Annotated in this window: 194 protein-coding genes, 1 tRNA gene and 22 pseudogenes (1 of these 217 cut by a window edge); 110 read left to right on the top strand and 107 right to left on the bottom strand. The window is 62.0% G+C overall.

Features of this window, described 5'->3' with window-relative positions; genetic code table 11:
* Positions 1–391, top strand: the final stretch of a protein-coding gene (locus tag BF95_RS27180) for a FadR/GntR family transcriptional regulator (RefSeq protein WP_161774200.1). Its footprint begins 755 nt before the window's first position; only the last 391 of its 1,146 coding nucleotides appear in the window; the start codon falls outside the window, past its left edge; the stop codon is at positions 389–391.
* 25 nt (positions 392–416) lie between these two features.
* Here BF95_RS27180 and glpK read toward each other — a convergent pair whose 3' ends face one another.
* The 7 genes and pseudogenes from glpK to BF95_RS00960 all read right to left on the bottom strand — a co-directional run bounded on the left by glpK (position 417) and on the right by BF95_RS00960 (position 9,600).
* Positions 417–1,895, bottom strand: a complete 1,479-nt coding sequence (gene glpK / locus BF95_RS00990) for a glycerol kinase GlpK (RefSeq protein WP_043148694.1) — start codon at positions 1,893–1,895, stop codon at positions 417–419.
* Positions 1,892–3,393 (bottom strand): annotated as a pseudogene (locus BF95_RS00985) (glycerol-3-phosphate dehydrogenase). The gene glpK and the pseudogene BF95_RS00985 overlap by 4 nt, the downstream one beginning before the upstream one ends.
* 93 nt (positions 3,394–3,486) lie before the next feature.
* On the bottom strand, positions 3,487–4,305 hold the full coding sequence (locus BF95_RS00980; RefSeq protein ID WP_051519809.1) for a DeoR/GlpR family DNA-binding transcription regulator: 819 nt from the start codon (positions 4,303–4,305) through the stop codon (positions 3,487–3,489).
* Positions 4,306–4,324: 19 nt separating this feature from the next.
* Positions 4,325–5,227: an alpha/beta hydrolase fold domain-containing protein gene (locus tag BF95_RS00975; protein WP_200866855.1), complete on the bottom strand. Its 903-nt coding sequence runs from the start codon at positions 5,225–5,227 to the stop codon at positions 4,325–4,327.
* A gap of 22 nt (positions 5,228–5,249) precedes the next feature.
* Positions 5,250–5,774, bottom strand: coding sequence for a DUF3237 domain-containing protein (locus tag BF95_RS00970; protein WP_043148813.1), 525 nt, complete (start codon positions 5,772–5,774; stop codon positions 5,250–5,252).
* Positions 5,775–5,776: 2 nt separating this feature from the next.
* On the bottom strand, positions 5,777–7,462 hold the full coding sequence (locus BF95_RS00965) for an alpha/beta hydrolase family protein (protein WP_043148693.1): 1,686 nt from the start codon (positions 7,460–7,462) through the stop codon (positions 5,777–5,779).
* A 2-nt stretch (positions 7,463–7,464) separates the two neighbouring features.
* The gene (locus BF95_RS00960; RefSeq protein ID WP_235209505.1) at positions 7,465–9,600 is read right to left on the bottom strand and encodes a TonB-dependent receptor; all 2,136 of its coding nucleotides are present in this window, start codon (positions 9,598–9,600) and stop codon (positions 7,465–7,467) included.
* A 235-nt stretch (positions 9,601–9,835) separates the two neighbouring features.
* Here BF95_RS00960 and BF95_RS28600 point away from each other — a divergent pair.
* Positions 9,836–10,030: pseudogene (locus BF95_RS28600) on the top strand (transposase); the annotation flags it as partial.
* A gap of 548 nt (positions 10,031–10,578) precedes the next feature.
* Here BF95_RS28600 and BF95_RS28595 read toward each other — a convergent pair.
* On the bottom strand, positions 10,579–11,364 hold the full coding sequence (locus BF95_RS28595; protein ID WP_235209504.1) for a Fic family protein: 786 nt from the start codon (positions 11,362–11,364) through the stop codon (positions 10,579–10,581).
* Positions 11,365–11,559: 195 nt separating this feature from the next.
* Between BF95_RS28595 and BF95_RS28590 the strand changes: the two genes are divergently transcribed.
* Both BF95_RS28590 and BF95_RS00945 read left to right on the top strand, forming a co-directional pair.
* On the top strand, positions 11,560–11,697 hold the full coding sequence (locus BF95_RS28590) for a hypothetical protein (RefSeq protein WP_235209503.1): 138 nt from the start codon (positions 11,560–11,562) through the stop codon (positions 11,695–11,697).
* Positions 11,698–12,091: 394 nt separating this feature from the next.
* Positions 12,092–12,616: pseudogene (locus BF95_RS00945) on the top strand (alginate export family protein); the annotation flags it as partial.
* A gap of 64 nt (positions 12,617–12,680) precedes the next feature.
* Here BF95_RS00945 and BF95_RS00940 read toward each other — a convergent pair.
* Positions 12,681–13,378: pseudogene (locus BF95_RS00940) on the bottom strand (pirin family protein).
* A 113-nt stretch (positions 13,379–13,491) separates the two neighbouring features.
* Here BF95_RS00940 and BF95_RS00935 point away from each other — a divergent pair.
* From BF95_RS00935 to BF95_RS25970, 7 genes and pseudogenes are all read left to right on the top strand, one after another.
* The gene (locus BF95_RS00935; protein ID WP_043148689.1) at positions 13,492–14,421 is read left to right on the top strand and encodes a LysR family transcriptional regulator; all 930 of its coding nucleotides are present in this window, start codon (positions 13,492–13,494) and stop codon (positions 14,419–14,421) included.
* A gap of 372 nt (positions 14,422–14,793) precedes the next feature.
* Positions 14,794–17,106, top strand: a complete 2,313-nt coding sequence (locus tag BF95_RS00930) for a glycoside hydrolase family 127 protein (RefSeq protein ID WP_043148688.1) — start codon at positions 14,794–14,796, stop codon at positions 17,104–17,106.
* Between the two features lie 3 nt (positions 17,107–17,109).
* A pseudogene (locus BF95_RS27175) lies at positions 17,110–17,241 on the top strand (IS5/IS1182 family transposase); the annotation flags it as partial.
* A 100-nt stretch (positions 17,242–17,341) separates the two neighbouring features.
* Complete coding sequence (gene ku / locus BF95_RS00925) at positions 17,342–18,241, top strand: non-homologous end joining protein Ku (RefSeq protein ID WP_043148810.1); 900 nt, start codon at positions 17,342–17,344, stop codon at positions 18,239–18,241.
* 35 nt (positions 18,242–18,276) lie between these two features.
* The gene (locus BF95_RS00920; protein WP_043148687.1) at positions 18,277–19,101 is read left to right on the top strand and encodes a GNAT family N-acetyltransferase; all 825 of its coding nucleotides are present in this window, start codon (positions 18,277–18,279) and stop codon (positions 19,099–19,101) included.
* A gap of 72 nt (positions 19,102–19,173) precedes the next feature.
* On the top strand, positions 19,174–21,627 hold the full coding sequence (gene ligD, locus BF95_RS00915) for a DNA ligase D (protein WP_043148686.1): 2,454 nt from the start codon (positions 19,174–19,176) through the stop codon (positions 21,625–21,627).
* 210 nt (positions 21,628–21,837) lie between these two features.
* Positions 21,838–22,898 (top strand): IS630 family transposase gene (locus tag BF95_RS25970; protein WP_152542509.1). Its coding sequence is split into 2 segments (ribosomal slippage): positions 21,838–22,345 and positions 22,345–22,898, totalling 1,062 coding nucleotides; the frame shifts between segments, so codons are not numbered across the junction.
* A 183-nt stretch (positions 22,899–23,081) separates the two neighbouring features.
* On the opposite strand, the gene BF95_RS00900 is transcribed toward BF95_RS25970, so the two are convergent.
* The 4 genes from BF95_RS00900 to BF95_RS00885 all read right to left on the bottom strand — a co-directional run bounded on the left by BF95_RS00900 (position 23,082) and on the right by BF95_RS00885 (position 29,396).
* On the bottom strand, positions 23,082–24,281 hold the full coding sequence (locus BF95_RS00900) for an IS256 family transposase (protein ID WP_043148683.1): 1,200 nt from the start codon (positions 24,279–24,281) through the stop codon (positions 23,082–23,084).
* Positions 24,282–24,956: 675 nt separating this feature from the next.
* The gene (locus BF95_RS25445; protein ID WP_161774198.1) at positions 24,957–27,260 is read right to left on the bottom strand and encodes a GH12 family glycosyl hydrolase domain-containing protein; all 2,304 of its coding nucleotides are present in this window, start codon (positions 27,258–27,260) and stop codon (positions 24,957–24,959) included.
* A 556-nt stretch (positions 27,261–27,816) separates the two neighbouring features.
* The gene (locus tag BF95_RS00890; protein ID WP_043148682.1) at positions 27,817–29,133 is read right to left on the bottom strand and encodes a hypothetical protein; all 1,317 of its coding nucleotides are present in this window, start codon (positions 29,131–29,133) and stop codon (positions 27,817–27,819) included.
* Entirely contained in the window at positions 29,133–29,396 is a 264-nt protein-coding gene (locus BF95_RS00885) for a spike base protein, RCAP_Rcc01079 family (protein WP_043148681.1), read from the bottom strand. Before BF95_RS00885 ends, BF95_RS00890 begins: the two co-directional genes overlap by 1 nt.
* 428 nt (positions 29,397–29,824) lie before the next feature.
* On the opposite strand from BF95_RS00885, the gene BF95_RS28585 reads away from it, so the two are divergent.
* From BF95_RS28585 to BF95_RS00870, 4 genes are all read left to right on the top strand, one after another.
* Positions 29,825–30,538, top strand: a complete 714-nt coding sequence (locus tag BF95_RS28585) for a WD40/YVTN/BNR-like repeat-containing protein (RefSeq protein WP_235209502.1) — start codon at positions 29,825–29,827, stop codon at positions 30,536–30,538.
* A complete protein-coding gene (locus BF95_RS00880) occupies positions 30,450–31,994 on the top strand; it encodes a WD40/YVTN/BNR-like repeat-containing protein (protein WP_235209501.1) in 1,545 nt (514 codons plus the stop codon). Before BF95_RS28585 ends, BF95_RS00880 begins: the two co-directional genes overlap by 89 nt.
* 52 nt (positions 31,995–32,046) lie before the next feature.
* Positions 32,047–32,826 carry a sulfite exporter TauE/SafE family protein gene (locus BF95_RS00875; RefSeq protein WP_043148678.1) on the top strand — a complete coding sequence of 260 codons (780 nt, stop codon included), beginning with the start codon at positions 32,047–32,049 and terminating at the stop codon, positions 32,824–32,826.
* A gap of 121 nt (positions 32,827–32,947) precedes the next feature.
* Positions 32,948–33,907: a sulfotransferase gene (locus BF95_RS00870; RefSeq protein ID WP_043148677.1), complete on the top strand. Its 960-nt coding sequence runs from the start codon at positions 32,948–32,950 to the stop codon at positions 33,905–33,907.
* Here the strand turns inward: BF95_RS00870 and BF95_RS27820 are convergent.
* Positions 33,898–34,128: a hypothetical protein gene (locus tag BF95_RS27820; protein WP_161774196.1), complete on the bottom strand. Its 231-nt coding sequence runs from the start codon at positions 34,126–34,128 to the stop codon at positions 33,898–33,900. The genes BF95_RS00870 and BF95_RS27820 overlap by 10 nt on opposite strands.
* A 54-nt stretch (positions 34,129–34,182) precedes the next feature.
* Between BF95_RS27820 and BF95_RS00865 the strand changes: the two genes are divergently transcribed.
* Positions 34,183–35,295, top strand: a complete 1,113-nt coding sequence (locus BF95_RS00865; protein WP_327195395.1) for an O-antigen ligase family protein — start codon at positions 34,183–34,185, stop codon at positions 35,293–35,295.
* Between the two features lie 222 nt (positions 35,296–35,517).
* Here the strand turns inward: BF95_RS00865 and BF95_RS00860 are convergent.
* A protein-coding gene (locus BF95_RS00860; protein WP_200866863.1) for an IS3 family transposase occupies positions 35,518–36,749 on the bottom strand; the annotation gives its coding sequence in 2 pieces (ribosomal slippage) (positions 35,518–36,413 and positions 36,413–36,749; 1,233 coding nt in all).
* A 141-nt stretch (positions 36,750–36,890) separates the two neighbouring features.
* Here BF95_RS00860 and BF95_RS25965 point away from each other — a divergent pair.
* From BF95_RS25965 to BF95_RS00830, 6 genes are all read left to right on the top strand, one after another.
* Positions 36,891–37,928, top strand: a complete 1,038-nt coding sequence (locus tag BF95_RS25965; protein ID WP_161774192.1) for an acyltransferase family protein — start codon at positions 36,891–36,893, stop codon at positions 37,926–37,928.
* Positions 37,929–38,197: 269 nt separating this feature from the next.
* A complete protein-coding gene (locus tag BF95_RS30895; protein ID WP_161774190.1) occupies positions 38,198–38,542 on the top strand; it encodes an acyltransferase family protein in 345 nt (114 codons plus the stop codon).
* Between the two features lie 848 nt (positions 38,543–39,390).
* Positions 39,391–39,567 (top strand): hypothetical protein, encoded by a 177-nt coding sequence (locus tag BF95_RS27815; RefSeq protein WP_161774188.1) that lies wholly within the window; start codon positions 39,391–39,393, stop codon positions 39,565–39,567.
* A 258-nt stretch (positions 39,568–39,825) separates the two neighbouring features.
* Entirely contained in the window at positions 39,826–40,374 is a 549-nt protein-coding gene (locus BF95_RS00840) for a glycosyltransferase family 39 protein (protein WP_043148673.1), read from the top strand.
* Complete coding sequence (locus BF95_RS00835; protein WP_043148672.1) at positions 40,335–41,429, top strand: hypothetical protein; 1,095 nt, start codon at positions 40,335–40,337, stop codon at positions 41,427–41,429. Before BF95_RS00840 ends, BF95_RS00835 begins: the two co-directional genes overlap by 40 nt.
* A gap of 11 nt (positions 41,430–41,440) precedes the next feature.
* Complete coding sequence (locus BF95_RS00830; protein ID WP_081763981.1) at positions 41,441–42,589, top strand: glycosyltransferase; 1,149 nt, start codon at positions 41,441–41,443, stop codon at positions 42,587–42,589.
* Between the two features lie 21 nt (positions 42,590–42,610).
* On the opposite strand, the gene BF95_RS00825 is transcribed toward BF95_RS00830, so the two are convergent.
* From BF95_RS00825 to BF95_RS00795, 7 genes are all read right to left on the bottom strand, one after another.
* Positions 42,611–43,612, bottom strand: a complete 1,002-nt coding sequence (locus BF95_RS00825) for a glycosyltransferase (RefSeq protein ID WP_051519796.1) — start codon at positions 43,610–43,612, stop codon at positions 42,611–42,613.
* Positions 43,613–43,723: 111 nt separating this feature from the next.
* Positions 43,724–44,941 (bottom strand): hypothetical protein, encoded by a 1,218-nt coding sequence (locus BF95_RS00820; protein WP_152542505.1) that lies wholly within the window; start codon positions 44,939–44,941, stop codon positions 43,724–43,726.
* On the bottom strand, positions 44,934–45,836 hold the full coding sequence (locus BF95_RS00815; RefSeq protein WP_152542504.1) for an O-antigen ligase family protein: 903 nt from the start codon (positions 45,834–45,836) through the stop codon (positions 44,934–44,936). Before BF95_RS00815 ends, BF95_RS00820 begins: the two co-directional genes overlap by 8 nt.
* A 28-nt stretch (positions 45,837–45,864) precedes the next feature.
* Positions 45,865–46,263, bottom strand: a complete 399-nt coding sequence (locus tag BF95_RS00810; RefSeq protein WP_043148668.1) for a hypothetical protein — start codon at positions 46,261–46,263, stop codon at positions 45,865–45,867.
* 79 nt (positions 46,264–46,342) lie between these two features.
* On the bottom strand, positions 46,343–46,657 hold the full coding sequence (locus BF95_RS30230) for a glycosyltransferase (RefSeq protein ID WP_043148667.1): 315 nt from the start codon (positions 46,655–46,657) through the stop codon (positions 46,343–46,345).
* Between the two features lie 5 nt (positions 46,658–46,662).
* Entirely contained in the window at positions 46,663–47,289 is a 627-nt protein-coding gene (locus BF95_RS30225) for a glycosyltransferase (RefSeq protein ID WP_043148666.1), read from the bottom strand.
* Positions 47,290–47,520: 231 nt separating this feature from the next.
* A complete protein-coding gene (locus tag BF95_RS00795) occupies positions 47,521–49,521 on the bottom strand; it encodes an acyltransferase family protein (protein ID WP_081763979.1) in 2,001 nt (666 codons plus the stop codon).
* A gap of 294 nt (positions 49,522–49,815) precedes the next feature.
* Between BF95_RS00795 and BF95_RS00790 the strand changes: the two genes are divergently transcribed.
* The 4 genes from BF95_RS00790 to BF95_RS00775 all read left to right on the top strand — a co-directional run bounded on the left by BF95_RS00790 (position 49,816) and on the right by BF95_RS00775 (position 55,731).
* Positions 49,816–50,880, top strand: coding sequence for an acyltransferase family protein (locus BF95_RS00790; protein WP_043148665.1), 1,065 nt, complete (start codon positions 49,816–49,818; stop codon positions 50,878–50,880).
* Positions 50,881–51,024: 144 nt separating this feature from the next.
* Positions 51,025–52,767: a type I secretion system permease/ATPase gene (locus BF95_RS00785; RefSeq protein WP_051519794.1), complete on the top strand. Its 1,743-nt coding sequence runs from the start codon at positions 51,025–51,027 to the stop codon at positions 52,765–52,767.
* A complete protein-coding gene (locus tag BF95_RS00780; protein WP_043148664.1) occupies positions 52,764–54,131 on the top strand; it encodes an HlyD family type I secretion periplasmic adaptor subunit in 1,368 nt (455 codons plus the stop codon). Before BF95_RS00785 ends, BF95_RS00780 begins: the two co-directional genes overlap by 4 nt.
* Positions 54,132–54,369: 238 nt before the next feature.
* Complete coding sequence (locus BF95_RS00775; protein ID WP_043148663.1) at positions 54,370–55,731, top strand: O-antigen ligase family protein; 1,362 nt, start codon at positions 54,370–54,372, stop codon at positions 55,729–55,731.
* Here the strand turns inward: BF95_RS00775 and BF95_RS00770 are convergent.
* The 12 genes from BF95_RS00770 to BF95_RS00715 all read right to left on the bottom strand — a co-directional run bounded on the left by BF95_RS00770 (position 55,665) and on the right by BF95_RS00715 (position 65,587).
* Positions 55,665–56,390 (bottom strand): hypothetical protein, encoded by a 726-nt coding sequence (locus BF95_RS00770; protein WP_043148662.1) that lies wholly within the window; start codon positions 56,388–56,390, stop codon positions 55,665–55,667. The genes BF95_RS00775 and BF95_RS00770 overlap by 67 nt on opposite strands.
* Positions 56,365–58,467 (bottom strand): GumC family protein, encoded by a 2,103-nt coding sequence (locus BF95_RS00765; RefSeq protein ID WP_051519793.1) that lies wholly within the window; start codon positions 58,465–58,467, stop codon positions 56,365–56,367. The genes BF95_RS00770 and BF95_RS00765 overlap by 26 nt, the downstream gene beginning before the upstream one ends.
* 55 nt (positions 58,468–58,522) lie before the next feature.
* Positions 58,523–59,797 (bottom strand): outer membrane beta-barrel protein, encoded by a 1,275-nt coding sequence (locus BF95_RS00760; protein ID WP_161774186.1) that lies wholly within the window; start codon positions 59,795–59,797, stop codon positions 58,523–58,525.
* Positions 59,798–59,894: 97 nt separating this feature from the next.
* Positions 59,895–60,224, bottom strand: coding sequence for a hypothetical protein (locus tag BF95_RS00755; protein WP_152542502.1), 330 nt, complete (start codon positions 60,222–60,224; stop codon positions 59,895–59,897).
* A 210-nt stretch (positions 60,225–60,434) separates the two neighbouring features.
* On the bottom strand, positions 60,435–61,019 hold the full coding sequence (locus tag BF95_RS00750) for a polysaccharide biosynthesis/export family protein (protein WP_043148659.1): 585 nt from the start codon (positions 61,017–61,019) through the stop codon (positions 60,435–60,437).
* 132 nt (positions 61,020–61,151) lie between these two features.
* Entirely contained in the window at positions 61,152–62,525 is a 1,374-nt protein-coding gene (locus BF95_RS00745) for a cell wall hydrolase (protein WP_235209500.1), read from the bottom strand.
* A gap of 186 nt (positions 62,526–62,711) precedes the next feature.
* Positions 62,712–63,197 (bottom strand): PilZ domain-containing protein, encoded by a 486-nt coding sequence (locus BF95_RS25440; protein WP_051519791.1) that lies wholly within the window; start codon positions 63,195–63,197, stop codon positions 62,712–62,714.
* A gap of 120 nt (positions 63,198–63,317) precedes the next feature.
* Entirely contained in the window at positions 63,318–63,533 is a 216-nt protein-coding gene (locus BF95_RS30890; RefSeq protein WP_051519790.1) for a transglutaminase-like cysteine peptidase, read from the bottom strand.
* A gap of 20 nt (positions 63,534–63,553) precedes the next feature.
* Complete coding sequence (locus BF95_RS00730) at positions 63,554–64,006, bottom strand: hypothetical protein (protein ID WP_152542501.1); 453 nt, start codon at positions 64,004–64,006, stop codon at positions 63,554–63,556.
* A gap of 168 nt (positions 64,007–64,174) precedes the next feature.
* The gene (locus tag BF95_RS00725; protein ID WP_051519789.1) at positions 64,175–64,675 is read right to left on the bottom strand and encodes a glycosyltransferase; all 501 of its coding nucleotides are present in this window, start codon (positions 64,673–64,675) and stop codon (positions 64,175–64,177) included.
* Positions 64,672–65,142 carry a hypothetical protein gene (locus BF95_RS00720; RefSeq protein WP_043148655.1) on the bottom strand — a complete coding sequence of 157 codons (471 nt, stop codon included), beginning with the start codon at positions 65,140–65,142 and terminating at the stop codon, positions 64,672–64,674. Before BF95_RS00720 ends, BF95_RS00725 begins: the two co-directional genes overlap by 4 nt.
* Before the next feature lie 370 nt (positions 65,143–65,512).
* A tRNA-Gln gene (locus BF95_RS00715) sits at positions 65,513–65,587 on the bottom strand.
* Between the two features lie 124 nt (positions 65,588–65,711).
* Between BF95_RS00715 and BF95_RS00710 the strand changes: the two genes are divergently transcribed.
* The 3 genes from BF95_RS00710 to BF95_RS00700 all read left to right on the top strand — a co-directional run bounded on the left by BF95_RS00710 (position 65,712) and on the right by BF95_RS00700 (position 67,600).
* Entirely contained in the window at positions 65,712–66,224 is a 513-nt protein-coding gene (locus tag BF95_RS00710; protein ID WP_051519788.1) for a MarR family winged helix-turn-helix transcriptional regulator, read from the top strand.
* Between the two features lie 69 nt (positions 66,225–66,293).
* Entirely contained in the window at positions 66,294–66,608 is a 315-nt protein-coding gene (locus BF95_RS00705) for a hypothetical protein (protein WP_043148651.1), read from the top strand.
* A gap of 86 nt (positions 66,609–66,694) precedes the next feature.
* Positions 66,695–67,600: a DMT family transporter gene (locus BF95_RS00700; protein ID WP_043148793.1), complete on the top strand. Its 906-nt coding sequence runs from the start codon at positions 66,695–66,697 to the stop codon at positions 67,598–67,600.
* Here the strand turns inward: BF95_RS00700 and BF95_RS00695 are convergent.
* Positions 67,597–68,358, bottom strand: coding sequence for an enoyl-CoA hydratase-related protein (locus BF95_RS00695; protein WP_043148649.1), 762 nt, complete (start codon positions 68,356–68,358; stop codon positions 67,597–67,599). The two genes, BF95_RS00700 and BF95_RS00695, sit on opposite strands and share 4 nt — an antisense overlap.
* A gap of 190 nt (positions 68,359–68,548) precedes the next feature.
* Between BF95_RS00695 and BF95_RS00690 the strand changes: the two are divergent.
* A pseudogene (locus tag BF95_RS00690) lies at positions 68,549–69,507 on the top strand (bile acid:sodium symporter family protein).
* Positions 69,508–69,604: 97 nt separating this feature from the next.
* On the opposite strand, the gene BF95_RS28575 reads toward BF95_RS00690, so the two are convergent.
* Positions 69,605–69,814, bottom strand: a complete 210-nt coding sequence (locus BF95_RS28575; protein ID WP_235209499.1) for a hypothetical protein — start codon at positions 69,812–69,814, stop codon at positions 69,605–69,607.
* The gene (locus BF95_RS00685) at positions 69,811–72,045 is read right to left on the bottom strand and encodes a TonB-dependent receptor (protein ID WP_235209498.1); all 2,235 of its coding nucleotides are present in this window, start codon (positions 72,043–72,045) and stop codon (positions 69,811–69,813) included. Before BF95_RS00685 ends, BF95_RS28575 begins: the two co-directional genes overlap by 4 nt.
* 342 nt (positions 72,046–72,387) lie before the next feature.
* Between BF95_RS00685 and BF95_RS00680 the strand changes: the two genes are divergently transcribed.
* The 12 genes from BF95_RS00680 to qhpE all read left to right on the top strand — a co-directional run bounded on the left by BF95_RS00680 (position 72,388) and on the right by qhpE (position 84,851).
* Positions 72,388–73,866 carry an agmatinase family protein gene (locus BF95_RS00680; RefSeq protein ID WP_235209497.1) on the top strand — a complete coding sequence of 493 codons (1,479 nt, stop codon included), beginning with the start codon at positions 72,388–72,390 and terminating at the stop codon, positions 73,864–73,866.
* A complete protein-coding gene (locus BF95_RS00675) occupies positions 73,866–75,215 on the top strand; it encodes an agmatinase family protein (RefSeq protein ID WP_043148647.1) in 1,350 nt (449 codons plus the stop codon). Before BF95_RS00680 ends, BF95_RS00675 begins: the two co-directional genes overlap by 1 nt.
* 13 nt (positions 75,216–75,228) lie before the next feature.
* Entirely contained in the window at positions 75,229–76,224 is a 996-nt protein-coding gene (locus tag BF95_RS30220) for an arginase family protein (RefSeq protein ID WP_051519787.1), read from the top strand.
* Positions 76,128–76,700, top strand: a complete 573-nt coding sequence (locus BF95_RS30215) for an arginase family protein (RefSeq protein ID WP_268747127.1) — start codon at positions 76,128–76,130, stop codon at positions 76,698–76,700. The genes BF95_RS30220 and BF95_RS30215 overlap by 97 nt, the downstream gene beginning before the upstream one ends.
* Before the next feature lie 135 nt (positions 76,701–76,835).
* On the top strand, positions 76,836–78,566 hold the full coding sequence (gene peaA, locus BF95_RS00665; protein ID WP_043148645.1) for a quinohemoprotein amine dehydrogenase subunit alpha: 1,731 nt from the start codon (positions 76,836–76,838) through the stop codon (positions 78,564–78,566).
* Positions 78,563–80,017 carry a quinohemoprotein amine dehydrogenase maturation protein gene (peaB, locus tag BF95_RS00660; RefSeq protein ID WP_043148642.1) on the top strand — a complete coding sequence of 485 codons (1,455 nt, stop codon included), beginning with the start codon at positions 78,563–78,565 and terminating at the stop codon, positions 80,015–80,017. The genes peaA and peaB overlap by 4 nt, the downstream gene beginning before the upstream one ends.
* On the top strand, positions 80,014–80,373 hold the full coding sequence (gene qhpC, locus BF95_RS00655) for a quinohemoprotein amine dehydrogenase subunit gamma (protein ID WP_037472200.1): 360 nt from the start codon (positions 80,014–80,016) through the stop codon (positions 80,371–80,373). The genes peaB and qhpC overlap by 4 nt, the downstream gene beginning before the upstream one ends.
* A gap of 8 nt (positions 80,374–80,381) precedes the next feature.
* Positions 80,382–81,470 (top strand): YncE family protein, encoded by a 1,089-nt coding sequence (locus BF95_RS00650; protein ID WP_043148790.1) that lies wholly within the window; start codon positions 80,382–80,384, stop codon positions 81,468–81,470.
* An 11-nt stretch (positions 81,471–81,481) separates the two neighbouring features.
* Positions 81,482–82,222 carry a hypothetical protein gene (locus BF95_RS00645; RefSeq protein ID WP_235209496.1) on the top strand — a complete coding sequence of 247 codons (741 nt, stop codon included), beginning with the start codon at positions 81,482–81,484 and terminating at the stop codon, positions 82,220–82,222.
* Entirely contained in the window at positions 82,189–82,476 is a 288-nt protein-coding gene (locus tag BF95_RS28570) for a hypothetical protein (protein WP_235209495.1), read from the top strand. Before BF95_RS00645 ends, BF95_RS28570 begins: the two co-directional genes overlap by 34 nt.
* A gap of 19 nt (positions 82,477–82,495) precedes the next feature.
* Complete coding sequence (locus tag BF95_RS00640; protein ID WP_043148640.1) at positions 82,496–84,175, top strand: ABC transporter ATP-binding protein; 1,680 nt, start codon at positions 82,496–82,498, stop codon at positions 84,173–84,175.
* The gene (gene qhpE, locus BF95_RS00635; protein ID WP_081763996.1) at positions 84,168–84,851 is read left to right on the top strand and encodes a subtilisin-like serine protease QhpE; all 684 of its coding nucleotides are present in this window, start codon (positions 84,168–84,170) and stop codon (positions 84,849–84,851) included. The genes BF95_RS00640 and qhpE overlap by 8 nt, the downstream gene beginning before the upstream one ends.
* Here the strand turns inward: qhpE and BF95_RS00630 are convergent.
* Together BF95_RS00630 and BF95_RS00625 are read right to left on the bottom strand one after the other, a co-directional pair.
* Positions 84,785–85,780, bottom strand: coding sequence for a HupE/UreJ family protein (locus BF95_RS00630; protein WP_043148639.1), 996 nt, complete (start codon positions 85,778–85,780; stop codon positions 84,785–84,787). The genes qhpE and BF95_RS00630 overlap by 67 nt on opposite strands.
* Complete coding sequence (locus BF95_RS00625) at positions 85,767–86,630, bottom strand: peptidyl-prolyl cis-trans isomerase (RefSeq protein WP_081763973.1); 864 nt, start codon at positions 86,628–86,630, stop codon at positions 85,767–85,769. The genes BF95_RS00630 and BF95_RS00625 overlap by 14 nt, the downstream gene beginning before the upstream one ends.
* Before the next feature lie 140 nt (positions 86,631–86,770).
* Here BF95_RS00625 and urtA point away from each other — a divergent pair, with 140 nt between their 5' ends.
* The 5 genes from urtA to urtE all read left to right on the top strand — a co-directional run bounded on the left by urtA (position 86,771) and on the right by urtE (position 91,493).
* Positions 86,771–87,985, top strand: a complete 1,215-nt coding sequence (urtA, locus tag BF95_RS00620; protein WP_043148638.1) for an urea ABC transporter substrate-binding protein — start codon at positions 86,771–86,773, stop codon at positions 87,983–87,985.
* Between the two features lie 123 nt (positions 87,986–88,108).
* Positions 88,109–88,972: an urea ABC transporter permease subunit UrtB gene (urtB, locus tag BF95_RS00615; protein WP_235209494.1), complete on the top strand. Its 864-nt coding sequence runs from the start codon at positions 88,109–88,111 to the stop codon at positions 88,970–88,972.
* 15 nt (positions 88,973–88,987) lie between these two features.
* Positions 88,988–90,028, top strand: a complete 1,041-nt coding sequence (gene urtC, locus BF95_RS00610; protein ID WP_051519784.1) for an urea ABC transporter permease subunit UrtC — start codon at positions 88,988–88,990, stop codon at positions 90,026–90,028.
* A complete protein-coding gene (locus BF95_RS00605; protein ID WP_043148637.1) occupies positions 90,025–90,783 on the top strand; it encodes an ABC transporter ATP-binding protein in 759 nt (252 codons plus the stop codon). The genes urtC and BF95_RS00605 overlap by 4 nt, the downstream gene beginning before the upstream one ends.
* Complete coding sequence (urtE, locus tag BF95_RS00600; RefSeq protein WP_043148636.1) at positions 90,780–91,493, top strand: urea ABC transporter ATP-binding subunit UrtE; 714 nt, start codon at positions 90,780–90,782, stop codon at positions 91,491–91,493. The genes BF95_RS00605 and urtE overlap by 4 nt, the downstream gene beginning before the upstream one ends.
* Before the next feature lie 24 nt (positions 91,494–91,517).
* On the opposite strand, the gene BF95_RS00595 is transcribed toward urtE, so the two are convergent.
* From BF95_RS00595 to BF95_RS00580, 4 genes are all read right to left on the bottom strand, one after another.
* Positions 91,518–92,252, bottom strand: coding sequence for a FadR/GntR family transcriptional regulator (locus BF95_RS00595; protein ID WP_043148635.1), 735 nt, complete (start codon positions 92,250–92,252; stop codon positions 91,518–91,520).
* A 17-nt stretch (positions 92,253–92,269) separates the two neighbouring features.
* On the bottom strand, positions 92,270–93,193 hold the full coding sequence (locus tag BF95_RS00590; protein WP_043148634.1) for a Gfo/Idh/MocA family protein: 924 nt from the start codon (positions 93,191–93,193) through the stop codon (positions 92,270–92,272).
* A complete protein-coding gene (locus tag BF95_RS00585) occupies positions 93,190–94,767 on the bottom strand; it encodes an aldehyde dehydrogenase (NADP(+)) (RefSeq protein ID WP_043148633.1) in 1,578 nt (525 codons plus the stop codon). Before BF95_RS00585 ends, BF95_RS00590 begins: the two co-directional genes overlap by 4 nt.
* Before the next feature lie 106 nt (positions 94,768–94,873).
* Positions 94,874–96,676 (bottom strand): IlvD/Edd family dehydratase, encoded by a 1,803-nt coding sequence (locus BF95_RS00580; RefSeq protein WP_043148632.1) that lies wholly within the window; start codon positions 96,674–96,676, stop codon positions 94,874–94,876.
* A gap of 216 nt (positions 96,677–96,892) precedes the next feature.
* Here BF95_RS00580 and BF95_RS00575 point away from each other — a divergent pair, with 216 nt between their 5' ends.
* Positions 96,893–97,933: a COX15/CtaA family protein gene (locus BF95_RS00575; RefSeq protein WP_043148785.1), complete on the top strand. Its 1,041-nt coding sequence runs from the start codon at positions 96,893–96,895 to the stop codon at positions 97,931–97,933.
* An 11-nt stretch (positions 97,934–97,944) separates the two neighbouring features.
* Here the strand turns inward: BF95_RS00575 and BF95_RS00570 are convergent, their stop codons facing one another.
* Positions 97,945–98,580, bottom strand: coding sequence for a hypothetical protein (locus BF95_RS00570; protein WP_043148631.1), 636 nt, complete (start codon positions 98,578–98,580; stop codon positions 97,945–97,947).
* A 78-nt stretch (positions 98,581–98,658) separates the two neighbouring features.
* Positions 98,659–100,104, bottom strand: a complete 1,446-nt coding sequence (locus BF95_RS00565) for a sigma-54-dependent transcriptional regulator (protein WP_043148630.1) — start codon at positions 100,102–100,104, stop codon at positions 98,659–98,661.
* 155 nt (positions 100,105–100,259) lie between these two features.
* On the opposite strand from BF95_RS00565, the gene BF95_RS00560 reads away from it, so the two are divergent.
* The 5 genes from BF95_RS00560 (at position 100,260) to BF95_RS00540 (ending at position 104,095) form a co-directional block, all read left to right on the top strand.
* Complete coding sequence (locus BF95_RS00560) at positions 100,260–100,385, top strand: aa3-type cytochrome c oxidase subunit IV (protein ID WP_043148629.1); 126 nt, start codon at positions 100,260–100,262, stop codon at positions 100,383–100,385.
* Positions 100,386–100,419: 34 nt separating this feature from the next.
* Complete coding sequence (locus tag BF95_RS00555) at positions 100,420–101,541, top strand: NAD(P) transhydrogenase subunit alpha (protein WP_043148628.1); 1,122 nt, start codon at positions 100,420–100,422, stop codon at positions 101,539–101,541.
* Between the two features lie 77 nt (positions 101,542–101,618).
* Positions 101,619–101,903 carry a proton-translocating transhydrogenase family protein gene (locus tag BF95_RS00550; RefSeq protein ID WP_006950157.1) on the top strand — a complete coding sequence of 95 codons (285 nt, stop codon included), beginning with the start codon at positions 101,619–101,621 and terminating at the stop codon, positions 101,901–101,903.
* Positions 101,903–103,324 carry an NAD(P)(+) transhydrogenase (Re/Si-specific) subunit beta gene (locus BF95_RS00545; RefSeq protein WP_043148627.1) on the top strand — a complete coding sequence of 474 codons (1,422 nt, stop codon included), beginning with the start codon at positions 101,903–101,905 and terminating at the stop codon, positions 103,322–103,324. Before BF95_RS00550 ends, BF95_RS00545 begins: the two co-directional genes overlap by 1 nt.
* 81 nt (positions 103,325–103,405) lie before the next feature.
* Positions 103,406–104,095, top strand: a complete 690-nt coding sequence (locus BF95_RS00540; protein WP_043148626.1) for an aspartate/glutamate racemase family protein — start codon at positions 103,406–103,408, stop codon at positions 104,093–104,095.
* 43 nt (positions 104,096–104,138) lie between these two features.
* Here the strand turns inward: BF95_RS00540 and BF95_RS00535 are convergent, their stop codons facing one another.
* The 9 genes and pseudogenes from BF95_RS00535 to BF95_RS00495 form a co-directional block, all read right to left on the bottom strand.
* Entirely contained in the window at positions 104,139–105,281 is a 1,143-nt protein-coding gene (locus BF95_RS00535) for a TonB family protein (protein ID WP_081763972.1), read from the bottom strand.
* A gap of 67 nt (positions 105,282–105,348) precedes the next feature.
* The gene (locus BF95_RS00530) at positions 105,349–105,765 is read right to left on the bottom strand and encodes a DUF2147 domain-containing protein (protein ID WP_043148625.1); all 417 of its coding nucleotides are present in this window, start codon (positions 105,763–105,765) and stop codon (positions 105,349–105,351) included.
* Between the two features lie 130 nt (positions 105,766–105,895).
* Positions 105,896–106,885, bottom strand: coding sequence for a type II secretion system F family protein (locus tag BF95_RS00525; protein ID WP_043148624.1), 990 nt, complete (start codon positions 106,883–106,885; stop codon positions 105,896–105,898).
* 19 nt (positions 106,886–106,904) lie between these two features.
* Complete coding sequence (locus BF95_RS00520; protein ID WP_043148623.1) at positions 106,905–107,903, bottom strand: type II secretion system F family protein; 999 nt, start codon at positions 107,901–107,903, stop codon at positions 106,905–106,907.
* Between the two features lie 50 nt (positions 107,904–107,953).
* Complete coding sequence (locus tag BF95_RS00515) at positions 107,954–109,243, bottom strand: nucleotide-binding protein (RefSeq protein ID WP_043148621.1); 1,290 nt, start codon at positions 109,241–109,243, stop codon at positions 107,954–107,956.
* Between the two features lies 1 nt (position 109,244).
* Positions 109,245–109,904 carry a CpaD family pilus assembly protein gene (locus BF95_RS00510; protein WP_043148620.1) on the bottom strand — a complete coding sequence of 220 codons (660 nt, stop codon included), beginning with the start codon at positions 109,902–109,904 and terminating at the stop codon, positions 109,245–109,247.
* A 16-nt stretch (positions 109,905–109,920) separates the two neighbouring features.
* Positions 109,921–111,438: a type II and III secretion system protein family protein gene (locus tag BF95_RS00505; RefSeq protein WP_152542516.1), complete on the bottom strand. Its 1,518-nt coding sequence runs from the start codon at positions 111,436–111,438 to the stop codon at positions 109,921–109,923.
* Positions 111,439–111,448: 10 nt separating this feature from the next.
* The gene (gene cpaB, locus BF95_RS00500; RefSeq protein ID WP_043148618.1) at positions 111,449–112,462 is read right to left on the bottom strand and encodes a Flp pilus assembly protein CpaB; all 1,014 of its coding nucleotides are present in this window, start codon (positions 112,460–112,462) and stop codon (positions 111,449–111,451) included.
* A 50-nt stretch (positions 112,463–112,512) separates the two neighbouring features.
* Positions 112,513–112,990, bottom strand: a pseudogene (locus BF95_RS00495) (A24 family peptidase).
* Between the two features lie 42 nt (positions 112,991–113,032).
* Between BF95_RS00495 and BF95_RS00490 the strand changes: the two are divergent.
* Positions 113,033–114,009 (top strand): annotated as a pseudogene (locus tag BF95_RS00490) (alpha/beta fold hydrolase).
* Complete coding sequence (locus BF95_RS00485) at positions 114,006–115,133, top strand: NAD(P)/FAD-dependent oxidoreductase (RefSeq protein WP_043148616.1); 1,128 nt, start codon at positions 114,006–114,008, stop codon at positions 115,131–115,133. Before BF95_RS00490 ends, BF95_RS00485 begins: the two are co-directional and overlap by 4 nt.
* Here the strand turns inward: BF95_RS00485 and BF95_RS00480 are convergent.
* Positions 115,110–115,373: a hypothetical protein gene (locus BF95_RS00480; protein WP_043148615.1), complete on the bottom strand. Its 264-nt coding sequence runs from the start codon at positions 115,371–115,373 to the stop codon at positions 115,110–115,112. The two genes, BF95_RS00485 and BF95_RS00480, sit on opposite strands and share 24 nt — an antisense overlap.
* Positions 115,374–115,439: 66 nt before the next feature.
* On the opposite strand from BF95_RS00480, the gene BF95_RS00475 reads away from it, so the two are divergent.
* Entirely contained in the window at positions 115,440–116,576 is a 1,137-nt protein-coding gene (locus BF95_RS00475) for a pyridoxal phosphate-dependent aminotransferase (RefSeq protein WP_043148614.1), read from the top strand.
* Here the strand turns inward: BF95_RS00475 and BF95_RS00470 are convergent.
* Positions 116,573–116,869 (bottom strand): chorismate mutase, encoded by a 297-nt coding sequence (locus BF95_RS00470; protein WP_043148613.1) that lies wholly within the window; start codon positions 116,867–116,869, stop codon positions 116,573–116,575. The two genes, BF95_RS00475 and BF95_RS00470, sit on opposite strands and share 4 nt — an antisense overlap.
* Positions 116,870–117,059: 190 nt before the next feature.
* Here BF95_RS00470 and rpsD point away from each other — a divergent pair, with 190 nt between their 5' ends.
* Complete coding sequence (gene rpsD / locus BF95_RS00465) at positions 117,060–117,674, top strand: 30S ribosomal protein S4 (protein WP_037476595.1); 615 nt, start codon at positions 117,060–117,062, stop codon at positions 117,672–117,674.
* A gap of 66 nt (positions 117,675–117,740) precedes the next feature.
* On the opposite strand, the pseudogene BF95_RS00460 reads toward rpsD, so the two are convergent.
* Positions 117,741–119,698 (bottom strand): annotated as a pseudogene (locus BF95_RS00460) (alpha/beta hydrolase family protein).
* A gap of 151 nt (positions 119,699–119,849) precedes the next feature.
* Between BF95_RS00460 and BF95_RS00455 the strand changes: the two are divergent.
* A pseudogene (locus tag BF95_RS00455) lies at positions 119,850–121,528 on the top strand (M28 family peptidase).
* 12 nt (positions 121,529–121,540) lie between these two features.
* Here the strand turns inward: BF95_RS00455 and BF95_RS00450 are convergent.
* Positions 121,541–121,993: a DUF6265 family protein gene (locus BF95_RS00450; protein WP_043148612.1), complete on the bottom strand. Its 453-nt coding sequence runs from the start codon at positions 121,991–121,993 to the stop codon at positions 121,541–121,543.
* A gap of 100 nt (positions 121,994–122,093) precedes the next feature.
* Between BF95_RS00450 and BF95_RS00445 the strand changes: the two genes are divergently transcribed.
* Positions 122,094–123,077, top strand: coding sequence for an agmatine deiminase family protein (locus BF95_RS00445; RefSeq protein ID WP_043148610.1), 984 nt, complete (start codon positions 122,094–122,096; stop codon positions 123,075–123,077).
* Between the two features lie 117 nt (positions 123,078–123,194).
* Positions 123,195–124,043, top strand: coding sequence for an N-carbamoylputrescine amidase (gene aguB / locus BF95_RS00440; protein WP_043148608.1), 849 nt, complete (start codon positions 123,195–123,197; stop codon positions 124,041–124,043).
* A gap of 13 nt (positions 124,044–124,056) precedes the next feature.
* Here aguB and rnhA read toward each other — a convergent pair whose 3' ends face one another.
* From rnhA to ispH, 3 genes are read right to left on the bottom strand one after another with little or no spacing between them, the layout of a single operon-like run.
* A complete protein-coding gene (rnhA, locus tag BF95_RS00435) occupies positions 124,057–124,503 on the bottom strand; it encodes a ribonuclease HI (RefSeq protein ID WP_037476600.1) in 447 nt (148 codons plus the stop codon).
* 44 nt (positions 124,504–124,547) lie between these two features.
* Positions 124,548–125,525 carry a homoserine kinase gene (gene thrB, locus BF95_RS00430; RefSeq protein WP_043148606.1) on the bottom strand — a complete coding sequence of 326 codons (978 nt, stop codon included), beginning with the start codon at positions 125,523–125,525 and terminating at the stop codon, positions 124,548–124,550.
* Positions 125,526–125,528: 3 nt separating this feature from the next.
* Positions 125,529–126,488 carry a 4-hydroxy-3-methylbut-2-enyl diphosphate reductase gene (gene ispH, locus BF95_RS00425; protein WP_043148605.1) on the bottom strand — a complete coding sequence of 320 codons (960 nt, stop codon included), beginning with the start codon at positions 126,486–126,488 and terminating at the stop codon, positions 125,529–125,531.
* Positions 126,489–126,656: 168 nt separating this feature from the next.
* Between ispH and BF95_RS00420 the strand changes: the two genes are divergently transcribed.
* Positions 126,657–127,265, top strand: a complete 609-nt coding sequence (locus tag BF95_RS00420) for a hypothetical protein (protein WP_043148783.1) — start codon at positions 126,657–126,659, stop codon at positions 127,263–127,265.
* A gap of 171 nt (positions 127,266–127,436) precedes the next feature.
* Here the strand turns inward: BF95_RS00420 and BF95_RS00415 are convergent.
* The 9 genes and pseudogenes from BF95_RS00415 to BF95_RS00385 form a co-directional block, all read right to left on the bottom strand.
* Positions 127,437–128,662, bottom strand: a pseudogene (locus tag BF95_RS00415) (NAD(P)/FAD-dependent oxidoreductase).
* 118 nt (positions 128,663–128,780) lie between these two features.
* The gene (locus tag BF95_RS00410; protein WP_200866854.1) at positions 128,781–130,067 is read right to left on the bottom strand and encodes a purple acid phosphatase family protein; all 1,287 of its coding nucleotides are present in this window, start codon (positions 130,065–130,067) and stop codon (positions 128,781–128,783) included.
* Positions 130,068–130,078: 11 nt separating this feature from the next.
* Positions 130,079–133,279, bottom strand: coding sequence for a TonB-dependent receptor (locus BF95_RS00405; protein WP_235209492.1), 3,201 nt, complete (start codon positions 133,277–133,279; stop codon positions 130,079–130,081).
* Between the two features lie 130 nt (positions 133,280–133,409).
* Positions 133,410–134,366 (bottom strand): FecR family protein, encoded by a 957-nt coding sequence (locus BF95_RS25425; RefSeq protein WP_051519781.1) that lies wholly within the window; start codon positions 134,364–134,366, stop codon positions 133,410–133,412.
* Positions 134,366–134,875 (bottom strand): RNA polymerase sigma factor, encoded by a 510-nt coding sequence (locus tag BF95_RS00395; RefSeq protein WP_051519806.1) that lies wholly within the window; start codon positions 134,873–134,875, stop codon positions 134,366–134,368. The genes BF95_RS25425 and BF95_RS00395 overlap by 1 nt, the downstream gene beginning before the upstream one ends.
* Before the next feature lie 193 nt (positions 134,876–135,068).
* Entirely contained in the window at positions 135,069–135,491 is a 423-nt protein-coding gene (locus BF95_RS30210) for an alkaline phosphatase D family protein (RefSeq protein ID WP_268747129.1), read from the bottom strand.
* 170 nt (positions 135,492–135,661) lie between these two features.
* A pseudogene (locus BF95_RS30205) lies at positions 135,662–136,732 on the bottom strand (alkaline phosphatase D family protein); the annotation flags it as partial.
* A complete protein-coding gene (locus BF95_RS30200) occupies positions 136,729–137,412 on the bottom strand; it encodes a TonB-dependent receptor domain-containing protein (protein ID WP_268747126.1) in 684 nt (227 codons plus the stop codon). The gene BF95_RS30200 and the pseudogene BF95_RS30205, both read right to left, overlap by 4 nt.
* Positions 137,358–139,265: a TonB-dependent receptor gene (locus BF95_RS00385; protein ID WP_268747125.1), complete on the bottom strand. Its 1,908-nt coding sequence runs from the start codon at positions 139,263–139,265 to the stop codon at positions 137,358–137,360. Before BF95_RS00385 ends, BF95_RS30200 begins: the two co-directional genes overlap by 55 nt.
* 327 nt (positions 139,266–139,592) lie before the next feature.
* Between BF95_RS00385 and BF95_RS00380 the strand changes: the two genes are divergently transcribed.
* On the top strand, positions 139,593–140,039 hold the full coding sequence (locus BF95_RS00380) for a hypothetical protein (protein WP_043148604.1): 447 nt from the start codon (positions 139,593–139,595) through the stop codon (positions 140,037–140,039).
* A 61-nt stretch (positions 140,040–140,100) separates the two neighbouring features.
* Here the strand turns inward: BF95_RS00380 and BF95_RS00375 are convergent.
* Together BF95_RS00375 and BF95_RS00370 are read right to left on the bottom strand one after the other, a co-directional pair.
* Positions 140,101–141,553, bottom strand: a pseudogene (locus tag BF95_RS00375) (aldehyde dehydrogenase family protein).
* Between the two features lie 62 nt (positions 141,554–141,615).
* Positions 141,616–143,079, bottom strand: coding sequence for a carotenoid oxygenase family protein (locus tag BF95_RS00370; protein ID WP_043148603.1), 1,464 nt, complete (start codon positions 143,077–143,079; stop codon positions 141,616–141,618).
* Between the two features lie 180 nt (positions 143,080–143,259).
* Between BF95_RS00370 and BF95_RS00365 the strand changes: the two genes are divergently transcribed.
* The 6 genes and pseudogenes from BF95_RS00365 to BF95_RS00340 all read left to right on the top strand — a co-directional run.
* Positions 143,260–144,117: a VOC family protein gene (locus tag BF95_RS00365; RefSeq protein WP_051519780.1), complete on the top strand. Its 858-nt coding sequence runs from the start codon at positions 143,260–143,262 to the stop codon at positions 144,115–144,117.
* Between the two features lie 26 nt (positions 144,118–144,143).
* Complete coding sequence (locus BF95_RS00360; RefSeq protein WP_043148600.1) at positions 144,144–144,992, top strand: fumarylacetoacetate hydrolase family protein; 849 nt, start codon at positions 144,144–144,146, stop codon at positions 144,990–144,992.
* Positions 144,993–145,002: 10 nt separating this feature from the next.
* Positions 145,003–146,649 carry a bifunctional 3-(3-hydroxy-phenyl)propionate/3-hydroxycinnamic acid hydroxylase gene (locus BF95_RS00355; RefSeq protein WP_081763969.1) on the top strand — a complete coding sequence of 549 codons (1,647 nt, stop codon included), beginning with the start codon at positions 145,003–145,005 and terminating at the stop codon, positions 146,647–146,649.
* Between the two features lie 227 nt (positions 146,650–146,876).
* Positions 146,877–148,985, top strand: a complete 2,109-nt coding sequence (locus BF95_RS00350; protein WP_043148599.1) for a TonB-dependent siderophore receptor — start codon at positions 146,877–146,879, stop codon at positions 148,983–148,985.
* Positions 148,986–149,011: 26 nt separating this feature from the next.
* Positions 149,012–149,554, top strand: coding sequence for a hypothetical protein (locus tag BF95_RS00345; RefSeq protein WP_043148776.1), 543 nt, complete (start codon positions 149,012–149,014; stop codon positions 149,552–149,554).
* Positions 149,437–150,639, top strand: a pseudogene (locus BF95_RS00340) (PepSY-associated TM helix domain-containing protein); the annotation flags it as partial. The gene BF95_RS00345 and the pseudogene BF95_RS00340, both read left to right, overlap by 118 nt.
* A 264-nt stretch (positions 150,640–150,903) precedes the next feature.
* On the opposite strand, the gene BF95_RS25955 reads toward BF95_RS00340, so the two are convergent.
* On the bottom strand, positions 150,904–151,791 hold the full coding sequence (locus BF95_RS25955; protein WP_235209511.1) for a LysR family transcriptional regulator: 888 nt from the start codon (positions 151,789–151,791) through the stop codon (positions 150,904–150,906).
* A 164-nt stretch (positions 151,792–151,955) separates the two neighbouring features.
* Here BF95_RS25955 and BF95_RS00335 point away from each other — a divergent pair, with 164 nt between their 5' ends.
* The 8 genes from BF95_RS00335 (at position 151,956) to BF95_RS30560 (ending at position 162,941) form a co-directional block, all read left to right on the top strand.
* The gene (locus BF95_RS00335; RefSeq protein WP_081763994.1) at positions 151,956–153,392 is read left to right on the top strand and encodes an aldehyde dehydrogenase family protein; all 1,437 of its coding nucleotides are present in this window, start codon (positions 151,956–151,958) and stop codon (positions 153,390–153,392) included.
* A gap of 130 nt (positions 153,393–153,522) precedes the next feature.
* Positions 153,523–154,605, top strand: coding sequence for an alanine racemase (locus BF95_RS00330; RefSeq protein ID WP_081763993.1), 1,083 nt, complete (start codon positions 153,523–153,525; stop codon positions 154,603–154,605).
* Positions 154,605–155,006: a RidA family protein gene (locus BF95_RS00325; RefSeq protein ID WP_043148598.1), complete on the top strand. Its 402-nt coding sequence runs from the start codon at positions 154,605–154,607 to the stop codon at positions 155,004–155,006. Before BF95_RS00330 ends, BF95_RS00325 begins: the two co-directional genes overlap by 1 nt.
* A gap of 17 nt (positions 155,007–155,023) precedes the next feature.
* Positions 155,024–156,346, top strand: coding sequence for an NAD(P)/FAD-dependent oxidoreductase (locus BF95_RS00320; protein ID WP_043148772.1), 1,323 nt, complete (start codon positions 155,024–155,026; stop codon positions 156,344–156,346).
* Positions 156,347–156,461: 115 nt separating this feature from the next.
* The gene (locus BF95_RS00315; protein WP_043148597.1) at positions 156,462–159,173 is read left to right on the top strand and encodes a glycoside hydrolase family 2; all 2,712 of its coding nucleotides are present in this window, start codon (positions 156,462–156,464) and stop codon (positions 159,171–159,173) included.
* A 102-nt stretch (positions 159,174–159,275) separates the two neighbouring features.
* Complete coding sequence (locus tag BF95_RS00310) at positions 159,276–161,564, top strand: TonB-dependent receptor (protein WP_043148596.1); 2,289 nt, start codon at positions 159,276–159,278, stop codon at positions 161,562–161,564.
* Positions 161,565–161,652: 88 nt separating this feature from the next.
* The gene (locus BF95_RS00305) at positions 161,653–162,567 is read left to right on the top strand and encodes an MFS transporter (RefSeq protein ID WP_327195392.1); all 915 of its coding nucleotides are present in this window, start codon (positions 161,653–161,655) and stop codon (positions 162,565–162,567) included.
* Positions 162,555–162,941, top strand: coding sequence for an MFS transporter (locus BF95_RS30560; RefSeq protein ID WP_327195391.1), 387 nt, complete (start codon positions 162,555–162,557; stop codon positions 162,939–162,941). The genes BF95_RS00305 and BF95_RS30560 overlap by 13 nt, the downstream gene beginning before the upstream one ends.
* 97 nt (positions 162,942–163,038) lie before the next feature.
* On the opposite strand, the gene manD is transcribed toward BF95_RS30560, so the two are convergent.
* A complete protein-coding gene (gene manD / locus BF95_RS00300; RefSeq protein WP_043148595.1) occupies positions 163,039–164,247 on the bottom strand; it encodes a D-mannonate dehydratase ManD in 1,209 nt (402 codons plus the stop codon).
* 106 nt (positions 164,248–164,353) lie between these two features.
* Between manD and BF95_RS00295 the strand changes: the two genes are divergently transcribed.
* The 3 genes and pseudogenes from BF95_RS00295 to BF95_RS00285 all read left to right on the top strand — a co-directional run bounded on the left by BF95_RS00295 (position 164,354) and on the right by BF95_RS00285 (position 167,981).
* Positions 164,354–165,139: a FadR/GntR family transcriptional regulator gene (locus tag BF95_RS00295; RefSeq protein WP_051519778.1), complete on the top strand. Its 786-nt coding sequence runs from the start codon at positions 164,354–164,356 to the stop codon at positions 165,137–165,139.
* A gap of 9 nt (positions 165,140–165,148) precedes the next feature.
* Positions 165,149–166,575: pseudogene (uxaC, locus tag BF95_RS00290) on the top strand (glucuronate isomerase).
* Positions 166,572–167,981, top strand: a complete 1,410-nt coding sequence (locus BF95_RS00285; RefSeq protein ID WP_051519777.1) for a mannitol dehydrogenase family protein — start codon at positions 166,572–166,574, stop codon at positions 167,979–167,981. Before uxaC ends, BF95_RS00285 begins: the two are co-directional and overlap by 4 nt.
* Here the strand turns inward: BF95_RS00285 and BF95_RS00280 are convergent.
* The 3 genes and pseudogenes from BF95_RS00280 to BF95_RS00270 all read right to left on the bottom strand — a co-directional run bounded on the left by BF95_RS00280 (position 167,963) and on the right by BF95_RS00270 (position 170,655).
* Positions 167,963–168,577 carry a DUF1989 domain-containing protein gene (locus tag BF95_RS00280; RefSeq protein WP_043148594.1) on the bottom strand — a complete coding sequence of 205 codons (615 nt, stop codon included), beginning with the start codon at positions 168,575–168,577 and terminating at the stop codon, positions 167,963–167,965. The two genes, BF95_RS00285 and BF95_RS00280, sit on opposite strands and share 19 nt — an antisense overlap.
* A pseudogene (gene gntA, locus BF95_RS00275) lies at positions 168,574–169,259 on the bottom strand (guanitoxin biosynthesis heme-dependent pre-guanitoxin N-hydroxylase GntA). Before gntA ends, BF95_RS00280 begins: the two are co-directional and overlap by 4 nt.
* 112 nt (positions 169,260–169,371) lie before the next feature.
* Entirely contained in the window at positions 169,372–170,655 is a 1,284-nt protein-coding gene (locus BF95_RS00270) for a cation:proton antiporter (protein ID WP_043148593.1), read from the bottom strand.
* A 114-nt stretch (positions 170,656–170,769) separates the two neighbouring features.
* Here BF95_RS00270 and BF95_RS00265 point away from each other — a divergent pair, with 114 nt between their 5' ends.
* Complete coding sequence (locus tag BF95_RS00265) at positions 170,770–171,285, top strand: DUF421 domain-containing protein (RefSeq protein WP_043148767.1); 516 nt, start codon at positions 170,770–170,772, stop codon at positions 171,283–171,285.
* Complete coding sequence (locus tag BF95_RS00260; RefSeq protein ID WP_043148592.1) at positions 171,282–171,659, top strand: DUF202 domain-containing protein; 378 nt, start codon at positions 171,282–171,284, stop codon at positions 171,657–171,659. The genes BF95_RS00265 and BF95_RS00260 overlap by 4 nt, the downstream gene beginning before the upstream one ends.
* A gap of 38 nt (positions 171,660–171,697) precedes the next feature.
* On the opposite strand, the gene BF95_RS00255 is transcribed toward BF95_RS00260, so the two are convergent.
* Positions 171,698–172,174, bottom strand: coding sequence for a MarR family winged helix-turn-helix transcriptional regulator (locus tag BF95_RS00255; RefSeq protein WP_043148590.1), 477 nt, complete (start codon positions 172,172–172,174; stop codon positions 171,698–171,700).
* A 102-nt stretch (positions 172,175–172,276) separates the two neighbouring features.
* On the opposite strand from BF95_RS00255, the gene hmgA reads away from it, so the two are divergent.
* From hmgA to maiA, 3 genes are read left to right on the top strand one after another with little or no spacing between them, the layout of a single operon-like run.
* Positions 172,277–173,569, top strand: coding sequence for a homogentisate 1,2-dioxygenase (hmgA, locus tag BF95_RS00250; protein WP_043148765.1), 1,293 nt, complete (start codon positions 172,277–172,279; stop codon positions 173,567–173,569).
* Entirely contained in the window at positions 173,566–174,852 is a 1,287-nt protein-coding gene (gene fahA / locus BF95_RS00245) for a fumarylacetoacetase (protein ID WP_043148589.1), read from the top strand. Before hmgA ends, fahA begins: the two co-directional genes overlap by 4 nt.
* Before the next feature lie 5 nt (positions 174,853–174,857).
* A complete protein-coding gene (gene maiA / locus BF95_RS00240; RefSeq protein ID WP_043148763.1) occupies positions 174,858–175,496 on the top strand; it encodes a maleylacetoacetate isomerase in 639 nt (212 codons plus the stop codon).
* Here maiA and BF95_RS00235 read toward each other — a convergent pair.
* The 6 genes and pseudogenes from BF95_RS00235 to BF95_RS00210 all read right to left on the bottom strand — a co-directional run bounded on the left by BF95_RS00235 (position 175,493) and on the right by BF95_RS00210 (position 181,757).
* Complete coding sequence (locus BF95_RS00235) at positions 175,493–176,179, bottom strand: CDP-alcohol phosphatidyltransferase family protein (RefSeq protein ID WP_043148588.1); 687 nt, start codon at positions 176,177–176,179, stop codon at positions 175,493–175,495. The two genes, maiA and BF95_RS00235, sit on opposite strands and share 4 nt — an antisense overlap.
* Positions 176,180–176,246: 67 nt before the next feature.
* Complete coding sequence (locus tag BF95_RS00230; RefSeq protein ID WP_043148587.1) at positions 176,247–177,311, bottom strand: PLP-dependent cysteine synthase family protein; 1,065 nt, start codon at positions 177,309–177,311, stop codon at positions 176,247–176,249.
* A complete protein-coding gene (locus BF95_RS00225; RefSeq protein ID WP_043148586.1) occupies positions 177,308–179,338 on the bottom strand; it encodes a M3 family metallopeptidase in 2,031 nt (676 codons plus the stop codon). Before BF95_RS00225 ends, BF95_RS00230 begins: the two co-directional genes overlap by 4 nt.
* A gap of 49 nt (positions 179,339–179,387) precedes the next feature.
* Positions 179,388–180,220, bottom strand: a pseudogene (gene fghA / locus BF95_RS00220) (S-formylglutathione hydrolase).
* Positions 180,221–180,235: 15 nt separating this feature from the next.
* Complete coding sequence (locus tag BF95_RS00215) at positions 180,236–180,622, bottom strand: VOC family protein (protein ID WP_043148585.1); 387 nt, start codon at positions 180,620–180,622, stop codon at positions 180,236–180,238.
* Positions 180,623–180,647: 25 nt separating this feature from the next.
* Positions 180,648–181,757 (bottom strand): S-(hydroxymethyl)glutathione dehydrogenase/class III alcohol dehydrogenase, encoded by a 1,110-nt coding sequence (locus BF95_RS00210; RefSeq protein WP_043148584.1) that lies wholly within the window; start codon positions 181,755–181,757, stop codon positions 180,648–180,650.
* Positions 181,758–181,854: 97 nt separating this feature from the next.
* Between BF95_RS00210 and BF95_RS00205 the strand changes: the two genes are divergently transcribed.
* A complete protein-coding gene (locus tag BF95_RS00205) occupies positions 181,855–182,739 on the top strand; it encodes a LysR substrate-binding domain-containing protein (protein WP_043148761.1) in 885 nt (294 codons plus the stop codon).
* Between the two features lie 75 nt (positions 182,740–182,814).
* Here the strand turns inward: BF95_RS00205 and BF95_RS00200 are convergent, their stop codons facing one another.
* The 8 genes and pseudogenes from BF95_RS00200 to BF95_RS00170 all read right to left on the bottom strand — a co-directional run bounded on the left by BF95_RS00200 (position 182,815) and on the right by BF95_RS00170 (position 192,197).
* On the bottom strand, positions 182,815–184,026 hold the full coding sequence (locus tag BF95_RS00200) for a DUF3422 domain-containing protein (RefSeq protein ID WP_235209489.1): 1,212 nt from the start codon (positions 184,024–184,026) through the stop codon (positions 182,815–182,817).
* Between the two features lie 67 nt (positions 184,027–184,093).
* Positions 184,094–184,473 (bottom strand): annotated as a pseudogene (locus BF95_RS00195) (VOC family protein).
* An 8-nt stretch (positions 184,474–184,481) separates the two neighbouring features.
* The gene (gene ilvD, locus BF95_RS00190; protein ID WP_037473662.1) at positions 184,482–186,332 is read right to left on the bottom strand and encodes a dihydroxy-acid dehydratase; all 1,851 of its coding nucleotides are present in this window, start codon (positions 186,330–186,332) and stop codon (positions 184,482–184,484) included.
* 97 nt (positions 186,333–186,429) lie between these two features.
* A complete protein-coding gene (locus BF95_RS00185) occupies positions 186,430–186,888 on the bottom strand; it encodes a MaoC family dehydratase (RefSeq protein WP_043148581.1) in 459 nt (152 codons plus the stop codon).
* Between the two features lie 127 nt (positions 186,889–187,015).
* Entirely contained in the window at positions 187,016–188,875 is a 1,860-nt protein-coding gene (locus BF95_RS00180) for an acetyl/propionyl/methylcrotonyl-CoA carboxylase subunit alpha (RefSeq protein WP_043148580.1), read from the bottom strand.
* Positions 188,872–189,261 carry an endonuclease domain-containing protein gene (locus tag BF95_RS25950; RefSeq protein ID WP_081763968.1) on the bottom strand — a complete coding sequence of 130 codons (390 nt, stop codon included), beginning with the start codon at positions 189,259–189,261 and terminating at the stop codon, positions 188,872–188,874. The genes BF95_RS00180 and BF95_RS25950 overlap by 4 nt, the downstream gene beginning before the upstream one ends.
* A gap of 103 nt (positions 189,262–189,364) precedes the next feature.
* Positions 189,365–190,966 carry a carboxyl transferase domain-containing protein gene (locus BF95_RS00175; protein ID WP_043148579.1) on the bottom strand — a complete coding sequence of 534 codons (1,602 nt, stop codon included), beginning with the start codon at positions 190,964–190,966 and terminating at the stop codon, positions 189,365–189,367.
* An 85-nt stretch (positions 190,967–191,051) separates the two neighbouring features.
* Positions 191,052–192,197 carry an isovaleryl-CoA dehydrogenase gene (locus BF95_RS00170; RefSeq protein WP_043148578.1) on the bottom strand — a complete coding sequence of 382 codons (1,146 nt, stop codon included), beginning with the start codon at positions 192,195–192,197 and terminating at the stop codon, positions 191,052–191,054.
* Between the two features lie 86 nt (positions 192,198–192,283).
* Between BF95_RS00170 and BF95_RS00165 the strand changes: the two genes are divergently transcribed.
* Positions 192,284–193,153: a LysR family transcriptional regulator gene (locus BF95_RS00165; RefSeq protein ID WP_043148577.1), complete on the top strand. Its 870-nt coding sequence runs from the start codon at positions 192,284–192,286 to the stop codon at positions 193,151–193,153.
* Here the strand turns inward: BF95_RS00165 and BF95_RS00160 are convergent, their stop codons facing one another.
* The gene (locus tag BF95_RS00160) at positions 193,154–193,783 is read right to left on the bottom strand and encodes a TetR/AcrR family transcriptional regulator (RefSeq protein ID WP_043148575.1); all 630 of its coding nucleotides are present in this window, start codon (positions 193,781–193,783) and stop codon (positions 193,154–193,156) included.
* 121 nt (positions 193,784–193,904) lie between these two features.
* On the opposite strand from BF95_RS00160, the pseudogene BF95_RS25945 reads away from it, so the two are divergent.
* The 6 genes and pseudogenes from BF95_RS25945 to BF95_RS00135 form a co-directional block, all read left to right on the top strand.
* Positions 193,905–193,988 (top strand): annotated as a pseudogene (locus BF95_RS25945) (acyl-CoA dehydrogenase family protein); the annotation flags it as partial.
* 11 nt (positions 193,989–193,999) lie between these two features.
* On the top strand, positions 194,000–195,184 hold the full coding sequence (locus tag BF95_RS00155) for an acetyl-CoA C-acyltransferase (protein WP_043148573.1): 1,185 nt from the start codon (positions 194,000–194,002) through the stop codon (positions 195,182–195,184).
* Between the two features lie 20 nt (positions 195,185–195,204).
* Positions 195,205–195,966: a 3-hydroxyacyl-CoA dehydrogenase gene (locus BF95_RS00150; RefSeq protein WP_043148570.1), complete on the top strand. Its 762-nt coding sequence runs from the start codon at positions 195,205–195,207 to the stop codon at positions 195,964–195,966.
* Positions 195,966–196,748 (top strand): enoyl-CoA hydratase/isomerase family protein, encoded by a 783-nt coding sequence (locus tag BF95_RS00145; protein WP_043148569.1) that lies wholly within the window; start codon positions 195,966–195,968, stop codon positions 196,746–196,748. Before BF95_RS00150 ends, BF95_RS00145 begins: the two co-directional genes overlap by 1 nt.
* Before the next feature lie 4 nt (positions 196,749–196,752).
* Positions 196,753–197,916, top strand: a complete 1,164-nt coding sequence (locus BF95_RS00140) for an acetyl-CoA C-acetyltransferase (RefSeq protein ID WP_043148566.1) — start codon at positions 196,753–196,755, stop codon at positions 197,914–197,916.
* On the top strand, positions 197,916–198,911 hold the full coding sequence (locus BF95_RS00135; RefSeq protein WP_043148564.1) for an NAD(P)H-dependent flavin oxidoreductase: 996 nt from the start codon (positions 197,916–197,918) through the stop codon (positions 198,909–198,911). The genes BF95_RS00140 and BF95_RS00135 overlap by 1 nt, the downstream gene beginning before the upstream one ends.
* Before the next feature lie 3 nt (positions 198,912–198,914).
* On the opposite strand, the gene BF95_RS28565 is transcribed toward BF95_RS00135, so the two are convergent.
* Positions 198,915–199,049 carry a hypothetical protein gene (locus tag BF95_RS28565; RefSeq protein ID WP_327195390.1) on the bottom strand — a complete coding sequence of 45 codons (135 nt, stop codon included), beginning with the start codon at positions 199,047–199,049 and terminating at the stop codon, positions 198,915–198,917.
* A gap of 246 nt (positions 199,050–199,295) precedes the next feature.
* On the opposite strand from BF95_RS28565, the gene BF95_RS00130 reads away from it, so the two are divergent.
* The 6 genes from BF95_RS00130 to BF95_RS00110 all read left to right on the top strand — a co-directional run bounded on the left by BF95_RS00130 (position 199,296) and on the right by BF95_RS00110 (position 204,579).
* Positions 199,296–200,225: an AraC family transcriptional regulator gene (locus BF95_RS00130; RefSeq protein ID WP_043148758.1), complete on the top strand. Its 930-nt coding sequence runs from the start codon at positions 199,296–199,298 to the stop codon at positions 200,223–200,225.
* A 96-nt stretch (positions 200,226–200,321) separates the two neighbouring features.
* On the top strand, positions 200,322–202,901 hold the full coding sequence (locus tag BF95_RS00125) for a TonB-dependent receptor (protein ID WP_043148563.1): 2,580 nt from the start codon (positions 200,322–200,324) through the stop codon (positions 202,899–202,901).
* The gene (locus BF95_RS00120) at positions 202,871–203,782 is read left to right on the top strand and encodes an alcohol dehydrogenase catalytic domain-containing protein (protein ID WP_235209488.1); all 912 of its coding nucleotides are present in this window, start codon (positions 202,871–202,873) and stop codon (positions 203,780–203,782) included. Before BF95_RS00125 ends, BF95_RS00120 begins: the two co-directional genes overlap by 31 nt.
* Entirely contained in the window at positions 203,779–203,988 is a 210-nt protein-coding gene (locus tag BF95_RS28560; RefSeq protein ID WP_235209487.1) for a hypothetical protein, read from the top strand. The genes BF95_RS00120 and BF95_RS28560 overlap by 4 nt, the downstream gene beginning before the upstream one ends.
* A 62-nt stretch (positions 203,989–204,050) precedes the next feature.
* Entirely contained in the window at positions 204,051–204,443 is a 393-nt protein-coding gene (locus tag BF95_RS00115) for a DUF4197 family protein (protein ID WP_051519776.1), read from the top strand.
* Positions 204,364–204,579, top strand: coding sequence for a hypothetical protein (locus tag BF95_RS00110; RefSeq protein WP_043148561.1), 216 nt, complete (start codon positions 204,364–204,366; stop codon positions 204,577–204,579). Before BF95_RS00115 ends, BF95_RS00110 begins: the two co-directional genes overlap by 80 nt.
* 24 nt (positions 204,580–204,603) lie before the next feature.
* On the opposite strand, the gene BF95_RS00105 is transcribed toward BF95_RS00110, so the two are convergent.
* The 3 genes from BF95_RS00105 to BF95_RS00095 all read right to left on the bottom strand — a co-directional run bounded on the left by BF95_RS00105 (position 204,604) and on the right by BF95_RS00095 (position 207,992).
* Positions 204,604–206,034 (bottom strand): porin, encoded by a 1,431-nt coding sequence (locus tag BF95_RS00105; RefSeq protein WP_043148559.1) that lies wholly within the window; start codon positions 206,032–206,034, stop codon positions 204,604–204,606.
* 151 nt (positions 206,035–206,185) lie between these two features.
* On the bottom strand, positions 206,186–206,761 hold the full coding sequence (locus tag BF95_RS00100) for a hypothetical protein (RefSeq protein WP_043148558.1): 576 nt from the start codon (positions 206,759–206,761) through the stop codon (positions 206,186–206,188).
* 175 nt (positions 206,762–206,936) lie between these two features.
* On the bottom strand, positions 206,937–207,992 hold the full coding sequence (locus BF95_RS00095) for an alpha/beta hydrolase fold domain-containing protein (protein ID WP_235209486.1): 1,056 nt from the start codon (positions 207,990–207,992) through the stop codon (positions 206,937–206,939).
* 79 nt (positions 207,993–208,071) lie between these two features.
* Between BF95_RS00095 and BF95_RS00090 the strand changes: the two genes are divergently transcribed.
* Positions 208,072–208,518: a MarR family winged helix-turn-helix transcriptional regulator gene (locus BF95_RS00090; RefSeq protein WP_043148557.1), complete on the top strand. Its 447-nt coding sequence runs from the start codon at positions 208,072–208,074 to the stop codon at positions 208,516–208,518.
* 4 nt (positions 208,519–208,522) lie between these two features.
* Here BF95_RS00090 and BF95_RS00085 read toward each other — a convergent pair whose 3' ends face one another.
* Positions 208,523–209,305, bottom strand: a complete 783-nt coding sequence (locus BF95_RS00085; RefSeq protein WP_043148556.1) for an SDR family NAD(P)-dependent oxidoreductase — start codon at positions 209,303–209,305, stop codon at positions 208,523–208,525.
* Positions 209,306–209,456: 151 nt separating this feature from the next.
* Between BF95_RS00085 and BF95_RS00080 the strand changes: the two are divergent.
* Positions 209,457–210,364: pseudogene (locus BF95_RS00080) on the top strand (SDR family NAD(P)-dependent oxidoreductase).
* 3 nt (positions 210,365–210,367) lie between these two features.
* Here the strand turns inward: BF95_RS00080 and BF95_RS00075 are convergent.
* On the bottom strand, positions 210,368–211,642 hold the full coding sequence (locus BF95_RS00075) for an MFS transporter (RefSeq protein WP_043148754.1): 1,275 nt from the start codon (positions 211,640–211,642) through the stop codon (positions 210,368–210,370).
* A 37-nt stretch (positions 211,643–211,679) separates the two neighbouring features.
* On the bottom strand, positions 211,680–212,465 hold the full coding sequence (locus BF95_RS00070; RefSeq protein WP_043148555.1) for a fumarylacetoacetate hydrolase family protein: 786 nt from the start codon (positions 212,463–212,465) through the stop codon (positions 211,680–211,682).
* 130 nt (positions 212,466–212,595) lie between these two features.
* Between BF95_RS00070 and BF95_RS00065 the strand changes: the two genes are divergently transcribed.
* The 6 genes and pseudogenes from BF95_RS00065 to BF95_RS00040 all read left to right on the top strand — a co-directional run bounded on the left by BF95_RS00065 (position 212,596) and on the right by BF95_RS00040 (position 220,034).
* Positions 212,596–213,648, top strand: coding sequence for a LacI family DNA-binding transcriptional regulator (locus BF95_RS00065; protein ID WP_043148554.1), 1,053 nt, complete (start codon positions 212,596–212,598; stop codon positions 213,646–213,648).
* Between the two features lie 65 nt (positions 213,649–213,713).
* Positions 213,714–214,553: a 5-dehydro-4-deoxy-D-glucuronate isomerase gene (kduI, locus tag BF95_RS00060; RefSeq protein WP_043148553.1), complete on the top strand. Its 840-nt coding sequence runs from the start codon at positions 213,714–213,716 to the stop codon at positions 214,551–214,553.
* 96 nt (positions 214,554–214,649) lie between these two features.
* Positions 214,650–215,401 (top strand): annotated as a pseudogene (gene kduD, locus BF95_RS00055) (2-dehydro-3-deoxy-D-gluconate 5-dehydrogenase KduD).
* Positions 215,402–215,641: 240 nt separating this feature from the next.
* Positions 215,642–217,888 (top strand): beta-galactosidase, encoded by a 2,247-nt coding sequence (locus BF95_RS00050; RefSeq protein ID WP_235209484.1) that lies wholly within the window; start codon positions 215,642–215,644, stop codon positions 217,886–217,888.
* Positions 217,885–219,096: a glycosyl hydrolase 53 family protein gene (locus BF95_RS00045; protein ID WP_043148551.1), complete on the top strand. Its 1,212-nt coding sequence runs from the start codon at positions 217,885–217,887 to the stop codon at positions 219,094–219,096. Before BF95_RS00050 ends, BF95_RS00045 begins: the two co-directional genes overlap by 4 nt.
* Positions 219,093–220,034: a glycoside hydrolase family 43 protein gene (locus tag BF95_RS00040; protein ID WP_043148550.1), complete on the top strand. Its 942-nt coding sequence runs from the start codon at positions 219,093–219,095 to the stop codon at positions 220,032–220,034. The genes BF95_RS00045 and BF95_RS00040 overlap by 4 nt, the downstream gene beginning before the upstream one ends.
* Positions 220,035–220,121: 87 nt before the next feature.
* Here BF95_RS00040 and BF95_RS00035 read toward each other — a convergent pair whose 3' ends face one another.
* From BF95_RS00035 to BF95_RS30555, 4 genes are all read right to left on the bottom strand, one after another.
* Positions 220,122–221,333 (bottom strand): phospholipase A, encoded by a 1,212-nt coding sequence (locus tag BF95_RS00035; RefSeq protein WP_043148549.1) that lies wholly within the window; start codon positions 221,331–221,333, stop codon positions 220,122–220,124.
* Between the two features lie 241 nt (positions 221,334–221,574).
* Positions 221,575–222,636, bottom strand: a complete 1,062-nt coding sequence (locus tag BF95_RS00030) for a tyrosine-protein phosphatase (protein ID WP_043148752.1) — start codon at positions 222,634–222,636, stop codon at positions 221,575–221,577.
* A 14-nt stretch (positions 222,637–222,650) separates the two neighbouring features.
* Positions 222,651–224,384 carry a TonB-dependent receptor gene (locus tag BF95_RS00025; RefSeq protein ID WP_327195394.1) on the bottom strand — a complete coding sequence of 578 codons (1,734 nt, stop codon included), beginning with the start codon at positions 224,382–224,384 and terminating at the stop codon, positions 222,651–222,653.
* Positions 224,285–225,211: a TonB-dependent receptor plug domain-containing protein gene (locus BF95_RS30555; RefSeq protein WP_327195389.1), complete on the bottom strand. Its 927-nt coding sequence runs from the start codon at positions 225,209–225,211 to the stop codon at positions 224,285–224,287. Before BF95_RS30555 ends, BF95_RS00025 begins: the two co-directional genes overlap by 100 nt.
* A gap of 148 nt (positions 225,212–225,359) precedes the next feature.
* Here BF95_RS30555 and BF95_RS27165 point away from each other — a divergent pair, with 148 nt between their 5' ends.
* From BF95_RS27165 to BF95_RS00015, 3 genes are read left to right on the top strand one after another with little or no spacing between them, the layout of a single operon-like run.
* Entirely contained in the window at positions 225,360–226,070 is a 711-nt protein-coding gene (locus BF95_RS27165; protein WP_152542499.1) for a TetR/AcrR family transcriptional regulator, read from the top strand.
* A complete protein-coding gene (locus BF95_RS27160) occupies positions 226,067–226,567 on the top strand; it encodes a hypothetical protein (RefSeq protein WP_152542498.1) in 501 nt (166 codons plus the stop codon). The genes BF95_RS27165 and BF95_RS27160 overlap by 4 nt, the downstream gene beginning before the upstream one ends.
* 59 nt (positions 226,568–226,626) lie before the next feature.
* Positions 226,627–227,976, top strand: a complete 1,350-nt coding sequence (locus BF95_RS00015) for an MFS transporter (RefSeq protein WP_051519775.1) — start codon at positions 226,627–226,629, stop codon at positions 227,974–227,976.
* Between the two features lie 160 nt (positions 227,977–228,136).
* Here BF95_RS00015 and BF95_RS00010 read toward each other — a convergent pair whose 3' ends face one another.
* The 3 genes and pseudogenes from BF95_RS00010 to BF95_RS00005 all read right to left on the bottom strand — a co-directional run bounded on the left by BF95_RS00010 (position 228,137) and on the right by BF95_RS00005 (position 230,182).
* On the bottom strand, positions 228,137–228,475 hold the full coding sequence (locus tag BF95_RS00010; protein WP_043148748.1) for a hypothetical protein: 339 nt from the start codon (positions 228,473–228,475) through the stop codon (positions 228,137–228,139).
* 112 nt (positions 228,476–228,587) lie between these two features.
* Positions 228,588–228,899, bottom strand: a complete 312-nt coding sequence (locus BF95_RS25940; RefSeq protein WP_081763967.1) for a trehalase family glycosidase — start codon at positions 228,897–228,899, stop codon at positions 228,588–228,590.
* Positions 228,900–229,153: 254 nt separating this feature from the next.
* A pseudogene (locus BF95_RS00005) lies at positions 229,154–230,182 on the bottom strand (IS110 family transposase).
* 121 nt (positions 230,183–230,303) lie between these two features.
* Here BF95_RS00005 and BF95_RS28555 point away from each other — a divergent pair.
* Positions 230,304–230,686, top strand: a 383-nt coding sequence (locus BF95_RS28555) for a hypothetical protein (protein ID WP_235209482.1), incomplete at its 3' end; no start/stop codon positions are given.

The raw sequence follows: 230,686 nt of genomic DNA, 5'->3' as shown, positions 1-230,686 counted from the left end.
AAAACGATGCCGTCTTCTTCTGGATGCGGTCAATTATGCGATGATTGAACTGGCCTGCCAACGTCGGGATGATCCGGGCGTGTTACGGGTTCAGCAATCTTTCAAATCGATGGAGCAGGCGCGTAATCCGACTGCATTGGGCACGGCCTGGTATTCCTTCATCCGCGACATTGCAGATCTGGCAGGCAACCCCATCCTGCATTTCACCGCGCGCACGCTCGCCGGCTCCATCCTTCTACGCCGCGTCAGCAGCGCCGAGTTGCCCGACGCGGCAGCGCGCGAATTGTTCGATGCCAGCCGCCTGATCATGGACAACATCGTCAGCCATAGCGACAGCGGCAACAAGGAAGCGCATCTGCGCTGCCAGTTCGCCCTGGAAAATTACTGGTGACGTTTAGCCTGTGATGTTGAGCCGTTTAGCATAAGACATGTCGAACAGCGTCACGCCAGCCGGACAAGAGACGGTTCCGCTCGGTCATTGCCATCGTGGGAACGAAATGACGGTCCAGCGGCACCCGTGATGTGGCGTCGGGCAAAGCGCTCCAAATCCCAGCCCCCGTTCCCGCAAGAAATGCCGCGCCAAGCGCCGTAGTTTCGATGTTGGCCGGGCGTAGGATAGACATGTCGAGGATGTCGGCCAGAAACTGACACAGCCAGTCATTCGCCACCATCCCGCCATCGACCTTAAGCGCGTCAAATGTCAGGCCGCTATCGAGCGTCATCGCGTTCAACAGGTCGGCGGCCTGATAAGCGACGCATTCCAGCGCGGCGCGAACGATATGCTCTGGCCCCGTCCCGAACGTCATCCCCGTCAGCATGGCCCGTGCCGTCGGGTTCCAATGGGGCGCACCCAATCCGACGAATGCGGGAACCAGATAGACCCCTTCATTGTCTGGCAGCGAGCGCGCCATGACTTCCGTTTCGGCCGACGAAGCGACGAGGCCGAGCTTGTCCCGCGTCCATTTGACGCCCGCCCCTGCGACGAAAAAGGCGCCCTCCATGGCGTAATGGGCGACGCCCGCCGAATAGCAGGCGACAGTGGCCAGCATACGATGTTCGGAATGGCAGATATGCGATCCGGTATTTTGCATGGCAAATCCCCCGGTCCCCAGGGTGATCTTGGCGTCCCCTCTCCCCAGACAGCCCTGGCCGATCAAGGCGGCCTGCTGATCACCCACCATGCCCGTGACAGGCAGCGACACGCCCAGGACATGGCGGTCGGACATGCCAAAGAGAGCGTCATTTTCGCGCACTTGGGGTAAAATCTGCATTGGGATGGCGAACATGCGGCACAGTTCCGGGCACCAAGCCATCTTGCCGATGTCAAATAGCAGCGTGCGCGATGCATTGGTGGCGTCGGTCGCATGGACCTTTCCCCCGGTCAGTCGCCACAGCAGGAAGCAGTCAATGGTGCCGAAGGCCAGACGTCCGCGTTCCGCCAGATCACGCGCCGAGGGGATGGTGTCGAGCAGCCAGGCGAGCTTGCTGGCGGTAAAATAGGAGTCGAGCAGCAGACCAGTCTTGTTCCTGACCTCCGGCTCCAGCCCATCATCTATGAACCGCTGGCACAGGTCCGCGCCGCGCCTGTCCTGCCAGACTATAGCGGGGTGGATTGGTTGTCCGCTTTCCCGGTCCCACAGCACGCAGGTTTCACGCTGGTTGGCGATACCGATGGCGGTGACATCCAGCCCCAAGCCTACCGCTTTATCCAGAGCGTCGCGCGCAGTCGACACGACATCGCGCCAGATCGCTTCGGGGTCATGTTCCACCCAGCCTGCGGCGGGATAGGATTGGACGAGTTCGACACGAAAAGCAGCGCGCACGGCCGTCGTTTCGTCGATCAGCAAGGACCGGGTCGACGTAGTACCCTGATCAATCGCGAGCACGGCTTTCATGCTGCATCCCCCTTATTGTCGGCTATCCAAGCGGCAAGAGCTTCCGTCTCCGCCGACGTAAATAACAGGCCCAATTTCGTTCGGCGCCACAGGATATCGTCCGCCGTACTGGCCCATTCGCGCGTCATCAGATGGTGAACCTCATATTGGGTCAGCCCATGGCCAAAATGGCGGCCGCAATCATTCAGCGTGCGCGCGTCTTTCAAAATATCGAAGCAGGTCATGCCATAGCATCGCACAAGCCGTTCGCTCCACGCCTCGGTCAGAAACGGATATCGGTCCCGCACCTGCGTCATGAGGCATTGGCCCCTTCCATCGGGAAATCTCCGCCGGGCAGCGGCGCGCTGTCGGTCCAGCCGGTCGTGGACAGGCCGAGGAGCCGCTGCGCCAGGAGAGCAAGCGCGCTGTCGGCAAGATGGCGGTAGGTGGTCAATTTACCGCCAAACACGCTCAGCAACGGCGCGCCATCGGCTTCTGGCGACAGGTCAAGCCGATAGCCGCGCGTCGCGGCCTCCGGTCGGCCCGACCCGTCATCCACCAGCGGGCGCACGCCTGCAAAGCTCCAAACAACGTCGGACGGCTTGATCTGCAGGGCGAAATATCGGTTCGCGCCTTCGCACAGATAGGCGATTTCGTCCGAATCCGCACGGATATCCGAAAGCGGGCCGGTATGATCGACATCGGTCGTGCCGATCAGGGTGAAATAGCGCTCATAGGGAATGGCAAAGAAGATGCGCCCGTCCGGCAGCTGGAAAAAGTAGGAAAAGTCATGGTCGAACAGGCGTGGAACGACGATATGGGAACCACGCACAAGCCGCATGCGTAACCCATCGCTCGTCACTTTAGCGAGGCCAAGCACATCGAGCACGGCCGGTCCGCCTGCATTCACAACAGCCCTAGCATGGAATGTCTGCCCGCCCGTTGCGCTCACGTGCCATCCCGTTTTCATCCGTATCAAACCGGTTGCCGCAGTGCGTGGCAGGATGCGTGCGCCCCGGTCAGCGGCATCACGCAGGTTGAGCAGCACCATGCGTGCATCGTCCACCCAGCAGTCCGAATAGGCAAAGCCGGTGCGAAAGCCGGGTTTCAGGGGTTTACCTGCAACATGCTTCCGCAGGTCGAGCGTCCGCGTGGCCGACAAGCGCTTGCGTCCACCAATATGATCGTAGAGGAACAGTCCAAGTCGCAAGAGCCAGCGCGGGCGCAACCCCTTTTGATAGGGCAGCACGAACCGCATCGGCCATACGATGTGGGGTGCGATAGACCAGAGCCGCTCCCGCTCGGCCAGCGACTCCCGCACCAGGCCAAATTCATGATGTTCCAAATAGCGTAGGCCACCATGGATCAGTTTCGTGGAGGCAGAGGATGTCCCCCGCGCAATATCGCCCGCCTCCAGCACGACGACGCGCAAGCCACGCCCGGCCGCATCGCGCGCAATCCCAGCACCATTGATGCCCCCACCGATGACCAAAAGATCACAATCCGTTTCATGCCGCATGTCAGATCTCGTTCACCCTTATGGCTCTGCCGCACGTCTGGCGCGACAGCCGCCTTTCTATCTCAGCAATCCCGTTCGAGACGTCTAGCGCGCCTAACCCCGATCCGTCTCGACCACCCGCACGCCTTCACGCGCACATATGGCGGCCAGATCGCGATCCACGAGCCTATCGGTCACGAACGTGTCGATATTGGCCATGGTCGCAAACCGCACTGGCGCATGACGCGCCAGTTTCGATGAATCCGCGACCAGAATAACGTGTCGAGCGCTGGCGACGATCGACTGTGAGACTTTGATCTCGTCAATGTCGAAATCCAGCAGGCTCCCGCTTTTGTCGATCGCGCTGGCCCCGATGATGGCATAATCGACCTTGAAGGCGCTCAGAAAATCCACTGCCAGCGGGCCGATGATGGCACGATCCTCCGAGCGCAGACGCCCACCAGCGACGATGACATCGACGCCTTTTGAATCGGCAAGGATTTCGGCCACGTTCAAATTATTGGTCACAGCCATCAGCCTTTGATGCCGGACCAGGTGCGATGCCACCGCTTCCGTCGTCGTACCGATATTGATGAACACGGAGACGGCGGCGGGCACCAACGTCGCCGCCGCTGCACCGATACGGCCTTTTGCATCGGATGCGATGGCCTGGCGGGATTGATAGCCGATGTTATCCAGCGTCGATCGCAGTACCGCCCCGCCACGCACCCGGCTAATCAAACCCTGTTGATCCAGCATCCGCAGGTCGCCCCGGATCGTCTGCGGTGTCACGCCCAGATGATGGGCCAGCGCCTCCACTTTCACGCTGCCTAGCGCATGGAGTTGCTCCACCAGCTTGACGTGACGGATGGCAGCGAGATCGCGCAGGGCATCGCTGTCCGCCGGTGTTGCCTTTGCCGGGTCTGGCACCATCTTCTGTTTGCTATGCACCTCAGTATGCCCAGGTAGCGCGAACATGGTCGGCGATACGACGATAGACCTGCGCGACCATGTCGGGGGCTGCATCCCGAAGATTATAGCCATGGTCGACACCGGCAATGTCGATATGTTCGATAAGGCATCCCGCTTTTGCCAACCGCTGGGCATAGGCACTGGCTTCGTCGCGCAGGACGTCCAGTTCTGCGGTTATGACGACCGCTGGTGCAACGCGCTGCAGTTGCAGATCGGTCGCACCAATCAGCGGGGACGCGCCCGCCTCCGATCGTAGGGCGGCGTCGGGCGTGTAGGCAGCGTTGAACAGACGGGCCAAAGCGGGTGGGATGAGCGGCTTGGCGGCGCGCCCCTTTTTGTCCGCCGGATCCGTGACAAGGTCGAGCGGCGGATAATGCAGTATCTGCCGCTCGATAGGAGGGATGCCACCGTCCGCCGCCAGAAGGCACAGCGCCGCCGCCAGGCCGCCGCCGGCGCTCTGGCCGCCGACGGTCATCCGTGTGCCGTCCCAACCGCCTTCTTCACCGCTGGTCGCAGCCCAGTTGGCGAGTTCAAAGGCTTGCTGCACGGCAGCGGGATAGCGGAACTGCGGAGCCAGAACATAATCGATATTGAGGACGTACACCCCCGCCTGATCGGCAAGGAAGGCGCAAAAAGGGTCATCCTGCTGCAAATGCCCCATCACATAGCCGCCGCCGTGAAAGTTCAGATGTACGGCTGTTGTCGAGGTGGGGTTTGGCGGCGCGTAGACATCGACACGCGCGGGGCCGTGGCGCGTTGGCACATGGATTACATGCACTCTTCGCGGAATAGACGTAAAACATAGAGATTTGGGCACCACCGTGATGCGCGGCGCGATGAAAGCCTGCATAAGGCGCGCGCCAATGTCATGAAATATTGCCACAATCTGTCCCTATGCCCGGCCGTCATTCGACTTCGTAAAAGCGGATCGCAACGCGCCGGACTTTGCCATCGCTATCTGGAAGAGGGGTGATGACGGAGGTAAATACGGCCTTGTTCAACCAGTCATATTTCCCCGTCGGCGCGGTAAAAACAGGGGTCGCCCGCAAATATGGCCCCTGCTTGCCCGCCCGATCACACGCCAGACCGACGTTGCGCACATGGATCAAGGTGGCATCGTCCGTACGCAGAAAATAATCGGCGACAATTTCCGTGCAACCATCGGCCCTGACCAATTGCCAATCCGCGCCACCGGGAACGACTACGCCCCGCAATTGCGGCCCGGCAAAGCTGCCGCCGGTCAGGCCAATGCGATTGCCAGCCCCACGGGGACCGGGTCCAGCCGGTTCAGGGTCAGCCAAGTCCACCAGTTCCTCGAACACGAAGCGCAGCGGCGGGGCAGCTGGGCCCGGGTTGGTGGCAGCCTGGGCTGTTCCCAGGAATCCAGCGCTCGACACTATCATGAGCGCCCATGCGGCAGTCCTGGTCATGGTCATACTCCGATTGGCTGGGTTGCGGTGAGCGTCCATGTCAGGAACAGTCCGGCAGCAATGCCTCCTGGCAATGTGGACCCTGTGAAGCGCCGCGAAAAAACACCCAGAATAGCGACGAACAGCAGCAAGACGGCGAAATTGATAGCGGGAATGACCAGCAACCCCTGTTGTGGCAGCAGAAGCTGCCCCGTCGCCGCCAGCGTGCCATATTGCGCCGCCAGAAACAGGACAAAGCCGCCGGACAAGGCCAAAGCTGCTACTCCCAGTGCGGAGACGAGGCTGCCCTTCATCAGCGGGCGGATGTCATCCAGCAATCGCAGCGATGTCGCGCAGGACAGGATGAAGAAGGGTGCATAGACCAGAAAATCGCGCGCCCGGTCCATCGTTAGCGGTCGGATGGTGACGATCCACCAGGATGGATTGACGTGGAACAGCCGATCCATCGCGAAAATCAACAGATAGGCCGGGATCAGCGCGAGCAAGGCCATCCCCAAAGCCCGCGCGACGCCGTCTGTCCATACCAAAGCATGGCGGCGACGAAGCACGGCAAGCGACAGCAGGGAGCATAGGAACGCCCAGCCCGCATATTGGTTGGAGAAGGTCTGACGAAACAGGCTATTCTGGCCCAGCATGGCCTCCACGGCCATACAAGCAGGGATGTAGAGCAGGGCCGGAACAATCGCGAGCAACGCAATGTCGCGCCCGCTGGTCGTCGTGGGGATCCCATCGTTGGCCAGCGGCCCCACCCGCGCGAACGCTATACCAGCGGCGGCGAGAAAACCCGCGATCGACAGAGGGATCATGATGAGCGCCAGCAGATTGCCTGTTTCCCGCCAATACCAGACCTGACGGTCCGCTGGAATCGTGCGGCCGCCGCGCAATGTCTGTCCGAACCATTCGATGGCGGGTGTGATGCCTGTGGCGGATTGGTGCAGCCAGGCATGGGAGACAGACGGCGTCAGCAGCTTGCGCGCCGTCCCCTCTTCGATCCGGCCATAGAGTTGGCCTGCAACGACGGGCGCAGTTCCCGTTCCAAAGGTCGTCCGCGCCTTTTCCGTCGCGCCCGTGCGTAAGGGCGCTTCTGCCCCCCACATCAGCCCGCCAAATTCGTCGCGGGTGCCAAAAACGACCAGCAGATTGCGCGGAAAGGTGCGCGTTCCGGCTGGAGCGAAGGGCGCACCTACGCTCGATCCTTCCAGGACCAGGGACTTATAGCCGTCGGGATAGGCCTTGGCAGCGGCCAGGACCGCCCATCCGCCCATGCTATGCCCTTCCAGGCCGATATTGTCCCGGTCCACAAAAGGCAGGCTGCGCAAATAGGCGAGCGCATCCGGCCCCCCGAACCCGTCGGCGAAACTGGTGGGGTCGCTGCCCCCATGGCCGCGCTGATCAGGTGCCAGCACGACATAGCCGCGTCGCGCAAATTCCGTGGCGAAGTTCGCCTGTATTTCGGCATTGTTGAGATAGCCATGCACGGCGAGAATGGCGGGTGCCTTATGCAGCGCCGTCGCCCCGGCCGGGCGGAACAGAAGGGCGCGCATCTGCGCACCCTTCGCCCCCGAAAAATAGACTTGCTGGACATCGACGTCCAAGCTGCCCTGAATTTTTGCCGACAAGAGCATGCTACCAAACGCCATCAGCAGCGCACAAATGCCCAGGAAAAGCCCTGCCTTTCGCTTATCCATGGTCAGAACTTCACCTGAAAATCGATACCGTAGCGGCGGGGGTAAGGAACGGTTCCGAACCGCAGCATGGTGTTGGTTTCGATCCCGACACCGGCCAGCGTCGTATTATTGCTCAAATTCTTGCCCCACAGGCCAAGATTATAGCGATCTTCCTCAAACGCCAGGCCTGCCCGTGCATTATATTCCTGAAACGCCGGGGTGACGCCCAGGCTGAACGGAAAAACCTTGTCATTATAGGCCGTGAAGAACTGCTTGCTCTTATGCACCATGTCGCCATGCAGGGTCAGTTCAACCGCGCTGCTCAACGGCACCGTATAGTCCGCCGCCAAGTTCATCGTGAATCTCGGCGCTTCAATCAAACGGTTGCCCGCCAGATCCACGCCGGTCAGCGTCAGTGTGTTGTATTTGGCATCCAGCAGGCCCATGCCGGCCGACAATCTGATCTGCGGGGTAATGGCCGCAGTGATTTCCGCTTCCAGCCCATTGATCCGTGACCGCCCGGCATTGACCAGCGCCTGGTTGATGATCGACACCGAATTGATGAACTGCTGATCCTTAAAGATATAGTGGAAGGCCGACAGGTTGAGCGTCAAACGACGATCAAACAGACGCGTCTTGAGCCCGGCTTCATAGGCGTCGAGAAATTCCGGCTTGGCGATATTGAGATCACCAGGGAAGACTACCGCGCCACCATTGAACCCGCCGCTGCGATAGCCGCGCGCAAATTGGGCATAGGCCATGACATCCCGCGAGAATTTGTAGCGCAGGCCGACACGTCCACTGGGCTGCGTTTCCTTATATACCTGCGTGGTCAACGGGATACCGAGGCCCGGAATATTCACGATCGACTGGAAATCGGCCATGGTCGTCTTGTCATGGGTCATGCGGAAACCGGCATAGGCGCTCAATTCCGGTGAAAACTCGTATGTTCCGTCGATATAGCCCGCATATGAGGTGCGCGTTTGAAAATAGGTCTGGCGCGCATTAAACGCGCCGTCGAACTGCGACACGTTGAACAGGTTATCGAGCGTATCGCGGAAATAATAGAGACCCGCGATGACATTAAACGGTCCGTCAAACTGTGTGGTCAGCCGGAGATCCTGCGAATATTCCTTCGTTTTCGCGCGGAAATCGAGCGCGAGCAGATTGGCAGCGCTCCCGTCGCCATCCACTTCGTTCAGGAAATAGCCTTTGAGATAGGAGGAAATGGATGTGAGCGCGACCGAACCCAAATCCTTTTTCATCGTCAGCGAGATGCCGTCGCCGCGCACACGGATTTGACCGTCCCGATCATAGTAGCCCTCACGCGCGCCAAGCCTGCGTCCAGTGACCGGATCGATACGCGGATCAAAACCGAACGCATTTGTATTACCGGGCAGATAGCCCGTTACGTTCGTGCCAACCGCTTCGGGTGAGCTGCGCGTGTAGCTGTAGCGCAATGTCGCCTCGAACCCGGCATCATCCTTATATTTCATGGTGACGCGAAAGGCTGTCTTGTCGAGATTGGACTTGTCCCGCCCGCCCGGCCGCAAATTCTTGACGAAACCATCGCTCTGGTTCGTGTTGAAGGAGAAGCGCACGGCAAGTTTATCGTCGATGATCTGGGTATTGGCGGCCCCTTGCAGGGCGACATAGTTATAATTGCCATATTCGCCTGAGAGATAACCCGACGTATCAAATTCCGGTGCCCGCGTGACATAGCTGACTGCGCCGCCCACCGTTTCCTTGCCAAACAAGGTTCCCTGAGGGCCGCGCAGCACCTCTACCCGATCCATGTCGTAGAGTTGCGCTCCGCCCAGGAAAGACGCCCGGACGAAAACTTCATCATAGAAAATGCCGGTGGGGGATGACGCATTGAGGTCGAACGCCGACTGGGAAATGCCGCGAACCGAAAATTTCGGCTGATCTTCGTTACCAAGGACGCTGACGGACAAATTGGGGGTTTGGCGGGCCAATTCGGTCCCGCTACGCATCTGGAGCGTGCCCAACGACGATCCCGACACTGCCGTGATGGCGATGGGGACATCTTGAACATTTTCGGAACGTTTCTGAGCGGTGACGATGATATCACCCGGCATCAGGCCAAGCGACGCGCTATCTGCTGCTTGCTGTTGCGCCTGGGCGGCCGTGACACCCATGGCCATGCTCAACCCTGCGACGGTGCAAAGCAAAATGTGGCGAACATTCACCTTCTCTCTCCCTGTTATCCGACGGCTATCCAAGCCACGTTGTTGTTCGCGCGTTTTCGAAGTTTTTCGTTTCCTTAAATAGTGGTCTATTTGATGACTGAACGCAGAGCGCCGCAAAGCTTTGATTTTGGATGAAGAATCGAACCAATTTTGCTTTCGCCCTGTCCACAAAAGGAGCAGGAGCATGAGAAAGCTCCGGTTTATCGCGGCGCAGATCATCGGGACTATCAAGGAGTAGGAGTCAGGGCTGCCGACGGTAGAAATTTATCGGAAGCAGGGACTGAGCACTGCGACATTTTACAAGCTGAGGGGCAAATACAGCGACATGGAAGTATCCAATGCCCGCCGGTTGCGCCAGATTGACGATGAGGAAGGTAGGGGTTCGGGCGAAGTTAGACCGGGCCATGTATGGCGCTGACCTTCGCACCGGCGAGCATCCTAGGCGTGGTCCTGCTACCCGTCATTATAGGGCTCCGCACTGGGCGCACGCTGGTCCTGTGGATTGTCGGGCTGATACTTTTGGTTTGCGCGCTATCAAAGCCACTCGCACTCGCGGCTGAATCACACAATCTGGCCGCCGTGGTGCGAACCAGCACACTGGCGATGCTCCGCCAGGGTTTCATAGTGACATTGGTCGCAGCGCTGGTCGAATCGGTAACGCCGTGTCCGATGCACGCACGGATGGCTCTCCGTTCGGTGTGTGACTAGAACAGCGCACCCAGTCCAGTCGTCGCGCCGAATGGCTTTCCAACCCACCGCCTACTCGACTACGCGCTTGTCGCTTACCCCAGCATCGAAATAGGTGTGACAAGGCTATGCAAAAAAATGTGAACCATCGGCGCGTAAATGTCGGCTTTAGCGAAGTCCGTTCCCGGAAGCCGTCATTCCGGTAAGTCCCAATGCAAGCCTTTCACGTAAGCGTAGCAATCAGGCTGCGTTCCAGATTTGCTGCCATGCAGCAAATTCCGACGGACGAACCAGGTATCGCGCGAAATTGCCCTCGTGCAAGCCCAGCAACTCCGTTTCTGCGACCTCGGCAAACTGGTCCTGATCGGCCGTTGGGATGAATTCACGGGACGTCGTGACCAGATGCGCGCGTGTCGCCTGTCGGCTCATGGCACCGAGCACAACATCCCGAACGACATCGCGCAACTGTTCCCGATAGCGCAGGCGAAACGGGTCTGGCTCACCCATTGATTGACGAACGGCGGCGTAGCGCGCTGCGGATCGCTGATAGGCCCAAAGGAATACGTCGCGCAGCAATGTTATGTCGTTGCGTTCATAGACGCCAAGCGTGGCGCGCGTGTAAAGGTCGCCTGGAACCTCGGTGAACGACAATGGCGCAAGGTTCGCCCGGATCATGGGAATATTGGCGGCGAGGCGTGATACGCGCTTATTCACATCGTCAAAGGGCTGAAGATAAGGAAGCTGCACCATTATGAAAAAGGCCTGCTCGTATGGATCGTCGATGGCCGCCGCTGTGGCAAGGATTTGATCGAAGCACTCCTCGATGAGACCCGGACCTTCCAGTGGATGAAAAGTTGAACCGTCTATCCCTACGATGATGTGGCGTAGTCGCCCCACCGCCGTCGGGTCAGCTAACAGATTGTTCGCCAATAGCGCATGCAGGTTGAGTATCGTATAGCGATTGAACCCGACATCGTTGGCGTTGGCGACGAGAAACTCGATCGCATCTTTATGATTGAGGATCATCTGCGCTTCGCGCGGTCCGCGTCCCTCGGCGGCTTCCCCGAAATCCAGCAGCCGCCGCGTATCGAGTAGCGAATATGTGTTGCCTTCGAGACGGCTGGAATTCCATGCAAGGTCGATAAGCAGTCTATTCAGTATCTGCTTCGCGTAGGTTCCTGCCGCTGCGGCCTCAATCTGCGGCTTGCCGATTGTAGCCAGATGATCGCGCTGCTGCTGGGTCAGATAGAAGGTTTCGTTCGGCCGGTAACGATCCAGGAAGCTGCGTTCATAGCCGACCGGTTGTCGCACCGCGACGGGCTGGCGCACATAGGCAAGGACAGCGCTGCCTTCAGGTGATATTGGGACGATGTCGGCTGGGCCAGGCTGGGCGATGATTTCATCACCATGGTGATATCGGGCTGCACGCCCGTCGCCGGTAAGGCGTAGCCTACCCGCGTCAACCAAGGCGCGAAGACGATATTGGAGGGTACGACGGGCACCAGGTTCCGCGAGCGCGCTAGTGATCTGCGCTGCTGACGCACCATCCGGGAATTGGGCCACAGCGGCCTCGATCGCTTGTAGGTCAGCTTCAGGTATTGGTCGTGCCACATAACTTCCTTAGTTGCGCAAAAGATAAATCGCGCAACTATAAGAGTCAACGCGCAACTAATCGCGGTTGTGCGCAATTCCGTGGGAGTTCGCGCAAGCTTGCAAGCGCCGGCCTGCCTCTGTTTGAAAGCTCCAGCGCGGTCGATTCGGCACGCAGCCGATCAAAGCCTGGTCGATCGCGACCGAAACCAGCTATGTGTTCGACGCAATGCCGCTCAAGCCTCGGATTCGCCTGCGCGCCAATGCTGCCAGTGGCGATGAAGACCCGAAGGACGACCGGCTGGGCACGTTCAACGCGCTGTTTCCTAAGGGCAAATATTTCGGCGAGCTTACCCCGATCGGGCCGCGCAATATCCTCAACCTACATCCCAGTGTTGATGTCGATCTGGGGCGAGGTATCACTGTCGAACTGGTAGCGGTCGCCTATTGGCGCTTCAGTCGCGGGGATGGCATCTATGACGTGCCCGGCCAATTGATCCGAGAGGTAGGGCAGGGGGCTTCCCGGCACATAGGTCATCAAGTCGAACTGTCGGCTAACTGGCAGGTGAGTACCACATTATTCCTCTCTGCCTCCGCGTCGCTGTTTCAGGCCGGGGGCTTTCTGCGCGAGACTGGCCCCGCTCGGTCGATCCGCATGATCGGGACGGAAGCGATGTTCCGCTTTTAGGCGTTTTTGGACCTAGGGGTATCCGGATTGAAGGGCGCGGCCTGACGCCGCGCCCTTCCTTTCATCATGCGGCGTCGACCAACACGATCTCACTATTCTCGATCGCTATGACCCGGATCACGTCCATGTCGCTGATTGCGGCACCGTCGCGGGCATTTACCCGAACATCGTCGATCTGGATCGCACCCGTTGCAGGCACCAGATAGGCCTTGCGGTCCTTGCCTATGGAGTAATGCGCGCTTTCGCCGGCTTTCAGCGTTGCGGCGACGACCCGCGCATCCGTGCGGATCGGCAGCGCATCCTGGTCATCATCATAGCCCGAAGCGAGCGTGACGAATTGGCCCGATCGCTCGCCCTTGGGGAAGGGGCGCGCACCCCAGCTTGGCGCTTCGCCGCTACGGGTCGGGACGATCCATATCTGGAAGATCTTGGTGGTCACCGCCTCACGATTATATTCCGAATGGCGGATGCCTGTCCCAGCTGACATGACCTGAACGTCGCCTGCTTCCGTCCGGCCTTTATTGCCAGATTATCCTCATGCGTGATCGCCCCTTCGCGGACATAGGTGATGATTTCCATGTCGCGATGCGGGTGCGGCGGAAAGCCGCTATTGGGTTCGATGCTATCGTCATTCCAGACGCGCAGGTTGCCCCAGTGCATCCGGGCTTCGTCATGATAGCCGGCGAACGAGAAATGATGCTTGGCGTCGAGCCAGCCATGGTTGGCGGCACCGAGGCTATCGAAGGGGCGAAGGTCAATCATACTATGTCTCCTGAGCGGACGACGGGGGCCGTCCTGTTGAGACCCATTTAGAGCTTGCGAGCTTATCCGTTCAGAGGGATAAAACTGACTGAAACATTCGAGGAAATCGAACAGTGAACAATCCGGGCATGCCGACCCTTGATCAGTTGCGTCTTTTCCTGGCCATCGTGGACACAGGCAGCTTTGCTGCCGCCGGACGTCGGCTCAATCGCGCCGTGTCCGTCGTGAGCTACGGCATCGCCAATCTGGAAGCGCAGCTTGGCCTTAGTCTTTTCGATCGGGAAGGGACACGCAAGCCGCAGCTCACCGTGGCGGGGCGTGCGCTCTTGTCGGATGTGCGCCATATCTCCCATGGCATTGATGGCCTGCGCGCCAAGGTCAAAGGTCTGCTCGATGGGCTGGAGGCGGAAGTCGATATCGCCGTGGACGTCATGGTGCCGACCGACAGGCTGGGCAAAGTGCTGCGCGCCTTTGTGGCGGAATATCCAACGGTGCAGCTGCGGCTGCATGCCGAGGCCTTGGGCGCAATCACCGCAATGGTGCTGGATCGCCGTGCCATCATCGGTATTTCCGGGCCGTTGGCCGCCGGAGTCGAGGGGGTGGAGTGCATAGCCGCCGGGTCCGTGCCGATGGTCCCGGTCGCTGCGCCCGACCATCCACTGGGACGCATGGATCGCATTCCGCCGGGTGCAGGCCGCGACCATATCCAACTGGTATTGACCGACCGGTCGCGCTTCACCGAGGGGCAGGATTATTCGGTCATGAGCCCCAAAACCTGGCGTCTGGCGGACCTTGGTGCCAAACATGCGCTGCTGCGGGAGGGGATCGGCTGGGGGAATATGCCGCTGCCGATGATCGAGCCCGACCTGGTGGCAGGGACGCTGGTGCGGCTGTCCATGCCCGATCATCCTGGCGGCATATATCGCTTTGCCGGTATTTGGCGACGCGATGCGCCGCCTGGACCGGCGGCGTCCTGGCTACTCGAACAATTTGTCGCCCTTGGCCAGAAGGACATGGAATTGGAGGGGATGGGCGATGTGTGACGCGACGGGCGGAAGGGCATAATTTAGCGGCGGCAGGGGATCACAACAGCGGGATCACGCCGATGGTAGCGCTTGTTGGATTGGAGCGCCAATTTGCGGCGCTGCGCTGTGCCGCGATTTAATTCCCATCACGCGCTGGTAGGTGCATTATCGGGTCGGAACTTATGGGCCGACAACGCATGACCGGTTTCGAGAGAAGCAATTCGTCCAGCGGATAGCAAGAACTGGCCGCATGCAACCGCGCGCGCCTTCACGCTCCGCTCAGCGCCGCCTCCGAACTTTTAGTCCCGGAACAGGATCATATTCGGCTGGTCATTTACTCATACAAAAAGACACGATAGGGTCGGCCTAACATCAGATCGGGAGAGTGACATGGGCTGGACACGGCGCGGCATGCTGGGGGCGGGAATCGCGCTGGGCGCGATGCCGCCATTTGCCTGGGGTGCGCCTGCTGCACCGTTCCTGGCGTCGTCGTTTCCTTTGTCAGCCGTGCGGCTGAAGCCGTCGATCTTTCTAACCTCGGTTCAGGCGAACCAACGTTATCTATTATCGCTCGATGCAGACCGGTTCCTTCATAATTTTCACGCCGGGGCAGGATTGCCGACCAAGGGCAAAGTCTATGGCGGGTGGGAGTCGCGGGGCATCGCTGGGCACTCGCTTGGCCATTATCTGAGTGCGCTGTCGCTGATCTACGCGCAGACGGGCGATCCGCAGTTCCGCGACCGCGCCGCCTATATCGTCGGCGAACTCAAGGCGATCCAGGCGAAACAAGGCGATGGCTATGCGGGCGGCACCACCGTCGAGCGCGATGGCAAGACGGTCGATGGCAAGATCATATATGAAGAACTACGCAGGAGCGAAATCCGATCGACCGGCTTCAGCCTGAACGAAGGATGGGTGCCCCTTTATACCTATCACAAGGTCATGGCCGGTGCGCTGGATGCGCATCTCCATGCGGGCATGAAGGATGGCTTGGCCGTTGCGATCGGCCTTGGCGACTATCTCGGCACGATCGTGGAAGGATTGAGCGATGCCCAAGTGCAGGATATTCTCCGCACCGAGCATGGCGGCCTGACTGAATCCTATGCCGAACTGTACAAGCGCACGGGCAATCGCCGCTGGCTGAACTTGTCGGAACGGATGCGGCATCATTCGATCGTCAATCCGCTCCAGGCCGGACGCGACGAACTGGCGGGCAAGCATGCCAATACCCAGATCCCCAAGATCGTGGGCGAAGCGCGGCTGCATGAACTGACCGGCAATGCCGACCGGGCCAAGGTTGCGCAATTTTTCTGGGCCACCGTCACGCGCGATCACAGCTATGTCATCGGCGGCAATTCGGACCACGAGCATTTCGGCTTGCCGCGCCAACTGGCTCAGCGGCTCGACCAACAAACGTGCGAGGCGTGCAACAGCTACAACATGTTGCGCCTGACACGTCATCTGTACAGCTGGAACGGTGATGCCAGCTATTTCGATTTCTACGAGCGCGCGCACCTCAATCACATCATGAGCCAGCAAGACCCCAAGACGGGCATGTTCACTTACTTCACGGGGCTGGCATCGGGGATGGCGCGCGTCCACTCGAACCCGACCGAGGATTTCTGGTGCTGCGTCGGGTCGGGCATGGAAAGCCATTCAAAGCATGGCGAGAGCATTTATTGGAAGCGCAACGACGCGGTCGCAATCAACCTCTATTATGCCTCCACGCTGAACGCGCCCGAAGCGCAGCTCGACATGGATACCGCGTTCCCGCTGGACAATATGGTGCGGATTGCGGTGACGAAAGCGCCGAAGAAGCTGGCGCTGCGCGTACCTGGGTGGTGCACCACGCCGGTCTTGCAAGTGAATGGTAAGGCGGCAGGCGTCCTTGAGCACGGCTATCTGATGTTGACGGGCTTGAAGACAGGCGACCGCATCACATTGTCGTTGCCCATGCCGGTGCGGGTCGAATCGATGCCCGATGATGCCAAGCTGATCGCCTTCCTGAGCGGCCCCTTGGTCCTGGCGGGCGACATGGGTCCGAGTGAACGCTCGTGGGAGGGTGTGGACCCTGCCCTCGTCACCGATCAGAGCGCGCCGGCATTGGTAGCGGCTGGCGGCCTGCACCATTATCGTCTGGGTGAACAAGGCAAACCGGGCGACCTGACATTGCGACCCTTCTTTGCGCAGCATGAAAACCGTACCGCCGTCTATTTCCGCCGTTTCGATACTGCCGAGTGGCAGACCGAACGCGTTGCCTGGGAACGCGGGGCCAAGGAGCGGGCAGACCTGGCCGCGCGCACGATCGACGTCATCCGACTGGGCGAACAACAGCCAGAGGTCGATCATGGCTTTGCCGACAGTGGCGGATCGGAGGCGGTTTCGCACGTCGCCGACCGCAGCCGGATCGTGAACAAGGGCTTTTTCGAGTTCGACCTGGCCGTCGCACCAGGACCAATGGCGCTGCAAATTGTCTATAGTGGAGGTCAGCGCGACAAGGACTTCCGCATCCTGATCGACGGCAAACAGCTGGCCCGCGAAGGACTGACCGGCAAGATAACGTCCGCTCGCAATGTCCAGACCTATGCCCTGACGGCCGACATGGCGCGGGGTAAATCGAAGATTCGTGTCCGCGTCGAAGCCGACACGTGGCAGGGGGTCGAAGTCTATGTTGCTCGCACCATCCGGACGCAGGCGACGTAAATCTCGCGCGGCGGCCGGACAACGAAGATACATGCCCTTGTGGATGTCCTGGGGCGACCACTCGGCCTCGCCCTGACGCCCGGCAACACCTCCAATGTCAAAGGCGCGGACCTGCAGATGGCCGACCGTGGCTACGACGCGGTCGTTTGCTTCTGTATCTCTGATCCTCCGGGCCATGCGCGCGGAACGGGACCATGCGCGAAGGGTTGATGCGATAGATCGACAGGAGATGATCATGGCTGCACGACCCTATTGGAAAGGCCAGATCCGGCTTGCGCTCGTCTCCATCCCCGTCGAAATCTATTCCGCGACCAGGAGCGGCGCGACGATCGCCTTCAACCAGATCCACGAACCTTCGGGCAAGCGCATCAAATATGAGAAGATCGTGCCCGGCATCGGGCCAATCGACCTGGACGACATCGTCAAAGGCTTTGAATATGCCAAGGGCGAATATGTCCTGCTGGATGAGAAGGACATCGAAGGGGTCAAGCTGGAGAGCAAGAAGACATTGGAATTGACCCAGTTCGTCGATGCGCACGACATCGACATGATCTATTTCGAGAAGCCCTATTATGTGGTGCCAGCTGACGACCTGGCGGAGGAAGCCTTCATCGTCCTGCGGGAGGCGTTGCGGCGCAGTCGGAAGGTCGGTCTTGGCCAGTTGGCGATGCGCGGTCGGGAATATGTCGTCAGCATCAAAGCGTGCGGGCGCGGCATGGTGATGGAGACGTTGCGCTACGCCGATGAAGTCAACAAGGCCGCGAGTTATTTCCATGAGATCGGCGATGGCGAGCCGGATGATGAACTGCTCGATCTCGCCACGACCTTGATCGACAAGAAGACCGGCAAGTTCGATGCGAGCGATTTTCACGATCGCTATGTCGATGCGCTGAAGGAACTTATCGAGCATAAGAAGAAGGGAAAGACGCTCAACATCGACGGCGATGATGACGAGCGTGCCGATCCACGGGGCAATAATGTCGTTGACCTGATGGCGGCGCTGAAAAAATCCATCGGCCCGGCCAGCAAGGCGAAGGCCCCGGCAAAGAAGCCGACGGGCAAGGCTGCAGCCAAGAGTGATGCGAAGTCCGCCGACAAGGCATCCGCAAAAGCGCCTGCCAAGAAGCGGGCGTGAGCAGTTCGTTTCCGATGCTTTGCGCGTAGCGGATCATGACCGACGCGACCAAGGATCAGATGCTGCGCGAGATGGCCGCCCATCGTGGTTTCAAGCTGGTTAAGTCCCGCAGGCGCAAAGTCGGTGCGGGTGATTACGGCAAATATGGGGTGACCGATGTGGGTGGGAAACCCTTGCTTGGAGTCAGCGACGAAGGGCTTACCGCTTCGCTGGAGGATATCGAGGCTTTTCTGCGCAAGGGCGCGACAAGCACATGGAAGGCATCGGCCGACGCCATGCCTTCGCGTCCTGCATCGCCACGAAAAGCGAAGGCGACGAACGAAAAGATCGAGTCGACTATCCGACCGCGCGCGAGGCGTTCCGCCGGACACACGCCAACGCCCGCGAAGAAGATTGCGGCCAAGCCCGCGTCCACGCCCGAACCGGCCCCGCTCCGTATCCGCGCCGCGAAGTCAGCGGATGCGGCAGACATGGTGGCACTGCTGCGACAGCTTGATAAGATCACCATCGACGAGAGCGGGGTCGTGGAGAATCTTGAGCGGGTCGCAAAGGCCGGTGGGTGCACGCTTCTGGCTATTTTGGAGGGGGTCATCGGTTGTTGCAGCTGGGCTTTGATCCCGACGCTTCACCATGGTCTGATCGGGCGGATCACGCTGTTGCTAGTGGATGAAGGCCATCGCCGCAAAGGTATCGCGACTGCCATGCTGGATGCTGCGACAAGGGCGATGCGCGAAGCGGCATGCACGCGGATCGAAGCGATGAGCGATATCGCCATCAAAAACGCGCATAATTTCTTCCGGGCTTCGGCGTTCGAGCAGACCAGCTATCGTTTCGTGCGGGCCATCGATGCGGAGGCATGACCCCTTTGTGGTGGTCCCGGAACGAGTTGGCGCATCTGCGGATTGAGAGGGAAAGGGACGGAAGCAACCAGAATGGCGAAGGCGCAGGACAAAAGCCCGAAAGACAGCCTTGACCTTTATAGGGCGAAGCGGGATTTTGCGCGCACGACGGAGCCTACAGGTGCCAAGCTTCCAACTAGCGGCAAAGGCTTTGTCGTGCAGAAACATGCAGCGTCGCGGTTGCATTATGATTTCCGGCTGGAGCTGGACGGTGTGCTGGTCAGTTGGGCCGTCACCCGTGGGCCAAGCGCCAATCCCGACGACAAGCGCCTGGCGGTGCGGACTGAAGATCATCCGCTCGATTACGCCCGGTTCGAGGGCCTGATCCCGAAAGGTGAATATGGCGGCGGCACCGTCATGCTGTGGGACAATGGCATATGGGAACCGATAGAGGGCAAGGATCCACGCAAGACGCTGCCCGAAGGGCATCTCCATTTCATTCTCCATGGCTGCCGGATGCAGGGCGAATGGATTTTGTTCCGGCTCAAGCCGCGCGGGAAGGAGCGGGGCGAAAACTGGATTTTGCGCAAAGTGAATGATAGTTTTGCCGGTGGGTCGGACGATCTAATCAGCCACCATCTCACCAGCATCGACAGTGGCCGCACGATGGAGGAGATCGCCGCTGGGAAACATGTTTCCGAGAGCAAAGCCTCAAATGCGAAGGACAGTGGCCCGCCGCCATTCCAGCCGGTACAGCTGGCGACCCTGGTCGACCATGTGCCTGCAGGTGACCGTTGGCTCCATGAGCTGAAATATGATGGCTATCGCACGCTGCTGGCCATCAGCGGCGACAATGGCAGAGCCTATACGCGATCGGGCCTCGACTGGTCCGATCGCTTTGCCGGGCTGATCGCCGACGCGACAAAGCTGGGCGCCGCGAACGCCCTGATCGACGGTGAAGCGGTGGTGATCCTGCCAGATGGCCGCACTAGCTTCCAGGGCTTACAGGCGGCGCTGAAAGACGATCCCGGCCAAATCGATTATATGGCGTTCGACCTGCTGGCATTGAATGGCGAGGATCTGACCGGGCGGCCCTTGCTTGAACGCAAGGAGATGCTCGCCACGCTGATCGGCGACGGGGTGGGGCATATCCGTTATTCGGATCATATCGTCGGGCGCGGCGAGCAGTTGTTCGAGCGCTTTTGCAGCGCGGGGCTTGAAGGCGTCATCTCCAAGCGGGTCGATGCGCGCTATGCGGGCACGCGATCGGGCAGCTGGGTCAAGACCAAGTGCATTCGGCGTCAGGAGTTCGTGATCGTGGGTTGGTTACCCTCGGACAAGCGGCGCGGGTTCCGCTCGCTGCTGCTGGGCGTGCATGACAAAGGCGCGCTGCGTTTCGCCGGGAAGGTCGGCACCGGCTTTTCTGCGGATGAGATGGAGCGGCTGCTGAAACTGATGGCACCGCTGGCCCAAAAGACACCGACGGTCGAGGCCCCACGCGCGGCGGTGCGCGAGGTACGCTGGATCACACCGAAACTGGTGGTCGAGGTCGCCTTCGCCGAATTTACCGACGAAGGCGTCCTGCGCCATTCAAGCTATCTCGGATTGCGCGAGGACAAGAAGCCGGAAGCCGTCGTGCTGGAAATCGAAGCGCCCGTCTCACGGGTGCCGCAGCCCACCTCGACCAGCGGAGTCAAGATCAGCAATCGCGATCGGGTGATCTTCCCGGAGGGCAAACTCACCAAGGGCGAACTGGCCGATTATTATGAAACGGTCGCGGATATCATGCTGCCCTGGGCAGGCAGTCGGCCAATCAGCCTCGTGCGCTGTCCGCAAGGTCGCGACAAGAAATGCTTTTTCCAGAAACATGATGCGGGCAGTTTCGGCGACGACGTCAAGCAAGTGGGCATACTGGAAAAGGATGGGCATGAGGAACCCTATCTCTTCGTCGATGCGCCTGCGGGGCTGCTGACCTGCGTTCAGATGGGGACGATCGAATTTCATGGCTGGGGTGCCCGGATCGAAGATGTCGAGAAGCCTGATCGACTGGTGTTCGACCTTGATCCCGACGAGGGGCTGGCGTTCAAGGATGTGGCGTCGGCCGCCGTCCACCTTCAGGATGTATTGGCGCAGATGGGGCTGGTCACCTTTCCGATGGTGACGGGCGGCAAGGGGGTGCATGTGATCGCCCCGCTGACGCCGAGCGCGGAGTGGCCGCAGGTCAAGGATTTCGCGCACCGTTTCGCAACCGCCCTGTCGCAGGCCGATCCCGACCGTTTTACGGCCGCGCTTGCCAAGGCGAAGCGGACGGGCAAAATCTTCATCGACTATCTGCGCAACCAGCGCGGTGCCACCGCCGTCATGCCTTACAGCGCGCGATCGCGGCCGTTCGCACCGATCGCGGTGCCGCTCAGCTGGGAAGAACTGCGCACGCTCGACGGCCCAGACCATTGGCATATTGGGGATGCGGGCGAGATGGTGAAACGCGCGGCGTCGAAGGATCTGTCCCATTGGGGCAGGGCCGATCAGATCCTGCCCGATCTGTAGATGGTCCTGCCGTGGATCAAGCGGGGGCGAGGGCGTCGTCGAAGATCCTAGACGTTTGGCAGCGACAAAGGAGAAGCAACTTACATTATTACGACCAGGCGGATCATCTTGGGTGATGAATTAATACCAAGGCTTGTGGGATCTGACTCGTTGGGCCTATCGCAAGAAGCGATAACGTGATTCAACATCGCAAACTGGAGGAGGTTTGCGATGTCTGTTCCGATCAAGCTCCGTGGAGATTTCAGCGCAGGCGATGTTCGTGCCGTTGCGCGGCGCTGCAAGGACGGGGCGCAAGTACGTCGATTATTGGCAATCGCGACGATCCTGGACGGGCACAGCCGCAGCGATGCAGCCCTTGTCGGCGGGGTGACGCGTCAGATCGTGCGGGATTGGGTCGTTCGCTTCAACGCTGAGGGCCCCGACGGGTTGATGACCCGCAAGGCGCCAGGGCCGACAACGATCCTCAATGACAGGCACCGCCGCGCATTGGAGGAGATCATTGATACGGGGCCGACCCCTGCCATCCATGGCGTTGTGCGTTGGCGCATTATTGATTTGGGCCAGTGGCTATGGGACGAGTTCAATATCTCGATCAGCAAGCAGGCGCTGGGGCATGAACTGCGGACCATGGGCTACCGCAAGCTCTCGGCTCGCCCGCGCCATCACGCGCAGGACCTCGCAAATATTGCCATTTTTAAAAAGAGTTCCCCGCCCGTCTGGCGCAAATCCGCAAGACCCTCCCCAAAGGCACGCCCATAGAGCTGTGGTGGCAGGACGAAGCCCGGATCGGCCAGCAGACCAAACTCACCCGGCGCTGGGCCAAACGGGGAACCAGACCAATAGCGCCCCGCGATCTGCGTCGGGCATCGGCCTGGATCTTTGGCGCTATCTGTCCGGCTGAAGGGAAAGGCGCGGGCCTCGTTATGCCCCATTGCAACAGCGAGGCGATGGGCATGCATCTGGCTGAGATCAGCAGCCAGGTGGCGCCGGGGGCCCATGCCGTCCTCATGCTCGATCAGGCCGGGTGGCATATGTCCGGCGCACTGACCATCCCCGCCAATATAACATTGCTGCCGCTGCCGCCCAAATGCCCGGAGTTGAACCCTGTCGAAAATCTATGGCAGTTTATGCGCGATAACTGGCTTTCGAACCGCATCTTTTCGTCCTACGACAATATCGTCGACCATTGCTGCTTTGCCTGGAACTGCCTCATCGATCAGCCCTGGCGCATCATGACAATCGGACTTCGCCAATGGGCGCACAGGTTCTGATCAGAGAGTCTTGGTATAAGCTGGAATGGAAGCTGAGGACCACCGTGTCATATGCGCGCGACGCGGGACTGCGCGCCAAGCCAGCTAAATGGGTGAGTGCGACTTGCCTTTGCTGATCGTGTCCCACAGCGTGGTGTAGGTTCGCTGGGATAGCCACAGCGACCTCCGGCTAAGCCGGATTGATCATGCTGCCATGGCAGGCAACGTGATGATGGGATTATCGCTTAAACCTGAGACGCTCTCAAGTGTCATGTAGCGGCAGCGTTGGACGGCCCATTCGTCGTTCTGTTCCAGAAGGATAGCGCCGACGAGACGGGTAATCGCCTCTTCGTTGGGGAAGATACCGACAACATCGGTGCGCCGCTTGATCTCGCCATTGAGCCGCTCGATCGGATTGTTGCTGTGCAACTTCGTGCGGTGTTGGGCTGGGAAGGTCATGTAGGCCAGCACATCCTCCTCGGCGCTGTCCATCAGRGYAGCGAGTTTTGGCACGGTAGGGCGCAATTGATCGGCGACGCTACGCCATTGGGCCTTTGCGGCCTCTGGAGTTTCCTGGGCGAAAGCGGTGGCGATGAATGCCGACACGACCCGGCGTCCGCTCTTGCCGGCATGGGCCAGCGCATTGCGCATRAAATGAACCCGGCATCGCTGCCAGGTGGCGCTGAACACTTTGGCGACGGARGCTTTTATGCCTTCATGGGAATCKGAGATCACCAGCTTCACGCCGCGCAGACCGCGACGGGCAAGGCTGCGTAGAAASTCGGTCCAGAAGACCTCMGCTTCGGAATGACCGATCGCCATGCCGAGCACTTCGCGCCGGCCATCGCTGTTAACGCCAACGGCAATGATGACCGCGACAGAGACRATGCGACCGGCTCGCCGCACTTTGATGTAGGTCGCGTCCATCCAGAGATAGGGCCAGTCGCCTTCGATCGGACGATCGAGAAAGGCCTTCACCCGCTCGTCGATCTCCACGCACAGTCGGCTGACCTGGCTCTTTGAGATMCCACTCATGCCCATGGCTTTGACCAGATCGTCCACAGAGCGGGTCGAGATCCCCTGGATATAAGCTTCCTGGATGACGGCCGTCAGTGCCTTCTCTGCCATACGGCGGGGCTCCAGAAACCCTGGAAAATATGTTCCCTTGCGCAGCTTGGGGATCCGCAGCTCGACCGTGCCTGCCCGCGTCTCCCAGTCCCGATCCCGATAGCCGTTGCGCTGCGCGAGGCGCTCGGGATCCTTATCGCCATAGGCCGCGCCCGTAAGGTCGCCCACTTCCAGCTCCATCAGCCGCTGCGCGGCAAAGCCGATCATATCGCGTAGAAAATCGCCGTCGGCTGTCTTCCCAACCAGGGCGTGCAGGTCCATCTTGTCATTGGTCATCGGTGGTCTCCGTAAGTTGAGTCTCGCAACCCAAACTTATCCGAAGTTCGCCGGTGACCACCCGCGAAACTGACCGGCCGCTACAGCGCTTGTTCGATGAGCGCGCGTCCGGTCAGCTTCGCTACCCTCAAAACCTACACCACGCGCCGGGACACGACCATATTTATCCCGGGCCTTTTGTAAGCTACCCGGTCCCAGATATTAGCAAGGCGCGTTCCAAAGTGATACATATTTTGTAATTGTCAGACGAAAAAAATCTGGGGTTTGCGCGTTCGGACCGCAAGCCCTGGCTAGCTAAATGCAAGCCACTCAATTGACGTGGTTAATTCCAGAAGTCGTATGTGGCGCCGTAGAGCTGAAGCAAAAGCATGGTGAGGAAAACGGGGGTTTTGCGGCGAGTCGCGGGCCAAGCCGTCTGCAGCCGCTGCCGTTTTTCCACCCCGCGTCTGATTTTTTCAACTGTGATGGCCGACCCTGGCAATCCAGGCGCATGGCAGTGCGAATCAGATTTGGCATCTTGGCCAAGACCGGGCAGCGAACGCTAATGGCGTTTCCACGATCAAGCAGATTGGACTGGTCCGGGGCGCGTCATCGTGCCTTCCGGTGTGCCGCAGGTCCATGATTGCATAGGACCGCCGAGCGCATCGCGCCGGCGGTCCTATGTCACCCCATCAATTACATATAGTCTTGTGTGTGCTGGACGAGTTGCAGCGCGGATTCCAGATGCTGCGGGGTGCCCGGGGTTCGCATGGCACCCGTTGCCGTCACTTCGAAATCGGCCGCAGTCAGCGCCGTGCCCGGGTCGAGTTGTGCGAAGCGGATCGCCGCCCCAGCACCGCTGCCGTCCGCATCATAGTAGATCGAGCCGCTCTTCTGATCGTAGATGATACGATCATCAGCGTCATGTGCAGACGTGCCAAGGTGGAACGCGTCTTGCGACATCATGCCTGATTTCAGCCCCGTGAATACGGAATTGTTCAGCATGATGCTATCCGCCGCCGATGAAAAGCCGACGATCCTGTCGACGTCGCCTCTGGTGATGGCGGTGTCGAACACAAAAGTGTCCGCCCCTGCTCCAGCCTTCAACGTGTCGGAGCCAAGGCCGCCACGGAATATGTTCACGCCAGCCGCCGCCGTAATCACGTCAACCGTGTCCGTGCCATCAAACTCTGTCCGCAGCAGTTGCGCCTTGGCATCGCGGACCAGCGTCTTCACCACGCCATCGGCCCCCGTGCGCGACACCTCAGAACCGGTCAGCTTCCAGTCCGCGCCGTAATGATAGGTTGCGGTCGATCCGTCATCGCGGATCATGGTGCTGTCCTGACTGATGAACTTGTGATCGGCACCATAATGCTGGATCGATACCGTGCCGGACGGCTCGATGACCTTCACATCGGACCCAAGGAACGTCCAACTGTTGCTATAGTGCTGCGTGGTTTCCCGACCGTCCACTCCTACGGAAATGACGTCCGCGCCCAGCAGCTTCCATTGCGCGTCGTAGCGCAGGATTTGCGTGTCGCCATTCGCCTTGATCGACAGATTTTCAGCGCCGATCAGTTTCCAGTGCGCATCATAACGCAGCGTATTCACCGACCCGTTGGCCTGAAGATGATCGGATTCCGCGCCTGAGAATACGCCCTTCGTGGTATAATGCTGCGTCGTCACCCCGCCATTCGGTTCGACCAGGATCTTGTCGAACGACAGAAGCGCATTCTTGTCGGAGTAGAATTTCTGCGTGACGACGTCGGCCGTGACGGATGTCACCACTTTGCCAAGATGCAGCCCGTCTGCGCTCGTCACTTCGGCGGTGCCGTCGCTGTAGAGGGACTCCAGCAGGGATACTTCATGCACCGTCTGGCCAGAACCCGTCACGTCCTTGACGATGATGCTGCCATCGTCGCTCATCGACTGTACCTGAAAGTCGAGATTGTTGATGGTGAGCGAACCAACGCCCGAGACGACCTCGGCACCCAGTTCGATGGAGGCCAGATATTCGCTGTCCTTTACGATCCCGATCGATTCCAGCTTGTCCAAAATAGCGGTCAGATCGATGTCGCCTTCCGGCACATCGCGATCGGCGACGAGCGCGGTGTAGGTTCCCTTGTGATAGATGGTGTAGGTGACGCCCCCTTGCTCATAGGTGCCAACAACCGGCGCTGCGATTTCGAGATCCCCCTTGTGAACCCACAGCATGATTTCATTGGTGATCGTCGAGCGATCGCCGTTGGGCACGCTGGTGAGCCAGATGTCATAGGCGACGTTGAATCCGGCGACGTTGCCGGAGAAATCGACATCATAGTCCATCGTCAGCGAGACGAGGTCGCCGACCTTCACGGGAAACACTGCGGCCTTGTCGGTCGGGTTGCCTTTATAAGCCCCCATTGGCGGCACGCCGAAGGCGACCTCTGGATAGGCGAGGATCGGCGCGCCCTTTTCCGTGGTGTAGGGCATCGACCAGGTGAAGGTCGTGCCACCCGTCACGTCCGCCTTGCTGAACGTAGCGTCGATGTTGAAGTCGACGCCAGGCTTGAGGGATCCGACATTGTAGCTGTTGTTGATGATGTACCAGCCATTATGATTTTGCGCCCGACCATGACCTTCCATATAGCTTTGGTCAGCGGTCAATTCCGCCTTGTCCATCGCAAAGCCGAAATCATAGCTGTTAAGGTCCGACAGCTTGATTCCGCTCAAGACCAGGCTTTCCTGGTTCGAGAAGGTGAAGACGGTGTCGCTACCGACCTGTGTGCCGCGCGCCATCAGATCGGAAAAGCTGCTTAGGCCATAGCCATCCAGCTTCACAACGTCCCGGCCCAGGGTGAAGTTGGTCACCGTGTCCGAACCGTTGCCGGCCGCGACCTTGAAAACGTCTGCGCCCTTACCCCCGAACAGGATGTCATTGCCCTGTCCGCCGTCGATTGTTGCACCGACTTCACCGGCCCAGATGAGATTGTCGAGCGCATTGCCAGTGGCCCCCACCATCCCTTTTCCGGCAAGAATCAGGTTTTCAACATTGTCTGCCAAAGTAATCGTACCAGCAAATTGCGCTGTAACGGTGTCAATTCCTTTGCCCGCCAACTCTATTACTTGGGAGCTGGATTGCCATAAAATATAGGAATCATCGCCATCGCCGCCTGCCAATATATCTTCACCTTTGCCGATGACCTTGTCATTCTTGGCTGTGCCCAGGCGATACGTCGTGCTGTCGTTATTTGGAACCGTAAATTGCGTCTTCCCCGAAACGTTCAGTTTTTGGCCTGTCGCGTTAATATACACGGTGTTTCCTCCGATTGCCCCATGTCGGGCCGTATCGGTGCCGCACAAATTAAGTGTGGCAGGACGTCGTTAAATACGGATTAGGCAAAGGAATCTGGCCGCACAGTGCTTTTTCACAGAACTTATCCCGGTCGCTGTGACTTTCTTACCGCAGTGCAGCAAAGTGCTGAGTGATGGCTTTCGGTTTTGTGCGCCGACTTGATAAAAGCGCCATGATCGAAGTCGCGCCCTGGATGCTGGGGCTAGGCGGTTCGGTGGTTGGTCAGTCGGGTGTCCCGACCACCCGTATTTCGCTCACGGTCCAGGCGCGCGCCTCGGTGGTCGAAGCCTCAAAGGTAATATAGCCAAGCTGACCGGTTGGTACGGCAAAGTCGATTATACTGGTGGTCGGCGTTATCGCATTGAACGACCTCGTCTCGACCAGCGCATCTGTGCCTGAACCGTCTGGCCCTATCGCGATTTTCACGCCGCCTGCATTATAGGCGCCAGCGGTGCTGTAATCGACCTCAAGATGATAGGTGCCCGGCGGCAGCGGTTCATCGCGCACGAACCGCTGGATCGTGCTGGCGATCCCAGTCACCGTCCAGGTGCCGCTGGACACGATGGAATTGGGGGCGGGCGCGCTGGCCCGTGTCCAACCCAGCGGCGTCCCCGCCTCGCTCGGGTGGTTGGCATCGAAACGATCGGTGAACGGCAACCAGCGCGGCACCGCATCAGGCGCGGACGCGTCGAAGCTATAGGTCGCGATACAGGTCTGATCGCCGAATTCGCCGCCGTCAGGGGTGTCGAAACGGGCGCGATACTTCACCCGGCCTGCGTTGACGTCGAAGTTGCTTTCCTGGAAGTTCGTGGCGCCCGAATGGTCGAGCAGCACCTTGGCAATTGTGCCGGTCGCCGGGTTGCGCCACCATATTTCAGCGAACGCCGTCATGTCATAATAGCCAGTCGCGCTGACATCGGTCCATGTCTCCCCCTGGTCCGTCGATGCACGCGTATAGGCGGTACTGAGTTGAAACAGCGCCAATGCGGCGGTCAGCGTATTATATGGGCAAACCATATGGTGCGTCGTGCGGGTGACGCCTTGATCAAAAAACTCGAGCGCGCCAGTAATCTGCGCGACTTCGCCACCAGCCCATTCGATGACGGTGCTATGATCGAGGCGCAGCGACGCCATTATCGCGGCGAGCGTGACGTCCGGCCCGGTCTGCACATAGTCGCCCAGGCCGCCATGATAGGTGCCGCCATACACATTATCGATGTTGATCGCATATTCCTGGCTACCAACCCCGGCATAGACGATTTCCTTATACTCGGTCGCAGGATCGCTTTCGACCGATGGCAGGGTGCGAAAGCCCCGGATGCGCCACCCCCCGAACGGCGCGCCCAGGCTGCTGGCAGGGATTTGATCCCCTAGACTGCTGCCATTGCCGTAGATCAGGTGGAGCGCCACCGCGCCGAGCGTCGCATGCGGTGCCACCGCATAGGCTTCATAGGCGTCGACGGGGACGATGCGAATCGGCAAAGCTGCGACGGCAGAGCGTGTTCCGTCGAGGCTCAGTCCAATGGCAATGCGGGGCATCAGTCGAGCGCCAGCAGGTCGGTCGCGGTCGTGCCGGTGACCTTGATCATGATGGGCCGGAACGGCAGTACGGCACCTGCGGGCAGGTTTTTCCAAACCGCGTCGCTGCCATCTTCGGCCCGTGTCGCCAGATCGCCTGCGCCACCAATATAGATGGCACGCGGCAGAAAGGGCAGTGACTGGGAGTCGCTGGGGGTGATCGCGACCGCCCGTGTGGCGGGCGCGGATATGCCAGAGGCGAAATTGTCGAAGCGGTTTTCCATACACTGTCTCCCAAAAGCAGTAATTAACCGTATTGGCACATTTCCAACATTTCAATTACTTTATTTGGCTAAAATCTGGGCGATCGCGGCGCGAGCAAAAGCTTGATGCAGCGCACAATAAATGTCACCATCGGATCCTGGTTAATGGCTAAGGAATGCAGATGGCGGCTGTGGCGAAATATTCCGCATGGCTTACAGGGCCTGGCTATCGAGATCAGCGTCGGACCGGTTATGTGCCGCGCGGATTGATCCGATGGGGGCTCATTTCGCTGCTGTTGATCGGTATCGCCGCAGCCTTGCTCGCTCTTTCTGGGCCTAATAGCGTGCTGCCGGATACAAGCTCTCCGGCGCCTCTTTCCACCGCGACAGGACCGACGACAGGTGAGACATATCGTTGGCAACCCGTGGCCATTGGTGCCGGCGGATTCATGGTCGGGCTCTCGTCGGACCGCGCAGGCAGCACATTCGTCGCGCGGACGGACGTCCATGGTGCCTATATCTGGCGTCCGGAACTGGACCAGTGGGTGCAGTTGGTCACCGAACCCGCGATGCCGCCCGCCTATCGCACGCCCGCCAGCATGTTCGGCGGAGTCGCCGGGATCGTCGTCGCGCCCTCCGACGGTCAGCGGCTGTATATGGCGGTAAAAGGGACGGTCTTCCGTTCAGAAGATCAGGGCAAAAGCTGGCAGGTGCCGGATACCGGGCCTTTTCCCGTTCGGTTCGGCGCAAAAAAGAAATTCCTTCGATCCGACCCTGTCCTGGCTGTAAGCCCCGACAATCCCGACATCGTCTATTTCGGGACCGCGCATGACGGCGTACTCCGATCAACCGATGGTGGTCGCAACTGGGCCAGGGTGGACGGTCTGCCTGCAACCGCCGGCACGGGGGGGGGGCGCGGATGCAGATGTCCGTCCCGCCTTGATCTGGTTTGCGCCAGCCGAGGGAGGCACAAGGGCCATCTGGATCCTGATCCAGGGCGTCGGCATGTTTGTGTCGGAACAAGAGGCTGGCGGGTTCACGCCTTTGCGCGGGCAAGGTGCGGCGGCGCCCCGCATGCTAAGCAGTGGCGCATTTACATCCGATGGACGCTTTTTCGGCACCGACCCGGATGGCAAGACGATCTGGCGCTATCAGCAGGGTGAATGGACCAATCTGGCCGCTGACGGCGTGATCGATGACGGCAGTTATCAAACTGTGGCAGTGAGTCCGCATAACGACCAGCTACTGGCGTTTGAACATAATGGGTCGGCATTGCGATCGATAGATGGCGGCGCAAGCTGGTCAACGCTGCGGAAGACCGTGCAGGTTGGCGAAAAAGATCCGCCCTGGCTGCGCATTGCGGACCAGAATTTTTTTGCAACGTCGCAGGTGATGTTCGATCCGATCGTAAGGGACCGTCTTTGGGTGACGGCTGGCGTCGGCTTGTTCCGTGCCGATGTTCCGCCCGATGCGCGTTCCATCGACTGGGTCAGCCGAAGCCGGGGCATAGAAGAACTCGTCGCCAATGACGTGGTGCAGTCGCCTGGCCGCGCGCCGCTATTTGCCGCCTGGGATTTTGGCATTCATGTCAAAGCCGACCTGGATGTGTTTTCAAGTGGCTTTGGGCCGAAGGAGCAGATGATCATAGCGGCCCAGCAGCTTGCACTGACGCCCGCCGATCCGAATTTCGTTGCCACCAACGCGTCGGACACCAGCGGGTGCTGCCCAAAAGCCGCCGTGCTGGCGGGGTATAGCGAGGATGCCGGACGCACCTGGCAGCGTTTTGGCAGCCTGCCGCATCCTCCGGGCACGAAAAAGGACGACCCCTGGCGCATGGCCTGGGGCATGATCGCCGTGTCGTCTGGCAATCCAGACAATATCATCTGGGCACCTTCGCTCAACCGCGCGCCATTTTACACGCGTGATCGCGGTCGCAATTGGACGCTTATCCACTTTCCGGGCGAAAAGCCGCCATTCACAGGGTCTCATGTCAAGAAGCACCTGCAGCGGAAAGTCCTGGTCGCCGACCCAGTCAAAGATGGCACCTTCTATCTGGTCCATAGCGGCAATCCCGACAACAGGCAGTTGATGGGCCTGTGGCGAACGCAGGATGGAGGAAGCAGTTGGACGCGGCTGTTCCAGGGTGAAATTGCCCCCAAAAGCGAAAATGCCGCAAAGTTGCGCGCGATGCCTGGCCGCTCGGGCGACCTGTTCTTTACCTCGGCGGTCGAAGGCACCCATGATTCGCGGTTACGGCGAAGTACCGATGGTGGCGTGACGTGGCAGATCATCCCCGGGGTCGATCAGGTCAGCGACGTCACGTTCGGGAAGGCTGCGTCCGGCAATACCGTGCCGACAATTTACCTCGCAGGGTTCGTGCATGGCAAATATGGCATCTGGCGTTCGGTCGATAACGCGCAAAGCTGGTCCCGGCTCGCCGTTTTCCCGATCGGGCGGCTCGACCGCGTGGTCGTACTCGGTGCCGATCCCGACATTTTCGGACGGTTATATATCGGTTGGCAGGGGTCGGGTTGGACCTATGGCGCGCCAGCCGCTTGCCAGGCTCGACCGGTTCGTCCATTCGACATAGCGCAATGCTACAAGGTCGATCGGCCCTGATCCGTGCTTGCGCACGGAGCGGACGGCAAGCAGAACGGTAAAGGGGCGATCGATGGAGTGGCTTAATGTCGTCGCCGGGCTGTTGGTCGGCATCATTGTAGGCATTACGGGCGTTGGCGGCGGATCCCTGATGTCGCCGCTGCTCATTCTGCTTTTCGGCGTCGCTCCGGCGACGGCGATCGGCACGGATCTTTGGTTCGCGGCCATCACGAAAAGCGTTGGTGGCTATATTCACCACCGCCATGCCAGCGTCGATCTGGGGGTTGTGCGCCTTCTGGCCATAGGCAGCATACCTGCCGCGATCCTGGTCGGGCTTTGGCTCGGCTATTCCGAAGGCGGACGTTTCACTTCGCAAACCCTGGCCACCGCGCTTGGCAGCGTCCTCGTGCTGACCGCCGTGACCACCCTGTTCCGCGCGCAGATCGCCAAGCATGTGCGAACCTTGGCAATACGCTCCAATCCGCGCTTCTTGGCGTTCAAGACGATTGCGACAGTGTTTGCTGGCGCAATACTCGGCACGATGGTGACGCTGACTTCGGTGGGCGCAGGCGCGCTGGGCGCGACGATATTGATGATCCTCTATCCCCGCCGGCTTTCGCTGCGGCGACTGGTCGGGACCGACATCGCCCATGCCGTCCCGATTGCCTTTGTTGGCGGCATCGTTCACGCGGTAGTCGGAACCGTCGATCTCGAACTGCTGGCGATGCTCCTTCTCGGCTCGCTGCCTGGCATCATCATCGGGTCGAAAGTGGCCGCCTTGATGAATGAAAAGATCGTTCAGACGATCCTGGCCGTCGTGCTGCTGATCGCCGGAATGAAATTGCTGCTGTGAATGCCAACTCGACGGCAAAAGGTTGACAAGTTCGGCCACAATTTGTGCACTGCGGAAGATTACTTTACCTCAGCTAGTGTAGGCGGTAACAGGCTTTTACCCATGAGGAGCGACCAGACCAGTGGCAGCGCGAAAATATCTCGATCTCAAATGTTTGAATCCTGGCTTCGTTCTGCGCCGGTTGGCGCGACTATCCACATTTGACGCCAATGAATTCAATCTTGCCGTCGCGCCAGAGGTGCTTGCGCAATTGCGCACAGTGTCGCTCTCGGCCCAGAGTGACTTTTCTGGTCGGGAACTGCTCTTCGTTTTCGGCCTGATGCCACGCAGCGGCACCAACTTTCTGTTCGAGATGCTGCTGCGCATTCCAGGCGTCGAACGCACACGCATCGCTTTCGATGAGCTGCCCATCCTGGTCCGTCCGCAGGCATTCGAACATGTCAGCACGATGATCCGCGCCTATCATCCGCCCAGCGCGGACGCCTTTGCACCCCTGAGCTGGTTGGCATTTTCTGCGGCTGGGCTGCGCAATCACCTGCTCAACCTGGCACCGGATGGATCGTTGACGCTCATCAAGGAGCCGCATCCCAATAATCTGAGCCTGTTTCCCTCGATATTCCCGAAGGATCGGGCGTTGGTCATCTTGCGCGACGGGCGTTATGTCGTCGACAGTTTCGCCCGCAGCTTCGCGCGCAGCCGTTTGAGCCGCAGCTTTACGGAGATTTGCGAGGAATATCGTGCATCGGCGGAAACCGTCGCGGACTTTCTGGAGAGCGACCACGCCAATGTGAAGGTCGTGCGATATGAGCAGGCCAACCGGGAACGTGCGGCGACGATCGAGGATATTTTCAACTGGCTCGATCGCCCGATAGACAGGACCGCGCTCGCCGCGCTGGAGGCGCTTCCCATCTATGGTTCCTCCGTGAAATCGGTTGCCAATAGCGGCGCAGTCGACTGGACGCCGGTACAAGCCGATGCCTCTTTCGATCCGTCCAGTCGCAAACTGGGATGGAGTGCCGGCCAGACCCGGACATTTGACCGCATCGCCGGCGCCGTCAATCGCAAACTAGGTTATGAATAACCATGGCCAAGCAGTTGGCATTGACTGATTTGTCGGCTGGGCGGGGTGCGAATATGCCCGGTCGCGGTCAGCTTGAGCGGGGTCCGGTCGGCGCGGGCGGTCGCCTTGGTCGTGCGGACAGGCGGAAATTGTGGCTTCCCTATGTTGCCGCCGGCGTTTTCCTCGGCCTCATCATCTTCGGCTTCCTCCTGTTCACTTATCCGGTCGGCGCGCAGGGGCAAGGACGGGGCAGCCCGCTCTACCAGATTGCGCTTCTATCATCCTTCGCATTGACGGTGCTGGCGCTACGGCCTTGGGTCGATTTCAGGCGTCTGTTCGTACTGCCGCTTGGGCTGGTGCTGGCGCTTGGCTGGTGTTGGCTCAGCGTCAATTGGGCGATTTCTCCTGCCGATTCCATTCGACGGGTGGCGCAGGCGACGTTGGTCCCACTGAGCACCTTCTATATCGTCAAAAGCCTTGGCTATGAGCGGTTCATGACCATGCTTCGCTGGTCATTGGTCGGCGCATTGTCGTTATGCTATCTCGCGGTCTTTCTCATTCCCGAAATCGGTATTCAGCATGCGGTCGTTCTGACCGACGCAGGAAATGAAGGAACCTGGCGCGGGATCATGCAGGATAAGAATACGGCCGGATCGCTTTGCGCTGTCACCATCATCATTCTCCTTTTCGACGCAGGCACGCTTAAGCGCGCCCTGCGCGCCATTCTTATCGTGGCGACGGCTATCTTCCTGTTCAAATCCGGGTCCAAAACCGCCATGGGGATCGTGTTGCTCACGGCACCAATTGGCGCGATGGTGAAGATCTATAATCCGAAATACCGGATTTATCTGCTCCCGCTGGCGGCGGTGGCGGCGATCGCCATCATGCTCGGTCATGATTTGGTCACAGCGCCGTTCCGCAATGCTATCTATGAACCGCTATCGTTTACCGGTCGCGGCATGATATGGGCCGGGCTGTGGGGCTATATTCAGGACCATTGGGTATTGGGCTCGGGCTTTGGGTCGTTCTGGTCGATCCAATCCGTCAGCCCGATCACGCAATATTCGGAATATGAATGGGTACGCAAAGCCGTGTTCGTCGGGCATAGCGGCTATCTCGACCTGTGGGCGACGATAGGATTGCCGGGCCTCATTCTCGCAGTGCTTGCGATTATCGTATGGCCGCTCATCAAGGTCATGATTTCGAAGGATCTTTCACGAAGACGTGCAGCCTTGGTCGTCGGCCTGATTATCTTCTGCGCGGGCGACAATCTGACGGAATCAACCATCTTAAGCGGCGACGCCTTCCTGAATGTCGTCTTGATGTTTGCGCTGGCCATGTTGCACGTGAAGACGTCCGTGGTGCCACCAATCGTTGACAGGCGTCGGCATATCGGTGCTGCATCGTAACAACTGCCCGATAGAGGTCGAATTAATCTAAGCAGACGTAGCAATTAACTTATTTGATAGTCGCTGGTGCTAAAACGCCAAAGTTGCGAGGCATGTTTTTTCACACCAACCACCTAGTGGCTAAGCCAAACCACGAAAGTCTCGGAGCGACGTCAAAAATGCCCATCAATTTAGAAGGCTCTAAAGTGACACAGGCAGAAAGGTTTAATCTGTTGTTGCCCCCTAAAGGCCGGACAGTTCCTCACGGGTTGAACGTTCGATAAACTCTCTTGGCGATCTGTAGCCGAGAGCGCGATGCGGATGCACGCGATTATAGTGGTCGAGCCATTTTGGCAGCTGGTCGATGACGGCCTGTGCGTTGGGTCGCGGGCTGACGCGGGCGTAGTCTCGTTTGAGGGTCCGGACGAAAGCCTCGGCCATTCCGTTGCTCTGCGGACTTTCGACCGGCGTGGTGCGTGGTGCCAGGCCGATGTCGCGCGCGAAGCGCCTTGTATCTTGGGCAGTGTAGCAGCTGCCGTTATCAGTCAGCCATTCGATGGTGTGGGGCAGCTTATTCACCTGGCCGAAGCGATGCTCGACGGTGGCAACCATGAGGTCGCGCACGTCCTCGGCGGTGATGCCGCCGGTAGTGGCTACATATCCCATCGCCTCCCGGTCGCAGCAGTCGAGGGCGAAGGCGACGCGAACCTTCTCGCCATTGTCGCAGCCGATCTCGAGGCCGTCCGAACACCAGCGTGTATTGCGGGTGACGACGGCGATCTTGCCGTCATGCCGGCGTTCCTCGCGGCGTCCGGCGTGGCGCTGGAGCAGTAAGCCATGCAGCTTCATGACGCGGTAGACGCGCTTTGGATTGGGCGCTGCGCGTCCGTTTTTTTCCGCCTCGCGGCGCAGCAGGGCATGCACGCGCCGATAGCCATAGGTTGGCAGGTCGGCGATCAGCCTGCGGATATCGGCGGCGAGTTCGGCGTCGGGCAAGGGCGGACGCCCGCGACGCCGTCGTTCTGCTGGTCGTTGCATTGCGGAGAGATGCGGTCGTGACATGCCGACGGCATTTGCAACCGCGCTCACCGTCCACCCTCGGGCCACGAGGTCGAGCGCAACAGCTGTTTTTTTGGGCCTGCGGCCCGGGAGACAGCCTCGCGCAGCAGTTCGTTCTCCATCGTCTTCTTGCCGAGCAGGCGCTGCAGTTCGCGGACTTGCGCCTCAAGCGCGCGGTAGTCGGATGCGGCCACAACTTCCTCGCCGGCCGCAGCGGCTGTGAGTGCGCCCTGAGTCATCAGCCGTCGCCAGGTGAATAGCTGGTTGCCCGCGATGCCATGGCGGCGGGCGACCAGCGACACCGAGTTCCCCGGCAAATAGGTCTCCTCAACGATGCGAATCTTCTCCTCGGGCGTCCAGCGCCGACGGCGCTGCACCGAGGTAATGACCTCTACGTGGTCATATGTTCCAGTCATACGGTCAGGCATATGCATCACACTTCCATAAGTGTGAGGGTCTGTCAGGCGATATTGGGGGCTACTTCATAATCATGTTGCAGCGCGGCTTAAATGGTGCAAGGTAGCCCTCTCCGTCAACATATAATAATGAGTTCACCCGTGCGACACCATGCAAAGCGACGCTTGTCAGGTATTCAGGTTGGTCGGGGTATTGCAGCGCTCGCGGTTGTCCTCACCCATTCGATTGTTCATCCCTATCCAGGGATATTTCAAGCGGCACATCTTTTTGGACTTTATGGCGTTACGCTTTTTTTTGTGATTAGCGGTTATATCATGGTAATATCTACCGGCGACAAAACATTTCGACCGGGAATTTTTATCAGAAATAGACTTCGGCGTATTGTGCCATTATATTGGGCAGTCATTTTTATTACGGCGCTATTGTCATTAATATTGCCGACAATATTTAGAACAACAGAATTTTCGCTCCCTCTCATTATAAAGTCAATGCTATTTATCCCTTATTACTCCCCAGGGGATGGCACCATTACTCCGTTTGTCAAGTTGGGCTGGACGCTTAATTTTGAGATGTTCTTCTATGTTTGTTTCGCGGTGACATATGCACTTACTGGATCAGCACGTGCTATTCTCTTAAGTGTGTTTTTTATAAGCCTTGTTTTGCTCGGCCTTTTTATCAATTCTGACAATGTTTATTTCAAATTTTACACTCGAATTGATATTTTGGGTTTTGTGGCAGGCGTGTGGCTTGCAGTAATGGCGGGCAAGACTCAATCATTGGCCAAAAGTCATCTTGTTATAATGGGATTAATAAGTTTGGCCATTGGTGTCGGGCTTCTGGTTCTCAATAGTTTGATTCCGAAATCTTCATGGACGCAGGTCGGGCTTATTGCCGTATGTGCAATGCAAGTAGCATTTCTTGCTGAATCACCACGTTTTGGTTGGTCGATCCCGCGCTTTTTCGAGGTCGCGGGTGATGCAAGCTATTCAGTCTATTTATTTCACATGTTCGGCGTCGGGATCGGTACAATTGCACTGTTCAAGATATTTCCAGGTCTGCCGGTGTTAGGAATTGCGCTGTCTGTTATTTTAGGCACCGCTGTTGGCATAATGGTTTATCACCTTTTAGAAGCTCCAATGGACAAGTGGGTTCGGCGGGTCACTTCGAATGGCCGGTAGATATGGGATTAGCGCATTTAAATAGATTGTCGATTAAGTGACACTATCGGCCAGCGCCTCGATGTCCGCAAAATAGAGTCAGCTTTTCAGTAAATCCCGGCTGTTAACCCGCTCAAGCCGAGTCATGAGCGGTTCCTGACAGAATCAGGATTTCTTCAAGCGATGTTGAAAAGTCTAAATCTGTAAAAATGTATTGTCCAATGATGTTGCAGTGCGATCTAAATAGTGCAAGATAGCTTGCATTATCCCAAATTATAGCGAGTGCGCCCGTGCAAACTGATCCAAAACGACGTTTGTCAGGTATTCAGGCTGGTCGGGGTATTGCAGCGCTTGCGGTTGTTCTCACCCATTCCATCGACCATCCCTTTCCAAGAGTATTTGAGCAAGCGCATTTTTTTTGCGCGCTATGGCGTTTACACTTTTTTTTCGTCATTAGTGGCTATATCATGGTAGTATCGACAGGAGACGGCGCATTCCAGCCGGGCATCTTTGTTAGAAACAGAATTCGCCGCGTCGTGCCATTATACTGGGCTGCCATCTTCATAACAGCATCGCTCGCATTGACTTTGCCACAAATATTTAGGCGACAGAGTTTTCTTTGCCGTATGTTATAAAGTCGTTATTATTTATTCCGGCGTATTCTCCTGGAGATGGGTCAATCCGTCCTTTCGTTAAATTGGGATGGACGCTTAATTTTGAAATGTTCTTCTATCTATGTTTTGCATCTATGTATGCGCTTACAGCTACTGCTCGGGCTGTGGCTCTCAGCGTTTTTTTTTTTAAGTTTGATAGCACTTGGATATTTGGTTGATTCTGAAAATGTTATTTTTAAATTCTATACGCGTATTGATACGTTAGCTTTTGTTGCAGGTGTATGGCTTGCAATATTGTCTCGAAGAGGTCGATCTTTCACAAAAGGTCGTTTTCATTATAATAGGCCTAACGAGTCTAGTTATCGGGCTGGGGCTCTTGGTGCCCTATGGCTCGATTCGAGACTATCCATGGACGCAGGTATGCGTTATTATCATGTGTGCTATGCAAGTCTCTTTTCTTGCTGAAGCGCCACGTTTCGGTTGGTCCGTGCCGCGATTGCTTGAAATTATGGGCAATGGTAGCTATTCGATTTACCTGTTCCATATGTTTGGGGTTGGAATTGGGACAATTATTTTGTTCAAGGTCTTTTCGCAACTTCCGGTGCTGGGGATAGTGATCTCAGCCGGTTTAGGTATCGCTATTGGATTAATTGTTTACCATTTCTTGGAAGCGCCCATGGATAAGTGGTTTCGGCGAGTCACGGCAGATTCCCTATTCTCAAATCGGTCAATTCGACCCTCTGAGTCGGTAGACCGGCTGTAAGTTTATTTACACAGTTTTTAATTCCAACAGTCACGAGGATTAAAAAGGGCAGATAGATCCGCGAAATTGCGCTTCGGAAGATGGATAATATGGTGGCTAGGTATGATTGGAGGCGACCCGCTTCTTGCCATCGCTGCCACCATTCTCGGTGTTGGTCGGCGCGGTGATCATTTCCGCAGCCGTCGGCTTGGCTACGCACGAACTGGTCGAGGTTCCGCTTCTCAACCTGTTTCACCCCAAGCGGACTCCGATGGCTGCGATGTCGTCGTCCGATAAGGACTGATCGACGAACCGCACGGCGAGAGACTGGCGCGAAGCGCTACCGAAAGGACATATTAAAATCCGGTGCACAAGACTTGCTGCGCCGCAACAATGCAGGCATAAGGCGGTGTGCATTTGTTTGGCTACATTGGTCCGGGCGAATATCCATCAGGTCAAATTATCGGATGAATAGGCTGTGCATAACTTCGGTGATTTGGTGAATAGGCAGGACGGTGCTGCGGGACCAAATCCTGGCAACCGCATGATGACGTCTCGGCAGATGTGGTTGCTGGTCGCGATCATCACTGTCGCGGGCGCTATTTTCCGCTTCCTGGGCCTCGATTGGCAGTCTTTGTGGCTTGATGAAGCCTCTTCGCTTCGCAACGCGCATGCCTTTGGCAGAGAGGGTATTCAGGGGCTCGCTCATGTAGATCAGATCGCGCCCTTTCATTCCGTCGTGTTGTGGCTGTCCACCAGCCTTGGCGGGGATACCGAGTTCGCGATTCGTTTGCCCTCCGTCATTGCCGGCATCCTTTCCATCCCGCTCACCTTCATCGTTGCAAAGCGTATGTTCGGTTCCCGCAGTGCAGCACTGGTCAGTGCCGCGCTCGTCGCGCTGTCGCCCTTTGCGATCTGGTTTTCGCAGGAGGGGCGCATGTACGCGCTGCTTCTGCTCGCAGGCCTCGCTTATATCGCGCTGGTTTGGCCCATCGTCGAGCGGCCGCTCAAGATGTCCGAACTGGTGCTGCTTACCTTATGCACACGCTTGGCCTTGGCATGCACCATTATATGGCGCTGCTCATGCTGTCGTTCGGGCTGTTCCTGCTGATTAAGGACCGCACGATCACCAAACGCGCATGGGCCTGGGGCTTGACCCAGATTGTCGCGTCTCTGATCTTTTCCTATTGGATGCTGCTTACGATCCACACGCTGGAAAATCCGGCGGGCAATGCCAAGCCGGGTTTCCTCTTTTGGGTTCCCTACGCCTATTATTCGTTCGTGGCTGGTTTCTCGTTCGGGCCGTCAACCCAGGAACTGGCATCGGCCGGCAGAAATCTCGTCAACATTGTGCTTACCCACGCAATCCCGGTCCTGTTATTGGCAGTGGCGACGATGACTCTGATCGCCTTCGGTGTTGCGAAGGCGTTGCGTTCGCGGGACAAATCCGCCGCGCTCTGGCTGTTGATTTGGCTCGTGGGACCGGTGCTTCTGTCGGTAATCGCCACCTTCATATCCAACGTGCAGTTCAACGTGCGGTACGTCATCATATCGTTTCCTCCGCTCATGATCCTGCTCGCCCTTGGCATCGCCACGCTACCCTGGTCCAGCCTTCGACGCAGTAGGCCTGATGCACAGGCTTCGCTGGACCCGGTCAAGCCCGGAACGGCAAGTTTGGCCGGGATGGCGGCGACGGTCGTGCTGACGGCCTGTCTCTCGATCGCGACGATTAACCTGTACACCGTGCCGGGCTATGCGAAGACGGACTCGCGCGCGCTGGCGCGCTTCCTTCGCACCATGCCGCCCAATGCCCTGCTTGCCACGGACAATAACCGGGTCATCAAAATGTTGAAACATTATGGTGGGCCGCTGCCTGAGCTTAAGTTGCAAGTCGACTACAGGACCGAGGATATGTCGCCCGAACGCGTAGTGGCCAATATGCGCCGCTTGCCCGCAAATGCCGGCGATGAAATCTGGCTGATCGAATATCGGTCGTGGGAAGCTGACCCCAATCATCTTCTCCGCGCAGAACTCGACCGGGATTCAAAGCCATTGGCCGTTCACACCTGGCCTGGCGTCACCGTGCGCCGCTATCGTCCCACATGGATAGGCGGATCGGCGTGGCGCGAAGCCCGCCCGTCTCTCGTCCCTGTCAATCAATCCTGAAGGAGCGGCCGATGCCCGAAGCGACTGCCCAGTTGAACGCCGTTCCCCTCATGTCGCCAAGTGTCGGCAGAGGGGCCGAACTTGCTGTTGTCGTCCCCACCTTCAACGAACGCGACAATGTCCGCGCCATTACACAGGCGCTGGAAACCGCGCTGGAAGGCATCCGGTTCGAGATCGTTTTCGTTGATGACGATTCGGGGGACGGCACGCGGGACGTCATGGCGGAACTCGCCGAAGCGAAGAACAATATTCGCGTGATCCACAGGATCGGACGCCGGGGCCTGTCGACGGCCGTTACCGAGGGCATGTTGAGCACGACCGCGCCCTATATCGCCGTGATCGATGCCGACCTGCAACATGATGAGACCGCGCTGCGGCCGATGCTCGAACTGTTGCGCGCCGATGAAGCCGATCTGGTCGTCGGCTCACGCTACACTGAAGGCGGCGGTGTCGGCAGTTGGGATGCCAGCCGCGTCCGCGTCAGCTCGACGGCTACCAAATTGGCGAGGCTCATCACCTCGACCGACATTACCGACCCCATGAGCGGTTTCTTCGCCATCACGCGTCAGGCATTCAACAATTCGGTCCGCGAACTTTCGGGGCAGGGGTATAAAATCCTGCTCGACATCGTCGCTTCGGCCCCAGCGCCCATGCGCATTCGCGAAGTGCCCTATCAGTTCCGAAATCGTCAGGCTGGCGAGAGCAAACTGGATGCCCTGATCATCTGGGAATATCTGCTCCTGCTGGTCGATAAGTTGGTGGGGCATATCGTCCCGGCGCGGTTCCTGTCGTTCATGTTCATCGGCGGCCTGGGCGTCTTCGTCCATATGGCGGTTCTAAGCACCTTGGTGGCTGTACAATACCCGCCCTTTCTCTGGGCGCAGGCCACCGCGACGGGCATCGCGATGATCTTCAATTTCTTCGTCAACAACACGCTGACCTATCGCGACCGACGCCTGAAGGGTTTCGTCCCACTCGCGCGCGGGCTGCTGGTCTTCATGATTGTCTGCTCGGTGGGCGCGGTGGCGAATGTCGGTATCGCCGGCTATCTGTTCAGCGCTTTCCACTATGGCTGGCTGACCGCAGGTCTCTCCGGCATCGCCGTGGGCGTGGTGTGGAATTATGCCGCAACGTCCGTATTCACCTGGAAAGCGCGCTAGGCGCCTTGGACCAGCCCGGGCTTAGGAAACAGTCCTGCCCGGGCTTAGATCGATAGAATCCAGCGGTTTTCGCGGGGTCACTCGGCCACGGAAAAAGCCCGTCAGCAGCCCCCAGGCGGTAACGTTCCAGGCCGCCAGCGAATAGAGCCCCAGTTGGAAGGAGCCGCGCCGCCAACTCAGCAGAGCCAAGGGAATGGCAATGAGCGCCAGGAAGATGAGCGGCTGACCAAGAAGCAGCGATGCCAGCAGCATGGCCCACCAGGCTATTACCGCGAGACCGTTGCGCACATGCCCGAGTTTACGCAGGACGAGCTTGAGATGTGGCTGGCCAAGCGCGCCGCGCAGCACCTCGCCGGGGCCACCGGAATAGCCGCTTCGCAAGCGACGCCATAATAGCTGATAGCCCGGCGTCGTATGGCCGAAATGATCGATCTGCGGCACATCTATCCGCGCCAGTTTCCAGCCATGCGCCTGCAGCCGCGCGGCAAGGTCGAACTCTTCGAACGCATGCAGGTTGCGATCGGCAAAATATCCAGCCTCGCGAACCGCTGAAGCGCGATACAGGCCGCCGCAGTCGAGGCGATCGACGATGCCTGGCAACCAGTGGCGATCCTTGGCAACGCTTGCCGCACGTATCTGAAAGCCTTCCCCTTCGGTGTTACGCTCGCACACCAGGCCACCGACGGCCGCAAAGCCAGGATTGGCTTCCAGATAGGCGATACCCGCTTCGATGAAGGGGGGATTCAGCACCATGTCGCCGTCGAGCAGATAGAAATATTCGCCATTGGCATGCTGGAACGCAAGTTGCGCGCCCGCGCCACAGCAGCGTTCATTGCGGTTCGCCAACTGCACGATCCGCACGGGATAGGTTCTGGCGATCTCGACGGTGCGGTCGGTGGAGCCGCTATCGGCCAGGACCACTTCTCCGCCGAACGGCGCAACGGCGGCAACCGCACTGGCCAATGCTTCGCCGATATGCGCTTCCTCGTTCAGCGCCTTGATGCCAACGGTGATTTTGATCATGGGATCTCCTGCCCGCGCATCATGGGGTTCATCATCATCTAGAGCGCAAATGTTTGATACGCCAGCGGTGCGCATGCACATAGGTTACGGCTGCGAACAGCGCCTCGCCGATCAATATCCCCACGATCGACCATAATGGTCCCATCGTGAACAGCAAGACAAGCACCATCGCGATCGAAATTCCAGCGGACCAGAGGCTGGCGAAGGCGAGCGGTCGAAATTCGCCGGCCGCCTGCAGCAAAGACCCTTCAGCGCGCGCACCAGCCGAACCCCGGCCACCGCGAGCCATAGCGCCCCTGCGGCAATCATGAATGGCAGATCATAGTGCGGCGGGAACAACAGTCGTGGTGCCTTGAACAGAAGAGCCGCAATGGCGAGAGCGGTCACCATCCACGCCATGACCAGCACGAGCCGAAAGGTGCGCACTGACGCAATGGCGTCTTCGATCCGGCCCGCCCCTATCTGCCGTGCCATCTGCGCGCGCTCAAATTCGTTGAGTGCCTTCTGGGCGACGCCGATCGGACGGATCAGCAAGGCGCTCGCGGCAATAGGCGCAAAGGCGGCAGGTCCCCACAATGTGGTGACCAGATAGACATGCGCGTTGGCCGTAGCCTCGGTGGTGATGACGCCCATCAGCGACCAGCCCGAATGCCGCCGCCATATGTCGCGATAGCCCATGATCAAACGCGGATCGAACCGGATAAATTGGAGGGCGAGATAGCGTTTGCCGAAGGGCAGCATGCCGATAATTGCGCTTGCCAACAGGGCTGTATAGGCCAGGTCGAGCGATTTCCCGTCCGTCATGACCATCATGACGTCCGTCATGACCATCATGCCAATCCCTGCCACGAGCGTGGCGCTATAGGCGATGTCCGACATCATCGTGCGCAGTGGGCTGCCCAGCGCGTAAGCGTGCGCGCGCGCAAGCCACCGCAGCAGGGCCACACCGCTGTATAGCGCGAAGATTGCGGCGGCGAACGGCGGCACATTCAGCATCAGCCCAAGGCCGAAAAAAAGCGTCAGTGCGCCGATGGCCGCCACCAGGTTTGTGGAGAGCATGCAGCGCTCAATCTGTTCCATACCGTCCTTCCCTTGTTCGGAAAGAAGGACCGGCAAGGGCGCGCAGAACAGAGCGCTCCAAAGCCCCCAACTAAATTGCGAGGCAACAAGAAGAAACGCAAAGCTGCCAAATTCAGTCGGGGACAGCATCCGCAGCAGCGTGAGCGACAACAGAAATTGCGCGCCAGCCGATGCGATCGGCCCGACACCAGCCTGCAGATAGCGCAGTAGCTGCGGCATCATGCCGCCGGTCTTGGGTCTATCAACCAAGTGCGGGATATCCACTTACGCCCGACGGTCGAGGTTGAGGTCGAGGTCGAGGTTTAGTCGTCAGATGGACCAGGGCTATCGTAAAAAGAAGGAACACATGCACGGTGATATCGCGGTCGAGCAAACTCGATTCGGTCGCATTATGGCTAATGCAGAAGAAAATCATCGCCATCAGCAGACTGGCAGTCGGGCGCGCGATAGTCTGGCTGGTGATCAAGCACCAAAGCGGCACTATCAGATAAGCGAGGAGCACCAGGAAAAGCCCGGGCAGGCCTACCTGCACCAGAACATCGAGAAAGCCGTTATGGCCGCTTGCCTGAGCGGTTATCCAGCCGGTGGCATAGTCTTTTATCGGCTCGCGTTCATCCCCGATATTCCAAAACGAGCCATATCCCGAACCGGTAAAGGGATTGTCCGACGCGAATTCGATCAGCGGAATCCATATCTCCACGCGGCCCGTGAACGCTTGCCGGTCGCGCATGAAATGGTCGATAACCGCGCCACCCTCCATGTCGATCAGGATAAACGCTCCCGCACCTGCGATGAGCAAAACCGGCAGGAAGAAAAGCCGATACCCTGGATTATAGCGACCAAACAAAAATCCTGTAACCAGCGCGCCCAGGCAGATGCCCATGGATGTCTTCGATTGGGTACCCAGCAAAAACAATATGGAAAGCGTAATCGTACCCCACCGCATATAACGTGACATATGGCTGGCATCGAAAAAGAATAAGAGGATAGTGACGGCTGCTACTGCACCGGCAAAATTCTTTTGCGCCAGCAGCCCGCGCCAAGCGCCGATAAGCCCGGGATCAGTTACCGTTGCAGCCTGATGGATGGCAACGCCGGGCAAAAGCGTTACCGCAAGAAGATTGCCCACCAGAATAGCGATCATCACCCGGCGGAACAGCAGGATCGTTCTGTCATAACCCGCGCATCGCACCGCAAGGAAGACGGTCCAGATTACAATTGCCGTCAATAGGAAGCGGCGCAGGGCGGGCCGCAGGCACGGCCGACCAACTGATCGAAAACAGGCTCCATGCCAGGATCGCGATCATCGATAGCGGAAGAACGAGTAGACGCGCAGGCGACTGCCAGGGGCGGATGCTTGCAATGGCGATCATGAAAGTAAGGAGATAGAGAGACTGGCGCAGCGCGCTTCCACCGCCGCCAGACCCGCCAGTTGGCTGGCTGAGGTTGGGGCCAAACACGGCGCCCAACAGCACACCGACGATCGCGATCGACCCAAGCAGTCGGTCGCCCGGAAGACGCCGGAGCGGCGCTATCCGCGGGGGCAGGGTGATCCTGGGCGTTCTTTCCATCACATAGGGTCCGCGCGGCGAAATATGTTGGCTTGCCTGTGTCGTATCCGGGTGTCGACCCAAATAGCCCACCTCATCATCACGGTACGAAGTTCCGATAGGCGTTCACCATGGCGCCAAAGGTGGTTTCGTCGGCCAAGCGTCGCGCCTGATCGGCACGCCCGGCATAGGCCTGCGGGCTGTCGAGCAGTCCGGTGATGGCCCGTGCTAGCCCGCTATCATCGTCTGTCGCGACGGCAATGCCGCATTGTTGCCCATCCGACCGGGTAATGCCTTCAATCTGCACCGGCACATCGGACACAATCAGGGGCACGCCGAGCTTCGCCGCTTCTATCAGGCCCAGGCTATGCCCTTCGAAATGGCTGACCTGCACGAACAGATCGCCCCGTGCCAATATGGTCAGGCTTCGGCACGCGGCCTGTGACCGAGGAAATGCACGCGTTCTGTGACGCCCAACGCAGCTGTCAGTGTTTTGAGCGCGTCTTCGTCAGGACCATTGCCAACGATGTCGATATCGACGTCGGGCATATGAACGGCTGCGCGTATCAGCAGGGGATAATTTTTCTGATACGCAAGGCGGCCCGTGGCAACCACCTTCCGTCCCGTTCCGATGCGCCCCGCGCGTTCCGCAGCCAGATTTTCCAGCAGTTGCTCGATCTCTGGCGGGAGGGCGTTGTGGATTGTAATGCGCTTCGCACGGTATCGCGCCGACTTGTTCGCCAGTGTCGAGGACACACTGTCCGACACGCTGACCACGGCCTTTACGCTGTCGAGCGATCCGGCCAAGCCGTCGATGCGGTTGAGCAGCGGATTGTGGGTTTCCGTCGGGGAATGGTGCGAGATGACGACGCACGATTTTCTGCCTGCGATCCGGGCGGCTATTGCGGCAAGGATATTGGCGGCGGGCATGGCCGTGACGATGAGGTCCGGTTTTTCCCGACGGATGATATCCACCAGGTTCCAAAGCATTCGCGCCATGGCGATTGGATTGGACGGACGACGATCGATGACATAGCGCCAAGGCAATTGGGTGATGTTTCGCGGACCGTAGCCCGCAAAGGATAGAGCGCCATCAACTCTACCGTTTCACCCGCTACACGAAAGGCTTCAGCAAGGTTCGCCCAGATTTCCTGCGCGCCCCCAGCCGATGAATGAGAGACCAGAAAATACACACGCCGTGTCATAAGCAGGCGGTTCCCCCTTGCTCTGACCAAGCCGAAATCTATCAGCTTCCCCGGTCCGAGTATGTCTTTGCCTCTAGGGTAGGCTATCTTCACGCGCAACCGGAATTATGGACTTTTGGTTCGGATTGCTGCGGCCGATCCCGTTCCGTTCTACCGCAAGATCGATATAGGGCAGGATGTTCCGTACCACCAATTCGGACCCTTCCTCGGTCAAATGGCCATGATCGAACTGCATGGGGATGGGCGGCTTTGCCAAGGTTTTGCAGGTCTGTCCCCGACACAGCAGATCGATGAGCGAAACATAGATGATGCCGCGCCGTTCTGCCATCTCCCGCAATTGCCGGTCCTTTGTGAATTGTTGCGTGCGCAGCGACCGGCGTAGGAGGTCGCGGTCACCTCTTCCCAGCGCAACGGCGAGCAATCGAGGGAGGGCAGCGGTATATTGCGGTATGGGGCCGATCAGCACGATATTGAGATTGAGCGATGCCATTTTGTCCAGTGTCTTTTCCAACAGTTCCAAGTCATTCGGGCGCCATTTTGCGGACAGCAGGATCACCGCCGGGCGATGCTCGGGTGCCCATTTCAGCAACATATCGTTGAACAGTCGGCGGCATCGGGTTGAAGGATCGGGATGAATGAGGGGGCGGCACCCCGCGACCGTCGCCTGCAGCACTTCATATTGGCCGGGATTTTGCGCAAATCCAGGCCATAGATGCGCGGCATGGCTGTCACCCAACAGCAGCACGACGGGCTTGCGCGTTTTGGGCGTGATACAGGACGGGTCGATCTCTCCTTGCGGACCCGCGCGAAAGCAGGTTCCTCGTCGATAGGCGAGTTCCACGTCCATGCTCAGATAGTTGGCGACCGCCTGCTGCTCCTCTGAATAGCGATCAGGCATGCCGCGCAGAGCCAATAGCGCGCCTGCGGTACCGATCATCAAGGCCATGGCCATTAACGCGCCCTTGAACACATCGCGGGTGCGCCAATGCGCAACATTGGTTCGGAACGGCCGCTCTATGAATTTCCACGAGAGCACGGCCAACAGGAACGAGACGCCGATCTCGATAACCTGCATTTGTGGGGTCAGGCCGTTTTGCAAGAAAGCGATCTTCGCAAAGACAATGACGGGCCAATGCCACATGTAGAGCGAATAGGAGATTTTGCCGACGAAGACCGCTGGCGAGAGGCTGAAGAGTCGGCTTACCCATCCGCCGCTCGCTCCGGTCATCAGCAATAGCAAGGCGCCGCCGCACGGCAGAGCGGCGGCTGCGCCAGGGAAGAGCATCATTTCATCATAGAGCCAGATGCTCGTGAGAATTGCGGCCAGACCAAGCGCGCCCAGCAGATCGTTGACCCAGCGATTGCGGATGGGGTTGCCGGTGAGCGCAAGCATAGCACCAAGCGCCAGTTCGCAGGCCCGCGTCGGCAGGAGGTAGAAGGTCGCGGAAGGATTGATGTTGAGGAACAGAATCGAGGCAACGAAAGACGCCATACAGATTGCGGCGACCGTCAGCCTGAGCAAGGTCATCCGGCTTGCCCCAATCCAGGCGAGGAGCAAAGGCCAAAGAATGTAGAACTGCTCCTCTACCGCCAGCGACCAGGTATGCAGCAAGGGTTTGGTATTGGATGCAGCGTCGAAATATCCGCTTTCCGAGTAAAACAGGATATTGGATGAAAAAAGCGTCGTGGCACCCAGCGACCCGGCGTACCGAACAAGTTCGGTCGGTAGCAAATATCCAATGGCGACCAGGCTGGACGTCGCAAGAACAGCAAATAATACCGGGAATATGCGCAAAATGCGGCGGCGGTAGAATTCCGCTATCGAATATCGACCGGCTGCCAGATCCCGCACCAATATGCCGGTGATCAGATAACCGGAGATGACGAAGAAAATGTCGACCCCGACAAATCCGCCGCTGAACCCTCTGACGCTCGCATGGCCAAGAACGACCGGCAATACAGCAAGCGCACGCAGGCCATCAATGTCAGGCCGGTAATTACGGGCTACGGCAGATTGGACCTGCAGCGTGTTTTCCGCATTCAGCGCGCCAGTCCTGTATTTGCCTACTGCCACAAAGGCGACCCCTCGGAAAAACTCTCAGCCCTATGCCCCGCGCCCAAGACGGCGGAACGAGAATTCCAACGCATCGCGGCGAAGTCACCTTATCTTAGCATATGGCCCATTATTCAGATAGCAAATCATTCTGCAGTGCAACATCACATTACGGCGAAGTAACGCATTTGCACAATTGGTAATTGGGGATTTTGTTCCAGTCTGTTTCAAGAGCAACAGCGATTCAAAACTCTATCGCGTGCGAGCGCAACCGTATAGACAAGGCATATTGGCTATCAAGGATAACTTGCGGGGATGACGCAGCGCACACCTTTGTCGGCGACGCTGGACCGGCTGGATGGCATTCAACTCGCTCGGGCAATTGCCGCGCTGTCGGTGGTCATCGCGCATGCGATCGATCATCCGCTCAAGGGCAATGCGGGCGAAATTTTCCAGCTCGGTGCGCGCTATGGCGTGACATTATTTTTCGTCATCAGTGGCTTCATCATGACGCAAACCACAGGTTTGCAACGGTTCAATGCGGCCCAATTTCTCAATCGCCGTGTTCGTCGCGTAGTGCCGATCTACTGGTTCGCCACGTTTCTGGTGGCATCGGTCACGCTCATCGCGCCCGGCATGTTTCAAAGAACAGTTTTCGATCCCCAGCACTTTTTCTTATCGCTGTTTTTCATACCCGCTTACGACCCATCTGGGACCGGCGGCATCTGGCCGATGTTCAAGCTGGGTTGGACCTTGAACTATGAAATGTTCTTTTACGTTTCGTTCGCGGCGACATTCGCTTTTGGGTTGGTGACCAGGGCAATTTTGCTGACGCTCTTCTTTGGCACCTGCATCCTGATCGGTCAGCTGTACCATTTTGACGCAGCGATACCTACATTTTACACCCGCATCGACACATTGGCGTTCGTTGCCGGTGTCTGGTTAGGGGTGCTGAACCTCAAAGGCCGGTTTCGATCCGACAATGTGACCCTTGTCGTTCTTCTCATGGCCTCGACGGCGCTGCTGGCCTGGATCGCCAGCCAATATCCGATCATCCGTCTCATCCCTTGGACTCAGGTGGGGCTGATAGCGGTGTGCGCGGCCCATGCGGCCATCTTGGTGATCTTGGTCGATAAACGCGGCCGGATGCCGCACAGGCTGTGGTTATATATCGGCGATTCCAGCTATTCGATCTACCTGTTTCATATGTTCGCGATAGGTGCCGTGACTGCCGTCATCCGCCGCCTGCCAGCCGATTTGATGATCCCCATGATCGGCGTGTCCGCCTTATGTGGATGTATTGCGGGCATGATTGCCTATCAGTTCATTGAGCGACCGCTTATCCGGCATACGCGCGGCCGTCGACCGGTCGTAGCATAGACCGAACATGGTTCGGTGTGCCGCTTGATCGACGGATACAGCCTCACACCGTTCGCATATTTTGGCTGACTGGAGGCGCGCTGCTAAACCCATCCTTAACTCGCGTCCCATAGAGATTGTTCGAACGTCGCCAGGAACAATCGAATGCGCGCCAAGTCCGTCCACATGACGCCGTTGCGAACGGCGCTCGGCAAATGCAGACCCTATTTCATCCTGGCGGCCATTTTCAGTGCGCTGGGCAATCTCTTATATCTGACCCCCACCTTATTCATGATGCAGGTTTACGACCGTGTCGTGCCAACGGGTGGTCTTGCAACCTTGGTCGCCCTGGGCCTTATCGCCAGTTTCGCGCTGGGTGCGCTTGTCCTTTTCGAATGGCTTCGCGGCCGTGTGCTGTTGCGGGCCGGCGCACGGCTGGAGGAGGAACTATCGTCTCATGCCCTGCGCATGGCCTTGTCGCGCTCTGATCTGTCGCCGATCGATTCGGGCGAATTGATGCGGGACTTCGACACGTTTCGCCATGGCATCAGCAGCGCGGCGGTGCTTGCCGCGCTCGATGCGCCCTGGACGATCGTCTATATTGGGGCAGCCTTCCTGCTTCACCCGTGGATCGGTGTATTGACTGTTGCGGCCAGCTTGCTGTTGCTGGGGCTGGCCTGGCTCAGCGAACGATCTTCTGCACCGGCCCTGCGATCCTATAACGAAGCATCGCGCATTTCCTATGCACGCCTGTCGCACGCGACCGGCCATGCAGCGGAAGTAAGAGCGTTGGGCATGAATGATGCATTGGTGCAGGCCCATCGCGAAGAACGTGCGCTCGTCAATCATCATCACCTGCGCGCAGGCTTTGTGGGTACGGCCTATGGCAGCGGGATGAAGTTCTTCCGCCTGTTTCTTCAGTCTGCCGCGCTCGCGCTTGCCGCTGTTCTGGTCGTGCGTCATGAACTGTCGGGTGGTGCGATGATCGCTGCCACCCTGCTGCTTTCACGCGCCATCGCGCCGATCGAGCAGATTGTGGGCGGCTGGAAATCGATCGTCCACACACGCACCGCCTATGACCGTCTGACCAAAGCCTTCGGCACATGGTCCGACGTGCCCCGCACGCTCCTGCCCGACCCGACAGGTGCGCTAACAGTCGAACGGATCACCGTGCTCTCACCGGGCACCCACCGCGTTGCGCTTGCCGACATCAGCTTCGAAGCAAAACCGGGCGACGTGGTCGCGCTGATCGGCGCGAGCGGATCCGGCAAGTCCACCTTGTTGCGCGCCATCGCCGGCGGGTTGGACCCGGTCCGTGGTACGATCCGGCTGGATGGGGCATCCAGGTCGGACTGGAACGAAGCCCAATTGACGCGCGCGATTGGCTATCTGCCGCAAAATTTCATGCTCTTTCCAGGCTCGATCCGCGACAACATAGCGCGCTTCCAATATACGGCCGAGGCAGATGCCGCCGCCCTGGACGCCAAAGTGGTGGCCGCGGCACAATCCGTTGGCGCGCACGACATGATCCTTCGTCTGCCCAATGCCTATGACAGCATGATCCAGATTGGCGAGATGGGCCTGTCGTCAGGACAAACGCAGCGAATCGCGCTCGCGCGTGCGCTATTTGGCGACCCGAAATTGATCCTGCTGGACGAGCCGAGTGCTAGTCTGGACTCAGAAGCAAAATTGGCTCTGACCAAATTGCTGGTCGAACTGCGCTCGCGCGGCACGACAGTCGTGTTTTCGAGCCATGATAGTGATCTGGTCGCCAGCGCCGACCGCATCCTCAAATTGGAGCATGGCATCCTGGAAGCGTTGGCGTCGCCCCTCGACCGTCTGCAACAGCGACAACGGGCCATGTCGCGCGCACCAATCTCCTTCGGCACGCAGGGTATCAACGGATGAGCGAGATGGTCATCATCGATTCGGACACCCGTCTGTCGATACCGTCGGCACACAGCCGACCGCATAATTTCAAGCCGGAATTATATATGGGCATCGGCCTTGGTGCCGTGCTCATCGTAACCACCCTGGGGTGGGGAATGCTGGCGCAACTGGACGCTGCGGTGATCGCGCCGGGGACGGTGCGGGCGGCAAGTTCGCTCAGTGCCGTGCAGACGCCCTCTGGTGGCGTGGTCGGGCGAGTCTATGTCGCCAACGGCGCCCGTGTGCGCGAAGGCGATCTCCTCGCTGAATTCGCCAATCCCGATGAGGTCGCCCAAGAACGATCTTTGGCGAGCCGGGTATTTGGCTTGCAGGCTGAAATCGCGCGGCTTGAAGCGGGACTGCGCGGTGACGCAGATGTGCCGGATATTCCCTCCTTCGCGACTCTCACGGGAGAGAATCGGGCGATTGCCTTGGCCGCGTTGGCGCGGGAAAAGGCCCAGTTGCAACTTGAGCGCGCCATTATCCGGTCGGAAAGGGGCATGCTGCGCGATCGGCGCGCCCAGATCGGTCATCAGGCGGCGGGGCAGGCGGAGCAACGAGCATCGTCCGTTCGTCAAAAGCAGCTTAACGACGAAGAATTGGCGGCGATGCAATCCTTGCTGGCGAAAGGCCTCACCACCCGATCGCGCGTCGTCGCGCTGCAACGCGCGTCGGCCGCCTATGACGGCGAAATTGGTGCATCCCGCGCGGAGGCTGGCCGCCTTCGCAGCCAGTCGGAAGAAGTGACGCTCCAAATGTTGGGTGGTCAGGAAGAGCGCAATAGGCAGAATGCCGATCGGCTTCGACTCGCGCAGACGGAATTGCATAGCGTGTTGCCGCAATGGCAGGCGGCCCGTACCGATCGCTCGCGGTCGGCCATACTGGCCCCTTTCGACGGTACGATCAGCGCTGCCAACATGCCGAAGGTCGGACAGGTGATCGCGCCTGGCGGGCCCCTATTCGACCTGGTGCCGGCGTCGAAAGATTATGTCGTGGAAGCACGGGTTTCACTGGAAAATGCAGCCGACCTGGCACCTGGGCAGGCCGCCAAGGTGCGGCTTGTGACGTTCCGCTCCGCGGACCTGCCGCCTGTAGAAGGGACGGTGGAGCGTGTGTCGGCTGAAAGCATAGAAGATCCCCGCACGGGCGAGGCCTATTATACCGCCCAGATTCGCGTACCCGATCGGGAATTGCGCAGCGCTGGCAAGCGCGCGGGGCTGGCCGGTGGCGTCCGCCCCGGTACGCCGGTTGAGATCGTGGTCAACACCAAGGCCAGAACCGCCATGGAATATCTGTTTGGCCCTCTACTCCAAAGAATGGACAGGGTCTTCACGGAACGTTGAACGTCCGCCGTTGGTGCAACATGCTCGTTGGAATAGAGCCAAATAGCGCTAAACGGCTCGAAACATTGACCCTTGCTAAGGCTTTGGTGATAGAGGCGGCATCAACGAAATCCGGCGGCTCGGTCTGATGCGGCCGTTATCCGTAGCGGGCAAGGATTGGCTGGCACGGGCTGGCACGAACATAAGGTAGATGATGCGGGGGAGGGGAACGAGGCAGGTCCACAATGCCAGGCTGGCAATGCACGATCGCGTCGGAAGCCGCAGGAGAGCTCGCCCGCGCCTTCGTTCAGGCGTTGAACGGCAGATTGCACCCATCATAGCGCTGCTGCTCAGTATCGGATTCACCTTCAATGGTCTGGACACGCTGTCCGGCAATCCGACTCTGTTCCTGCTATGCGGGGCAATGCTGGCGTTGCTGTTGCTGCTCGATGCCCCACCGCGCCTGTTCTGGACGCGCGCATTGCCCATCCTTGCCCTGGTCCTGCTGGCTTATGGTTGGGCGACGCTGCCGCTTTGGGCACCGGCCCAGTTCCTGCTTCGGCAAGGCTATATCGTGCCCGACCTCCTCTTGCCCCGGTTGCTCGGGGCGGCTGGACTCCTCGCCGCGTTTCTGGCCGGCGCGATGTTGGGGGCCAGGCGCAACGCCCTTGCCAACATAATCGATTGGATGCTGCTCTTTGGCTGCGTCAATGTAATCGGCGGGCTCATTCTTCGCGAATATGGTACGGAATTGCCGTGGGACATCTGGCGTCCCCGACAGGATATGCGGTTCACCGGCACGCTGAGCAATGCCAATGTCGCAGGCACCTATTATGGCATGCTGGCGCTGTTGGCGCTCGGACGGATCGTGAGCGACCCGGCGATCGGCGACGGACCTGTTGCACAAGCATGGCGTGCTGCCCGCTGGGTCGGACTGTTGCTGTGTGCGGGGGCTTGCGCGATCACGGCGTCTCGGTCGGCAATGGCGGGGACTTTGCTGGGTCTGACCGGCATCGGGCTGCTGCACTTCCTCCGCCGAAAGGGATTCGATTCCTGGCTGGTGCCGCTGCTCCTGTTGCTCGGTGCAGGCGGCGTTCTGGCCGTCGGCCTGGTGGATATGCTGTTCGCGCGCGCCAGCATGATCGCTGAGGGCACGGCCGGACGGACGATGATGTGGGGCCATTATTGGCACATCGCACGGCAGGCACCCTGGTTCGGCTATGGTTTGGGCAGCTTCCCCGACGTCAACCAGCAGATGTTGACTGATCCGCGCACGGCCCAGGCCCTGTGGATGGTCAATGCACCCCACAACCTGATCCTGCGTTTCCTCATCGACGGTGGCGTGCCATTCCTGTTGCTACTGACCATAGCGATGTTGGTGATCGTCCGTCGAATCGCGGCCAACTTATCCTATTACGGACCATTGGATGGTCGCGCGGGCGTGGTCGCGGCGATCTTCACCGCATTGCTCTGTTCCATGGTGGATATCGCGCTCGATATACCCGCGCTGGCAGCGATGACGCTATTTCTGATTGGCCTATTGTGGGAACGGCATCAATTCGGCAGCCGGTCCGCGTCGAAAGCCCTGACCGTGCGCCACCGCAGCATGAAAGGAAAATAGGCGGGCGTGGCGCGAACGGCAGCGAATATGCTGTCGCGCTGCTCTGGCCTTAACCGGACAAACCAGATGGCTTCGTCGACGATGCGCCTTTGCGTGGCGTCCGGCAATGCACCCCATTGCGCAAGGCCATAGCGTATCCGCCAAGCGGCTGCCTCACGCATATAGGGCATATGGTCATAGCTGCGCACCAAAGCGCGCTGCGCCGCGACCTTGCCCTCTGATCCTTTCAAGGATTGGAGATAGGCTTCTAATGCCTCGGCTTCTCCCCAACCGGGGCGGCCCGCAAGCGCGGCTGCGATCATGCGTTGCGCCATGCTCAATAGTCGCCGTTTGTCCGCCGCATCTTGCGCAAACGGCACCTGGTTCAAATAGAGTTGGGCATCAAGCAGCAGCGCGCGTGGCGGCTGTGCCAGGTTGAGCGGGGGGGGCGGCCCAATCGGAAGCCCGCGCCGCGCTGTAAACTGCACGCTTGCCAACAGCTGCTCCTGCGCCGTTGCAATGGCATGTTCCCGACGCAGTTCATAAACAGACGATGCGGCACCTATGCCGACGACGACCAGTGCGACGATCGCAAGATATCTTGCAGGCGCAGCCCTCGACCCGGCGATCGAGGCTGCGCCTGCATGGTTGCGGTTAGCCCGCGCGATAATAGGCGGCATATTGCTGGGAATAGTACAAACCGCCGATCGCTTCCGATGATGGATCGACCATTGCGAAGATCGCGCCAATCAAGTGCGCGTCATCCGCCCGCAATTGCTGAACTGCTGCCGCGACCGGCCGCATCGGCGTTTTGCCCCAACGCACGACCAGGACAACCGCGTCCGCCAGCGCTGCCAGGAACCGACCATCGGCAAGGCCCAGCAATGGCGGCAGGTCGAGCACGATATGGTCGTAGCGGCTACTCAGATCCTTGAGCAGCTGGGCCATCGTATCACCGCCAAACACATCTTCCGAACTATAATGCGGCCGCAGCACGGGCAGCAGGTCCAGCTTTTCGGTCGTATCAGCGATGATAGCCGCTTCTACGGGGGCCTGTTTATCGAGGATTTCAACCAGACCTGCGTCGCCAGCTATGCCCGTCGTCTGCCGCAGCGATGCCCGGCGAATATCGCAGTCGATCAACAGCGTCCGCGATCCACTGACCGCCAGCGTTCGCGCAAAAGCGAGCGCAGTCGTCGTCTTGCCTTCTGCGGGAACCGTCGACGTGATGGCGATGATCTTGATCGGTTCGGACGAACGCACGCCCAGGATCGAGGCGCGCGCGATCCGCATCGATTCGCCGAAGAGCGAGGTCGATTTGTCGGCGATCAGATTAGCAGGCGATTCTTTCCCCTTCACCTTCGGCACGGCCGCCAGCACGGTCAGGCCGAGTTCGGATTCCAAGTCGGACACGTTGCGGATGCCGGGAACCAGAAGTTCCTGCGTGATGATCGTGGCGCTTCCTCCCGCAAAAGCGACGATCAATGCCATCGCGAGCAACAAGGAACGCTTGGGGGCTGTGGGAGAAGTTGGTGGCGTCGCACGGTCGATGATCGTGGCCGTCGCAATTTCGCTGCGCTGGCCCTGTACGCTGTCCACCGACAGCTTGGCCATCTGGTCATAGGCCGCACGCTTGCTCGCTGCTTCCCGCTCCAGGCTGTCGCCGGTTACGCTCGCGCGCGTATTGGTCGCTTGCTGACCTTCCAACTGCCGCAGCGATCCACGAAGGCTTGCCACGCGGGCATCCGCTGCTTGCGACGCGGCCTGAAGCGAGGCAACGGCGCGCTCGGCTTCCTCTGCAATCTGGCGGTCGAGCTGCTTGAGCTGATCCTGAACCTTGACGGTTTCGGGGTGAAGAGGACCATAGCGCGCGTCGACTTCCCCCTTGCTGCGGACGACTTCAGCGCGTTGCCGACGGAGATCCGAAACCACCTGGGAACTGCGCACCTCGGAAACGGCATCCAACCCGCCACGTGCGATCTGTGCGCGCGCAGCGTTGAGATTGGCGCGCGCTTCGGCGGCGGATGATTCGGCGGTGGCGAGTTGGCTCGACAATGGGCCGACCTGCTGATCCACGATCGTACCGGCGTCCCGACCGATCATGCCGGTTTGGGCACGATATTGCGCGGCGGCTGCCTCTGCTGCGCGAACTTCATTGCCGAGTTCGGTCAGGCGGCGTTCAAAAAATGCAGCCTGCGTTTCGGCCGTGCCCATCCTCGTGCCGATCTTGGCACGGATATATTCTTCGGCAAAGGCATTCGCGATGTCCGCTGCCTTGCGTGGGTCCGTCGATTCAAAACCGACATTTATGACATAGGTCAGCTTGTCCCGGCCGACATTCAAGTTACCCTTGACCGCGCGGACCAGGGAATCCATCCGGTCGGCGGGGGAGACCGAAGCGCCAGCTTCCACATCCTTGGCGAACTCGGGATCGTTCTGCAGGTTCAAGCGCTGAACTACCGCCCGCGCGACCTCTTGCGAATTGAGCAGCGTGACTTCGGTTTCGATGGCTTCCGAATCAAGATCGGGCGTATAATTGCCCCGCGAACGCGCCAACGGATCACGATTTGGATCGATCTGGAGGCGCGCGGTTGCCTGATAACTTGGCGTCATCAGCAAGATGAGTACCGCCGCTACGGCGAATATTACGCCCGTCACCAGCGCAAGTGTTACCCAACGCCGCCGCAATACCCCTTTCAACGCCAACACATTGTCAGAAAGCCGAACCTCTTTGCCTTCACTTGCCGCGCTGTTCATCTAAAACCATCCCCTTGCTGCATTGCAGCATAGCCAAGTGAGCGCCGAAGCGCAATTAAAGTCGCAGGGACACTGTCGCTTCGATGCGCATCTCGCTGAGATTGCCGTTGCTGACCAGCGTTTCACGATTACGGTGGGCATAGCTTGCCAATAAGTCAGCGGAGAGTTTCCGGGACATAAGATAGCGAGCCCGAGACGAGAGCCGATAGACGGTGCTGTTGTTGGGGGAGCCGATATAATCCTGATAGCTCAGGTCGCCCGATGCGCTCAATATCACATTGCGCAACAATTCATGATCCACGCCCAAAGAAATGCGATTGTCAAAAAACGCCGTGGTGATGGCGATATTTGAATCCTGGATCAGGCGACTGCCTCGGAGCGTGAATGTCGTCAGCTCTGACGGGAAATATTCGAGCTTGGCATCGACCGACAAACCCTTAACTTGGCGGAACAACGGGCTGTCGAAATTACGCCATGTATATCCGGAAGCCAAAGTGCCGCGTATGAAGGCGGGCAAGTCCATGCTCACCCCGGCAACGGCCCGATAGCCGTCCGAATCGCGATTTTCTACTCCGGGTGCCAGCAGGGCGTCATACCGCGTCCGAGCATAGCTGAGCTGTCCATAGACAGACAGACCGGGGTTCAGCGCGCGCTCGAACTGCCCGACGATGCTATCGATGGTTCGGCTGCGATTGGACTGATCCAGCGTGGTCGAATCGCTGAAGCGGATATTGTTAAAGTCATATTCATTACGATTATAGGCCAGCGCAATCCGGTTGCGGCCGAGCTCATATCGCCCCCGCAGTGACAGGAAATTATAATCGTAATTGGACAATGCGGCGACGTTGGCATCGACGCCGCCGGAAAAGGCGCTTTCAAATCGATTGCCGGCCTGCACCTGGGCAGTGAGCGTCAGGGCGCTGGTGGCATCGACCCGGCCGAGCGCACCGACATTCCAGCTATCTTCGTCACGAACGCTGTTGTCGAAAAATCGACGGAAGGCACCCGATGCGGTCGCGGTCAATTGATGGCGGGACCAATCCGATTGTGCCCGGACGGATGGACGGATGATCGCATAGCCATCCGACACCTCATCGGAGTCCGCGAGGAATATATTGTCATTATAGCCAAGGCCGATGTCGAGCCTGGGATAGACCAGAAAGCTGCTCGCACGAATGCCCAGCGCATCATAGTCGGGCCGCCGCTTTTCGGTCACGGCGATATTGCGGCTGCGATCATAGTCGACCAGCAGTTCCGGCTCTACCAGGATATCATTATCCTGCGCGAATGCGGCCTGCGGCGCAGTGACCGCAAGCGCGCAAATAGCCACCAGAGGCCCTTTCCTGAAGCGCTTCATCACTTTCCCCCTTAATATCAAAGTTCACTGGCCGGCTTAGGTTGCTTTTTTAGGACCGACCCGTCCTCAATCACTGATTTGATGAGTAATTGGCACCGCCGCCACCGCCGCCCACGCCAAGAAGCGGGGAGAAGCCTACGGCACCCGCCCCGTTGCTCGTGCGGATGGAGCCAGTACCAACCCTATAAGACTGCAATACGTTTTGAGCGGCCTGCTCCAAATTCTTGTAGGATGCAGCGCCGCTGACGGTGCAGGAGAGAGCGGATTCGATCAGTTGGAACAGCAACGTCTTATCGGTTTCCGCGCGGACGACCGCGTCCTGACTGATGACGAATATCAACGCAGCTTCCAGATCGGCGGTGCCCGCATCCGTCGGCAATGGCCTGACCGAATCGATCATCGCACGGCACAAGGTTCGCGCTGCCTTATCCCGGTCAACCGTGTCGACCGCTTCCTGCGACGGGGGCGGCTGTGACGGAGATTCCTGCATTGCAGCGGCTTGTTGCACCGCCACTATGGCAAAAGCGGCCAGGAGGCCAGCGCGATAAGGCCGCGCAAATCGAACGGTCATGCTCAGTTACCTTTTAAAAAACCAAAATAATTCATAACGTTAGAATATCCGCTCGCCGACCCGAATGGTGTCGCCGGGGAACACGTGGAAATCGTCCGTTTTCTTGTAGGCGACCTCCCGGTCCTGACCGGCGGCCCGAACGAACACGACGCTTTGATCGGCTCTGGGTGTGCTGCCTTCGGCAATGGCGATTGCCTGGCCGATCGTCAGGCCGTTGACATAGGGATAGGTCCCCGGCGCCTTGACTTCGCCCAATATATAAAAGGGCCGGTAGGAGGTGACCTCCATATTGACCTTGGGATCACGCAGATAGCCGGTGCCCAGCTTGGACTGGACGACCTTGGTCACTTCTTCCACCGACTGGCCGGCGGCCGCGACATCGCCGATGAGCGGCAAGGACAGCGTGCCGTTCGTCCCGATCGCAAATTCGCCCGACAGGCTCGGTTCGTTGAAAACGGTCATCCGCACCTTGTCGCTCACGCCAAGCTTATAGACTTCGGCAGGGCCTCGGTTCGCCGCCAGACGTTCCGCAGGGGGCGAGATGCCAGCCGTGCCGCAGGCCGCAACCATAAGCGCCAAAAGGCCACAGACGGCCATGCGCAGCGTATTCCGTAGAAAGATCATCGAACCAATACTCCCTAACCGCCTCTTAGTATCCACGCACTATGTAAACAAGGTCGTTAACCTTAGCCCAACCACGCCTGGGGTTGGTAGAAGATCCGACATCCATTCAAACAGATATTCATATCGTTTCTGTTACCCACCGACTCGCTGATCATCGGCCGGTTGATAATTGGGCGGCAGGCATTGGCTGCCATCCGGCCTTGGGAAGGTTGCGCAATTCCAATAGGCTATTTCGCGCGACCGGGACTTGTCGCTGAAATAATAAAAGTCCGGCACTTTGTCGGGCCAGCGCACCCGCCCGAACGCACCTCCCGTCACTCGCCCGGGCGTGCCTGCAAAGCCCACGACCGTGCAGGACTCCCGGCGACCTTTGCAGATGTCGAGGGCCATAACGGCCAATGCCCCGGGAAAAGTGCCCGATTTGATCTGGATAACGAATAGTCCCGTGCTGCTATCAGCAGCGGTCAAGGCATTGCCGCGCAAATCCGCGTTCACGCTCGATGACGGCAATGGCTTTGCATCGCCGCCTGTTGTCCCGGCGACATCGGCCGAGATGTCGCTTGGCAGTGGCTCCAGCGCCAGGGTGCCAGCATGGCTGGGCGACAGCCCGCGCATCGCGGCGATGACCGGTTCGCTCCCTGCATGCGCCCGGTGAAAGGCGACCGGCCGACCGCTGGCCCCGCGCCAGCGGAAAAATAGATGGGTCCGAATCTTGGCCACCTTATCGACGCTGCTGCTCCAATTTGGGACGACCCAGTCGGTATGATAATGGGTCGCCCAGCCGATGGGCGAGAATACGAGACCGTTCAGCGCCAGGCTCGCCATCGCCTGGGCGCGTCCCCATGCCGTCGCAGAGGGGGTTCTGCGGACCAGGGCACCGTCACAGGTGAAGGTGAACTGGCAACCCGTTTTGCGTTCGGAACCCTGAAAAACGACGCCGCAGACGCTGTTGGGGAAGGAGGGGTGCCGCATCCGGTTGATGACGGTCTGGATTACCGACTCCTGGCCGAGCGTATCGTCTCCCGCTTCATACCAAGCGGCCGCAGCCAGACAATCGACGGCACGCGCCCGGTCGGCAGGGGCCAGGTTCAGGCGTAGCGGGATCGCTGCGGGGTTGGGCTCGGTCGAAAAGGGCACCGCCTCATTCACCTTTCGCGCCGTTTCCTGCGGAACGTCCAGATAGTGGACCGGTTCAACGGGCGGTGGTGGCGGGAGCCGACGTATCTCTGCATTAGTGAGCGATGCATAGGACCGTTGGGCCGATCCCGCATGGCCCGGCCCGAACGGATCGCCGAGCAATAAAAAGGCGGTCGCCAAAGCGCCCCCCACAAGAACGACGACCAAAAGTCCGAGCAGCGTAAAGAGCATCGTCTGTCGGGGGAGGGCCATCCGGTCCGGCGCAACATAGGCAATTGCCTCATCGTCGGGACCGGGCACGGGCGCTACACCGTTCCATGGGTGTAATTCGGGCCGGGCGGTCGGCGGGGTGCGTGGCGGCTCTTGCATTGCGCTGCCGCATAACATCCGCACGGTCCATTAGCCAGTGTGGGGCACAGGCTGGCACTTTATGGTCAGAAGCGGGGCAGGGCATTCGCCAGGGGGCACCCGCTGCCATCTATAATCCGGCCGTAATTACGATTTAAGATAGCCGATCAAGGGCGGCATCGCGGACGACACGCAGGGTAGGCCGTTCTAAAAAAGCAACAATGCGACAGCGGCGAGCAATGCGACCAGTCCCCAAGCGCCCAATGCGGACGCCAGCACAATGCCCAGGCGCTGCCGAGGCGAGAAGGGCGTTTCGCTCTCACCTTTTGGGTCAGTTGCGGGAAGCGGCGTGGGAAAGGAGCGGAAATCGACGAAAATCAAAGGCTCCGATACCTGTATTGCCTTGACGTCGGCCGGGGTCAGGGGCTCTTCGAAAGCACATCCGACGTGAACGCCATCGGTCCACACGACGCGGCTCGCCCGGATCCCGACGCCGGGCAGCCCGACCATCACATATTCATCGACAGCCAGTTGCGAATCGCAGTTCAGTCGACAACCCGTGGCCGACAAATCTTCGATGCGGATGTCGATCGGATGGTGATTGGGACCACGCAAGGTCGAAGGCCGGCCGATCTCAAGCCGTTCCGACGAACGATCCAGGCGGTAGAGTGTGGCGCGCAATGTCGAGTGCATAGAAAACCTCCGCGCCGAGATATAAGGCGCAAATCCTAAATGATCGCTAAAGTGGGAAGCGATGGTGGGCCATTCGTGCCGAATGATCGGGCAAGACCAATATGCCTGGCCCGGATCGGGTTAGGCGACGCGCTTCCACTGCAGCGGGCTACCGGGCACCTGGGCGCGTACCCAGATGAAACCGGTCTGATGCCAATGCCGTATGCGGGACGTCAGGCTGTCGAGGACCATGTCCCCCTCGTCCGTCCGCACCAGAAGGACAGTGTGCAGCCCAACCCCGGATTTGTACACGACGGCCAGGAACAACCGGTCGGTAGGAATACCGGCTGCAACCAAATCCGCCTGCTTTTGCAGCGCTATGTCTTCGCAATCGCCGGTCGCGCCTGGCTATTGCCGCTGGGCTTCCAATATTCGTCAACGCCGAAGATCGCGTTGTCCGATTGCTGCAGCACGTCATTATTGATCCGCGTGTTGATCTTGCCGATGATCTTTTTGGCGGTCAGGGGTCGGTCAGGCGTCGAGTTAGATCCGATGTTTGATGACCGACGACTCCGCCGGTCGATCGCAGCGGTGCTGAACGCGCCATCCCGTCCGTTCAGACAGGTCCAGTCGCGGATTGCGCGGCGTCCGCGCGGCGATGGTTCCGGCGTGATGCACGGCGCGGCGGCCGCGAGCGGCGAGTCGTCTGCCGCCAGACCGCAGGCTGCCCGGTCGCGTTCGCACATTTCCAGATAGCCGACAGGCGCATCGGCGCTATCGCCAAAACTGATATAGGCAGGCTGGCGCAAGGCCGCGGGCGCTGGGCTCACAGCGACACCAGTCACCATTATGGCTAAAATCGAACCGAGCAACTTCATGGACCGCCATCCTTTGTGTAGGCGATCCTCTTCTGTCAGATGGAGATAGCGCTTCGATTACCAGCGACGGTTAACGCCGCTATCACCATCATGGGCAGGCCGACGCGATGTCGCAGGGCATCAATCTGCGAATTTCATTCCTTCTGTCAGATAGGCACGAAGCCGTGATGTAAACGCCTCGGGCGCGACATTGGCGATTCGGTCGGATCCAGTCATCGGCGCATGAACCAGACGGCCCATTTCCTGCTGCAGCGCAGCAACGTCATCGACGATCTTAAGTCCCGGCGTGTCCCGGAACCTGGCGGCCGTGTGCAACTGATGGTCGGTCGTATGTTCCTTCAACGCTGCACGGCGCGGCAGCATCAGCATTTGCTTGCCGATTTCCAGCGCCTGCAGGATCGATCCCATGCCGACATGCGCGACGAACAAGGTGCAGCCTTCAAGGCGTTTTTGATAATCACTATGCGGCACGATCCGTGCCCATTCACAATGGCGCGGTTCATATTCGCCTTCGCCGATCTGCAGGAACACCGGCACATCGGGATGGGCGGCGGCCCATTCGTCCACCCCCTGGGTAAGCCGGTCAAACGGCAGCATCGATCCGACGGAAGCGAAAATCATATCACTCTGCCCCAACATTCGACCCCTTCGCTCTGCGCGACGTCGGGCCATTGGCTGATGACTTTGGTTGCGAGCTTGCGGGCTATCCGTCCCGATCCCGACAGCCGCTCCGAATTTGCGATACTGTCCACCCACAGCGTGCGACAGCCAAAAAGGCGCCCCAGCATCATGAAGGGCAGGGCAGGGGCCGATCCGGTCGTCACCACGACGGATGGGCGATGTTTCAGGAAAATGCGAAACGCCTTCAAGAAGGTCGGCGCCAGCGGTCGGGGATCGAAGCGAGACGAGTCCGCCACGAGATAGAGCGGCGCGCCCGCCACCATATGCTCATACCCCGCCAATGTCGAAACATAGACGATGTCGAAGTCGGCAAAGGCCGGGCGCATGCGCATGAGTTGGACCCAGTGACCACCGCCGGAGGCGACGGCAAGTAGCCGGGATTTCTTGCCTTGCGTCAACGCACCCATGTCCAAGCCTCGAATCGGTGGGAGATGACCCCTTTGCGACCTCGGTCGAGTTCAGACATATTCGACAACCTTTCCGCTTTGGCACTGCCCATCGCATTGCACGATACAACAGCCCTATCCGAGCCGCTGGGTCGTTGCTGATTCGATTCAGTTCTAGCGTAATGCATCGGCCGCGAAAGGCCTATGTCACCCCGCTTGCCACCTATTATGGATGCGGTGTGTGGGGCGCTACCGGAAATCCCATCTCGCCCCGGAACTGTTGGCACGATCGGTATAGGACTTAAGCGAACCGCACCGCTCTCCGTTCAACGTCCCCTCCAGACGGAGGTTCATGACGATGAAATTAAAAGCCGACCGTGATGGATGTGACTGGCTGGGGCGGCAGGATTCGAACCTGCGCATGGCGGCATCAAAAGCCGCTGCCTTACCGCTTGGCGACGCCCCAGCAGGCCGACCATCGTCGGCGCGGGTCGCCATATAGCGCGTCGGGCGCGAAAGGAAAGCCTAGTCATCACAGTTTCGCGACGGCACTATGACGCTTCTTGGCTTCGTACCGGATCACCACACCCATGTCCGCTTCCTCTTCCCCCACCTCCGCGCAGATGGCGCCCGCATCGCCACTCTTCCTGCGTGAGGATGAAATCCGGCGCGGCATCGAGATGCTCTATTTCGGCTATTCCGCGCTCACCCGCTCGATCGACGAGGGGCTGGCGGCGCAAGGGCTGGGGCGGGCGCATCATCGCGCGCTCTATTTCATCTCGCGCCAGCCGGACCTGACCGTCAAAGACTTGCTGCGGCTGCTGTCGATCACCAAGCAATCGCTGGGCCGGGTGCTCAACGACCTGATCGAGCGCGGCTATATCGAGACGCGGCCTGGTGCCAGCGACCGGCGGCAGAAATTGCTGCGGCTGAGCGCAGAAGGCGCGGCGCTGGAGGCCGAATTGTTCCGGGCGTTGCGGGAAAAAATGGCGGCGGCCTATGCGCAGGCGGGGCAGGGGTCGGTCACCGGATTCTGGCGCGTATTGGAAGGGCTTATCCCCGAATCGGATCGATCGATGGTGTTCGGGCTGCGGGGGCGCTGACCTACGCAACGCAACCTAATCGGCCTTCCTGCGCTTACCTCACTCCCTTCATTGGCAAAAGGAGCCATCATGCGACACACATTTCTAGCCGCGCTGGCGGTTGTCTCGGCGGTCAGCCTGTCGGCCTGTTCGGAAAAGACCGAAGACAGCATTGAAAATACCGGATCGGCGATCGGCAATGACATGAGCAGCGCGATGGACCGTGCGGGCGACACGATCGACAACGGGCTCGATGATGCGGGCCGTGCGATCGACAATGGCGCAGCGCGGATCGGTGCTGCGACCGACGAAGCGGCTGACGATGCCGATCGCACAGCAGATGAAGCCAAGCGCGATGTCGGCGATACGCTGCAGGAAGCGGGCAGCGACCTCAAGAACGACTGATCGAAATGGGCCATGCATGACCATGGGGTTATGTGTGGCCCATTCGCGCGCTTGACGGCGCGCTGCATTGCGGACAGCGCGGCACTATGTCGTCCGCTACTCCCGCCCCACCCCCCACCAGCCGCCTGATCATCGGCCGCCCCGAACTCGCGCTGATCGGCATCACGATCCTGTGGGGCGGGACTTTCCTGATTGTGCATCACGCCATGCGCGAATCCGGGCCGTTCTTCTTCGTCGGGTTGCGCTTCGGGACGGCGACCCTCGTCACTTTGCCGCTCGCCTGGCCATTGTTGCGCGGCATCACGCGGCAGGAACTCGGCGCTGGTCTGGTGATCGGCCTCGGCATCTTTGCGGGCTATTCGCTCCAAAGCTGGGGGCTTCAGACGATATCGAGCAGCACATCGGCCTTCATCACCGCCGCCTATGTGCCGCTGGTGCCGATCCTCCAATGGATCATCCTGCACAGGCGGCCGCGAATCGCCAGCTGGGCCGGGGTCGCGCTGGCGTTCGTCGGCCTCATGCTGATCGCCGCGCCGCAGGATGGCGTGGAGCCGGGGACAGGTGAATTGCTGACCCTGATCAGCACGCTCGCCATCGCGCTGGAGATCATCTTCATCAGCCTATGGGCGGGACGCGTCAATGTCGCGCGGGTGACGCTCGTCCAACTGGCGGTAACCGCGCTGCTGGCCTTCGCTTGCATGGTCCCGGCGGGCGAAGCGGTGCCGCCCTTGTCGTGGACGGTCATCCTGTCGGCCTGCGGGTTGGGGCTGATCACGGCGCTCATCCAGTTCGTGATGAACTGGGCGCAGCGCAGCGTGTCGCCGACCCGCGCCACGCTCATCTATGCGGGCGAGCCGGTCTGGGCGGGGATCATCGGGCGGATCGCGGGCGATCGCCTGCCGCCGCTGGCGCTCGCCGGTGGCCTGCTGATCGTCGCCTCCATGATCGTGAGCGAAATGCGGTTCGGGAAACGCGACCGCGCCTTGACCTAACCCCGCCGAAACTCCGGCGCGCGCTTTTCGAAGAAGGCGGCAAACGCCTCCTGCGCTTCGGCCGATTGCAGCGTCGCGCGGAACAACTGCGCTTCTTCCTCGATCCGGGCAGTTAGAATGGCCGGATCGCCCTTCATCAGGCGGCGAGTGGTGGCGAGCGCCTGGGGCGGCTTCGCCATCAAGGCCGTCGCCTTGGCGCGCGCATGGTCGCGCAGCGTTGCGGCAGGCACGACCGCCGTGACCAGGCCCGCCCGATCGGCCGTCTCCGCGTCCATCGGTTCGCCCAGCATCAGCATCGCCGCCGCCTTGGCATGGCCCAGCGTCGCAGGCGCGAGCAGGCTCGACCCGGCTTCCGGCACCAGCCCCAGATTGACGAAGGGCATGATGAAACGGGCATCGGGCGCGGCGTAGATAAGGTCGCAATGGAGCAGCATGGTCGTGCCGACGCCCACCGCCAGCCCCTGCACGGCGGCGACGATCGGCTTGTCGAAGGCGGCGATGGCGCAAATGAAGGCGAAGGCGGCGGCAGCGCCTTCCGGCCCGGCGATGAAATCTTTCAGGTCATTGCCCGCACAAAAGGCATCGCCATTGGCCGTGAACAGGACCACGCCGATGTCGGCGCGCGCCGAGGCATCGGCAAGTGCGGCGATCATCGCATGATACATGGGGGCAGTAAGGGCGTTCTTCTTGTCGGGGCGGTCGATATGGATTTCGATGACGCCAGCGATATTTTCGATGATCGCGATGGACTCGCTCACGATGCGCTCTCCCTTATGTCTCTGTCACTACCGATGGGCATTGATCGGGCGGTTGGAACTATTGTTCGCCGGGGAACAGCTACCATCCAGATCACGACCCACGCCTGCATGTCTCTGGCGAAACTGTTGGCGCAAGCGGCGGGCCGCGTCTATCCCCCCGCCGTCTGTCAGCCCAAGGCCTAGCCCCATGATGAACCGACTGCGCCACGCCCTCGACCCTTTCCTCTTGCTGCTGCTGGCGACCGTGCCCTAGCGTCGATCCTGCCTGCGCGGGGGGATGGTGCGCTGATTGCGGGGATGGTGGCGGACGCTGGCATCGTGCTGCTTTTTTTTCTGCATGGGGCGAAATTGTCGCGCGCGGCGATCTGGGACGGGATGCGGGCGTGGAAGCTGCATCTGGCGGTGCTGGGAACGAGTTTCCTTCTGTTCCCGCTGATTGGCCTCGCGACGCAGCAGATCGGCGTCATTCCCGATGACATGCGTGCGGGGCTGCTATTCCTGACGCTGCTACCCTCGACCGTGCAGTCGTCGATCGCCTTTACCGCCATCGCGCGGGGCAATGTGGCCGCTGCGGTGGTCAGCGCGTCCTTCTCCAACCTGCTGGGCATCGTCGCGACGCCGCTGCTGGTCGCGCTGCTGATGCGGCAGGGCGGGACGAGCGTATCGCTGGCGTCGATCGAGGGGATCGTGCTGCAATTGCTGCTGCCCTTTCTCGTCGGCCATCTGGCGCGGCCATGGATCGGCAAGTTCGTGGCACGGCACAAGGCGAAGATCGGATGGGTGGATCGCGGCTCGATCCTGCTCGTCGTCTATGCCGCCTTCTCGGCCGCCGTGGTGGAGGGGCTGTGGCAGAGCGTGTCAGCTGGCGAGTTGGCGCTGCTGGCGGGCGTCTCCTGCGTCATGCTGGTGATCGTGCTGGTGCTGACATTGGGGCTGGGGCGGCTGATCGGGCTGACCCGCGAGGATGCGATCGTGTTGCAATTTTGCGGGTCGAAGAAGAGCCTGGCAACCGGCGTGCCGATCGCCGGCGTGCTGTTCCCGGCGGCGGCGGTCGGGCCGATCCTGCTGCCGCTGATGCTGTTCCACCAGATCCAGCTGATGGTCTGCGCCGTGCTGGCGCGGCGCTACGGGGCGCAGGTGGATCAATGATGAAGGGAGGAAAGCGCGGTTCATGCGCTTCCCTCCCTCCGTCATTTTTCAGCGGCGCTCTCCTCCCCACGCTTTGGGCGCGGGGAGGGCGGACCTATCAGAACCGTATGCGGCTTTCGATGCCGATCGTGCGCGGTTGCGCGACCGACTGGGCATAGCCGCGATAGATGATCCCGTCATTGATCTGGCCACGGCGGGTCAGGTCGTTGGAAACGCCGGTGATCGCATATTTGTCGAAGATGTTGTTGGCGAACAGGCTGACTTCCCAGACGTCCGTGCTATAGGTCGCCGCTGCGCGGTGCATCATATAGTCAGGCAGCTTCGCCGCCGCCCCGTGCGCCCGGACCGGGTCAGGATGCTGCCCGTATAGGTCGCGGTCCAGTTCAGGCGCAGATCATTCTCCCCCATCGGGATGGTATAGACCGCCGACGCCGCGCCCGAATGCTTGGCCGAACCCGGCAAACGATCGCCCGACTCCAGGCTCGCAAAGCCGTCTGCAGTCGATAGCAGGTCAGGCACGCCCTGCGTCAGCTTGGCATCGAGGTAGGAATAGTTGCCGCGAATGGTGAACTGGTCCGTGACGCGGGCATTGAAGCTGAAATCGACGCCCTGCGATTTGGCCTTGCCGCCATTCGCCGTGATGCCGATCGCACCATTGACCGTCTGGCTGGCCAATTGAATGCCATCCCATTTGACCTGGAATACGGAAACGCTGGTGCTGAGTCGGCGATCGAACAGCTGCGCACGCACGCCCAGTTCCAAATTCTTGACCTTGTCTGGCCCAAAAGTCAGTTCGTTAGGCAGCGCACACAGATTCTGACCGGGCGGCAGCGGCTGGATACAAGGGACGACACGGTTCACGCCGCCGATCCGATAGCCCTTGCTGTAGGTCGCATAGGCCATCAGGTCGGGGGTGAAGTTGAACGAGGTGTTGAACTTCCAGACAAAGCCATCGTCGCTGGCCTGCCCGCTGCGCACACGGGACGGATCGACGGTAAGGCTGGGATAGGGCATCCGACGACGGCCAGCGCGGGTCATCGGCGTATCGGAACCGCCGGTGATCGACGTATCATATTTGAAATAGCGGCCGCCCGCGGTGATCTGCCACTGCTCGATCGGCTTGAAGCTCAGTTCGCCGAATACAGCCTGCTCCTCGGTCTTGGACCGGGTGAAGGACACATATTCCGCGCCGTCGGGACGGATTAGGCCATCGTAGAAGCCGCCATAGATGTCGCTGCCGGTCGGCGATGCGGCGAATTCGGCGAAACCGGGCAGGCGTTCGACGCTGTCCGACTTGAACTTCATGCTGTTGTAAAAGCCGCCGACGACCCAGCTGAACGGCCCGCCATGGGTCGAAACAAGCCGGATTTCCTGGTTGAACTGCGTGCGGCTGTTGTCGTTGGTGGTAAAGCCAGCAAAGGCCGGGAACAGCTCATAATCATAGTCCAGGTCGAGCAGCAGGTCGGTGACGTCGCCGACCGTGTTGTTCTTGGTCTTGGTGTAGGCCGACGCCCAGACCGCCTGGAACACGTCGCCCAACTGCGCTTCCATTTCCAGACTGATCAGGGTCGACCGGCGGGTGGATGGTTCGGCAAAACGCTTGGCGGACTCATATTTGCCTTCGCCGACAATGCCGTCGGTGGTGGCCTGCGCCCCATCCGTCTTGGTCTTTTGATAGGCATAGGTCAGATAAGCGTTGAAGTCGGGCACCGAGAGGCCGAGCTGGTTGCGGGTCGTGAACGTCTTTTCGAAGTTCAGATCCTTGCGGCCCGCGAAATTGGCGTCCTGCTGCGCCTGCGTCCCGGTCGGATTGTCGAGCCCGCCCGGCTGGGCGATCGATACGCCGGGCGTCTTGACCAGATAGGGATAGTCGATGAAGCCGGGGTCGTAATAATAGCCGGTTGCGGTGCGGAAGGCGATGACGTCCTTGATCAGCGGGATGTTGATCGCGGCGTCCCCAACATAGCCGACGCCCTTGCTGTGCGCGACATCATAGACGCGACCATGCGCTTCGACGCTGAACTTCGTTGGGTCAGGCCGGTTGGGAATGTAGCGGATCGCGCCAGCCAGCGTTCCCAGCCCATAAAGCGTGCCCTGCGGCCCCAGCAATGTCTCGATCCGTTCGATATCGATGAACTTGAAGTCGAGATAGAGCGGGATTTCACCCAGATAAGTACCGATCGCATTGTCATAATTGGCCCCGGTCGCGCCGCTGTCATCGGCGGACAGGCCGCGCATGACGATGGTGGCCGCGCCGCGCGGGCCGGTGTCGGTAACGGTGATACCCGGCGTGAACGCGCCCAGGTCGCGCACGTCGTCCAGCCGCTCGCTGGCGAGTTCCGCCGCGCCGATCGCCGAAATATTGATAGGCGTTTCCATCAGCGTGGTGGAGCGGCGCGTGCCGGTGACGACGATGACGTCGCTGTCCGCTTCGGCGGCGGCTTGCGGTTCCTGCGCCAGGACGGGCGTTGCGAACGCTGCGCCCGATATGATCGTCGCGGACAACAGCCCCATTTTGATTTTTGCGCGATACGACATGGTCTTCCCCTTTTTGTCCATTGTCTTCCCTGCCCTTGACCCCTCCCGGATCCGTCGTTCCGTGCTTGTGCAGCGGCAACGACCTGCTTTGGACGGCATGGGCTGCCGCCTCCTGTTCTTCTGATCTGGGGCAAAGGCTATGGAGTGCGCAGGCAGTCAGACATGGGGCATTTGACGTAGCCTGTTCGTCCAGGTCACCATGGGCCTATTCTACGTCAAATGCCCCATTGGGGTTGGGGGGCGTCCCCGCCTACCCGTTGGGAGAGGGGCGGGAAAACCTGTTCCATATCTGTTGCCTATGCCCGCATCGCATGATCGCGGTGGACCGGGCCGGAGAATGACATGCCGTCTTTGAGCGCCGTCACGGGATGGAGCATGGCCGGGATCGCGGCCATCGGGGCTGCGGTCGCGGGCGATTTGCCGTCGCAGCTGCCCAATGCAGGAACCCCTGCGCCGCAAATGCCGGCCGAGGATGATATGGGACGGCCCAAGCCGCTCGAACTGCCCAAGGATGTCGAAGCCAAGCTCGCAGGCATCGACAAGGCGAAGGTCGATTTCCTCAAAAGCGGCGTTACCGGGCGCTATGTCGAAAAGGACGCGCTCTTCGCCCGCATCCGCACCGGCAAGCCCGAAGAGATCAGCGCCTATATCGACGCGATGCAGGCGCTGCATGCCCAGGTCGAGTTCAAGGCCGGGCGCGATGTCGCGGCGATCCCGCTCGACACCCGCTCACCCTGGTTCAACGCCTGGAAGGCCAGGCGGCCGAACAGCATGGACCCCAAACGGGACGTCGGGCCGATCGAACTGACGCGCTATGTCGGCGGTTGGGGCGGCGGCTTTGCGACTTTTGCAGGTGCGCCGGTAGCGATGACGCCGGAAGATTTGAAGGCGGGCAAGGTCGATGTCGCGATAGTCGGCGCACCGCTCGACATGGGATCAGGCTGGCGCAACGCGATCGACGGGCCGCGCGCCATGCGCATGACCGGCGGCGCGGGCGGCAACGACATGTATTCGATGATCAACCCCAACGCCGCGCTCAAGATCGTGGATTATGGCGATATCGCCATCGACCAGAACAGCACCGAGCGCAGCGTCGATCATGTGCGGGCGATGGTCGCCGAAATTGCGCGCACCGGGGCGATCCCGATCGTGATCGGCGGCGACCATAGCCTGGAATATCCCAATGTCGCCGCCGCCGCCGATGTGCATGGCAAGGGCAATGTCGGCGTCATCCATTTCGACAGCCATTATGACATCGGTCGCGGCCGCGTCCATCTGCTCGACCATGGCCAGCCAGTCTATCGCGTCATCAACGAAGGCCATGTCCGCGCCAGCGACTATATCCAGGTGGGGCTGCGCGCGCGCGGGCCGGACCTGGAGACGTTCGGATGGATGCGCAACAAGGGGATGCGCTATCACACGATGGTCGAGGTCGAAAAATGGGGCTGGGACAAGGTGATGGCGCGCGCGCTGAAGGAAGCGCGGGGCAGCACCAAGAAATTGTGGATCAGCTTCGACGTCGACGTGCTGGACCCGGCCTTCATGCCCGGCACCGGCACACCAGTCCCCGGCGGCCTCACGATGCGGGAGGCGCAGCCGATCATGCGCAACCTGTGCGCGGAAAATGACATTGCCGGCATCGATATCGTCGAAGTCGCGCCCTATCTCGACACCAGCTACAAGACCGCGCTCAACAGCAATTTCCTGCTGAACGCCTGCCTGGCGGGGATCGCCATGCGCAAGAAGGGCTTGAAGCCCGGCTATCTCAACCCCGTCTCGGTCGATCACGGCCTCGACAGCTATTATGGGAAGAAGAACTGATGGCACGCACCCCCCTGCTGGCGCGGTGCGCCGCCGCTGCCCTGGCGATCGCAACCCTGTGCGGCCCGGCCCATGCACAGGCCAGCGATCCGCTCGCCACTCTGTCGCCGGAAAAGAAGGCGTTTCTGTCCGACCCCGTGATGTTGACGCGCTTTGGCCTGACGGCGGAGAAACTCCAGGTCGCGCTCGCTGGACGCAGCGCCGCCGATGTCGATGCCTATGCCACCGCGCTGATGGCAGTGGTCGAGGACAGCAAGTTCAAAGCCGGGCGCGACCCCTCGGAGATCGCGCTTAATCCGCAGGCGCGCGGATGGAATGCAGGCACCACCGTCCGCCCCAAGATGTTCGACAAATTGAAGCGCGACGATGGGCCATTCAGCCTGAAACGCTATCAATTCCAGAAGGGGGCGATCCCAACCTTCGCCGACGCGCCCGTCGCTATCCGTAAGGAGGATTTGGTCGCGGGCAAGGTCGAGGTCGCCTTCGTTGGCGTGCCGCTTGATTTCTCGTCGGGCTGGCGCGATGCCAAACATGCGCCGATGGCGCTGCGTGGCATGGATGGGCTGGTCGGGGCGGATGCCGATGGCGGGATCGATCCGGGCCTCGTCCTGTCGATCGCGGACTATGGCGATCTGGCCCCCGACTATATGGCACCTGACCGGGGGCTCGATCATATCCGCGCGATGATCGCCGAAATGGCGAGCGTGGGCACGATCCCCTTCATCGTCGGCGGCGATCATACGATCATGTTCCCCGATGTCGCGGCGATGGTCGATACCTATGGCGCGGGCAAGGTCGCGCTGGTGCAGTTCGATGCCCATGCCGATGCCGACCTGAATGATGCGCATATGATTTCCGATACCCAGACGCTGACCCGGTTGATGGAGCAGAATCTGCTGCGCGGCAGCGACGTGACGCTGGTGGGCCTGCGCGGGCGCGGGGCCGATGTCGCCACGCAGAAGCGGCTGACCGACAGTGGCGTGCGCATCCTGTCGACCGCTGCGGTGACGGAGCGCGGCTGGCAGGCGGTGACCAATGACATCCTCTCGGGCCTCAAGAAAGGGCCGGAGAATATCTTCGTCTCGTTCGACATGAGCGTGCTTGATCCGGGCGATGCGCCCGCGTCCGGGCGACCGGTGCCGGGCGGTATCTCCATGCGGGAGGCCATCCCGATGGTGCGGCAACTCTGCGCGCAGACCAAGGTGGTGGGCTTCGACCTGCTCGACGCCGCGCCGATCCTGGACCCGACCTATGTCAGCCGGATGAGCGCCAATTATATCTTGCATGCCTGCCTGTCGGGCATCGCGATGCGCAAGACGGGCATGTCGGTCAAGACCGCCAAGCGTTGAGGGAGAAGAAGCGATGCCGTCGATCAACGCCATAACCGGATGGAGCATGGCGGCGGCCGCTGCGGCGACCTCCGTATTGGCGGGGGATGCGTTCGAAACGCCCAACCCGCCACCGCCCATTCCGCAAGAAGACATCATGGGCAAGCCCAAGCCAGTGACGCTCCCCGATGATGTCGCGGCCAAGCTGAGCGGTATCGCGCCTGAAAAGGTCGCGCTGATCAAACAGGGGCAAACCGGCCGCTATGTCGAAAAGGATGTGCTGTTCGATCGCATCCGCACGCTGCCCGCAGCTGAGCTGGTCACCTATATCGATGCGATCGCGGCCCTGCACGAGCAGGTCGAATATAAGGAAGGGCGCGACGCCAAGACCATTCCGCTCGATACGCGATCGGCCTGGTTCAATGCGTGGAAGGCCAAGCGTCCACTGGTGATGGACCCCAAGCGCGATGCCGGGCCGATGGACCTGGGCCGCTATATTGGCGGGCGGCGTGGCGGCTTTGCGACCTTTGCGGGTGCGCCGGTGGCGATGACGCCCGAAGATCTGCGCGCGGGCAAGGTCGATGTCGCGATCGTCGGCGCACCGCTCGACATGGGGTCGGGCTGGCGCAACGCGATCGACGGTCCGCGCGCGCTGCGCATGACCGGTGGCGCGGGCGGCAACGATATGTATTCGATGATCAACCCCAGTTCGGTGCTGGAGATCGTCGATTATGGCGATATCGCGATCGACCAGAATAGTACCGAACGATCGGTCGCCCATGTCCGCGAGATGGTGCGCGAAATCGCACAGACGGGCGCGATCCCGATCGTCATCGGCGGCGACCACAGCCTGGAATATCCCAATGTCGCCGCCGCCGCCGACGTGCATGGCAAGGGTAATGTCGCGTCGTCCATTTCGACAGCCATTATGATGTGGGCCGCAACGGCGTCCATTGGATCACGCACGGATCGCCCGTCTATCGCGTCCTGCATGAAGGCCATGTCCGCCCGCAGGATTATGTCCAGGTAGGGCTGCGTGCGCGCGGGCCGGACCTCGAAACATTCGGGTGGATGCGCAACAAGGGCATGAAATACCACACGATGGTCGAAGTCGAGAAGTGGGGCTGGGAAAAGGTGATGGAACGCGCGCTCAAGGAAGCGCGGACCAACACCAAGAAGCTGTGGATATCGTTCGATGTCGACGTGCTGGACCCGGCCTTCATGCCTGGCACCGGGACGCCGGTTCCCGGTGGCCTCACCATGCGGGAGGCGCAGCCGATCATGCGGCGGCTATGCGCCGAAAACGACATTGCCGGCATCGATATCGTCGAAGTCGCGCCCTATCTCGACACCAGCTACAAGACCGCGCTCAACAGCAATTATCTGCTGAACGCCTGTCTGGCGGGCATTGCGATGCGCAAGAAGGGCCTGCCGCCTGGCTATTTCAACCCGGTGTCGGTCGAACATGGCCAGGACGAATATTACGGTCCGAAAAAGAAAAGCTGAAAAATCTTGACGGTCGTCCAGTTTGGCATGGCGGATTGTCATTGGGCCATACGTCATTTGGGCAATGGTGCTGCGGGGGCACCTGCCTAGGCTTCGGGTTCACGCGGGCAGGGTTCGCGTAAAGGGGGACATAGGGTGAAGCGGACAACTGTCTCGAAATTCGGATTGCTGGCCCTCTTTTCCGCGTCGGTGGTGTTCGCGCAGGCGGATGGCGGGCCGGACGGCGTGGCGATGAAGGAAAGCGATCCCGGCATTCCGGTCACTGACCCGCTGGTCCAGGAAAAATGCGGCACATGTCATGCGCCTGATGCGAAGGGCAATTTGTCGCGGATCAGCTGGGTACGGACAACGCCCGAAGGCTGGGCGCAGGTGATCAAGCGGATGGTGCGGCTGAACGGCCTGCCGATCACACCCGAAGAATCGCGCGCCGTGGTCAAGTCGCTGTCCGCCTCGCACGGCCTGGCACCGCAAGAGGCGTTGCCGGTCATGTATCTCGCTGAAAAGCGTACAATCGACGAAACCAACATCCCCAATGAAACGATGCGCGGTGCCTGTGCCGTCTGCCACAGCTTCGCCCAGCCCCTGTCCTGGCGTCGGTCCAAGACGGAATGGAAGTCGCTGCAGGATCTGCACGTCGCCATGTATTCGCAGGCCGATGCGCAATATCGCCGACCGGCCGAGGATAGCGAGCAGCCTGCGGGCCGCGACCCCAAGGACAAGATGCTGCGCGGCGAATATGCGCTGGGCTACATGGCCAAGGCCGCGCCGCTGCACACGCCCGAATGGGCGGCCTGGCGATCGCGCCAGAGCGTGCCGCGCCTGGCGGGCGAATGGCTGGTCGTGGCCTCCGCGCCGGGGCAGGGGCGCTTCGTGGGGGCGTTCAGTGTCAAGCCCGGCAAGAGCGCCGACGAGTTCGTAACCAGCAGCACGCTCAAGTCGCTGAACAATGGCGGCACCGTCAGCCGCAGCGGCACCGGTATCGTCTATGCCGGCTATAGCTGGCGCGGCTCGTCCAAGGGGGCGGCAGCGGCTGGCAAGCCCGACGACCTCGCCACCGCCGCGCGCGAAACAATGTGGTTCGCTCCCGATCAGCAAAACGCACAAGGTCGCTGGTACTGGGGCGATTATCAGGAATTCGGCCTCGACGTGAAACTGATCCGCGCCACCGCTGCGCCCGCCGTACTGGCCGTCGTGCCGGGGCCGGTCAAGGCTGGAACCAAGGGCGCGCAGTTCCGCATAATAGGCCATAACATGTCCGCTTCGCTGTCCGCTTCCGACATTGACCTGGGCGCTGGCGTAACCGCGACGAAGATCGTGTCTGCCAGTCCGCAGGAACTGGTCGTGACCGCCGATGTCGCGGCAAGCGCACCATCGGGGCAGCGCGATGTTGCGATCGGCGGCGCGGTGCTGGAAAAGGCCTATCCGGTCTATAACAAGATCGATTATATAAAGGTGACACCCGAAACCGCCGTATCGCGCCTGGGCGGGATCAAATTTCCCAAGGGCTATGCCCAGTTCGAGGCGATTGGCTTCGAAAACGGCATGGATGGGAAGCAGGGGACGCCGGACGATATCGCGGTCGGGCCGGTCGATGTCACCTGGTCGATGCAGGAGTTCCTGGCCGTCTATTATGACGACGACGCCAAATATGTCGGCGCGCTCAGCCCTGCGGCGCTGTTCACCCCCAATGTCGAAGGGCCGAACCCGGCCCGCCGCTTTGGCCGCAACAATTATGGCGATGTCTGGGTCGTGGCGACGGCCAAGAATGAGAAGGACAGGTTCGGCAAGCCGCTCAGCGCGCGCGCCTATATGGTGGTCACCGTGCCCGCCTATCAGAAATGGGATCAGCCGGAGGTGTCGCAATGACCGTGATGCAGGCACCCACCTATCGCCGGGCGGAATATCATGGCTTTGATGCGGGCGGCAGCGACTTCGTGTATGTGGTCAGCGCCGGCGCGATCTTCGAGATCGACGCGGATGTCCGCGCGGTGCTCGACCGGCTGGATGGGCAGGAACTGACCCACGCCATGTTGGTGCGCGAACTGGTGAGCGAAGGGCGGGCGCAGGAGGACGCCGACGGGCTGGTGCGCGAATTGCGGCAGGCGCGGCTCATTCATCTTGGCCATGGCATGCCGGTGGCGGAAGTGCCCCAAGCGCCGCCCGCCGACTTCCCGCTGCAGGCGCTGGTCCTCAACGTCACCAACCAGTGCAACCTCGCCTGCACCTATTGCTATGAGTTCGGCGCGGACAAGATCGCGACACCGGCGGGCAAGCCCAAATATATGACGCTGGACACCGCCAAGGCGTCGGTCGACCTGCTGATCGCCGAGGCGGTCGGGCGCAAGGCGGTGCATATCACCTTCTTCGGCGGCGAAACGCTGATGAACTTCAAGCTGCTGCGCGATGTGGTGGACTATGCCAATGCAGCAACGGCAGCAGCAGGCAAGGGCATCACCTACAGCCTGACCACCAATGCGACACTGCTGACGCCGGACATCGTCACCTTTCTGTCGGACAACCGGGTCGGCGTGACCGTCAGCATGGACGGCCCGCCGGAATTGCAGGACAAGCATCGCGTCTATAAAAATGGCAAGGGCAGCTATGCGGTGATCGAACCGCGGCTGCGCACACTGATCGCCCATCACAAGACCCGCGCCATCACCGCGCGGGTCACGCTGACCGAGGGTGTGACCGATGTGGTCCGCATCTTCCGCCATCTGAAGGATGATCTGGGCTTCCACGAAGTCGGTTTCGCGCCGGTGACGACGGGGGAGGAACGCGCCTATTCGCTCGACGGCAATGGCATGGACAGCGTGCTGGCGCAGTTCAACCTGCTGGCCGAAGAGTGGCTCGAATATGCCCTGCGCGGTGAGTCCCACGGCTTCACCAATGTCAGCGAAACGATCAGCGAACTGATTTCAGGCGTCAACAAATCCCATCCCTGCGGCGCAGGCTTGGGCCTTATGGGGGTCAGCCCATCGGGCGACCTGTCCCCCTGCCACCGCTTCACCGATGCCGACACGCACAGCATGGGCCATGTCTCCAGCGGCATCGATCGGGCCAAGCAGGGCGCGTTCCTGGCCAAGGGACATGTCGAGGCGAAATATGATTGCCAAAGCTGCTGGGCGCGGCCGCTCTGCGCTGGCGGGTGCCACCATGAGGCGTTCGTGCGCTATGGCGACACGGGCCATGCCAACCTCCATTATTGCGACTGGATACGCCAGTGGACCGACACGTGCCTGCGCATTTACGGTGTGCTGTCGGTGCGTAATCCGGGCTTCCTCGAACGCTTTGCCGAAAGAAAGGGGCTGTCATGAAGCATCTTCGTGCCATCAATAAAAAGGCGCAGCGGATCGATGAGGCCGTGACGCAGATGGAGGCGGCGGTATCACCCGACGCCGATATGGAGGAAGATGTCGTCGCCCTCCAACAGGCACCGCGCCCGCATGTGCCGATGGGCTGTTCGCTGTCCTTCTCACCCGGCTGGGAGGTCGATGCGGGCGGCGGTACGGCGGGGCTGTGCCAGCCGGTCGAGCGCGACATTTACGACTGCTATGTCACCTGCTTCTGGCCAGTGCAGGTGCCCGACCATGTCAATTATTCGCCCGATTGGGCCAGCAACTGCGCCACCGCCACGAAGGACTGGCGCAGTCTCGATCTCGTTTTTCCATGAGGCGCGCGATGCAGAAATATCGTCTGATGCTGGGCGCTGGCCTGGCCCTGTTGAGCGCCATCCCCGCGTCCGCCGCGACGTTGTTCATGGGCTCCTATCCCGACCGTCTGCTGGTCTTCGAAGAGGGCAAGGGTGCTGTCACGAGCACCATCAAGCTGGACACGGGCCTGCCCACATCGATGCAATTGTCCGACGATGGCAAGCGCATCTATGTGACGACCATCACCACCAGCGGCATCGAAGTGATCGATACCGCGACGCGCAAGGTGATCAACAAGTTCAGCCTGAACGACGGCACCACCCGTTATCGCTTCTGGGGCGGGGTGCCCGATCCGACCGGGCGCTTCTTCTACACCGTCATCTCGAAGTTCGAGAAAGGCATCGACCGCTATACCGTCAGCAAGCCTATGTATGGCGTGATCGACCTGAAACTGCAAAAGGTCGTCCGCACTGCCGAAATCGAGAAGGAGGATGAGCGATCCGGCGGCTGGCGTTCGGGCTATAAAGTGTCGCCCGACGGTAAATATCTTTATGCCTTCGGTGAGAAGGTTGCGATCATTGACGTGGCGACATTGAAAGTCACCGACCGGATCGACCTCGCCAAGCCGGAGGGCACCGGTATGGAGAATGTCGGCTTTGGCGGTACGCTCGACGCGATCCGCACGCCAGGCCAATATGTCTCGCTGTTCAATGCCGCCGATCCCTATGTCCATAACAAGATGTTCGGCATGGCGCGGTTCGACCTGTCCACCCGACAGTTTGATTTTACCCCCATCGGCCCCGCACCCGAAGCGATGGCGGGATTGCAGGTCACCCCCGATGGCAAACATGCCTATACGGTCGTCACTGACGGGAAACTGGGCAATAAGCGCTGCGAATTCTGGCACATGGACATGGCCACCAATGCCGTGGTCGACAAGGCGGAATTCCCCTGCCGTTCGCGCTTCCGCTTGGGCATGTCCACCGATGGGGCGAAGCTTTACATCTACGGCGCGAGCTATGATCTAGAGATTTACGACGCCAAGACGCTCAAGCATGAGACGACACTGGACCTGGGCTATGACACCACCGGTGCGGGCATGGTCGCGGTGGAATGACGGATAAGCGCATGATCGTCGGCATAAAAGGAAGCGGGATTGCCGCTACGACATGTGCGCATATATTGAATGAGGCGGGCCTTCGGGTCGCAAGCGAAGCCGCTCATCGTCCACCCGTACCTTCTATATTGCTCAGTGATGCAGCACTGGCGCTGGTCCGAAGCGTGTTCGACCGGCCCGATCTGTTCGCCGACAGTCCCCGTATCAAACGCCGTGTGGTCGCCTGGGGGGGCGGCGCACCGGTCATGGTGCCGCATGGCGCGGCACTGGCGTCGGAGGACGAGGTGCAGGCTGTGCTGGCAGGGGGCAAGCCAGCGCCGCGCGACGGGGCGGTGGATTTCACCATCCACGCCGCCCCGCCAATGCCGTGTGGGGAGATGCATGTCTTCGGGGACCGCAGGGCTGTCGCGGCCAAGGTCGCGCTGCGCGATCCGGCCTGCAACGAGGAAGGCCGGGTCGAAGCGGTCGCGAGCGGTTGGCTGTTCCTGGTGCCGGCCGGAGCAGGGCAAGGCTGGTTGCTGGGGGTTGGCGGATCACTGGACGATCTGCTGGCGCAAAGTCGCCTGATCGCGCCGGTGGTCGATGCGGTGGGGGCCGCATCGACCCCGTTCCTTGCCGCGCCGCGCCTGCATATGCCTTGTGCGGGGAGGACTGGCTCGCCTGCGGCACGGCGGCGCTGGGCTTCGACCCGATCTGCGGGGATGGAACGGCGCAGTCGGTGCGCGAGGCTATCCTTGCCGCAGCGGTGGTGACCGGCATCGCCGAGGGTCAAGACGCCACCGCGCTTCTGACCCATTATCAATCTATGCTGATTGCGGCGATGCGACGGCACCTGTTGCTGTGCGCCCAATTCTACACGACCGGCGGCACGGGCGACTGGTGGCGGTCGCAGCAGGAGGCTCTGCTGGAGGGACATCGCTGGTGTACCGGGCTTCTCGCGAAGATGCCGGAGCCGGGCTTCATACTGGAAGGGGCTCGGTTGGTGCCCCGGCGGCAGGCGGCATAGCGACGGGACGCGTGCGCCGGTGGCGGACTGGGGCGCTTACAAGCGGCTGACCCCCTTCCTGAAACCCTATCGCGCGGCGCTGGTCGTTGTGCTGGCGATCAGCCTTGTGTCGACCATGCTGGGCCTCGCCCAGCCCTACCTCTCGAAACTCATGATCGACGAGGCGTTGCTGCGCCGGGACATGGGTGCGCTGGTGAAGATCGCGGCGATCATGATCGCGGTCACCATCGCCGGGTTCGCGGTCAATATCCTGGCCAGCTATCGCTATGTCGCGCTGTCGGCGGCGATGCTCTACGACATTCGTGCGGCGCTGCTGCGCCATCTCCAGACGCTGTCGCCGCGCTTTTATGGCAGCTTCCGGCTGGGTGATCTGGTGTCGCGAATGAACAGCGACGTGAGTGACGTGCAGCGGATCGCGTCCGACACCTTGCTCTCGGTGGTCAGCAATTTGCTGTTCTTTGTCGGTTGCGTCGCGATGATGCTGTGGCTCGACTGGAAACTCTTTCTGGTCAGCGTCGTGCTGGTGCCGGCCAGCCTTGCGACCTTCGCTTATTATCAGCGCCGCCTGACCGCGCTGACCCGCGACATGCGCGAAAAGGGCGCGGACCTTGGTAGCCTGCTGGTCGATACGGTGATGGGGATGCGTGTCGTCGCGTCCCTGCGCGCGGGCGAGCATGAAGTGGACCGGTTCAAGGGACGCAATGATGCCTTCGTCGGTGCTATGCTCAAAATGCAGGTCGCCTCCTTCATGACCGGCGCACTGCCGGGCACGTTGATGACGGCGGCGACATCGGCGGTGATCCTCTATGGCGGCTGGCGCATCATCGAGGATGGGATGAGCATCGGCACGCTGGTCGCCTTCATGACCTATCATATGCGGCTGCTCTCGCCGATCCAGACGCTGATGGGGCTGACGTCGGGCCTCGCATCGGCGCGCGTGTCGCTGGGGCGGATTTTCGAACTGTTCGATACGAAGGCGGAGGTGGTCGAACGAGACGATGCGGTCGCGCTGGACCGGGCGGGCACGATGCGGTTCGAACAGGTGGCGATGCGCTATGATCGCGATGCGGTGTTGCGCGACATCGACCTGACGATCCCCGCTGGCAGCTTGTGCGCCATTCTCGGCCCCAGCGGTGTGGGCAAGTCGACCATGGCGGACCTGATGGTGCGCTATCTCGATCCCGATGCGGGGCACGTGCTGGTCAATGGCCGCGACCTGCGCGCCTATCGGCTCGATGATGTGCGGCGGGAGATCATATTGGTCGATCAGTCGCCCTATTTGTTCAACGATACGATTGCGGCGAATATCGGCTTTGCCCTGCCAGACGTGAGGCGCGAACAGATCGAAGCGGCGGCCCATGCGGCGGGGCTGGATGGCTTCATCGCCAAGCTGCCGCTCGGCTATGCGACGCGCGCCGGGGAACGGGGCATGGCGCTGTCGGCCGGTGAACGGCAGCGGATCGTGCTGGCGCGGGCGTTGTTGCGCTCGCCCAGCATCTTGATATTGGACGAGCCAACCTCGGCGCTGGATGGCGAGACCGAGCAACTGATCGCTGGGCGACTACGCGGCGCGCTGCCCGATGCGACGATCATCATCATCACCCACAAGCCTGCCATGGCGCGGATGGCGGATATGGTCGTCACCCTGGCCGATGGGCATGCGCGGGTCGAGCAGCGCAGCGAAATGGTCGATGCCTGACCCGGTACGCATCGCCGTCATCGACAGCGGCGTCCATCCTGACCATCCGCATATCGACGCGGCGCGGCTGCTGCCCGGCTTCGCCGTGGCGCGCGATGGGGCGGTAACGGAGAACGATACGCTCGACCGGCTGGGGCATGGAACGGCGGTGACGGCCGCGATCATGGAGCAGGCCCCCGCTGCGCTGTGCCTGCCGATCCGGGTGTTTCACGATGGGCTGCGGACTAGCGCGCGGGCGCTGGTGCGCGCTATCGACCTGGCGGTCGAGGTGCCGGTCGATATGATCAACCTCAGCCTTGGCACCGTCAACCCGGCGCACGCCCCGGCCTTTGCGGCGGCGGTGGAACGGGCCGTGGAGGCAGGCGTACTGATCGTGGCCGCGCATGATGTCGATGGGCAGCCCTGCTATCCGGGCAGTCTGGACGGGGTGTTGGGTGTCGCCCTGGACTGGAACTGCTCGCGCGACACCTATGATGTGCGGGACGGGATCGCCCATGCGTCCGGCCATCCCCGTCCGATCCCCGGCGTCGAGCAACGGCGCAACCTCTATGGCGTAAGTTTCGCGGTAGCCAATGTCAGCGGGATCGTCGCGCGGGACCGTCTGGACGATCAGGCGATGCCAAACCCCGCCACCCGCTCCACCATCCAGAAGCAGCCGATCGCGCCGACGGCATAGAGCGCCGCGACCCGCACCGGCGCGGCGAGCGAGATAGCGCGCAGGCCCGCCAGCGTCGCCATGATAGCCCCGACGAACAGCAATTGTCCTGCTTCGACGCCGATGTTGAAGAAGATGAGCGCTGGCAGTTTCTCGCCCGCCTGCACGCCCAGCTCACCCAGCGCGGTGGCAAAGCCCAAGCCGTGGAGCAGGCCGAACAGCGACACCACGGTCAACTGACGGCGGAAGGCGAAGGCCTGTTCGCCTTTCCCGACCAGCAAAGCCTCACGCGCCATGAAGGCGATCGACAGGGCGATGGCGGCTTCGACCGGGGGAACGGGGACATGGACCAATTCGCAAAAGGCGACGGCCAGCGAAATGGAATGGCCAGCGGTAAAGGCGCTGACCAGCCAGAGCAGGTCCCGCCCGCGCGCCAGCAGGGCAAGGCAGAGAACGAACGCCAGATGGTCCCAGCCAAGCCAGATATGCCAGACGCCCTGGGCCAGAAATTCAGGCGCGATCTGGGTCAGGGCGCGTTCGCCTACCGCGGTTTCGCCCACCGGAACGGCAATGCCTTTCGTGCCGCCCGTCAGGCTGCGATCGACCTGGCTGCCCATGACATTCGTGACGAAGCGGCCGCCATCGGCCTTCCACGGCGTCTGGATGACGTCGCCCGCGCTGAAAGGACGCTCGCAGGCGAATTCATAGGCATATTGCGCGCGGCCGCCGCTCGTCTGGCGCGTCATCGCGGTCTGGCGACAGCCCTGCGGCCAGAGGACCGGCGCGGGATGACCCACTGTTTCGGGCACGGCGGCGGTGAATTCATAGCTGTTCGCATCCTCGCCACGCGTCAGCGCGAAATCGGCGGACAGGAAGATGTCGGCCATCGCCGTGCCCGGCAGCAAGGCCGCCAGCGCGAGCAGGAGGGCGGCCAGACTATTCTTCCACATCATATTTCTCCTTGAGGCCCGACAGCGCCTTGTCGATGGCGGCTTCGCTATGGGCAATCATATAATCCTGCCGCACCTGATCCTTGATCGCGGGGAAGGGGATCATGGCGGCGGGGATGCTCTCGCTCTTGCGCACGAAATGCCAGCCGCGTGGCGACTGGACCGGGCCGAACCAGCGTCCGTCCGGGGCGGTCTTGAGCGTGGCGACGAAGGGCTGGCCGAAAATGCCGCGCACCATCGAATCGCCATAGCGGGGGAAGGTGCGACCCAGCCAGAAATCGTCGCTGGGAATCCTCTCCCCAGCATTGAGCTGCGCCAGCAGCAATGCCGCGTCGGCGGGCTTTTGTGCCCGATAGACCTGAGTGAAACTGGTGCGCGGTTCTGCGCGATACTGTGCCAGATTGTCGGCATAATGGTTGACCAATTGTTCGTCGGTCGGTTCGGGCGGAGCGCCCGCGATCAGGTAGCGGACCTTGTCGACAAGCCGCTTGCGGGTTTCCCCGTCGGTCAGATGCATATTGCGGTCGATCGCTTCGCGGAACAGCAGTTCCTCGGCCAGATAGTCGCGCTTGATCCGCGCCTTGTCCGGGGCGGTTGCAGGGCGGCCGACGAGCAATTCATAGTCCTCGACCATCGCTTGTTCGACCTGGGGCGTGAAGACGACCGGCGGTTTTTGCGCGCGTTCAATGATCTGATAGCCGCCGAACAGAGCCACGCCCGCGACCAGAAAGGCAAATAGCGGATCGCCCAGGGCTTTGCCGATCCGGCTGCGCATAGCGCGCAATGCGTGGCCGGGCGTCGCCCCCGCGCCGTTGCTGTCGATCCCCATAATCTCTGCCCTGCCCGCCATGGTCCCAACTCTAGGCGCAAGCGCTTCGCCCTGCCTACGTCAAATGACGCATACGGGGGATAGCCCGCATTCCATAGCCTTGATCCCATCCAGAGTGCCGCAGCGCCACCACCGGCCTGCCAGGGGGAGACCTACACATCATGATCCGTTCCAGGCTGCTTATGCTTGCCACTTCCGCCTGCGCGCTGGCGCTGGCCTCCTGTTCCGGCGGCAGCGAAAATGCGAGCGCGCCTGCGGGCGACAGCGTGTCGGTGGGCGTGCTCCAGTCGCTGACCGGCACGATGGCGATCAGCGAGATCACGGTGAAAAATGCCGAGATGCTGGCGATCGAGGAGATCAACGCGACCGGCGGCGTACTGGGCAAGCAGATCAACGCCCTGGTCGAGGATGGCGCGTCGGACCCGTCCACCTTCGCACAGAAGGCGTCGAAGCTGATCGAAAGCGATGGCGTGTCGACCGTGTTCGGCGGCTGGACCTCGGCCAGCCGTAAGGCGATGCTGCCGGTGTTCGAGCGGACCAAGAACCTGCTCTGGTATCCGGTGCAGTTCGAGGGGAATGAATGTTCGCCCAACATCATGTATTCGGGCGCACAGCCCAATCAGCAGGCGCTGCCCGCGCTCGAATGGGCGGTGGCGCAGGGCTATAAGAGCTTCTTTCTGGTCGGGTCCGACTATGTCTATCCCCGCACCGCCAACCTGATCCTGAAGAAACATATCGAAAAGGGCGGGATGCAGGTGCTGGGTGAAGCCTATGTGCCCTTGGGCGGCACCGATTTTTCAGGCGTGATCGCCAAGATCGCGCAGGCCAAACCGGCGATCATCATCAACACGCTGAATGGCGATAGCAATGTCGCTTTCTTCAAGCAGATGCAGGCCGCCGGGATCAGCCCCAAGACGATGCCGGTCATGTCCTTCTCGATCGGCGAGCAGGAGGCCCAGGCGATGGGCGCGGGCCTGGTCGAGGGCAGCTATGCCGCTTGGAACTACTTCCAGAGCCTGCCCAGCGACGCGAACGCCAAGTTCATCGCTGCCTATAAGGCGAAGTTCGGCAAGGACGCGGCGATCACCGATCCGATGGTCCATGGCTATCTGGACGTCTATGCGTGGAAGGCGGCGGTCGAGAAGGCCAAGAGCTTCGAGCCGGACGCTGTGCGCAAGGCGGCGGCATCGCTGGGCGGCTTTGCGACCCCCATGGGCACGGTCAGCTTCGCAGCGAACCAGAGCCTGGTGCAGAAGGCCTATATTGGCAAGCTGAAGGCCGATGGCCAGTTCGAGATCATCGCCGACAGCGGTAAGGACATCGCGCCGGAACCCTATGATGCGTTCGCCTTCCCCGGCAAGACTTGCAAGCTGTAAAGATGGTCAGGAACACCGTTCGGGCTGAGCTTGTCGAAGCCTTCTATCGAGCGAAACGAGATGCCTTCGCTCCGCTCAGGCAAGTCCTTCGACTTCGCTCAGGACGAACGGATCTATAGACCTATGGACGCCCTCTTCCTCAACCAGTTGTTCAACGGCGCGTCGCTCGCGTCGCTGTATCTGCTCGCGGCGCTTGGCCTGGCCCTCTCCTTCGGGCTGATGCGCGTGATCAACATGGCGCATGGCGAAATGTTGATGCTGGGCGGGTATCTCGCCTGGATGACATTGCTGGTGGTGCCTGGAGCGATTGGGATCATCCTGGCCATTCCGGTCGCCTTCATCGGCGCGGCGGCGATGGGCGGGTTGATCCAGTCGACGCTGATCCGCCGCCTGTCGGCACGGCCGCTCGACACGCTGCTCGCCACCTGGGGGGTCAGCCTGATCCTGCAACAGGGCGCGCGCGACCTGTTCGGCGCAGTCGGCGTCGAAGTGCGCGCGCCCGAATGGCTGACGGGCAGCTTCGTGGCGTTCGGCGTCACCCTGCCATCAGCACGATTGTTCATCATCGCGATCGCCGCGCTGGTGCTGGGTGCGCTGGCGCTCGTGCTGCTCAAGACCCGGATCGGGCTGCTGGTGCGGGCGGTCAATCAGGACCGGATGATGGCGTCGGCGACCGGCATCGATGTGCGGCGGGTGGACCTGACCGTCTTCTGCCTGGGTTCAGGCGTAGCGGGTCTTGCGGGTGTGATGCTCGCGCTGCTTGGCCCGGTGACGCCCAATGTCGGGCAAAGCTATATCATCCCTGCCTTCCTGGTCGTCGTGATGGGCGGGCTGGGCAGCATTGTCGGCACGACCGCGTCGCGATCATCCTGGGGCTGTTCGCCGCGCTGGCGCAGATTTTCGTCGATGTCAGCGTCGCGCAGATGTTGCTGCTCGTCTTCGTCATCCTTTTCATCCAGGTGCGCCCGCAAGGCGTCGTCGCCGTAAAGACCCGCCAACTCGATGCCTGATCTTTCCGCCCTCACCACGCGCTTCGCGCCGATCAAGCCAGTCTTGCCGTGGCTCCTGCTGGCGCTCGCCTTCGTCGCGCCGTTCGCGCTGTCGAGCTATGACCTCAACCTGCTCGCCCGCTTCATGGCGATGGGGATATTGGCGCTGGGCCTGGTCCTCATCTGGGGCCATGGCGGCATATTGAGCCTGGGGCAGGGAGTGTTTTTCGGCCTTGGCGGCTATGCCATCGCCATCCACATGAAACTGGCCGATCTGCCCGACGGCGAGATCCCGGACTTCATGGTGTGGAGCGGACGCGAAAGCCTGCCCCTCTGGTGGGAGCCGTTCACCAGCCCGCTCTTCACGCTGGCCGCGATCGTCATCATCCCGACTTTGGCGGGCGCGCTGTTTTCCTGGGCGGTGTTTCATCGCCGCGTGGGCGGCACTTATTTCGCGCTGATCACGCAAGCGCTGAGCCTCGCCTTCGCAACGCTGATCATCAGTCGGCAGGATGTGACGGGGGGCTTTAATGGCCTCACCGACTTCTATTCGATCTTCGGTGTGGGGTTGGCTAGTCCCGGCACGGGATCGGCGCTCTACTGGGTCACGCTGGCGGTACTGTGCGTCGCGTTCATCGCGCTGCGCTGGCTGCTGGCATCGCGCTTTGGCATATTGTTGCGGGCGTCGCGCGATGGCGAGAACAGGGTGCGGTTCCTGGGCTATAACCCGACGCCCTTCAAGGTGGCGGCCTTCGCCATCGCCGCGATGCTGGCGGGGATCGGCGGCGCGCTGTTCACGCTGCATGCGGGCGTCGTGTCGCCCGCGCTGATCGGCGTCGTCCCCTCGATCGAGATGGTGGTGTGGGTCGCGATCGGCGGGCGCTACAGCCTGGCGGGCGCAATCGTCGGCGCGCTGCTGGTCAACCTGGCGCGCGATGCGGTTTCGAGCGCTTTCCCCGAATTGTGGCTCTATCTGATGGGGGCGCTGTTCATCTTCGTCGTGACCTTGTTGCCGCGCGGGCTGGCGGGCCTGGCGAAGGGGAAGGCGGCATGAGCGGTTCGGCGGTTTCCGAGCTTCTGCTTAGCGTCGATGGCGTCACCATCGACTATAGCGGGTTCAAGGCGCTCGACGGTTTTTCGATGACGCTGAACCGGGGCGAGACGCGGGTCGTGATCGGTCCCAATGGCGCGGGCAAATCGACGCTGTGCGATACGATCATCGGCCGGGTGCGGCCAAGCGAGGGGCGGGTTGTCTTCAAGGGCGAGGAGATCCAGACCCTGCCCGAACAGGCGATCGTCGGGCGGGGGATTTGCCGCAAGTTCCAGGCACCCGGCGTGTTGCCGACCTTGAGCGTGCGCGACAATCTGGCGCTGGCGGCGCGGCGCGACCGGCGCTGGTGGAAAAGCCTGGGCACCGGCATTCCGGTGGAAGAGCGGGCGGCGGTGGAAGAGGCGCTGGAGGCAGTCGCGCTCACGCATCGCGCCGATGTGGAGGCAGGCACGCTGGCCCATGGTGAGAAGCAATGGCTGGAAATCGCGATGGTGATGGCGACGGGCGCGGAACTGCTGCTGCTCGATGAGCCGACGGCGGGCATGGGACCGGCCGAAACGAGCCGCACCGCGCAACTGATCTTGGGGCTGGGGGATAGCCGCACCGTGCTGGTAATCGACCATGATATGAGCTTCGTCGAGCAATTGGCCGCGCCGGTCACGGTGATGCATCAGGGTAAGTTCCTCAAGCAAGGCAGCGTGGCCGAAGTGCGCGCCGACCCGGAAGTGGCGGCCGTCTATCTGGGCCATACGGCATGAGCGCGCTGCTGGAGATTGCGGGCCTATCGAGCGCTTATGGCCAGAGCCGCGTCTTGTGGGACGTCGACCTGGCGTTGGAACGCGGGCAGGTAATGGCGTTGATCGGGCGCAACGGCGTGGGCAAGACCACCTTGCTGCATACGATCATGGGCACCCGGCCGGTGACGGGCGGAACGCTGCATTTCGACGGGCGCGACATGACCGCGATGCCCGCGCATGGCCGCGCGCGGGCGGGGATCGGCTTCGTGCCGCAGGGACGGCATGTGTTTCCGCAACTCACCGTCATGGAAAATCTCGAAACCGGCCTGTCGGCGCTGGCCGGGCGCGGCAAGCGCGGCGCCAAGGTGCCGCAGCATATTTTCGACCTTTTCCCCAAGCTGTGGGATATCCGCGGTCGGGCAGCAGGCTTCCTGTCGGGCGGCGAGCAGCAGCAATTGGCGATCGGCCGGGCGTTGGCGGGGGAGCCGAGCCTGTTGCTGCTCGACGAACCGACCGAGGGTATCCAGCCTAATGTCGTCCAGCAGATCGAAGCCGCGCTGGTCCATGTGCGCGACGAACTGGGCATGACGGTGCTGGTGGTCGAACAATATCTGGATTTCGTGTGGCGCTTTGCCGACCGCTATTGCGCGATGCAGAATGGGCGGATCATCCGGCAGGGCGCGATCGCCGACGAGAGCGCGAAGGACGTCGCGCATTTGGTGCAGATTTAATCCTCCCCGGCACGGGGAGGATAATCAGCCGCCCGGTTCCGCCAACGCGATGTCCATGTCGGCGAGCGCCAGGCGCAGCAGTTCCGCCATGCCCGCCCGGGCGGCTGCCGTGTCGCGCGCAGCGATCGCCTGGTAGACGGCGCGATGGTCGGGCAGGGGGTCGCGGGGCAGCAATTTCTTGCGGTGCTTGAAGGTGGTGGTCCAGCTTACCGCCGCGCCGACCGAACTGGCCAAGGCTTCGAGGGCATCATTATGCGTCGCGGCCAGGATCATATTGTGAAAGCGCTGATCGGCGGCGCGGCCTTCGGGCGTGGAGAGACCATAGCGGCCCATCTCCGCAAGCGCGGCCTCCATCACCGCGAGCTGATCGTCGGTGCGGCGTCGTGCCGCGAACTCCGCTGCCGCCGGTTCTATGACGCCGCGTAGTTCGAACAGGTCACGGATGAAGTTGGCGTCCGGCTCGCCGGCAAACATCCAGGCGAGCATTTCGGGATCGAGCACGTTCCAGCGATTGCGCGGCAGGACGCGGGTGCCTGCCTTGGGCCGGCTTTCCAGCATCCCCTTGGCGATGAGGATGCGGACAGCCTCGCGATAGGCGGTGCGGGAAACACCGAGGCGGTCGGACGCCTCGATCTCACCTTCGAACAATTCACCGGGCTGGTGGCGGCCGGTGAGTATGGCGGTGCCCAGGTCGCGGGCAATTGTTTGGTGGATGCGCAGCCCGCTCTCTTCCGACCCGACCTTGCGCCCACTGTTCACAATTCCCGCTCCCGTTTCTAATCCTCGAATACAGCCGTAGGGCAATGCCGCCCGCAAAGGAAGGCGTCGGCCACAAGACGGAGCGGCGCGGTGTCGGCGTCGATCGCGCGGGATGCGACCAGATCGACGAAACGGCGATACATGGCGGGATATTCTTCGTCGGGAGCTTTCAACTGCACTTCACCGTCCAGCCGCAGCGTGTTGCCGCCTTCGGACAGCAACAGACTACCATTGTCGGTGTCGACGGCGATGTCCCAGGTCTGCGGCCCGGTCTGACGCCAATCAAACACAGTGTCGATCGGTGCGCCCGACGCGGTCGCCATGGCGAGCGTCGCGCCGATCGGGGCGTCCTTGTTCGACGGCACTTCGAGACTGGCGGACAGGACGGTGACGGGTTCGGGGACGATTTCGGTCAGGATCGACAGGGCGTTGATGCCCGGATCGAACACGCCAAAGCCGCCTGCTTCCCAGATCCAGGGCTGGCCAGGGTGCCAGTGGCGAACATCCTCGCGCCATTGGATCGAAATGCGTTCGATCTTGCGCTGCGCGATCCAGGCCTTGGCCTGCGCCACGGCGGCGGCATAGCGGCTATGCCAGCTGGCATAGAGGGTGACATTCTGATGCTGCGCCAGCGCGATCAACGCCTCTACTTCAGAGACGGTCGCGCCGGGCGGCTTTTCGAGGAAAACATGTTTGCCCGCCAGCAACGCCTGCCGCGCCGCATGATAGCGGGCCTGCGGCGGCTGGCACAAGATCACGGCGTCCAGATCAGGTTCGCCCGCCAGCATCGCGCCGAGGTCGGGGTAATTATTCACCCCTTCCCCCTGCGCGTTGCGGCTGGCGACGGCCACTAGATCGATGCCGTCGGTCTTTGCCATCGCGGGCAGGTGCTGGTCGCGCGCGATTTTACCCAGCCCTACCAGACCTGCCCGGATGCTCATGCAGCAGCGACCAGCTTACCATCGACGCGGCGCGTCAGGCTGAGCGGGTTGGCGTCCTGCAAGGCGGCTGGCAACAGCGCGTCGGGCACGTCCTGATAGCAGACAGGGCGCAGGAAGCGCATCATCGCCAGCGTGCCGACCGAGGTCGAGCGACCATCGGCGGTCGACGGGAAGGGACCGCCATGCACCATGGCATGGGTCACCTCGACGCCGGTTGGCCAGCCGTTGGTCAGGATGCGGCCGACCTTGCGCGACAGCACGGGGAGCAGCTTGGCGGCATCCGCATTGTCGGCTTCGGTCAGTTGGAGCGTCGCGGTCAGCTGGCCTTCGAGACCGGCGATGGTCGCGATGACTTCCTCGATGCTGCTGCATTTGATCAAAACGGACGACGAACCGAACACTTCTTCGGCCAGAAGCGGATTGGCCCCGAAGGTCGCCGAATCGGTCGCGAAGAAGGCGGCCTGGCCACGGTTGCAGCCGTCCGCTTCGGTGCCACGAGCAACGGTCGTGACGCCATCTGCGCCGGACAGGGCAGCGACGCCCTTTTCATAGGCTTCGTGGATGCCGGGCGTCAGCATGACCTGCGGCTGGGCGCCGGACATGGCTTGGGCGGCGGCGGCGACGAACTTGTCGAGGTCCGGGCCATCGAGGGCGATGACGAGGCCAGGGTTGGTGCAGAACTGGCCCGACCCCATGGTCAGCGAGCCGACGAACGCCGTGCCCATGGCTTCGGCGCGATCCGCCAGAGCGCCGGGGAGCAGGACGACAGGGTTGATGCTCGACATTTCGGCATAGACCGGGATCGGTTCATTGCGGTCCGCCGCGATCTTCATCAGCGCAACGCCACCGCCACGCGATCCGGTGAAGCCGACCGCCTTGATACGGGGATCAGCAACCAGTGCGCCACCCAAAGCGCGGTTTGCGCCGGGGAGGTAGGAGAAGGTGCCTTCATGCAGGCCGCAGGCCTTGACCGCCGCCTGGATGGCGCGGGCGACCAGTTCGCCGGTGCCGGGATGGGCGCTATGGCCCTTGACGATGACGGGCGAACCGGCAGCGAAGGCCGATGCGGTGTCACCACCGGCAACCGAGAAGGCGAGCGGGAAGTTGGATGCGCCGAACACCGCAACCGGGCCGACCGAATGGTTGACGCGGCGCAGATCTGCACGGGGAAGGGGTGCGCGGTCGGGCATGGCGGGGTCGATCGTGGCGTCAAACCAGTCACCGAGTCGGACATAGCTGGCGAACAAACGCAGCTGGCCGACGGTGCGGCCACGCTCGCCTTCCAGACGGGCGCGCGGCAGGCCGGATTCGGCCATGGCGGTTTCGATCAGCAGGTCGCCGATGGCGACGATATTGTCCGCAACGGTCTCCAGGAAGGTAGCGCGGGCATCGGGTGCCAGGGTCGAGAAGCTGTCGAACGCGGCGTCGGCCAGCTTGCTGGCTTCTTCGACTTCGGCGGGCATGGCGCTGGAGAAGGCGATGTCGCCTTTTTCGCCGGTCGCCGGGTTGATGGCGTAGAAAGTCTCTCCGCCCTGACGCTCGTTTGCGCCGATGAGGATGGCTCCGTTGAACATGGGATTCTCCTGAAATTCAGTCAGATAAGGTCAGCATCGTTCCCCGGCATAAGCCGGGGTCCAATGCTGACCGTGGGGCTGGACACCGACTTGCGCCGGGGGCCAGTTAATGATTGTCGCGCGGCAGGCCCATGGTCTGGGCAATGCGCTGATATTTTTCCGCGCCTTCAAGGATCGCGCCGGTATCCATCTGGCCAACGACCGATCGCTGGATTTCCTGCCAGGGCGTTTGCGAAGCGGGATATTTGAAGCCGCCAGCGGCCTCCAGCTTTGCGCGCCGCTCAGCCAATTCCTCGTCCGAAATCAGCACGTTGACCGTGCCGGTGTTGAGATCCATGCGCACCCGGTCGCCGGTTTCGAGCAGCGCGAGGCCGCCCATGGCCGCCGCTTCGGGCGAGGCGTTGAGGATCGACGGGCTGCCCGACGTGCCTGATTGGCGACCATCGCCGATGCAGGGCAGGGCAGAAACGCCTTCGGTGATAAGATAGGCAGGGGGGCGCATGTTTACAACTTCGGCCGCGCCCGGATAACCGATCGGCCCCGCGCCACGCATGAAGAGCAAGGTCTGGTCAGTGATGCCGACCGAGGGATCATCGATGCGGTGATGATAATCCTCTGGCCCGTCGAACACGACCGCCGGGCCTTCAAAGGCATTGGGATCTTCGGGGTTGGACAGGTAGCGATCGCGGAATTCCGGGCTGATGACGCTGGTCTTCATGACGGCGGCGTCGAACAAATTGCCCGACAGGACCAAGAAGCCGGCATCTTCAACTAATGGCTGATCGAAGGGGCGGATGACCCTTTCGTCTTCAATCTCCACGCCGCGGCAATTGTCGCCCATGGTCTTGCCATTGACGGTCATGACGCCCTCGTGGATCAGCCCTTGCGCGATCAGCTGTGCGACCACGGCGGGGACGCCACCGGCACGATAATAATCCTCGCCCAGATATTCGCCCGCAGGCTGGAGGTTGACCAGCAACGGGATTTTGTGACCAACCGTTTCCCAATCCTTGAGCGGCAGGTCGACGCCGACATGGCGGGCGATCGCGGCGAGATGGATCGGCGCGTTGGTCGACCCGCCGATGGCGCTGTTGACCATGATCGCATTATGGAAGGCGTCGCGGGTCAAGATGTCGGAGGGCTTCAGATCCTCGGCGACCATTTCGACGATGCGCTTGCCGGTCAGGTAAGCGACTTCCTGGCGATCGCGATAGGGGGCCGGGATCGCGGCCGAACCCGGCAGCATCATGCCCAGCGCTTCGGCGAGCGAGTTCATGGTCGATGCCGTGCCCATGGTATTGCAATAGCCGGTGGACGGGGCGGACGAGGCGACCAGCTTGATGAAGCCCTCATCGTCGATCTTGCCCGCCGCGAGCAGTTGGCGCGCCTTCCAGACGATCGTGCCCGAACCGGTGCGCTCGCCCTTGAACCAGCCATTGAGCATCGGGCCGACCGACAGCGCGATGGCGGGGATGTTGACGGTTGCAGCCGCCATCAGCAGCGCCGGCGTGGTCTTGTCGCAGCCGGTGGTCAGGATCACGCCGTCGAGCGGATAGCCGTAGATTGCTTCGACAAGGCCGAGATAGGCGAGGTTGCGGTCAAGGCCGGCGGTCGGGCGCTTGCCCGTTTCCTGGATGGGATGGACCGGAAATTCGAGCGCGATGCCGCCCATTTCGCGGATGCCATCGCGCATGCGCTCGGCCAGGACCATATGATGGCGGTTGCAGGGCGACAGATCGCTGCCGGTCTGGGCGATGCCGATGATCGGCTTGCCGCTGCGCAGTTCGTCCAGGCTGAGGCCGAAGTTCAGATAACGCTCCAGATAGAGCGCGGTCATGTCGATATTGTCGGGGTTGTCGAACCATGCGCGGCTGCGCAATTTGGGGGCGGGCTTGGACGAATCGCTCATTGGGGCATCCTGACGAGAAAAGGCATGGCGCTTTTTGCGCGCTCATCATGTCGATATACTCATACAAATACAGTTTCAAGCGTACATGCGATCGGCAGCGCAAATTTGGCGGTGGTTTGGGGGAAAGATGTCATCTGGCGGATCATCGGCGGGCCTGCCCATTTGTCCACTCGATGCGCTCTTGAAACGCGCCAGGCATCGGCGCATGGACCGGCCATGACCGCGACCTTTCCCCGATCGTCCGCCGCGCCCGCGCCGCGCGCCATCGCCCGCTGGCTGCTATCGGTAGCGACGCTCGTTTTCATCATGGTCGTGGTCGGCGGCATCACCCGCCTGACCGAATCCGGCCTGTCGATTACGCAGTGGAAGCCGATTACCGGGGCCATCCCGCCGCTGACCCAGGAACAATGGAATGAGGCGTTTCGCCTCTATCAGCAGATCCCCGAATATCAGCAGATCAACCGGGGCATGAGCCTCAATGATTTCCAGTTCATCTTCTTCTGGGAATGGGCGCACCGATTGTTGGGGCGGCTGATCGGCGTTGCCTTCGCGCTGCCTCTGCTGTGGTTCGCGTGGAAGCGCGCCATTCCGCAGGGCTATGGCTGGCGGCTGGTGGCGCTGCTGGCGCTGGGCGGGTTGCAAGGAGCGATTGGCTGGTGGATGGTGCAATCGGGCCTGTCGGAACGCACCGACGTCAGCCATTATCGGCTGGCCGTGCATTTGTTGACGGCGTTGTTCATCATCGGCGGGCTGGTGTGGACGGCGCTTGACCTGTTGATGCTCGCGCGGGACCGCAATGCGCGCCCGGCAACGTTGCGGCCCTTTGCGCTGGTCGTACTGATCGCGCTGTTCGTGCAATTGCTGTTCGGCGCATTCACTGCCGGGCTGGATGCGGGCTATGTCGCCAACACATGGCCGCTGATGAACGATCGCTTCGTGCCCGTCGGCATTGCCTGGATGGGTTCGCTATGGGCGACAGTGTCGAGCGACCCCTATCTGGTCCATTTCATCCATCGCTGGTGGGCGTGGGGTGTCGCGGCATTGGCGATCCTGCTGGCGCGGCGGGCGAAGCGGGCGGGCCAGCGCGGAGCGTCGATCGCGATCAACGCGAGCGTCGGCACGCAAGTCCTGCTGGGCATAGCCACGGTGATGAGCAGCATCGCGCTGCCGCTTGCGGTTCTGCACCAGGCGGTCGGCGCGATCGTCGTCGCCGCCATGGCCTGGGGCGCGCATAGCATTGGGCGGCGCAGGGGGTAAGGCGAGAGGCTTTAGGGCTGTTCCGCCGTCGCTGCATTGGCGGCGGCTGCTGGGGCGGCGTCCGGAGTTGCAGCGCCCGCAGTCGGCAATAAGCGCAGGCTGCGCAACAGCGCGTCCGATATGCTCTGATATTGTTCGCTCAGCATTTCGGGATAGACGAAGGTGGCGGTTACGATCGATCCGTCGGGCTGGCGCAGCAGGCGGACGGCGACATTATTGCCTTCGCCATCATTGGCGGTGCCGCGATATTCATTGTCGCCGATGAAATCGCCATCGACCCCTTCGGCGCCATCGCTGACGGTCTCGACAATCTGTTGCAGCGTCTGGTCGCCGTCATTCTTCTGCCAGAAGACGCGCACATCCGCGCCTGCACCCGGATCTTCATAGACGATGCCATCGGCGTTGCTGGCACCTTCATCCTTCACCCAGCCTTCGGGCAGCGTAACGGCAAAGCCGCGCGCCGCATTCACATAATTGAGCGAGTCCAGACCTTCGTCGCTCTGCTGCGCGGCAAGCGCTTCGGCAGCGGCGGCATTGGCGGCGGCCGCCAACTCCTCCTGGCTCGGCATATCAGCGACCGGCTCAGTGCGCCCGCAGGCGGCGAGCAAGAGGAAGGGCAGGCAAGCGGCGATGGGAAAACGGTTCATACCCGTTCCAAAGCATAGGCGCGGCGATAATTCAACGACATTGCCCAAAAGGAGGCGACAGGACGCCATGTTCGCCGGTCAGGCGGCGCTGTCGATGCCCAGTTCGGCCAGTTTACGATAGAGAGTCGATCGACCGATCCCCAGGCGTCGAGCGACCTCCGTCATGCGGCCGCGATAATGGCCGATGGCGAGGCGGATGACATCGGCTTCGATGTCGGCGAGCTGGCGGACATGACCGTCGCCTTCGAACAGGGTGATGCCTGCGCCATCGCGATGCGGTTGATTGGCGGCCCGCGAGCGGACGGACAAGCGATCGAGCGGATCGCCGGCCTTGATCTGGGCTGCTATCTGCGGAAAATCCTGCGGCGTCAGGGCGTCGCCGTCGCACAGCACAGCGGCGCGGAAGAGCGCATTCTGCAGCTGGCGGACATTGCCGGGCCAGCCATGCTGCATCAGCAGCGCGAGCGCATCGTCGGTGAGGCCGAGGCCACGCAAGCCCGGCTGGGTAGCGATCCGCGTCAACAGGTGACGGCACAGTGCCGGAATGTCGCCCATCCGTTCGCGTAACGGCGGGATGGTGAGCTGCACGACGTTGAGGCGATAATAAAGATCTTCCCGGAAGCGTCCGGCCTCGATCTCTTCGACCAGTCTTTTGTTGGTGGCCGCGATGACGCGCACATCGACATGGATCGGGCGGCGAGCGCCGATCGGCTGGACTTCGCCATCCTGCAGCACGCGCAGTAGCTTGACCTGCGCATCGAGCGGCATCTCGCTCACTTCGTCGAGGAAGATGGTGCCCATGTCGGCGCTGGCGAACTTGCCGACATGCCGGTCGAACGCACCGGTGAAGGCGCCGCGCTCATGACCGAACAGTTCTGATTCGACAAGGTTGGCGGGTATGGCACCGCAGTTGACGGTGACCATCGCCTGTTTGTGGCGGGGCGAAGCGGCGTGGATCGCGCGCGCGATCACATCCTTGCCGACGCCGCTTTCCCCCTCGATCAAGACGGGCACGCGGGCGCGCGCTGCCTTGGCCGCGATGGCGAGCGCGGCGCGGAATTGCGGCGCGGAGCCGACGACATCCTCGAAGGAGAGGGGGGCGGTGATTTTTTCGGTGAGCGGGCGCAGTTCGCCGTCGCTGCCATCGGTCAGCGTGGCATTAAGCGCGGCGAGCAGGCGTTCGGGTGCGATCGGCTTGGAGAGATAATCGGTGGCCCCGGCCCGCATGGCATCGACCGCGACCGCGACATTATTATGAGCGGTCAGGATCAGGATCGGTAAAGCCGGTCGCCGCGCACGAATTTCGCCCACGAGACCGGCGGGCTCATAGTCCGGGCTCCATTGGTCGAGGATGATCGCGTCGAGTTGCATGCCGTCCTGCGTGCCAAGCATCGCGATGGCGGTTTCGCCGTCTCCAGCGAAGATGGTGCGCCAGCCCGCACGCGCCGCCAGCGCCGATACCAGCCGCCTTTGCGCCGGTTCGTCGTCGATCAGCATCAGCATAGGTATGCCGTCGCGCGCCATTAACACCCCTCAATTGCAACAGGAGACCGATGGTAAAGGCACAGAGTAAAGACGCGCTTAACCGCGAAAGATTTTCTTACAGCCCGGCGGGTTGAGAGGGGGGCAGGTTAGGGATAAGAGGTTGGCCTGATTTTACCGCAAGAAGGGGACCAGTCATGACCAAAGACGGCAATATTAAGGACGCGACGCAAACATATTCGGGATTTGTCGGCCTGATGAAGTGGGGCACGATCGCATCGGTCGCCGTTGCCGCGATCGTGGTGCTGCTGATCTCCAGCTAGGTCGCAGCGACGAACAGGAGGGGATGCCATAATAATGAAAATAGCAGTGGTGAAAGAACAGGCAGCGGGTGAAGCCCGTGTTGCCGCGACGCCGGAGACGGTGAAGAAGTTTATCGGCCTTGGCGCGCAGGTTGCGGTCGAGGCGGGGGCCGGGCTGACGGCGTCGATCGCCGACGCAGACTATGCAGCGGCGGGCGCGAACGTGGCCGATCGGGCCGCGACGGTCGCAGGCGCGGATATCGTGCTGGGCGTGCAGGGACCGGACGTCGCCAGCCTGTCCGGCGCGAATCCAGGTGCCTGGATCGTGGCCGGGCTCAATCCGTTCGGTGAGCGGGCGCGGGTCGATGCCTATGCGGCTGCCGGCTATGAGGCGCTGGCCATGGAGTTCATGCCGCGCATCACCCGCGCGCAATCGATGGATATCCTATCGTCCCAGTCCAACCTGTCAGGCTATAAGGCGGTGCTGGATGCCGCCGCCGAATATGGCCGAGCCTTTCCGATGATGATGACGGCGGCGGGCACGGTGTCGGCCGCGCGTGTCTTCATCATGGGCGTCGGCGTGGCAGGCTTGCAGGCGATCGCCACCGCGCGGCGGCTGGGGGCGCAGGTCAGCGCGACCGATGTGCGCGCCGCGACCAAGGAGCAGATCGAATCGCTGGGGGCCAAGGCAATCTTCGTCGAGAAGGTCGCGGGGATCGAGGGCGAAGGCTCTGGCGGCTATGCCACCGAAATGTCCGACGAATATAAGGCTGCGCAGGCCGAACTCGTGTCGGCGCATATCGCCAAGCAGGACATCGTCATCACGACCGCGCTCATTCCCGGGCGGCCCGCGCCGCGCCTGATCAGCGACGCGCAGATCGCGACGATGAAGCCGGGCAGCGTGATCGTCGACCTCGCGGTCGAGCAGGGTGGCAATGTCGAGGGCGCTATGCCGGGCGAGGTGGTCGTGCGTCATGGCGTCAAGATCGTGGGGCATCGCAACGTGCCATCGCGACTGGCGGCGGACACGTCGGCTTTGTTCTCGCGCAACCTGTTCAACTTCCTGTCCGCCTTCTGGGACAAGGACAAGAACGCGCCGGTGCTGGACGAGGAAATCGGCAACGCCATCCGCCTGACGCAGGGCGGCAAGGTCGTGAACGAGCGGCTGCTCGGCTAGGGGAATCGCTTTTTCGCGCCCTGCGCGTTTAGGCCAAACGTCCCGCAGCCAAATCGGGACGAACGGGGAGTAGGATGATGGACTTTATTTCCATCCTGTCGGTTTTCGTGCTGGCGTGTTTCGTCGGCTATTATGTGGTGTGGTCGGTGACGCCTGCGCTGCATACGCCCTTGATGGCGGTCACCAACGCCATTTCGTCCGTCATCATCGTCGGCGCGCTGGTCGCGTCGGCGGAGGCGGGGAGTGCGGCGGCCAAATATCTGGGGCTGCTCGCGGTCGTCTTTGCATCGGTCAACATCTTCGGTGGCTTTGCGGTCACCGAGCGGATGCTGGCGATGTACAAGAAGAAGGAGCGCAAGTGATGCATGAGATCGCACAGATCCCATGGGGCGTGAGCCTGGCCTATCTGGTCGCGGGCGTCCTGTTCATCCTGGCGCTGCGTGGGCTGTCCAGCCCGGCCACCAGCCGTCGCGGCAACCGCATGGGTATGATCGGCATGGCGATCGCCGTCGCCACCACGCTCTACACCCATGATGTGGTGAGCCTGCCCGAAATCATCGCAGCCATCGCCATCGGTGGCGGCATCGGCTTCATCATCGCGCGGCGGATCGCAATGACGGACATGCCGCAGCTTGTCGCGGCCTTTCATAGCCTCGTTGGCATGGCCGCCGTGCTGGTGGGAGCTGCCGCCTATCTCAATCCGGGCGCGTTCGGGATTGTGGATGCCGTAACCGGCGAAATCCACGGCGCGAGCCGCATCGAAATGGGGCTGGGCGTCGCGATCGGCGCGATCACCTTCTCCGGCTCGGTCATCGCTTTCCTGAAACTCAACGGCACTATGTCTGGCAAGCCGATCATGCTGCCGGGGCGCCATGTCATCAACCTGGGCACGCTGGCAGCGATCCTGGGGCTGATCGGCTATTTCGTGACCGACCAGAGCCCATGGGTCTTCTGGACGGTAACCATCTTGAGCTTCATCATCGGCTTCCTGCTGATCATCCCGATCGGCGGGGCGGACATGCCGGTCGTGGTGTCGATGCTCAACAGCTATTCAGGCTGGGCCGCAGCTGCGATGGGCTTTACGCTGGGCAACAGCGCGATGATCATCACCGGCGCGCTGGTCGGGTCGTCGGGCGCGATCCTGTCCTACATCATGTGCAAGGCGATGAACCGCAGCTTCATCAGCGTGATCGCCGGTGGTTTTGGTGCCGATGCCGGGCCGTCGGGCGCGGGTGGGGCAGTGATCGACCGTCCCTACAAGCGCGGGTCGGCCGAAGACGCCGCCTTCCTGCTCAAGCAAGCGGAAAGCGTGATCATCGTGCCGGGTTATGGCATGGCGGTGAGCCAGGCGCAGCATGCGCTGCGTGAAATGGGTGACCTGCTCAAGAAGGAAGGCATCAGCGTCAAATATGCGATCCATCCGGTCGCGGGACGCATGCCGGGGCATATGAACGTGCTGCTGGCCGAAGCCAATGTCGGCTATGATGACGTGTTCGAGTTGGAGGACATCAACAGCGAGTTCGGCCAGTGCGACGTCGCCTTCGTCATCGGCGCGAACGACGTCACCAACCCGGCGGCCAAGACCGATAAGACGTCGCCCATTTACGGCATGCCGATTTTGGACGTCGCCAACGCCAAGTCGGTGCTGTTCATCAAACGCTCCATGGGTGGGGCCGGTTATGCCGGTGTCGACAATGAAGTCTTCTACATGGACAATACCATGATGTTGCTGGCCGATGCCAAGAAGATGGTGGAGGATATCGTCAAGGGGCTTGCCGATTAAGCCAGGCTTCCCCTAACCAGTGTGAGGACGGCTGGGCGACCGCTCGGCCGTCCCTTTTTTATTGCGGGGCAAGGATATCAGATGCGCAAGATCGGCCTGATCGGGGGAATGAGCTGGGCATCGACGGCCCGCTATTATCAGATCATCAACGAAGCGGTGCAACGGTCCCAAGGTGGGCTGCACAGCGCACCACTCGCCATCGAGAGCCTGGACTTTGCAGGGGTGGCGCAATGCGTGTCGGACGACGACTGGGATTGCGCGTCCGTACCCCTGGTGTCGGCGGCGCGGCGGCTGGAGGCGGCCGATGCCCAGGCGTTGCTGATCTGCGCCAATTCCATGCATCGCGTTTATGACCGGGTGCAGGCGGCGGTATCTATTCCCGTCATCCACATCGCCGATGTCGTGGGGCAGGCGATGCAGCGCGACGGCATTACCGCCGCGGCGCTACTGGGCACGCGTAATGTGATGATGGAGAAATTCTACCGCCAGCGGCTGGTGGGCTATGGCATGTCATTGTTGCCGCCTGATCCTGCGCTCGCCGACCGGATCAATCACATCATGTATGAGGAATTGTCGGCGGGACGGATCAACAAGGAGTCGCAGCGCTTCATGAAGAGCGCGCTGACCGACATCGCCAAGCAGGATGTACAGGCGGTGGCGCTGGCCTGTACCGAGCTGGAAATGATCGTCGACGTGAAGGCCAATGTGCTGCCGATCTACGACTGCACCAGCATTCATGCGATGGCGGGGGTGGATTTCATCCTGGGGTGACATAGGAAACGGAGCGCACGGCAGACGATAGGCTGCATCTATATCAGTCTTCCAATGTCGGGTCGGCTGATCCATCATCCTGGTCAATCGAAAATCGGATCATATCGACGCACCCTGTCGTGCCATTTTGCGATGGCGATTTGCGCGCGGACCGGACGATCTGGACGGCCTGTTGCCCGAACGCGGCGGCTGGTTCGCTAAGCAGGACGCGCACATTGCCCGGCTCTCCCCATGGTGCGACATCATAGGCGATCGCCGCCCATCCCTCGATCGCGCGCCGCCGATAGGCTGACGGATAGACGAGTCTGGGCTTGGTTGCCCAGGCCAGGTCCGCAGGACAATTGCTTCCGATGGGCTTGAGGCTGGCCGGGTCGGGACGCGCCGGTGCCGCTATCGTCCCGGGCGTGCGCCAATAGGGATAAAGGCAGCTTTTGCGCTCTCCCGGGGTAAAGCGCGAAGCCTTTATGGCTTTCATCGAAGCGGCATCCAGCGCATTATTCCCCGTGCTTTCGGCCACGCGCAGGTTCACGGGTTGCCCCTTGGCATTGAGGTCATAGCCAATCATCGACCAGTCCCGTACGCCAGGCGTTGCGGGCAGCGCATTGAAATCGGGGAAAGCCCGGTTGCGTACAGCCGGACGCGGCCTGTCGAAACAGGTCGACGGGGCGGGAGCCATCTGCTTCCAAGCCTCGGGCGGCAGGCGACCCGACAAAGGCGAGATGCTGTAGGCCATCAGGTCGGCCGCGGCCGCTTCATCGATCGGCGTGGCCTGCGCGGTGAATGCGATGGCGCAATCGGATCGCGACGATTGAGGGGGGAAGCGTGACGCGGCAAGTGACGCGGCGACATCGTCATAAGCGGCCTGGCCCAAGGCGGCCGCACCATCCTGAACGATCGACAAGGGGCGTCCCTCCGCGTCGATCCGAAAACGATAGCGGCGCGCTGGCGCCTCGTGCCGGGACGAAAACGCCAGTGTGGACAATGGCTGACGTATGACGAGGGCGGTAACGGCCTGTCCGCCACACCGGACGTCCCCCGCCGTCCACGTCACTAAATGCCGTTGCGCATTCGCCCGATGATCCGTGACGACGGGTGGGGGCGGTGGTGGTGGCGAAGATGCCAGGGCTTGCCCCCGGCCCGAGACGAGAAGCGCGGCGGTGCCGAGGCAGATAAGCAGGGTTCTCATGTGCAAAGCCTATCCCGCAGGCATGACGCTTACAAGACAGGCTATCCTCGACCTCGCCGCCATGTCGCTAGCGCGTCGGTGTCCAGGTCTGCGTCTTGCACAGGAACGCGATACAGCCTTGCACCTTCAAGGTGCCATTGGGGTTGCGATTGATCTTGGACTTGTAGCTTTTGCCGCTTTCGGGATCGTAGATCGTCCCTTTCCAAATGTCGCCCGCATCGGAAAAGCCGGTCAGCAGGGGCAGGCCCACCAACGAGCGCGAGCGTAGCGCAGGATCGCTATTTTCCACGTCGGTAAGTGGGCGGCCAGGCGTGGGCTTGAGGATTTTCTCGATCTTGCCGCACAGGCTTTTGCCGCAAGGGGCGATGTGGACGATGGCCTTGCCATCGACGGTGGTCCAGCGGCCGGTCACCGGCTGGGCGGCCTGGGCGGGCAGGGTCGTGACGGCGGCCAACGTAGCGATGGCGAATGCGATGCTCTTCATGCGATCCTCTCTCTTGTCTTGAAACGAGAGATAAGCGGGATGCACGGCACCCGCCACCGCCTTTTACGGCGGAAGCGGGCGCATTGGCAGGAAACGCTACGGCATCGGGCCGCACGCTATCGCGATTTTTTTAGAAGGCCTCGCTGATCGAGCAGGCCGCCGGGCCGAGGATGACGACGAACAGGGTCGGCAGGATGAAGAGGATGAGCGGCACCGTCATGATCGCGGGCAGACGCGCGGCCTTTTCCTCCGCGCGCATCATGCGTTCGTGCCGGAATTCGGCCGACAGGACGCGCAACGCCGACGCAAGCGGGGTGCCATATTTTTCGGTCTGGACCATGGTGGTGACCACGCCCTTGACGGCGTCCAGCTTGACCCGGTTGGCAAGATTTTCAAACGCCATGCGCCGTTCGGTGAGGAAGGACAGTTCGATGGCGGTGAGCTGAAATTCGTCGCCCAGTTCGGGATAGGCCTTGCCCAGTTCGCGCGCCACCCGGTTGAAGGCGGCGTCGACGGTCAACCCGGCCTCGGCGCAGATCACCAGCAGATCGAGCGCATCGGGCAGTCCTTTGCGGATCGCGGCGGAGCGCTTGGTAACCTTGTTGTCGATGTAGAGGTCAGGCGCCTTATAAGCGAGGATAAGGGTGATGGCGAAGGCGAAGAAGCGCTTCATCGGCCCCCATTCGGGCTGAATACCCACGACATAGAGCAGGACCACGGCCAGCCCGCCGATGATGATCGGCATGAACATCCGGCCGAAAATCACCGCGACGGCCAGATCCTTGGACCGGATGCCTGCCTGGGCCAGACGGATCTGCGCATCCTTGAGCTGATCATCCTGCAAGACCTTCAGGCTCGACAGGAAGGATCGCATATTGTCGGTCGTCTGGTTCTTCTTGACCAGGCTGGCGCGGCGTTTGCCGGTCGAGGCCGTGATGCCGGCTTTCAACTGTTCGCGCCGTTCATTAAGCGCCTTGACCCGCTTGGCCATCGGGTCGCGCACCGTCATCACGGCATATAAGGCAAAGAGCATGGCGAGCGTCGCCAGCGCGGCGAGCAACGTGCCGACGTCGGTGGCGGTCAGGCCAAACAAAGTGCCGGCGGGGGCAGGGGCATCCATATCTTTTCTCCCTTCCCTATCAGATTTCGAAACTGACCATCTGGGCCATGATGAACGCGCCGATGCCCATCCAGCAAAAGCCCCCGATACCCACGACCTGCATCAGCGACAGTCCGAAGAGGCCGGCAGGGTCCGGCGTGAAAAAGGGGCTCATATAGTCGAAGTTGATGTAGCAGATCATCGCGAACACCAGGAACGGCAGCGACCCGATGATATAAGCCGACGCCTTCGATTCAGACGACATGGCGCGGATCTTGAGCTTCATCTGCGCGCGTTGCCGCAGGACCGTCGCCAGGTTCGAAAGAGTCTCGGCAAGATTGCCGCCGGTTTCCCGCTGGATCGACAGCGTGATGACGAAGAATTGAAACTCGGGCGTGCCCAGGCGATCGGCCGTTTCCTGCAACGCCTGTTCCATCGACCGGCCAATCTTGATCCGTTCGGTGATGAGCTTGAACTCTTCGCCTACCGGGCCGGGCACTTCGCTCGACACGATGCCCAGCGTCTCGGCGATCGGCAGGCCCGAACGCAGGCCGCGTGTCAGCAATTCCAGCGCGTCGGGGAATTTGGCGTTGAACTGAGCGATCCGTTTGTTGATCAGGCGACCGATCCACCAATGGGGTAGGAAAAGCCCGGCGGCAAGACCGACCATCAGCGCCATCAGCGGCGGAAAGCCGCGCAGCATCAGCAAGGCGGTGATGCCCAGGAACAGGAAGGCGCTGGCCGTCATATATTGGCTGAGCGTCCATTTCTTGCCAGTCATCTTGATCCGTTTGGTCAAGTTTTCCGGGTTGGGAATGAGCGACACCAGCATCTTGGCTTCGACCGTGGTGGAGCGATTGGAGATCGCCTTGCGCATGCGCGCTTCCAGCAGGGCTTCGGCCGAATCGCTGTGACGGCCGCGGATCATCGCGACGCGGCGCTTGCGTGCCTTTTCCGGTGAAGGACCGGCAAAGGCGACGACGGCTAGGCCCATGAGGGTCGCCATCAGCACCATGATCAGGATGAAATTGCCGTCCATTACCTACCTGTCCTTCGTGGGCCGACGCCGCCACCGGGCGGCGTGCGTCGTCAATCTTCCAGCGCGCTCGCCTTGTCCTTGCGTCGTGACATCAGGGCTCTGAAGTCGATCTTGCCGAGCAGGGAGTCGCTCTTTTTCGCGGCCGCTTTGCCACCGGATGGGGCATAGTCTGCCTGCGCTGCGCCCACTATCTCTTCGAGCAGGCTGTTGCAGGCCGCACCCACCTTGCTGCCCTTGGCGGTTTCGGCCAGCGTCTTGCCGAGCTTTGCCGCCTGGGACGCGACCCGCAGGTCAAAGGGAATGAGGACATCGACCTTGCGTTCGATCGACTGTTCGAAATCCTTGCGGCTGATTTCCGGGGAGCCGGGATGGACGCGGTTGGCGACGACGACGACGCGGCTGTTGGGTGCATTGGTCTTGAGCCAGGAGAGAATGCGGATCGTGTCGCGTGCCGATGCCAACGTCAGCTCCGTGACGAGCATCGTGACCTGCACGTCGCTGATCAGATGCGGATGCTGGATCAACATGGCGCGCGGCAGATCGACCACGCTGCATTCGAAGACCGATCGGAACTCCTCCAGCAACTGGTAGAAAGCGCCGCCGTCTGTCAGCATCGGCTGGCTGATCGGCGCTTCGGCCGACAGGATCGCCAGCGTGTCGCTCGCACGGACCATGGCACGTTCGATGAACAGCCCGTCGATACGGCTGGGATTTTCGATCGCGTCGGTCAGGCCGCGGCCTGGTTCCAGATCCAGCGCCAGCGCATCGGTGCCGAAATGCACGTCCAGGTCGAGCAGCGCGGTCGTGTGCTTCTTCTTGTCCGACAGCAGCCAGGCCAGCGAGGTGGCGAGGCTGGATGCGCCGACGCCGCCGCGCGTGCCGATGACGGCAACCGCCATATGCGGCCGTTCAGGCGCAGCGTCGCGCGGGGCCATGAAGACCGCCTGCGCATTGGCCAGCGCATCGCGTAACTGATCCGCGCCAAAGGGCTTCAAGAGATAATCCTGAATGCCGCTGGCGACGAGATCCCGATACAAGCGTACATCGTTGACCTGGCCCGACGCGATCACGACGGTGCCGGGTTCGCATACTTCGGCAAGGCTGTTGATGTCGTTGAGCGGATCGCCGCTTTCGGACATATCGACGAACAGGATTTGCGGCGAGGCGGTGATCGACAGGCTTTGGACCGCATTGCGCATCCCGCCCTTGCTGACCTTTTCAGGCGCCCAGCCCATTTCATTGGCGACCGCGCGGATCATGTCGAAACTGTGATCGTCGCAGACGAAAGCGTGAAACGGATCACGCGGACCGGCCGCGCCGGGTTTCCAGGGTGCGTTCATCTTATTCGCCTCCCGGCGTCATTTGCTTGAGTTCACCCGCGCCGGTTGGCGGCTTTTCGCGGTAGGTCGTGATGGCCCGGTTGGACGTCGCGGTGCGCAAATTGCTGTCGGTGCCCTGGCCCCGGACCAGATCTTCGGGATTGGCGACCATCGCGGCGAGATTGCTGTTCACGCCGCAGCCGTAATTGCTGGACGCGCCCAGGTTCATTTCGCTTTCCTGCTTGGCCGACCAGTCGGGACAGCCCGGTACGCTGGCCGTCGCGCGACGCACGACGAGGCGGATCATGCCCTGCGGCGCGACGCCTGCGGCGGCCGAACTGTCGCTACCGACCAGCAGTCCACGGCGCGCGGCGATATCGGCGATGCCGTCGTGCAGTGCGGGGCCATAATAGCCGTCCGACACGATTGCGACCTGGTCGCCATAGCTGAGGGCGATGGAGGTGAACCAGTCGTCCAGACGCCGCGATTCGGCTGGCGTCAGCGTGTCGCCCACGCCAGCCTGCACGTCATAGGTATAGGCCGCATAGCTGACGACCGGCTGATGCACCGAATCCACGCTGCGGTTCTGGCTGTCGGTCACACAGGCGGTGAGCGGGAGCGCAAGCAGAGCCAGCGCGCCAAGGGTCTTGAGCGACAGACGGGGCGGGAGAGGGGAAGTCATGTCTTTGGTCCTTCCGTCAGAAGCTGAAACCGGGAGCGGCTACGCCGGATTTCCCGGCCTTGCGGCTATCGGCATTGGCCACGACCGGGGCCGGCGTTGCCATGGCCTGCGGGCCGGGGGTCGGAATGTTGCCACCGGGTGCGCGGGTCGGCATGGGCGCGCGGGCGCCGCTGATGCTGTCATGGCTCTGTTGCAGCAGCAGACCCTGGCCGACATCGGCGTTGCGGAAGCCATCGGTCGGCAGGCGCACGTCCGATGCGTTCATCGGCTTCACCAGATAGGGGGTGACGACGATGACCAGTTCGGTCTCGCTCCGCTGGAACTGGCGCGACTTGAACAGGCTGCCCAGGATCGGGATGTTGCCGATGCCGGGCACCTTGTTGATGCCGTTGCTGGTTTCATTGTTGAGCAGGCCAGCGATCATGAAAGCCTGGCCCGACCCGAGTTCCACCGTTGTCTCCGCAGTGCGGCTCTTGAGCGCGGGGACATCGGCGTTCAGCGTGAAGTCGAGCGTCGATACGGTCGGGCGAACCCGCAACGAAATACGGCCGTCGGCCAGCACGGTCGGAGTGAACGCCAGTTGCACCCCATATTGTTTGAATTCGATGCTGTTGCCCTGCTGGCCATTATTGATCGTATAGGGATATTCGCCGCCGGCCAGGAAACTGGCGGTTTCACCCGACAGCGCGGTCAGGTTGGGCTGCGCCAGCGTGCTGGCGAGGCCGCTCGATTCAGCAAGGTCCAGCGCACCGGCAATATCCATACCCAGGATGCGAGCGACGCCGCCGAGGCTGTATCCACCGTCCGTTGGGTAATTGAAGTTCCAGAAACCTTCATCGCGGTTATATTCAGCAAAAGCGCGGGTGCCCCCACCACTCATGCCGCTGACGCTGTTGCCTGGCCCTACACTGCTATCGACGGTGGCAAAGTTTGTCCCGATCTTGTGGCCGACATCCTTGGAAACTTCGGAAATCCTGACCTGAAGCATGACCTGCAACGGCGTCGCCATGCGCAGGCGGCTGACCACGGTCACATCCTTGCCGACGAAGGCCTGCGTCAGCCGTTCGGCTTCGGCGGCATCCTCGGGTGCCTGGATCGTGCCGGTCAAAAGGACCATGCCGTTCATCTTGTTGACCGCGATGATCGCGCCCGGCATCGCGAGGCGAAGCATGTCGTCGATACTGGTGAGGTTGTTGCCGACGCGCACCGTGCCGGAAAACAGCACCTTGCCGTTGGTCGCGGTTGCAAAAACTGTGGTTTCGCCCGGCTTCTTGGCGATCAGATAAAGCTGGTTCTGCGAGCGGATATGGACATCGACCACGCCGGGGTCGCCGATCACGACGTCGGACATTTTGGCACCCAGATTGACGACCCGGCTGCCGCCGACCGACATCAGGATGGCATTATCCTGTTTGCTGGAAGGCGCCGCGTTGACGGCCGTGCCGGGGACGGCGGTTGCCGCGATGGCAAGGCCGATGGCGATGGCCGGGGCGGCCAGCGGCTTGACCGCGATGCGCCGTGCGAAGCTGTGCATGGTCTTCATCTTACTTCCCCCCGACCGGAACTTCGGTCACATTGGTGCCGCGGGCCACGCGGACGACCGGGCCTTTGAACGGGACAGTGCCCATCGGCGCGCCGTTCGCAGCCGCCATTGGCGATATCGGCGCTTCGGCCTTGGCGGGAACGGAGCTGCGCTGGTAGCGCGAGACGTCGGCACCTGTGGAATAGGTGGCACCCCGATCGACCGGACGCGAGGCCAGCTTGGCCAGCAGCGCCTTTTCAGCGCTCGGGCTGGTGCCATCGGGTAGCTCGACATCCGTGCCGGCGATCGCGGCATCGAGGTCCGAGGAACTGTCAGCGAGCGAGCGCAGCGATAGCGACAGCGAGCCGACCGTCTGCGCCACGGCGATCTTTTCCGCGATCTTTGGCGTCACTTCGATGGTGACGTTCGAATAGGTCTGGACCACGGGCTTGCCGTCTTCGCCCATCGCATCCATGCGCTGGTCGGTGGCGAGCACGCGGATGTTGCGCAGGATGGTTTCCGATACGCGGAGCGGTTCGCCATCGCCGCCGCCCGTGACGCTCTGGGTCAGGACGAGGTCGATGCGATCGCCAGGGAAGACGAAGCCTGCGACCGAGCTTTGCGCCGACACGGGCACGGTGACGGCGCGCATCCCAGCGCCAAGCGCGGCGGCCAGGAAACCACGGTCGCCCGGCTTGACAAGGCCGCCCTGGGTCAAGGGCTGACCGGCGGAGATGGCGGTGCGCACGACGCTGCCCGCCAGCTTCACGGGGTCGGCCTGCCCCTTGAGATAATAGGCCTGCTCGATCAAATCTTTGGGCCAGGGCTGGAAGCGGAAGCTTTCCGCGTCGAGGATGGTGCCGACCGGCAACGCCTTGGTGGCGACCAGCACATGGGGTTGATCCGCTTCGGTCGGCATCGCCGAGGCGGTGGCCTGTGGCGTGCTGGACGAACTCAACATGTTGCGTGCAAGCAAGGCCGTGGTGACTGCTATGATAAGCGCCCCCACCAGCAGCACGATCTTCTTGGCATCCATGACGAAATTCGCCTCCCTTAAGCGGCTACACTGGCCCCAGTGCCCACTCATCATGCAAATTGGTTAATATATTGTTGGCCACGGTAGCAGCCACAGAGCGGCCAGTGAGATCGCTACGCCATAGGGTATCTCGGGCTGGCCCAGCCGCCGGGTCATGCGATGGTGGATTACCGTCACGAGCGTCACCAGGCCGCCCAGCAACGCCATCAGCACCAGCAGCGAAATGACCGCCTGCCACGGGAACCAAAGCGCCAGCGCGGCGAGCAGCTTGACGTCGCCGCCGCCCATCATGCCCATAGAGAACAGGGCGGCAAAGAGAAGGAAGACCACGCCGCAGACCAGCAGTTGAACCGCGACGCCAGGCCATAGGTCCAGGCCGCAGGCGATCCACCAAAGCGGCGCCAGCGCGGCAATGGCGATATTCAGCCGGTTGGAGATGATCCGCGCGCGCAAGTCGGTGATCGCCGCCGCAATCAACAGCGCGCTCAAGGCGACGATCAGCGCCAGCCGGAAATATTCCCCTAACATTGGCACTATTCCCTAGACCCGATGGCTTACCAAACCGTAACCATGCGGTTCATGGATTCGCCCCTTTCTTCTGCCCCCGCCTTCGACACCCTGGTACTTGACCGGCGCGCCTGGCCGATGGGCGGGCGGCTGGACTATTGGACCGCGCCCGACGGCTGGGCGATTCGCCGTTATCAACTGGGCAGCGGCGCGCGCGGGCATATGCTCGTGATGGGCGGGCGCGGCGACATGATCGAGAAATATCTGGAGGTGATCGCCCATTGGGCGGCGCGCGGTTGGGCCGTCACCAGCTTCGATTGGCGCGGGCAGGGCGGATCGGGTCGGCTGACGGACGATCCGCTTTGTGGCCATATCGATGATTTTGGCGACTATATCGCGACCTGCGCGCCTTGGCCGACGATTGGCGCGCGCGGGCCAGCGGGCCGCGCGTGATGGTTGCGCATAGTATGGGCGGGCATATGTTGCTGCGGGCGCTGGCCGAGGGAATGACGCCGCCCGATGCGGCTGTCGCGATCGCGCCGATGCTGGGCCTGCACAGCGCGCCGCTGCCGCGCTGGCTGGCGGTGATCATCGCACAGGGAATGATCCGGCGCGGCAAGGGACGGCTGCGGGCCTGGACGCAGAAGGAGGAGTCGGAGCGGCAACGGCGCATGCGTCAGAAGCGACTGACGCATGATCCCGAACGCTATGCCGACGAATTATGGTGGCGCGACCATAGTCGCGAGATTGCCTTGGGGCCGCCAAGTTGGAACTGGGTCGCACAGGCGCTCGAATCGACGCGGACGCTGAGCGAGGAGGACAGGCTGGCGCGGATCACGGTGCCGTTGCTCATGTTGGCGACGTGCGCCGACCAATTGGTGTCCACGCCCGCCATTCGCGCGGCGGCCACCCGGATTCCAGGCGCGCGCCTGCACGTCTATGGACGCGAAGCCGCGCATGAGATTTTGCGCGAGCTGGATGCCGTGCGTCTGGACGCGCTGGCGCGGATCGATGCGTTTCTCGACGAGGCGGCGCGTTGAGCCTGCCCGACATCGTCATTGTCGGCGGCGGTATGGCGGGTGCCAGCCTGGGCGCGGAACTGGCGGCGCATGGCCGCGTGCTGGTTCTGGAGATGGAACAGCAGGCGGGCTATCATGCGACGGGGCGATCGGTGGCTTTCTGGGAAGAAACCTATGGCGGCCCGGCGGTCCAGCCGCTGACCACGGCGTCGGGGCCGATGCTGGCCGCGCCTGACCCGGACTTTCATGACGGTAGCTTCCTGTCGCCGCGCGGGACATTGCATGTCGGGCGGGCTGCGGACGTGGATGCGCGCGACGCGTTGATCGCGGATTTTGCGGGCAAGGTGGATCTGCAGCCGGTCGATCCGGCCGACTATGTGCCCGGATTGCGGCCCGACTGGACGCTGGGCGTGATGGAGGCGAGCTGCCGCGATATCGATGTCGCGGGGCTGCATCAGGCCTGGTTGCGGCAGTTGCGTCGGCGTGGCGGGACGATGCAACTGGGCGCGCGGCTGACGAGCGCACGGCGCGAGGGGCATGGCTGGCGGATCGAAACGCCGGACGGCCCGCTATCCTGCGGATTGATCGTCAATGCGGCGGGTGCCTGGGCGGATGATGTCGCGCGGGCCTGTGGCGTCGCGCCGGTCGGGATCAGGCCGCTGCGGCGGACGGTGGTGCAATTGCGGGTGCCGTCCCTGCCTTCACCCGACCTGCCGTTGGTGATGGACCTGGGTGGCGGCTTTTATTTCAAGCCGGAGGGGCGCGACCGGGTGTGGCTGACCCCGCATGACGAAGTGCCCTCGCCGCCCTGCGATGCCGCGCCGGAGGAAATCGCGGTGGCGCAGGCGGTGGCGCGGTTCGAAGCGGTTGTGGACTGGCCGGTGGCGGGGATCGAGCATCGCTGGGCCGGGCTGCGCAGCTTCGCACCGGATCGCGCACCGGTCTATGGCTTCGATGCGGAAGTGCCGGGCTTTTTCTGGTTCGCCGGGCAGGGCGGTTTCGGCATTCAGACCGCGCCTGCTGCGGCGCTGCTGGCGGCCAGCCTGATCCGGGGCGTTGCACCACCAGACCATCTCGCGGCGATCGATGCTGTCACCTATGATCCGGCCCGGTTTCGATCTTCAATCGCCCGGCTCATGCTTTGAGATAAGATAGCGCCACACGCCGACGGCGTTGATGACGAGCAGGGCGACATTCTGCCAGCCAATCCCTTCGCTATCCTCCGCCAGAAAACCCCAGGCGATCAGCGCGATCGAACTGGTGACGAACAGGATGAACGCCCAGCCGGTGATCCGCCGGCCAAGGTTCAAGGATACGACCAGCGCCGCCAGCGTGGCGGCACCCGCACCATAATATTGCAAAGCGGTGAGTATCGTGTCGGACATGAATCTCTGAACGCCGGGCCAGCGGCATGGTTGCGGTGAGGCAGGCAGCACCCTAGTCAGGCGCGCATGATTGCCAGCATCGACCCGTTCCACGCCATCGCCATCAGCCGCGAAGCCCATGCCCTCGAAGCGCAGGGCCGCTCCATCCTGCATATGGAATTTGGCCAGCCATCGACCGGCGCGCCCGCCGCCGCCATTGCGAAGGCCCATCATGTGCTCGACACCGATCCGATGGGCTATTGGGAAAGCCCAGCGCTCAAGGACCGTATCGCGCAGCTATATGCTGACCGGCATGGCGTGGCAGTCGAGGCTGAGCAGGTGCTGCTGACCTGTGGCGCGTCGCCGGGGCTGGTGCTGGCGCTGACCAGCCTGTTTGCGCCCGGCGCGCGGGTGGCGACGGCGCGGCCGGGTTATGTCGCCTATCGCAATACGTTGAAGGCGCTCTATCTGGAGCCGGTGGAGGTCGGATGCGGTCCGGCCGAACGCTATCAGATCAGCGCCAAGGCGCTGGCGGCGATCTATCCCGCGCCTGAGGGACTGATCCTGGCCAGTCCGGCCAATCCCACCGGCACCATCATTCCCGCCGACGAACTCGCGCGGATCGCGCAGGTCTGTGCCGATCGCGGCATCCGCATCGTGTCGGACGAGATTTATCATGGGCTGAGCTTTGGCGAGCCGGCGCATTCGATGCTGGAATATGCGTCCGACGCCGTGATCGTGAACAGTTTTTCCAAATATTTCAGCATGGCAGGGTGGCGGCTGGGGTGGATCGTGGTCCCGCCCGCCCTGATCGACGCGGCGCGGGCGCGGATGGGCAATTTGTTCCTGACGCCGCCGGTGCTGGCGCAGCAGGCGGGGCTGTCGGCATTCGATTGCGCCCAAGAGTTGGAGGCGCATGTCGAAACCTATCGCCGCAACCGGCAATTGCTGCTCGATGCGCTGCCTGCGCTGGGATTGGCCAGCATCGCGCCGCCCGATGGCGCTTTCTATATCTATGCCGATGTCGGGCATCTGACGCAGGACAGTCTGGGCTTTTGCCAGCGGCTGCTCCGCGAGACGGGGGTCGCGACCGCGCCTGGGATCGATTTCGATCCGGTCGACGGGCACCGCTTCATCCGCTTCAGCTTTGCCGTGTCGACCGACCGGGTCGAGGATGCGATTGCGCGGATGATCCCCTGGTTCGCGGGGCAGGGCGGGGCTTAGTCGCGCGTCCGGTCGAACTCTGCCATCTCATAGGCGATCGACGCTTCGACAAGCTGTTCCCATAATTCAGCCACGATGTCGGCGGGCGCGCCCAGCCGTTCGGCCTCGGCGCAGGCATTGGCGATGACCTGCGCCTTGCGGGCCTCATCGCGCACGGCGCTGCGGTCGGGCTTGATGCGGGCGGCGGCGCGCATATGCGCGAAGCGCTGGGCGAGCAGGGTGACGAGCTGGCGGTCCAGCGTATCGACGCCCGCGCGCACCTGCGCCATGCTGATATAGTCGTCAGGGTTCATGACCGCCGGACTAAGCCGCGCGTCCAGCCCTGTCGAGGGTTGACATGCCCGACCCTTCTCTCCATAGGCGCGCCTTCGCGATTGGTCCCGCATCCCGGTGAAGCGGTGGCCCTGCCCCTGAGTGTTTCGACGCAACACGGACGTAGGCGATACCGGGAATATCGTTGTTAGCAGTTGTTAGGAAATATCTATGACGAAGCGCACAAGCGCCAAGTATAAACTCGACCGTCGCATGGGCGAGAACATCTGGGGCCGTCCCAAGTCGCCTGTTAACAAGCGCGAATATGGTCCCGGACAGCACGGCCAGCGCCGCAAGGGCAAGGTGTCCGATTACGGCATCCAGCTGCGCGCCAAGCAGAAGCTCAAGGGCTATTATGGCGACATCACCGAGAAGCAGTTCAAGAAGAACTATTTCGAAGCGAGCCGCATGAAGGGCGACACCGGCCAGAACCTCATCGGTCTGCTGGAGCGCCGTCTGGACGCCGTCGTCTATCGTGCTAAGTTCGCGCCGACCATCTTTTCGGCCCGCCAGATCGTTTCGCACGGCCACATCTATGTGAACGGCGTGAAGTGCAACATCGCGTCGCGTCTGGTAAAGCCGGGCGATGAGATCACGCTGGGCAAGAAGGCGCAGGAAATGGCGCTGGTGATGGAAGCACAGGCCCTGGCCGAGCGCGACATCCCCGACTATGTCGCCCCCGACGGTGCCGCGAAGGTCAGCTATGTCCGCGTACCGACGCTGGACGAAGTGCCCTATCCGGTGAAGATGGAACCGAACCTGGTCGTCGAATTCTATTCGCGCTAATCGGTTTTCCGACAGACTTACGAAAAAGGGCGGTTCCGCAAGGAGCCGCCCTTTTTCTGTGGGGCGCTACTTTCCCGCCGCGAGCAGGAAGTCAGCGCTTTGCTGCAGCATGTCGCACGCGCGTCGCTGTCGTTCAGGCTGTGCGCTAGCCCATCATAGATGACCAGGCGGCTGCGCTTGCCTGCGCCTTCAAGTTTGCCTTGCATGATTTTTGCTTGGCTGATGTCGACATTGCCGTCGTTCGTGCCGTGAAACATCAGGACTGGGGCGCGAAATTGTGCGGCATGGCTGGATGGCGAAGCGTCTTCGGCCTCCGGGCCAGTGCCCATGCGCTGCTGCTGAACGAGGTAACTGCTGTCATATTGCGCGCGGCGCAACCGATCGCCGAAATCCGTGACGGGCGCGATGGCGACCACCGCCTTGAAAAGGTCGGGGTCGATGACCTGCGCCTGCAGCGCCGCATAGCCGCCATAGGACCAGCCCGCGATGGTCAGCTTTGCCGGATCGGCAATGCCCTGTGTCACTAGCCAGCGTCCGGCGTCCACGACGTCGCCGATCGCCTTGCGCCAGGATCGATAGCCATTTTGCATCAGCCATTGTTCGCCAAAACCCGTCGACCCGCGAAACTGTGGCTGGATGACGGCGAAGCCGCGTGCGGCATAATATTGCACCAGCCAGTCGAAACCCCATTCGTCCCGCGACTCCGGGCCGCCATGGGGCAGGACGATCGCGGGCAGACCCTTGGCGCTTTCCTTGCCGGGCGGCAGCGTCAGATAGGCTGGGATCGTCACCCCATCACTCGCCTTGAAGCTCGTCGATTGCATCGTGGCCAGTTGGCGGCCCGCTAGTTCAGGACGATCCGGCATCAGGGGAGACAATTTGCGCGCCGTCCGGTCGAACAGATAATATTGGCCCGGATCGATGTCGCTGCCGGCCCATACCAGCACCCGTTGTCCATCGCTGCTCATGTCGCCGATGTGAACGGCTTTCCCGCGGAGCGCCTTGCCCAGCGACGTGACGAGCGCGGCGGCTGTTTTGTCGAAATAGACCGCTTCGCGATGCTCCAGCGCATAGCTTACGCCCACGACGCGGCGGTCGCGGCCGACCCGGATCAATCCGGTTACATCGACTTGCGGATGGGCGAAGACGACTTTCTTTTCCTGGCCAGGATCGAGCGCGATCGAGACCAGCGCGTCGCGCCCGTTTGTCTTTTCAAAGCCATAGGCGATATTCTGCTGCGGATCGACGGCGAGGGGATAGAAGCCGCTATTGTCGCGCACGTCATAGGTGGAAAGCTGATCCCAGTCGGACTTGCCTTGAGGGCGATAGAGGAATTTATAGATTCCCTTCGAATAGCCGGTTCCCTTGATCTCCTGGAGTCCCATGATCCGAACTGTGCCGGTGCCATCCGAAATATAATCGACTGCCAATTTGGTCGGTGTTTCAACCCGCTTCCCGCTGCCACTGCGGGTATCGATGCGATCGACGCCGAGCCCCTCCAGCCGCTTCTCTACAAGGCTGCCGATCTTGGCTTCAGGGACATAGGATCGGGTCATCAATATCGCGCCGTCTTCGCCGGGCAGCAAGTCGACAATGTCACCGCCGCGAAAATCGACATTCAACGCATTCGGGCCCCGTCGCTGACTCAGCAGTTTGGCGTTGCCACCCGAAGCATCGATCGCGAAGATGTTGCTGAAGCCATAGACGTCGTCGGCGTAACGGCTTTCGCCATAAATCTGGCAAGCCAGGCGATCGGCCGCGACCCAGTCGCAGCGGGAGAGATATTCCGGTTTGCCGGTGGTGGTCGCCGCCACCGTCAACTCCGCACCTTCCTTGGCCTCCAGCACATAAGCGCGGCTCGTTCGTCCTGGCCCCGCCGAAATCAGTGCGATTTTCTGGCCATCGGGAGAAATGCTGGCGGAAATCACGGTTTCGCGCGCGCCGAAGGCCTTGGCGAGGGCATCAGGTGGCGTTTGCGCCAGCGCGACCGGCGCGGTTCCGGTGGCCAGCACCGCCATGATCATTGCTCTGCGATATCCGATCATGTCCATTCAACCCCCATTGCCCCAGTAACAAATGGCTATGCGAGCGCTGCAGACTTGGCAACGGCCTTGCTTGCCCTGTGTCCCGCACAGTGGCATCACCCTGCTATCACAAGAATAAAGGGTGCCTTTCATGCGTAGCTCCATTGCGGCCCTCACCGCCGTTCTAACTCTTTCCGCCTGTGCCACCGATGGCATGGATGCGCCGCCCGCGTCGGTCGCTGCTGCGCCCAATGCCGCCGAGCCATCGATCGATACGATGAAGCGGCTGGTGCAGGAAATGTCGTCCGATGCCTACGAAGGCCGCGCGCCCGGCTCGGCGGGCGAGGAGAAGACGCTGGCGCTGCTGGTATCGGAGTTCAGCAAACTGGGGCTGAAGCCGGGCAATAAGGGTAGCTGGTTCCAGGACGTACCCCTGGTCGAGATCAATGCCAAGAATGTGTCGCCGCTGACTTTCACGGGCGGCAAGAGTGCGGTCAGCGCCAGCTATGGCCCCGAAATGGTGGTCGGCACTTATCGCACGACCCAGCCGAAGATCGCGGTCAAGGACAGCCCGGTGGTGTTCGTCGGCTATGGTATCAACGCGCCCGAAAAGGGATGGAACGACTATGCGACGTGGATGTGAAGGGCAAGACGGTCATCATCCTGGTCAATGATCCCGATTATGAAGCGACGGGCCTGACTGGGCCGTTCAACGGCCGGGCGATGACCTATTATGGCCGCTGGACCTATAAATATGAAGAAGCGGCGCGGCAGGGCGCGGCCGCCGCGATCATCGTGCATGATACGGTGCCCGCTGCCTATGGCTGGAACGTCGTGCAATCGAGTTGGACCGGCGCGCAGCATGTCGCCGACAGCGCGGACGGCAATGCCAAACAGTCTTCGGCGATCGGCTGGATTCAGAAGGACAAGGCGGCAGCCTTGTTCGCCAGCGCCGGGCTGGACCTGACCGTGCAGATGGCAGCCGCCAAGCGGGCCGGATTCAAGGCCGTGCCGCTGGCCGGGATGAAAGCGTCGGTGTCGTTCGACAATGACCTGCGCAAACATAGTTCGAAGAATGTTGTTGCGCTGCTGCCCGGCAAGACGCGGCCGGACGACTATGTCCTCTACAGCGCGCATTGGGACCATCTGGGCCGGTGCCAGGCCGCGCCCGATGGCGACGATATCTGTAACGGTGCGGTCGATAATGCGACCGGGACGGCGGCGCTGGTGGCGCTGGCGGAGGCCAATGTGAAGGCGGGACCGACCGATCGCAGCCAGGTTTTCCTGGCAGTGACGGCGGAGGAATCGGGACTGCTGGGATCGGCCTATTATGGCAGCAATCCAGTCTTCCCGTTCAACCAGACCGTTGGCGGCGTGAACATGGACGCGCTGTCGGTCGCGGGTCGCGCCAAAAATGTGGTGGTGATCGGCAAGGGCAAGTCGCAGCTCGATGCCTATCTAGACCGCGCTTTGGCGGCGCAGGACCGGGTCGCGACGGTGGAGCCGACGCCGGAGAAGGGCTATTATTATCGCTCCGACCATTTCAGCTTCGCCAAGCACGGCCTGCCGATGCTCTATTTCGAAGGCGGCGAAGATCTGGTCAATGGCGGCACGGCGGCGGGCATGGCTGCGGCGGAGGATTATACCAAGAACCGCTATCATGGGCCGAAGGATGAATATGATCCCAATTGGGACTGGACCGGGGTGCTGGCTGACCTGAAACTCTATTATACGGTCGGCCGCGATCTGGCGAATACGACCGACTGGCCCAACTGGGTGGAGGGCGACGAATTTCGCGCCATCCGCGATAGGGATCGGGCAGGCAAGTAGGGGGCGGCGGACCTATTCCCCGGCCGGGGCATAGGTCCAGTTCTGCGCCCGGCTGCCATCCATATTCGCCGTTTCGGCCATGAGCAGGCGACCCTCCCGCCAGTAGCGGATGCGTTGCGGATAATCATGGGTAGGATTGGCGAAGCTGATGTCCCGCACCCCTTCGGCTATCGCGGGGAAAATGGTCGCCGGTCCGCCTTCGGGCGCGCCGTGAAAGGCGAGCGATCCGTCCGCCGCGCGAACGATGCGCATCACTTCCCAGGATTGCAGCTTTTCCCCGCGCCCGGTGCGCCCCACGCCGATCATCACGCCGCCGCGCGGCAGCGTCCACACTTCCTCGCTCCAGCGATCGTCGCGTTTCTGCACCCATTCCCCGGTCAGCCAATCGGGCAATTCGCCCGCGTTGCCGTGGACAGGCAGCGCCAGCAACAGCGCCGCTATGACCGTCGAAACTCTTCTCTTCATGGCTTCCGCCCTCTGTCCAGACCCGATCCGGCGCGCTATGGAGCGCGCATAACGCCCGCTATCACGGATCGGCCTTTCCGCCGAGTAAGGACGACATTGCATGACTTTCCGTATGCCTGCCGAATGGGCACCGCACGACTGGACCTGGATCGGCTTTCCGACCAACCCGCAGGAATGGCCCGGCGCATTTGACGAAGCGCGGGCGCAGATCGCCGCCTTCGCCAGCGCGCTTCACGCTGAGGGACGCGGCGAAGAGGTGCGGCTGGTCGCAGCGAACGACGGTGATGCCGACGCCGCGCGCGCCTTGGTCGCGCCCGGCGTGTCGATCGTTGTGCAGGCGCTGGGCGACGTGTGGCTGCGCGATACCGCGCCGATCGCGGTGCTGGACGGCAATGCGCGGGCTTTGGTCGATTTCGGCTTCAATGGCTGGGGCGGCAAATATCAGATGGCGGGCGACGAGGATATCGGCGCACGGCTGGCGGCGATGACTGGCTTGCCTACATCGACGCAGCAGTGGGTGTTCGAAGGCGGGGCGGTCGATACCGATGGCACTGGCCTGTTTGTGACGACCGAACAATGTCTGCTCCATCCCAATCGCAACCCGGACCTCGACCGGGGCAAGATCGAGACGCTGCTGGCCGGGAGCCTGGGCCTCTCTGACATGCTGTGGCTGGGTGATGGATTGCTGAACGACCATACCGACGGCCATGTCGACAATCTGGCGCGCTTCGTGGGCGAAGGACTGCTGGCGCTGCCGATCGCAACGACGGAGGATGATCCCAACGCGGCAATCTATGCCGATGCGCGCGCGCGGGCGAGCGCCCATGGCGTGCGCGTGGTGGACATGCCTTCGCCGGGGCGGGTGATCGTCGATGGCGAGGCCATTCCGGCCAGCTACATGAATTTCTATGTCGGCAATGCAGCCGTCATCGTGCCCATCTATGGCCAGCCCAAGGATCAGGCGGCGCTCGATACGCTCGCGCCTTTCTTTCCGGGGCGGGATATTGTCGGGCTGCGCAGCGATGCCATATTGTCAGGCGGCGGCAGTTTTCATTGCTGCAGCCAGCAAATGCCAAGTGTTTAACATCAACCGTTCGGGCTGAGCGAAGTCGAAGCCCGCGCCTGAGCGCAAGCGAAGGCACCTCGCTATCGCTCGGTGGAGCCCTTCGACAGGCTCAGGGCGAACGGAGAAACAGACGATATGACCAAAGTAACCGTTGCAGCGCTCCAGCTCAGCTTTTCGGATGATATGGGCGAGAATATCGCCAAGGTGGCCGAGCATGTGACCAAGGCCGCCGCGCGCGGCGCGAAGATCATCTTGCCGCCTGAACTATTTGAGGGGCCGTATTTCTGCCGTGTCGAGGACGAGGCGCTGTTCGCGCTGGCGCAGCCGACCGACAGCCATCCGGCGGTGCAGGAAATGCGCAAACTGGCCAAGGATCTGGGCGTCTATATCCCGACCAGCTATTTCGAGCGCGACGGCCAGCATCATTACAACTCGCTCGCGATGATCGATGATCAGGGCGAGATTATGGGTGTCTATCGCAAGAGCCATATTCCTGACGGGCCGGGCTATGAGGAAAAATATTATTTCCGCCCCGGCAATACCGGCTTCAAGGTTTGGCCGACCAAATATGGCACGATCGGTGTCGGCATCTGCTGGGACCAATGGTATCCCGAATGCGCGCGGGTGATGGCGCTGATGGGCGCGGAGATGCTGTTTTATCCCACGGCCATCGGATCGGAACCCTATGATGCGGACCTCGACACCAGCCGCATGTGGCGGCGGGCGATGATCGGCCATGCGGTCAGCAATTGCATGCCGGTGATTGCCGCCAACCGGATCGGCGAGGAGGATGGCCAGCGTTTTTACGGCCACAGTTTCATCAGCGACGAATGGGGCGACCTGATCGCCGATGGCGATGCCAAGGATTTCGGTGCGCTGGTGGCGACGCTGGATCTGGCGCAGGCGCGCACCCATCGCGCAGGCATGGGCTTCTTCCGCGATCGGCGGCCGGAGCTATATGGGCGGATCGCGCAGGACATCTGACGCGAGGCAGGCGTCAGCGGCGGAAGCTCTCCGCCGCGGCGCAGGCGAGTTGGTCGGCGCGCTCATTTTCCGGGTGGCCGGCATGGCCCTTGACCCATTGCCAGGTCACCTGATGCCGGGCGGTAGCCTGCACCAATAGCTGCCAGACTTCGGCATTCTTCACCGGTTTGCGGTCGGCGGTTTTCCAGCCATTTTTCTGCCAGCCGAAAATCCATTTGGTGATGCCGTCCATCACATATTTGCTGTCGGTATAGAGCGTCACGCGGCACGGTTTGCTCAGCGCATTGAGCGCTTCGACAGCGGCCATCATCTCCATCCGGTTATTGGTGGTCTGCGCCTCGCCGCCGGATATTTCCTTTTCCTTCGCGCCAAAGCGCAGCACCGCGCCCCAGCCGCCGGGGCCGGGATTGCCCTTGCACGCGCCATCGGTGAAAATCTCTACGGTGGGCAGGTCGGTCATGCTGTCTCCTCCGATCGCGTCGAAAGAGGCGATCGGATCATGGGTTATGCGCCGAGCAGGTCGGCTGCGTCGGCGTTGGCGTAGAAGTCGAGCCGCCGCAGATAGGCCAACGGATCCTTGCGCGTCACCAGCGCATCGGCGGGCGTGTTGATCCAGTCATAGGCACGGGTCAGCAGGAAACGCAGCGCCGCACCCCGGCACAGGACCGGGAAGGCTGCTCGTTCCGCATCGGTCAGACCGTGCGTCTGCGTGTAGCCCGCACCCAACGCCTTCGCCCGGTCGCCAAAGAAGGTCGCGCCGTCATGGCTGAACGTCCAGGCGCTGTGGGTGATGGCCAGATCATAGGCGCGGACATCGGTGCAGCTGAAATAAAAGTCGATGAGGCCAGTCACCCGGTCGCCCAGCATCAGCACATTGTCGGGGAACAGGTCGGCATGAATGACGCTGCGTGGCAGATCGGCGCGCCAATGGGCGTCCAGATACGCCAGTTCGTCGGCGACCCGTGCGGCAAGGCCGGGAGCGATCTGGTCGAAATCCGCGCCGCATTTGCGCGCCAGATCATGCCAGCCCGCCTTGTCGAGTGCGTTGGGGCGCTCGCTTGCAAAGCCGTCGGCCGCCCGGTGCAACTCGCCCAGCGCTGCGCCTGCGGCGCGGGCTTGCGCCGGGGTTGGCTCGGTCACGGAAATGCCGGTCAGAAACTCGATCAGGCAGGCGGGGCGTCCGGCCAGTTGCTGCAACCGCTGGCCGCTATGATCAGCGATGAAGCGGGGGACAAGGCAGCCGCGCGCGCCCAGATGGTCGAGCAGGTCCATGAAGAAGGGCAGATCGGCCTCATCCACCCGCTTTTCATAGAGGGTCAGAATGTAGCGATGGCCCGACCCGTCCGCGCCGGTGGTTTCGAGCAGATAATTGCTATTCTCCACCCCTTCGGCGATCCCCTTGGCGGAGACGAGGCGACCGGCGTCATAGCGGGTGAGAAAGGCGTCGATCTCTTCGGCGGGCACCTGGGTATAGACGGCCATGGATCAGACGGCCTCCAACCCGCGCGGCAATTTGAAGGCGATGCTCTCGCGCGCGGTTTCCACGATTTCCTCGGTCACGGTATAGCGCGCCGCGAGGCCATCCACGACTTCGCGTACCAATATTTCCGGCGCGGACGCGCCTGCGGTCAGGCCCAATGTCGTCACCCCGTCGAGCCAGGCGAAGTCAATGTCGTCGGCGCGCTGGATCAGGCGGGCGCGGGTGCCTTCACGCTCGGCGACCTCCACCAGGCGCAGCGAGTTGGAGCTATTGGGCGCGCCGATCACATAAAGCGCATCGCAGCGGGGGGCGATCGCCTTGACCGATGTCTGGCGGTTGGAGGTGGCGTAGCAGATATCCTCGCCCTTGGGCGCGGCGATGTCGGGGAAGCGGCGCTGCAGGACGGCGACGATCGCGGCGGTATCGTCCACCGACAGCGTCGTTTGCGTCAGGAACGCCAGATTGTCGGGATCGGTCGGCGCGAAGGCTTCTGCGTCCTCCACCGCTTCGATGAGCGTCATCGATCCGTCGGGCACCTGGCCGAACGTGCCGATAACTTCGGGATGGCCCTTATGCCCGATGAAGAGGATGTGGCGGCCCAGCTCCACCTGCCGTTCGGCCTGGCGATGCACCTTGCTGACCAGGGGGCATGTGGCGTCGAGATAGGACAGGCCGCGTTCCTCGGCCTTGGCCGGGACCGCCTTGGGCACGCCATGGGCGGAAAAGACGACCGGTACGCCATCGGGCACCTGGTCCAGTTCCTCGACAAAGATCGCGCCCTTCGCCTTCAGGCTGTCCACCACATATTTGTTGTGGACGATTTCATGGCGGACATAGACCGGCGCGCCATAGGCTTCGATCGCCTTTTCCACGATGATGATGGCGCGGTCGACCCCGGCGCAAAAGCCGCGCGGGGCGGCGATCAGCAGGGTCATTGGCGGGCGGGCGGCGGTGGGCTCGGTCATGTCTTCGCGCTTAGGCGAATGTAGGCCACGAGGAAAGCCGCTTCCTTCCGGTTGCGTGGGCGGCGGCGGATGGATAAGGAAGCGCGATGCTTTCGGCCGATGGGCCATGCCAAGGATTATCTGCCTGTGCCAAGGAACGTCTGTCTGTCTCGTATCGCCCTGACTGCAATGCTGGCTGTTACTCTGGCGGGCTGTTCGCGCCGGGGGGAAATCGATGCGTCCGGCGGCATCGTTGCGGTGCGTTCGGCCTGCCCGGTGGCGGCGGTGCCGGCCTATACCGGGGACATCACGCTGTTCAACCCGGCCAATAGCACGGATGCCTCGGCGATCGATGTGGTGGCGAACATCACCGACCTGCGATCGACCTGCACCGACGGCGCGCAATTCTATACCGAAGCGACCTTCACCGTGAATGCCCGGCGCAGCGACGCAAGTGCCGCGCGGCAGGTGACACTGCCCTATTATTCCGCCGTTGTGCGTGGCGGCACTGCCGTGGTCGCCAAGCGGGTGGGCCAGGTTACGCTCAATTTCGCGCCCGGCGATTATCGCGCCAGCGCGCAGGCGAAGGCCGCATCCTATGTCGAGAAATCCTCGGCCACGCTGCCCGCCGACATTCAGGCGAAGATTGTCCAGAAGCGCAAGGCGGGCGACGCCGATGCCGCGATCGACCCCTTCGCCCAGCCGGACGTCAAGGCGGCACTGGCGCGAACCAGTTTCGAACTGCTGGTGGGGTTCAACCTGACCCAGGATCAGTTGCGATATAACGCGACCCGTTAAGAGCGAACGCAGTATGCCGTTCGCCCTGAGCTAGGTCGAAGAGGCGGTCTTTCCTGAAAAAGGAAGGACAGGGATAGAAGCGTTCCCCGGCGAAGGCCGGGGTCCAGTCCCAMGCTYCGAACTGGACCCCGGCCTGCGCCGGGGAACAGCTTTGATGGGGCAGCCTTAGGCTCAGGCCAGCCCGACTTCCTTCAACGGCACGCTGGAATCGGCCAATTGCGTCAGGTCGAGCGCTGCGCCGGACAGGACATGCGCGCGGCCCTGGACATAATCCTTGACCATGTTGACGCAATCGAGCGCGATGACCTTGCCGCCTTTCAGATAGACGACGGAGAAACTGCGCGTCGCCGGGTCGCCGCGGGTGATCGCCTGATCGAAGCCGGTGGAGAGGCCCACGGTCTGGAGCTTGAGATCATATTGGTTGGACCAGAACCAGGGCACGGCATTATAGGCTTCTTCCTTGCCCAGGATGTGCGCCACCGCGACCTTGGCTGATCATTGGCATTCTGCACCGATTCCAGCCGCATCTGCGCGCCACCGGCAAAGCGGTTGGCATGGGCGGCGCAATCGCCCACGGCATAGATGTCGGGCAGGCTGGTGCGGCAATATTCGTCGACATCGACGCCATTGCCACCCGCCGCGCCCGCCGCGATCAACGGGCCGGTTTCAGGGATGATGCCGATGCCGACGATCACCATGTCGGTCTCGATCCGCTCGCCATCTTCCATCAAGACGGCAGTCGCCTTGCCGTCGACCACTTCGATGCAATCCATCCGCGCGCCCGTGCGCAGATCGACGCCATGGGCGCGATGCTCGGCTTCGTAGAAGCGCGACAATTGTTCGCCCGCGACCCGCGCCAGCACCCGGTCGAGCGCTTCGAGCAGCACCACCGTCTTGCCGAATTTGGTGAGGACGGCGGCGGCTTCCAGGCCGATATAGCCGCCACCGATGATCGTGACATGATGGATGCTGTCGAGCTTTGCCATCATCGCATCGACATCGTCGCGGCGGCGCACGGCATGGACGTTGGACGCATCCGCACCGTTGCAGGTCAGCATCCGGGGGCTGCCCCCGGTACACCAGATCAGCTTGCCATAGCCGATTTCCTCGCCGCCGACCGTGACGAACTTGCCGATCGGATCGACGCTCTTCACCCGGCGGCCCAGCAGCATGTCGATATTGCGCTCGCCCCAGAAGGTGGCCGGGCGGATCAGGATGCGGTCGAAACTCTTGTCGCCGGCGAAATATTCCTTGGACAAAGGCGGGCGTTCATAGGGCGGGTCTTTTTCGTCGCCGATCATCGCGACGCTGCCTTCGAACCCATGCTGGCGCAGCGAAATCGCCGCCTGCGCCCCGGCATGGCCCGCACCCACGATCAGAACATCATAATAGCTCATCGGCCCGCAATCCTCTTTATCCCTTTGCGCCGCTGATAGGCGGGGTGTCGCAGGCGTTGCAAGGGGGATGTGCGATGATGGCGGACCGACGGGCGGGTGTCGAGGCCAGCGGGAAAGATCAATCCACCGCCTTGTGCAGGACGACCCTGTCCAGCGGCTCGCCCGTTGCGGTGAAGGCATTATAGGTCAGGGTCGCCGGGCTGACGTCGATGACCTGATAGGCCTGCGTGCGTGAGGCGGACTTTTTGGCCCAGGGCAGCGAGCCGACGTCATACATTTTAGGGCCAGCGACGGACACGGCATAGGTCGCCCCCGCATCGTCGGCGGCAGGGCCGTCAGGGCCGATGGCACCGCGCGCATAGCCATGATCATGGCCCTGCAGCACCAGATCGACCTTATATTTGTCGACCAGCGGCTTGAGCGCGGCGCGCACCTTGGGATTGTCGCGGCCAGGTTCGCTGGAGAAGAGCGGAAAATGCAGGAACAGCACGGTCCAGCGGCTGGGATTATTCGCCAATAACCCGTCGAGCCACTGAATGATGGCCTTGCGCGCTATCGGGTCTCGATCCACCTGCATGGAATCGATCGAAATCAGGCGCAGGCCCTGATAGTCGGTGTACCAGTTGGTTTCGCGGCTGGCGGGCACGTCGGTCGGGCCGTTTTCGGGCAGGGTGAACTGGCGACGCCATTGCCCGTTGATCGAGGAGCCAGCGCGGGCGGCTTCATCCTTGCCATATTCATGGTTGCCGGGCGTCGGCATTTGCGGGGTCTGGGCATAGAGGAAGCCCCCTGAGGCGAACCATTCGCCCCATTCGGCATCGCTGTCATGCCTGTTGATAAGGTCGCCGGCGTGGATCACGAAGGCGGCGTCGCCCGCCTTGCGGAACGCCATGCGCAGCGTGCGCGAGGCTTCCGACAAGACATTATTCTGCATGTCGCCCAGATAGATGAAGCGGAACGGGGCGTCGGTTTTGGCCGCCGTGTGGAATTGCAGCCATTCGGACCAATGCGTGCCGTCGCCCACGCGATAGGCATAGACGGTGTCAGGCTCCAGGTCTTTGAGCACTGCCGCATGATAGGCCGCGCGGAAGGCCGGATCTTCCCGCACGGCCAGCGTCGCGTCGTCGGTGACGGCGGCCAGGGTCATGGGCGCCTTGACATAGTCGGGACTGTCGGTGGCCTTTGCATATTGCACCTGGCCGCTCAGCCCCGGTGCCGAGCGCCAGCTGATCGCCATCTCGGTTGCCGGATCGGCGGTGAGATTGAGGATGATGCGTTCAGGCTGCACCGTCGCTGGCGCGAGCGGCACGGCGGTTGCCGTCGGCGTTTCCGCCGCCTTCGCCGAAGCGAAGGCGGCGGTGCCGAGCAGCAGAGCCAGGGTGAGGGCGTGGAGCTTGCTGGTCATCATCTGTCCCCTCAGAAGATCAGGTTGAGGCCGAGCGTCATGCTGCGCCCGTTCTTGATATAGGCGCGGCTGGCACCCTGGCCGGTCGATACGGTCTGCCAGTAAGTGTGCGAGTCGAAGAGGTTCTGAACCTGGAACTGGATCGACGACTTCTTCATGAACGTCTTGCGGACGGTCAGGTCGACAAAGCTATAGGCTTGCTCATAGGGGTTATTGCCGAAATCGTTGATGCCGCCCAGGAATTTGGACTGATAATTCCATGCGCCATAGATTTCCCAGCCCTTGCGTGCCCAGAACAGCTGCAGGTTGGCGATCGTTTCGGGCGTTTCCATCAATGGCAGGCTGTAACCCTCCGGGTGCCACGACAGGCCGGTCACCGCCGTGGAGCGTTGCAGCGTTACGTTGCCGCCAACGCCCAAGGAACCAAAGATGCCCGGAAGCCAGTGCAGCAATTGCTGGCCGCTAATCTCGACACCATAGACTTCCGCCGACTTGCCATTGTTGGGCATGGAAATCGCGACGCCGGTGGGATCGACATTCTCGCCCAGCGTGCCGTTGCGGATGTTGCTGGACGAAGAACGGAACAGGAAGTTGGTGATGCGCTTATAGTAGAGCGCAACCGAATAGGCACCGGTGTTGCCCGCATAATGTTCCAGCGACATGTCGACATTGACCGATCGCAGCGGCTTGAGGTCCGGGTTCCCCTGCTCGATGCCCAGCAATACCCAGTCCGACGTGTCATTCTGCGTGCCATCGCCATCGGGGTCGGTGTCATAGCTATATTCGCGCGCCGAACTCATGCGGGCGATGTCGGGGCGGGCGAAGCTGGTCCATACGGCGCTGCGCAGCTTGGTCCTGTTGTCGAAGTCGTAATTGACGTGGATCGAAGGGAGGACGTTGGTGAAGCTGGACCGGTCGGTCGTGTAGCGTGCGCCCTGTACTTGGTCGAGATTATAGGCATCGATGGTGTTGCGTGTGGTTTCGACGCGCACGCCGCCGATCACCGTGGCCTGGCCAAAGCGCGCGGTGGCCATCGCATAGCCCGAAATGACCCGTTCGTTGAAGCGGAAGCTGTCTTCGTCCGATATTTCGGCATTGGAGGGATCGACGGCGAAGCCTTCGAATATGGAGCTTTCACCACTTTCGGCGCGCTGCAGTTCGGCCAGCATCTTGGCGTTGTCGATCGTCGTGCCAAGACGGTAGAGGCCGCTATAGGTTCCCCCGAACAGGCTATCCACATTCGTGCCGTAGAAGTTCGAAAAGTCCGCAAGCGTGCCATCGGCATCGAGTTGCAGGAACGAACCGGAATAGGTGCGGCGCTTGGAATCATAGAATTTGCCGCCAGCCTTCACTGAGTCCAGCCAGTCGATGTCCGGTTTCCACTGGAGGTTCATTTGCGCCTGCCACAGCTTTTCGCTGCTGCCGCCCACTTCGCCTTCCAGGCTGCTGAAGGCATATTGCGACGGATCCTGCACGCCGTTCATGCCTGCGTCGTTGAGCAGCCATTTGGGATAGCGCGCGTCGCCCGAGCTGGAAAATAGCACGCCCTTATTGCCGAGCCAGCCATATTTGTCGCTGCGGAACTCCATCGTATAGCCATCGTCCAGATTGTCGTCCGACTGCGAATAGGAGACATCATAGTCGATCGTCACCGTGCCCAGCCGGGAGATACCGCCGACATTGGCGGAGGCCAGGTTGCCGCTTTCATTGGTGGCTTCCCAGAATCGACGCAGGCGGAAGCCCTGCGGATCCCAGGTGCCGGAGCCGCCGTTCAGGCTGTAGAAGGATCGAGCCGAGCGGTCGGCATCGGTGATCCGTCCGTCACGGTCGCGGTCGACGATCTGGGCGGCGGTATAGCCGTAGATCCGCCCAAGCTTGTTGTCATAGCCAATGACATTGTCGTCCGGCTGGCCAAGCGACGTGTCGTCCGTATCCACCTGCGATAGGCGGGTGGAGTTGCGGCCGGTGTCGTTGCGGAAGTTCAGGCGGTTGAGAAATTCCTTCTTCTGATATTTGGCATATTGCCCACGGACGTGGAGGTCATGATTGTCCGAGCGATAGTCGATGCTGGTGTTACCGCCCCAGCGCTTGACGTCGGTTTCGCCAAAACCCAGGTCCATGCCGCGCATGACGAAGCGATTGGGATCCCAGCCCAGCGTCTCGCTATCATCATACCAGGTGTCCGGCTGGTTATCGCCATCGACGCCATTTTGTTCGAACTGCGATTTGCGGCGGCTCCAGTTCGCGGAAACGTAGATGCCGAAATTGTCGTTGAACTGGCGCGAGACGGCCCCCGAAATCTGGCTCGACTTGCGATGATCATATTTGTCCAGCATGCCGCCTTCAACCGACAGGCGGAAGTAGGTCGGATCCTGGTCGAAGGCGGTCGGCGTCGAAATGTCCACCGACCCGCCCAGCGCATCGCCGTCGCGGTCGGGGGTGAGCGTCTTGTACACGGTGATCTGCTTGATGCCGTCTGGCGGCAGGACCGACAGGCGCACGCCGCGGTAGAAATTATCATCGCGCGATCCTGCGCCGCCCAGGCGCACGCCGTTGATCGAATAATTGTTCAGTTCGGTCGACAGGCCACGCACCGTGATGCGATCGCCCTCGCCCGTCGTTGCGCTGCGCACCGCATTGACGCCGGGCAGGCGGGCGAGCGCTTCGGACACGTTGTTGGCGGGCAGCTTGCCCATATCGTCGGCCATGATGGTGTCGGACACGGTGTCGTTCTGGCGCTTGATGTCGAGCGCCTTTTGCGCCGCTTCGATATAGCCGGTGACGATGATCTCGCCGTCCACTTCGCCCACGGGTATCGCCTTGGCCGGGGCAACCGCTCGGACGGGGCCACGCGGCGTGCGGTCGGCCATGGCGACGGGGCGAATCTTGACCGGCAGCGGCTTGACGATGATCGTCCCGCTGCGGTTCTGGGCGGTGACGTTCGCGCCGCCGATCAGCTGCGTCAGCGCGCGTTCGGCCGACATCGTGCCCGATACCGGCTGGCTGCGACGACCGCGCATCACGTCGGGCGAGGCGGCGACCGGCATGCCGGTCACGCGCGAATATTCCTGCAGCGCGCGGGCAAGATCCTGCGCCGGAATGGCAAAGGCGTAGGTGCGTGCGCTTACGGCGTGCGCCTCGGGCACGGCGGTGACGCCGCCGACAAGTGTCGCGCAGGCAATCGCCAAAAGCGAAGCGGCAGGCTTGGTCATTCGAAACATGTGTAAAAGAACCCCCAGTTCAGAAATCATTCTGGGGGAAGACGCGGCTTGGTTCCAAAACCCGACAAATATTTATTATTTCATTTCAATGACTTATTGATGAAACTTTAGAGGCGGTGGATTAGCGTGAGAGGATGTAGCGGTCGCCATCCTCTTTCCAGCGCAAGTCATGGATGGCCGCGACCGCGTCGAGCACCGCCGCAGGCCGGTTGGTCTGGAACCGTCCGCTCACCAGCAATTCGCCAAGGGCAGGGTCGGCCAGCGCGATGGGCCGGGGCGACGTGCGGTTGAGGCTCTGGATGAGTTGCCGGACGGGGGTGCCTTCCGCCTCGTACCAGCCCTCGGTCCAGCCGGGGCGCTTGGCCTTGATCCCGTGCAGGCTGCGCACACTGTCGCCCGACACTTCCAGCCCGTTGCCGGCCGGAAGGCGCCACCGGCGGCCATGGCCTGCATCAACGCTGACCAGCCCGCGATAGACCTGGACGACCTGGGTATCGTCATCGATCCGATCGACGTCGAACGCCGTTCCCAGGACCGAGACGCTGGTGCCGCCGGTATCGACGGAAAAGCCGCGCAGCCGCTCATGCGCGACATCGAAAAACGCCTCCCCCTGTTCCAGCGCGACGTGGCGCGACCAGGGGGTGATGCGCACGGCGATCCGCGTGGCGCCGTTCATCCTGACCTTCGAACCGTCCGCCAGGGCGACCAGCCGCGTTTCGCCGCGCGGCGTCGCGAAATCGGTTTCCTTGATGACCAGCCGGGGGCCGACGAGCAGGGCGAGGGCAAGACACAGGCCGACCGCGCCCATGGCCGCCATCCGCCGCCAGCCGTGGCGGGACTGGCTCTGGCTGTCATCATCGTTGCAGGCCGTCGGGGCTGCACCCGCCTGCGCAAGTGCGCGATCAAGACCGTCGGACTGCCAGATGGCGCTCAGGCGCGCATAGGCGTCGATATGGCGCGGATCCTTGAGGATCCAGCGGTCGAACTCGGCCGCCATCTCGGCACCCTGAACGGGGCGGCTCATGCGGTCGATCCAGCGTGCCGCCTGTGCATCGATGTCATGACATTCGCTGCCCATCAGTCCTGCCCCATCAGATCGACACCGGCCTGCTCCAGCGCCTTGCGCAAGTCGATCATGCCACGCGTGATGTGCTTTTCCACGGCTTTGGCGCTGAGCGACAGGTCTTCGCCGATGGCACGGCAGCTTTCCTGGTTCAACCGTCGGCGGATCAGCACTTCGCGCCGCAGGGGCGGCATGCGCCGAAGGCAACGGTGGAATATGGCGATCGCCCGGCGCGAATCGAGAATCCTGTCGAGCGAGGGCGCGTCACTCTGCCAATCGGCATCGACTTCGTCGGAGAGTCGCCGTTCGCGGCGGTGCATGTCGATGATCAGATTGTCCGCGATGCGGAAGGCGAGGGCGAAGAGGCTGCTGATCTGCTGCGTGGCGCTCAGTTCAACCAGCCGGGCCACGGTTTCCTGCGCGACGTCGTCGGCGATATCGGGCCGCCCGCTGCGGCCCCGGACATAGCGCAGTACGGCGGTCTGCACTGCGTCCCATTCATCCGCACGCTTTACGTCCGCCAACGGCGCGTCCGAATTCCTGATCGACGAAAGCACACAACCCCCAGCCCGCGAAAGCGGCGTGACTAATCATGCTGCATGACATTTTCATGATTATGCAGCGGCACTGCGCCACCCGGTCGATGGCGTCTTACCGAAGCCCCGCAACGCAGGCGCGGCGCGACGGCTCCATCGCCGTCGCGCCGCGCACTCCGCCTCAGTCGACCGATTGCAATTTCGGCGTCTTGGCATCGGCCGCCAGCGCGAATGCCGCGATCTGACGCTCGCTATAATCGCGCGCGAAGATGGTCGACATGGCGATATAGGCGGCATGGGCCTTTTGCGGGGTCAGCGTCAGCAGGATATAGCCCTTGGCGCGCTGGTCGCACAGCAGGACTTCGTCATTCGCCTTGGCCAGCAGGTCGCCGATCGGCAAGGCGGGCATGGCGTCGCCGATCGACGGGCTGGTGATGCCCGTTGTGCCGAACTCCACGGCGACGGGACGGCCTGCATCGTCGGCCAGGTCATTGGCCCAGAAGGCATGGCTGTCGCCCGACAGGACGAGCGGACGAGCGCCCGATTGCCGGAAGCTCGCATATAGCCGCTCGCGCGCGGCGGGATAGCCATCCCAGGCGTCCAGGTTGAAGGGCAGGCCGGCGCGGTAGCCGCCTGCGCCGCTTCGACGCGCGGGCGCAGGGACGGGTCCAGCGTCGCCAGCATCCCCTTGGCCTTATCCGCTCCGAATAATTTGGCCATGTCAGGCCCGGCGACCCGCGCCATCACCACCTGATTGCCCAATATCTGCCAGGGCTTGCCCGCCGCGACCGATGCCGTCAGCCCCTGTTCGAGCCAGGCCCGTTGCGCTTCGCCCAGCAATTCGCGATCCGCGCGGTTGCGCGTCGCCAGCACCGCCGCAATCTCCGCCGCGCCGGGCGTCTCGCCCTTGAAGGCCGCGCCTTCGTTGCGGGCGAGCAGCCGCGTCTCGACCATCATCAGCGTTGCCAGATCGCCGAAATCGAAGCTGCGGTTGATCGCTTCCCAGGGATTGCCATCCTGCGCGTCGCGGATCGGCATCCATTCGAAATAGGCCTGCATCGCGGCCGCCTTGCGCGCCTTCCAGTCGCCTTCGGTGGCGGGCTGGTGATTTTCCGCGCCGCCGATCCAGCTGTCATTGGCGGTTTCATGATCGTCCCAGACGCAGATGAAGGCGGCGCGGGCATGCGCGGCCTGCATGTCGGGATCGCGCTTATATTGAGCATGGCGGATGCGATAATCGGCCAGCGTCACGACCTCATGGGCGGGCTCGGCGATGCGACCGAGCTTGCTGCCGATCTCCGCGCCATAGCCGTCTGCGCCATATTCATAGATATAGTCGCCCAGATGAATGACCGCATCGACCCGGTCACGCTGCGCGATCGACCGATAGGCGTTGAAATAGCCACCGGCATGAAGCTGGCAGGACACGACGGCGAAGACGGCGTCTTGGGTCTTGCCCTGGGGCAGGGTGCGGAAGCGGCCATTGGGTGAGCGCGTGCCATCGGCCGCTTCGAACCAATAGACATAATCCTGTCCCGGCTTCAGCCGCTTTGGCTCCACCTTGACCGTGAAGTCGCGCGCGGGGCGGGCCTGCGCCTCGCCGCTTTCGAGCGGCTTGGCATCCGCGCTTTGCGCCACATGCCAGCGGACCGGGATGGGCGCGGCATGATCGGCATTGACGGGCGTGACGCGCGTCCACAAGATTGCGCCTTGGGCCGTTGGATCACCGCTGGCCACGCCATGGTCGAAGCGCACCGCTGCAGCTTGCGCAGCGGTCGCGCCGGTGGAGGAGAAGGCAGCGCCAGCGCCGATCAGGCCCAGCGCGGAACGGCGATCGACCCTCATTTCGCACCGCCGAAGCGGAAGCTGGCCGACACGCCGTAGAAGCGCGGCTCGCCCGCGATGAAGGTCGGCATGCCGAGCCCGTCGCCGGTATTGCCCGCATCCTTGATATAGGCCTTGTCGAACGCATTTTCGACGAAGGCCTCGACGCGCCAGCCACCGCCGGGCGCTTCATAGCCGAGCCGGGCATTGACCAGCGCATAGCCCTTCTGCTTTTCGTCCTGGATATTGTCCGCGACCAGCGCGGCGGGCGGCTGTTGCAGGTCGGCGCGGTCATTGTCATCGTCGAAGAAGACCGCCGATTGCCAGGTGATGCTGGGCGAGAAGGCAACGCGACCGGGCCCTGCAGGCACGCTCAGGATCGCGCCCAATGCCGTGCTATGGTCGGGCGACAGGCGGAAGCGGTTGCCCTCGCGAATGCCCGCCTTGAAGCGGCTATGGTTGTAGCCATAGCTGGCATAGAGGCTCAGCACATCGCTCGGCACCCAGCGCGCCTGGCCTTCAAAGCCATAGCTTTCGGCCTTGCCCGCATTGGTGGTAATGATCTGCGTGCCCTGCTGCACGCTCGTCTGGAAATTATCATATTGGTAGAAGAAGGCTGACCCGTCGAGGAACAGGGTGCGGTCCATCAACGCAGTCTTGACGCCGACTTCATAGCTGTCGACCGTTTCGGACGGCAGCACGGCAAAGCTAGTCGCACCAAAGGCGCGCCAGGTCCGGCGGGGGCCAGGATTTCGGGACGGCGTCCGCGCGCATAGGTGGCATAGAGGCTGGCGTCGGCGCTCGGCATGTAGCGCGCGGTCAGGCGCCAGGAGAAGCCGCCACTCTTGTTGCTCGCGCTGTCGATACCGCCATTGCCCGCGGTCGGCTGGTTGGCGAGGCCAAATAAGGGCACGGGGTAGGCGGCCGACGGCGGGATCGACGCTGCGCCGGGTACGGACAGCGCATTGAGCAGCGCGGTGCGGACGGCGGCGGGCTGGCTGAGCGCGCCGATCACGCCGCCCAGGATCGACCGGCCGTTGAGGACCGACGCGCTATAGCTGCTGCGCTTGTCGTCATGGCTGTAGCGCAGGCCACCGCCAAGCTCGAACTGGTCGGTGACGCGCACGGTGACGTCGCCGAACAGGTCGACGGCCTTTGTGCTGGAACTGTTGGTGGCGGTTTCCATATGGTTGGACTTGAGGTTCGCGGCGATCGCCTGCGCCTGAGCCGCTGACAGCGCGATGCCGTTGGCGGCGGCGACGCCCTGCAACAGCGCACCGGTGAAGGCGGGGCTGGCGAACAGGGCGGCGGGGGCAGGATCGGTCGCGGGACGGCCGGGGATCGCGCCGCCGCCGTTCAGCGCACCGGCCAGACGGGCAAGCAACACGCGCTCGTCAAGCTGGGCAGGGGTGCGCTGATAGCCGTCTTCGTGGAAATAGCTTGCGCCCATGAAGGCGGTCAGCGGGCCGCTTTCATAGGTCAGGCGAAATTCCTGGCTGGTCTGTTCGCCATGCGCCCGCTCGGCCGCCGTCAGCATCGGCAGCGAAATGCCGTCGGCGTCGAAGATTTCCAGCGTGTCGAACTTGCGGAAGGCGGTGATGGAGGTGAGCGTGAACTGATCGCTGAGCTTAAGGTTGGCGAAACCGGTAACGCCCCAGACCTGACGATCGAGGCCCAGCGCCTGCCCCCCTTCGAAGCCAGCCCCAGGGGCCAGCGCCGCGCCGCTGTTGCGGCCCCGGTCGCCGATGACGGCCCCGGTGGTGGGGTCGGTCGGGTTAAAGGCGATCGACTTGAACGCCGTGCCCTCCGGCGTATCCTTCTGATAATTGCCGATCAGGTCGAAGCTGAGCGCGCCCGCCTCGCCATGGAAGCTGCCGCGCAGCGCATAGGTGTCGGCCGAGTTGAAATCCTCGCCGCCCGACAGATTTTCGATGAAGCCGTCGCGCTTGCGCACGCGCCCGGCCAGGCGGATCGCCATGTCGTCGTTCAACGGCGCGTTGACCATGCCTTCGGCCAGCCAGGCATTATAATTGCCATAGGATGCCTTGCCCGCCACTTCATAAGCGCCAAGCTGCGCCTTGTTCTGCACGATATTGACCGCGCCGATCAGCGCGCCGCGACCATAGAGCGTGGATTGCGGCCCCTTGGCGATTTCGACCCGGCTGATGTCGAACAGTTCGACATAGGAACCGCGCGACTTGGAGATGGAGACGCCGTCCTGAAACACCGACACGCGCGGTTCGTTGAACGCGCTGCCGCTGTCGGAGGTGATGCCGCGCATCACGAAGCCGGGATTGTTGGGCGATTGGTTCTGAACCACGAAGCCCGGCACATAGCGCGACAGCTCTTCAAATTCCTCGATACCAAAGCGATCAAGCTGCTCGCTGCCGACCGAGGTCAGCGCGAACGGCACTTCGATCGGATCCTGCTCCCGCAACTGGGCGGTGACGACGATCATATCGTCCCGCTCGGCGACGGGTGCCTGAGCATAGGCGACGGAGCAGGACAGCGCGGTAAGGCTGGATGCGGTAAGCGCGAGAATATGAATTTTCATGGTACGGACCCCTTTGAAAAGAGGCGCTAGGCGCTGTGTATGAAAGGCCTGTGACAGCCGCGCACCAGGATGGCGAGCAGGGCCGTGATGTGTCTTGATTGTCACAGTGGCGGCGCTCTGCGAAGCGTGGAAAAGACGCGATTTGTCCGCGATAGCCCCTCAGTGCCATCGGGCCGTCGCTCGCATCATCGTCGGCACAGGCATCCCGCCGGAGGACAATTGTCGATTGCTCTCGCGCTGCCCGGAAAAATACGATATTCCCGTATAATTGTAAAAACGCTATTATATGGGAGGATGGTGAAGTGAGCCGCAAAAACGCGTTACCTCATGGTGGAAACGTCGATCAGCATCGGCGTCAATGTCGCCATGACATTGTTGATGGCCTATTTCGTCTTTGGTGCTGCCAGCCGCGTTGCGCTGGCGGGGCCGGGCGGGTTGATGATCGACCTGAGTTTGCAGACGTTCATGGTTGCGCTCATGACCGTATTGATGGCGACGCTGGTGACTCGCCTGCGCCGCAAATCCGGCCTTCAGATCGATGGTGTCGCGGCAAGCGCACAGTCTTGGCCACGCCATCCGTTATTCCGGGCCGCGATCGCCGCTCTTGCCGTCACGGCGATCCTGTTGCCGATGATCTGGCTGGTCCTGCCCATGATTACCCCGCCGGTCTGGGGCATGCCTGTCGTCCTGTTCTTCAAGACGGCCTATGCGGTGGCACTTGCCGCTGTGCTTGCGCCGCCCGCACTGCGGATCGCCATGTCCGAACCGCTATGAAGGGAGCGCGCGCACCATAGTTGCGAAGCAGGTGCGCGCGCCGACCGTTAAAGGCGCAGTCTTAGAAAGGATAGTGCCGGGGGGTATCCTGCACCGTGATCCAGTGATCGGTGGTCATTTCCGCGATGATCCAATCGCCATTGAACCGGCCGATCCCCGAATTCTTTTCGCCGCCAAACATGTTGAACGGACTGTCCTGCACCGAGATGTCGTTCACATGGGTCATGCCCGCCTCGATCCCGCGCGCGAAGCGGATGCCCCGGGCCATGTCACGGGTGAAGACCGCGCTCGACAGGCCGAATTCAGTGGCATTGGCGAGGCGCAACGCGTCCTCTTCATTGGCCGCCTTGATGATCGGCGCGATTGGCGCAAACTGTTCCGCCTGGGCAAAATCGCTGTCATTGGGGACGCCGCTATAAATATGTGGGGGCACCAGCAGGCCGTCCGCCTCCCGCCTCGCCCGCCAACAATTCGGTAAAGCCCGCTGCACGTGCCGCGGCGATGTTGCGCAGCGCGGCCGCCTTTTGCTTTGCGTTGATCAATGGACCGATGACCGTCGAAGGGTCACTCGGGTCACCGGTCTTGAAGGTGCGCACATGGGCCACGAACCGGTCGACGAACGCATCATGAATGCTGGCATCGACGATGATCCGGTTGCTGCTCATGCAGATCTGGCCGTTGTGCAGGAAACGCGCGAAGGCGGCGGCCCGCACGGCGAGGTCCAGATCGGCATCGTCCAGAACGACGAACGGCGCATTGCCACCCAGTTCGAGGCCGACATGCTTCAGCCGGGTTCCGGTCGCCGCCAGTTCGGCGATCCGCTTGCCCACCCGCGTCGATCCTGTGAAGGAAATGAGCTTGGGGGTCGGATGCAGCGTGAAGGCGTCGCCAATATCCTCGACCGCCCCGACCACGATGTTGAGCAGGCCCGCCGGCAGCCCGGCTTCCTCATAGATTTTGGCGAGCAGCAGGCCGCCGGTTACGGGTGTATCTTCCGCCGGCTTGACGACGACGGCATTGCCCAGCGCCAGCGCAGGCGCGATCGAGCGGTGCGAGAGGACCATCGGGAAATTCCACGGGCTGATCACGCCGATGACGCCGATCGGCTCACGATAGACGAAGCTCTGCTTGCCCGGAACGTCGATCGGCATGATCTTGCCTTCGACGCGCGAGGGAAGGGCGATCGCTTCCATCGCGCCCGCCCGGACGGCGCCCCATTCGATCGTCGCCTTGAGCAGGGTCGACCCGGCCTCGCGGACCAGCCAGCCGATGATCTCGTCCTTGCGCGCATCCAGAATGGATACGACCCGCATGAAGAGCGCGCTGCGTTCGCTATGCAACGTGCGCCCCCAATCCTTCTGCGCGGTGGCGGCGGCCTTATAGGCGTCGTCCAGATCCGCTTCGTTCGCTAGCGAGATTTCGTTGAGGATGCTGTCATCGAACGGATTATGGTTGGCGGCCGTCTTGCCGGCGCGTCCGGCGCGCCAGGTACCGGCGATAAATTGCCCGTCCATATCCGTATAGGCTGTGCTGCTGTCGGTCATCATATGTCCTTCGAGAAGGGGAATAGAAACTGTCACTTGGGGTCTGTGGCCGCCGCTGCAACCCAATTGCCATGCAGGCTCATGCGCAATCTGACAGGCAGTTTGATTCGGGCGACGGGGCCGTCGCCAACCTTTTGCGTATCCAGGATGACGAGTTCGGTCGTCTGGGTTTCGAGGTGATTGAGCAGGGACAGGATGAAGCCGTCGCCTTCCGGTGCGGTCGCGCTGCGCGGCACGAAAGTTGGTTCCTGGAAACATTCGGCGTCGCCGCCGCACCAGCGTTCCGATTGTCCGGTGGCGACATTCAGATGGACGATCTGATTGAAGAATTGCCATGGCGGTGGCCCCAGCCGATCCATGGCATAAAGGCGCATGTCGCACCCCAGCATGATCGCGTGACGATAGGCGAGGCCCACCACGCGATCGTCGCAGCGCGGAAATTCGCAGGGTTCGTCAAATAGCGTCGTGCGGGTCGCCTCCGAATTGTTCGCGAGGAGATCGAACGTCCAGCGCGTCAGTTCGAACGCAAGCCTATGGGGCGGCGGCGAACTGCCATTGGCGTCGGGGAAGAAGGCGAAGACATTGCCGCTCGCGCTTGGCATGTCGAGATGGATCGTGTCGCCCTCCTCATAGGCGTTGAGGACATGCGCCTGAAAACAATTGGGGCCGGTAAACCATTTTATGTCGCTGCCGTCGCCATCGCGGCGCATCACGCCGAATTGAAAGCCAAGGTCGGGCTGCCATTCGAAATGCCGCCCGCCAGCGGCGATCCTGGCATGATCCGCCGTCGCAGGGAGAAGCGGGAAAATGACGAAATGGGGCGTTACCGCAAAATCGTGGATCATCCCGCAATAGGGGGCTTCGACCCATATCTCGCGCCGCTTGTCGCCGTCAGCGGAAAATTCATAATAGACGATGTCACGCGTGGCGATGCCGCGCGCTTCATAGCCAAAGGCGAGCAGGCTGCCGTCGGCGGGATCGAATTTCGGATGGGCGGTGAAAGGCCGGTTGCCGATTTGCCCTGCAAAATCCCATTCGCCGATCGTCTCCAGCGTGTCGGGGTTCATGGCAAAGGGAAGGCTGTCTTCCTTAAGCGCCAGCAGGACGCCGCCAAAGGCGATCACATTGGTATTGGCCGTGCTGCCGCTCGTCCCGGCGACGGACGGATCGTTCGTGAACGGATTGCGGTAGAGGCCATGGAGCGACCGCCGCGCCGCGCGTTGGGCGATCAGGCGATCGGTCGCGACATAGCGTCGGTGTAGATCGACATGGCCGTCGGCAAAGCGGAAGGCCGTGACCACGCCATCGCCATTGAAGAAGATGTCATCGCCCAGCATCGGGGGATAGGCCGGGTCCGGGGCAACCTGAACGAAACTGCCTTCCAGCGCCGCGGGAACCTCGCCTTCGATCTCCAGGTCGATGACCGACCCTTCGAAGCGTGAGGGCGTATAAAGCGCACCCGTAAAGTCTGGCGTGGCAGGAAATCTGACTGTCATCACTCTCTCCAATTGTCCTTTGCCGCATCTGGGGCGGCACCGTCATCGCCGAATTAAGAAGCCGATCCGATGGCGCGGCATACATCATGGAAAACATGATTGACAACATAATTCCTGATATGTAGGAATTTTGCTATCAAAACGGCAACCTTGGTCGTTTCACTTTCCCGGGAGCCTGGCATGTCTTCTGCCCACACGCGATGGGGCCGTCCCCTCGACACATTGGTAGCGCGCCTCCATTATCTGGAACTGGCGAGCCCGGACCCCCTTGCAACGGCCCAATTCTATGAGCGGGCGATGGGATATGAGGTGCGGCACACGAACGACGCGATCATCGCGAGCGGGCCTGATCGGCATCTGATCTTCGTGCCCGGCGCACCCAAGACGCTGATGCGCGCGGGTTTTGCTGTGCCCAATGTCGCGGAACGCGACCGGCTCGCTGCCCGCATCGAACGAGCAGGGTTCAGCCATCGCCCGGTTGTGACGGATCTTCTGACCGACGCGATCGAGACGGTCGATCCCGACGGTAATCGGTTCGTCTTCGGCATCGCGCGCGATCGATCGCAAAGGATGCAGGCCTTGCCCGCCCGGCTGCAGCATGTCGTGGTCGCCAGCCGGGATCCGGCGAAGATCGTGCGCTTCTTTGTCGATGCTCTTGGCTTCACCCTGTCGGACGATGTGGTGGATGGGGAAGGGGGCATCCGCACATCCTTCCTGCGATGCAGTCAGGAGCATCACAGCTTCGCGGTGTTCAAGGCGGCCGAGGATCGGCTGGACCATCATTGCTACGAAACCACCGACTGGAACATGATCCGCGACTGGGGCGATCATATGGCGTCGGAACATATCCCCATCCAATGGGGGCCAGGTCGCCATGGGCCGGGCAATAATCTCTTCCTGTTCGTGCATGACCCCGATGGCAATTGGGTCGAGATTTCGGCGGAACTGGAGATCGTCGATCACCAGCGGCCCGCAGGCCGATGGCCGCATGAACAGCGAACGCTCAACAGTTGGGGGCAGGGGCTGCTGCGCAGCTGATCCCATCCTATAGACGGAGAATATAGATGAAGTTGGCGAGTTTTCTTCTCGATGGCCGCGCAAGCTATGGCGTGATCGACGGCACCGAAGTGATCGATGCAGGCGATATGCTGCGCGGGCAGTTTCCTGATCTCAAATCCGTGATCGCGGCCGATGCGCTGGATGCCGTTCGGTCCGCGATGGCGACGGCTGCGCGACTGCCGCTGGCGGCCGTGACGCTGGCGCCCGTCATCGGCAATCCCGGCAAGATTTTTTGCGTCGGCCATAATTATGAGACCCACCGGCTCGAAACCGGTCGCGACAAGACCAGCTACCCGTCCATTTTCACGCGCTTTGCCGACAGCCAGACCGGACATGGCCAGCCGATCATCCTGCCCACCGTCTCCACCATGCTTGATTATGAAGGCGAACTGGCGATCGTGATCGGTAAGGGCGGACGGGCCATCGCCGAAGCCGATGCCCTGGAGCATGTGGCTGGCTATAGCTGCTATAACGATGCGTCCGTGCGCGATTGGCAATGGCATACGGCGCAATTCACGCCGGGCAAGAATTTCCCCGATACCGGCAGCTTTGGCCCCTGGCTCGTCACCGCGGATGAGATTCCCGACCCGTCCACATTGTCGGTCACCACGCGCGTCAACGGCACCGTCGTCCAGTCGCAGCCCACCGCCGACATGATTTTCCCGATCCCCCGGCTCATTGCCTACATCTCCACCTTCACGCCCCTGTCGCCAGGCGACGTCATCGTCACCGGCACGCCAGGGGGCGTGGGCGCCAAGCGCCAGCCGCCTTCCTGGTTGCAGGCGGGCGATGTCGTGGAAATCGACATCCCGGGCGTTGGGCTTCTCGTCAATCCGGTCCAGGCCGAAGCATAAGGACGCAATTATGTCGGCCGCCTGCACCCAGGCCAACGCATCCGCGCCACCGGCCGCCGATCACTATCCTGTCATAGTGATCGGCGGCGGGCCGACGGGTCTGACGTTGGCCAATCTCCTGTCCCGCTACGGCACCCGCGCGCTTTTGGTGGAACGCAACAGCACCACTGTCCAGGAACCACGGGCGGTATCGATCGACGATGAATCGCTGCGCACGATGCAGGCGGCAGGCACGATCGATGCGGTGCTGCCCGGCATTGTCGCTGGCTATGGCTCGGAATATTATACGCCCGCAGGCCGCCTTTTCCTGAAGGTCGAACCGCGCGAGGAGCCTTATGGCTATCCCCGCCGCAACGCTTTTCGCCAGCCGCTCTTCGAAGCGCAATTGCGCCAGACGCTCGATGGCTCTGCCTGCGTCGACACGCTGTTCGGCTGGGCGATGCGCAGCTTCGACCAGAATGCGACGGGCGTAGTCGTCACGCTGGAAGATGCCACCGGAGCCGAGCGGATCGTCCGTTGCGACTATTTGGTCGGTGCCGATGGCGCGCGCAGTCCCGTGCGCGGGGCGCTGGGGCTGACGCTGGATGGCGAGACGTTCGAGGAAAAATGGCTGATCGTCGATCTGGAAGATTCGCCGATTGCCAGCAAGGAGACGATCGTCTTTTGCGATACGCGACGGCCCTGCATCGCGCTGCCCGGACCCAATCTGACGCGCCGTTTCGAATTCAAGCTGCTGCCCGGCGAGAACCCGGAAGCCATGGTCGACCAGGCGACGGTGCAAGCCCTGCTGGCGTCGCATGGTGCCCATCCCGACAGCCGCATCTGTCGCAAGACCGTCTACACCTTTCACGCGCGCCTCGCCCCGACCTGGTCGAACGGGCGGGTCTTCCTGGCCGGGGATGCCTGCCATCTCACCCCGCCCTTCGCCGGGCAGGGGATGAATAGCGGCATCCGCGACGCTCATAATCTGGCGTGGAAACTCGCCTGGGTCAGCGCCGGCCGCGCGCCCGCACGGCTGCTCGACAGCTATGAAAGCGAGCGGCGCGCCCATGTTGGCGAGATGATCCAGCTGGCGCTGCGCATGGGGCGGATCATGGGGCCGCGCAACCGCACGGTTGGTTACGCAACGCAGACGGCCTTTCGGGTCATGGGCCTGTGGCCCACCTGCCGCGATTATTTCGCGCAGATGAAGTATAAGCCAAAGCCCCGGTTCGAAGCGGGTTTCATCCTGCCCGATCACCTGGGTGCTCGTCGCACGATGGTCGGGCGATTATTGCCGCAACCCCGGATAGTGCGACAGGATGGCCGCCAGGCGCTGCTGGACGAGGCCTTGGGCGCAGGCTTCGCGCTGATCTTTTTCAGCGATGCGATGGCATCGACCTTCGATACGGGGCGATGGGCCGTGCTGGCTGGCCTCCAGCCCAAAATCCTGATCGTCAAATCGGAAGGGGTGGCCGACCATCCGTCCATCCACATGGAAACCGTGATCGATAGTGATGCGATCATCCTCAAGGCGGCAGGCGGCCAGAAAGACCGCATCCTCCTGATCCGGCCTGATCGCTATGTCCTCACCACGTTCCTCTCGGCCGAAGCGGATGAGAGGATAGGACAGCTCGCGTTACTGATGACAGCGGACAAGGTCGCCATAGCGGCATAGCGCGGGGCATTGCGGGGCTGCCAGCCGACGTATCGCATATGCAGTCCCGCCTTAATCCCCATCGCGAAAGGCGTTAGCCGGTCCCCGCATTCAGCCCGGTCATGCGCTTGCACCCGCAACAAAAAAGCGGAATGAACCGCCTAAGTGGGTTGCGAATGATAGTGGTTCGCATTAGTAGATCGCCGACAGGGTGAATCTACGCCCGCTATTGCCATAAAAGGGATTTTATGAAGGCTGCAAAGCTCGCGCTGTGCCTCTGCACGGCCATGACCGCCACGCCCTCCTTCGCGCAGGCGCCCGACGCCGCCGACGCTGTGGACCAGTCCAGCATTGTGGTCACCGCGGTTGCGGGCCAGTCGAGCGGCGCGGGCACCAAGACCGACGTGCCCCTCATCGAAACGCCCCAGCCGATCAGCATCATCAACGCCGAAACCTATCAGGCGCAGGGCGCGATCTCGATCGCCGACACGCTGCGCTATGTGTCAGGCGTGGTCGCCAACCCTTATGGCGCGGACGGTCGCGAGGATGGGGCCTTCATTCGCGGCATTGCCCCGCTGCAGTTCCGCGATGGCATGCGCGACCTGTTCAGCTATTATGCGGGCATCCGGTCCGACCCCTATAATTTCTCGCAGGTCGAAGTCGTGCGCGGTCCCGCTTCGGTGCTGTTCGGGTCGGGTTCGATCGGCGGCCTCATCAACACCGTGTCCAAGCGGCCCGATTATGACACGCATGGCGAAATGTCGGTGCGTTACGGCTCGTTCGATCGCAAGGAGATATTGGGCGACGTCACGGGGTCGCTGACCGACGGCGTCGCTGCGCGGCTCGTCGCGCGGGTCCGGGACGCCGATACGCAGGTCGATCATGTCGCCGACGACCGCGTGATGCTGGCCCCGTCGCTGCGCTTCAAACTGGGCGAACAGACCGAACTGACGCTGCTGGGTCTATATCAGGAAGATGATGGCGGCTCGATTTCGCAGTTCCTGCCGATCGTCGGCACGCTTGCGCCCAATCCCAATGGCCAACTGCCCAATAGCACCTTCATCGGCAAGCCCGGCTGGGATCGCTATGACGGCCGCACCCTGCAGGGCACGGCCCTGCTGGAACATCGCTTCAACGACCATGTCCGCCTGAACCTCAAGGCGCGGGTGATCGATACCGATGTCACCTATTTCACCCATTATCCCAACAGTTACAGCAATCCGGCCAACCCCTATCTCGATCCCGCGCAACGGGTGATCGGTCTTTATGCCGATGGCAGCTACGCCAACACCAATGTCCTTTCGACCGACAATAATGTGCGGATCGACTTCAACACCGGCGATGCGATCGAACATATCCTGCTGGCGGGCGTCGACTATAGCTGGAACCGGGTGCGCAAATTGGGTGGCGCAGCATTCGAAACGATCGACATTTACGATATCGATTATGCGTCCTTGTCCGACTATGGCGGCGGCATTCCGCAGCCGGGCGATGCTGGCTATCTCTATGGCACCAACAGCAATGTGACGCAGGCACAGCTGGGCTTCTATGTGCAGGACCAGATCCGCTTGTGGGACCGCGTCTCGATCGTGCTGGGCGGACGGCGCGACCATGTCGACACCAAGAGCCGCGATCCCGCGACCAACAGCCGGACCAAGGAAACGGCCAAGGCCACCTCCTTCCGCGCGGGCATCATCGCTGAAGTCGTAACGGGCGTCTCACCCTTTTTCAGCTACACCGAATCCTTCAATCCCATTTCCGGTGGGGCCATTGATGGCACACCGTGGAAGCCCGAACGCGGCCGCCAATATGAAGCCGGCGTCAAACTCCACCCCGACGACCGCACCCTGCTGACCGCGACCGCCTATCATATCCGACAGAGCAACCGGGTCATCAACCTGACACCCACCGTTTCAGTCCAGGCGGGCAAGGCAACATCGAAGGGGTTCGAGTTCGAAGGCCGCCGCACGCTGCCCGGCGATTATGAGATCATCGCCAATTTCAGCTATAATAAAGCCTATCTGAACGAAAATGAGGATGAGCGGCAACTGGACAATGTGCCCAAATATGGCGCGTCCGCCTGGGCCACCAAGACGTTCCGCATGGACGAAGACAAGTCGCTGCGGCTCGGCACCGGCGTGCGCTATGTCGGCGAAAACTGGTCCGGCGGTGCCGTGCGCACCCCGTCCTATACGCTGGTCGATGCGATGGCGGAGGTGAACTGGCGGCAATGGCGCATGTCGATCAATGCGACCAACCTGTTCAACAAGAAACATTATGCCGCCTGCCTGTCGCGCGGTGACTGCTTCATCGGGGCGGACCGCAATGTCTTCGGCACGCTGACCTACGCCTTCTGATGGCGTGGGTCTGGGCAGGATCGGCGATGACGGCGGCGGCGGTGCTGCTGCTGCGTCACGCCTGGGGTTTGCGCGTACGTTCCGTGCCGCTGCTGGGCGCTGCCTGGGGGGTGCTGATCCTCGGCCTGGTTGCAGGCGGGATCGGCCATGGTGCCTGGGGCGTGGCGGTGGCGTCGTTGCCGATGATGCTCTGCGCCTTCGGCTGCCTCGCCGTCGCTGGCTGGACCGCCCCCCGCGATAAGGTGCGCGCGTCCCAGCGCCGCGCCCATATGCTGCCGGACGCAGGCGAACCGTCTTATATCGGTCGCCGCCTGCTGACCTTCCTGATCACCGTGCCGCTTGCCTTGGCCGCATCGCTCGCCTTAGCCTTGGCGATCCGCTTGTGGATGTCCGCCAATGGGGGCGGGGAGGCCAATGCCAATGTCACCACCCTCTTTCTGACGCCCTTGCTATGGTCGGTCCTGATCGTCCTGCTGCTGCTGGCCAGGCGGCGGCGCACCCAATGGCTGATGCTGGGCGTGCCGCTTCTGGTCGGCGGACTGCCTATCTTGTGGGGAACAATGTTATGAGCAGCGGCGAAAGCGTCGGCACCAAAGGTTTCGACAAGGCGACCGTCCGCGATGCGCTGTCTGCCCATGCCGCCATTGGCCTGTTGGCGGGGGCCTTCCTCTATCTCATCTGCCTGACCGGTACGATCGTCGTCTTCTTTGCCGAATGGCAGCGGATCGAGCAGCCGACCGCGCCGGAAATGCGCACCATCGCGCCCCAATCGGTGCAACGCGCGGTGGAAACCGTGCTGGCCAGCGAGAAGGGCAAGCCGCTCACCACGCATCTCTACGTCCATCTGCCGACCCAAGACCTGCCGCGCACCACGATCACCACCGATCATCAGGCGGTCCATGTCGCCTCCGATGGCACCATCGCCATGCCCGAGGAAAATGCCTGGTCCGAATATCTGCTGTCGCTCCATTATACGCTGCATCTGCCATCGACGCTGGGCATGATCCTCGTCGGTATATTCGGCGTCATGATCGTGGCGCTGGCGATAACCGGCGTGGTCGCGCATCCGCGTATCTTCCGCGATGCCTTCCGCCTGCGCGCGCGCAGTAACGGCGGGGTGGGGCTGGCCGACTGGCACAACCGGCTGGGTGTCTGGACGCTGCCCTTCACGATCATGATCGCGCTTACCGGCGCGATGATCGGGCTGGCGGTCGTCACCGGCTATGGCCTGGCAGGCAGTTTCTACAAGGGCGATCTGGAAGCCGTTTACGCCCCGATCTTCGGCAGCGAGGCTGCAGCGGACAAAGCGTCCGCACCCGTCCCGGACATGGCGGCCCCCATGCGCTATATGCAGGCCCATCATCCCGATGTGCATCCAAGCTACCTCATCCTGCATGACCCACTAACCGCCGGTCAGCATGTGCAGGTCGTCGGCCTCCATCCCCAACGGCTCATCTTCGGCGAATATTATATGTTCGATGCGCGGGGCGGTTATCATGGCAAGGCGGGCCTGTCCGACGGCGCACTGGGCCAGCAGGCGGCGGCATCGGCCTATAATCTCCACTTCGGTAATTATGGCGGCCTGCCGGTCAAGATCGCCTATGCTCTGTTCGGCCTGGCGTTGTGCGCGATGACGGCGACGGGCACTTCCATCTGGCTCGCCAAGCGGCGACGGCGCGGCCTTGATCATCCGCGCCTGACCCGCGCCTGGGACGCCATCGTCTGGGGCAGCCCGGCCGCGCTGATGCTGACCTTCGTCCTGCGTCAATGGGTCGGCAATGGCGCGCCGCTGGTGGCGGCTTTCTGGGGGCTGCTCGTCACGATATTGGTCGTCAGCCTGTTCGTGACCGACGGCTACCGCTTCCGGCGCGGCCTTCAACTCCTGTTGGCTGTCGCCATCCTCGCAGGCTGCGTGGCTTCATTCTGCTGTAAAATCCGCGCGCCAAAGCGGCGCGGCCAGGCTCTTACGCAGCGCCTGCAAGAAGGCATTGGTCCGCCCGCTGCGCCCCTGCCGGGCGTGGAGCAGCGCCACCACATCGGCGGCGGGCGGCGACCAGCGGGGCAATATCGCCTGCAACCGCCCCGCTGCCAGATCCCGCGCGACATCCCATTCGCTCCGCAAGATGATACCCAGTCCCGCCAGCGCCCAATCGCGGATGATCTCACCATCATTGCTCGCCATGACCGGCTTGATCCGCACTGTTACCTTGCCCTGCTTGGGATGGGCAAAGCGCCAGAGCGTGACGTCCTCGTCATTCTCGCGCAGCGCGAGGCAGTGATGCGCCGTCAGATCCTGCGGGGTCTGGATCGGGGGGTGCTGGGCAAGATAGTCGGGCGCGGCGCACAGGATGCGGCTGTTGGGGGCAAGCGTCGTGACCAGCCGGTCGCTTTCGGGCAAGGCCCCGATATGGACGACGATATCCCAGTTGTCGGCCATCTGGCGGATCGGGCTGTCGGACAGTGCCAGCGTCACCGAAATCGCCGGATGCCTTTTGGCGAAGTCGCGCACCACCGGCGCGACATGCCGCCTGCCAAAACCATAGGGTGCCGCCACGCGCAGATGCCCGCTGACCTGCCGGGTGCGACTGGCGACCCGCTCGGACAATTGCTCGATCGCGCTGATGATGTCCGCCCCGTCCGACGCGATCAATTCTCCCTCGTCGGTCAGGCGCAAACCGCGTGATGTGCGGTCGATTAGCTTCACCCCGATCCGCTCCTCCAGTGCGCGCAGCCGTTGCGTGACCGCAGGCGGCGTGACATTCAATCTGCGCGCCGCTTCGGCCAGCGACGGCGCGCTGGCGATCATTTGGAAGAAGCGGAGGTCGTCAGTGGAAAGCATTAAGTTCCATCTTAGCTATAAATACAGAATATGTTAATTGCAGACTTCAGAAATCGGCATATTCTTCGGCCTATGGCATGTCAAAACCAATGTACGGGTCGCTGTCCGTCCTACCGAAGAAAGCCTCGCTCATGACCATCCCATCCTGCGACCGGCTCTATATCGACGGGGCTTGGGTCGATCCGATCAAACCGCTCCCGGCCATCCCGGTGATCAGCCCGGTGACTGAGCAACAGATCGGGTCGGTCGTCCAGGGCAGCGCAGCCGATATCGACGCCGCCGTCCTCGCCGCCCGTCGCGCTTTCCCTGCATTTTCTGCGACGGCCCCCTCCGACCGCGTGGCCCTGCTTCGCCGGATACTCGCGCTGATGGAAGAGCGGTTCGAGTCCTTGGCACAAGCCATCTGTCTGGAAATGGGCTCGGCGATCGGCTTTGCCCGCGCGTCGCAAGTGCCCTTCGGCATCGCCCATGTCCGCGCCGCGATCGATGTACTGGACGATTATGCCTTTATCCGGCAGCAGGGCAGCACCGCGATCCTGCGCGAAGCCATCGGCGTCTGCGGTCTCATCACGCCCTGGAACTGGCCGCTTTATCAGGTCACGGCCAAGGTCGCACCCGCCATTGCCGCGGGCTGCGCGGTCATCCTCAAACCCAGCGAATTATCGCCCTTCAGCGCGCACCTCTTCGCCCAGATCATGCATGACGCCGGGACACCGTCGGGCGTCTTCAATCTTGTCACCGGGACCGGCGCGGAAGTCGGTGCGACGCTCGCCGCCCATCCCGGCATCGACATGATCTCGATCACCGGCTCCACCCGCGCGGGCGTGCTGGTGGCGCAGGCCGCGGCCCCCACGGTCAAGCGGGTGACGCAGGAGCTGGGCGGCAAGTCGCCCAATATCCTGCTGGACGATGCCGATTTCGAGCGGGTCGTGCCCTTGGGCGTGGCCTCGGCCTTCCGCAATGTCGGCCAGTCCTGCAGCGCCCCCACCCGGATGCTGGTGCCGGCCGAAAGGCTGGCGCAGATCGAAGCGCTCGCCGCTACCGCCGCTGCGGCGCTGGTCGTCGACGATCCCGCCTTGGACGGCACAGACCTTGGTCCCGTCGCCAATCGCAACCAGTTCGACAAGGTGCAGGATATGATCGGCATCGGCATGGCCGAAGGCGCGCGGCTAGTGTGCGGCGGTCCGGGGCGGCCCGTTGGACAGGACACGGGCTTCTTCCTCCGGCCCACCATCTTCTCCGATGTCCGCCCCGCGATGCGCATCGCGCAGGAGGAAATTTTCGGCCCAGTGCTCTGCCTCATCCCCTATGCCGACGAAGCCGATGCGGTGCGGATCGCCAACGACACCATCTACGGCCTTGGTGCACACGTCCAATCGCGCGACCTGGACCGTGCGCGCGCCGTCGCCGCGCAGATCCGCGCAGGACAGGTGCATATCAATCATCCGGCCTGGGACGCCATGGCCCCCTTTGGCGGCTATAAACAATCGGGCAACGGCCGCGAATATGGCGTGTTCGGCCTGGAGGAATATTTGGAGACCAAGGCGATAGTGGGCTATTTCCCATGATGAACGCTATGATGACCACAAGGAACAGACCGTGACGATAGCCCGGACCCTGGAACTACAGCAGGACGAAGCGGCAAACACGCGCCTTGCCGATCTGGAGACGCCCTGTCTCATCCTCGACGCGGACCGTATGGACCGGAATATCGCCCGCCTGCGCGAACGGCTCGCGCCCTTGGGCGTATCGCTGCGCCCGCACCTCAAGACCGCCAAGTCGATCGAGGTGGCCCGCCGCGTCATGAGCACGCCGCAGGGACCGGCCACCGTATCGACCCTCAAGGAAGCGGAATTCTTCGCCGCTGCCGGTGTCCGCGACATCATCTATGCGGTGGGCATTGCGCCGTGGAAACTGGCCAAGGTCATCGCCCTGCGCAAACAGGGCGTCGACCTCGCCATCGTCCTCGACACGGTCGAACAGGCGCAGGCCGTCGCCGCTGCGTCACGCGAAGCGGGGGATGCTATTCCTGCGCTGATCGAAATCGACTGCGACGGCCATCGCTCCGGCGTGTTGCCGACCGACCGGGACCGGCTGGTCGCGATCGGGCAGGCGCTGACCCAGGGTGGCGAACTGCGCGGGGTGCTGACCCACGCGGGCGGCAGCTATGCCGCGCGCGGGGAAGAGGCGCTGCGCCGCTGTGCCGAGGACGAACGCCTGGCCGTGGTCGACGCTGCGACCATCCTGCGCGATGCAGGCCTGCCCTGTCCGGTGGTCAGCATGGGCTCTTCCCCGACCGCGCACCACGCCCATGACCTGACCGGTGTGACCGAAGTGCGTGCAGGCGTGTTCATGTTCTTCGACCTGGTGATGGCGGGCGTCGGCATATGCCGCATCGAGGATATCGCCCTTTCCGTGCTGGCGACGGTGATCGGGCATCAACGCGACAAGGGCTGGATCCTGATCGACGCAGGCTGGATGGCGATGTCGCAGGATCGCGGCACATCCAAACAAGCGGTCAATCAGGGCTATGGCATCGTTTGCGACAGCAGCGGTGTGGCCTATGATGATCTCATCCTGGCCGACGCCAATCAGGAACATGGCATCATCATGGTCCGCCCGGGTTCCGGCGCAACCTTGCCGGACCTTCAGATCGGCGACCGGGTGCGCGTGCTGCCCAACCATGCCTGCGCCACCGGCGCGCAGCATCGCCGCTATCATGTCGTTCATGGCACCGACGACCGGGTCGTGGCGGAATGGCAGCGTTTTGGAGGATGGTAATGACCGACACACCACAACCGATCCTGACCGACACCGCTCCGGCCCCCGCAGGCCATTATGCGCAGGCGATCCGGTCCGGCAGCACGCTTTATATTTCGGGTCAGCTGCCGATCAGGACTGACAAGGCGCCCCTGTCCGACATGGCATTCGAAACGCAAGCGCGGCAGGCCATCGCCAATATGCTGGCGATCCTCAAAGCGGCGGGGGCCGAGCCGTCCGACCTGTGCCGGGTCACCGCCTATATCGTCGGCGTCGACAACTGGCCGCGCTTCAACACCGTCTATGCCGACATGCTGGGTGCCGCTCAGCCTGCCCGCACGGTCGTCCCCGTGCCCGAACTCCATTATGGCTATCTGGTCGAAGTCGACGCGATCGCCAGCCTGCCCGCCGCAACCGACTGATCCCTCAGGAGCCGATGATGCTGCCCTTTGTTCAACAGGTCGCCAGTGACGACCATTTGCCCGACGCGGTCGATGTCGTCGTAGTGGGCGGAGGCATCGTCGGCACGGCGGCCACCTATTATCTGGCGAAGCGCGGATTGAAGGTCGCCCTGATCGAAAAAGGCCACATCGCCTGCGAACAATCGAGCCGCAGCTGGGGCTGGTGCCGCCTGCAAAATCGCGATCCGCGCGAAATGCCGCTCTCCTTGCTGTCGATGCGCCTGTGGGACAGTCTGGCGCCGGAGATCGGCCAGGATCTGGGCTTTCGCCGCTCCGGCCTTATCTACACTACCGATGACGCCGCGATGCTGGCAGGCTGGGAGGCCTGGACCCCGACCGCGCGCGAGTTTGGCGTCGAAACCTATATGCTCAGCGCCAAGGAAGCAGCCGATCATATTCCGCAGACGCGCCGCAAATGGTTGGGTGGCCTTCATTCGGTGCGAGACGGCAAGGCCGAACCCGCCTTGGCCGCGCCGATATTGGCGGAAGGCGCCCGCGCTCTTGGCGCGACCATTCACCAGCAATGTGCCGCGCGTGGCCTAGGCATCAGTAACGGCCGGGTCACCGGCGTCCATACCGAGAAAGGCATGATCCGCACCGACGCTATATTGTGCGCGGCCGGTGCCTGGGCCTCGACCTTCCTGCGCCGCCACGGCATCCGCTTCCCGCAGGCCAGCGTTCGGCAAACGGCCCTGCGCACCAAGCCGACCGTCAATGTCGGCGACGTCCTCTATTGCCCCGACCTCGCCATGACCCGCCGCCTCGACGGCAGCTACACCATGGCGATCAGCGGCCGGGCCACGCTGGAACTGACCCCCCAGGGCATAGGCTTCGCGCGCGAATTCATGCCGCAATTCATTCAGCGGCTCAAAGCCGTGCAATTGGGAGTCGGCGCGTCCTTCCTCACCGGCCCGGAATCGTTGTCGGCGATGTTCGGCCGCGACGATCGCCTCTTCGAACGCAACCGCATCGCCGCCCCCGTGCCCAACCGACGGCTGGTCCAGGCAATCATGGACAATGTGCGCGGCACCTTCCCGCAACTGGCAGGCATAGAGGTTGACCACGCCTGGGGTGCCTATATCGATTGCACGCCCGACGCGGTGCCGGTGATCTCGGCCGTCGATCCTGTCGATGGGCTGTATCTCGCGGCGGGCTGTTCGGGCCATGGCTTCGGGCTTGGCCCCGGCATCGGCTATCTCGCGTCGGAACTCATCACCAACGATCGGCCAAGCGTCGACTCCAAGCAATTCCGCCTGAACCGGCTGGTCGATGGTTCGACAATCAAGGTCGGCTCGCTCTGACACCCGGTTGGCTGGGCCGGAGGCAAGGTGCCGTCAAAACCAAACGCCCACCTCCCAAAGGTTGACACCGACCAGCTGTTCGTATTTGGTCTTACCAATAATTGGGAGAGATCATATGCGCGTATCGAACATCACTTTGCTCGGCCTGGTCAGCACTGCGGCGATGGCTTTGGTGGCCATCCCGGCCAGCGCGGGCACCTCTCCCACCTCCGCCCAATCTAGTGTGGAAGCCTCCGGTCCCCGCCAGATCGTCTCCCTCGCGTCGGGCTGGCGCTTTCGCTTCGGTGGCGATGCCGCTGGCGTCACCAACCCAGCCTTTGACGACAGTAGTTGGGAACGGATCGACCTCCCCCACACATGGAACCGCATGGGCGAATATCAGCTCACCCGGTCGCCACAGAGCAATTTGGAGCAGGGCATCGGCTGGTATCGCCTGGCCGTGACCGCGCCGTCGCGGGCCAAGGGCCAGCGCCAGTTGATCCAGTTCGACGGCGTCGGCGCGATCGCGGAAATTTGGGTGAACGGCGAGCGCGTCGGCGGCCATGCCGGTGCCTTCTCGACCTTCCGCTTCGACATCACTGATCAGCTGCGGGCGGGTGCATCCAACCTCATCGTCGTAAAAGCCGATAACAGCAAGCCCGCGCCGGGCAGTTCGACGGCGGACGTCATTCCGCTCGGTGGCGATTTCTTCGTCCATGGTGGCCTCTATCGCGGCGTGTCCTTGATCACGGTCGATGCCGCACAGTTCGACACGCTCGACCATGGCGGACCGGGCCTCTATATCAGCACGCCGCAAGTGACGGACGCCGCCGCCAGCGTGGCGCTACTGGCGCGGCTGCGCAACGCCGGGCCGGGGCGGCGCAAGCTCACCGTCAAGACGCAGATTCTGGATGCCGACGGAGCGGTCGTCGCGCGCGACAGCGCGCCCGCCGCACTGACCGCGAATGGCACGCTGGAACTGCGCCGTTCGCTGACCATTGCGCAGCCGCAATTGTGGCAGGGACGCGAAAACCCCTATCTCTATAAGGTGGTGTCGGAACTGGTCGAACGCGGCCGCGTGGTCGATCGGGTGGAGCAACCGCTCGGCGTGCGGACCTTCGCCTTTGATCCCGACAAGGGCTTCATCCTGAACGGCAAGCCCACCCGCCTGCACGGCGCATCGCGCCATCAGGACAGGCAGGGCAAGGGCTGGGCGCTGACCCCGGAGGACCATGCACAGGATATGGCGATCATGGCAGAAATGGGCGTCAACACCGTTCGCCATGCCCATTATCAACATGCCCAGGAATGGAGCCGCCTGGCCGACGAGACAGGTATGGTCGTCAAGGCCGAACTGCCCTTCGTCCACCAGTCCGCCTTTGGTGACGCGCCGCCGTCGCCCGCGTTGATTGCCAATGCGCGGCAGCAATTGCTAGAACTGATCCGTCAAAATTATAACCATCCCTCGATCATGATCTGGTCGGTCGGTAATGAGATCGATATCGGCGCGGCGATCGACGCGCTGCGTAAGGGGGCAAAGGGGCCACCCGCCCAGTCGCGGGACATGCTGATCGAACTGAATGCACTTGCGCAGGCGGAAGACCCCAGCCGCCCGACGGCCTATGCCGATTGTTGCGAAGCGACAGGCTCGCCCCTGTCGCTGCCCGGCGCGCAAGTCCTGAACGACGTGACCGACATGGTCGGGCTGAACCGCTATTTCGGCTGGTATTATGGCAAGCCCGGCGACGCCGCGACGGCGTTGGCGGCGTTGCATGCCAAATATCCGGGGCGCGCCGTTGCCCTGACCGAATATGGGGCAGGGGGCGCGCTCACCCAGCATACTGACAATCCACTGGGCGGGCCGGTCAATGCCAATGGTCGTCCCCATCCCGAAGCGTTTCAGGCCTGGGTCCATGAGGAAACCTGGAAGGTTCTCAAAAAGCAGGAGTATCTCTCCGCCACCTGGATTTGGAACATGTTCGACTTCGCCTCGAACAGCCGTGAAGAGGGGGAGGCGATCGACCTCAACGACAAGGGGCTGGTCAGTTATGACCGCACCGTTCGCAAGGATGCCTTTTATTTCTACAAGGCCAGCTGGTCGAAGGAGCCTGTCCTGCATCTGACCGGTCGGCGCTATGTCGACCGCGCCTATCCGGTGATGGATGTGCGCGCCTACAGCAACGCGGCTACCGCCAGCCTGACGGTCAATGGCCGCGATGCGGGCACTGTCGCCTGTCCCGACCATATCTGCGTTTGGCCGGGTGTCGCGCTCAAGACGGGCGACAACGCCGTGACCGCTACCGCGTCCGCCGGAGGCGAGCCCCTGTCGGACACGGTCAGCTGGAAAGCCCCCGATGCTGCCGCCGGTCTGCATATCCGCGTGGGTAGTCTAACTGGTCTTACCACTGCTGATGGTGCCCGATTTGGGTCCGACACCTTCTTTACCGGCGGCACCGTACCCGAATTGCGGATGGGCGCGCGTGGCAAGGTGGCGGAAAACAATGTGGTGGGCACCAGCGACCCCGAACTTTATGCCTCCTACCGCGAAGGTAGCTTCTCCTATGCGCTGCCTTTGCCCAACGGGCGCTGGTTCGTCACGCTCCATATGTTCGAGCCGGACGCCGCAAAGGCGCCGAATCGTCGCTTCAATGTGGCGGCAAATGGGCGGACTATGCTGCCAAAGTTCAACCCGGCGCAGGCAGCGGGCGGGGTTTTGAAAGCCGTAAAACGCACATTCCCGGTTCGGGTGAGCGATGGCAAGTTGACCCTGCAATTCACCGCCGCCGATGGCGATGCGCTGGTGTCGGCAATCAGCATTTCCCCGGATATCGGAAATACGCCGCGATAGGCAGGAATCGATTGACAGGCCGACGATCCGGATAGTAAATCGGCCTTACCAGTATCGAAAAAATCGGTCAGAGATCACGACCGAAAGATAGGGAGGGGATATATGCGCATCGTATCAATTCTGATGGCAGGCACAGCCATCGCTATGGCCGCTCCGGCCATCGCCCAGGACACGGCTCCTGTCATGCAGGGTGCCGAGAGTGGCGAGGCTGCCATCATCGTCACTGCGCAGAAGCGCGAACAGAATGTCCAGGACGTCCCGGTCGCCATCACCGTGGTCAGTGCCGATCAATTGGCCAGCGTCGGCGGCAGCCAGCTGCAGGATCTGACGAAAGTATCGCCCAGCCTTACGATTACGCAGGGCGGCGATCTGAACAATAATGTCATCGTCATGCGCGGCGTCGGCACGTCGGCCTTTTCGGTCGGCATCGAACAGAGCGTGCTCGTCATGGTCGATGGCGTTGCCAACGGCCTGCCAGGGCAAGGCTTCAACGATCTCGACGATATCGAGCGCGTCGAAGTGCTGCGCGGTCCGCAAAGCACCCTGTTCGGCAAGTCGGCTTCGGCTGGTGTTATCAGCATCACCACCAAGGCACCGTCCAAGACCTTCACGGGCAGCGCCGAAATTTTGGTGACCGATGATGACGAGCAACGCTATTCGGCCAGCATCTCCGGCCCGATCACCAGCACGCTTGGTTTCCGCATCAACGGATCCGTCGGTCGCTTCGACGGCAATGTCCGCGAATTGCAGACCGACACGATGATCAACGGTCGCGACAGCGAGAATATCCGGGCCAAGCTGCACTTCGAGCCTTCATCCGATTTCGACGCCACACTGATCGGCTATTATAACAAAACCCGCACCGACTGCTGCTCCTTCGTCACGATCGAGCGCACGCCCGGCGTTACTTCGTCCTTCGGCACGCCATCATCGGTAAGCCTGGCAGGGATCACGCCCGGCAAGGATAATTTCGCGGTGCGTATCGATCCGTTCCAGACGGCGGATTCGGAAAGCTATGGCGGCTCGCTGGCCATGAACGTTGCGCTCGGCAGTCACACGCTCACGCAAATCTTCGCTATGTCGCATTATAATTCGCAGGATCTGTCCGACTTCGACGGTGCCTTCGGCCCAGGCTTCGGTCAGCCCAACGGTCTGACCCAGGGTGGTGATTTCAAGGGCGATACGCTGAGCCACGAACTGCGGTTGACATCGCCTTCGGGCAATCCGCTGCAATATGTCGTCGGCACCTATTATTCGCGCAACAACAACCAGCGCACCTTCGTGCGCCCCGGTCCGATCGCCAATGCCAATTGGGCGGGTCGCACAACGTCCGAGGCCGTCGCTGTTTTTGGCCAGGCGGACTGGGAAATCATGCTGGGCACGAAGCTGATCGCGGGCCTGCGCTGGAACAAAGAAGACATCTCGTTCCGCTATCAACGCTTCAACAGCAATGGCGGCAATCCTCCTTTCGCGACAGGTGGGAGCACGTCCGATACGGTCGTCACGGGCAGGTTCGGCATCCAGCAGGATTTGACCGACGATATGATGGCCTTTGCCACCTACTCGCGCGGCTATAAGGGGCAGGGCTATGATCTGACCTCCTCCTTCGTGCGCCCGACCCACCCGGCCAGTCGGCCGATCCAGCCTGAAACGGCCGACGCCTATGAAGTCGGCCTCCGCAGCAGCTTCCTTGATCGGCGCGTGACGCTCAACCTCACCGGCTTCTGGACCGACTACAGCAATTTCCAGTCGCAGACACTGGAACCCGGCCTGGGTGGATCGTTCATTCTGGCCAATGTCGGTTCGTTGCGCACGCGCGGCGTGGAAGCGGAAATGACGGCGCGCGCCAGCGATTGGCTCAGCCTCAACGGCAGCGTTGCCTATGTCGATGCCAAGGTGAAATCCTATCCCAATGGGGAATGTTATTTCGGCCAGACCGCGGCGCAGGGCTGCCTGCCCAATGGCAGTGGTGGGCGCGCGCAGGATCTGTCCGGCTCGCGGCTCGCCAATTCGCCCGAATGGAAATTCAACGTCGGTGCGGACGTGAATCTGCCCTTGGGCAACCTGCCGGTCGATCTGAAGGCCAACGCCAATTACACATGGCAAAGCGCGACATTCTTCGCATTGTCCAATGACCCGGCCACGCGTCAGGGTGCCTATGGCATCGCCAATATGAGCATTGGGTTCGAGGAAAAGACCGACCAGAAATACAGCATCACTTTCCTGGTGCGCAATCTGTTCGACCGCCATTATTTCGGCACGATCCGTAACGATGCGGGCAGCTTCGCCAACAATCCCTATCCCAACCCTTCGCCGGTAACCAACATCATCGGCCTGCGCGTGCGCGACTCCGCCCGTTATCTCGGCGTCCGGCTCGCCGCTAAATATTAAGCCGAGGCACGCGTTGCCTTAGCTTTTTCCATCTCCCCCTAATGGCCGGGCGCTAATGGCCCGGCCGTTTTTTTTGAAGGTTCTGACGATGACCACACAGAGGATCGGGCGACTGAGATGGTGGATCATCAGCCTGGTGACATTAGGCACGGTCCTCAATTACCTGGCCCGCTCCTCCCTGTCGGTGGCCGCCCCGACCCTGAAGGCCACGTTCGACATGAGCACCCAGCAATATAGCTGGGTGGTCGCAGCTTTTCAGGCGGCCTATACCGTTTCCCAACCCTTGGCCGGGCTGGCGCTCGACTGGATGGGGGTGCGCCTTGGCTTCGCTCTCTTTGCGCTGGGCTGGTCGGCGGCCAATTGCTGTCACGCCTTTGCAACCGGCTGGCCGAGTTTCGCGGTTTTTCGCGGATTGCTCGGACTGACCGAAGCGGCAGCGATCCCGGCTGGGATCAAGGTGGTGGGGGAATGGTTTCCCCCGGTGGAACGCACGGTCGCCACCGGCTGGTTCAATATCGGATCGTCGCTTGGCGCTATGATCGCGCCGCCGGTCGTCGTCTTCTGCATTGCGGTCTGGGGATGGGAATCCGCCTTCATCGTCACCGGCAGCGTCGGCTTCCTATGGGCGGCCATTTGGTATTTCGGCTATCGCAACCCGGAAGATCATCCCCGCCTCAGTGCGAGCGAGCGCGAACATATATTGGGCGGACGCGCGGCCGAAGATGCGGCATCGGATGTCGCGGCCGGGGATGCGCCGCTTGGCTGGCGGACATTGATCGTGCGCCGCGATTTCTGGAGCATCGCCATTCCGCGATCCTTGCGGAACCGGCATGGCAGACATTCAGCTTCTTCATTCCCCTCTATCTCGTCGAAGCGCGCGGCATGGATCTTAAAGGGATCGCCGCTTTCGCCTGGCTGCCCTTTCTCGCGGCCGATGCCGGATCGGTCATCGGCGGCTATTATGCACCCTGGCTCATGCGGCGGTTCAACGTGTCGCTGCTGACATCGCGCAAGATCGTGATGACGACAGGCGCGCTGTGTATGATCGGGCCGGGCTGTATCGGCCTTGCGGGCAGTCCCGGGATGGCGATCGCGCTCTTCTGCGTCGGCGGGTTCGCGCATCAGATGCTGTCGGGCGCTCTCCTTACGCTGTCGGCCGATCTGTTCGATCGCCGCGTCGTCGCCACGGCGACCGGCATGGCGGGCTCGGCCGCCTGGATCGGCGGGCTGAGCTTCTCGCTCGTCATCGGCGCTTTGGCCGACACGATCGGCTATGATCCGTTGTTCGTTTGCCTTGCTTTGTTCGACATTGCGGGCGCCGCTATCTTGTGGACCTTGCTCCGCAAGAAGCCCACCGCCATCCCGCTCGCGGCCTGACATTCACGCAGCGAAAGCACAAAAAAAGGACGCTGGAATAAGCCAATTCCAGTGCCCTTTTTCTTAAGCGGTGACGTTTTAGCGATAGTGACCGGCCTTACCAGTTCCACATCGTCCCGTCGGTCAGGCGGGCGACCGGAAGATAGGCGGGCTTGTAGGGATATTTGGCGGCCAGCGTTTCGTCGATGTCGACGCCATGGCCCGGCGTATCGCCCACGAACATTTCGCCCGCTTCGAACCGATAATCATGCGGGAATACGGCGTCGGTTTCCGGCGTGTGGCGCATATATTCCTGAATACCGAAATTGGGCACCCAGGTGTCGAAATGCAGCGCCGTCCCCATGGTCACGGGCGACAGGTCGGTCGCGCCATGGCTTCCCGTGCGTACCTGATACAGCGCAGCTAGGTCGGCGATCCGGCGCAGATGCGTGACGCCGCCTGCGCCCACCACGGTGCAGCGGATATAATCGATCAACTGGTTCTGGATCAGATCCTTGCAATCCCAGATCGTGTTGAAAATCTCGCCGACGGCCAGCGGTGTCACGGTATGCTGGCGCACCAGTTTGAACGCTTCCTGATTTTCCGCAGGCGTGCAATCTTCCAGCCAGAACAGCTGATAAGGCTCCAGCATCTTGCCCAGATTGGCGGCTTCCTGCGGCGTATAGCGATGATGCCCGTCATGCAGCAGATGATGATCGAAGCCATAAGTGGCGCGCAATTTTTCGAACAATTTGGGGACATGATTGAGCGCCTTGCGCGTATCCCATCCGGTGACCGAGGGCAGCGCGGCATCTGCCGGTTCATAAAATAGCTTGCCGCGCCCGACGCCATAGGCGTCCTTGATTCCCGGCACGCCCGTCTGCGCGCGGATCGCCTTATAGCCCATGTCGATATATTGGCCCACGGCATCGACCGTTTCGGCGATATCGCTGCCATTGGCGTGGCCATAGACCATGATGCCGTCCCGGCTCTTGCCACCCAGCAGATCATACAGCGGCATGCCCGCCATCTTGCCCTTGATGTCCCACAGGGCGGTATCGACCGCGCTCACCGCGCGCATCGTCACCGGTCCACGCCGCCAATAGGCGCCGCGATACAGATATTGCCAGATATCCTCGATTCGGCGCGGGTCCATGTCGATCAGGCAGGGAATGACATGGTCCTCCAGATAAGAGACGACCGCCAGTTCGCGTCCGTTGAGCGTCGCATCGCCAATGCCATAGACGCCCTGATCGGTTTCGATCTTGAGCGTCACGAAATTGCGCCCCGGACAAGTGACGATGACGCGCGCCGATTGAATTTTCATGAGATACTTCCCCTCGCCAGTGGCCTTAGTTGGCAATTACCGTTAGGCTCACTCTTGCCGATTTCAACAAAATTGGTAAGGCCTATTTTCAGGCGAGGGCAGAAAAATGATTGAGACAGGCAAAAGTGCCGGTGGATCGGACCCGATGGAGGGTACGGAACGGCTATATCAGAAGCTGGCGCGCCGATTGTTCGAGGATCTGGCGGCCGGGCGCTACGCCATTGGCGACCGTCTGCCGGCTGAGCGCGAATTATCGGTGATGCACGGCGTCAGCCGTCCGGCCGTGCGCGAGGCGATGATCGCGCTGGAAGTCCAGGGGTTGATCGAGGTGCGGATCGGTTCCGGTGCCTATGTCCGCGCGCTGCCCGGCGATCAGGATCGGCCGGGCTTCACCGTCACCGCCTTCGAACTGATGGAAGCGCGGCTTTTGGTCGAAGGCGAAGCGGCGGCGCTCGCCGCGGTCAACATCCGGGACGATGAACTGGAAGAACTCGACCGGCTGGTGCAGCAAATGTCGGAAGAAAATCTTCTGCCCGGTGTCAGCACCGAAGCGGACCGCGCCTTCCACCTGCTCATCGCCTCTGCGACGCGCAACGCCGTGATCCACAGCCAGGTCGAGGAAATGTGGCGTTTGCGCTCGACCTCGCCAGACTGCGCGCTGCTGCTCGAAAAGGCGCGCACCGCCAATATCCAGCCCGTGGTTGCAGAACATAGTGTCGTGCGGGACGCGCTGCACGCCCGCGATCCTGCTGCCGCCAGAGCCGCGATGCGCGCGCATCTGGGCTCGGTCATCGATCATTTGCTGTTCACGATCGAGGAAGATGCGATCGAGGACGCCCGCCGCACCATCGCTTCCACCCGTGCGCGCTATGCCCGCGCCGCAACCTTATAGGTCTTGTTCATGCGTCCGCTGATCCTGCATCCTGATCGTCTGTTCCCAACCGATCCGTCCGTCCGTTCGATCGCCCGTCGGCTGTATGAAGCGGTCGCCGGCCTGCCGATCATCAGCCCCCATGGCCATACCGATCCGCGCTGGTTTGCCGACGATCAGCCCTTCGGCAATGCCAGCGAACTGCTGCTGACGCCCGACCATTATGTCTTTCGGATGCTCTATAGTCAGGGCATATCGCTTGATGCGATTGGGCTGGTGCCCAGGGAGGGCGAGGGCACCCCTGTCGATCCCCGCGCGGCATGGCGCATATTGGCGGAAAATTATACGCTGTTCCGGGGCACGCCGTCGCGCATGTGGCTCGATTGGGTCTTTGCCGAAGCCTTCGGCCTGACGGTCCAGCTCGATGCCGCGAGCGCGGACCTCTATTATGACACCATTACGCAGGCGCTGGCGACCGACGCATTCCGCCCGCGCGCGCTCTATGATCGCTTCAATATCGAAGTGATCACGACCACGGAATCGCCGCTCGACGATCTCGCCCATCACGCCGCGATCCTTGCCGACAATGATCGCGCCGATGGCTGGAAGGGTAGGGTGCTGACCGCTTACCGCCCCGATCCGGTCATCGACCCGCAATTTGACGGCTTTCGCGATAATCTGCGCAAGCTGTCCGACCTGACCGGCGAAGATGCGTTCGATTATCAGGGCTATCTCGCCGCGCACCGGCAGCGCCGCGCCTTTTTCGCCAGCATGGGCGCGACCTCGACCGATCATGGCCACCCGACCGCCGCAACCGCCGATCTGACGACGCAGAGGCGCGGGCGCTCTTCGCGCGCGTGACCGCCGATAGCGTGTCCGATGCCGACGCCGAACTGTTCCGCGCGCATATGCTGACCGTCATGGCTGGGATGAGCGTCGAGGATGGCATGGTGATGCAGATTCATCCCGGTGCCTACCGCAACCATAATGCGTCGCTCTTCACGCGCTTTGGCCGCGACAAGGGGGCCGATATTCCGATGGCCACCGAATATGTCCACGCGCTGCGCCCGTTGCTCACCCGCTATGGCAATGAAACAAACCTCACGATCATCCTCTTCACGCTCGATGAAACCAGTTACGCCCGCGAACTGGCACCGCTCGCCGGCCATTATCCCGCGCTCAAACTCGGCCCGGCTTGGTGGTTCCACGACAGTCCCGAAGGCATGCGCCGCTTCCGCAACCAGATGACCGAGACGGCGGGCTTCTACAATACGGTCGGCTTCAACGACGACACCCGCGCCTTCCTGTCCATTCCGGCGCGCCATGATGTCGCGCGGCGGATCGACTGCGGCTTCCTCGCCCAATGGGTCGCGGAACATCACATGGAGGAATGGGAGGCGGCCGAACTGGCGGTCGACCTGTCCTACACGCTGGCAAAGAAGGCGTATAAGCTGTGAGACTGTCGCAAGAGAACATCGCCGCGCTGAACGTGGACGTCGAACGGCCGGGCTATGACCGCGCTGCCCAGGCCTGCGGTATCGTCCATTTCGGCATCGGTGCCTTTCACCGCGCGCATCAGGCGGTCTATACGGACGATGCCATGGCGGCGGGTGACCGTGACTGGGGTATCACCGGCGTATCGCTGCGATCGGGCGATGTCGCCGATCAGATGGAGCCGCAGGACGGCCTATTCACCGTGTCGGAACGTGGCAGCGGCAGCCAGCGCACCCGCTTGATCGGCGCGGTGCAGCGCGTACTTGTCGCGCCGCGCGACCCGGCCGCCGTCGTCGCGGCGCTGGCCAGCAGCAGCACGCACATCGTCAGCTTCACCGTAACGGAAAAGGGCTATTGCCGCACGCCTGCAGGCCAGCTTGATCTGGCCATGCTCGAACCGGAACTGGCCGATGGCGCAACCCCCCGCAGCATTTACGGCTTCCTCGCCACCGGGCTGGCGCAGCGACGCGCTGCTGGCATGCCGGGCCTGACCCTGGTCAGCTGCGACAATCTCGCGGAAAATGGCGCGGTCCTGTCGGTCCTGCTCAACGCCTATCTTGATCGCGTCGATCCCGGCCTCGCCGCCTGGTTCCGCCGCGAATGCGCTTGCCCCTCCACCATGGTCGACCGCATCGTGCCCGCCGTGACCGATGCCGACCGCCAGCAGATCGCCGATACCATCGGCATGGAGGATGCCGCCGCCGTCATCACCGAACCCTTCCGCCAATGGGTGATAGAGGATCGTTTTGCGGGGCCTCGCCCGCGCTGGGAGGTCGGCGGCGCGCAACTGGTGGCCGATGTGCGCCAGCATGAAGCCGCCAAGCTGCGGATGCTCAACGGCGCGCATTCCGCGCTCGCCTATCTCGGTCTCGCCCAGGGTCATGACTTCGTGCATCAGGCGATCGCCGATCCGACCCTGCGTCCCTTGATCGAGCAACTCATGCGCCATGAGGCAGGCGTCAGCCTCGGCAGCGACCCTGGCCTCGACATCGACGCCTATGCCGCGCAATTGCTCGCGCGCTTTGCCAATTCGGCCCTGCCCCATCGGCTCGCGCAGATCGCGGTCGACGGGTCGCAGAAAATCCCGCAACGCTGGCTGGAACCGCTGGCGATCAACCTGGCCGCCGGGCGCGCCTGTCCCGCAACATTGAAAGCCCTGGCCGCCTGGATGCTCCATGTCCGCGGCGATGCGCGGGTGGTGGACGATCCCATGGCGGTGCAGCTTGCCGCTTTATGGCAATCGGCCGGGACTGCGGGCATCGTCACCACCCTGTTCGGCGAACAGGGGCTGTTCGCCGATCGCTGGACCGTCACCGACCAGAGCCGCGCGCTGCTCCAGGCCGAAGTGGATCAGATGGCGGCAGTCTGATCGACGGCAGTTTCAATCGCATAATGGATGGGCTTGAAACTGCCGGCGTTGGAGTCAGGCGCCGAACAGGCGGTAAGGCCGATGATGAGGTCCATCTCCGCCCGGAACCGGATATGATCACCCGCCTTGCTGACCGGCGGCAGCACGCGCAACTTGCCATCCGGCGCGACCGGCACGTTCATGAAGCAATTGAACGCCACGGGAATCGCGTCCGGCTCGATCCCATAGGGTGCGAGCGCTTCCGCCAGATTGCCGAAACAGCCGCGATGCGGTTCCAGGTCGGGATAAAAATGGTGGAAGGTATCGATGGAGCAGGGCGTCAGCAGAAAATCATGCCGCCCCACAGTATCGGCGATAATGGTCAGCATCGGCTGCGACCGATTGGAATAGAGCCTATGGCCGGTGGTTAGGCTGATCGTTTCGGCATAATCCAGCGTCCGCCCGGACGAAATGACTTCCCGCACATCGGCAGCATTATAGGCCAACAGGTCGGCCACTTGCTCGCCCTTGGGGTCGGTCACCGTCAGCGCGGCCCCGCGCGGAAGCCGGAATGCCGCGCCGCTCCGCTCGGCGATGACATGTACGCCATTGGTCATGCTTTTTCTCCCCGATATTCGAAGGGGGCCACCCACTGATCGCCCACTGCGCGCCCGGAATATTGCCGTGCCTCGCTATTTTCGCCGAACCGCTCCAGCATCGGATTGCGTGACCCGGCGAGCGCTTCGTCGCGCACCAATATCTTCTCGCGCATCGTCTCATATTTCCCTTCCGCGCGCAGCTGTTCGAACTGATCGTGCAGATTGAAGATCAGGGTAGGGTGTTTGAAGCGGCGCGCCGGTCGGCTCGCACGGGGGTGCAGGCCGACGATGAAATAGGCCTCGCCGCCAAAGCTCAGCGAGAAATGAGGGTTGTTCGGATCGGCACTGACCCGTTTGTCGTAATTTTGGCCGCGCCACGCATCCTTGTCGCTCAGCGATTGCACCCGGTCCCACAGGCGCGCTCGAACGCCTCCTCCGACAAATCATCCGGCCCTTCGAACACCGCGGCAAAGCTGCGGAACAGGCCGGGCTTGTCCTTGTAAGTGCTGGTAAAGCCGAGCAGCGCATCATGCACGCGCAGGTCATCCCACGCGCTGTCGATGCTGTTGCACGCCAGCGTTATCAGGTTGCCGCGCGCCAATGCGGCCTTCGCGCCGACGCAGGGGAATGCGGGCGCGACGATATGGTCCTGCAACTCGGATTCGAGTTGGACTTGGGACTTATGCGTCCAGGGAAACATGCTGCATTCCATTTCAGTGTCTGTTCGTTTCAGCCCCGATAACGTTTCGATTCCAAAATTGGCCGCACCGGCCGAACCAAAATCTGATTGATACAGATTATTTCTGCCGCAATCATACCGCATCGGGCACAGGCGTTGCGGCATCGGGATCACGCCCACGGTTCCGGTCAAGCAGCCGCATCGCCGGGGTCACGGTCAGCCCATGGAACAGGATCGACAGCACAGCGACGAGGCCGACGATCGCCCAAAGCCGCTCGCCCGAATCCAGCGGCATATGATTGAGCCCATAGGCAAGATAGTAGAAGGATCCGACGCCACGGATGCCGAAAAAGGCCAAAGTCAGCTTCTCGGGCAACGCCGCGCGAAACCCGATCATCGCCAGCATGCCCGCCACCGGGCGGACGATCAGGATGATCGCGACGGCGGCAGCCACATCGGTCCAACGCAGCGCGCTGAGCAGCCCATTGGCAAGCGCTCCACCCAGCAGGATCAACACCACCATCATCGCCAGCCGTTCGATCTGTTCGGTGATATTGTGCATGGCGTGGTTGAAATCATGCGCATGATGCGACCGGCGCAGGGTCAATGCCGTGACGAAGACGGCCAGGAATCCATAGGCATCGGCAATCTCGGTCAGGCCATAAGAAACGAACGTCGCGGCGATGGCAATCAGGCCATCGCCCGTCTTTGACAATTTCGTTTCGGCCGGCACATGATAGGTCAGCCAACCGAAAATCTTGCCGATCAGCCAGCCACCGACCACGCCGACGCCGATTTCCCACAATACGCTGTGCGACACCCACTGCCGGGCCCACGGCTCGCCGACGGAGGCGGCAAGGCCGAGCGCTAATGCCAGATTGACGAAGGGAAAGGCCAGCCCGTCATTCAGGCCCGCTTCGGACGTCAGGCCGAACCGCACTTCATCCTCTTCGCCCGTCTTTGGCGGCCCGACCTGCACATCGGCGGCCAGGACAGGATCGGTCGGGGCTAGGCTGGCACCCAGCAGCAATGCAGCGGCCCAGGGCAGTCCCAGCCCCCAGCCACCAAGAAGGGTGATCGCCGCAATGCTGATGGGCATGGTGATGATGAGCAACCGCCACGTCACGCCCCAGCGCCGCCAACTGAACGCGCGATCGAGTTTCAACCCCGCCCCCATCAGGGCGATGATCACCACGAATTCGGTAAAGCGCTCCGTGATGTCGGGATAGTCGAAGGGCATCGGCCGGAGCGTCACGGCGGGTATGGAGAAAATGGCCGCGCCAATGCCGATACAGATGATCGGCAGCGACAGCGGCAACTTCTGCAGCGCAAGCGGAAGCCAGGCGACAAGGGCGATCAAAACCCCCGCGCCGGTCAGCCAGAGGATATAGGGTTCAGGCGCAGCTAAATGAATCATGAACGCCTAACGGTTGGCGCGACGAAGCGTTTCCTCCTCGATGCCGATGGAACGTCGCGCCTCGCGGCTTGTTGGCTTGGGGGGGAGCGATTGGCGGCCCGCAAGGAGCAGGATATGATATTCGATAGCTGGGCCGAATTGCTGCGCGTCATGACATTGGGCGCGGCCGCCTATCTGGCACTGGTTACGACCTTGCGCATCAGCGGCAAACGCACCCTGGCGAAGATGAACGCCTTCGACCTGGTCGTGACGGTTGCGCTCGGATCGACCTTGGCGACGATCCTGCTGTCCAAGGACGTCGCCCTGGCGGAGGGCGTGGTCGGCTTTTTGGTGCTCGTGGGTCTGCAATATCTCATCGCCGCCAAGTCCGTGCGGTTTTCCTGGGTCGAAAATCTGGCCAAATCCGAACCGAAAGCCTTGTTGCACAACGGCGTCCCGGATGAAGCCGCGTTGCGGCACGAGCGGGTCACGCAGGAGGAACTCCTCTCTGCCGTCCGCGCGGCGGGCTTTGGCGGCCTCGACCTGGTCGCCGCTGTCGTCCTGGAAACTGACGGCAGCTTCAGCGTGGTGTCGATGGACAAGGTTGGTTCGCGATCGGCCATTCCCATGGTCAAGGGCGTCGCCGCATGAGCGCGTCCGACAAGGGCGATTTGGCGCAGGACCGCACCGACCTCGCCGAGGATCGAACCTTGCTTGCGCACGAACGCAGCTTCGCCAGCTGGATCCGCACCGGCATGGCATCGGTGGGTATCGCGCTCGGCTTTCATGCATTGTTCGATGCGGTCGATCCGGCCTGGGTGTCGAAAAGCATCGCATCGACATTTTTGCTGATCGCGATCTTCATATTTATCTCGGCGGAACGTCGCGCCTGTCGCATCAAGGGACGGCTGGATTCGCATAGCGTCGCGGCATTGCAATCCGTGCGGATCCGCCTCATGGCATGGAGCCTGATTGCCGCGACGTTCGGATTATTGGCGGCGATATGGCTGCTTGTGCGCGCCTGACAGGCCATGGCCAGGCAGGATGGTCGCATTTGACATCGTCAATCGCCCGACTGGGGATCTGCCGCGAAATCACCATTCAGCACGATCGCATCGATCCGGCGCAACATCGCCGCGAACTGGTCCAACTCGCCCTTGGCGAAGTGACGGAAAATCTCCTGCTCCAGCGCCAGCGCCTTGGGGACCACGGCCTCATACAGCGCTTTTCCGTCATTCGTCAGAACCAGCAAGTGCGACCGCTGATCGGCGGCATGGGGCATGCGCGCAATCAGGTCGCGCGCGATCAGGCTCCTGGCCGCGCGGCTCACCGTCACCTTGTCCATCCGTGTTTTGAGGCCGATCGCCTGCTGCGTGATCCCGTCCGCGCTCTCGGCCGTCACCGCGATCACCCGCCACTCGGGAATGCGCAGTCCGAACAGCGCCTGATAGGCGCTCGCCACCGCGTCGCTCACCAGATTGGCGGTGAAGGACAATCGATAGGGCAGGAAATGGTCGAGTATGAGCGTAGCAGTGGACATGGAATATAGTAACATTTGACACCAATTCGGCAAGGCCTATGATGGTTGCAAAGGAAACCATAAGCCGGAGAGGGTAGGGGAATGCGTGCAAGCGACGACATGATGACCGGCTTTGCCAATCATTTCGCGACGCAGGCGGTGCCCGGCGCGCTGCCGGTCGGCTGCAATTCGCCGCAGAAGGTGCCCTTTGGCCTCTACGCCGAACAGCTATCGGGCACCGCCTTCACCGCGCCGCGCGCCGAAAATCGCCGCAGCTGGCTCTACCGTCTGCGCCCCACCGCGCAACATGGTGCCTATCGACCCTGGGCAGGGGCTGATCGCCTCCGGTCCGCGCCCTTCACCGACCTGCCGCCATCCCCCAATCGTCTGCGCTGGGATCCGCTGCCGATCCCGACCGACCCAACCGATTTCCTCGACGGCCTCGTCACCTATTGCGGCAATGGCGATGTCGCGGCGGGCATGGGGCAGGGGGTGCATCTCTACGCCTGCAACCGCTCGATGCAGGGCCGTGCCTTCTTCAACGCCGATGGCGAAATGCTGATCGTGCCGCAGGAAGGGGCCATCCGCCTCATCACCGAACTCGGCCGCTTCGACGTCGCCCCGCTCCAGATCGCGCTCATCCCGCGCGGCCTGCGCTTCCGCGTCGCATTGCTGGAGCCGAGCGCGCGCGGCTATGTCTGCGAAAATTACGGCGCGGCCTTCCGCCTGCCCGACCTTGGCCCGATCGGATCGAACGGCCTCGCCAATCCGCGTGATTTCGAAACGCCGGTCGCCTGGTTCGAGGATGTCGACGCGCCGGTCGACTTGATCCAGAAATTCCAGGGTCAGCTTTGCTCGACCCGCCTGCCGCACAGCCCGTTCGATGTCGTCGCCTGGCACGGCAATCTCGCGCCCTGTCGTTACGACCTGCGCCGCTTCAACACGATCAACACGGTCAGCTACGACCATCCCGACCCGTCCATCTTCACCGTCCTCACCAGCCCCAGCGACACGCCGGGCACCGCCAATTGCGACTTCGTCATCTTCCCGCCGCGCTGGATGGTGGCGGAAGAGACATTTCGCCCGCCCTGGTTTCACCGCAACGTCATGAGCGAATTTATGGGCCTGATAACAGGAGCCTATGACGCAAAGGCAGGCGGTTTCGCGCCCGGTGGCGCATCGCTGCACAATCAGATGGCCAGCCACGGCCCCGACCGCGCCAGCTATGAAGCGGGCATCACCGCCGCCTTGGCCCCGCACAAGATCGAAGCCACCATGGCCTTCATGGTCGAAAGCCGCTTCCCCTTCCGCGCCACAAAGTTCGCCGCGCAAGCCCCCTTCGCCCAGCCCGACTATGACCAGTGCTGGGATGGCTTCAACAAGGCCCAGCTACCCACAGACAAGGACGCCGCATGACCGATCACACCCACGCCGCCGACCTGCAAAGCTGGGTCACCAGCGCGAACGGCCATGCCGCCTTCCCGATCCAAAACTTACCGCTCGGCATCTTTTCGCCACCCGACGGCGGCCCACGCGCGGGCGTCGCGATTGGCGACTATATCCTTGATATAAGAGAAATAATTGACATTCTGCCGACTGACTTACAGGCCGCGCTGAACGAAACCCGCCTCAACACATTCTTCGCCCTGCCAACCGTCCTCCGGCGCGAATTACGCAAAGCAGTGTCCGCTTCGCTGTCCGATTTGGCGTTTCAGGCAGCGGTCGAACCTGCCCTACACGCGATGGATGCCTGCGCACTCCACCTGCCAGTGACGATCGGCGACTATACCGACTTCTATGTCGGCATCCATCACGCCACCCATGTCGGCCAGTTATTTCGCCCCGACAATCCGCTGCTGCCCAATTATAAATATGTCCCCATCGGCTATCATGGCCGCGCCTCCTCGATCCGCCCTTCCGGCGTCCCCGTTGTCCGTCCCTCCGGCCAGACGAAGGGACTACAGGATAGCGAACCGCGCTTCGGTCCGACCCGACGGCTCGATTATGAACTCGAATTGGGCCTTTGGATCGGGGAGGGCAACGCCCTCGGCGAACCGATCCCGATCGGCCAGGCCGCCGATCATATTGCGGGCTTCTGCCTGCTCAACGACTGGTCGGCTCGCGATTTTCAGGCGTGGGAATATGTGCCGCTCGGTCCCTTCCTCGCCAAGAATTTCCATTCCACCATATCGCCCTGGGTCATCACGCCCGAAGCGCTGGCCCCTTTCCGCACTGCGCAGCCAGCACGGGATGCCGCTGACCCCAAGCCTTTGCCCTATCTCTGGGACGAGCAGGATCAGGCGGGCGGTGCTCTCGCGCTCGACCTTAGCGTCACTCTGTCCACCGCCCGCATGCGCGATCAGGGGCTGCCGGACTTCGCGCTCAGCCACGGTCCCTCATCGAACATGTATTGGACACCCGCGCAGATCGTCGCCCATCATGCCTCGAACGGCTGCAACCTCCAGCCCGGCGACCTGCTCGGCACCGGCACCATTTCCGGTCCCGACCGCAACGCCTATGGCAGCTTGCTGGAGATCAGCCGTGGCGGCGCGGAACCGATCACCTTGCCATCGGGCGAACAGCGCACCTTCCTGGAGGATGGCGACGAAGTGATCCTCACCGCGACCGCGCAGCGTGACGGCTTTGCGTCCATCGGCTTTGGCGAATGCCGCGCCCGCATCCTGCCGGCGAAAGGCTGACGGGCATGATCCTGCATGGCTATTGGCGATCGACCGCTTCCTACCGGGTCCGCATCGCGCTGGCGCTTAAGGGGCTGGACTGTCGCCAGACGGCCCACGACCTGCGCACCGGCGCGCATCGCGCCCCGTCCTATCGCGCGCTCAACCCGCAAGCGCTGGTCCCCGCGCTGGAAACCCCGGACGGCGTCCTCACCCAGTCCAGCGCGATCATCGAATGGCTAGACGAGGAATATCCCAACCCGCCGCTACTGCCCGCTAAGACGTTCGATCGCGCAGTGGTGCGCGGCATGGCGGCGCTTGTCGCGTGCGACATTCACCCGCTCCACAATCTGCGTGTCCTCGACCGGCTACGCGGTGATTTCGCGGCGACCCCCGATCAGATATCCGCCTGGATCGGCCATTGGATCAGCGAAGGCTTTGCTGCGCTGGAGGAACAGATTGCGCGCCACGGCGGCGACTTCGCCTTCGGCGACAGCCCAGGCCTGGCCGACTGTTTCCTGCTGCCGCAACTTTATGCCGCCCATCGCTTCGACGTCGATGTGCAGCCCTTCCCGCTGATCCGTGCAATCGGTGCGCGCCTGTCGGCACTCGCCCCCGTCGCGCAGGCCCACCCCGACCAGCAGCCCGACGCCGATCGCCCCTAGAGCAGCCCTGCGTCCTTATGCGCCAGCCGCCGTCCGGTGATCAGCGTCTGGCCGATGAACAGGATGATCAGCAGGCCGCCGACCGCGCCGACGAAGATGTCGAAGCCCGACCAGCGCCCGAACAGGCCCGGCCCATAGCCCAGCGTCATCATCATGATGGTCAGGCCGATCAGCATCAGCCGCAATTCGGTCGGCCCGGCCGACAGATAGGAGAGTTTGAACTCGCCCAGCACGCGGGCGGAAAGATAGGCGTGGATCGACAACAGCAGATAACCCGCCAGGGCTACCATCGCCACGTCCATCGTGACGAAGGGGCTAAGCCCGATACCCGCCAGGATCAGCAGCGTCACCAACCCGTCGCAGCTATGGTCGATGAAATAGCCGTAGGATGGCCGCTCGATATGCCGGAACCGCGCCAGGCTGCCATCCATTGAATCGCCGAACCATTGCACGACATAACCGATGATCGCCAGGATCAGCCAGTCCGGCCCCCAATTGCTGGCCACATAGCCGGCAAAGGTCATCATGGCACCGATAACCCCGGCCAATGTCAGACGGTCGGGCGTAACCCATTGTGGCATCCGGCTACACAGCCAGGTAAGGAGGCGTCGTTCGGCCTTGGCGAGAAAATTCTGCTGTATGCGATCAAGCGCGCCGGGGCCGCTTTGTAATGCGTTTGTCATATCTCCCTATCGGCCAACCTGCCGCTGACGGCAATGGTCCTGTCACACGGTCCGTCGCCAACCGGGCTTAGGACGTCATCCGTCCGGTGATCGCAGCGGCAAATGGTTGCCACGCTATGCCATGGCCGCGCGTCCAATCGGCATCATAATAGGTGCAACCATAGCGGTCGCCGCTGTCGCACAACAGGGTCACGATACTCCCCTGTTCGCCCCCCCGCGCCATGTCATCGGCGATCGCCAGGCAGGCCCAGATGTTAGTGCCGGTCGATCCCCCGACGCGGCGGCCCAATATCCCCGCCAGCGCATGCATCGCGCCGATCGACTGCGCATCCTCCACCGCGATCATCCGGTCGATTACCGAGGGGATGAAGCTCGGCTCGACGCGGGGCCGCCCAATGCCCTCGATCCGCGCGGCGCAGCCTTCGGGCAGGGTCGTGACCGACGGGTCGGCATGGTGGCGGTGAAAGACCGAGTTGACCGGATCGGCGACGCACAGGCGGGTCGCATGCCGTTCGTAGCGGATGAAGCGGCCGATCGTCGCCGACGTGCCACCCGTCCCGGCGCCGCAGACGATCCAGCTGGGAATGGGATATTCTTCCTGCGCCATCTGGGTGAAGATGCTCTGCGCGATATTATTATTGCCGCGCCAGTCGGTCGCGCGCTCGGCATAGGTGAACTGATCGAGATAATGGCCACCCGTCTCCTGCGCCAGTCGCTGGGCGGTGGCATAGACGGTGCGGGGATCATCGACGGCATGGATTTCGCCGCCCTGAAAGCGGATCGCGTCGAGCTTGGGCGCGGCGGTGGAGGCCGGTACGACGGCGATGAAGCGCAACCCCAGCATCTTGGCGAAATAGGCTTCGGACACGGCGGTCGAGCCGGATGAGGCCTCGATCACCGTCGTCTGCGGCCCGATCCATTCGTTGCACAGCGCATAGAGAAACAGCGAGCGCGCAAGCCGATGCTTGAGGCTGCCGGTCGGGTGCGAGCTTTCGTCCTTCAGATAGAGGGTGATGCCGGGGTGACGCGGAAGGGGCAGGCGGATGAGGTGGGTGTCGGCGGAGCGGTTATAATCCGCCTCGATCCGCCTTATCGCCTCGGCCAGCCAGTCCCGCGACACCCCACCGCTCATGCGGCCAGGCCCAGCGCCCGCAGCAGCGCGGCCGAATCCGGCTCGCGGCCCCGGAAGCCGACGAAATTGTCGAGCGCGGGCCGCGATCCGCCCCGTGCCAGCACATGGTCGCGGAACAGGCCACCCAAGGCGGCGCGGTCGGCGCGCTCGTCGGCAAAGGCCTCGAAGGCATCGGCGGACAGGCGTTCGGCCCACAAATAGCTGTAATAGCCCGCCGCATAGCCGCCTGCGAAGATATGGCTGAAGCCATGGGCGAAGCGATGCCATTCGGGCGGGTGGATGACCGCCACTTCCTGTCGAACCGCCTGCAGCACTTGCTGCGCGGAGGGACCATCGGGCTGCGCCGCTGCCAGATGCAGGCGCAGGTCGAACAGGGCGAACTCCACCTGCCGCAGCAAAGCGAGCGCGCCCATGAAGCGGCGCGCGGCGAGCATGCGGCCGATCATCGCCTCGTCCAGCGGCGCGCCGCTCGTCTCATGCGCCGAAACCCGGCGCAGCATGGCGGGCTCCCAGGCGAAATTCTCCAGGAACTGGCTCGGCAGTTCCACCGCATCCCATTCGACTCCGGATATGCCGCCGATCGAGGGCAGGTCCACCTGCGTCAGCAGATGATGCAGGCAATGGCCCATTTCGTGGAACAGGGTGACCATATCCGAATGGGTAAGGTGGGCCGGACGATCCGCGCCGCCGCTGGCGAAATTGCACACCAGATAAGCGATCGGCATCTGTTCCCGGTCGGCTTCGCGCAGACGGGGACGGCACACGTCCATCCACGCGCCACCGCGCTTGCCCGCACGCGCAAACATGTCGCAATAAAGCGCGGCGACGGGTGCTGCCTCGCCCGCCCGATGCAGCGTGAAATAACGCACATCGGGATGCCAGACGGGGGCGTCGCCATCGGCAGCGCGGATCTCCAGTTCGAACAGATCGGTGACCAACGCGAACAACCCGTCAAGCACACGCGCCAGCGGCAGATGCGCGCGGATTTCCGCTTCGTCCACCGCATGCACCGCGCGGCGCATATGCTCGGTCACATAGGCCACGTCCCATGGCTCGATGGTCGCGATGTCGAGATGATCGCGGGCAAAGGCAGCCAGTTCGGCCAATTCCTCCTGCGCGCGCGGGCGCGCCCGTTGCGCCAGATCGATAAGGAAAGCATCGACCTCCTCCCCGTCGCGCGCCATCTTGGTCGAGAGCGACAGCGCCACCGCATCGGCATGGCCGAGAAAGCGCGCCGCATCCTGCCGCAAGGCCAGCAATTGCGCGATCCGGTCGCCATTGTCGAACTGGCCCGCCTGCGGTCCCTGATCGGAGGCGCGGGTGCCATAGGCTTCGTACACGGTGCGCCGCAGGTCGCGGTCCTGTGCAAAGGCGGTAATCGCGCGCACCGATGGCGCGTGAAGATCGACCAGCCAGCCTTCCAGTCCCTTCGCCTGAGCGGCGCGCGCCATCGCGTCCTGATCGTTCTGCGGCACACCTGCGAGACGCGTGTCGTCGGTCAGGTGCAGCGTCCAGGCTTCGGTCGCGTCCATGACTGCATTGGCGAATTCGGTCGCTAGTCGCCCCTGTTCGACACTATTGGCGGCAAAGGCGGCGCGATCTTCCCCATCCAGGCTGACGCCCGACAATTCGAAGCCGCGCAGCGTCAGCGTCAGTGCGCGGGCTTGCCCTTCGTCCAGTCCCTCGGTCGGGATCGCGGCCAGCGCATCATAAAGCGGCCGGTCCTGTCCAACCTCGGCAAAATAGCTGTGGATCAGCGGCTGGGCTTCCCCATGGGCGGCACGCAGTTCGGGGCTGTTGGTCACGCCGATCAGATGGTCGACCGTGCCCCATATGCGCGATAGGGCCGCGTCCGCGCTTTCCTTGGCCAGGAAGACGGCGGCAAAACCCTTCGCCTGGGCGCATTGGGCCATGGCCGCGCGGTGGGTGGCGATCGCACTTTCCACGGCGGGCAGGACATGGTCGGGGTGGATGGCGCCGAACTGGGGATGCAGGCGGCTGTCGAGCAGGGGATTGGCTTGGGTCATGCCCTTGCCCTTACACGGGACGGGGCACGACCGTAAAGCGCTCCATGGGTCAGAGGCGGGCGCTATGCCAGCGCAGATGATCCTCCATGAAGGTCGAGATGGTATAATAGCTGTGGTCATAGCCCGGCTGAAGCCGCAGCGTCAGCGGGATGCCCGCCGCGCTGTAAGCAGCGTCCAGCAGGTCGGGGCGGAGTTGTTCGGCCAGGAAGGGATCGGCCTCGCCTTGGTCCACCAGCAGATCGGCAACCCGCGCGCCATCCTCGATCAGCGCCACCGCATCATGGCGACGCCAGGCTGCATTGTCCTTGCCCAGATAGCCGCCCAGCGCCTTTTGACCCCAGGGAACTTGCGAGGGCGCGACGATCGGGGCGAAGGCGGATACCGCCTTGAACCGATCGGGGAAGGTCAGGCCGATGGTCAAGGCGCCATGCCCCCCCATGGAATGGCCCATGATCGACTGGCGCGCCATGTCGGCGGGGAATTCGGCGGCAACCAGCGCGGGCAGTTCTTCGGTCACATAGGACCACATATGATAGTGGGTGGCGAAGGGCGGCTGCGTCGCATCGACATAGAAGCCTGCGCCCAGCCCGAAATCATAGGCACCATCGGGATCATCGGCCACGCCTTCGCCGCGCGGCGACGTATCGGGTGCGACGAAGATCAGCCGAGTTCAGCGCACAGGCGGCGATATTCGCCCTTTTCGGTGACATTGGCATGGGTGCAGGTCAGGCCCGACAGATACCAGACGACCGGCAGCTTCGCGCCCGGTGCATGGGGCGGGACATAGACCGAGAAGGTCATGTCCGTGCCGCAGGCGGCGGAGGCATGGCGATAGACGCCCTGCACCCCGCCAAAGGCGCGATTGGTCGAAACCGTTTCCATGCCGCTCATCCTCTTTTATTCGCCGTCCGCGAAACAATAGGCGCAGATCTTGTTGCCGGCCGGATCGCGCAGATAGGCGGCATAGGCTGTGGGCATAAAACTACGCGGACCGGGCGCGCCTTCGTCGGTGCCGCCGTTGGCAAGGCCCGCTTCATGGAAGGCACGCACCTGCGCGCGGGTTGTCGCGGAAAAGCCCAGTGTGCCGCCATTGGCATGGCAGGCGGGTTCACCATTGGCGGGCTCAAGGATCACGAATTCCGGCGCACCCTGGCCATAGAGAAAGCCCTTTTCTCCCATCGGTCCCAAACTGTCGATGCCAAGCGCGCCGAGTGCTGCATCGTAAAACGCCTTCGATGCGGCGAGATCCTGCGCGCCCAGGCAAACATGCGTGAAAATAGCCATGTCGATTGTCTCCTCGCTTAAACTGTTAGAAGACCACGACGCTGCGGATGCTCTCACCCGCATGCATCAGGTCGAAGCCCTTGTTGATCTCCTCCAAGCTGAGCACATGGGTGATCATCGGGTCGATCTCGATCTTGCCATTCATATACCAGTCGACAATCTTGGGGACGTCGGTGCGCCCCTTGGCACCGCCAAAGGCGCTGCCCTGCCAGACGCGGCCGGTGACCAGCTGAAACGGGCGGGTGCTGATTTCCTTGCCCGCTTCGGCGACGCCGATGACGGTCGAGACGCCCCAGCCGCGATGGCAGGCTTCCAGCGCCTGGCGCATGACCGTGGTGTTGCCGGTGCAATCGAACGTATGGTCCGCCCCGCCATCGGTCAGCGCCACCAGATGCTGGACGATATCCCCCTCAATCTCCTTGGGATTGACGAAATGGGTCATGCCAAAGCGCTTGCCCCATGCCTCACGGTCGGGATTGATGTCGACGCCGATGATCTTGTCGGCCCCCACCATGCGCGCGCCCTGCAGGACGTTGAGGCCGATACCGCCCAGTCCGAACACGATGACATTGTCGCCCACGCGAACCTTGGCGGTGTTCACCACCGCGCCGACGCCCGTGGTCACGCCGCAACCGATATAGCAGCTCTTGTCGAACGGCGCGTCCTCGCGGATCTTGGCAACCGCAATCTCGGGCAGGACGGTGAAGTTGGAGAAGGTCGAACAGCCCATATAATGGAAGATGGGTTGGCCCTTATAGGAAAAGCGGGTCGTGCCGTCGGGCATCAGCCCCTTGCCCTGCGTAGCGCGGATCGCGGTACACAGGTTGGTCTTACCCGACAGGCAGCTTTTGCACTGGCGGCATTCCGGCGTGTAGAGCGGGATCACATGGTCGCCTGGCTTCACGCTGGTCACGCCAACGCCGACTTCGCGCACGATGCCTGCGCCTTCATGGCCGAGCACCGACGGGAAGATGCCCTCGCTGTCGAAGCCATCGAGCGTATAGGCGTCGGTATGGCAGATGCCCGTCGCCATGATTTCCACCAGCACTTCGCCCGCCTTGGGCCCTTCCAGGTCCAGTTCGACGATTTCGAGCGGCTTTTTGGCCTCAAAGGCGACGGCGGCGCGGGTCTTCATATGGCACTCCCTATCCAGTTGGCGGCCTTCTAGCGTCCCACAGCGGATGTGATAAAGGCATGTTTTGGCAAAAGTTTACAACCCTATGGGGATAATGATGGATCGCTGGGCGGGGATCGACGAATTTGTTGCGGTGGCGGCCGCCAGTTCCTTTTCCGGCGCGGCGGCGAAGCTGGGCTGTTCGGTCACCCATTGCAGCCGCGCTATCGCCCGATTGGAAAAGCGGCTCGACGCGCCGCTGTTCCACCGCACCACGCGGCGGGTAACGCTGACCGACACCGGGCGAACCTTTCTTGGCCATTGCGAACGGTTGATTGCGGACCGGGAAGAAGCAATTGCCTCGGTCAGCGCAACAGGCGAACCACAAGGGCAATTGCGGATCACCTGTTCGACCGCCTTGGGCGAATTGTTCGTGGCCCCGATCGTGAGCCGCTACGCCGCCGCCTATCCGCGGCTCAGCATCACGATGGAACTGACCAATCGCCTCGTCGATCTGGTGGCGGACGGTTTTGATCTGGCCATCCGAACCGGCGAAATGGCGGATTCGCAGATGATCCGCACCCGCATCGCGTCGCGTTCGCTTTGCACCTGCGCTGCGCCCGGCTATCTCGACGCTGTCGGCCGCCCCAAGACTGTCGAAGAGCTGGACGCCCATCAATGTCTGTTGGGATCGGCAACCACCTGGCATTTCTGCGAAGGCGGCCGCGATCGGCTCCATCGTCCCACGGGACGATTGCAGATCAATAGTGGTCGGGCAATATTGGACGCAGCAGTCCAGGGTATGGGCATTTGCCAATTGCCCGAATTTTATGTGCTGCCTCATTTGCGAAGCGGGGCGCTGCAATTGGTCTTGGCCGACATCCGTCCGCAGGATGAGCCGATCTGGGCAGTCTATCCCCAACGCCGCCATCTCTCGCCCAAGGTCACGGCCTTGGTCGCGCTCCTGCGGCGTGAACTGCCGCCCGCGTTGAACGCGGGTTAGTGGCTGTTGGGTGCGGGCCGCTTTACCTTTTTAAGCTGGCGGATGCGAGCCAGACGGCCAGCACGATGGCGGGGATCAAGGCGATGTCGATCCAGCCGGGCAGATGCGCGCTTGATGCTCCAGCGCTTCCTTGAGATAATGCCACAGGCCCAGCGTATAATAGCTGACCGCCACCACCGACAGCCCCTCGACCGTATGTTGCAGGCGCAGTTGCAGCCCGGTGCGGCGATCCATCGACGCCAGCAGATCGCGGTTCCGCCGGGCGAGCGCAGTGTCGACCCGCGTGCGCAGCATGGCGCTGGTCCAGGCGGTCCGCTGCGACAGATCCTCCAGCCGCCGGGTGAAGGCGTCGCAGGTCCGCATTGCAGGAAGCAGCCGCCGTTCGGTGAAATCATCGAGCGACCCATAGCCGCGTACCGGGGCGACACGCAGCGCACGGATACGATCTTGGCAGATGGCGGCATAGGCCTGCGTCGCGCTCATGCGATAGCGGGTGCGGGCGACGATCTGCGCCAGTTCGGCGGCAAGGGCGGACAACGCCTCCAGAACAATGTCGGCATCGGCATCGGGTTCGGCAACGCGCGCGGTGATCGCGGTCAGTCGTTGTTCCAGGCCCGTGAGCAGCGGCGTCGCAGCCTGCGCTTCGGGGAGGCCGAGCAGGGCGATCTTGCGATAATTGCCCAATTCCTGAAGCCGCTGGACGAGTTGGGCAAGCTCTGCGCCCTGCAACCCCTTGTCCTGGACGAGCAGGCGGCCAAAGCCATCGGCATGGAGGCGAAAGTCGCTCCAGATGCGCGCCTGCCCATCGGCGACATCGGATATGATCAGGTCGTCCGAAGCGAAATGGCGGGCGATCGTCTTGTCGTCGGGCATGTCGGCGATCAGCGCAATTTGGGTCGATCGGATGACGCGGCCCGGCAATTGCGCGATCCATGCCGCGGCCTGCGCGAAGGGGGCGAGGTCGAAAAGCGGGCCGGTGCCAAGCGCCAGAAAGCTGTAGGTCATAAATTCGCTATGCCGTTCCCAGGTGAAGCCCAGGGCACCGATCTGACAATTGAGGAAGCGGCTGGTCGGCGTGAACGGGATATCATGGGGCGCCAGCAGGTTGCCGAGGATGGTCAGGCTGGCGTCGACGTCGGCATCATCGACCAGCAGGACGAACTGGACGACGCGCGCGGGGGCGTAGAGGCGTGGCATCTTGCGGACATGCATTTCCCGCGAAAGCGAACCACGCAGCGGGTGGCTGCGGTCGTGCAGGGCCGCAAATGGATCGCCGCTATCGTTCATGCCGACACCCCCCAGTCTGAAGGCCCATTAAGTCAGACAAATGCGCAATAGGCAAGATCGGTGAGGGTCAGGCTTCCTCGTAGAGTTCCAGCGGCAGTCCATCGGGGTCGCTGAAGAAGGTGAAGCGCTGCCCGGTATATTCGTCCACGCGGATCGGTTCGCAGGCCACATCATGCGTCGCGAGGCGGGCAACCTCGCGTCGATGTCGCCCACCACGAAGGAAAGATGGCGCAGGCCACAGGCTTCGGGGCGGGACGGGCGCGGCGGCGGCGCGGGGAAGGAGAAGAGTTCGATGCGGGCATTGCCCGCATCGAGATCGCACTTCCAGCTATCGCGCGCCTCGCGATAGACCTCATGCAGCACCGGCAGGCCCAGCACGTCGACATAGAAGCGGCGCGAGCGGGCATAGTCCGATCCGATGATCGCGATATGATGAACGCCGCGCAGCATGGCGCTTATTTCTCGATCTGGCTGACGTCGCGCACCGCGCCCTTGGCGGCGTTGGTGGTCATCGCGGCATAGGCCCGCAAGGCCGGGGAGACGGCGCGCTTGCGGCCGAAGGGCTTCCAGGCCTTGACGCCCATCTTCTCCATTTCGGCGCGGCGTTCGGCCAGCACGGCGTCGTCCAGGTCCAGCTTGATGACGCGGTTCGGAATATCGATGACGATCGGATCGCCGGTCTGGACGAGCGCGATCAGCCCGCCTTCGGCGGCTTCGGGCGAGACATGGCCGATCGACAGGCCCGACGTGCCGCCTGAAAAACGCCCGTCGGTGATGAGCGCGCATTCCTTGCCCAGCCCCTTGGATTTCAGATAGCTGGTCGGATAGAGCATTTCCTGCATGCCGGGACCGCCTTTTGGCCCTTCATAGCGGATGACGACGACGTCGCCCGCTTTAACCTCATTGCCGAGAATACCGACGACCGAAGCATCCTGGCTTTCATAGACGCGCGCCGTGCCATGGAAGGTCAGGATCGAGTCATCCACGCCTGCGGTCTTGACGATGCAGCCTTCGGGCGCGAGGTTGCCGTACAGGACAGCAAGGCCGCCATCCTTCGAGAAGGGATGTTCTGCGGACCGGATCACGCCCTTTTCGCGGTCGGTGTCGAGTTCCTCCCAACGCGCCGACTGGCTGAACGCAGTCTGGGTCGGGACGCCGCCGGGGGCCGCGCGGAAGAAGTTGCGGACTTCCTCGCTATTGGTGCGGCCAATGTCCCAGCGGGCGAGCGCGGCCGCCATGGTCGGGGCGTGGACGGTGGGCAGCGACGTATCGACGAGTCCCGCCCGTTCCAGTTCGCCCAGGATCGCCATGATGCCACCGGCGCGGTGGACATCCTCCATATGGACATCCTGCTTGGCGGGCGCGACCTTGCACAGGCACGGCACCCGGCGCGACAGGCGGTCGATATCGGCCATCGTGAAATCGACCCCGCCTTCATGCGCGGCGGCGAGCAGATGGAGGACGGTGTTGGTCGATCCGCCCATGGCGATGTCGAGGCTCATCGCATTTTCGAACGCGGCGAAGCTGGCGATGGTGCGGGGCAGGGCGGTCTCGTCATCCTGCTCATAATAGCGCTTCGCGAGATCGACGATGACATGCCCCGCCTCGCGGAACAGGCGTTCGCGGTCCGAATGGGTGGCGAGGGTGGAGCCGTTGCCCGGCAGCGACAGCCCCAGCGCTTCGGTCAGGCAGTTCATCGAATTGGCGGTGAACATGCCCGAACAGCTGCCGCAGGTCGGGCAGGCGGAGCGTTCGATCGTCTGCACTTCCTCGTCGGTGTAGCTTTCGTCGGCGGCGACGACCATCGCATCGACCAGGTCGAGCGCAACTTCCTTGCCGCGCATCACGACCTTGCCGGCCTCCATCGGCCCGCCGGATACGAACACGGCGGGGATGTTCAGGCGCATCGCGGCCATGAGCATGCCGGGCGTGATCTTGTCGCAATTGGAGATGCAGACCATCGCGTCGGCGCAATGGGCGTTGACCATATATTCGACGCTGTCGGCGATCAGGTCGCGGCTGGGCAGCGAATAGAGCATCCCGCCATGGCCCATGGCGATGCCGTCATCGACCGCGATGGTGTTGAATTCCTTGGCGACGCCGCCCGCTGCCTCGATCTCGCGCGCGACGAGCTGGCCGAGGTCTTTGAGGTGGACATGGCCCGGCACGAACTGGGTGAAACTGTTGACCACCGCGATGATTGGTTTGCCGAAATCCTCGTCCTTCATGCCCGTCGCCCGCCACAGGCCGCGCGCGCCCGCCATGTTGCGGCCGTGGGTGGTGGTGCGTGAACGATAGGCAGGCATGATGGCGGTCCTTCAGGGCTTTGAGGCGGCCCCTCTACAGCGCAGGGGCCAGCTTTGGAACAAATTATTCCTTTTGACCGCCCTGCACGCCATTTTCTTACGTTGTCGTGTCGCTGCCCTGGAGCAGGGCCATGCGCAGGCATTGGCACACGATCTCGTCGCGCTGGTTGCGCAGGCGGTGGGTGAAGGTGACGATGCCTGCACCTGGCCGCGATTTGCTGGGCTTCAAGTCGGTGATTTCGGAGTCGCAGCGCAGCGTGTCGCCGATGAACACGGGCTTTGGCATCACCAGCTTGTCATAGCCAAGGTTCGCGACCAGCGTGCCGAGCGTCGTGTCGCCCACCGACAGCCCGATCATCAGCGCGAAGGTGAAGGTGCCGTTGACGAGGATCTGGCCGAACTCGCTGGCCTTGGCGAACTCGGCGTCGAGATGCAGCGGCTGCGGATTATGCGTCATCGTCGTGAAAAGAAGATTGTCGGTCTCCGTCACGGTGCGGCGGATATCATGGACGATGGTGTCGCCGATGGTCCATTGATCGTAAAAGCGCCCGGCCATGCTTTTTCCTTAACTTCGCATATTTCCCGCAGTTTTTGACATTATATGCCACGCTGGGGACTGAATATTTCAAACGGAGGGGCTGCCCGCATCATAGCCTGAAAGGCGGGATGTAGGACAGCGGCTATTAGGCCTTCTCGATTTTTGCCAACAATACGCCTTCGCTCACCTGACCGCCTTCGGCGGCGTTCAGCTCTGCGACGGTGCCGTCGAAGGGGGCGATGAGGCTATGCTCCATCTTCATGGCTTCGAGCGTCAGCAGCTTTTGGCCTTTGACCACGGCATCGCCCGCCGCGACGGCAACCGCGATGATACGACCGGGCATGGGAGAGAGGATGGCCCCGTCGGCGGCGGCGGCGCCTCCGGTGGAGGACGCGCGCATCGGTTCGATCCGCCATGTCTGTCCGCTATCGGTTAACCAGGATGAGGATGGTTGGTCCCTGTGGCCAGCGAGCGCATGCTGATCGACATAGTCGGGGATCGGCATATGCACTGGAACCGGTTGCCCATTGACCGAGAGCATGATGTCCTGCTGCGGCGGTGCGTTCAGTCTGAACCCCGCCAGCGGTTGACGCGCATAGCGCTGCGCGGCATCGGACAGGGCTTCGTCCGATGGCATAAGTGGAGGAATGAGCGTTTCGCCCGCGCGCTCGATTAGGCCCGTGTCCATCGTTCCCGCAATGAAATCAGGGTGGTCGAGGGCGTTGATCAGAAATGCGGCATTGGTTCGCACCGGCCAAATGACGCTTTCGTTGAGCGCATAGGCCAGAATCTCCCGTGCCTCTTCACGGTCTAGCCCGTGCGAGATCATCTTGGCGATCATCGGGTCATAATGAGGCGAAATGGTCGTGCCCTGATAGACGCCCTTTTCGATCCGCACATTGGCGTCGAGTTCGAACTGTTCCAGCGTCCCGATCGACGGGAGGAAGCCTTTGGCCGGGTCTTCTGCATAGAGCCGTGCTTCGATTGCGTGGCCGTTGATCGATAGTTCATGCTGCTTTTTGGGCAGTGGTTCGCCCGATGCCACGCGAAGCTGCCATTCGACCAGATCGACGCCGGTGATTTCCTCGGTCACGGGATGCTCGACCTGAAGCCGGGTGTTCATCTCCATGAACCAGACGCGATCCGGCTTGATATAGCCCGATGATCCATCGGCGATGAATTCGATCGTGCCTGCGCCGACATAGTCGACCGCCTTCGCCGCGCGGACGGCCGCTGCGCAGATAACGGCGCGGGTAGCCTCCGTCATGCCGGGCGCGGGGGCTTCCTCGATCACCTTCTGGTGGCGGCGCTGAAGCGAGCAGTCGCGCTCGAACAGGTGGACGACATTGCCATGGGTGTCGCCGAAGACCTGCACTTCGATATGGCGCGGGTTAGTGACCCATTTTTCGAGCAGGACGTGATCGTTGCCGAAACTGGACGCGGCCTCGCGCTGGCAGGAGGTGAGCGCGTCGGCGAAGTCTTGCGCGGCATCGACCTTGCGCATCCCCTTGCCGCCGCCGCCCGCGACGGCTTTGATCAGGACGGGGTAGCCGATGGTGTCGGCCTGGGCGGCGAGATGGGCGGGGGACTGGTCCGCGCCGAGATAGCCTGGTGTCGTCGGGACGCCGGCATCCTGCATTAGCTGCTTGGCCGCGTCCTTGAGGCCCATGGCGGTGATGGAGGGTGGGTTGGGGCCGACCCAGATCAGACCTGCGTCGATAACGGCCTGCGCAAATTCCGCGTTTTCGGACAGGAAACCGTAGCCTGGATGGATGGCCTGCGCGCCGGTCTGGCGCGCGGCGGCGATGATGCGGTCGCCCTTAAGGTAGGATTCGCGTGCAGGGGATGGGCCGATATGCACGGCTTCGTCCGCGTCGCGAACATGGAGCGCTTGCGCGTCGGCGTCCGAATAGACGGCGATGGTGCGAATGCCCATCGCCCGCGCGGTGCGAATGATGCGACACGCGATTTCGCCGCGATTGGCGATGAGGAGGGATTGGATCATGGCAAGCGTCCTTCTACCTCTCCGGAACGGGGAGGGGGACCAGCCGAAGGCTGGTGGAGGGGTTGGCGCGCACGGCACGCGGCGACGATCGCGATGACGACACTATCAACAGAGTGCAGGACGTCTCTGGCGGGAATGCGAAGGGTGTCGAACCCGCGTTGGCCCATGTGAGCATCGCGGACGGCGTCACTCGTCGGTTGATCCCCGCGATTATGAACTTCGCCATCGATTTCGATAGCGAGTCGTGCGGACAGGCAAGCGAAATCAAGGCTGTAGGGGCCGATCGGATGTTGGCGGCGGAATTTGAAGCCGCCCGGGCGCTGGCGCAATGCTCGCCAAAGGATCACTTCAGGAAGGTTGCCGGAGCGGCGTTCGCGTCTGGCCATCCTGATCGTCGCGGCGTTGGTGTTGAATACCCCTCCACCACCCTTCGGGCGGTCCCCCTCCCCGTTCCGGGAGGTATGGCGTTGTCCTCTAAGCCCACCCCGATCACATCCGAAACAGGCCGAATTGCGCCTTGTCCGGCACTGGCGCATTCAGCGCTGCAGCGAAGGCCAATCCCAGCACATCGCGGGTTTGCGCCGGGTCGATGACGCCATCGTCCCACAGGCGCGCGGTGGCGTAATAGGGGTTGCCTTCTGCCTCATATTTCTGGCGGACGGGGGCCTTGAAGGCTTCGGCTTCCTCCGGCGTCCATTTCGCGGCGTCGCGGTGGACGGTGGCCAACACGGAAGCGGCCTGTTCGCCGCCCATCACGCTGATGCGGGCGTTGGGCCAGGTGAAGAGGAAGCGGGGCTGGTAGGCGCGGCCGCACATGCCGTAATTGCCAGCGCCGAAACTGCCGCCGATCAGGACGGTGATCTTGGGCACTTGCGCGGTGGCGACGGCGGTGACGAGTTTGGCACCGTGCTTGGCGATCCCTTCCGCTTCATATTTGCCGCCGACCATGAAGCCGGAGATATTCTGGAGGAACAGCAAGGGGATACGGCGCTGGCACGCCAGTTCGATGAAATGTGCGCCCTTTTGCGCGCTTTCGCTGAACAAGACGCCATTATTGGCGAGGATCGCGACGGGCATTCCCCAGATATGGGCGAAGCCGCAGACGAGCGTGGCGCCGTAGAGCGCCTTGAACTCGTGAAACTCGCTGCCGTCCACGATCCGCGCGATGATTTCGCGGACATCATAGGGCGCGCGGACATCGTCGGGGATGATCCCGTAGAGGTCGCTCGCATCATATTTGGGCGGGCGGGGTTCGCGCAGGTTTAGGTCGGGCTGGCGGTCGGGTTGCAGGGTCGAGACGATGTCGCGGACGATGGTCAGCGCATGATCGTCGCTGTCGGCGACATGATCGACCACGCCCGACTTGCGCCCATGTAGGTCGCCGCCGCCCAGATCCTCGGCGGTAATGACTTCGCCGGTCGCGGCCTGCACCAGCGGCGGGCCGGCGAGGAAGATCGTGCCCTGGTTGCGGACGATGACGGTTTCGTCGGACATGGCGGGGACATAAGCACCGCCCGCCGTGCAGCTACCCATGACGCAGGCGATCTGGGGAATGCCCTGCGCCGACAAGTTCGCCTGATTGTAGAAGATGCGACCGAAATGGTCGCGGTCGGGGAACACCTCCGCCTGATTGGGCAGGTTCGCGCCGCCGCTATCGACCAGATAGATGCAGGGCAGGCGGTTTTCGAGCGCGATTTCCTGCGCGCGCAGATGCTTTTTGACGGTCAGGGGATAATAGGTGCCGCCCTTCACCGTGGCGTCGTTGCAGCCGATCATGACCTGACGGCCCGACACGCGGCCGATCCCGGCGATCAGGCCAGCGCCGGGGACTTCGTCGCCATAAAGGCCATTGGCGGCAAGCTGGCCGATTTCCAGGAAGGGCGAGCCGGGGTCGAGCAAGCGCTCGACGCGGTCGCGTGGCAGGAGTTTGCCGCGCGCGGTATGTTTGTCGCGCGCACTGGCGGAGCCGCCCTGTGCGGCTGCCGCGACTTTGGCGCGCAGTTCCTCGGCCAGGGCACGGTTGTGCGCGACATTGGCGCTGAAGGCTTCGCTATCGCGCAGGATTTTGGTGTCGAGGATGGGTGCGGTCATATTGTTCTTACCCTGTATTGCGGGCCTGCGCCCCTCCACCGCCCTTTGGGCGGTCCCCCTCCCCCAGCAAGCTGGGGGAGGATTATTAAGCGCCGATCACCTCGCGGCCGATGAGCATACGGCGGATCTCGTTGGTGCCAGCACCAATGTCGAGCAGCTTGGCGTCGCGCAGATAGCGTTCGACCGGCCAATCCTTGGTATAGCCCGCGCCACCCAAGGCCTGCACGGCTTCCAGCGCGACCTTCACCGCATTTTCGGACGCCAGCAGGATTGCGCCCGCCGCGTCGAAGCGCGTGGTGCGCCCGGCGTCACAGGCCTTGGCGACCGCATAGACATAGGCGCGCGCGCTGTTGAGCGCGACATACATGTCGGCGATCTTCGCCTGCATCAGCTGGAACGTGCCGATGGCTTTGCCGAATTGCTTGCGGTCGCGGACATAGGGGATGACGGTGTCGAGGCAGGCCTGCATGATACCCAGCTGGATACCCGCCAGCACGGTGCGTTCATAGTCGAGGCCGGACATCAATATGCTCACCCCGCCATTGAGAGCGCCCATGATATTCTCTTCCGGCACTTCGCAATCGTCGAAGATCAGTTCGGCGGTCGGGCTGCCGCGCATGCCCATCTTGTCGATTTTCTGGCCGATGGAAAAGCCCTTCATCCCCTTTTCGATGAGGAAGGTGGTGAGGCCTTTGCTGCCCTCGCCGGTGCGGGCGTACACGACCAGCGTGTCGGCATAGGGGGCGTTGGTGATCCAATATTTGGTGCCGTTGAGGACATAGCGGTCGCCGCGCTTTTCGGCTTTCAGCGTCATCGACACGACGTCCGACCCGGCGCCCGCTTCCGACATGGCGAGGCTGCCGACATGCTCGCCGGAGATGAGCTTGGGGAGATATTTCGCCTTTTGCGCGTCGCTCCCCCAGCGGCGGATCTGGTTGACGCAAAGGTTGGAGTGGGCGCCATAGGACAAGCCGATCGACGCGGAGGCGCGGGCGACTTCCTCTTGCGCGACGACATGGTCGAGATAGCCGAGGCCAAGGCCGCCCCATTCTTCCTCGACCGTGATGCCGTGGAGGCCAAGCGCGCCCATTTGCGGCCACAGGTCGCGCGGGAACCAGTCCTTCGCGTCGATTTCGGCTGCCAACGGCGCGATCTTGTCAGCGGCGAAGCGCGCTGTGCTTTTGCGGATCATGTCGGCGGTTTCGCCCAGGGCGAAATCGAAATTGCTCATTGGCCTCTCCTATTTGCACCAAGACTAACGCAGCCAGCCGCCAATTCAAAATTGAAAGAATTGGCAGGGTGTTATAGATGGTGTCTATGATTGAACGCTATCAGCTCCGCTATTTTCTGGCCGTGGTCGACCATGGCAATTTTTCGCGCGCGGCGGGGCATTGCAATGTGGCGCAGCCGACGCTGTCGGTCGGGATCGCCAAGCTGGAGCGGGCGCTGGGCGGGGCCTTGTTCCTGCGGTCTGGGCATAGAGTGGAACTGACGCAGGCGGGATCGCGGCTGTTGGCCCATGCGCGGCGGATCGAGGGCGAGTTCAACCTGGCGCAGCAGGTGTTGGCGGGCGCAGCGCAGGGGCCGCTGACGCGCATGGGCGTGATCCGCAGCCTGCCCGGCGCGACCATAGCGGCGATCACGCGGGCGGCGCGCGGCATCGACCCCGACGCGCGGCTGGAACTGGTGGAAGGGACCGAGCGGGAATTGCTCGGCCATGTTTCGCGGGGTCGGATCGACTGCGCTTTGACTCTGGTCGGGCGGGGCAGCGACCGGTTTCTGGAAGAGCCGTTGCACGAGGAGGGCTATGCGCTGGCCGTGCCGCTGGATCATCCCGCCGCCGGGCAGGCATCGGTCGCGGCGGAAACGCTGAACGAGGATGTGATGATCGTGCGGCGGCATTGCGAGGTTCTGTCCGACACCAGCCGCTTCTTTACCGAACGCGGCGTGCGGCCGCATTTCGCCTATCGGTCGGTCAATGACGAACGGGTGATGCAGATGGTGGCGGCGGGGGTGGGGATCACGTTGATGCCGACCAGCTATGCCGCGCCCGACGTCGCCCGGCCCCGGCTGGCGGGGTTCGACCAGACGCGCACCATCGGGCTGCTCTATGCGACGACGTCCGAGGCGCTGGCCGCGTCCCCTCCGCCGATAGTGGCTGCGGCGCGCACCATATTGACAGGTTGATCAGGGACGCGGGGCGAGGCCGCCGATCAAAATATCGACCATCGAATCCGCGATCTCGCTGGGGGACAATGGCCCGTCCGGATCATGCCAGCGGCCCGGCCAGTTAAGCGCGCCCGCCAGCGTAAAGGCCGTCATCCGCACATCGACCGGCGCGATCGAGCCGTCTGCGATCCCGTCCTCAATCAGCGCCCGGATCGACAGGTCGATCGCGCGTTTGCGCGCGCGGAACAGGGCGGCCCCTTCGGACGAGAGAAATTCATCGCCGGTGCGGACTACGCAGCGACCGAAATCGTCCATCATCACCAGCGCATAGCTGCGCAGAACGCTGCGCAGTCGGGCAAGACCATCGCCTGGTTGCGCGCGGGCCGCATCGGCAGCGGCGCTGAGCAATTCCAGCCCGCGCGTCACGCATTCGATCAGCACCTGCTCCTTATTGCCCAGATAATGGTAGATGGTCGGCTTGCTGATCCCCAGGCTCGCGGCGACATCATCGAGCGAGGTCGCGTGGAAGCCGCGCGCGTTGAACATCCGCACCGCCGCGCGCAGCACGGCTTCGCGCTTTTCCTCACGGTCACGCTCGCGCTCCTCGCGCGATCGGAAGGGGGAGGGGGCAGTATTGGGCAGGGGCAAGTTCTTCTCCTTACCGCTCCACTCTTGACAAGAAACCCGCTGATAATCAATATACCCGTGAGTAGATAAAAGACGAATGGGTTTTACTTTGGCCTGACGCTGGGCAGTTATGGCGTCGTCAAAATTTTATCGCGATGTGCGTGTGTGCCAGATTTATGAGGGCACATCGGACATCCAGCGCTTGGTCATCGCGCGCAGTCTGTGAGAGGAATTGATATGCAGGACGATCCGGTAGTCATCGCCAGCTATGCCCGCACACCGATGGGCGGGTTCCAGGGTGCCTTGTCGGGCCTCAAGGCCACGGAGTTGGGCGCTGCGGCGGTGAGGGCGGCGGTCGAGCGCGCAGGCGTTTCGGTCGATGCGGTCGATCGCATCTATATGGGCTGCGTCCTGCCAGCGGGTCTGGGGCAGGCACCGGCGCGGCAGGTGGCATTGGGCGCAGGCCTTGGCCTCAACACCGAAGCCACGACCGTCAACAAAATGTGCGGATCGGGGATGCAGGCGGCTATCATGGCGCATGAAGCGCTTAGCTCTGGCGCGGTCGATGTCGTGATCGCAGGCGGGATGGAGAGCATGACCAATGCCCCCTATGCTTTGCCCAAGCATCGCGGCGGCGCGCGGATCGGCCATGACCGGATCATCGACACGATGATGATGGACGGGCTGGAAGATGCCTATGAGCCGGGTAAGGCGATGGGCGTGTTCGCCGAGGAAGCGGTGCGCGACTATCAGTTCACGCGGCAGGATCAGGATGATTATGCCATCCGCTCGCTTGAACGCGCCAGTGCCGCGATCGGCAGCGGCGCTTTCGTGCGGGAAATTACGCCGGTGACGGTCAAGGGCCGGGGTGGCGATACGATCGTCGATACCGACGAACAGCCGGGCAAGGCACGGCCGGACAAGATCCCCGGCCTCAAGCCCGCCTTCGTAAAGGATGGCACGATTACGGCGGCCAATGCCTCGTCCATTTCCGACGGTGCTGCGGCCCTGGTGATGACGCGCCAGAGCGTCGCGGACAAGCAGGGTTTGAAGGTCGTCGCCCGTGTGGTCGCGACCGCCGGGCACGCGCATGCGCCATCGAAATTCACCACGGCACCGGTTCCGGCGATCCGCAAGCTGCTGGAAAAGGCAGGCTGGTCGGTGGACGATGTCGATCTATTCGAGGTGAATGAGGCCTTTGCCGTGGTCGCGATGATTGCGGCGAAGGAATTGGGTATTCCGGCGGAGAGGCTGAACGTCAATGGCGGTGCTACCGCTTTGGGTCATCCGATCGGCGCATCGGGCGCGCGCATCGTTGCGACGTTGATCGGTGCGCTGGAAACGCGCGGGTTGAAGCGCGGCGTGGCCAGCCTGTGCATTGGTGGTGGCGAAGCGACGGCGATGGCGGTCGAGCTGGTCTGATAGTTTAGGGGTTGGACGTTATGGATATCAACGGTTTATCGGCCATTGTGACGGGTGGCGCTTCAGGTTTGGGCCGGGCGACCGCGACGATGCTGGCGGCGCAGGGCGCGAAGGTCGCGATCTTTGACCTCAACGAGGAGGCGGGCAAGGCCGTCGCGGCGGAACTGGGCGGCGTCTATGTCTCGGTGAATGTCGCTGATGACGCCAGCGTCGCGGCCGGTCTGGACACGGCCGAAGCCGCGCATGGCGTGGCGCGCATCCTGGTCAATTGCGCGGGGATCGCGCCTGCGGTCAAGACGGTGGGCAAGGAAAATGCGCCGCATCCGCTCGATGTCTTCGCCAAGACCGTGACCGTGAACCTGATTGGCACGTTCAATGTCATCTCCAAATTCTCCGCGCGGCTGGCCGCGGCGGAGGAGATTGACGGCGAGCGCGGCGTCATCGTCAACACCGCTTCGGTCGCGGCCTATGACGGGCAGATCGGGCAGGCGGCCTATTCAGCGTCGAAGGGCGGCGTCGTCGGCATGACTTTGCCGATCGCGCGCGACCTGGCGCAACATAAGATCCGCGTCATGACGATCGCGCCGGGTATTTTCTTGACGCCCATGCTCGAAGGCTTCCCGCAGCATGTGCAGGACGCGCTGGGCGCGCAGGTGCCGCATCCCAGTCGCCTGGGTAAACCCGCCGAATATGCGCAATTGGTGGAGTCCATCATCCGCAATCCGATGCTGAATGGCGATGTCATCCGGCTGGATGGCGCAATCCGCATGGCGCCGCGCTGATGGACGGGATCGMCTTTRCCGTCGAGRATGGCATCGGGCGGATCAYGCTCGACCGGCCGGAGGCTGGCAATGCCATCACCCTGCCGCTGGCGCGCGCGCTGCTGGCGGCGGCGATCCGSTGCCAGACCGACGCGGCGATCCGCTGTATTGTGATAACGGGCAGCGGTCGTTTATTCTGTGCGGGTGGCGATGTGCAAGTGCTYGCGGGCGCTGGGGATAGGCGCCCGGAAGTCTTGAGCGAACTGATCGCGACACTTCATGCGGCGATTGCACGGCTGGCGCGCGCGCCCAAGCCGTTAGTGACGCTGGTCAATGGCCCGGCTGCGGGCGCGGGGTTCAGCCTGGCGATGCTGGGCGACGTCGTGATCGGMGCGCGGTCGGCGCATTTTACCGCGGCCTATGGCGCGATYGGCCTGACGCCCGATGGTGGCCTAAGCTGGCTGTTGCCGCGTCTGGTGGGCTTGCGCAAGGCGCAGGAGATCATCCTGACCAACCGCCGGATCAAGGCGGAGGAGGCCGAGGCGATCGGGCTGGTGACGCGGATTGTCGATGATGAAGCGTTGGCCGACGAAGGCCTGCGCGTCGCCACCRCGCTCGCCGATGCGCCGATGGCGGCGCTGGCAGCCAGCCGCGCGCTGCTGGCCGATAGTTTCGAAACCGGGTTGGAGACGCAGCTGGACCGCGAATTGCGGAGCATGGCGGCGGCAGGCGCGGGACGGGAAAGCGAAGAGGGGCTGAGCGCATTGCTTGCAAAACGCCCCGCCAATTTTAGGGGAGTTTGAGACCATGGCCGACGCCTATATCGTAGAAGCCGTCCGCACCGCCGGTGGCCGCGCCCGCAAGGGCGGCCTGATCGACGTGCATCCCGCCGATCTGGGCGCAACCATCCTCAATGCGCTGGTCGATCGCACCGGGGTTGATCCGGCCGCGATCGAGGATGTCATCGTCGGTTGCGTCAGCCAGGCGGGCGAGCAGGCCTTTGCCTTTGGCCGCAATCTGGTGCTGGCGTCGAAGCTGCCCGACAGCGTGCCCGCCGTGACGATCGACCGGCAATGCGGTTCTTCGCAACAGGCGCTGCATTTCGCGGCGCAGGCGATCATGTCCGGCACGCAGGATCTGGTGATTGCCGCGGGTGCGGAAAGCATGACRCGGGTGCCGATGGGGTCCAACTATCAGCTTCATGCCGCTGCCGGTGTCGGCATCGGGCCATGGCCCAARAGCATCCAGAACCGCTATGGCGTGGCCGAGTTCAGYCAGTTTCATGGCGCRCAGATGATCGCCCATAAATATGGYTTCACCCGCGAGGATATGGACGCCTTTGCGCTGGCCAGCCATGCCAAGGCGGCTGCCGCGATCGACAGCGGCGCGTTCAAGGGTGAGATCGTCGGCGTGGAGACGCCYGRCGGYCTGTTCGACACGGACGATGGCGTGCGTCGTGGCGGCACGATGGAGGCGATGGCGAACGTCAAGACGCTGGAGGAAGGCGGCACGATCACGGCGGCCAATGCCAGCCAGATGACCGATGGCGCGTCGGGCGTGCTGGTGGCGAGCGAGGCGGCGATCAAGCGCTTYAACCTCACGCCGATCGCGCGCATCGTCAACCTGACCGTGACGGCGGGCGACCCGGTGATCATGCTGGAAGARCCGATTCCGGCGACCMRCCGCGCGTTCGAACGGTCGGGCCTCAGCCTCAACGATATCGACCTGTTCGAAGTCAACGAAGCCTTTGCTGCGATCCCGATGGCGTGGCTCCAGGCGATCGGCGCTGACCCGGCGAAGCTTAACGTCAACGGCGGCGCGATTGCGCTGGGCCATCCGCTGGGCGCCAGCGGCACCAAGCTGATGTCGACGCTGATCCACGCGCTGCGGGCGCGGGGCAAGCGCTATGGCTTGCAGACGATGTGCGAGGGTGGCGGCGTTGCCAATGTGACGATCGTGGAGGCGCTGTAATGGGCATCAGGACGCGCTTCACCGATCTGTGCGGGATCGAGCATCCGATCGTGCAGGGCGGCATGATGTGGGTCGGCCGGGCGGAACTGGCCGCGGCCGTCTCCAATGCAGGTGGCCTTGGCATATTGACCGCGCTGACCCAGTCAACGCCCGACGATCTGCGGCGCGAAATCGATCGTTGCCGCACGATGACCGACAAGCCGTTCGGCGTGAACCTCACTATATTGCCGTCGGTCAATCCGCCCCCTTATGCGGAATATCGCAAGGCGATCATCGACAGCGGGGTCAAAATTGTCGAGACGGCGGGGCACAAGCCGCAGGAGCATGTCGATGATTTCAAGGCGCATGGCGTCATCGTCGTCCATAAATGCACGGCCGTCCGTCATGCTCTATCGGCGCAGCGGATGGGCGTGGATGCGATCTCGATCGACGGGTTCGAATGTGCGGGGCATCCGGGTGAGGATGATATTCCGGGGCTGATCCTGATCCCGGCGGCGGCCGACAAGCTGACAATCCCGATGATCGCGAGCGGCGGTTTCGGCGACGGGCGCGGGCTTGCAGCGGCGCTGGCGCTGGGGGCGGACGGCATCAACATGGGCACGCGCTTCTGTGCCACGGTGGAAGCGCCGATCCATTACAATGTGAAACAGTTTCTGGTCGATAATGACGAGCGGGGGACGAACCTGATCTTCCGCAAATTCCACAATACAGGGCGGGTCGCCAAGAACAGTGTGTCGGATCAGGTGGTCGAGATATCGTCGCGCGAGGGTGCGGTGTTCCAGGACATCCAGCCGCTCGTGTCGGGCGCCAAGGGACGGGTCGCGCTGGAAACGGGTGATTTGGACGCGGGGCTGGTCTGGGCCGGGCAGGTCCAGGGCCTGGTCCAAGACATCCCGACCTGCGACGCGCTGGTGAGGCGCATCGTGACGGATGCCGAGGCGATTATCCGCGGTCGGTTGAACGCCATGCTAAGCGGCGAACAGGTCGCCGCCTGAGCGTCACTGTTCGATCAGCAGGGCGGTAGTCACGCCCAGCGTATCGCGGTGCGTAGCGACCATCGTGCCATCCTCGATCCGATAGACGCGGCGATTGGTCGTGCGCCAATCGACGGCGATGAAATGCTCTATTCCCATATTGTCCTATTATATCAAGGGCTTCGCAAAGGCAGCGCTATTGGTCGCTGCGGGGCGTAGAACCGTGCAGTCGCTGGTCCGGCAGAAGTGTGTGACCGTTCAACCATATTGCCATATCCGTATGCCTGGGATACTTTCGCGATGATTGGCAAGATCGGTCGACGGGCAAAGATAAGCGCGCGACGAAAAGGGGGAGAGGATGTTGGCTATGATCCACCATATATATGGCCGCATGATGGCCGGTCGATGAGCGCGGTCGAGCGCTTCTCCACCCGCCTCGTGCCGCCACAGCGCCGCCAGCTCTTCTGGCGCGAGGTCGTGGCTGAGGCCTTTCCCGGCATGACCGCGCATGCGCCCGAAGGGATAAAGGCCGAGCTTGCGCGCTGGTCGCTCGGTGGTGTCGGCTTTGCCCGCGCGCGCAGCGAGAGGGCGCAGGTCAGCCGGGTCGTGACGGAAGGCGAAGAGCGGCACCTGTTGCTGCATTTGCTTCACCGGGGATCGATGACGATGATCCATGGCGATCGCAGCAGCATGGCGCGGGTCGGCGACGTCGTCATCGCCGATGATCGTCACCCTTATGCCATCGACATTTCGCAGTTCAACGACTGCCTGATCCTGCAGGTGCCGGTGTCGATGATGGGCGATGATATCGCCGCGCGCGATTGGCACGGCTGTCTGGTGCCATCGACCAACCCGCATGTTCTGTTCCTCGCCCATGTGCTGCAAGGCCTATGGTCGCAGCGCGATCAGCTCGCGGCGCTGGACGATGATGCGGGTGTGTTGCTGGCCGATGCGGCACGGCTGTTATGCAGACGCAGCGTGCTCGATCGACCGGCTATCGCCATGCCGCGCTCACCGGTCGATTATGCGCTGGAGCATCTGGGCAATCCAGACCTTGGCACGGCGCTGATCTGCGAAGCGCTCGATCTCTCCCCCCGCGCAGTGCAAAAGAGCTTCTTCCGCCATGTCGGCCTGACGCCGACCGCGTTCATCACCACGCGGCGGCTCGAACGGGCAGCGGCCTTGCTGGCGCGTGACGATGGCATGACGATCACGGATATCGCCTTCGACGTCGGTTTCAGCGACTCCGCTTTCTTCACCCGCTGCTTCCGCCGCCATTTCGGCGTGTCGCCCAGCCAGTGGCGCAGCGGGCAGGGTGGTTCGCTTTTGTCCTGATCCTCGGTTCGCCCCTATCCAAGACGCGATGGGGGCCGCCGCCTATGATGGCCGACAACACACCGGAACAGGTGGGCCATTATGGGAGGATTGAAGATGGGCAAGTCGATGATCGCGGCGCTGATGGCGTCGAGTGCGATGGCCAGCACGCCGCTGTTGGCGCAGGATGCCGAACAATCGGGCGGCATCGCCGAAATCGTCGTCACGGCGCAGAAGCGCGCGGAAAATGTGCAGGACGTGCCGATCGCCATTTCGGCCTTCACCGCTGAGGCCTTGCAGGAGCGCGCCGTCGGCAGCGTGTCGCAGCTTTCCGCCATCGCGCCCAACGTCAATCTGGACGCGGGCACGCCCTTTTCCGGTTCCACCGCCGTTCTGGCCGCCTATATTCGCGGTATCGGGTCGGACGATTTCGCCTTCAACATCGATCCGGGCGTCGGCATCTACCTCGACGGCGTCTATCTCGCCCGCACGGTCGGCGCGAACCAGGATCTGCTCGATGTCGAGCGGGTGGAAATATTGAAGGGGCCGCAGGGCACCCTGTTCGGCCGCAATACGATCGGCGGCGCGATCTCGATCGTCACGGCCGATCCGGGTGACGCATTCAAAGCCAAGGGCGACGTGACGCTGGGCAGCTACAAGCTGTTCCAGGTGCGCGGGTCGGTAACGGTGCCGATAACTGAAGGCCTTAGCTCCGCTCTCACCTTCGGCATCAAATCGCGCGACGGATTCTTGAAGCGCTTGCCCTATCCCGACCAGCGCGCGAACAATACGCCCTCCTTCGACGCTTTCTCGGCCGCGGGCTATGACAGCGCCGCCAAGGAGGGTGCCAATGACAATTGGAACCTGCGCGGCAAGTTGCGCTGGGACAATGGTGGCGCGGTGCGGGCGACCTTCTCCGGCGACTATAGCAAGGACAAGGGCACGTCGGCCAACAAGCTGATCGGCACGACCGAGTTCGTGCCCGGCAATTTCGCGGGCACGACCAACCTGCCCGGCGCGGCGTTCGACCCGACAGGCACCACCGGCTTCCTGTTCGCGGGCCTCTATAATTTCTGCATCGGCAGCACAGGGGCGCAGATTGCCGCGCGCAATGCCCAGGCCTTGTGCGGCGTAGCTGGCACCCAGTTCAACCCGCAGTTTCAGCTAGCCAGCGTCGCCAGCGCTAATGTCGATGGCAATCCCGCCAACGATCGCCTCCCGTGGGACGGTCGCTACCTGATCGACAATCCCGATCGCAGCTATGCCAGCGGCAACAGCTATTCCAACCTGGAAAGCTGGGGCTTGAGCGGCGTCGTCGATTTCGACCTGGCCGACAACATCGCGCTCAAGTCGATCACCGCCTATCGCGAGCTGCACTGGAATGCCGGCCTTGATGCGGACGGTTCGCCGCTCAATTTCGTGCAGTTGAGCTTCACCATGAACCAGTGGCAGTTCAGCCAGGAATTCCAGCTGCTCGGCAATGCGTTCGAAGAAAAGCTGCGCTATGTTCTGGGTGCCTATTATTTCAAGGAAGCGGGCGACCTTCATGACTATGTGACCTTCGCCGAAGGGTTGGTGCAGGTCGATGGTCCCAACGAACTGGCGACCAAGAATTACGCCTTTTTCGGTCAGATCGACTATCGCCCGATCGACCTGATCGGCATCACCATCGGCGGTCGCTACACCAATGAACGCAAACGGTTCGAGGGCGGACAGCAGGAGCTGAACGGCTTCAACTATAAGCTGTTCGGGTGCGCCGATGCCAATGGCAATGTCTTCCCCGGTGGTCCCTTCCCGCTGGCACCGATCCCTTGCCAAGTGGGTTTGAGCTATCCTGACCCGAACAATCCGGTTCGCGTTTATACGCCGGGCGTCAATCGCAAGAAATTCAGCGATTTCTCGCCCAAGGTCGGCGTCCAAATCCATCCCACCGACGATGTCATGCTCTATGGCAGCTGGTCGAAGGGCTATAAGACCGGCGGCTGGACCACGCGCCTGACCAACCCGCAGGGCAATGTCGCACCCGACTTCAACGAGGAAAAGGCGACCACCTGGGAAGCGGGGATCAAGTCCACGCTGCTCGACCGGCATCTGCAACTCAACGCGGCGGTCTTCTCGACCAAATATCGCGATATTCAGCTCAATATCCAGGTCGGCACCTCGCCCACCATCGCCAATGCGGGCGATGCGCGCATCCGTGGCTTCGAACTGGAGATGGTGGCGGCACCCGTCGATGGCCTGACCATCAATGGCGCGATCGGCTATATCGACGCCCAATATACATCGGTATCGGCGGGCGCGGCGGCGGTCGGCGGGGCCAATGGCTTCCAGGCCGGGACGCTGGTCGGCGAAACCCTGCCCAAGACGCCCAAATGGAAAGTCAATCTCAGCCCCCGCTATGAAGCCAAGCTGGGCAATGGCGCGTCGCTCGTCATGCTGGCCGACTGGACCTATACGTCCAGTGCCTGGAACGACACGCAACGCACCCTGCTGCTCAAGCGGGTATCGACCGACATCGTCAATGCCTCGGTCAGCTATCGCGAACCCGATGGCAAATGGTCGGTAACGGCGGGCGGCACCAACCTGACCGACAAGCGCTTCCTGACGTCGGGCGGGTCGAACATCGCGGCGGGGGCGATCTTCGGCACCTATAACCGGCCGCGCGAATGGTATCTGCGCTTCGGCTTCGATTTCTGATCATGGGCCGGATCGCGATCAGGGCCGCCGTGGTCGAAGCACCGGGCGGTCCCTTCCACTTCGAAACCCTCGCCATGGACCCGCCCGGTTCCGACCAGATCCGCGTGCGACTGTCCGCCTGCGGCATCTGCCACACCGACATGGTGATGCGCGACGGCGCATTGCCCACGCCCCTCCCGGTCATATTGGGCCACGAAGGGGCGGGTGTGGTCGATGCGGTTGGTTCCGCCATCGACGGCGTTAGAGTCGGCGACCATGTGTTGCTGAGCTTCCATAGCTGCGGCGTCTGTGGGGCCTGCCATGATCATCAACCGGGCTATTGCGTCGAATTCGTGCCGCGCAATTTCATGGGGGTCACGCAGGAAGGCGAAGGCGGCATCTGGCGCGGCGATCAGCGGATCGGCAGCAACATCTTCGGCCAGTCGGCCTTCGCGACCCACGCGCTTGCGCATCGCGACAATGTGGTGCGGATCGACCCCGATCTGTCGCTCGACATCCTCGCGCCTTTGGGCTGCGGGATACAGACCGGCGCGGGCACGGTGCTGGAAACGCTCAAGGTCGCGCCTGGCCAGTCGATCGCGATCTTGGGGGGTGGAGCCGTTGGCCTGTCCGCCGTCATGGCAGCTATGATCGCCGGGGCCGGACGGATCGTGGTGATCGATCGCCATTCCAGCCGCCTGGACCTTGCCCGCACATTGGGCGCGACCGAAACAGGCGATGATCTCGCATCGATCGAAGGCCTGTTCGATCATATCGTCGACACGACGGGCGTCCCGGCCTTGCTTGGCCCAGCGTGGAGAAACTGGCGCAGCGCGGCACGCTCGCCTTGGTCGGTGCCTATCCGCCCGGCGGCTGCGCCATCGATGCGTCGGCGATCATGAGCATGGGGCGGCGGATCGTCGGCGTGGTCGAGGGCGGCATCGATCCACAGCGCTTCATTCCCCGACTGATCGGCTATTATCGCGACGGCCGGTTGCCGCTGGAAAAACTGATCCAGCGCTATGCCTTTGCCGATTTGCAAGCGGCCTTCGCCGCGTCCGAAAGCGGGGCGGTCGTCAAGCCGGTGGTGGTGATGGATCAGCCCTGACGTTCAGCGACCGGCAAGGCGGATCGGGCCATAGCGTCAGCCCAGCAACAGGGAGACGCATCATGGTGGACAAATTGGGGACAGCGCCGACCGGCTTTTGCGACAGGCGCCGCTTGATCGCGACAATCGCGCTGCTGCCGCTTGCCGCCTGCGCGACTCCGATGGGGCGCTACACCGTGGAGGAAGCGGTGCGTCGCCTGCTCCAATTGTCGAGCCAACGCGCCTTTGCGCGCCTGACCGAACCGGGTGGCTTTTATGATGATCAACTTACCCGCATCACGCCGCCTGACTTGGGTGGGGACCGGGGCGGCGCGGTTCTGTCCGCGCTGCTGCGCACGCGCGCGGTGCGCGATCGGGTCGGCATGGCGCTCAACGATGTCGCCGTCGATCTGGCCGACAATGCTGCCGCTGATCGGCACGATCCGCGACTGCGCGACGCATTTCGCGCTCTATAAGCCTCATGCCCAGACGCAGGCGCGCGTGTTGCTGACCCATCCCGTCCACCGCGAAGGGCGCAAGACGCGGACCTGGCTGCTTGAACCCAATGAGATCGAAGCGCTGGTCGTGCGGATGCGCAGCGAGGCGCATTAAAGCTCGACCAGCGCCGACCGGGCGTTAGTAATTCCACTGCACCTGGGTACGGATAAGATGGCCTTCGGCGCGGCCGGTCCGGCGTTCGTCGGCTTCGGCGCGCTTCATCCGGGCATAGGCCATGGTGATTTCCAGCGCCTTCCACGGCTGCCATTCCAGGCCCAGTTCGAACTCGTCGGTTTCCAGGCGCGGTGCGTTGGTCGCGGCTTTCCAGCCGCCGCGATAATGTTGCCAACGGCCATAAGGCATCAGCGTGCCGAAACTGTCCGATGTCGGCAGGCGCATCATCATCTGGACATAGCCGCCATTCAACTTGCTCGCGCGGATCGACTGGCTGGCCAGATCATATTGCGGCGCGCGGCCCCAATTCCACTCAGCCTGAATGCCGATCGGCTGGGGATAAAGCATGGCGTGGATGCCAGCGCGATTATCGTCATAGGACAGGGCGCTGACGCCGCCGCTGCGGATTTCGGGCTGGATCGTGTTCAGCATCGCCGACCCGCCGATTTCGAACACCTGACCCGCAAAGGCGTCGCCCAGGCCATCCAGTTCGAATGGCCATGTCGCCAAGACGACCTTCATCAGGTCTTTATTCTGCTCGGTCTTGTTGATGCCCTGCCCGTTAAAAACGCCCAGCCCGAACGCGCCATAATTGCCGAACAATTTTTGCCCGTCATCGGCCAGCCTGTCCCAGATTTTCTGGACCGATGGCGGCGTATAATAGGCCACGACGCCCAGGTCGCGTTCGCCCGGCACGGCGCTGTTGATGCCGTCGCTGCGATCGAGCGTCAGGCGGTTGGACGAGGACTGCATATTCTCCCAGCCATAGGGCACCTTCGACTGGCCAAACCGCAGCCGGACGCTCTTGGCTTTGTCGAGGAAGATATCGGCATAGGCGTCGCGCAGCTGGCCGAAACTCTCCCGGCGCTCGCCACCACTCTGGTTGCTGACGGCGGTCGCGAAATCCGGCTGCAGATAGAGCGATACGCGATCAGAAATATCGCCTTGCAGGACGAGGCGGACCCGGCGCAGGGTAAAGCCGCCCCTGTCGGAAATGCCGCTGTCATGGACCGAGCGCAGGCGGGACGTGCCCGCAGGCGCGCTATCATCGCCGGACAGGAAGGCATTGTAGCGCATCTGGGTATAGCCGCGCAGCGACAGGCGATCATACCAGCCTTTCTTCGGCGTTTCGGCAGGGTCGGCATCGACCGCGTCGGGGCTGGGTGCCGAAAGGCTCGCCATCTGCGGCGCAGGGGCAGGGCTCGTCGGGACCGGCACAGGGGCGGCGGCGGACGCGGTTGCCGGGGCGGGCTGACGGGCGGACAGGGCGGACAGGGCGGCGGTAAGGGCCTGCACTTGGGCCTTCAACTCATCGATCTGGCTTTGCAGTTGCTCGACCGTTTGCGCCTGCGCGGCTTGGGACATCAGCGCCAGCAGGCTGACCGCCAGACCCATGCCGATATGTCTCGATTGTTTCACGGCCTTGTCCCTTGTTCGACAAGGGCGCCAGCTATGGCGGTTCAATGACTCTTTAATGACAGATTTTATCGGTTTTTATGACAGTAGTGACATGTAAATGTCATATAACCGGCGGCACCGTCATAGGTCAGGATGCAAAGAGATCGCCCTGCCGTGGCCGGGTGGCGGGACGCCTTGTCAAAGGCGGCGCGCTGACCAGGGCGCGGGCGCGTCCGGTCAGGGTATAGACCGCCTGCCGCTGCGCGCCGCGGTTCAGATGATCGACGCGAAACCCCTGATAATGGCGTTTGAGCAATCCGGCCTTCACCAGTTCGGACACCGCACGGCTGAGGTTCGTCTTGCCGGAGGTACGGACGCGGATACGTACTTCATCCTGCACCAGCGCCTCGTTCGCCGCCGCGTCGCCGGTCAGCCGCTCTTCCTTGCGCAATTCCTCCCTGACGCGTTCGACCAGCGCCATTCGCCGAGGATCGCGATGGCCCATGGGCGTCAGCGCATCGCATAGCCAGTCGCGCAACGACACCAGGCTGTCGTCCACCCGCACCAGCGGGCCGGCGCTGCCGTCGGGTCGCGCCACGTCCGCGATCAATGTCAGCAGCATGAAGGCATAGCGGGGACGCGAACAGCAATGCGACAATTGGTCCAGCAACAGCGACACATCGCTGCCGCTGGCTGCACGGGAGGGAAGGGGGGCGTGAAACATAAGGTGAATCAAGCACAGTGCAGCCTTCCTGTGAATCCCTAATTTCCCCCGAGTCGCACTTTGTCGCGCGTGACACTTTTCCCTTCGGCAAAGTGTCACGGCTGAGACTTTGCCGAAGGGGCCGCCTCAGCTGCCTAGCGTTGCAGGTTCAGGTGACGGGTGAAGAAACGCGCCATCACATCGAACGCCTCGCGCGATTCAGGCAAGGCAGGGTCGTAGAAAAAGGCATGGCCCAGGCCATCCCAGATGTGCAGGTCGGCATCGACCCGGCCTTCACCAGTTCCTTATGCGTGTTGACCGCCGCGCTCATCTCGAACGCGCGGGTGCCGGTAATCACCAGCGTCGGCGGAAACTGCGCCAACGTCGCGGGGAACTCGATTGGGGAGACGAGCGGATCGAACAGGTCGATATCCTTGAAATAGGCGCGACTATCCTCGCGCTGCGCCAAGGCCTGGAAGGGTCTTCCGAACGCCCGACTGTCCCCACCCCACCGTGCATCGGCCGACGCACAGAAGATACCGATCGCCGCTGGCAGGGGGAGTTTGTCGCGCACCAGCGCCGCGATCGTTTCCGCCGTCAGCAGTCCGCCGGCCGAACAGCCGAATATCGCGATATCCTGCGGCTTATGGGTCTTGAGCAATTCGCGATAGACGGTCAGCACGTCCTGCGTTGCCGCCGGGTAGACATGTTCGGGCGCCTGGCGATAGGTGATGCTGACGATCTCCACCCCGGCAAGACCCGCAAGCGGGATGGATTCGATCATGCCCGTTCCCGGCGCGGCGCCCATGACGAAGCCTCCACCGGGCAGATTGAGCAGGATATTGGCCCGGTTCGCCTGTGGGACGCCGCCTGCCGGTGTCGCGCGAACGGCGGGGACGCCTGCGATCTCCGTCTCTTGCGTGGTCACCTCGTACATCTGTTTGAGCGCATCGAGCCGCGGTGCCATAAGTTGCGGCATCCGCGCACGCAACGCACCGGCCTGACCGGCCGCGACGGCGCGCATCATCGGTTCTTCGGGGTCGAACGGTGTCCGGGGCAGCGCCTTCTTCGCCGCCTCGCTTAGATAGTCCGACGGCGGCAAGCGGAAGGCGGGCACGACCACCGTGCCATCCGGCTCGATCGTGCCGGGTCCGGCTAGGGGTGGCGTTTGGGCGAGCGCCGCGCCGATACACAACGCACTAGCCACGCTGGCGAGTAAAACCTTCCGAATTCCGTTGGATAGACTGAACATGCTTATCTCGTCTATGAATTATGTTATAAGACATAATATACAAGCTTGAGTGGGGAGGGCAAGCAGACTATTGAAACCTATGTCCGTGTCGCTGTCCGCTTTATCCGATCCGCTCGACAATCTGCTCAGCTATCATCTGCGCCGCACCACCACGGCGGCGACCACCGCTCTGGCCAATATGCTTCAGCATTTGGAACTCAATGTCAGTGAAGCAACGCTGCTGCTGTTCCTGGGCGCGAACCAGGGCTGCACCCAGAGCGACATCGGTCGCGCTTTACGCGCCCAGCCCGCCAATCTGGTGCCGCTGATCAACAAGCTGGTGCTGCTCGGCGCGCTGGACAAACAGCCAGGGAAGGGGCGGGCGATAGCCCTCTCGCTGTCGGATGAAGGCCAACAACTCCATGCAAAAGTGCAGCAGGCTTTCACGCGCCATGAAGAAGTGATCGGCCGTTCCATACCGCCCGAACGGCGCGACGAAATAATGGCGCTGCTCCGCCAGGTCTGCCGCGACGCCTGCCACCCCTGATCGATCATTCGGCGTCCGGTTCGACCCACTTGGTCGTCAGTGCGCGCGGGGACAGGTATTTGGTGGTGGTCCAGCCGCCATCCACGGCGATCGTCTGCCCGTTGATGAAGCCTGCGCCCGGCGAGCAAAGAAAGGCGATCGTGCTGGCGATATCCTCGACTTCGCCCAATCGGGGAAAGGGCGTCGTTTCGACATTCACCCGCTTGAACATCTCATCGTTGAACCGGTGCCGCACCATATCCGTCATGGTGACGCCAGGCGCGACGCAATTGGCGCGAATACCGCGCGGGCCATAATCGCAGGCGATATGCTGAGTCAGCGCACCAAGGCCGCCCTTGGCCGCCGAATAGGCGCCGCCCCGCCGCCCACCGATCATCGCATAGGTCGAACTGACATTCACGATGCCACAGCCCTCACTCATATGGCCGATGACTTCGCGGCACAGGCGGAACGGCGCGCGGAGCATCAGCCCCAGAAAATAGTCGAGCGTCTCGTCATCGGTTTCATGCAGCGGCTTGGGGCCGCCTGCACCGGCATTGTTGACCAGGAAGTCGATCCGGCCGAAGCGTTCGAGCGCCAGAGCGACGATCCGGGTCGGCGCATCGTCGGCGGTGATATCGACCGAGAGCGTCGCGATCCGCATCGGATCGCCGACCGCCTGCTCCAGCGTCGCCAGCTTGTCGGCGTCGCGTCCGACACCCACGATCGCCATGCCGGCCTCTGCCAGCATCTTAGCAGTGGCCAGGCCGATGCCGCTGCCCGCCCCGGTGATGATCGCAACCTGCATCGTTGATTTCCCTCTATTTGCCTCGGGCCTTTCTTATCGCGCTAAGACGGTCATCGCGAACCGCTGGAGCGATGCCTTGTCGGCCTGCCTTGAACGGGCGGATGCACCGGTTAACCCATTGGCGTAACAATCGGACGAGAAGGATAGGGCCATGGCCGAGCTGCGTTTCGACGATCGCGTCGCCGTCATCACTGGTGCAGGTCGTGGCCTGGGCCGTGCCTATGCGCTGTTGCTGGCCGCCCGCGGCGCAAAGGTGATCGTCAATGATCCGGGTGGCGCGATCCGGGGCGAGGGCGGCGATGCCGGACCCGCAGCCGATGTCGTGGCGGAGATCAAGGTTTTGGGTGGCGAAGCGATCGCTTGCACCGAATCGGTCGCAACCCCCGAAGGCGGCCGCGCCATCATCAACTGCGCCCTCGACCATTATGGCCGCATCGATGCGCTGATCCATAATGCCGGGAATGTGCGCTACGGGTCGATGAAGGAATTAAGCCAGGACGATTTCGACGCCGTCCTGGACGTGCATCTGCGCGGTGCTTTTCACGTTGCCCGGCCCGCCTTCCCGATCATGTGCAGCGCGGGCTATGGCCGGATCGTGCTGACCTCCTCGATCGGCGGGTTGTATGGCAATGCAAATTGCGTCAATTACGCCATGTCCAAATCCGGCATGATCGGGCTCAACACTATATTGGCGCTGGAGGGGGAAGCGAGGGTGTCCGGTCGAATATCATCGTGCCTGGTGCCGTCACCCGCATGGCGGAAGGTATCGACGTGTCCGCGTATCCACCGATGGGGCCTGAACTGGTCGCGCCGGTGGTCGGCTGGCTGGCGCATGAGGAATGCTCGATCACCGGCCAGATGCTGGCCTCGATCGCAGGACGGATCGCGCGGGTCTTCGTAGCGGAAAGCAAGGGCGTTTATCAGCCCGACTGGTCAATCGAGGATATCAGTAGTCAAATCGACGCCATCATGGACAGCGCCGATCCGCTCGATTTTGGCCTGCACGGCCATGTCGATCATATCCACTACAGCTTCGAACGGGCCGTAGCAGGGGCCTGACAATCAGGTCGAGACGCTCACGCGCTCCAGGCGAGGCGAGAGCAGGTGGACGGCGGCGAGGGCCACGAAATAGGCACTGCCTGCGACGGCAAAGAGCGGCGTGTAGCTGCCGATGCCGTCGAGGATGTAGCCTGCATATTTGGCCATGACCATGCCGCCGATCGCGCCCACCGTTCCACCGATGCCGACCACCGATCCCACGGCTCCGCGCGGAAACAAGTCGGATGGTAGCGTATAGAGATTGGCCGAGAAAGCCTGATGCGCGGCCGTGGCGATGCCGATCACCAGCACGGCAAGCCAGAGATTGTCGATCGACTGCGCAAAGAAGATCGGCAGCACGGCAAAGGCGCAGAGCAACATGGTGAGTTTGCGCGCCGCATTGACGCTCTTGCCCGCCTTCATCAGCCGCCCCGACATCCAGCCGCCGAAGATGCTGCCACCGTCCGAGAGAAGGTAGATGGCGACCAGCGGCGGCCCGAAGCTGATGAGATCAAGGCCATAGCGGGTGCCCAGATAACCGGGCAGCCAGAAGAGGAAGAACCACCAGATCGGGTCGATGCAGAATTTGCCGATGGCATAGGCCCATGTCTCTTTGATGGTGATGAGCTTGGCCCAGCCGATGGGTTCGACCGGATCGGCGGGATCTTGGCGGATATAGGCCAGTTCTTCCGCCGTCACTTTGGGATGCTGATCTGGCCTACGGTAGAAGACCAGCCAGGCGATGAGCCAGACGATGCCGAAAATGCCGGTGGCATAAAAGGCGACACGCCAGCCATAGGCGATGGTCAGCCATGGCACGAGCAATGGGGTGATGATCGCGCCGATATTAGCCCCGGCGTTAAATAGGCCAATAGCAAAGGCGCGTTCCTTTTGCGGAAACCATTCGGTCACCGCCTTGATGCCTGCGGGGAAATTACCGGACTCTCCGATGCCCAGGCCAAATCGCGCCATCGCGAACTGTGTGACGCCGTAGACGCCGCCATGGGCCATATGCGCTATGGTCCAAATTGTGACCGCGATGGCGTAGCCAAAGCGCGCGCCGATGACATCGACGATCCTGCCAAAGCCCAGATAGCCGATCGCATAGGCAGCCTGAAACCAGAAGACGATATTGGCATAGTCGGTTTCCGACCATTGCATCTCTGCTGACAGGGTTGGCTTCAGCACGCCGATCATCTGTCGATCGACATAGTTGATCGCGGTTGCCGCGAACAACAGCGCCACCACCACCCAGCGATAGCGGCCGACCGGCGGACCCTGCACCCCTGCTTCATTCATCATCCTGGCTCCTGATCTTTTATATGGTGTCAGACGTTCAGCGTGGCGGCTGGGCCTCTATCGTGCAGTGGAGTGTGCCCAATGGACCAAAATCGGTTTCCACCTTTTGCCCCGGACGAACCGGATGGACGCCTGTCACCGCTCCGGTTGAAATCCACCATCCCGCCTGAATTGCTATCCCGCGCGCAATCAGATTTTCCAGCAAGAAACTCACCGATCCGATCGCGCCCCGACTGAACGCTGCGGCCGTCCCGGTGCCGACCTCCTCGCCGTCAATTCGCGTTGTGACAGACTGATTGGCATAGGTGCCGCTGCGCCAGTTAGGTATCGCAGGGCCAATTAGCAGCCCATTATTATTGCCGAAATCCGATACCGTTACCGCAGGGCCCATTTCGTTGATCCCAGCAAAGGGGGAACTAGCGATTTCTATGCCGATATGGACGGCATCGATATGAGCGGCAGCTTCTTCCAGCGTGAAGTTTGTTTGATCCGAACGGGGCACGGTGCCGATACGGAACAGATATTCGGCCTCGACCGCGCCGAAGCCATTGGAGAAGACCAAGCCTTTGGATTGGTTGGTCGCCGTAAAGACGGTCGGGGCGAATATAGGGCCGGCGAGCCGGTCGCACCCATATTTCTCGGATAGCGGCGGCAGTATCCGGCCCACTTTCCAGCCGGCGATCGCATCCGGCACCTGGGCCAACGCCGCATCCTGGATGACATAGGCCTCATCTAGGGTTGCCGGGGCGGTGCCGGGATAGTCGCCAAAGCCGGTCGCTGCCTTGCGTGTTGCTAGAAAGTGGGCGGCAATTGTTTGTGCCATGCTGCTTACACTCACGCAGAAATCCTCTTCATCCTGTCTAGGCGAAGCGGTATAGGAAACCGGTGTCATTAACAAGCTGGATCGCAGTGGAGCGTGCTGGCGGGAGCAGAAAACTTGATTATAAGGCCGTATGGCGAAGCAGAATCAGGATGAGGGCCAAACGGCCAAGCTAACGATCAACGACATAGCGAGCATGGCGGGGGTGTCGAAAAAGACGGTCAGTCGCGTCATCAATCGCTCGCCGTTGCTCAATCGGGAAACGCGCGACAAGGTCGAGGCAATCATTCGCGAAACCGGCTATGTGCCCAATCCGCAAGCGCGTGCCTTGGCGCTGGGACGCAACTTCCTGATCGGGCTAGTCTATGACAACCCCAATGCGCAGATGATCCTGTCGATGCAGCGCGGCGTATTGGAGGCTTTGCATGGTACGGAGTTCGAACTGGTGATTCGCCCGGTTGATCGCGGATCCAACCAAGTGATGGACGATATTCGCGGATTCGTGTCGCGCCAGCGCTTGTTCGGCGTCGTCATCCTGCCGCCCATGTCGGAAAATGATGCGCTGGCGCGGATGCTGGATGAGGAAGGCTGTCGCTATGTTCGCATGGGGTCCGCCGTACTGGACGACCCGGAGCATATGGTAGCGTCGAACGACCGGGAAGCGGTAGCAGAGGCGGTACGCTATCTGATAGCGCAGGGGCATCGGCGGATCGGACTGATCGCCGGGCCGCACGGGTTTCGATCGGCGAAGGAACGGCGAGAGGGTTTTGAACTGGCGCTTGCGGAGGCGGGCATCAGCCTGCCGCGTAGCCTGATTGCGGATGGACAATATACGTTTGAATCGGGGCAGTCGGCATCTGAAAGCTTGTTCGATCTGTCGCCAAGACCCACCGCGATCTTTGCCAGCAATGATGAAATGGCGGCGGGCGTTCTCTATGCCGCGCGCCAGCGAGGTATCGCGGTGCCGGAGGAATTGTCGATCATCGGCTTCGACGATACGCCTCTGACCACGCGTGTTTGGCCGCCGCTCAGCACCGTGCGCTGGCCTATTGTTGCCATGGGCCGCGCGGCTGCGCTCAAGTTGATTGGCACCGCGATCGGCGAGGGTTCTGAAGTGAATGAGCCCTCAATGTTCAGTTCGACCTTGATCCGTCGCGCATCGGTTGCACCGCCCGCCGCATCCTGATAGACGATTATCAATGACACCGGTGTCTCGCGATGCCGCAATCAGTGTAAGGAAGAGGGCCGATCATGTTCGAGAAGACCTATTATGCGACGCACCCTGACATGATGGAATGCGTATCGAACGAGGAATTGCGTGATCGCTATTTGATCGGCGGGCTGTTCCGCGATGGCGAATGCGTGTTGAACTATACCCATGCCGACCGCTTCGTGATCGGTGGCGTTGCGGTGGTCGATACGCCGGTCGCGCTGCCTGCGCAGACCGAGCCCGCTTCGGCGGCGGGGCATCCCTTCCTCGAACGCCGCGAAATGGCGGTCGTGAACGTGTCGAATGTCGAAGGCACCGTCACCGTCGATGGCGAGAGCTTCACGCTGGGCAACAAGGATTGCCTCTATGTCACCATGGGCGCGAAGGATGTGCAGTTCGCAGGCGCAGGCGCGCGCTTCTATCTCGCCTCCTGTCCGGCACATAAGGGGTTTGCCACCCGCAAGCTTGGCATCGCCGACGCCAATGCGCTCGAACGCGGCTCCCTCGAAGAATCCAACGAGCGCACCATCTTCCAGCTCGTCATCCCCGGCATCTGTGACAGCGCGCAGTTGGTCATGGGGCTTACCGTGCTCAAGCCCGGCTCGGTGTGGAACACCATGCCCCCGCACATTCATGAGCGTCGCAGCGAGATTTACTTCTACTTCGAACTGGATGGGCCGTCGGATCGCGTCTTCCACTATATGGGCGAAGGCGATGCGATGCGGCATATCGTCATGGGCAATGAGGAAGCGGTGATCTCGCCGCCCTGGTCGATCCATATGGGCAGCGGCACCAAGGCCTATGCCTTCATCTGGGCGATGGCGGGTGAGAACCAGGATTATACCGACATGAACGTGCTGGATATCTGCCAGCTCGCATAACGCAAAGTGAGAGAGCCGTTCGTGTCGAGCAGTCGAGACACGCTCGCACAGCGCCCGGCTGGTTTCTCGACTTCGCTCGAAACGAACGGAATTATTGTGACCAACCCCTTTGATCTCACCGGCAAAGTCGCCATCGTCACCGGCGCGAATACCGGCATTGGCCAGGCGATCGCCCTGTCGTTGGCCGCTGCCGGTGCTGACATCGCCGCCGTGGGCCGCACCCCGGCACAGGAAACCGTCGAAAAGGTTCGCGCGCTTGGGCGTCGCGCGGAGATCATATCCGCCGACCTTTCGACCATCGCCCCGGTCCAGCGCGTGGTGGACGAGACGCTGGAAAAGCTCGGCGGTCTGCACATCCTCGTCAACAATGCCGGGATCATCCGCCGCGCCGACAGCGTGGACTTTACCGAAGCGGATTGGGACGCGGTGATCGACACCAATCTCAAAGTGCTGTTCTTTCTTTGTCAGGCGGCGGGACGGCATATGATCGGCCAGGGCGCGGGCAAGATCATCAACATCGCCTCATTGCTGTCCTTCCAGGGCGGCATCCGCGTGCCAAGCTATACCGCGTCCAAGAGCGGGGTTGCTGGCCTGACCAAACTGCTGGCCAATGAATGGGCGGCGAAGGGCGTCAACGTCAACGCCATTGCGCCAGGCTATATCGCCACCAACAACACCGCCGCGCTGCAGGCCGACGAGACCCGCAACCGCCAGATCCAGGAACGCATCCCGGCCGGCCGCTGGGGCGAGGCCAGCGACATTGGCGGCGCAGCCGTGTTCCTCGCTTCCAGCGCGGCGACCTATATCCAGGCCATACCCTCGCCGTCGAGCGGATGCTCGCGCGATGATCGACTGACACCCACCACTACCCGCTCGGCTCAGGGCGAACAGGCTATCACATAGAGGAGGGATAACCCTCCCCCACACCAAAGGAGGATGGATGCCCAATATCGACAGGCGTACTGCGCTTACCGTCACTGGCCTTGCCACATTGGGCGCCGCCCTCCCCACCCCCCGCCTTTGCGCAAGCGCCCCTTGGGCTCGACGCTACCAAGCCTGGACTACCGCTCAAGAACGGCCATCTGCGCATGGGCACCGGCAGCGGTCCCAACGGCACGATCGGCATCACCAACCTGACCCTCACTCGCGACGGTCAACCCTGGCTTCCGGTCATGGGCGAATTCCACTTCACTCGCTTCCCGGCGCGCTATTGGGAAGAGGAATTGCGCAAGATGAAGGCGGCGGGCATCACCATCGTCGCCAGTTACATATTGTGGAACCATATCGAACTGGAGCCGGGCAAGATCGACTGGACCGGCGACCGCGACATCCGCCGCTTTGTCCAGCTCTGCCAGGATAATGGCCTGCTCTTCTTCCTACGCCCCGGCCCCTGGGGCCATGCCGAGGCTCGCTTTGGCGGCATTCCCGACTGGATCGTCGCAGGCACGCGCCCGCGCAGCAACGATCCTGCCTATCTGGCAGAGGTCGAACGGTTCTGGCGCAGCCTTCATGACCAGGTAAAAGGGCAGCTTTGGAAAGACGGCGGGCCGATCGTCGGCATGCAGATCGAGAATGAATTTAATCTCGATGGTCCGGGCCAGGGCCGCGCCCATATCGCGACGCTCAAAGCCCTCGCGCAGACAATTGGCTATGACGTGCCGCTCTATACCGTCACCGGTTGGGACCAGACGCTCTATCCCAAGGGCGAAGTCGTGCCCGTCCATGGCGGCTATCCCGACGAACCCTGGTCAGCCAAGACCACGGCGTTGCCGCCCAAGGAAAACTATCTTTTCCGTTTCGACAGCCGGGTCAGCGGCGATCTGGGTGCGCAGACCCGCAACAACCGTCGCGGCGACGCCGATAGCGACATGGCGGATACGCCCTTCCTGGGCGCGGAATATGGCGGCGGCGTGCCGGTCATGTACCGCCGTCGCCCGCTGCTCGACCCCAAGGATGTCGCTGCCGCGGTCACCACGCAGGTCGGGTCGGGCGTCAATCTACTGGGCTATTATATGTTCCATGGCGGCGCGAACCCGCTCGCTCATAGTCGTACCTTGGAGGAAACCCAGCGGTCGGGCGGCTATAATGACTGTCCGATCATCGGCTATGATTTCCAGGCACCGCTCGGCCAATATGGCGAGGTGAACCCGGTCAATGCCGCGCTGCGACCGCTCCATTATTTCCTCGCCGCATATGGGGACCGCCTCGCCCCGATGACCGTTCATGCCCCGGCTCGGCTGCCCAGGGACAAGGATGACCTCCAGACACTACGCTGGTCGGTTCGCGCCAAAGGCGACAGCGCCTTCCTCTTCGTCAACAATCATGTCCGCCAATATGCCACGCCCATCCATCGGGGGATGCAGTTCACCGTGCAACTGGCGAGCGGCCCGGTCACCCTGCCATCCCGCCCCGTCACCATCGCAACCGGCGACAGCTTTTTCTGGCCCATCGGCATGGACCTGGACGGCGTCATGCTCAGTTGGGCCACCGCTCAGCCGGTCACCCGCCTGACCGATGCCGAGGGACCGATCCATGTCCTGATCGCCACTGCGCCAGGCACGGTCGAACTCGCCTTTCCGTCCGGCACGCAGCTTTCCGCTCCTTCGCAGGCAGAATCTGGCCGCATCATCGCCCATGTTCCGCCCTCGCCTGACCGACTATTGACCGTCACCAGCCGCGATGGTCACCGCGTCCGGCTCCTGCTGCTCGATCAGGCTTCAGGCCGCGATCTGTGGCTGGGCGACCTGTCGGGTCAACGCCGCCTGATCCTGACAAAGGCCGAAAGCCTCTTCACGCCGGACAGGCTGATCCTGCGCCAGCGCGGCGATGCGACTTTCCACTACCATATCATCCCCGGCCGCAAGGGCGAAGTTACAGTCAAAGGCCCAGCGCCCCGCACGATCCGCTTCACGCAAAGCCGCGTACCAGGTGAAGCGCCCCCGATCGCCATCGGCGGCCCCGCCAACGCCGCGATGCAGCCTCTACCCGAAGCCCACCGCACCGCCGCCGCTTTCACCTTTACCCCGCCCAAAGAGGCTCTGGCGACCGGTGACGCCTTCCTCGAACTCAACTGGCGCGGTGACATCGGTCGCCTGTTCGATGGCACCGATATGCTGGACGACGCCTATTGGGACGGCCGCGTCTGGCGCATCGGTCTCAAACGCTTCGCCCATCGCCTGGGCAAGCCCTGGACGCTAACGATCCTGCCGCTGCGTGCTGACGCGCCCATCTATCTGGATAGCAGCGCCCGCGCGAAGCTGCCCAAGCAGGACCAAGTCGCACAGCTGCTCTCAATCCGCCTCGTCCCCGAATATCAGTTGGAGATCCGCGCATGACTGCCCTTACCCGCCGTGCCACGCTTGGCCTCGCAACGCTGCCGCTGCTTGCTACCCCTGCGCTGGCGGCACCTAGAAAGACTGGCGCCCGGCCCGGCCCGTTCCTTATTGGCGCAGATATAAGCTGGATCCCGGAGGATGAAGCGGCAGGCGCGCGCTATTTCGTGCAGGACGAGCAGAAAGACCCAATCTTGCTGCTGCGCGATGCGGGCTTCAACGCCATCCGGCTGCGCATCTTCGTCGATCCCGTCAAGGGCTATTCGAAGCGCGAACCCGACAAAGCCTGGGCGGGCCTTGCGCAAACCGTGAAACTTGGCCGCCGCATCCGCGACGCCGGCCTCTATCTCGTCCTCTCCTTCCATTATAGCGACACCTGGGCCGATCCGGAGCATCAAGGCGTTCCCGCCGCATGGGCGGGGTATGATCTGCCTGCGCTTGCCAAAGCCATGGACGCCCACACCCATGACACGCTCGTCGCGATGCGCGCCGGCGGCGCGCCGGTCGATATGGCAGTGATCGGCAACGAAACCACCTTCGGTATATTGTGGCCCCACGGCCGGGTGAAGCTGTCCACCCCCACCGGCAACCCTGTCACCGACGCCAATCATGCCAAGGTTGGCCAAGTCGGGGGCTTCGACGCTTTTGCAGCTTTGCTGCGCGCAGGCATAGCGGGCGCGCGCCGCGCCGAACCCGACATCGCCATCCAATTGCACAATCATTTGGGGCGGCATTGGGGGATCGTGCGCGAATGGACCGACGCGCTGGTTGCGCGCAATGTCGATTTCGACGTGATCGGCTTTTCCGCCTATCAGCAACTGGCCCAGGGCGACTGGGCCAACAGCTTCAACCAATTCCTCAAACGTTATCCGGGCAAGGGGCTGCTCGTTGCCGAATATTCCAGTCGCAAACGCTATATCAACGATCTGGTCCACGCCCTGCCCGACAAGCGCGGCTGGGGCACGTTCATCTGGGAACCCACCCGGCATCAGGAAGCGATTTTCGACCGCAACGGCAAGAATGCGGGCGAAGGTGCCAAGCCCGACCTGTTGAGCCAGGGCATCAACAGCGCCGAAGCCCCCGGCGGCCTTGCTACCGCTGCGCCAGCACCCAAGCCCGAACCGACAGGCCCAATGGGCCTAGGGGGCGACTATATCGCCAATCCGTTGCTTGATCTTTATGGTCAGATGGCAAAGGATTATCGACCGTGAACCGGCGCGATTTCGCGCTGGGCGCAGGGGCGTTGGCGCTCACCGCCTGCGCCACGCGCGCGGTCTCTGCCGCAACCCCTCTCCTATTTGCCTATTTCACCACTGGCAAGGGCGAAGCGGATGGCCTGAAACTCGCCACCAGCGACGACGGCTTCACCTTCTGCACGTTGGCGGGCGGTCGCAGCCTGCTCGTGCCGCAGGTGGGCGAAAAGAAGCTGATGCGTGACCCCTTCCTGTTTCATGACAACGATACCTATCACCTGCTATGGACCACGGCTTGGGAGGGCGTGACCATCGGCCATGCCACCAGCACCGATCTCATCCGCTGGTCGCCCCAAAGGGCGATCCCCGTTATGGCCACCATTGCGGGCACACGCAATTGCTGGGCGCCCGAAGCCGTTTACGACCCCCGCGCCCGCCACTGGCTGCTCTTCTGGTCCAGCACGGTCGTCGGCCGCTACATGGAAACGGCAGGCACCTCTGAATCGGGTTATAATCACCGCCTCTGGTCCACCACCACGCGCGATTTCGTAACCTTTTCCGAGCCCCAGCCGCTCTATGATCCTGGTTTCAGCGTGATCGACGGCAGCTTTGCCTACGCCCCCGACGGCAGCCTGCACCTGATCGTCAAGGACGAGACGGTTACCCCGCCGCGCAAATGGCTACGCAGCGCACCAGCGCAAAGCCCCTCCGGTCCGTTCGGCCCGCTCTCCGCTCCTTTCTCGCCCTCTTGGGTCGAAGGACCCATGACCGCGCGCGTTGGCGATGCGGTTCTATGCTATTACGACATCTACAAGGAAGGTCGCTGGGGCGCTGTGATGACGCGCGACATGGTGACATGGCAGGATGTCAGCGACCGCCTGACCCTCCCGCCCGGTGCCCGGCACGGGTCGCTGCTGCGGGTGCCCAACCACCTTATAGATGCGATCAAAGCTTGAGGCACTGCAGCGGAGATTTGAAATTACCTGCATCGCTGGCGACATCGCCGATTGCCTAGAAAGCCTGCGAACAGTCGCACCCATGTCTTACCGCACCAGTGCCACGCCGATGCGCAGGCGAGTGGTGCGTCGATTGTAGTCCAGCAGATTCTCGCCATAGCCGACAAAGCTTTGTCCAAAGAGATAGAAGTCCGGGCCGCCGCCCAGAATGCCACGCAACGGGTAGGACAGGTCGGCTGCGATTGATCCTTTGCCGCTGCTGAAGTTTATACGGCTGGAAGCGGAGAGGCGTAGGCCGTCGTCTTGGCCAATTTCGACGGTGAGGCCGCTATTGCCCCGATAGCGGCGGATGTCGGCATTGTCAGACAGGTCGCCAGCATAGATCCATGCGCGCGGCGCCACGGTCAGGCGAGTTTCATTGCCTAGCGAAAATGCCGCCATCGGCCCGACATAGATGGTATTGAGGCTGCGTGACAAATCACCGTCGCGTCCATTGGATTCGTGGCGTAGGCCGATTTGCCCAGCGAGCGTCGCCGTGTCCGACAGCGCCTTAGGCGGCGTGGTGTAAAAAAGTTCCGGTTGGAAATCGATATTGCGGAATGGTGAGGAATCCGCGCCCAGATCCCAGAACATACGTTGTGTATAGGCGAAGTAGAAACCATCGCCCAGCGCCGGTCGGTCTTCGCGCGCCTCGCTGCCGAACAGCTGATATTTGAAGCTCAACTGGATACGCGCCTCGCTATTAGTGCCGGGACCATAGACGGCGTAGATCGGCTGATAGGCACTCAGATTTTCAAGGAAGGCGTTGCCCACAGTGCGGTCGCTGGGTGAGGGGGTGACGGGTATTGACGTGTCGGCAGGCGCAGCGTCTAGTGCGGAAGCAGTGGCTCGGATGGGACCAGGCGCGGCGAACAGCGTCACCGCCTGGCCGCTCCAACTAGGGATCGAGAGCAACGCGCCATCCTGAAATGCGTCCGACTCCAGCCGATAACGGGCGGTGGCGAACATGCCCGGTGCGATGCTAAACGTTGCTGGGGTGGCAGGCGCGCGCCGCAGCGTAACGGTACGCCCGGTACCCAGCGCGCTCGGCCGTTCGAGCCTGGCTTCCACCATATCAGCTACATCTGCCTGCGTCGTTACCATGCCGGTATTGAGCAGGTGAATATCGACCACTGCCCCGCCGGTGGCTTGTGCTTCCACATGGCCAATCAGCATTTCGATGCCATTCGCCGCGAGGGCCGTTCCGGGCGAGGCTGCAGCCAAAATAGCGGCCAGCAGGAAAGTGGGGTCGATCTTCATAAAGATATCTTCTGCCGAAACGGGTGCGAGAGCCTCCCTTACCCGATTTGCCGGATCAGACGACATATTTGTGCTGTTGTGATACCAGCCCCGCCCGGCGTCAGGCCCAAAAATCCTCATGTTCTTGTGGCGGAAGTGGTCGAGTGCGGAACGGCCTTCTTGTCAAAATATAGGAACCGGGCCGTCGATCGCTAAGCGACAGATAACGAACGGGTATCTTTCGAATATCCCAATTGGCGGGCTATCGCAGCATAGTCGCACGCAGCGTGCCGACATCTGCGTCGGTCAACAGCAGCGCCTTTTTCATAAACCCTTCCGAACCGCCATATTGGCTATCGATATAGGTGAAAAATTGGGCCAAATGCGAGGCGCCACTTGGTGTGTAGAGCGGTTCGGCGATCGTGCGCTGCGTCTCATCCTTCGAGAAATAATATTTCAAGATGGGATTGTTGGGATAGTCTGCGGGATCGACTTTGGGCATTTCCCATTGCGGGCGACGCAGCGCGGTCGACATATGATAGTCTTTGAGGATTGTCTCCCGATCCACCCCCAGCATGTCATAGAGCAAGGCAGTCGCGATGCCGGTGCGGTCCTGCCCCGCCGAACAATGGTAGATCACCGCGCCTTCATCGGCGTTGATCCGTTGGTACAAGGCGCGCAACTGCGGGATAAGCAGTTTTTCCATGCCCTGATAGACATTTTCGCCATTACCCTTGCCGAAATTGGCCATCAAGGGCTTGAGCGAATAATCATTGGAAATGAACAGCGCGCCCGTGCGGTCATCCACCAGGTCGGGCGCGACCTCCCGTTCCTCCAGCGACCGCAGATCGACCACCGATCCAACGCCGAGCTGATCGATCAGGCTGTAATCGGCTTCGCTCAGCAGCGGCATTGCGCCGGAGCGAAATGCCTTGCCCCAGCGCACGGTACGGCCATCTTTGGTGACATAGCCGCCAATGTCGCGGAAGTTGCTACCTTGCTCCAGCGGAAGAACCCGCTCGGCCACCACGGTTACGTCACCCCTGCCGTCCTGAAGCAGGACGTAACGGCGCTCATCGGCCGGAATAGGCAGTGTGATCTTGCCATCCTTGCCTGCCGCCTTGATCTTGTCCGCGGCGACGCGCTGGTCGTCGGCATCGATGGCACTGTCCTGGCTGATCCAGATTGCCACGGGATTGATGTCGCCGCGATCCAGCAGGACGGTGGCCGCATCGGAACGTATAAGCGTCGCCGCTTCGCGTCCAATGGCGGGGGTGGCGACCGAAGCTGCCAGGAGCAGCGCGGTGACAAGGGTAATGCGCATCGGTTCGGTCTCCGTCAAAAGCTGAAGCGAACGCCGAACAGATAGCGCGACCCGATCTGCTCGACTTCGGTCGGCGTCGCGGTCGTGCCCTGATAGGCGATATAGGTTTCGTCGGTCAGGTTCGCGAGATCCGCGAACAGAGTCAGATTTTCTGTGAGTTCATAGCGCAGCGACACGTCGAGATTTTCATAGCCCTTGCGATATTCGCCGCTGCCAAAGCCACCCAATGTATCGAGCCAGTTGGACCGCCACTGATAACTGACACGCGCCGAGATACCGTATTTCTCGTAGAAGAGCGACGCATTGGCGATGCGCTTGGACATGCCCTGAAAAGCGATATTCTGCTGCGTGGGTGTATCGAAGCTGCCATCCAGCAGGGTAACGTTGCCTTGGAAGCCGAAGCCGTCGAGCGCGCCGGGCAGGAAGTCGAACTGTTTGAGCAGATTGAATTCGACGCCGTAGAGCTTGCCCTTTTCCCCATTATAGGTGCCGCTCAGCAGATAGGCCGACCGGTCCACGCCGCCAAAGTCATAGAAATCGCTGCCGACCGGCGCCTGGCTTTGGTACAGGACGTCTTCCACCCAGCGATGGAAGGCCGCGATGGACACCATGCCGTTGCCAGGCAGATAATATTCGATGCTGGCGTCCGTCCCCCAAGTATATTCGGGCCGCAGGGCGGGGTTGCCGCCGCCGATCGTGCCGGGACTGTTGGTGTCGTTGATGGCAGCTCCGACGCGGATCGCGCCATAAGCGGGGCGCGAAACGCCGCGTTGTCCGGCCAGCCGCAGGACCAGATTGTCGGTCGCGGCATATTTGATGTTGAGGCTGGGGAAGAAGTCTGTCTTGCTGGACGTGTAGGTCAGCGGCGTACCGACGCCGCCGGCAACGACGGTCCCGCGATTATCCATCAGATAGCGTTCCATCCGCACACCGCCGACCGCGGTCAGCGCGCCGCTTTCGACCTTGCCCATGACATAGGCAGCCAAGGTCCGTTCGCGCTGGGTGTAGCGGTCACTATCGGGGATATCGAGCGCGGGGTTGTAGAGACCCGCAGCCGTCAACCGGTCGAGCAGGCTCAAAGCATCGTCGCGCATCGCGACATTGTCGACATAGTTGAGCGGGACGCCGAGCGGGAATCCCGTGTCCCATGGCCGGTCTGTCACATAGCTGTTGACGTTGAAGGGCTGACCGACCGCAGCGCCCATGGCCCCGAGATAGGCGAGGTTCGCGGTTGAGAAATTATTGCCCGCAATATCGCGATCGGCATAGAGTCCGCCAGCCGAGAGGGTCAGATCGCCCATCTCCTTGGACAGGTCGAACTTGGCCGTATAGCTGTTGGACACCGTCTTCTGCCGCGCTGCGATCAGATAAGCGCCGCTGGTCGACAGGCTCGCCTGATTGAATGGGCCGTCGATAGTGACGATAGGAAAGTTGGGATCGCTGTTGTCATAGCTGAGCGACAGATTGTTCGCACCGCTGGTCGATGACTGGATAAGCGGCAGGAAGGTGCTGTTATCGGTTCGGGTATAATTGAACTTAAAGGATGCGTTGAGGCCATCGTCGGTCGCATAGTCACCGCCAACGGTAGCAATATAGTTGCGGTTGCGATACTCGCCGAAGTTAAAGCTGCCGCGTAGCGGCACGCCGGTCAGCATGCCGCTATCCTGTGCACGGGTGCCGCCGGTGGCGCGATCCAGCCGGAACTCATATTGGTTACGCTGCTCATTATCATTGAATTCGGAGAAAATCGCCTTGGCATAAAGGCGCTGGCCTTCTTCTGGCTATATTCGACGCCTGCAAACAAGCCGTTGTTCCAGCGTTCGATCTCATATTGCCGAATGTCGAACTCAGTGGGCCCGTTGGCGTCATAGGCACCAACTTCGCGATTGTCGGTCAATTGCTTGCGGCGATAGTGCGACCCGCCGACCACGACCCCGAACACATCGTTCGACCAAGATAGGCGCATCGATGCCTGCCGCTGCTCGCCCTTGCCCAGATCCATGAAGCCATAGCCCGCATCACCAGTCACATGCAGCCCTTTGCGATCCATGGGCGAATAGGTGCGTAGATCAATAGTGGCGACGATCGCGTCAGCCTGAAGGTCGCTGGTCAGCGATTTGTTGATGACCATCTGCGACAGCAGAACGGCCGGGATGGCATCGAAGCGGAAGGCGCGGGTGTCGCCGCCTTCGTCCACGCCCACCATCGGGATGCCGTCGATGCTCACCGACGTCCAGCGATTGGGTGCACCGCGCACTTGGATATAACGTTCCTGGCCCTGGTCGCGCTGAACGGCGACGGCGGGCAAGCGCGACAGGGCGGCAGCCGCGTTCTGATCAGGGAAGCGCCCCACCGCATCCGACGCGGCGACGTCGGACAGGTTCACGGCGGCGCGCTTGAGCGCGATCGAATCCTGCTGCGCCGACAGGATCGATCCCGTAACGATAATCGTGCCTTCTTCGTCCGCCGCTTCGGCTATCGGCGCCGCGTCCTGCGCAGCGAGGGCGGATGGAACAAAAGCGATTAGGCCACACAAAGCAGTGGTGCATAATAGCAGGTTGCAAGGCAGTTTCATGATCGATCCCCCAGATGGCGTGGCGATCGACTAGAACGATTGTATGTATCTATTGTGACGTTCGTCTGTGTTATCAAAACGCGGCAGTGGACCACCTGTAGCTCGCTCGCAACGCCAGCTCTTGCTATGCTTCAGTTTCCAACGCCAAATGACCGACCGGATAAACATGCCTGGAAATGAGAAAAAAACGTCTAATCACAGACTGATAGAAGCAGTAATCGAGCAATGGGAACGATGTGGATATGAAGGGATTTCCGCACGTCAGCTCTCCACCCTTGCCTCTTCTCCCTCCTCGTCAATCTATCATCATTTTGGGTCTCTGGAACAGTTGTTGGCACTGGCCCAAGAGCATGTCATCGGGCTGACAAGCCAATGGTGCAACGAGCGAATAGAACATTTGGCGGACATCCCGCGCGACCCGCGTGCCTTCCCTGCCTTCTTTGCTGCATGCATCGACGATTGGGCACGTGGCGAGCGCTGCCTGGCCTTTGCGTGGCGGGAGGGGCAATTGCTGCGCGCCCGCAACCCATCGGGCCGCGCGCTTCAACAGCAGTGGGAAAGGCTCTGGCTCGACTTCTGGCAGGCGGCAACAGCGTGCTTCGGATTGGAACGCGGGGCAGGCGTCGCCTACCGCCTGTTCGAAAATGAATCCTTCCTGCACATGCTCAATTGGCGTCGGTCCGTGGATCGTGCCGGGCTCGATGAATTTGCCCGCGGGGTTGGGGCATGGCTGATGGGCGATGCCGTGCCGCAATCTCCCTGGCGCGATTTCGCCCGCGCAGCCGCGCTTGACGCCCTACCTACCGAGCCAAATCACGACATCATCACCGCCCAAATCGTGGCCGCAGCGGCGGCTTGATAGCCGAGGTCGGCCCCGGCGGGCTGACCCATCGCGCTGTGGCTGCCAGTACCGGCCTCACGCTCGGCACAGTGTCCCATAAGATCCGTACCAAGGCCGAGCTTGTTCAGGTCGGTTACGGTGGCCTCTACATCAACGCCGTTTCGCGTTTACGGGCACAAACGTCGGTTCTGCCGTCAGGCCGGGAGACAGTCGTCGGCATCGCTAATTTCTTGGCGGAAAATTCGGGCAGTCGTGGCATCGACGCGCTGCACCTAGCGGTCGCGCGCGATCCCGCGCTGCACCAATTCGGGCTTCAACTGCGGTATCTGCGCGGCAGTACGTCCCGGTCGCTGCTGCAGATGCTGCTACCGAATCGGCCTTCGCAGGGGCATCTGGAACCAGCCTTGTTATCGGGCTTCCTGTCATCGCTATCACGCCACTATGGTGATTGGACAGCGGAAGAGGCGCGTGCGCCGATCCGTGCGGAACTGGAAGATCTGATGGCATTGCTCTAAATGCTGTGTGCTACAGGCGGCTTCACGAAGCTGTCACGGACGCGCTTTACCGGCCGCTTATGCGAATTGGCCGTCCTTCGGGGATAGACCCGCCTATCCATTCGGTTGGCGTGCGCATCAGCCGCGCCCGGCTTGCAGCCTTCTCGTTGCCCGTGCTGCTCTTCCAAGCGATTGAAATGGCATGGCGTGCCTACCTGCCCCGGTTCCTGACTTTGGATATAGGGATCGCCCTGGGTGTCGTCGGCGCAATCTTGTTGGGCGCCAGGCTGCTGGACGCAATCGCGGACCCGCTGATAGGCTGGATGAGTGACACAGTGCCCACGCCCTTCGGTAGGCGTAAACCCTGGATGGCGCTCGGGGCCGCTCTCGTCCCGGTGGGGGCGCTGCTGCTGTTTCTGGCCCCCACTGGAGCTGGACTGACGCATATCATAGTGGCCAGCCTGCTGCTGCATCTGGGCTATTCCTTCATCATCACGCCCCATGGCGGTTGGGGGTTGGAATTGTCGACCGACAAGCATCAGCGCACCCGCATCATGGGGGCCAAAGTATGGTTCGGATTGCTGGGCGCGCTCGGGCTGCTGGTAGTGATGGCGCTGATGGAACGGGGTTTCGCCATTCCCCGCGCCAGCCAGATGGCCGTGCTCGGCTGGGCCATCGCTTTGTTGGCACCAATTACCGTGGTCGCGGTAATCCTGCTGTTCAAGGAGCCCGCTGATGTAAGTGTGCCGTCAAAGGCAGGCAACCTGCTGGTGCTGTTCGGGTCGATCCTTCGCGCCCGGTCCATGCGCGCGATTCTGGCGCTATATGTGTTGACTGGTATCATAGACGCGGCGGCGGCTAGCAGTTTCCTGTTCTTGGCCGAGGACACATTGGGGCTGGACAGATGGGGTGCTGCATTGTTGCTGGTCCAGCCAGTCCTCGCTCTGGCAACTTTGCCGATCTGGAGTCGGGTGAGTGCCCGGATCGGCCGACAGCAGACGTTGATGATCGCCTATGGCTGGCAAGGGCTCACCGCGCCGCTGCTCTTCCTCATCCCGGAAGGGCAACCCGTTATATTCGCCGCCTTCATTGCCATCCGCGCGCTCGGATGGGGTGTCGACTATATGCTGTTGCGCGCGATGGTCGCCGATCTGGTGGATGGGCAGGCACAGGATATGGGACGGCTGGGCGGTATATATTATGGCATGAGCAGCGTAACGCTTAAAATCGCCATGGGCGTGGGCGGCGGCGGCGCTTTGTGGCTAATGAAAATCATGGCGAGCCCAACAGGCATAGCGTCGGCAGACGCAGTCCGCCTCGCCTATGCTTTGCCAGCGACGATCTTGGTGCCGATCGCGCTCCTGATTTTGGTCATGCATGAACGCAGATTTGCTAACTGGCAGTTGCCCCTTGCAAAGAAATTTGCCTGACGCCTGTCGGGCACAAGGGCATTTTGGCCATTCACAGCCGGCCAGCGGAAGCTATCCAATCATGGCTGCTTAAAGACATATGGCAATCCGCTGTCGGCCAATTTCTACAAATCAAAATCTGAGCGTCTCCAGCCGGTCGAAAGTCGGAAACGACGCGTCATCAGCGCTGCTTTTTGGCTATCGTCGCCGTAAAATCCGGATCCTTGTTCGCTACCCAATCGACGAATTTGCGAACCGAAGGGTTGGCCAGCAAGCCTTCCACATCCATGCCGTGTCGCTGCAATTCGGAATTAGTGAAATTGACGATCAACGTCTGTTGGCAAATCGAGTGCATGGGCACGACATCACGCCCGCCTCGGCTCTTGGGCACGGGATGGTGCCAGACTATTGTGGAGCCGGACGGTCGGCCACAAAGCCAGCATGGTGGTACTATCGCTGGAGGCTCATCCTCGTGATATACATTATCATAGGAACCTTGTTTTGAATGTTTACGGGCCATGCACCTGCCTATTTGGACTAATCTTGCATGAACCGCATATAGGGACCGCGTTGCCATGCCCACTACGAAGATTAATAAATGGCACCATCCGTCCCCAAGCGCCGGCAACCCGTCAGGGCCGAGGCCATCGGGCGATCATTGCCCGTGTAACACCATTCGTCCACCCAAAGCCGTCTTGAAGCGGATACTCGCCACCGCCGCCGGACCGGATCTGCTCGACGTCATATTTCTCCACAATCTTGCCGCTCGATTGATAGCCGCGTTCTACGGTCGTGATCCAGGCGTTCGCAATCCTTCGTGCCAGATCTTCGTGACCATAGCCCGACAATCCATCAGCAGCGATCCATTGCAGGGGCGCCCAGCCATTGGGGCGATCCCATTGCTCTCCCGTTTCTACGAGGCTTCTGTGGTTGCCGCCCGTGATGCAAGAAGTTTCTGATCCGAAGAGCGAGTGATCGAGTGCGGTCTTCTGTCAGGCCTTTGGTTGCGGCGTTTCAGAAGCCGCTGGCCGGTATGGTGATCTGCGGTTCGAGTCCAAATCTCGTTTTCGAGCTGGCATGCTCACGCCTCGTAACTGGTTTTCCCGAACCAGATCTGTTCGCTCATTTCGCCCATTCGGGTCGTCGCCTTCTCACACCCCCCATCATCCGACGTTAGGTAAGCTTGTTGGCATGCCGATCATGCAACTGCTGCCTGCGCCGGAATTCTGTATTCATTACCATTTTTTATCAGGCCCAAATCGTTCTGGCCATCTTGTTGGCGAGGGCAATTGCCACAAGCATTCTCGGTTTCCTGGCAAGCATATCTGCGAGCAGGAATTTTCTGGAATCGATCTTCGACCCATCCAATTCAGACGGGACATTGCACCTATGATAAGCAGTCTGCGGATATCAGCCTGACCTGCTTTCGAAATACGTCCAAGGCGCTCCTTTCCGCCCGAGGAGAATTGTCGCGGGACAAGACCGAGCCAGGCCGCGAAGTCCCGCCCGCATCGGAAGCTCTCCATTGATGGRGCGAAGGCCTCGACCGCTAAGGCTGTTAAAGGGCCAACTCCCGGAATCGTCTGTAGCCGCTTGGCCGCGTCAGTTTCAGCCGCCAGCGCTTTGATCTTCTTTGTCCGTATATTGATACGCTCAGTTTTCTCAGCGATCTGTGCCAATAGATCTCGGCATTCCTCCCGCATCAAAACGGGCAAATCGCTGTTAAGCTCATCAAGAATGTCCGCAATCCTGCAGAGCTGATTTATGCCTTGGGGGACAACATGACCATATTCATAGAGCGCCGCCCTTACGGCATTGACCAGTTCCGTGCGTTGATGAACCAGCCGTTCTCTTCCGCGAAATAGAATCGCCCTGCTTTGCTGCTCTTCCGACTTTGGATCAACAAACCGCATCTCTGGTCGTTGAGCCGCAATTACGATCGCTTCAGCGTCAGCGGCATCATTTTTCTGTCGCTTCACGAACGGCTTAACATAGTGTGGTGCGATAAGTTTGACCTCGTGGCCAAGCCGGATCATTTCCCGGGCCCAATAATGCGCACTGCCACATGCTTCCATCACGATCACCGCCGACGGTTGCGCTGCCATAAATGCGGCGAAGGCTGAACGCGGAGCTTTTTCCGAAACTTGGGTTCGCCTGTCATTGACGCTGCATGAAGCTGAAACACGGACTTTGCCAAGTCCACGCCGATCATTGTATCTTTTGACACGATTGCCGTCCTTTCCGCTCAGTGGTCCTAATTCCACTATCCTGGCACATCTCAGTGCCGTCTGGGGAGGGCGGCAACCACCCCATCTCGTCAAGCAGCTGCCGAGGGTGCCCGCAGTTTTTTGAGCGCCGCAGAATGGCCTCCTCTGGCCGCCTGCCTTTTGCAAATCGCTTTCCTATGCGGGACGCATACTGAAGTTGCGCGCGCGAGTAAGGGAACCAAGGCGGTAAACTCGACACCAGCGCCTATCAGTAACGCTGAGGCTTTGGTCATCAGTAATGATAGTGGAACACCTGTCCTTACGCTTGCCCAGATCAGTCCACCGGATTCGGAAGCTGGATGGCGCAAGGTCAGCAAGGATGACACCGGCATTAGCCGGTTAAATCCCCTTTTGCAGGTGGTACCTGGCATGGCGATGGCCGTAGAGGTTGGGACCAGCAATTACATGAATGTGAGCCCGGCTGGAACCAAATTGGTGGAGAGCGTCAAACACGGTGCCTTATC

The sequence above is a fragment of the Sphingobium sp. Ant17 genome (genome assembly GCF_000588875.1).
Taxonomy (GTDB): domain Bacteria; phylum Pseudomonadota; class Alphaproteobacteria; order Sphingomonadales; family Sphingomonadaceae; genus Sphingobium.
The sequence above is the reverse complement of the archived record's forward strand: the minus strand, read 5'-3'. Positions and strand labels throughout refer to the sequence as shown.

What these genes read in the sequence shown, in the direction of transcription:
- glpK (WP_043148694.1), bottom strand. Translation starts at nt 1,895, where the DNA reads ATGAAAGCCGTGCTCGCGATTGATCAGGGTACTACGTCGACCCGGTCC.
- BF95_RS00980 (WP_051519809.1), bottom strand. Translation starts at nt 4,305, where the DNA reads ATGGTGCCAGACCCGGCAAAGGCAACACCGGCGGACAGCGATGCCCTG.
- BF95_RS00970 (WP_043148813.1), bottom strand. Translation starts at nt 5,774, where the DNA reads ATGACCAGGACTGCCGCATGGGCGCTCATGATAGTGTCGAGCGCTGGA.
- BF95_RS00965 (WP_043148693.1), bottom strand. Translation starts at nt 7,462, where the DNA reads ATGGATAAGCGAAAGGCAGGGCTTTTCCTGGGCATTTGTGCGCTGCTG.
- BF95_RS00960 (WP_235209505.1), bottom strand. Translation starts at nt 9,600, where the DNA reads ATGGGTGTCACGGCCGCCCAGGCGCAACAGCAAGCAGCAGATAGCGCG.
- BF95_RS28595 (WP_235209504.1), bottom strand. Translation starts at nt 11,364, where the DNA reads ATGATCCTCAATCATAAAGATGCGATCGAGTTTCTCGTCGCCAACGCC.
- BF95_RS28590 (WP_235209503.1), top strand. Translation starts at nt 11,560, where the DNA reads ATGATCGCGCTGCTGCTGGGTCAGATAGAAGGTTTCGTTCGGCCGGTA.
- BF95_RS00930 (WP_043148688.1), top strand. Translation starts at nt 14,794, where the DNA reads ATGGGCTGGACACGGCGCGGCATGCTGGGGGCGGGAATCGCGCTGGGC.
- ku (WP_043148810.1), top strand. Translation starts at nt 17,342, where the DNA reads ATGGCTGCACGACCCTATTGGAAAGGCCAGATCCGGCTTGCGCTCGTC.
- BF95_RS00920 (WP_043148687.1), top strand. Translation starts at nt 18,277, where the DNA reads ATGACCGACGCGACCAAGGATCAGATGCTGCGCGAGATGGCCGCCCAT.
- ligD (WP_043148686.1), top strand. Translation starts at nt 19,174, where the DNA reads ATGGCGAAGGCGCAGGACAAAAGCCCGAAAGACAGCCTTGACCTTTAT.
- BF95_RS25445 (WP_161774198.1), bottom strand. Translation starts at nt 27,260, where the DNA reads ATGGTGGGGGCCACTGGCAATGCGCTCGACAATCTCATCTGGGCCGGT.
- BF95_RS00890 (WP_043148682.1), bottom strand. Translation starts at nt 29,133, where the DNA reads ATGCCCCGCATTGCCATTGGACTGAGCCTCGACGGAACACGCTCTGCC.
- BF95_RS00885 (WP_043148681.1), bottom strand. Translation starts at nt 29,396, where the DNA reads ATGGAAAACCGCTTCGACAATTTCGCCTCTGGCATATCCGCGCCCGCC.
- BF95_RS28585 (WP_235209502.1), top strand. Translation starts at nt 29,825, where the DNA reads ATGGTCGGGCTCTCGTCGGACCGCGCAGGCAGCACATTCGTCGCGCGG.
- BF95_RS00880 (WP_235209501.1), top strand. Translation starts at nt 30,450, where the DNA reads ATGCTAAGCAGTGGCGCATTTACATCCGATGGACGCTTTTTCGGCACC.
- BF95_RS00875 (WP_043148678.1), top strand. Translation starts at nt 32,047, where the DNA reads ATGGAGTGGCTTAATGTCGTCGCCGGGCTGTTGGTCGGCATCATTGTA.
- BF95_RS00840 (WP_043148673.1), top strand. Translation starts at nt 39,826, where the DNA reads ATGTGGTTGCTGGTCGCGATCATCACTGTCGCGGGCGCTATTTTCCGC.
- BF95_RS00835 (WP_043148672.1), top strand. Translation starts at nt 40,335, where the DNA reads ATGGCGCTGCTCATGCTGTCGTTCGGGCTGTTCCTGCTGATTAAGGAC.
- BF95_RS00830 (WP_081763981.1), top strand. Translation starts at nt 41,441, where the DNA reads ATGCCCGAAGCGACTGCCCAGTTGAACGCCGTTCCCCTCATGTCGCCA.
- BF95_RS00825 (WP_051519796.1), bottom strand. Translation starts at nt 43,612, where the DNA reads ATGATCAAAATCACCGTTGGCATCAAGGCGCTGAACGAGGAAGCGCAT.
- BF95_RS00815 (WP_152542504.1), bottom strand. Translation starts at nt 45,836, where the DNA reads ATGATCGCTATTCTGGTGGGCAATCTTCTTGCGGTAACGCTTTTGCCC.
- BF95_RS00810 (WP_043148668.1), bottom strand. Translation starts at nt 46,263, where the DNA reads ATGGAAAGAACGCCCAGGATCACCCTGCCCCCGCGGATAGCGCCGCTC.
- BF95_RS00790 (WP_043148665.1), top strand. Translation starts at nt 49,816, where the DNA reads ATGACGCAGCGCACACCTTTGTCGGCGACGCTGGACCGGCTGGATGGC.
- BF95_RS00785 (WP_051519794.1), top strand. Translation starts at nt 51,025, where the DNA reads ATGCGCGCCAAGTCCGTCCACATGACGCCGTTGCGAACGGCGCTCGGC.
- BF95_RS00780 (WP_043148664.1), top strand. Translation starts at nt 52,764, where the DNA reads ATGAGCGAGATGGTCATCATCGATTCGGACACCCGTCTGTCGATACCG.
- BF95_RS00775 (WP_043148663.1), top strand. Translation starts at nt 54,370, where the DNA reads ATGCACGATCGCGTCGGAAGCCGCAGGAGAGCTCGCCCGCGCCTTCGT.
- BF95_RS00770 (WP_043148662.1), bottom strand. Translation starts at nt 56,390, where the DNA reads ATGCCGCCTATTATCGCGCGGGCTAACCGCAACCATGCAGGCGCAGCC.
- BF95_RS00765 (WP_051519793.1), bottom strand. Translation starts at nt 58,467, where the DNA reads ATGAACAGCGCGGCAAGTGAAGGCAAAGAGGTTCGGCTTTCTGACAAT.
- BF95_RS00755 (WP_152542502.1), bottom strand. Translation starts at nt 60,224, where the DNA reads ATGATCGATTCGGTCAGGCCATTGCCGACGGATGCGGGCACCGCCGAT.
- BF95_RS00750 (WP_043148659.1), bottom strand. Translation starts at nt 61,019, where the DNA reads ATGATCTTTCTACGGAATACGCTGCGCATGGCCGTCTGTGGCCTTTTG.
- BF95_RS00745 (WP_235209500.1), bottom strand. Translation starts at nt 62,525, where the DNA reads ATGCAAGAGCCGCCACGCACCCCGCCGACCGCCCGGCCCGAATTACAC.
- BF95_RS25440 (WP_051519791.1), bottom strand. Translation starts at nt 63,197, where the DNA reads ATGCACTCGACATTGCGCGCCACACTCTACCGCCTGGATCGTTCGTCG.
- BF95_RS00725 (WP_051519789.1), bottom strand. Translation starts at nt 64,675, where the DNA reads ATGATTTTCGCTTCCGTCGGATCGATGCTGCCGTTTGACCGGCTTACC.
- BF95_RS00720 (WP_043148655.1), bottom strand. Translation starts at nt 65,142, where the DNA reads ATGGGTGCGTTGACGCAAGGCAAGAAATCCCGGCTACTTGCCGTCGCC.
- BF95_RS00710 (WP_051519788.1), top strand. Translation starts at nt 65,712, where the DNA reads ATGTCCGCTTCCTCTTCCCCCACCTCCGCGCAGATGGCGCCCGCATCG.
- BF95_RS00705 (WP_043148651.1), top strand. Translation starts at nt 66,294, where the DNA reads ATGCGACACACATTTCTAGCCGCGCTGGCGGTTGTCTCGGCGGTCAGC.
- BF95_RS00700 (WP_043148793.1), top strand. Translation starts at nt 66,695, where the DNA reads ATGTCGTCCGCTACTCCCGCCCCACCCCCCACCAGCCGCCTGATCATC.
- BF95_RS28575 (WP_235209499.1), bottom strand. Translation starts at nt 69,814, where the DNA reads ATGATGCACCGCGCAGCGGCGACCTATAGCACGGACGTCTGGGAAGTC.
- BF95_RS00685 (WP_235209498.1), bottom strand. Translation starts at nt 72,045, where the DNA reads ATGTCGTATCGCGCAAAAATCAAAATGGGGCTGTTGTCCGCGACGATC.
- BF95_RS00680 (WP_235209497.1), top strand. Translation starts at nt 72,388, where the DNA reads ATGCCGTCTTTGAGCGCCGTCACGGGATGGAGCATGGCCGGGATCGCG.
- BF95_RS00675 (WP_043148647.1), top strand. Translation starts at nt 73,866, where the DNA reads ATGGCACGCACCCCCCTGCTGGCGCGGTGCGCCGCCGCTGCCCTGGCG.
- BF95_RS30220 (WP_051519787.1), top strand. Translation starts at nt 75,229, where the DNA reads ATGCCGTCGATCAACGCCATAACCGGATGGAGCATGGCGGCGGCCGCT.
- peaB (WP_043148642.1), top strand. Translation starts at nt 78,563, where the DNA reads ATGACCGTGATGCAGGCACCCACCTATCGCCGGGCGGAATATCATGGC.
- qhpC (WP_037472200.1), top strand. Translation starts at nt 80,014, where the DNA reads ATGAAGCATCTTCGTGCCATCAATAAAAAGGCGCAGCGGATCGATGAG.
- BF95_RS00650 (WP_043148790.1), top strand. Translation starts at nt 80,382, where the DNA reads ATGCAGAAATATCGTCTGATGCTGGGCGCTGGCCTGGCCCTGTTGAGC.
- BF95_RS00645 (WP_235209496.1), top strand. Translation starts at nt 81,482, where the DNA reads ATGATCGTCGGCATAAAAGGAAGCGGGATTGCCGCTACGACATGTGCG.
- qhpE (WP_081763996.1), top strand. Translation starts at nt 84,168, where the DNA reads ATGCCTGACCCGGTACGCATCGCCGTCATCGACAGCGGCGTCCATCCT.
- BF95_RS00630 (WP_043148639.1), bottom strand. Translation starts at nt 85,780, where the DNA reads ATGTGGAAGAATAGTCTGGCCGCCCTCCTGCTCGCGCTGGCGGCCTTG.
- BF95_RS00625 (WP_081763973.1), bottom strand. Translation starts at nt 86,630, where the DNA reads ATGGCGGGCAGGGCAGAGATTATGGGGATCGACAGCAACGGCGCGGGG.
- urtA (WP_043148638.1), top strand. Translation starts at nt 86,771, where the DNA reads ATGATCCGTTCCAGGCTGCTTATGCTTGCCACTTCCGCCTGCGCGCTG.
- urtB (WP_235209494.1), top strand. Translation starts at nt 88,109, where the DNA reads ATGGACGCCCTCTTCCTCAACCAGTTGTTCAACGGCGCGTCGCTCGCG.
- urtC (WP_051519784.1), top strand. Translation starts at nt 88,988, where the DNA reads ATGCCTGATCTTTCCGCCCTCACCACGCGCTTCGCGCCGATCAAGCCA.
- BF95_RS00605 (WP_043148637.1), top strand. Translation starts at nt 90,025, where the DNA reads ATGAGCGGTTCGGCGGTTTCCGAGCTTCTGCTTAGCGTCGATGGCGTC.
- urtE (WP_043148636.1), top strand. Translation starts at nt 90,780, where the DNA reads ATGAGCGCGCTGCTGGAGATTGCGGGCCTATCGAGCGCTTATGGCCAG.
- BF95_RS00590 (WP_043148634.1), bottom strand. Translation starts at nt 93,193, where the DNA reads ATGAGCATCCGGGCAGGTCTGGTAGGGCTGGGTAAAATCGCGCGCGAC.
- BF95_RS00585 (WP_043148633.1), bottom strand. Translation starts at nt 94,767, where the DNA reads ATGTTCAACGGAGCCATCCTCATCGGCGCAAACGAGCGTCAGGGCGGA.
- BF95_RS00580 (WP_043148632.1), bottom strand. Translation starts at nt 96,676, where the DNA reads ATGAGCGATTCGTCCAAGCCCGCCCCCAAATTGCGCAGCCGCGCATGG.
- BF95_RS00575 (WP_043148785.1), top strand. Translation starts at nt 96,893, where the DNA reads ATGACCGCGACCTTTCCCCGATCGTCCGCCGCGCCCGCGCCGCGCGCC.
- BF95_RS00570 (WP_043148631.1), bottom strand. Translation starts at nt 98,580, where the DNA reads ATGAACCGTTTTCCCATCGCCGCTTGCCTGCCCTTCCTCTTGCTCGCC.
- BF95_RS00565 (WP_043148630.1), bottom strand. Translation starts at nt 100,104, where the DNA reads ATGGCGCGCGACGGCATACCTATGCTGATGCTGATCGACGACGAACCG.
- BF95_RS00560 (WP_043148629.1), top strand. Translation starts at nt 100,260, where the DNA reads ATGACCAAAGACGGCAATATTAAGGACGCGACGCAAACATATTCGGGA.
- BF95_RS00555 (WP_043148628.1), top strand. Translation starts at nt 100,420, where the DNA reads ATGAAAATAGCAGTGGTGAAAGAACAGGCAGCGGGTGAAGCCCGTGTT.
- BF95_RS00550 (WP_006950157.1), top strand. Translation starts at nt 101,619, where the DNA reads ATGGACTTTATTTCCATCCTGTCGGTTTTCGTGCTGGCGTGTTTCGTC.
- BF95_RS00545 (WP_043148627.1), top strand. Translation starts at nt 101,903, where the DNA reads ATGCATGAGATCGCACAGATCCCATGGGGCGTGAGCCTGGCCTATCTG.
- BF95_RS00540 (WP_043148626.1), top strand. Translation starts at nt 103,406, where the DNA reads ATGCGCAAGATCGGCCTGATCGGGGGAATGAGCTGGGCATCGACGGCC.
- BF95_RS00535 (WP_081763972.1), bottom strand. Translation starts at nt 105,281, where the DNA reads ATGAGAACCCTGCTTATCTGCCTCGGCACCGCCGCGCTTCTCGTCTCG.
- BF95_RS00530 (WP_043148625.1), bottom strand. Translation starts at nt 105,765, where the DNA reads ATGAAGAGCATCGCATTCGCCATCGCTACGTTGGCCGCCGTCACGACC.
- BF95_RS00525 (WP_043148624.1), bottom strand. Translation starts at nt 106,885, where the DNA reads ATGGATGCCCCTGCCCCCGCCGGCACTTTGTTTGGCCTGACCGCCACC.
- BF95_RS00520 (WP_043148623.1), bottom strand. Translation starts at nt 107,903, where the DNA reads ATGGACGGCAATTTCATCCTGATCATGGTGCTGATGGCGACCCTCATG.
- BF95_RS00515 (WP_043148621.1), bottom strand. Translation starts at nt 109,243, where the DNA reads ATGAACGCACCCTGGAAACCCGGCGCGGCCGGTCCGCGTGATCCGTTT.
- BF95_RS00510 (WP_043148620.1), bottom strand. Translation starts at nt 109,904, where the DNA reads ATGACTTCCCCTCTCCCGCCCCGTCTGTCGCTCAAGACCCTTGGCGCG.
- BF95_RS00505 (WP_152542516.1), bottom strand. Translation starts at nt 111,438, where the DNA reads ATGCACAGCTTCGCACGGCGCATCGCGGTCAAGCCGCTGGCCGCCCCG.
- cpaB (WP_043148618.1), bottom strand. Translation starts at nt 112,462, where the DNA reads ATGGATGCCAAGAAGATCGTGCTGCTGGTGGGGGCGCTTATCATAGCA.
- BF95_RS00480 (WP_043148615.1), bottom strand. Translation starts at nt 115,373, where the DNA reads ATGTCCGACACGATACTCACCGCTTTGCAATATTATGGTGCGGGTGCC.
- BF95_RS00475 (WP_043148614.1), top strand. Translation starts at nt 115,440, where the DNA reads ATGATTGCCAGCATCGACCCGTTCCACGCCATCGCCATCAGCCGCGAA.
- BF95_RS00470 (WP_043148613.1), bottom strand. Translation starts at nt 116,869, where the DNA reads ATGAACCCTGACGACTATATCAGCATGGCGCAGGTGCGCGCGGGCGTC.
- rpsD (WP_037476595.1), top strand. Translation starts at nt 117,060, where the DNA reads ATGACGAAGCGCACAAGCGCCAAGTATAAACTCGACCGTCGCATGGGC.
- BF95_RS00450 (WP_043148612.1), bottom strand. Translation starts at nt 121,993, where the DNA reads ATGAAGAGAAGAGTTTCGACGGTCATAGCGGCGCTGTTGCTGGCGCTG.
- BF95_RS00445 (WP_043148610.1), top strand. Translation starts at nt 122,094, where the DNA reads ATGACTTTCCGTATGCCTGCCGAATGGGCACCGCACGACTGGACCTGG.
- aguB (WP_043148608.1), top strand. Translation starts at nt 123,195, where the DNA reads ATGACCAAAGTAACCGTTGCAGCGCTCCAGCTCAGCTTTTCGGATGAT.
- rnhA (WP_037476600.1), bottom strand. Translation starts at nt 124,503, where the DNA reads ATGACCGACCTGCCCACCGTAGAGATTTTCACCGATGGCGCGTGCAAG.
- thrB (WP_043148606.1), bottom strand. Translation starts at nt 125,525, where the DNA reads ATGGCCGTCTATACCCAGGTGCCCGCCGAAGAGATCGACGCCTTTCTC.
- ispH (WP_043148605.1), bottom strand. Translation starts at nt 126,488, where the DNA reads ATGACCGAGCCCACCGCCGCCCGCCCGCCAATGACCCTGCTGATCGCC.
- BF95_RS00420 (WP_043148783.1), top strand. Translation starts at nt 126,657, where the DNA reads ATGCTGGCTGTTACTCTGGCGGGCTGTTCGCGCCGGGGGGAAATCGAT.
- BF95_RS00410 (WP_200866854.1), bottom strand. Translation starts at nt 130,067, where the DNA reads ATGACCAGCAAGCTCCACGCCCTCACCCTGGCTCTGCTGCTCGGCACC.
- BF95_RS00405 (WP_235209492.1), bottom strand. Translation starts at nt 133,279, where the DNA reads ATGACCAAGCCTGCCGCTTCGCTTTTGGCGATTGCCTGCGCGACACTT.
- BF95_RS25425 (WP_051519781.1), bottom strand. Translation starts at nt 134,366, where the DNA reads ATGGGCAGCGAATGTCATGACATCGATGCACAGGCGGCACGCTGGATC.
- BF95_RS00385 (WP_268747125.1), bottom strand. Translation starts at nt 139,265, where the DNA reads ATGAAAATTCATATTCTCGCGCTTACCGCATCCAGCCTTACCGCGCTG.
- BF95_RS00380 (WP_043148604.1), top strand. Translation starts at nt 139,593, where the DNA reads ATGGTGGAAACGTCGATCAGCATCGGCGTCAATGTCGCCATGACATTG.
- BF95_RS00370 (WP_043148603.1), bottom strand. Translation starts at nt 143,079, where the DNA reads ATGACAGTCAGATTTCCTGCCACGCCAGACTTTACGGGTGCGCTTTAT.
- BF95_RS00365 (WP_051519780.1), top strand. Translation starts at nt 143,260, where the DNA reads ATGTCTTCTGCCCACACGCGATGGGGCCGTCCCCTCGACACATTGGTA.
- BF95_RS00360 (WP_043148600.1), top strand. Translation starts at nt 144,144, where the DNA reads ATGAAGTTGGCGAGTTTTCTTCTCGATGGCCGCGCAAGCTATGGCGTG.
- BF95_RS00355 (WP_081763969.1), top strand. Translation starts at nt 145,003, where the DNA reads ATGTCGGCCGCCTGCACCCAGGCCAACGCATCCGCGCCACCGGCCGCC.
- BF95_RS00350 (WP_043148599.1), top strand. Translation starts at nt 146,877, where the DNA reads ATGAAGGCTGCAAAGCTCGCGCTGTGCCTCTGCACGGCCATGACCGCC.
- BF95_RS00345 (WP_043148776.1), top strand. Translation starts at nt 149,012, where the DNA reads ATGACGGCGGCGGCGGTGCTGCTGCTGCGTCACGCCTGGGGTTTGCGC.
- BF95_RS25955 (WP_235209511.1), bottom strand. Translation starts at nt 151,791, where the DNA reads ATGATCGCCAGCGCGCCGTCGCTGGCCGAAGCGGCGCGCAGATTGAAT.
- BF95_RS00335 (WP_081763994.1), top strand. Translation starts at nt 151,956, where the DNA reads ATGACCATCCCATCCTGCGACCGGCTCTATATCGACGGGGCTTGGGTC.
- BF95_RS00330 (WP_081763993.1), top strand. Translation starts at nt 153,523, where the DNA reads ATGGACCGGAATATCGCCCGCCTGCGCGAACGGCTCGCGCCCTTGGGC.
- BF95_RS00325 (WP_043148598.1), top strand. Translation starts at nt 154,605, where the DNA reads ATGACCGACACACCACAACCGATCCTGACCGACACCGCTCCGGCCCCC.
- BF95_RS00320 (WP_043148772.1), top strand. Translation starts at nt 155,024, where the DNA reads ATGCTGCCCTTTGTTCAACAGGTCGCCAGTGACGACCATTTGCCCGAC.
- BF95_RS00315 (WP_043148597.1), top strand. Translation starts at nt 156,462, where the DNA reads ATGCGCGTATCGAACATCACTTTGCTCGGCCTGGTCAGCACTGCGGCG.
- BF95_RS00310 (WP_043148596.1), top strand. Translation starts at nt 159,276, where the DNA reads ATGCGCATCGTATCAATTCTGATGGCAGGCACAGCCATCGCTATGGCC.
- BF95_RS00305 (WP_327195392.1), top strand. Translation starts at nt 161,653, where the DNA reads ATGACCACACAGAGGATCGGGCGACTGAGATGGTGGATCATCAGCCTG.
- manD (WP_043148595.1), bottom strand. Translation starts at nt 164,247, where the DNA reads ATGAAAATTCAATCGGCGCGCGTCATCGTCACTTGTCCGGGGCGCAAT.
- BF95_RS00295 (WP_051519778.1), top strand. Translation starts at nt 164,354, where the DNA reads ATGATTGAGACAGGCAAAAGTGCCGGTGGATCGGACCCGATGGAGGGT.
- BF95_RS00280 (WP_043148594.1), bottom strand. Translation starts at nt 168,577, where the DNA reads ATGACCAATGGCGTACATGTCATCGCCGAGCGGAGCGGCGCGGCATTC.
- BF95_RS00270 (WP_043148593.1), bottom strand. Translation starts at nt 170,655, where the DNA reads ATGATTCATTTAGCTGCGCCTGAACCCTATATCCTCTGGCTGACCGGC.
- BF95_RS00265 (WP_043148767.1), top strand. Translation starts at nt 170,770, where the DNA reads ATGATATTCGATAGCTGGGCCGAATTGCTGCGCGTCATGACATTGGGC.
- BF95_RS00260 (WP_043148592.1), top strand. Translation starts at nt 171,282, where the DNA reads ATGAGCGCGTCCGACAAGGGCGATTTGGCGCAGGACCGCACCGACCTC.
- BF95_RS00255 (WP_043148590.1), bottom strand. Translation starts at nt 172,174, where the DNA reads ATGTCCACTGCTACGCTCATACTCGACCATTTCCTGCCCTATCGATTG.
- hmgA (WP_043148765.1), top strand. Translation starts at nt 172,277, where the DNA reads ATGACCGGCTTTGCCAATCATTTCGCGACGCAGGCGGTGCCCGGCGCG.
- fahA (WP_043148589.1), top strand. Translation starts at nt 173,566, where the DNA reads ATGACCGATCACACCCACGCCGCCGACCTGCAAAGCTGGGTCACCAGC.
- maiA (WP_043148763.1), top strand. Translation starts at nt 174,858, where the DNA reads ATGATCCTGCATGGCTATTGGCGATCGACCGCTTCCTACCGGGTCCGC.
- BF95_RS00235 (WP_043148588.1), bottom strand. Translation starts at nt 176,179, where the DNA reads ATGACAAACGCATTACAAAGCGGCCCCGGCGCGCTTGATCGCATACAG.
- BF95_RS00230 (WP_043148587.1), bottom strand. Translation starts at nt 177,311, where the DNA reads ATGAGCGGTGGGGTGTCGCGGGACTGGCTGGCCGAGGCGATAAGGCGG.
- BF95_RS00225 (WP_043148586.1), bottom strand. Translation starts at nt 179,338, where the DNA reads ATGACCCAAGCCAATCCCCTGCTCGACAGCCGCCTGCATCCCCAGTTC.
- BF95_RS00215 (WP_043148585.1), bottom strand. Translation starts at nt 180,622, where the DNA reads ATGGCTATTTTCACGCATGTTTGCCTGGGCGCGCAGGATCTCGCCGCA.
- BF95_RS00210 (WP_043148584.1), bottom strand. Translation starts at nt 181,757, where the DNA reads ATGAAGACCCGCGCCGCCGTCGCCTTTGAGGCCAAAAAGCCGCTCGAA.
- BF95_RS00205 (WP_043148761.1), top strand. Translation starts at nt 181,855, where the DNA reads ATGGATCGCTGGGCGGGGATCGACGAATTTGTTGCGGTGGCGGCCGCC.
- BF95_RS00200 (WP_235209489.1), bottom strand. Translation starts at nt 184,026, where the DNA reads ATGAACGATAGCGGCGATCCATTTGCGGCCCTGCACGACCGCAGCCAC.
- ilvD (WP_037473662.1), bottom strand. Translation starts at nt 186,332, where the DNA reads ATGCCTGCCTATCGTTCACGCACCACCACCCACGGCCGCAACATGGCG.
- BF95_RS00185 (WP_043148581.1), bottom strand. Translation starts at nt 186,888, where the DNA reads ATGGCCGGGCGCTTTTACGATCAATGGACCATCGGCGACACCATCGTC.
- BF95_RS00180 (WP_043148580.1), bottom strand. Translation starts at nt 188,875, where the DNA reads ATGATCCAATCCCTCCTCATCGCCAATCGCGGCGAAATCGCGTGTCGC.
- BF95_RS25950 (WP_081763968.1), bottom strand. Translation starts at nt 189,261, where the DNA reads ATGGCCAGACGCGAACGCCGCTCCGGCAACCTTCCTGAAGTGATCCTT.
- BF95_RS00175 (WP_043148579.1), bottom strand. Translation starts at nt 190,966, where the DNA reads ATGACCGCACCCATCCTCGACACCAAAATCCTGCGCGATAGCGAAGCC.
- BF95_RS00170 (WP_043148578.1), bottom strand. Translation starts at nt 192,197, where the DNA reads ATGAGCAATTTCGATTTCGCCCTGGGCGAAACCGCCGACATGATCCGC.
- BF95_RS00165 (WP_043148577.1), top strand. Translation starts at nt 192,284, where the DNA reads ATGATTGAACGCTATCAGCTCCGCTATTTTCTGGCCGTGGTCGACCAT.
- BF95_RS00155 (WP_043148573.1), top strand. Translation starts at nt 194,000, where the DNA reads ATGCAGGACGATCCGGTAGTCATCGCCAGCTATGCCCGCACACCGATG.
- BF95_RS00150 (WP_043148570.1), top strand. Translation starts at nt 195,205, where the DNA reads ATGGATATCAACGGTTTATCGGCCATTGTGACGGGTGGCGCTTCAGGT.
- BF95_RS00135 (WP_043148564.1), top strand. Translation starts at nt 197,916, where the DNA reads ATGGGCATCAGGACGCGCTTCACCGATCTGTGCGGGATCGAGCATCCG.
- BF95_RS28565 (WP_327195390.1), bottom strand. Translation starts at nt 199,049, where the DNA reads ATGGGAATAGAGCATTTCATCGCCGTCGATTGGCGCACGACCAATCGC.
- BF95_RS00130 (WP_043148758.1), top strand. Translation starts at nt 199,296, where the DNA reads ATGAGCGCGGTCGAGCGCTTCTCCACCCGCCTCGTGCCGCCACAGCGC.
- BF95_RS00125 (WP_043148563.1), top strand. Translation starts at nt 200,322, where the DNA reads ATGGGCAAGTCGATGATCGCGGCGCTGATGGCGTCGAGTGCGATGGCC.
- BF95_RS00120 (WP_235209488.1), top strand. Translation starts at nt 202,871, where the DNA reads ATGGTATCTGCGCTTCGGCTTCGATTTCTGATCATGGGCCGGATCGCG.
- BF95_RS28560 (WP_235209487.1), top strand. Translation starts at nt 203,779, where the DNA reads ATGAGCATGGGGCGGCGGATCGTCGGCGTGGTCGAGGGCGGCATCGAT.
- BF95_RS00115 (WP_051519776.1), top strand. Translation starts at nt 204,051, where the DNA reads ATGGTGGACAAATTGGGGACAGCGCCGACCGGCTTTTGCGACAGGCGC.
- BF95_RS00110 (WP_043148561.1), top strand. Translation starts at nt 204,364, where the DNA reads ATGTCGCCGTCGATCTGGCCGACAATGCTGCCGCTGATCGGCACGATC.
- BF95_RS00105 (WP_043148559.1), bottom strand. Translation starts at nt 206,034, where the DNA reads ATGGGTCTGGCGGTCAGCCTGCTGGCGCTGATGTCCCAAGCCGCGCAG.
- BF95_RS00100 (WP_043148558.1), bottom strand. Translation starts at nt 206,761, where the DNA reads ATGTTTCACGCCCCCCTTCCCTCCCGTGCAGCCAGCGGCAGCGATGTG.
- BF95_RS00095 (WP_235209486.1), bottom strand. Translation starts at nt 207,992, where the DNA reads ATGTTCAGTCTATCCAACGGAATTCGGAAGGTTTTACTCGCCAGCGTG.
- BF95_RS00090 (WP_043148557.1), top strand. Translation starts at nt 208,072, where the DNA reads ATGTCCGTGTCGCTGTCCGCTTTATCCGATCCGCTCGACAATCTGCTC.
- BF95_RS00085 (WP_043148556.1), bottom strand. Translation starts at nt 209,305, where the DNA reads ATGCAGGTTGCGATCATCACCGGGGCGGGCAGCGGCATCGGCCTGGCC.
- BF95_RS00075 (WP_043148754.1), bottom strand. Translation starts at nt 211,642, where the DNA reads ATGAATGAAGCAGGGGTGCAGGGTCCGCCGGTCGGCCGCTATCGCTGG.
- BF95_RS00070 (WP_043148555.1), bottom strand. Translation starts at nt 212,465, where the DNA reads ATGGCACAAACAATTGCCGCCCACTTTCTAGCAACACGCAAGGCAGCG.
- BF95_RS00065 (WP_043148554.1), top strand. Translation starts at nt 212,596, where the DNA reads ATGGCGAAGCAGAATCAGGATGAGGGCCAAACGGCCAAGCTAACGATC.
- kduI (WP_043148553.1), top strand. Translation starts at nt 213,714, where the DNA reads ATGTTCGAGAAGACCTATTATGCGACGCACCCTGACATGATGGAATGC.
- BF95_RS00050 (WP_235209484.1), top strand. Translation starts at nt 215,642, where the DNA reads ATGGGCACCGGCAGCGGTCCCAACGGCACGATCGGCATCACCAACCTG.
- BF95_RS00045 (WP_043148551.1), top strand. Translation starts at nt 217,885, where the DNA reads ATGACTGCCCTTACCCGCCGTGCCACGCTTGGCCTCGCAACGCTGCCG.
- BF95_RS00035 (WP_043148549.1), bottom strand. Translation starts at nt 221,333, where the DNA reads ATGAAGATCGACCCCACTTTCCTGCTGGCCGCTATTTTGGCTGCAGCC.
- BF95_RS00030 (WP_043148752.1), bottom strand. Translation starts at nt 222,636, where the DNA reads ATGCGCATTACCCTTGTCACCGCGCTGCTCCTGGCAGCTTCGGTCGCC.
- BF95_RS30555 (WP_327195389.1), bottom strand. Translation starts at nt 225,211, where the DNA reads ATGAAACTGCCTTGCAACCTGCTATTATGCACCACTGCTTTGTGTGGC.
- BF95_RS27165 (WP_152542499.1), top strand. Translation starts at nt 225,360, where the DNA reads ATGACCGACCGGATAAACATGCCTGGAAATGAGAAAAAAACGTCTAAT.
- BF95_RS00015 (WP_051519775.1), top strand. Translation starts at nt 226,627, where the DNA reads ATGCGAATTGGCCGTCCTTCGGGGATAGACCCGCCTATCCATTCGGTT.
- BF95_RS00010 (WP_043148748.1), bottom strand. Translation starts at nt 228,475, where the DNA reads ATGGCCCGTAAACATTCAAAACAAGGTTCCTATGATAATGTATATCAC.